Consider the following 230,686-nt stretch of genomic DNA (forward strand, 5'->3'; position numbering starts at 1 on the left):
TTGTCCGTAGACATTAAGAATCCATGTCACTTTGAGTGCCCACACAGATTGTCTGATAAATTGTTAAAGAGCAGTGCAACGCGGCTTTCGCTCACCGTTGCGAGGTGGCGTATATTACGCTTTCCTCTTTCAGAGTCAACCCGTTATTTCAGGATTTTTTCTCTTCAACCGACCGGGTTGTTTGTGAAGTGATTCACATCCGCCGTGTCGATGGAGGCGCATTATAGGGGGCCGCCGAGGAATGACAAGCGGAAAAATGCATTTTTATTTCAACCGCTCATCTTTTCACCAAAAAGGCTATTTTTGGTGCTTTTTAATCTCTTTTGGCAGATCGGCCAGACTATTAATCACCCAATCCGCTGCACTTTCTGCTTCTGGCGTCACGGGCTTACCGGTGCGCACTAATATTTTGGTCCCTACGCCAGCCGCCGCCGCTGCCTGCATGTCTTCCAGTTTGTCGCCCACCATATAAGAAGCGGCCATATCAATGTGCAGGAACTCCTGCGCAGAGATAAACATCCCCGGATGCGGCTTACGGCAATCACAGGTCTGGCGATACTCTTCTACTGTTCCCTGTGGGTGATGCGGACAATAGTAGATGCCATCGAGATCCACACCGCGGTCGGCCAACGACCAGTCCATCCATTCTGTCAGCGTCTCGAACTGCGCTTCGGTGAATTTACCGCGTGCAATACCAGACTGGTTCGTCACGACCACCAGCGCATAACCCATCTCTTTCAGCTGGCGCATGGCATCAATTGCGCCCTCGATAAACTCGAACTCATCAATCTCATGGACGTAACCATGATCCACATTAATAGTGCCATCACGATCGAGAAAAATTGCGGGTACTGATTTTGCCACCGGTTTGCTCCTGAAAAAGGCGTGTTCAGCTAGTATCTCATGAATCGCAGCGCAATAAAGTGCTCATCGTACAGAGTTGGATTGATTTAGACGTCTGGATGCCTTAACATCCGTTTTGTTTACGGTCATCACCCGTATCTGGCAGAAGAAAATGCCACGGCTAACTTACATACGATAAAAATAATCTAATGATTAAACTTTCCAATATCACCAAAGTGTTCCAGCAGGGGAACCGAACCATTCAGGCGCTGAACAACGTCAGCCTGCATGTTCCTGCTGGTCAAATTTATGGCGTCATTGGCGCATCGGGTGCAGGTAAAAGCACGCTGATTCGTTGTGTTAACCTGCTTGAGCGCCCAACCCAGGGCAGCGTAGAAGTTGGCGGCCAGGAACTTACCGCCCTCTCAGAGAAAGAACTCACCAAAGCGCGTCGCCAGATTGGCATGATCTTCCAGCACTTTAACCTGCTGGCCTCGCGCACCGTGTTCGGCAACGTTGCCTTGCCGCTTGAACTGGATAACACGCCGAAAGAAGAAGTGAAGCGTCGCGTCACCGAGCTGCTCGACCTCGTAGGTCTGGGCGACAAACATGATAGCTACCCGGCAAATCTGTCTGGTGGGCAAAAACAGCGTGTGGCCATTGCCCGCGCGCTGGCAAGCAATCCTAAGGTACTGCTGTGTGATGAAGCCACCAGCGCACTGGATCCGGCAACCACGCGTTCGATTCTGGAACTGCTGAAAGACATTAACCGTCGCCTGGGTCTGACGATCCTCCTTATTACGCACGAGATGGATGTGGTGAAACGCATCTGCGACTGCGTGGCGGTCATCAGCAACGGTGAACTGATCGAGCAGGACACGGTAAGTGAAGTGTTCTCGCATCCGAAGACGCCGCTGGCACAGCAGTTCATCCAGTCCACACTGCATCTGGATATTCCGGAAGACTATCTGGAGCGTTTGAAAACCGAACCAACGGCAGACAGCGTCCCGATGCTGCGCATGGAGTTCACCGGTCAGTCCGTTGACGCTCCCCTGCTTTCCGAAACCGCGCGTCGCTTTAACGTGAACAACAACATCATCAGCGCGCAGATGGATTACGCCGGTGGCGTGAAGTTCGGCATCATGCTGACAGAAATGCACGGCACACAAGAAGAAACCCAGGCCGCGATTGCCTGGCTGCAAGAACACCACGTAAAAGTAGAGGTACTGGGTTATGTCTGAGCCGATGATGTGGCTGCTGGTTCGCGGCGTTTGGGAAACGCTGGCAATGACCTTTGTCTCTGGCTTCTTTGGTTTTGTGATTGGCCTGCCGGTCGGCGTATTGCTGTACGTGACACGTCCGGGTCAAATCATTGAGAACGCGAAACTGTACCGAACGCTCTCTGCGCTGGTGAACATCTTCCGTTCTATCCCGTTCATTATTCTGCTGGTGTGGATGATTCCGTTTACCCGCGTGATCGTCGGAACGTCTATCGGACTGCAGGCGGCCATTGTTCCGCTGACCGTTGGGGCTGCGCCGTTTATCGCCCGTATGGTGGAAAACGCCCTGCTGGAAATTCCAACCGGTTTGATCGAAGCCTCGCGCGCGATGGGTGCAACACCGATGCAGATCGTCCGCAAAGTCCTGCTCCCGGAAGCACTGCCTGGCCTGGTGAACGCGGCAACCATCACGCTCATCACGCTGGTCGGTTATTCCGCAATGGGTGGTGCTGTTGGCGCTGGCGGTTTAGGTCAGATTGGTTACCAGTACGGCTATATTGGATATAACGCTACCGTGATGAATACCGTTCTGGTATTGCTGGTTGTTCTGGTTTATTTAATCCAGTTCTCTGGCGATCGCATCGTCCGGACCGTTACTCACAAATAACGTTACACACAACACAAACTCTACGAGTTAAGGATAAAACATGGCGTTTAAATTAAAGACCTTTGCAGCAGTAGGCGCGCTGATCGGCTCTCTGGCACTGGTGGGATGCGGTCAGGACGAGAAAGATCCAAACCACATTAAAGTGGGCGTTATCGTGGGTGCAGAACAACAGGTTGCTGAAGTTGCTCAGAAAGTGGCAAAAGAGAAGTATGGCCTGGACGTTGAGCTGGTGACCTTCAACGATTACGTTCTGCCGAACGAAGCGCTGAGCAAAGGCGATATCGACGCTAACGCCTTCCAGCATAAGCCATATCTGGATCAGCAAATCAAAGATCGCGGCTATAAACTGGTGGGTGTCGGGAACACCTTCGTTTATCCAATTGCCGGTTACTCTAAGAAAATTAAATCGTTGGACGAACTGCAGCCGGGCTCTCAGGTTGCCGTGCCTAACGACCCAACCAACCTTGGTCGTTCCCTGCTGCTGCTGCAGAAAGTGGGCCTGATCAAACTGAAAGACGGTGTTGGCCTGCTGCCAACCGTTCTGGATGTCACCGAAAACCCGAAAAATCTGAAAATTGTTGAACTGGAAGCACCGCAGCTGCCACGTTCTCTGGACGATGCGCAGATTGCCCTGGCCGTGATCAACACCACTTACGCCAGCCAGATCGGCCTGACACCAGCCAAAGACGGTATCTTCGTTGAAGATAAAGACTCCCCGTACGTTAACCTGATCGTGACTCGCGAAGACAACAAAGACGCGGAAAACGTGAAGAAATTCGTTCAGGCTTATCAGTCTGATGAAGTTTACCAGGAAGCCAACAAAGTGTTTAACGGCGGCGCTGTTAAAGGCTGGTAATCTCACCTCAGTGTAATATCATCAGGACGGGCTTATGCCCGTCTTGTCATTTGTGCAGTCTACTGATTCAATATCTGACGTTTTGATTATCCATTGAGGAAATATTATGCGTGCTTTACCGATCTGTCTTTTAGCACTCATGCTGAGCGGCTGTTCTATGCTAAGCAGATCTCCCGTTGAACCTGTTCAAAGCACGGCAACCCCGCCAAAAACCGAGCCTGCGAAACCGAAAGTGGTTCGCCCTGCGCCGGTTCGCATTATCACGAAAGCAGACGAACTCGTCGGTAAACCGTTCCGTGAACTGGGCGAAGTGAGTGGCGAATCCTGCCAGGCGACCAATCAGGACTCACCACCGAATATTCCGACAGCGCGTAAACGTATGCAGATTAATGCCGCAAAAATGAAAGCCAACGCGGTCCTGCTGCACAGCTGTGAAGTTACCAGCGGCACGCCGGGCTGCTACCGTCAGGCGGTTTGCATCGGTTCTGCGCTGAACATCACGGCAAAATGAGTGCATTTCAGTTCGAGCAGATAGGCGTTATCCACTCTCCTTATAAAGAGAAGTTCGCCGTCCCCCGTCAGCCCGGTCTTGTGACCAGCGGAAGCGGTGAGCTTCACCTGATTGCGCCTTACAATCAGGCGGATGCGGTACGCGGGCTCGAGGCTTTCAGCCATTTATGGGTGGTCTTCGTGTTTCACCAGACGATGGAAGGCGGCTGGCGTCCGACCGTGCGTCCTCCTCGTCTTGGCGGAAATGCGAGAATGGGCGTGTTTGCGACTCGCTCGACCTTCCGCCCTAACCCGGTTGGAATGTCGCTGGTTGAACTGAAAGGTATACGTTGCCAGAAAGATCAGGTGATACTGGAGTTAGGTAGCCTGGACCTGGTAGACGGCACGCCGGTAATCGACATCAAACCCTATTTGCCCTTCGCCGAAGCCCTCCCGGACGCTCGCGCAAGTTATGCTCAGGACGCACCGCAGGCGGACATGCCTGTTTATTTTACGCCGGAGATAACCGCGCAGCTCGGTCAACTGGAGAAGCGCTATCCTCGCTTACGGGATTTCATCATTGAAGTTCTGGCACAGGACCCTCGTCCGGCCTACCGTAAAGAAGAGGAAGCAGGAAAAACGTACGCCGTCTGGCTGCTGGATTTTGACGTTCGCTGGCGCGTTACCGGGGCAGGTTTTGAAGTGTTTGCCCTTGAACCCAGGTAATTTTGTTCTCCTCTCTTTTGGCATCTTTGCCACACTGGTAAACTAAACCACTTTTTTTGTGTCAGGCTGGTGTTTCAGCCTGTTCCAATCGTCGAAATGGAACCGTAACAACATGCGTACTAGCCAATATCTGCTCTCCACTCTGAAGGAGACGCCTGCCGACGCCGAAGTGATCAGCCATCAGCTGATGCTGCGCGCCGGGATGATCCGCAAGCTGGCCTCCGGGTTATATACCTGGCTGCCGACCGGCGTGCGCGTCCTGAAAAAAGTCGAAAACATCGTGCGTGAAGAGATGAACAACGCCGGTGCTATCGAGGTGTCCATGCCTGTGGTTCAGCCCGCTGACCTGTGGCAGGAGAGTGGCCGTTGGGAACAGTATGGTCCTGAACTGCTGCGCTTCGTCGATCGCGGCGAGCGTCCGTTCGTTCTCGGCCCAACGCATGAAGAAGTCATTACCGACCTGATTCGTAATGAGCTGAGCTCTTACAAACAGCTGCCGCTGAACTTCTTCCAGATCCAGACCAAGTTCCGTGACGAAGTTCGCCCACGTTTCGGCGTCATGCGCTCTCGCGAATTCCTGATGAAAGATGCCTACTCTTTCCATACCTCTCAGGAATCACTGCAAGAGACTTACGACGCAATGTACGCGGCATACAGCAAAATCTTCTCCCGCATGGGTCTGGATTTCCGTGCTGTGCAGGCTGATACCGGCTCCATCGGCGGTAGCGCATCCCATGAGTTCCAGGTACTGGCACAGAGCGGTGAAGACGATGTGATCTTCTCTGACTCTTCAGACTACGCGGCGAACATCGAATTTGCAGAAGCGCTGGCACCAAAAGAACCACGAGGCGCGGCAACGCAAGAGATGACGCTGGTTGACACGCCAAACGCGAAAACCATCGCCGAGCTGGTTGAGCAGTTCAATCTGCCAGTCGAAAAAACCGTTAAAACGCTGCTGGTGAAATCCACCGAAGGTAGCGCTTACCCGCTGGTTGCCCTGCTGGTGCGTGGCGATCACGAGCTGAACGAAGTGAAAGCTGAGAAGCTGCCGCAGGTAGCCAGCCCGCTGACGTTCGCAACGGAAGCGGAAATTCGCGCCGTGGTGAATGCGGGTCCAGGTTCTCTCGGTCCGGTCAATATGCCGGTGCCGGTTGTTATTGACCGCACGGTTGCTGCAATGAGCGACTTCTCTGCAGGTGCGAACATCGACGATAAACATTACTTCGGCATCAACTGGGATCGCGACGTGGCGACGCCGGAAGTAGCTGACATCCGTAACGTGGTTGCAGGCGATCCAAGCCCGGACGGCCAGGGTACCCTGATGATTAAGCGCGGCATCGAAGTCGGTCACATCTTCCAGTTGGGTGATAAATACTCTCGTGCGCTGAACGCCGCTGTTCAGGGTGAAGATGGCCGTAACCAGATCCTGACCATGGGTTGCTACGGTATCGGGGTGACGCGCGTGGTGGCTGCGGCAATTGAGCAGAACTACGACGAGCGTGGCATCGTCTGGCCGGACAACATCGCGCCGTTCCAGGTGGCTATTCTGCCAATGAATATGCACAAGTCTTACCGCGTGCAGGAGCTGGCCGAGAAGCTGTATGCCGAGCTGCGCGCTCAGGGTATCGAAGTACTGATGGATGACCGTAAAGAGCGTCCAGGCGTGATGTTCGCCGATATGGAACTGATCGGTATCCCGCACACCGTCGTCATCGGCGACCGTAACCTCGACAGCGATGAGATTGAATACAAATACCGTCGCAGCGGCGAAAAACAGATGATCAAGACCGGCGACATTCTTGATTACCTGGTGAAAGCCATCAAAGGCTAAACAAAAAACCCCGCTCAGGCGGGGTTTTTTAATGGCTCAACGTCAGCTTATTTACTGTTACAGTCTTTACCCGCGACAAACTTCGCGTCTTTATCTGCCACCAGCGTTTTCACCATCTCTCCGCTATCCGGGTTTGGCTCCAGCGTAAAGTGACCGTCAACCGTCAGTAATACCGGCTTGCTGTCATTGCCGCGTGCCACAGCGTAATCACGTTCAAGCTGCGCATTGTTTGCCACGCTGACCTTCCTGCCGGTTGCGCAGTCGGTAAAGATCGCCGCATCCGCCATATAGAAGTACATCCCCCGCATTGCCATCGGCGTTGCAGGCAGGGCCGCTTTCACCGGTGCCAGCGTGTAGTTGAACTGGGACTGAATAGGGTTACCTTCGCGGTCGAGCATCTCCATGCTGTCACCTTTAGGGCGGAACCAGGTTTTCTCCCCGGAGGTATCCGTCAGGACCAGCTTCTCCGCCGTACGCGCCCATGTTCCATAAGTCGCAAAAGAAGAAGGCTCTTTAGCACCCTGATAGCGCTGATTCATCACCCAGGTGCCATCTTTTTGCAGGAACAGAGACGTTTCAATACCTTCGCAGTCCGCGCAAGGCAGTACGCCGCGCCAGCTTTGCTGCATTGGTTTTAATTCTTCCGTTTGCGTGGGTTGTAAAACCTGCGTTTCGGAGCGGTTGTTACACCCGAAAAGCGCAAACAGCGTACTCACTGCCAGCGCTGACCATAATGCTTTTTTCACAATGAATTCCTTATGAAAAGTGTGTTCCCTTTCGTCACTCTGTCGGGCGACGAACTTTACCGCGTAGTGCTTTCACTGTGGATTTTTGGGACTTCGAGGACAACCGACGCTCTTTCGATGCGCGGGTTGGCCGTGTTGCCCGGCGGCTTTTTTGTACTGCCGTTAACTCGCTGATGACTGCTACCAGCCTGGCTATCGCCGCTTCCCGGTTGAGTTCCTGGCTGCGGTATTCCTGGGCTTTGATCACCATCACGCCATCGCTGGTGATCAGGTGATGGCTGGCGGCAAGCAGGCTTTCTTTATAATACTCTGGCAGGCTTGAGGCCCGAATGTCAAAACGCAAATGGATAGCCGTCGACGCCTTGTTGACGTGCTGCCCACCTGCCCCCTGCGCACGGATGGCGGTGATTTCCAGCTCGTTGTCAGGAATGCTGACGTTTCGGGACAAGACGATCATGACGCGGGTTGCCACGCCGTTAAATGAATTTCCAGATTATTCTGAGAATCAGAGAGCCAGATGGCGCCATCCTGAATCGTCGCCTGCAAAACCATGGTCCGGCTGGCAAACTCGCTCAACTGGGCCAGTTGCTCATCATCCAGATACCAGACCGTGAGATGTTTAAACTGTCCGCACTTGCTCTTATTTTGCTGCCACCAAATCTCCGCAGCGCGCTGATTATACGCGAATAAGGCCACTTCAGCGGACTGGGTACAGGCCTTCTTAATTCTGCGCTCGTCCGGCAGTCCGAGTTCGATCCACAAATCGATACCCAGATGATCGTTGCGCAGCCAGGCTTCAGGCTCGTCTTCCGCGCTTAACCCACGGGTAAAATGCAGACGCTCGTCAGCATACTTAATCCACGCCAGCAGGCGCAGCATCATGCGCTCCTGGGTTTCGGAGGGGTGGCGTGCCAGAGTCAGCGACGCGTCCAGGAACTGGTTGCGATCCAGATCGGCCACATTGACCACTGCTTTATAAATTGTCGCTTTCAGCGCCATGAGAGAACTCCATTCGAATCAGGTGCACATTGTAGCGAAAACCGCGGCAAAAGGCTGTTACAGGGTGTTAAATACACCGCTATCAAGGCTCTGATATTGCTTAAATGAGTATGGTATAGTCACCTTGCTAAACCGAGTTTATCTTCGTAGGCTTAATGATATCTCACAGTAAGTCAGTGCGCTGGCGGGAGGGGATGTGAATAATTATTGTGAGTTAATTCGCAAACGGTATGCGGAAATCGCCAGCGGAGATCTGGGGTATGTCCCGGACGCGTTGGGCTGTGTATTGAAGGTGCTTAATGAAGTGGCCTCTGATGAGAGCCTTTCAGAGTCGGTCAGGGAAAAAGCAGCGTATGCTGCGGCGAATTTACTGGTGAGCGATTATGTCGATGAATGATACTTATCAACCCATCAATTGTGATGACTATGACAACCTCGAACTCGCCTGCCAGCATCATTTATTACTGACGCTGGAGCTAAAAGATGGCGAAGTGTTGAAGGCGAAAGCCAGCGATCTGGTTTCACGTAAAAATGTGGAATACCTGATAGTGGAAGATGCCGGTGCGACGCGTGAGCTGCGTCTGGACAAAATAGCCAGCTTCAGCCACCCGCAAATCGGCACCGTGGTTGTGAGCGAATCCTGATGACACTAACGGGCAGCCAGGCTGCCCGTTACGCTTTCTGCCACTCAAAACAGACACCCTCTTCTGACCACCCCTCTTCCGTGATGAACACCCCTGCCGCAGCGATAAGCGTTTCACCGTAGAACAGTAGCGGCGTGGTGTCACGCAGCCACGGCGGCACGTTACACTCCTGCCATATTTTCTTCAGCTTCCTTCCCCCGTTGCGCCCGACGATATGCAGCATGCCGCCGGCCTTAAAGCGCACGGTGACCGGTTCACCGGGCTTCGGCAGCCGCACATGACCAGACGGCAGGAGGGAGACGCGTCCTGCTTCACAGGGCAATACCAGCGGTGCGTCAGGAGAAAGCCAGTCGAGCACCACATCGGTCATTGAGGGCGTGGATTTTATCCACCAGAGTTCCCCTTTATAGCGCCTAACCTCAAAACCGTTCAGGTGGACGCACGGTGAAGCATCATCCCGCGCCAGTGCGACTTCGTCCCAGATACGGCTCAGCATTGTCCGCGACGGCATCGCGGCGTGATGAAAGGCCAGCCAGCGTCGTAACAGCGCGGCGCGACGTACCGGGCTCATCGCTATCATCGGCGCGATCGCCAACGCCCCGTCGGCAGAAATGAGTCCAGCCAGCTCGTCGCTCAACAGCTCATCCAGCAACGATTCCTGTTCGGCGCACAACATGGCGCTTCTTGCCGTCGCGTCGGCGAAATGCGGCCAGCGCTCGCCTAAAAGCGGGAGGATGCGCAGACGCAGGAAGTTACGATCATAGCCGTCATCCTGGTTACTCTCATCCTCAATCCAGTTCAGCTGATGTTCTCGCGCCCAGGCTTCCAGTGAGGCACGCGTCTCGCCAAGCAGCGGACGCAGTAACGTAGTGCCGGCAAATTCAGAACGCGCCGGCATGGCAGAAAGCCCCGCCGGCCCGCTGCCTCGCTTAAGCGCCAGCAGAAAGGTTTCACACTGGTCATCCAGATGCTGGGCCGTGACCAGCGCTTCGCCAGTACGTAATGCCCCGGCAAATGCGGCATAGCGGGCTTTACGCGCCTGCGCCTCGATGCCCTGACCTTCCTCCGCAAGCGTGACGCGCTCAACGATGAGCGGGATCGCCCAGGCCGCACACAAGGCTTCACAGTGCGCCACCCACTCCTCTGCGTGAGGACTTAATCCGTGGTGGATGTGTATAGCCCGAAGCTGGACGTCAGGTTCCCGATCGCGCCAAAGCTTAAGGTGATGTAGCAGAACGGTGGAATCCAGGCCACCGCTAAACCCCACCAGCAGCTGGCGGTACGGTGAAACGGCTTGTGCGATAGCGGGTAAGGTCATAGGAGATTACACATAAAAAATGCCCGAACTGAGCGGGCATTATCACACAGGACAACCATTACTGCTGATAAAGCTCCAGCGGCAAACCGTCCGGGTCGTTGAAAAAGGTAAAGCGCTTGTCGGTGAACGGATCGACGCGTATCGCTTCGCACGTCACGCCGTGCGCTTCCAGATGTTTGACGGCGCTATCCAGGTCATCGACGCTGAAGGCAAGATGACGCAGGCCACAGGCTTCCGGGCGGGACGGACGCGCAGGCGGAAAAGGAAAAGAGAACAGCTCAATCACATATTGCCCGTTTAACGCCAGGTCGCCCTTCCAGGAATCGCGCTCCTCGCGGTAGGCCTCGCTCAACAGCGTAAAGCCCAGGATGTCGCAGTAGAAGGCCTTACTTTTCGCGTAATCGGTCGCAATGATCGCAATATGATGAACCTGTTTTAAACCCAGCATAGCTTCTCCTTTTTATGATGCCTGAACGTTACAACCGAAAACCCGCGCCTGGCAAGCGGTCACCTTTATTTTAGGACTCGCACCCAGTAAACGCCGTTCTCGTCGCGCTTCGCACCGTGGATATCCGTCTCAAAACCGGGATAGTGGCGGCCGACAGAACAGAGCATCAGCAGGAAATCGAGCACGGCCCGACTCTCTTCGGTAATCATCTCTCCCGGCATCAGGAGCGGAACGCCTGGCGGGTAAGGCAGGATCATGTTAGCCGATATGCGTCCGACCAGATTTTCCAGCTCGACGGTTTCGACCTCCCCTTTCACCTGGCGCTGCCATGCCTTGTGCGGAGTAAACTTCATCTCCGGTAATACATCGAATGCCTGGAGCATCAGACGCGGCAGATCGTGCTGACGAATCAGCCTGTGGATCCCCTGAGCCAGATCCTGAATGCGCATATTACGATAGAAGTCAGGATCCTCCGCGTAGAGATCCGGCAGCATGTTCTTCACCCGCAGGTTGAGATCGTAGGCGCGCTTAAACTCCATCAGGCCGCGCAACAACCCCATCGCCCGGGTTTTATCGATCCCAATGCTGAACAGGAACAGCAGATTATAGGGGCCGGTTTTCTCCACCACCACGCCTCGTTCATCCAGGAATTTCGCCACCAGCGCGGCCGGAATACCTTCATCGCTCATCTTGCCCTGCTCATCCATACCCGGCGTCAGGATCGTCACTTTTACCGGGTCGAGGAACATATGGTCGCTATCGGCATCCCGGAATCCATGCCAGTCTTCGCCGGGCGAGACGGGCCAGCATTCTGCTTCATCAATCTCTTCCGGCTGCCAGATATCAAAGAACCAGCCGTCGGCTTCATCTTTTAGCCGCTGAACCTCTTTGCGAAAATGCAGCGCGCGCTCCACCGAACGGTTGATGAGACGTTTGCCCGGGTTGCCGCGCAGCATCGCCGCGGCCGTTTCAATGGAGGCCACCAGCGGATAGCTCGGTGAGGTGGTGGTGTGCATCATAAAGGCTTCGTTGAACGTGTCTTCGTCGTACTCGCCTTTGATGTGAATAAGCGAAGCCTGGGAAAACGCCGCCAGCATTTTATGCGTCGACTGCGTTTCGAAGAAGACTTTACCCGGCACGCGTTCACCGCTCATGCCGCTTTTACCTGCGTAAATCGGGTGGAAATTGGTGTACGGCACCCATGCGGAATCGAAGTGGATCGACGGCACGTCCAGCGTCTTTTTGATCCAGTTCGTGTTATACAGCAGACCGTCATAGGTTGAGTTGGTGATCACCGCATGGACAGGCCAGCTTGCGCCAGGAATTGCCGCGACCTTACTTTCAATGGCGTCATGGGTGAACTCCCGGCGCGGAATGCCGCCAAGAATACCGAGCGCGTTACGCGTGGGTGACAGCCAGAGCGGTACGACGTCGCTCATCATCAACAGGTGTGCCAGCGATTTATGGCAGTTACGGTCAATCAGCAAGGTGCTGCCAGCAGGCGCAGCGTACATCCCGACGATTTTGTTCGAGGTCGAGGTGCCGTTGGTCACCATATAGCTCTGCTCAGCGCCAAAGGTGCGGGCGATATACTCTTCGGCTTCCAGATGCGGGCCGGTGTGGTCGAGCAGAGAGCCTAATTCGGTGACTGAAATCGACACGTCCGCTTTCAGCGTATTGCCACCGAAGAAATCATAGAACAGGCAGCCCACCGGGCTTTTTTGATAAGCCGTTCCCGCCATATGACCCGGCGTACAGAAGGTATATTTGCCTTCCTTCACGTAGGTGAAGAGCGCGCGGGTAAATGGTGGCGTAATGTTATCGAGGTATTCACCCGTGTACTGCTGAATTCGGGTCGCAATATCTTCCGCCACGCCGAGGGAATATTCAAAAAACCACAGCGCCATACGCATATCATTGGCGCTGACGTCCATGGTTGAGTGGGTATTAATAAATGCATACAGCGGGAGGTATTCGTTCAGCTTGTTGATATCGCTGCACAGTTCGAGATCATATTCGTCCCAGTCGAAGATCACGCCGCAGATACGTGGGTTATGCTCGATGAACTTCAGCAGGTCGGCGCTGTTGTGCGGCCAGATTAGCTGATACCCGCGCGACTGTAGGGCTTGCTCCAGCTCCTTAATCGGCTCATCTTTATAAAAGACGCCGTGCGGCCCCATAATGGCAATGATATTCATGGGCTTCCTCCTTAAAAAACATTAGCTAAGCATAGTTAAGGTAAACGGCAGGTATAAAAAAAGCCGCAACATTGTGCGGCTTTTCAGATAATTGTGACGCTTACGCGTAACCGTAGGTCATCAGACGCTGGTAACGACGATTAAGCAGATCGTCTTTGCTCAGCACGTCCAGATCCGCGAGGTCAGCCAGCAACTGCGCTTTCAGGGAAGCCGCCATCACTTCCGGCTTACGATGCGCACCACCCAGCGGTTCCGGGATGATGGAATCGATCAGCTTAAGCTCTTTCAGGCGTGGCGCAATGATGCCCATTGCTTCTGCAGCCAGCGGCGCTTTGTCGGCGCTTTTCCACAGAATGGACGCGCAGCCTTCCGGGGAGATAACGGAATAGGTGCTGTACTGCAGCATATTCACTTTATCGCCCACGCCAATGGCCAGCGCACCACCGGAACCACCCTCACCGATCACGGTACAGATGACCGGGACCTTCAGACGAGACATCTCGCGAAGGTTGCGTGCGATAGCTTCAGACTGACCGCGCTCTTCCGCACCCACGCCAGGATATGCACCCGGGGTGTCGATGAAGGTGATGATTGGCATATTGAAACGCTCAGCCATCTCCATCAGACGCAGGGCTTTACGGTAGCCTTCTGGTGCTGGCATACCAAAGTTACGACGGATTTTCTCTTTGGTTTCACGACCTTTCTGATGACCAATGATCATCACCGGGCGTCCGTCCAGACGCGCGATACCGCCAACGATAGCTTTATCGTCAGCGTATGCGCGATCGCCTGCCAGTTCGTCAAATTCGTCAAACGCCAGGCGGACATAATCCAGGGTGTACGGACGCTGTGGATGGCGAGCCAACTGGGCCACCTGCCATGCGCCGAGATCGGCAAAGATTTTGCGCGTCAGCTCTACGCTTTTCTCGCGCAGACGATGCACTTCTTCGTCGATGTTAATATCCAGTTTTTCATCCTGACGGCTTACCGCTGTCAGAGAATCGATTTTCGCTTCCAGCTCAGCAATCGGCTGTTCGAAATCAAGGAAATTCAGACTCATAGTATTCCTGTATTAGTCAAACTCCAGTTCCACCTGCTCCGAACCAATGAGGCCACGGAGATCGTTCAGTAAACGATCGCTCGGAGAGACACGCCACGTTGCACCAAAGCGCAACCGCGCACGTGCATCCGCCCTCTGATAGTAGAGATGTACTGGAATTGTCCCCGAGCGGTGGGGTTCCAGAGACTGACGGAGTCGGTTTAAAAGCTGGTCATCAATTTGCCTGTCCGTCAGCGAGATAGCAAGCCCGCGAGCATATTTTTCCCGGGCTTCGTCAATGTCCATCACTTCGCGGGCGGTCATTTTAAGCCCCCCACTGAAGTCATCAAAGCTGACCTGTCCGCTGACGATAAGTATGCGGTCTTTTTCCAGCAATTGCTGGTATTTATCCAGCGCGTCGGTGAACAACATCACCTCCAGACGCCCGGAACGGTCATCCAACGTACAGATGCCGATACGATTGCCGCGCTTGGTGACCATAACCCTTGCAGCAATCACGAGCCCCGCAGCCGTGGTGATTTTACCACGTTCTGTCGGATGCATGTCTTTAAGCCTGTGGCCGCCGACATAGCGCTCAATTTCTTTGATGTACTGGTTGATCGGGTGCCCCGTCAGGTACAAACCTAACGTCTCACGCTCTCCATCCAGTACCACCTGTTCTGGCCACGGCTGGCAGTTGGAATAAGATTGCTCGATCTGCTCCGGCTCTTCCGCCAGCACCCCGAACATATCCGCCTGACCAATGGCTTCCGCTTTTGCATGCTGATCCGCCGCTTTCAGCGCGTCGCCGAGGGAATTCATCAGCGCGGCGCGGTGCGGCCCCAGCCTGTCAAACGCGCCGGACATGATCAGTTTTTCCAGCACGCGGCGGTTCAGTTTTTTGGTATCGGTACGGGCGCACAGATCGAACAGCTCGCGGAAATACCCGCCGTTGTTACGCGCTTCGATGATCGCCTCGATCGGCCCCTCGCCTACGCCTTTGATCGCGCCAATCCCGTAAACGATCTCTCCGTCGTCATTGACGTGGAAGTGGTAGAGTCCTGAGTTAATATCCGGCGGCAGGATCTTCAGCCCCATGCGCCAGCACTCGTCCACCAGGCCCACCACCTTCTCGGTGTTGTCCATATCGGCAGTCATTACCGCCGCCATAAATTCAGCAGGATAGTGTGCTTTCAGCCACAGCGTTTGATACGACACCAAAGCATAGGCGGCGGAGTGGGATTTGTTAAATCCGTACCCGGCGAATTTCTCCACCAGGTCAAAGATCTTAATCGCCAGTTCACCATCAACGCCGTTTTTTCTCGCGCCTTCTTCGAAAGTGCCTCGTTGCTTGGCCATCTCTTCCGGCTTTTTCTTACCCATCGCACGACGCAACATGTCCGCGCCGCCGAGGGTATAGCCGGAAAGCACCTGGGCAATCTGCATGACCTGTTCCTGATACAGGATAATGCCGTAGGTTGGCTCCAGTACCGGCTTCAGGCTTTCATGCTGCCACTGAACGTCCGGGTAAGAAATCTCTTCGCGCCCGTGCTTACGGTCGATAAAGTTATCTACCATCCCTGACTGCAGCGGGCCCGGACGGAACAGGGCGACCAGTGCGATCATATCTTCGAAGCAGTCGGGCTGCAGACGTTTGATCAGATCTTTCATGCCGCGGGATTCAAGCTGGAAGACCGCGGTGGTCTCCGAGCGCTGCAGCATGTCGAAACTTTTCTTGTCATCCAGCGGGATGGCGGCAATGTCTATCGGCTCAAGGCCCTGCTTTTCCCGGCGCGGGTTGATCATCTTCAGCGCCCAGTCGATGATCGTCAGCGTACGCAGGCCGAGGAAGTCAAACTTCACCAGCCCGGCGTATTCCACGTCGTTCTTATCAAACTGAGTAACCGGATGCTCACCCGCTTCATCGCAGTAGAGCGGCGCGAAGTCGGTAATTTTGGTCGGCGCGATAACCACGCCCCCCGCATGCTTACCGGCATTACGCGTGACGCCTTCCAGCTTGCGCGCCATGTCGATCAGCGCTTTAACTTCTTCGTCAGCTTCGTAGATTTCCGGCAGCTGAGGTTCAGCTTCAAACGCTTTTGCCAGCGTCATGCCCGGATCGGGCGGCACCAGCTTAGAAATACGATCGACAAACCCGTACGGGTGGCCCAGCACGCGGCCGACGTCACGGATAACCGCTTTCGCCGCCATCGTACCGAACGTAATAATCTGCGATACCGCGTCACGGCCGTACATATCGGCGACGTGCTCGATCACCTGGTCGCGTTTCTCCATGCAGAAGTCGACGTCAAAGTCGGGCATGGAAACACGTTCCGGGTTGAGGAAACGTTCGAACAGCAGGTCGAATTCCAGCGGATCGAGGTCGGTAATTTTAAGCGCATAGGCCACAAGCGATCCTGCACCGGAGCCACGCCCCGGTCCGACCGGTACGCCGTTATCCTTCGACCACTGGATAAACTCCATAACGATCAGGAAGTAGCCCGGGAAGCCCATCTGGTTGATCACCTGGAGTTCAATATCCAGGCGTTCATCGTACGGCGGCCGCTTCTCTTTGCGAACGGCTTCATCCGGGAACAGGAATTCCAGACGCTCTTCCAGACCCTCTTTAGATTTCACGACCAGGAAATCTTCCGTGGTCATGTCACCCGTCGGGAACTGGGGCAGGAAATATTCGCCGAGGCGGACGGTAACGTTACAGCGCCTGGCGATCTCTACGCTGTTTTCCAGCGCTTCAGGGATATCGGAGAAGAGTTCACACATCTCCTCCTCGCTGCGCATATACTGTTGAGCGGAGTAATTACGCGGTCGTTTCGGATCGTCCAGCGTGAAACCATCGTGGATCGCCACGCGAATTTCGTGAGCGTCAAAATCACCCGGTTCGAGGAACCGGACATCGTTTGTCGCGACGACGGGCAGGCCGCGCTCTTCCGCAAGTGCGACCGCGGCATGCAGATAGCTCTCTTCGTCCTGGCGACCGGTGCGGATCAACTCCAGATAATAACGATCCGGGAAATACTCTTCATAGAACGAGACGCACTGATCCACCAGCGCGCTATTGCCGCGCAGCAGGCATTTGCCGACATCCCCCATACGGCCGCCAGAGATCAGCAGCAGCCCTTCGTTCAGCTCAGCCAGCCAGTCTCTGTCGATCCACGGACCCAGCGCACCATATCCGCGCTGATAGGCTTTAGAGATAAGCAGAGTGAGATTTTGATAGCCCGTGTTGTTCATCGCCAGCACGGAGAGTTGCGTCATTTCATCGCCGATGAGATCGCTCTGCACATGAAAATCCGCCCCGACGATGGGCTTCATCCCCGCGCCGTGCGCCGTTCCGTAGAACTTCACCAGGCCACACAGGTTGGTAAAATCGGTGATCGCCAGCGCGGGCATGCCAAGGGAGGCCGCCTTTTTTACCAGCGGCCCGGTCTTCGCCAGCCCATCGATCATGGAGTAGTCGCTATGCACCCGCAGGTGTACGAAACGTGGTTCAGCCATCTTCAGATTCCGCGTTACTTAATTGCTTGCGTATTGATTCAGGACACCCGTCCCAGGGCGCGTTTCACCGGGCCAAAGCTGCGACGGTGGTGTTCGGTTGCGCCATGTTCAGCCAGTCTTTCCAGATGGAAAGGTGTAGGATAACCCTTGTGCTGGGCGAAACCGTACTGAGGGTAAGTGAGATCCAGCGCGGCCATTTCGGCGTCACGCGTCACTTTGGCAATAATAGAAGCTGCGCTAATTTCTGCGACCCGGCTATCGCCTTTGACGACCGCCATTGAAGGCATGGGTAATGCCGGACAGCGGTTGCCGTCAATCAGGACATATTCCGGGGAAATGTTCAAACCCGCTACCGCGCGCTGCATCGCCAGCATCGTGGCATGCAAAATATTCAGCTCGTCTATTTCATGCGGTTCAGCGCGCCCCAGGCTCCAGGCCAGCGCCTTCTCCTGAATCTCACTAAACAGCGCCAGCCGGCGCTTTTCAGACAATTTTTTTGAGTCGTTCAGCCCAATAATCGGGCGAGCCGGATCGAGGATCACCGCGGCGGTCACCACAGCCCCGACTAACGGGCCACGACCCACTTCGTCCACACCCGCCACAAGGCGAGTGTGAGGATAAACAAATTCCATCATTTTGCTAACTCCAGCACCGCATCAGCCGCTTGCTCATCAGCATTACAGCGGATCAGTTGATGCAGTTCGCGGAAGGTATCGTGCATCTGGTGGCTGGTTTTGCCGTTGGCGAGCAGCGGCAGCAGCGCATCGGCGAGCGCCTGCGGCTGGCACTCATCCTGCAGCAGCTCTTTCACCAGCTCGCGCCCGGCAAGCAGGTTTGGCAGGGAGACATAATCCGTTTTCACCAGACGTTTTGCCAGCCAGAAAGTGAACGGCTTCATGCGATAACCGACCACCATCGGGCATTTCGCCAACATACATTCCAGCGCCGCCGTGCCGGAGGCCAGCAGCGCGGCATCGCTCGCATACATCGCTTCCCGCCCTTTCCCGTCCAGAAGACGGACGTGAAGATCCGGGGCAACTTCCGCTTTGATGCGCTCAAACTGCTCGCGGCGTTTGGCATTCACCAGCGGAACAACCACTTCAAGATCGGGATAAGTCTGGCGAAGAATTTGCGCTGTTTTGAGGAAATCGGCGCTCAGCATCTCAACTTCTGCGCCACGGCTGCCTGGCAGCAATGCCAGACAGTGCACATCATGCGGGATGCCCAGCACGTCGCGCGCCGCGTTTTTATCCGGATCCAATGGCATCGCATCCGCCATGGTATGACCGATAAAACGGCACGGAACATTAAATCTGTCGTAAAACGCTTTTTCGAAAGGCAGAAAAGCCAGCACCAGGTTGGTGGACCGTCCAATTTTGAAAACGCGTTTCTGTCGCCACGCCCAGACGGACGGACTGACGTAGTGAATGGTTTTAATGCCCTGCTTTTTCAGATTCCCTTCGAGGGTAATGTTGAAATCAGGTGCATCGATACCGACAAACACATCGGGTTTGAGTTCGGTAAAACGGCGGGTGAGATCGGCACGGATGTGCAGTAAACGGCGTAGCCGTCCCAGCACCTCAACGATGCCCATCACGGCCAGCTCTTCCATTTCATACCAGGCTTCACAGCCTTCGGCCTGCATCAGCGGGCCAGCAACGCCGACAAAGCGAGCATTGGGTACACGCGCCTTAAGCGCGCGGATGAGACCTGCACCAAGAATATCGCCGGAGGTTTCTCCGGCGACCAGGGCTATCGTAAGCGGACGACTGTCGACCATTAACGAATCAGACCCCTTGTTGAACGGTCAAAGAATTCCATGAACGCGTTCACTTCCGGGTGCTGATTCGCCAGCTCGGCAATTTCCGGCTTCGCCTCTTCCAGCGTTTTACCGCTACGGTACAGCTGTTTGTACGCGTTGCGGATGGCAGTAATCGCTTCGCGACTAAAACCACGACGCTTGAGACCTTCGATGTTCACGCCAAACGGCGTGGCATGGTTGCCCTGCGCAATCACATAAGGTGGGACGTCCTGCGCCACACCGGAGCATCCGCCAACCATCACGTGCGCACCAATGATGCAGAACTGATGGACTGCGGTCATGCCGCCAATAATTGCGAAGTCATCAACCGATACGTGTCCTGCCAGCGTTGCGTTGTTGGCAAGAATACAGCGGTCACCTACGGTACAGTCGTGCGCGATATGCGCATTAACCATAAACAGGTTATCGCTGCCCACCTTCGTCAACCCACCACCTTGTACTGTTCCACGATGAATGGTGACGCTTTCGCGAATACGGTTACGATCGCCAATTTCCAGACGGGTCGACTCACCAGCATATTTCAAATCCTGGTTAACTTCGCCGATGGAGGCGAACTGATAGATCTCGTTATTGCAGCCAATGGTCGTGTGACCATTCACGACAACGTGAGATTTCAGTACTGTACCCTCACCAATTTCGACATGGGGTCCAACAATACAAAACGGGCCAATGTGGACGTTAGCGCCAATGATGGCACCGGTTTCCACAATAGCGGTAGGATGAATAAAGGAGGATTTATCAATCACGTATCAGGACTCCCGGCTACGAGCACACATCATCGTCGCTTCGCAAACAACTTTGCCGTCAACCAGCGCTACGCCTTTGAAGCGAGTCAGGCCACGACGCGTTTTTTCAAAAGTGACTTCCATGATCATCTGATCACCAGGCACGACAGGGCGCTTAAAGCGCGCTTCATCAATACCCGCGAAGTAATACAGCTCACCTGGCTCCAGTTTGCCAACGCTTTTAAACGCCAGAATACCGGTAGCCTGAGCCATCGCTTCCAGAATCAACACACCCGGGAAGATAGGCTTACCAGGGAAGTGCCCCTGGAAGAACGGCTCGTTCACGGAAACATTTTTCACTGCGCGCAGAAAACGACCTTCTTCAAAATCCAGCACACGGTCTACCAGCAGAAACGGGTAGCGGTGCGGCAGAAGTTCTAAAATCTCTTCAATATGCAGAGTATGAGTGTCAGTAGTCAAAATACTCTTCCTGTCAAAATGTACTGATAACAATAATAACACGGCCTGCCGGTTTATTAGAAAGCCGACAGGCCGGGAAAAATAGCGTTAAACGGATGACGCTTAATCTTGTTGATCGATCTTACGCTCAAGAGACTTGAGGCGCTTGCTCATATCATCAATGTTCATCACCAGAGCTGCTGTTTTACGCCATACCTTGTTGGGTTGTAGCGGAATGCCTGAGGAATAGACGCCAGGTTCAGTGATAGGACGCATTACCATGCCCATTCCCGTCACGGTGACCTTGTCGCATATTTCCATATGGCCATTAATCACGCTCGCACCGCCAATCATACAATAACGGCCAATTTTCAGGCTGCCTGCCATGATGACGCCACCCGCAACCGCGGTATTGTCGCCAATCACAACGTTATGCGCAATCTGGCACTGGTTATCAATGATAACACCATTGCCAATGATCGTGTCGTCAAGCGCGCCACGATCAATGGTGGTACAGGCGCCGATCTCTACGCGATCGCCAATAATGACGCGACCAAGCTGCGGGATCTTAACCCAGTTACCGCGATCGTTAGCGTAACCAAAGCCATCAGAACCAATCACAGTGCTGGACTGGACGAGGCAATTTTCGCCAATTTCAACATCATGATAAACGGACACATTGGCCCATAAACGGGTCCCGGCGCCGATTTTCGTATTTTTCCCAACGAAGCAACCCGGGCCAATGACGACGTTATCGCCCAGCACAACACCGGATTCGATAACCGCATTCGCGCCAACGGCGACGTTGTTACCCAGCCTGGCCGTCGCATCAATCGCTGCACTGGCGGCAATGTTCTGCGCCGGTTGCGGCGTGGTATCAAGAATTTGAGCCATGCGTGCATACGTCAGGTAGGGGTTTTTCACTACCAACGCGCTTACAGTGGCAAATGGAAGATCGTCCTGCGTCAGAACAACAGCTGACGCCTGGCATTGAGCCAGTTGCTCACGGTACTTAGGGCTTACCATGAAGGTAATCGTGCCAGCTTTAGCAGATTGCATGGACGCAACAGCGGTGATGACGATATTGCCATCACCGTGTAATTCTGCATCCAACTGCTGAGCTAAATCAGCCAGTCGAATTGAAGGCATTACTTATTTAACCTGTTTCAGAACATCAGCAGTGATGTCTTTAACATCTTTGCTGTTATAAGCAACGGCGTTCGCATCTACAACCAGATCGATACTCTGATCGGCAGCCACTGCTTTAACAGCAGTCTGAATGCGAGTTACCAGCTTGCCGCGTTCTTCGTTAGAACGACGCTGACGATCCTGCTCAAAAGCCTGCGCTTTCTGGGAGAACGCCTGGCGCTGAGCCATTACGTCTTTTTCCAGCTTGCTGCGGTCGCTTGCTTTCATGGTAGAACCATCACGCTGCAGACGCTGCATTTTGGACTGAAGATCGTTTTCCATACCCTGCAGTTCGCTTGCACGGCCTTTGAATTCGTTTTCCAGAGTCGCAGAAACACCTGTTTTCTGTGCAACCTGCTGGAACAAATTACCCATGTTGACGATTGCAATTTTGTCTGCTGCCTGAGCAGAAGTTGCCATCGCTAAACCGAGACCTGCAGCTAATAACCACTTTTTCACAATTAACTCCTTACCATCCCATTGGCACCAGAAGGTACCGTTCTTTGCGTGGCAAGGCGACCGTGTTACCGATCGCCAGTTGTCAGCGCTACACTGCCAACGCATTCCTTTGCAGCGGATTATTACCAGGTTTTACCAATGTTAAACTGGAATTGCTCCGCTTTGTCTCCATCATATTTCTTAAACGGCTGGGCGTAAGAGAAGACCAACGGCCCCAGCGGTGACATCCATTGTAATGCGATACCGGCAGACATGCGAATATTGCTCGGATCGCTGTAGTCAGGAATGCCTTCTGCGCGCATCTGGGCAGTATTCTGCCAGTTGGTATCCCACACGGTACCGGCATCCCAGAAGAAGGACGTACGTACCGAGTTCGCGTATTTATCACTGATAAACGGCGTTGGCGTGATGAATTCCAGGCTAGCAACGGCCATGGCGTTACCGCCCACCGCGTCATTGGAGCTACAGACTTCGGAAGAGGAAGACTTATCACAGTTATCTTTGTCGTTACCGCCGTAGTAAACCGCTTTCGGACCAATGTTGTTGGACTGGAAACCACGAACGGTGCTGGAGCCACCCGCATAGAAGTTTTCATAGAACGGCAGTTCTTTGCCACCCAGACCATCGCCATAGCCCCAACGGGTACGACCCAGAACCACCCACTTATGATCGTCATCGATCGGGAAGTAGGACGCGGTATCCAGCGTGACCTTATAGAACTCGTTATCGGAACCCGGCACGGTCACTTTACCGTTCAGGTTGACGCGAGAACCTTCCGTTGGGAAGTAACCACGGTCAAGACGGTTATAAGTCCAGCCGTAGTTAAAGGTGAAGTCATCCGCCGCGAAGCCATTGTCATTACCATTCTTACTGGTTGACTGGCCGATTGAGTCCAGATAACGCCACATCGCCACCTGCGGTTGCATGTTGGACAGGTCGTTATGCACGTAACCTAAGCCCGCACGCAGGGTGTTGTATTCGTTAACCGGGAAGCCAAGCGTACCGTCTACACCGTAACTCTTGTTGGTGTAGGAAGACAGATCCGCGTCGTCTGCTTTAAAGTCGTTATAGAAGATACGACCGCCCAGGCTCACACCGTCTACGGTGAAGTATGGGTTAGTCACAGAGAACTCAGAGTAGGTCTGGTAGTCGTTTTTGGTGCCGTTAATACCGACAGAGTAACCCGTACCCAGCCAGTTATCCTGCTGCACGCCGACCTGGAAGCTGACGCCGCTTTCAGTACCGTAGCCCACACCGAAGTTGAAGCTACCGGTGTTGCGCTCTTTCACTTTATAAACGACATCAACCTGATCCGGGCTGCCCGGTACGCGCTGGGTATCGGTATCCACCGTTTCAAAATAGCCCAGACGGTTCAGACGCTCTTTACCCTGATCAACGAGGTCGCTTCCCAACCATGCGCCTTCCATCTGACGCATTTCGCGACGCAGAACGGAATCTTTGGAGGTGTCGTTACCAACGAAGCGGATCTTACGCACGTAGAAACGGTTACCCGCATCAACATTCACATGCAGCTTAACGGTTTTATCCGCATCGTTGATTTCCGGTTGAGTCTGTACGCGCGGATAGGCATAACCATAGCGGCCGAGCAGCTTCTTAATGCTGTCTTCCATTTTGGTTACCTTGGAACCGCTATACAGGTCGCCTGGCTGAATTTTGGTCAGCGATTCGATTTCAGCAGAATGCCCTGCCAGGTTACCACTCACTTCAACACCAGAAAGCTTGTACTGCTCGCCTTCAGTGATGTTTACCGTAATGTAGATCCCTTTCTTGTCCGGCGTCAGGCTTACCTGAGTCGAGTCGATGTTGAAACGCGCATAGCCACGATCGAGATAGTAGCTGCGCAGGGTTTCAAGGTCGCCCGCCAGTTTCTGTTTCTGGTATTTGCGATCGCCTACCACGTTCCACCATGGCACTTCATCGCGCAGCTGGAAGGTGGAGATCAGTTCGTCGGTGCTGAAGGCGTGGTTGCCGACAATGTTGATCTGCTGGATCTTCGCAGAAACACCTTCCTGGAAGACCAGTTTCAGGTCAACACGGTTACGTGGCAGCGGAGTGACAACCGCCTTCACGCTGGCACTGTATTTACCGACGCTGTAGTAGAAGTCTTCCAGACCTTTTTCAATGTCTGAAAGGGTTGTGCGGTCCAGGGATTCACCCACACGAACACCTGATGCTTCAAGGTTCTGCTTGAGCATGTCATCTTTCACCGACTTGTTACCGGAGAAAGTGATACTGGCAATCGTTGGACGTTCTTTTACCTGTACCAGCAGCGTATCACCATCGCGCAGGACGCGGACATCCTCAAAGTTGCCAGTGGCAAACAGAGCACGGATGGTGTTACTGATATCATCATCATTAACCGTATCGCCGGGGCGTACAGGCATACTGAGGAGGGCCGCACCAACGGCGACACGCTGGAGGCCTTCGAAATGAATGTCTTTCACTACGAACCCGTCAGCACCGTATACGGTGGCGCTGCTAAACAGCAGCGACGCTATGAGCAACTTTTTCATCGCCATCGTTATTATGCGTTCTTCCTAACACTCTCTTACAACCGAGAGAAATCATTGAAAAGTGCAAGCCCCATTAACAGCACCAGCAAAATCGAGCCAATGCGATAACTAAAGTCTTGAACTCGCTCGGATACCGGTCCGCCTTTTAGCTTTTCAATCGCTAAAAACAGCAGATGACCCCCGTCTAAAACGGGAAGCGGGAACAGGTTGATTATCCCAAGGTTCACGCTAATGAGCGCGAGGAACATGAGATAGTAAATCACCCCGAATTCCGCTGACATCCCAGCCCCCTGAGCAATCGAAATTGGCCCACTGAGGTTGTTCAGTTTCACATCACCGGTTATCAATTTCCCCAACATGTTGACCGTCAGCTTCATCAGTTGCCATGTTTTATCCGTGGCTTCAAGGATGGCGCTGAACGGCCCATACTGGCGTATTGTCTTGTACTCATCTGGCAGTGGGATCACTTTTGGCACAACGCCTGCAAACCCTTCTGCCTTTTTGCCGACCGACTTCGTATCCGGGATCAGCGTCAGCGAAAGCGGACTGCCTTGCCTTTCAACTTCCAGCGCGAGAGACGTTCCCGGATTATCGCGCACCAGAGTAACAAAGGTCATCCACTCTGTTAATGGTTGACCATCGACTTTAACGATCCTGTCGCCTGCTTGCAAACCCGCTTTGCTCGCCGCCGAATTTGCCTGTACTTCGGCTAATACCGGCTCGATCTGCGCGCCGCGTGGACGAATACCCAGCGCAGCGACGGGATCCTCTTTGTCTGGCTCGAAACGCCAGTGACGTAAATCGAGTACTTTGTCCTGACGCGTATCTGAACCAAACGGCGATACGCTGATGGTGGTCTGCGGATCGCCGATTTTGGCTACCAGCTGCAGTCGCACCGCATCCCAATCAGGGGTTTCGATGCCATCAATCGCTTTAAGTTCCATCCCGGATGTAATTTGCGCACCCGCCGCGATGGAGTTAGGGGCAATTTCACCCACCACCGGACGCACGCCAGGGACGCCGATGATAAACACCAGCCAGTAAGCGAAAATCGCAAAGATGAAGTTGGCTACCGGTCCGGCAGCAATGATGGCGGCGCGTTGTCCAACGGTTTTATTGTTGAATGCGCTGTGTCGCAGCTCAGGAGCGACAGGCTCGACGCGTTCGTCGAGCATCTTGACGTAGCCGCCCAGCGGGATAAGGGCGATGACAAATTCCGTGCCGTGACGGTCGGTGCGCGTCCAGAGTGCTTTACCAAAACCGATGGAAAACCGCTCTACGCGCACGCCACAGCGGCGAGCAACCCAGAAATGGCCAAATTCATGCACGGTAATCAGTACACCCAGTGCAACAATGAACGCCGCCAGATTCCAGAGAATGCTCAGCATAAAACCTTCCGTTAAATCGTCCCGAATACCAGTAAAAGCAAACACGCAAACACTGGAACAGCCGCTGTCAGGCTATCAATGCGATCCAGTATACCGCCATGCCCTGGAATCAGATGTCCGCTGTCCTTAATCCCTGCTTCACGCTTAAACATACTTTCGGTTAAATCACCGAGCACAGAGGCAAGCGCAGCAAAAATCGAGCACACCAGCAGTATTGACGGTGCCACTTCAAGATTCGCCCAGACGCCGTAGCCCCAGGAGATGATCGCTGCCGTAAACAGGCCGCCGATGAATCCTTGCCAAGTTTTGCCCGGAGAAACCTTCGGCGCCAGTTTATGCTTGCCAAACAGTTTACCAAACATATAGGCCCCGGAGTCAGCCCCCCAGACCAGAATCATCACATAAAGCAGCCAGATCGCACCGCTGTAGTGGTTTTCGTCGTAGTGCCAGGCTCGCAGCGCAACCATACCCCAGAAAAAAGGAATAATTGTGAGCAAACCAAAAATCAGTCGCAGCACTTTTGAATTACGCCATAATGCCGCGGAACCTGGATAAAAAAGAACCAGCAACAGCGCGGCAACCCACCAGGCCAACGATATCCACAAGGAACCGGCAACCAGGGGTTGATGAATATCATGATGATATTCAGGCAACGTAAACAGCATTATGGCCAGGATAAAGCCACAAAGTACCGCAAGCCATACTCGCTGAGTGCGCGAGGTAAAGCCGCTAAACTGTCCCCATTCCCACGCGGCGAGCATGCACACCACCAGCGTGACAATAGCGAATCCCACCGGGGGCAGTAAAAACAGCGCCGCAATGACAATGGGTATTAATACAAAAGCGGAAATCAGGCGATACTTCAGCAAAAGCTACCCCCATCAGGCTTTGTCGCCACCAGGCTCGGTGCCGCCGAAACGACGCTCTCGATTGGCAAAGGCATGCAGCGCACCTTCAAAGTCTTGTTCATCAAAATCGGGCCAAAGAACATCCGTAAAGTAAAGTTCGGCATAGGCAATTTGCCATATCAAAAAGTTACTTATGCGATGTTCCCCCCCTGTCCTAATTACCAAATCCACAGGTGCCTGTTCATTCATGCAGATTTGCTTGCTCAGCGCCTCTTCATCAATTTGGTCGGGTCTCAACAGCCCTTCCTGAACCTGTTCGGCCAGATGCCGAACGCCCTGGATAATATCCCAGCGTCCGCCGTAATTCGCCGCAATATTCAGCGTCAGACCGGTATTATTTTCCGTCAGCGCTTCTGCTTTGCGAATCCGTTCCTGCAAACGTGAGTTAAAACGACTGGTATCACCAATGATACGCAGGCGGACGTTGTGGCGGTGCAGGCTTTTTACTTCGCTGTCTAGCGCCCACACAAACAATTCCATCAACGCAGTCACTTCCTGCAGAGGTCGATTCCAGTTTTCACTGCTAAAAGCATAGAGCGTTAACGCATCAATGCCGTTGTTGGCGGCAAAAGAAACGGCGCGGCGAACGGATTTCGCCCCCGCTTTATGCCCAAAGGCTCGTATCTTCCCTTGTCTTTTCGCCCAGCGGCCATTGCCATCCATAATGATTGCTACATGACGGCAGCCATGAGCTGGCAAATTTTCGCTTATTGGTTGATTCGCAGACAACATAACGCGTTTTTTGTCCCTGAAAAGGATTTAACGGTACTCAGGAATACTGAAGCCTATACATAAAAAAGCCGTGTCAAACCACGGCTCACCTGACCACATAAAGTCAAATACCTGCGATCAGGTGGCGCAGACTATATCACTGAAGCCCAACGCTAACAAATAGCACGACGACTAGTGCTTGCTTTATCACCAGCTTGCGAGACGTGTCACCTGTTGGCGCGCAATATTACGCGCAGCTGCATCCACCGCCAGCACCTCTTCCACGCTTTGTGGTTCGCGCAAATCCATCATGTCCAGTACCGATAAATTTAACGACGCGATATCGGTAAAACGAATTTGCTGATTCAGAAATGCCTCAACGGTAATTTCATTGGCTGCATTAAGTGCCGTCGTCGCCGCCTGCCCCTGGTCAAAGGCATTCATCGCAAGCTTCAGACAAGGATAGCGGTCGTAGTCTGGTTCACTGAACGTCAGGGAACTTAGCTTGCAGAAATCAAGCGGCTTTACGCCGGATTTCACTCGATTTGGCCACGCCATTGAATGGGCAATGGGCGTACGCATGTCCGGCTCGCCCAACTGTGCCAGCACGCTGCCATCCTGATAACGCACCATCGAGTGAATCACCGATTGCGGGTGAATCAGTACTTCCATCTGTTTCGCTGACGCATTAAACAGCCAGCGCGCTTCAATGTATTCCAGACCTTTGTTCATCATGGTGGCAGAGTCAACGGAGATTTTACGCCCCATCGACCAGTTCGGATGACGGCACGCCTGATCCGGCGTCATGGCGCGCAGTTCAGACAGTGGCGTTTCACGGAACGGGCCACCAGACCCGGTAAGCAGAATAGACACTACGCCATTCTGCTCCAGGTCAGCGTACCCCAGGTTCTGTTGAAAAGGTTGCGGTAAACTCTGAAAAATCGCGTTGTGTTCGCTGTCGACCGGCAAAAGACGCGCGCCGCGCTGCTTCACCGCATCCATAAACAGGCGTCCACAGGTGACCAGCGACTCTTTATTGGCCAGCAGAACATCCTTACCGGCATCAATCGCGGCAAGCGTGGGCAATAATCCTGCCGCCCCGACGATAGCCGCCATCACCTGATCCACCTCATCCAGCGCCGCCATCTCACAGGCCGCCTGTTGGCCACTCAGCACCTGGGTTCGGCTGCCCTGTTCAAGTAGCTGTGCTTTCAGCAGACGCGCGCTCTCTTCGTCATCCATCACCGCATAGCGGGGCGCAAACTCCAGGCACTGCTCGACCATTCGCTGCACATTCTTACCGGCCACCAGCGCTGTCACGGTGTAAAGTTCAGGATTATGGCGAACAACGTCGAGAGTGCTGCAACCGATAGAGCCGGTTGAGCCGAGGAGTATTAAATGCTTCATGAGATGCCCGAAAAAAGTTAGACCAGATAAAAGCAAAACGCCGCCAGCAAGACCCGAAGTCCCTCTGAACGGCGTTTATCAGTGTAAGACAGAAATCAGAACTGCATCAGTTCCGCTTCTTTATCTGCCAGCGCCGCATCAATTTTCTTGATGGCAGCGTCGGTCATTTTCTGAATGTCGTCCTGAGAACGACGATCGTCATCTTCACTGATCTCTTTTTCTTTCAGCAGCGCTTTTACTTTATCGTTCGCGTCGCGACGGACGTTACGCACGGATACACGACCCTGCTCAGCTTCGCCACGAACCACTTTGATCAGATCTTTACGACGCTCTTCCGTCAGTGGAGGCAGTGGAACGCGGATGTCAGCACCCGCAGAGCTTGGGTTCAGACCGAGGTCAGAGGCCATGATCGCTTTCTCAACGGCCGGGCTCATAGAACGATCGAACACGTTGATTTTCAGCGTACGGGTATCTTCTACCGTTACGCTCGCCAGCTGACGCAGAGGGGTTGGCGTACCGTAGTATTCTACGATGATGCCATCCAGCAGGCTTGGGGAAGCACGGCCAGTACGGATTTTGCTGATTTGGGTTTTGAACGCTTCTACGCATTTTTCCATGCGTACTTCAGCATCTTTTCTGATGTCGTTAATCACGTTACGAATCCTTGAAAACTTGTCTCAGGCAGACTATCCGCCAGCACAGCGCTACAGGTGTGCTAAGTATAGTCGCGTTTAATTCATGACAACGCCAAAGGCGCGCCCGGGTAAGATACCACTACAAAATAAAGCGGAATCTTACCTGTATTTATCGTCAACGGAAATTATTCCGTGATCAAAGTGCCTTCTTTTTCGCCCATGACCACGCGACGCAGTGCGCCAGGCTTGTTCATGTTGAAGACACGGATCGGCAGTTTGTGGTCGCGAGCCAGCGTGAAGGCGGCAAGATCCATCACTTTCAGCTCTTTATCCAGCACTTCGCTGTAGCTCAGCTGATCGTACATGGTGGCAGAAGGATCTTTTGCCGGGTCGGCAGTAAACACGCCATCGACTTTGGTCGCTTTCAGTACCACATCGGCTTCGATCTCGATACCGCGCAGGCAGGCAGCGGAATCGGTTGTAAAGAACGGGTTACCCGTACCGGCGGAGAGGATCACCACGCGGTTATTGCGCAGCAGGCTGATGGCTTCTGCCCAGCTGTAATTATCGCATACGCCATTCAGTGGAATCGCGGACATCAGGCGGGCATTCACATAGGCGCGATGCAGTGCATCACGCATTGCCAGGCCATTCATCACGGTTGCCAGCATACCCATGTGGTCGCCCACAACGCGGTTCATCCCCGCTTTCGCCAGACCAGCACCACGGAAAAGGTTGCCACCGCCAATGACCACGCCAACCTGGATACCCAGTTCGACCAGTTCTTTGATTTCCTGTGCCATGCGATCAAGGATGCTTGCGTCAATACCGAAGCCTTCCGTTCCCTGCAGTGCTTCGCCACTCAGCTTAAGCAGAATGCGTTTGTACACGGGTTTTGCATTGGTAGCCATGTTTCTTTCCTGAGACTGTCAACGATTAAGATGGGGGTTAATTCTGGCGACATGATATGCCGCAAATCAGCACAGCGATACTGGAGCCTGTCTGATTTCCTGTGACGGGTGACAAAAAGAAGCCGCCCTCAGGCGGCTCCTTTTCAATCATTAAGACTGCTTGGACATTGCAGCAACTTCTGCTGCGAAGTCAGTCTCAACTTTCTCGATGCCTTCGCCCACTTCGAAGCGGATGAAGCCAGTTACGTCAGCGTTGTGCTCTTTCAGCAGCTGAGCAACAGACTTGCTTGGGTCCATTACGAATGGCTGGCCAGTCAGAGAAACTTCGCCGGTGAATTTCTTCATGCGGCCTTCAACCATTTTCTCTGCGATTTCTTTTGGCTTACCAGACTGCATCGCGATGTCCAGCTGAACCTGGTACTCTTTCTCTACCACTTCAGCAGACACGTCTTCTGGCTTAACGAATTCTGGTTTGCTTGCAGCGATGTGCATAGCCAGCTGTTTTACCAGCTCTTCGTCAGCGCCTTTAGCCGCAACCAGAACACCGATACGTGCACCGTGCTGGTAAGAGCCCAGAACGTCGCCTTCCAGAGAAGATACGCGACGGATGTTGATGTTCTCACCGATTTTAGCAACCAGCGCAACACGTTCTTCTTCGAACTGTGCTTTCAGAACTTCAACGTCAGTGATTTTACCAGCAACAGCTGCGTCCAGAACTTTGTTAGCAAATGCCTGGAAACCACCATCTTTAGCAACGAAGTCAGTCTGGCAGTTAACTTCCAGAATGATGCCGTAGTTGCCGTCGATCTTAGTGATGATCACGCCGTCAGCAGCAACGTTGCCTGCTTTTTTAGCTGCTTTGATCGCACCGGATTTACGCATGTTTTCGATTGCCAGCTCGATGTCGCCGTTCGCTTCAGTCAGCGCTTTTTTGCAATCCATCATGCCTGCGCCAGTACGCTCGCGCAGCTCTTTTACCAGGGATGCGGTAATTTCAGCCATTCTTAAATCCTCGGGAGATGTGAACTGCCCGGCCGGGGGCCAAACAGTGTAAATTGAAAAAAGGGGCCGGTAATGGGCCCCTATTCATACACGGTACTAATAAGGGGTAAAACCTTATTATTCAGCTTCTACGAAGCTTTCTTCCGCCTGAGAAGCCAGATCCTGGGAACGGCCTTCACGAACGGTAGCAGCTACAGCACTCAGGTACAGGCTAACAGCACGGATTGCGTCGTCGTTACCCGGGATAACGAAGTCAACACCGTCCGGATCGGAGTTGGTATCAACGATAGCGAATACCGGGATACCCAGGTTGTTAGCTTCTTTGATTGCGATGTGCTCGTGGTCTGCATCGATTACGAACAGCGCGTCTGGCAGGCCGCCCATATCTTTGATACCGCCCAGGCTGTTTTCCAGCTTGTCCAGTTCACGAGTGCGCATCAGCGCTTCTTTCTTAGTCAGCTTGTCGAAAGTACCGTCCTGAGACTGGGTTTCCAGATCTTTCAGGCGTTTGATGGACTGACGAACAGTTTTCCAGTTGGTCAGCATGCCGCCCAACCAGCGATGGTTCACGAAGAACTGGTCGCAGCTGTTAGCAGCATCTTTCACAGCTTCGCTTGCAGCGCGCTTAGTACCAACGAACAGAATCTTACCTTTACGGGAAGAGATCTTGTTCAGCTCAGCCAGGGCTTCGTTGAACATTGGTACAGTTTTCTCAAGGTTGATGATGTGAACTTTGTTACGCGCGCCGAAGATGAAAGGCTTCATTTTCGGGTTCCAGTAACGGGTCTGGTGACCAAAGTGAACACCAGCCTTGAGCATGTCGCGCATGGAAACAGTTGCCATGTTTAAAACCTCTATATTGAAAGTTGGGGTTATGCCTCCACGTATCCCATATTACCGACCCCGAAGGGCACCCCGGAATATGTGCCGATACGTGTGTGTTGTTACACAAAGTGAGATTTGTCGCTTCCGTCCAGCCTGTGTATCTGAGATGGATCGGAAGTCCGGCGCGCTTTATACCACAAAACACGACCAGAAACCAACAGTTGTTGGCGGAGTGTGCTGTTAATGATTCTCAATTTGGCACGGGGTGTGCCTGACTGATACCATTGACGACACTTAGACTAGTATTGTCGAAAAAATCGACACCGATGGACAGATTACATGGCTATCTCTATTAAGACACCTGAAGAAATTGAAAAGATGCGCGTCGCCGGTCGTCTGGCCGCGGAAGTGCTGGAAATGATCGAACCGTTCGTGAAGCCGGGCGTCAGCACCGGTGAACTGGACCGTATCTGTAACGACTATATCGTGAACGAGCAGCACGCGGTCTCCGCCTGCCTCGGCTACCACGGTTTCCCGAAATCCGTCTGCATCTCTATTAATGAAGTGGTGTGTCACGGCATTCCTGACGATGAAAAACTGCTGAAAGATGGCGACATCGTCAATATCGACGTGACCGTCATTAAAGACGAGTACCACGGTGACACCTCAAAAATGTTCATCGTTGGCAAGCCGACTATTCTTGGCGAGCGTCTGTGCAAAGTGACGCAAGAGAGCCTCTACCTGGCGCTGAAAATGGTTAAACCGGGTATTCGCCTGCGTACCATCGGTGCGGCAATCCAGAAGTTTGTGGAAGCGGAAGGTTTCTCCGTGGTACGCGAGTATTGCGGTCACGGCATTGGTCGCGTCTTCCATGAAGAACCGCAGGTCCTGCATTATGATGCCGATGACGGCGGCGTGGTGCTGCAAAAAGGTATGACCTTTACTATCGAGCCGATGGTCAACGCGGGTGATTACCGCATCCGAACCATGAAAGACGGCTGGACGGTGAAAACCAAAGACAGAAGCTTGTCTGCGCAGTACGAGCATACTATTGTGGTAACAGACAACGGCTGCGAAATTATGACGTTGCGCAAGGATGACACCATCCCGGCGATACTGACGCACGATGAATGATAAAAAAGCCGGCAAATGCCGGCTTTTTTAATGGCTATAGTTTTTTCTTATGGGTGGCGCACGATGAGTAATCTTTTACCCGAACAGTATGCTAACACAGCACTTCCCACCCTTCCCGACCAGCCCGATAACCCGGGCGTCTGGCCGTCGCACGAGCTGAGCTGCGCGCATATTAAAGCCCATATGGATGTTTTCCATCGCTGGCTGGGTAGCGCGTTCGACGCAGGCGTGTCGGCCGAGCAGCTCATTGAAGCGCGCACCGAATTTATCGACCAGCTGCTGCAGCGCCTGTGGATCGATTACGGGTTTGGGCAAATCAGTGATGTTGCGCTGGTTGCCGTCGGGGGCTATGGCCGCGGTGAGCTGCATCCGCTTTCCGATATCGATCTTCTGATCTTAAGCCGCAAAAAGCTCCCGGATGAACAGGCGCAAAAAATTGGTGAACTGCTGACGCTGCTCTGGGACGTGAAGCTGGAAGTCGGCCACAGCGTGCGCACCCTGGAAGAGTGTCTGCTGGAAGGGTTATCGGACCTGACCGTCGCCACCAACCTGATTGAAACCCGCCTGCTGATCGGTGACGTCGCCCTGTTCCTGGAGTTGCAAAAACACATCTTCAGCGACGGCTTCTGGCCGTCAGAAAAGTTCTTCGCTGCGAAGGTTGAGGAGCAAAATCAGCGCCACCAGCGCTACCACGGCACCAGCTATAATCTTGAACCCGATATTAAAAGCAGCCCCGGCGGCCTGCGCGACATCCACACCCTGCAGTGGGTCGCCCGCCGCCACTTTGGCGCCACCTCGATGGACGAGATGGTCGGCTTCGGCTTCTTAACCGAGGCCGAGCGTAACGAGCTGAACGAATGCCTGCACCTGCTGTGGCGCATCCGATTTGCCCTGCATCTGGAAGTCACCCGCTACGATAACCGCCTGCTGTTTGACCGCCAACTCAGCGTGGCTCAGCGCCTGAATTATCAGGGCGAGGGCAACGAGCCGGTTGAGCACATGATGAAGGATTTCTTCCGCGTCACCCGCCGGGTGACCGAGCTGAACCAGATGCTGTTGCAGCTGTTCGACGAGGCCATTCTGGCCCTGACGGCGGACGAGAAACCGCGCCCGATTGATGACGAATTCCAGCTGCGCGGCACGCTTATCGATCTGCGCGACGAAACGCTGTTCATCCGCGAGCCGGAAGCGATTCTGCGGATGTTCTATACCATGGTGCGCAACAGCTCCATCACCGGGATCTACTCCACCACCCTGCGTCATCTGCGCCATGCGCGCCGTCATCTGACGCAGCCGCTGTGCTATATCCCGGAAGCGCGCTCGCTGTTCCTGAGCATGCTCCGCCACCCGGGCGCCGTCAGCCGTGGGCTGCTGCCGATGCACCGCCACAGCGTGCTGTGGGCCTACATGCCGCAGTGGTCGCACATTGTCGGGCAAATGCAGTTTGATCTGTTCCACGCCTACACGGTGGATGAACATACGATCCGCGTGATGCTCAAGCTGGAAAGCTTTGCGAAAGAAGAGACGCGCTCCCGCCACCCGCTGTGCGTGGAACTGTGGCCGCGGCTGACCCATCCGGAACTGATCCTGATTGCTGCCCTGTTCCACGATATCGCCAAAGGTCGCGGCGGTGACCATTCGGTGCTGGGCGCACAGGACGTACTGAAATTTGCCGAACTGCACGGTCTGAACTCACGTGAAACGCAGCTGGTGGCCTGGCTGGTGCGCCACCATCTGCTGATGTCGGTCACCGCTCAACGTCGTGACATTCAGGATCCTGAGGTGATCAAGCAGTTCGCGGAAGCGGTTCAGACGGAAAACCGTCTGCGCTATCTGGTCTGCCTGACGGTGGCCGATATCTGCGCCACCAACGAAACGCTGTGGAACAGCTGGAAGCAGAGCCTGCTGCGCGAGCTGTACTTCGCTACCGAAAAACAGCTGCGTCGCGGGATGCAAAACACCCCGGACATGCGCGAGCGCGTGCGTCATCATCAGCTCCAGGCACTGGCACTGCTGCGGATGGATAACATTGATGAAGAGGCACTGCATCAGATTTGGGCCCGCTGCCGTGCCAACTACTTTGTCCGCCACAGCCCAAACCAGCTTGCGTGGCACGCGCGGCACCTGCTGAAGCACGATCTGTCCCAGCCGATGATCCTGCTGAGCCCGCAGGCCACCCGCGGCGGGACGGAGATTTTCATCTGGAGCCCGGACCGACCTTATCTGTTTGCTGCGGTCTGCGCCGAGCTGGACAGGCGTAATCTGAGCGTTCACGACGCGCAGATTTTCACCACCCGCGACGGCATGGCGATGGATACCTTTATCGTGCTTGAGCCGGACGGCAGTCCGCTCTCGTCGGACAGGCATGAAGGAATACGTTTTGGTCTGGAACAGGCGATTACCCAGCGCAGCTGGCAGCCCCCGCAGCCGCGTCGCCAGCCGGCGAAATTGCGCCACTTTACCGTCGATACCGAGGTCAATTTCCTGCCGACCCACACCGACCGTAAATCGTTCCTGGAGCTGATCGCGCTCGACCAGCCAGGGCTGCTCGCCCGCGTCGGCCAGGTTTTTGCCGATCTGGGAATTTCGCTTCATGGGGCCCGAATTACAACCATTGGCGAGCGAGTAGAAGATTTATTTATAATCGCGACAGCGGACCGGCGTGCCCTTAATAATGACCTGCAACTTGAAGTGCAACAACGGTTGACAGCAGCCCTCAATCCAAACGATAAAGGGTGATATGTTTTTTAGTGAAATGGAAAGAGTAAACAATGCAGCAGTTACAGAACGTTATTGAGTCCGCTTTTGAGCGTCGCGCCGAGATTACCCCGGCAAATGTGGATACCGTGACCCGTGAGGCGGTAAACCAGGTGATTTCCCTTCTGGATTCCGGCGCGTTGCGCGTGGCAGAAAAAATCGACGGTCAGTGGGTCACTCATCAATGGCTGAAGAAAGCCGTGCTGCTCTCTTTCCGTATCAACGATAACCAGGTTATCGACGGCGCAGAAAGCCGCTACTTCGATAAAGTACCGATGAAATTCGCCGACTACGACGAAGCGCGTTTCCAGAAAGAAGGCTTCCGCGTGGTACCGCCTGCGGCAGTGCGTCAGGGCGCATTCATCGCACGCAACACCGTGCTGATGCCATCCTACGTGAACATCGGCGCCTACGTTGACGAAGGCACCATGGTCGACACCTGGGCGACCGTCGGTTCATGCGCGCAGATCGGTAAAAATGTTCACCTGTCCGGCGGCGTGGGCATCGGTGGTGTTCTGGAGCCACTGCAGGCTAACCCGACCATCATCGAAGATAACTGCTTCATCGGCGCGCGCTCCGAAGTGGTTGAAGGCGTGATCGTTGAAGAAGGCTCCGTGATCTCCATGGGCGTTTACATCGGTCAGAGCACCCGTATTTACGACCGTGAAACCGGAGAAGTTCACTACGGCCGCGTTCCGGCGGGTTCCGTGGTGGTTTCCGGCAACCTGCCGTCAAAAGATGGCAAATACAGCCTGTACTGTGCGGTTATCGTGAAGAAAGTGGATGCGAAAACGCGCGGTAAAGTGGGCATCAACGAATTGCTGCGCACCATCGATTAATCGGGTATAACAAAAAGCGGGGGCAACCCCGCTTTTTTTATATCTGAGGGTGGCGAAAATAGATTTTTTCGTTAATTATTCAAAGGTTATGTTGAGCTCAAGGGTACCGCTATGTACGATAATCTGAAAAGTCTGGGCATTACCAATCCTGATGAAATTGATCGTTACAGCCTCCGTCAGGAAGCCAATAACGATATTCTGAAAATCTATTTTCACAAGGACAAAGGAGAGTTTTTCGCCAAAAGCGTGAAGTTTAAATATCCACGCCAGCGTAAGACCGTTGTTGCTGACGGTGTAGGACAGGGATACAAAGAAGTACAGGAAATCAGCCCTAACCTGCGCTATGTGATCGATGAACTCGATCAGATCTGCCAGCGCGACCGCACCGAAGTCGATCTCAAGCGTAAGATCCTTGACGATCTGCGTCACCTTGAAAGCGTTGTGACTAATAAGATCAGCGAGATTGAAGCGGATCTTGAGAAATTAACGCGGAAATAAAAGCAAAACGGCAATCCTTGATTGCCGTTTTTAATGTTTGCGCCCTCTCCCCGTGGGAGAGGGATGGGGTGAGGGCACCAGACCGCACTCAGTCATCTCTGTTCATCCAGCTGCAGCGCCACATACAGCAGCAGCCTGTCGTCAAAATTCCCCAGATCCAGCCCCGTCAGTTCCGAAATCCGGTTTAACCGATACTCCAGGGTATTGCGGTGAATAAACAGCGCCTTCGAGGTCGCCAGCGGCTGCACATTATGCCGGAACCACGCCTGCAGCGTACGGCGCAGCAAGCCGTTGTTGTCCATGGCTTTCAGACGCGCTAACGGCCGCGCCAGCTCATTGGCCTGCCAGCCCCCGCGCAGGCTGTCGAGCAGCACCGGCAGCATCAGATCCTGATAGAAATAACTGCGGCTCTCCGGCATCCGCTGCTTGCCCACCATCATAGTGGTGCGCGCGGTACGCCAGGAGCGGGCGATACTGCCCGGCCCGGTAAAGTAGTTGCCGAGCGCAACGCGAAAACGCAGCTGACCATTCTCCTTCATCCGGGAGATCAGCAGCTCCACGCGACGACGATGATCTTCCGCATCCCAGCGGCCGAACGCATTAAGTGCCGGTTTAAGCACCACCATTTCCGTCAGAGAAACGATCGCCACCAGGTTATCGCGCTCCGGCGTCGCCAGCGCATTTTGCAGCTGCTGCAGTTCGGCCATCGCGCTGTCCACGCCAAGCTGGCCGCTATCGACCTCAATCACAGCCACCACGCGCGGCTGGTTCAGATCGATCCCCAGACGCTGCGCCCATTCGCTGAGCGCAGGCGTATGCTCTTCCGCCTGAATAAGGTTCATCACCAGCTCTTCACGCAGGCGGCTGTCCTGAGCGAGCAGGTGCATCAGGCGTGACTGTTCCAGCATCATTTCTGCCGTCATACAGACCAGCTCACCGTATTTTCGCAGTGACTCGGGCTCGCCGGTCAGGCCGATTACCCCCACAATCTCGCCTTCAAGGCGCAGCGGTAAATTGATGCCCTGACGTACGCCGTGCAGGTGTTTCGCTACCGCATCGTCGATATCCACGACCCGCCCCTGGGAAAGCACCAGCAGCGCACCTTCGTGCAATTCCCCAATACGCTCGCGATCACCGCTGCCAATAATGCGCCCGCGGGCATCCATTACGTTGATATTGGTATCAATGATGCGCATGGTGCGCGCCACGATATCCTGCGCCATTTTGGTATCAAGATGCCAGCCAGCCATGGAACCCTCCTGTGAGCAGAGCTCAAGCATAGGGAAGTTCAGCGACGACTGCATTGTGCGAATGCACAAAGAGAGAAGGAGAAGTATGGAGTTGTGGCAAGAATCACAGAAACGGGAAAGCCCCTGCGAACAGGGGCTTAAGAGGATTACTGCATCAGCAGATAAAGAGAGGTATCACCGCGCTGGATATTCAGCGCCAGCACGGAAGGCTTGCTGTCGAGAATTTTGCGCAGTTCAGCGATGTTTTTCACCGGCTGCTGGTTAGCGCCCATGATCACATCGCCTTTTTTCAGGCCAATACGGGCTGCCGGTGAATTCGCTTTCACGTTGTTCACCACCACGCCTTTGTCTGCGCCTTTGTTGCTCATCTCGGCACCTTCAATACCGCTGAAGATGGTGCTGGAATCCACCTGATTCTGGCTGCTCTGCTGCAGCTCCAGGCTCACGTTAACCGGCTTACCGTCGCGCAGCAGGCCGAGGGTCACTTTACTGCCAATTGGCATTGAGCCCACTTCCGCACGCAGGGCAGCAAAGCTGCTGATCGGTTTACCGTTCAGGGAGGTGATCACATCCCCCGCTTTAATGCCCGCTTTCGCCGCAGAGGAATTCGGCATCACCTGGCTGACAAATGCCCCGCGCTGAGCGTCAACTTTCATCGCCTTAGCCAGTTCGGAGTTCAGCTCCGTACCGAGGATACCCAGCTCACCGCGTTTCACCTGGCCATACTGCACCATCTGTGCGGTCAGGTTTTTCACCATATTACTTGGGATAGCAAAGCCGATCCCGATGTTGCCGCCGTCCGGTGCCAGGATCGCAGTGTTAATACCGATCAGCTCACCGTTCAGGTTAACCAGCGCACCGCCGGAGTTGCCGCGGTTGATCGCCGCATCCGTCTGGATGAAGTTTTCATAGTTCTCGGCATTGAGGCCGCTACGGCCCAGCGCTGAGACGATACCCGAGGTCACGGTTTCACCCAGACCGAACGGGTTACCGATCGCCACGGTATAGTCGCCCACGCGCAGCGCGTCGGAATCGGCAATTTTAATCGCCGTCAGGTTTTTCGGATCCTGGATCTGGATCAGCGCGATGTCGGAGCGCGGGTCTTTACCCACCACTTTGGCGTCGAACTTACGGCCATCGCTCAGCTGAACCTTAATGCTGTTAGCGTTATCAACAACGTGGTTGTTGGTCACGACGTAGCCTTTCGCTGCATCAATAATGACCCCCGAGCCAAGCGCCATGAATTTCTGCTGCTGGCCGCCGCCCTGGCTGTCATCCCCGGCACCACCGCCCTGACAGAACGGTGAACTCTGGAATGGCGAACCGTCCTGGCAGAACGGCGAGTTATCACCGAAGAACTGCTGGAAGTTACGCGGCATACGCGGCGTATTGACGGTCGTGCTACCCTCAACGTTAATACTCACCACCGATGGCATCACTTTTTCGAGCATCGGTGCCAGGCTTGGCATCTGCTGCGCGGTTGCTGCCGACGATGCGGTCTCGGCTGCAGTAGCAGTCAGAGGAGACAGCGCTAAACCTAAACTCAGAGCCAGTGCACTCATTGCTAATGTGGTTTTTTTCATGTTTCTCAATCTCGATTTACAGGTAACGCAAAATTGCTGTGTAACTCAGATTCGTTTTATACCGCTTAGTTCCGGCGATAAGTTTATGGAAAAGGTAAAAATTTATTGGCCGTCTTTACAAAACTCCGGGGTTATTCCACCGCCATCAGCTTGCGGTATTCATCCCAGGCATACAAATCCGTCATGCCGCTGATATAGTCCTGGATAAGACGGCAGCGATAATAATATTCCATCACCGGCCATTGGGAAGAATGGCGATCCAGTTTGCCAATCGCTTCGACATACGCCAGACGATGCCGGGTAGAGAGTTTCTGATAAAGCCGCGATTCGATGGGTATTCTGCGCACGCGCTCGTGTTCCACCAGTTCGCTGAACTCGTCGACAGAAAGCTGGAGCAACGGGGAATAAATTTCCAGTAACCCACTGATTACCCGATAACCCTGCAGTTCTAACTGCTCGACATCCGGATGGCTAAATACATGCCGCATCGCCACCTGTTTATAAAGCTCAAGGAGTTGACTGAAACTGCTGTCATCTTCCAGCAGCGCGTGGTTGAATTCCCCGCTGAAAATGAGCGGTAAATTATCAATAAAGCGCGACGCCGCATACGGCACCAGTTTATTTAATGTATTGACCCGCAAATACATAAAGAACTGGTCTTCCGTACTGCGGCTTAATGTATTTGAGCGTGATTTTTCCCAGGCATTTTCGACTACCTGCGCAAACAGCGAGCCTTTTTCATGGGTACCCCAGGCCGCATAAAGATGCTGATAAAGCTCCTCGACGCTGAAAATTCTTTTCTCAACGGCATCTTCCAGATCGGCCACGCAATAGGAAATATCATCCGCGGCTTCCATAATCCAGGTCAATGGAAAGCGGCCGTTTGGCGTCAATGAAAGTTCTTTACGTAACCGTTCAATATAGGCCTCTTCGGAAAGGTAATAGCCCGGTTTTTTCATTAAATAACTGTGGGATGCGGGCGTATCCCCCATCCACCACGCGGGGCGGGTATATTTCAGAATGCAGCCGACCTGTGCCCAGGTCAGGTTCATGCGCATCAGGGAATGGACCAGCCGGATCCCCTGCGCGTTGCCCTCGAAATGACACAAATCCTGGCGCACTTTGCGACGCAGATCGTTCAGCCCCTCTTCACCTTCACGCAGGCGTAAATTGCGTACGATGCAGCGGTCATCGCTGAGGGGCTGGCTTACCGCATCCGAAGGATAAAGCCGTTGTTTAAACCAGTCATTGATAGCCGCCTCACCAAAGTGGCCGAAAGGCGGGTTGCCGATGTCATGCATCAGGCAGGCCATCTCAACGATGCTCTCGAAGGGACCCGTCAGTTCGTCCAGACCATAGGTTTCCAGCAAACGCTGCTCTTTGAGTCGGCTCAAAATCTCTTTGGCAATGTAGCGCCCGACCTGCTGCACTTCCATGGAGTGGGTTAAGCGGGTGCGCACCGCGGCGTTACGCTCCAGCGGGAATACCTGGGTCTTTTGCTGCAGACGGCGAATGGCGGGCGAGTTAATGATCCTCCCGCGATCGCTTTCGAAGATACGCAGGATCTCATGCTCGCTCTTGTCGCCCTGCGGCGAACGGAAGCGTCGGTGCCAGTTAATTTTGGTGCGAAAATCGATTGGTGACATGTGCTCCCCCGCGTGAGAATGCGTTTCCCCTTAACCGCATGATAGACTATGCATCTTAACAAGGCACATCGCGAGTAAATCTATGAAAATCGGCATTATTGGTGCAATGGAAGAAGAAGTTACGCTGCTGCGTGACAAAATTGAGAACCGTCAGACGCTCTCTCTGGGTGGTTGTGAGATCTACACCGGCCAGCTGAACGGCGTTGACGTGGCTCTGCTGAAATCAGGCATCGGTAAAGTGGCTGCTGCGCTGGGTGCAACCCTGCTGCTTGAGCGCTGCAAGCCGGACGTGATCGTGAATACCGGCTCTGCGGGCGGCCTGGCGCCGACGCTGAAAGTGGGGGATATCGTTGTCTCCGACGAAGCGCGTTACCACGATGCCGACGTCACCGCTTTCGGTTACGAGTACGGTCAGCTCCCGGGCTGCCCTGCTGGTTTTAAAGCTAACGACAAACTGATTGCGGCGGCAGAGACCTGCATTGCTGAACTCAACCTCAACGCGGTACGCGGTCTGATTGTCAGCGGTGATGCCTTCATCAACGGCTCCGTTGGGCTGGCGAAAATCCGTCATAACTTCCCTCAGGCGGTTGCCGTTGAGATGGAAGCGACCGCGATCGCTCATGTTTGCCATAACTTCAGCGTACCGTTTGTGGTGGTTCGCGCCATCTCTGACGTGGCAGACCAGCAGTCCCACATCAGCTTCGACGAGTTCCTGACCGTTGCGGCAAAACAGTCCACCGTGATGGTGGAACGCCTGGTGCAGAATCTGGCACGTGGCTAAACATACCGTCAGGGCGCTGGCCGCCCTGCTTCTTCTCGCACCGCTGTGGCTCTATGCTGTACCGCGTGTGATTACGCTCTCTCCCGCGAATACGGAACTGGCATTTGCAGCCGGGATCACGCCCGTTGGCGCGAGTAGCTTTTCGGATTACCCACCGCAAGCCGCAGGTATTGAACAAGTGGCAACCTGGCAAGGGATGAACCTTGAGCGCATCGTGGCGCTTAAACCGGATCTCGTGCTGGCCTGGCGTGGCGGTAACGCTGAGCGGCAGGTTAACCAGCTCACCTCGCTTGGCATAAAGGTTATGTGGATTGACGCCGTCAGCATTGAGCAGGTCGCTCAGTCGCTGCGCGCCCTGGCACCCTATAGCCCTACCCCCAAAAAAGCCGAGGCGGCAGCGAAACAGATGCTGAGCGACTATGCCGCGCTGAAATCCCGATACGATACCCCTGTTAAAAAGCGCATCTTCCTGCAGTTTGGCAGCCAGCCGCTGTTCACCACCGGAAAAGGGTCGATTCAGAACCAGGTGCTGGAAGTCTGTGGCGGTGAAAATATCTTTGCTGCCAGCCGGGTGCCATGGCCTCAGGTTAGCCGTGAACAGGTCCTGGCGCGCCAGCCACAGGCCATCGTCGTGGTTGGAAATGCGAGCGAAATTCCTAAAATTGAACAATTCTGGCAAAGGCAGCTAAAAATTCCGGTGATCCCACTCAACAGCGACTGGTTTGAACGCGCCAGCCCGCGTATTATCCTCGCCGCAAAACAGCTCTGTGCCGCGCTGGCAGAGAGTCACTAACATAAGACCCTTTTCGAGGATTTAACGATGCTCGTTTATTGGCTGGATATTCTTGGCACAGCCGTTTTTGCTATCTCCGGCGTCCTGCTCGCCGGAAAACTACGCATGGATCCGTTTGGCGTGCTGGTGCTGGGCGTTGTGACCGCCGTCGGCGGCGGGACTATCCGTGATATGGCGCTGGCGAATGGCCCGGTGTTTTGGGTGAAAGATCCTACCGATCTGGTGGTCGCGATGGTCACCTGCCTGTTAACCATTGTACTGGTTCGCCAGCCCCGCAGATTACCCAAGTGGATATTGCCGGTACTGGATGCCGTCGGTCTGGCCGTGTTTGTCGGTATTGGCGTCAATAAGGCGTTTAATGCGGGTACCGGTCCGATGGTGGCAATCTGCATGGGCGTATTAACCGGCGTGGGCGGTGGGATCATTCGCGACATTCTGGCGCGTGAAGTGCCGATGATCCTGCGTACTGAAATTTACGCGACGGCCTGCATTGTCGGCGGGATTGTTCACGCTACCGCGTACTACACCTTTGCACTCCCGCTGGAGAATGCCGCGATGCTGGGGATGGTCGTGACGCTGGTGATACGTTTAGCGGCGATACGCTGGCACCTGAAGCTGCCGACGTTTGCGCTGGATGACAGGTAAACGCAAAACGGTAACCGCAAGGTTACCGTTTTTAGTCTTTTCTCCCTCTCCCTGTGGGAGAGGGCCGGGGTGAGGGCATCAGCCCGCACCCTCTTAAATACTGAACGAAGAACCACACCCGCAGGTGCTTGTCGCATTCGGGTTAGTTACCACAAAGCGCGAACCTTCCAGACCTTCGGTGTAATCCACCGAACCGCCCACCAGATATTGCAGGCTCATCGGGTCAACCACCAGCGCGACGCCCTGTTTCTCGATAGTCATATCGCCATCGTTAACCTGATCGTCAAAGGTAAAACCATACTGGAAGCCGCTGCAGCCGCCACCGGTAATATAGACACGCAGTTTCAGATCCGGATTGTCTTCGTCGGCAATCAGGGTTTTCACTTTGTTGGCTGCTGCTTCGGTAAACTCCAGCGGCAACGCTACGTCATCACTCATCTTATGCTCCCATGAATACTGCTATTGGGTAAAATTCACCCAATTCTTTGTGTCATTATCTAATACCCTGGTAATTCATTCAAGTATTCTGCGTGGCGGCCCGCTCAGCCTCTTGTTTTGCCAGGGTACGCGCAAGGATGGTGGAGTATAGCGGTTTTCCACCCAGGAACTGGGCTAATAGTGTCGCGCCGAGACAGGTAATGATCATTGGCAAAATGAGCTGGTAATTGTCCGTCATCTCCAGCACCAGCACGATCCCGGTCAACGGCGCACGCAGGGATGCGGCCAGCAGCGCCCCCATTCCGGCGATGGCAAAAGTCCCGGCGTCAAGATGATAGGCGGGAAAACCCGCTTCAGCCGCCATACCAAACGCGGTGCCCAGCAATGTCCCCAGCGCCAGCATCGGGGCGAAAATCCCGCCGGGCGCACCGGAGGAGAAGCACAGCACCGTCGTGATGACTCTTGAAATAAACATAAACAGCAGCAGACCCACGCTGAAATTCCCCGCCGCCGCAATGGGAATCAGCCCGAACCCGCCGCCTGCGGCATTCGGCTCAATAAACCCGAGTACGCCACACATTCCGCCCAGCAGACCACCCATCAGCACCCATTTCGTGGTGTTTCCACCGTGAATACGCTGGAACATATCCTGAGTGCGCAGGATAAACGTGTTAAACAGCGGCCCCACCACGCCAAAAATCATGCCGAGGATCAGGTAAAGCCACAGGGTGTTGACCGGCGCGTTGGTCAGTTTCCCCACCTCAATGACCGCTCCTTCGCCATTAAAGATGCGAAACACGATGCTCGACATAATGACGCCGGTAAACACCGCTTTAATGGAGATCAGGTTGTAGCGGAACTGCGCGCGCATCTCTTCGATAATGAACAAAATGCCCGCCAGCGGGGCGTTAAACGCGGCGGAAAGGCCCGCCGCCGCACCGGTGGCCAATAGCGTATGGCGCGCTTCGGCGCTTCGCATCCGGAACAGATCGCCCACCATGCGGCCGACGTTCCCCCCCAGCTGTACCGTGGGCCCTTCCCGGCCAAGCACCATGCCCGCGCCCAAAGTCCCCATGCCGCCGATGAATTTAACCGGAATCACCCGCCACCAGCGCACCGGACGCAGCTCCTCCAGCGCACCTTCAATTTCCGGGATGCCCGATCCCCCCGCTTCCGGCGCGAATTTACGCACCAGAAAATACCCTACCATGGCAAACAGCGCCGACAGCCCGAATGCCCAAACCCAGACCAGCCATTCGCTATCGGCGAAACCGGCCACGGTGCCCACTCGCCAGTTGAGCACGGCATTGACCGCTTTTTCAAACGCCACGCCAACCAGACCCGCGAGAGTCCCCACCACGGCAGCGGCCAGCAGGATCGCCAGCGGCGTTTTATCGCGATTGAGCAGCCGCCGAATACTGATCCGGTGCCGGGCGCGCGTAAACTGTTGTTCTTCAAAAGACGGAGAATCTGATTTCATGTCCTGTTCTTATTCGTCATACAAAAAGCCGCGAGGATTTTACCAGAGACTGCCCTACCGTCTCCTGAAAATTACTTAACAAATCTTAAAGCATTACCCGGCTAAAAATTTCATAACCTTCCCCGAATCACTTAGAATAGTGGGCTTAATCATTTTATACGAACCAGGAACGACGCCATGAGCAAGTCTGAAAACCTCTACAGTGCAGCCCGCGAGCTTATTCCGGGTGGCGTGAACTCACCTGTGCGCGCCTTCACCGGCGTGGGCGGTACGCCGCTGTTTATCGAACGTGCTGACGGCGCGTATCTGTATGATGTCGATGGCAAAGCCTATATCGATTATGTGGGTTCCTGGGGGCCGATGGTGCTGGGGCACAACCATCCTGCCATTCGTAACGCGGTAATCGAAGCCGCCCAGCGCGGCCTGAGCTTCGGCGCACCAACCGAAATGGAAGTGAAGATGGCGGAGCTGGTCACCGAACTGGTGCCCACCATGGACATGGTGCGTATGGTGAACTCCGGTACCGAAGCCACCATGAGCGCCATTCGCCTGGCGCGTGGTTTTACGGGCCGCGATAAAATCATCAAATTCGAAGGCTGTTACCACGGTCATGCGGACTGTCTGCTGGTGAAAGCCGGTTCCGGTGCGCTGACGCTCGGCCAGCCAAACTCACCTGGCGTACCGGCAGATTTCGCGAAGCACACCCTGACCTGCACCTACAACGATCTTGCTACCGTTCGCGCGGCGTTCGAGCAGTATCCGCAGGAGATCGCCTGCATCATCGTTGAGCCGGTTGCAGGCAACATGAACTGCATCCCACCGCAGCCTGAGTTCCTGCCGGGCCTGCGCGCCCTGTGCGATGAGTTCGGCGCGCTGCTGATCATTGATGAAGTCATGACCGGCTTCCGCGTGGCGCTGGCGGGTGCCCAGTCTTACTATGGCGTTGAGCCGGACCTGACCTGCCTCGGCAAAATCATCGGCGGCGGCATGCCTGTTGGCGCATTCGGTGGTCGTAAGGACGTGATGGAAGCCCTGGCGCCAACCGGCCCGGTTTACCAGGCGGGCACGCTCTCCGGTAACCCCATCGCCATGGCTGCGGGCTTTGCCTGCCTGACCGAAGTGGCTCAGCCAGGCATTCACGAGACCCTGACCGACCTGACCACGCAGCTGGCAAACGGTCTGCTGGAAGCCGCAGAAGAGACCGGTATCCCTCTGGTGGTTAACCACGTGGGCGGCATGTTCGGGATTTTCTTCACCGATGCAAAAACCGTGACCTGCTATCAGGACGTGGTGAAGTGCGACGTTGAACGCTTCAAACGCTTCTTCCACCTGATGCTGGAAGAAGGGGTATACCTGGCGCCGTCCGCGTTCGAAGCAGGCTTTATGTCAGTGGCGCACAGCGAAGACGATATCAACAACACCATCGACGCTGCGCGTAAGGTGTTTGCGAAGTTGTAAGATGTGCGGCTTGATGCCCTCACCCCAACCCTCTCCCACGGGGAGAGGGAGCAAACACTAAAACGGCAATCTCAGGATTGCCGTTTACTTTTATTACCGGCTCTGCTTTCTCAACAGATAAATAAAATACGGCGCACCGATAAAGGTCGACAGCAGACCCGCCGGGATCTGATACGGGAACAGCACCATTCTTCCGCACCAGTCCGCAAACACCAGCATCACCCCGCCCGTCAGGGCCGACATCACGATATGCGGCATCGTCCGGCGGAATCCCATCATTCTGGCAATGTGCGGCGCCATTAATCCGACAAAACTCAGCGGTCCAATCGTCAGGGTGGCCGTCGCCGTCAGGCACGCCGCCAGCAGCAGCAAGGCCACACGCGCTGGCGTCAGCGCCATTCCCACCGCACGTGAGGTTTCACCGCCGAGCGGCAGAATGGTCATCCAGCGGCGGCACAGCGGCACAATCGCCAGCAGCACGAGCATCACGATCCCGGACCAGACCACCTGGCTGCCGGTGGCGTTGTACGTTGAGCCGGAAATCCAGGTCAGGATCTTCGCCATACGCGGATCGCCGCTTGCCTGCAGCATCATCAGCAGCATCGTAAATGCGGTACTGAGCGCCATGCCGGCTAGCAGCATGCGGTGCGGTGAAAACCCGCCGCGACCAGCGGCTATCAGGATAATCATCAGCGTGGCTGCCGCACCGATACTGCCGGCAGGCATCAGCCAGCCAAACGCATTGCCCGGCACGAAGAACAGCATCAGCACCACGCCAAAGGCGGCGCCAGAGCTAATTCCAAGCACTTCAGGGCTTGCCATCGGGTTGCCGGTCAGACGCTGAATAATGCACCCCGCCACCGCCAGCATCATCCCAGCGATCAGCGCAGCAACTATTCGCGGCCAGCGCCACTGCAGCAGTTCATTGAGTAAATCACCCGTTGCCCAGTGCCAGCCCGAGGCATCGCGTCCGAATGAGAGCGCCGCGAACGCGGCGATAATCAGCACCGCCAGACCGGCCAGGCTAAACCACAGCACCGACTGACGTTCAGCGTAGACTTTATCGCCCGCGTCCATCGCCGGTGCGCTCATGCTGCGCAGGCGCGGGAGCAGCCACAGCAGCAGCGGCGCCCCGATAAGCGCGGTCACAGAGCCGGTGGATACTTCCCTCCAGACCTGCACCAGCCAGAGAATAAGCTGATCGGAAAGCCAGAGGATCAGCGCCCCAATCAGCGGCGCCAGCATCAGACGCGTCAGTAAACGACGCGCCCCGAGCATTTTCGCCAGCAGGGGCGCAAACAGGCCGATAAACCCGATGATGCCGACCGCGTTCACCAGCAGGGCACTCAATACAATCGCCAGCGTCAGCGCCGCCAGGCGAGCCAGCGACAGTGCCAGCCCCAGGTTACGCGCCACGCCATCATCCAGCCCCATGAGCGTCAGAGGACGCAGGAGCAGCAGCGTCAGCACAACACCGCCAGCCAGTTGCGGCCACAGGCGCTGCACAATGCTCCAGTCGGTCTGGGTCAGCGTCCCTGTGCTCCACATAAACATGCTTTGCAGTTGGTCGTGGTGAAACAGCACCAGCAGCTGGTTGATCGCGCCACAGTAGAGGCTCACCACCAGCCCGGCCAGAATAAGCGTTACCGGAGAAAGGCGCTTGCCCCAGGCCACGCCAAAGACCAGCGCGCCCACCACGCACGCCCCCGCGAGTGCTGCAAACTGCGAAGTTAACGCTCCCGGCAGCGCCCACAGCGTGGTGATGGTGATCCCAAGCTGTGCACCGGTCGCGACGCCGAGCGTGGTTGGCTCTGCCAGCGGGTTACGTAAAACCTGCTGGAAAAGCACGCCCACCAGCCCTAAACCGGCGCCGACTAAAAGGGAGATCGCCAGACGCGGCAGCAGGCTGTAGTGGAACAGCATCTGCTGAATATTGTCGATATCCGGCGAGGCCAGAGCGGCCCCCCACTGCGCGCGGGGTAACGCCGTCGAGAGGTTGAACCCGGTTAATACCAGCGCAACCAAAAAAAGCAGGGATAACAGCAGCGCCGGGAAGCGGGCGATACGCGTACTCATGCTTTACCTCCCAGGGCGTTATCCAGCACGCGGGCAAAATGCATGGCCGACAGCGTCGCACCGTAGAACCAAACCGCCGGGGTGCGCTGGAAGCGCTGCTCGCGCACAAACGGCATCGCCTGCCAGAGTGGAGTCGCCATCAGGGTTTGCATGGCGCGTTCGTTGCCGTGGTCGAAACACAGCACATCGACATCGCGAAACGCCGCCAGACGATCGATACCCACGGCGGTACTGCCCCAGAACGTCATCTCCCCTTCCCAGGCATTGCGAATGCCAAAACTGTCGAGCACCTCCTGGAACAGACAGTTTTTACCGAAAACCAGCATATGGCGGGCATCCAGCAGCGTCACCATCAGCAGCGGACGATCGCCCCGATGAGCAAAGCGCGGCTTCAGAAAGTCAATCAGGGCATCAAATTCATCGAGATGTTTTTTGGCCTCCACCTCGCGGTTGAGGAAACGCGCCATCTCGTTAATTGAGTTTTTCGCCATAGCCAGCGGTTTTTTACCGTCGCTGAAAGCGAATCCACGTCCTGGCGCAATGCGCGCCACGGTCTCCTCTGACGGACCGTAGCCCGCTGACCAGAACATGAACGAGGGCTTCATCTGGGTGAGCAGTTCAAGGTTTGGCTCCGTTCGCAGGCCGATGTCGATCACCGAGTCCGGCAGTTTCGGCTCGTTTACCCAGAGGTTATAGTTAGGAATGTCCGCCACACCATAGGGTGTGACGCCGAGCGCCATCATCAGTTCGACCGGCAGCCACTCCAGGGCCACAATACGGTGCGGATCGACGGCGGCAGCGCGCACTGTATTCATTTTTAACAGCAGCGGCGAGAGCGCCATCGCCGTCAGCAGGCGACGGCGGCTAATGCGTGTGTTCTCCAGCATCAGTAGACAAAACTCACCGGTGCAGCCCCGGCCGGGTGAGGCAGAATACCCATCGGAATACCGTAAATATGTTCCAGCGTCTCGCTGCGCATCAGCTCTGCCGGTGTACCCTGGGCAATCATCTCGCCCCCGCGCAGCGCGACGAGGTAGTCACAATAACGCGCCGCCATGTTGATATCGTGCAGGACCGCAATGACCGTCAGACCACGCTGCTGGCTCAAGCGATGCACCAGCGCCAGCACGTCGACCTGATGTGCGATATCCAGCGCAGAGGTCGGTTCATCCAGCAGCAGACAGCGGCTGTCCTGCGCCACCAGCATCGCAATCCACGCGCGCTGACGTTCGCCGCCGGACAAGCTATCCACCAGACGGTGCGCCAGCGGTTTTAGCCCGACCAGCGCAATCGCCTCTTCCACTTTATCTCTGTCGGCGACGCCGAAGCGCCCAAGTGCCCCGTGCCACGGATAACGCCCAATCGCCACCAGTTCACGCACCGTCATCCCTTCTGCCTGCGGCAGCTGCTGCGGCAGATAGGCCACTTTGCGGGCAAAGGCTTTACTGCTCCAGCTCTCCAGCGGTTGGTCATCCAGCAGAATATCGCCCTCCGACGGCGGCTGATGGCGCCCCAGCATCTTGAGCAGCGTGGATTTACCGGAACCGTTGTGACCAATCAGGCCCGTCACTTTACCGGCAGGGAACGTCAAAGAGAGCGGATGCAGCAGAGTGCGTCCGGGTACGCGAAAGGAGAGATGATTGAGCGTAAAGGTGGTGTCGGGTTGCGTTTGAATATCCTGCATATCAGCCAACTTAAATAAAAAGGGCACGGCGAACCGTGCCCGAAGAGAGATTAGAAGCGGAAGGTCGCGGTGGCAACAACCTGACGTCCTGCTCCCCAGTAGCATGCATACTCGCTATAGCAGCTGGAAACGTACTCGCGGTCAAAGATGTTGTTCACGTTGACGCCGACAGAAGAGCCCGGCAGTCCGAAGCGCGCCAGATCGTATTTCACAGCCGCATCTGCCAGCGCGTAACCCGCAACGTTAAACGACTCGTAGGCTTTCGGCGACGCGGCAGAGTAGTAGGACACGGTATTACCGATATAACGGGTACCCGCACCGACAGTCAGACCGCTCAGCGCCGTTTCGTGGAAGGTGTAATCCGCCCACAGAGAGGCCATATTGCGTGGCACTTCCGCAGGACGACGGCCTTCATACCAGGTGTCGTGGGTATATTCCGCATCTGTATAGCTGTAGGATGCCGTCACGTTGACGTTAGCAGACACGGCCGCTTTCGCTTCCAGTTCGAAACCACGGGAGCGAATTTCACCTCCCTGCACGCTAAAGCCGCTGGTCGGGTTCGCAGGATCGGCGGTCAGGTTGTTATTTTTGGTCAGCTGGTACACCGCTGCAGTGACAACAACAGGCAGATCTTTCGGGACATACTTCACGCCTGCTTCATACTGCTTGCCACGAGCCGGATCGAACGGCTTGCCGCCCTGGGTCGTTCCAGAAATCGGTTCGAAGGATTCGCTGTAGCTAAAGTACGGCGTGATACCGTTGTCGAACAGGTAGTTAATGCCCCCACGCCAGGTGAATGCCTGGTCGTTAATTTCCGCGGTGGTTCCGCTAGCGCGGTTCAGGGCAGACGTTTTTGCGAAGTCATAGCGGCCACCCATTGTGAGTACCCACTTATCCCATTCAGCCTGATCCTGAGCGTACAGGCCCGTTTGCTCCTGACGGTTAAGCATTTGATACAAGTAGTAAACATCGACGTTCGGATTACCATACTCAGGCTTCGTCATGCTGAGAGGATCAGCAGTGCCATAATCAGCATTAATGTCATTACGCATGCGGAGGTAATCGACACCTGTTAACAGGGTATGGTCAACTGCGCCGGTCGCAAATTTGGACTGAAGTTGAGTATCAACCGTGAACGAATTCAGATCTTCATCAGAACGGACATAGGCACGGCTGATCTGAGCCGGAGCGATATAGCCGTTACCGTAGACTGAGCGGTAAAGGGTATTGATTTTGCTGTAGCGCAGGTTTTGACGCACGGTAAAGGTGTCATCGAATTGATGCGAGAAGCTATAACCCACCATTTTCTGACGACGGGAGATCTTATTATCTTCCTCGCCTTCATTGAAGTCAGTCGGCAGTTTATGCGCTTTGCCGTTCACGTCGTAGTAAGGCACAACGGTGCCTTCCCGCGGCAGCCAGCCGTAATAGCCTGCATCCGGATCGCTCTGGAAGTTGCTCAGGAAAGTAAAATCGGTTTTATCATCAGGACGCCAGCTGAAGGAAGGCGCAATCGCGTAGCGGGTAGACTTCACCCTTTCCTGCTGCGCATTTTCGCTGCGCCCCAGACCGGTGAGGCGATACGCCCATACGCCGTCATCGTCAATCGCATCGCTGAAGTCAAACCCGGTTTGCCACAGGTTATCCGTTCCCATTTTGAACTGGATTTCTTTCAACGGCTCAGTAGTTGGACGCTTGCTAACCATACTCACAACCCCGCCCGGATGGCTTTTACCATACAGAACGGACGTTGGGCCACGCAGCAATTCAACGCGTTCAAGGAAATACGGATCCATGGACGCTTCCGAATAGTTATCACCCTGCAGTTTCATGCCATCCAGATACTGGTTGGTATTCACAGTGCTGGAAGTCGTGAAGCCACGAATAGAAACCACATCATAGGTCGTTGATGCACCACGCGTTGAGAAGACGCTCGGCGTATAGGCCAGAGCCTGTTTAACCGTACCCGGTTGTTTCATGTCCATCTCTTCACGTGTGACCACGGAAATGGACTGCGGGGTTTTCTCAATCGGGGTATCAGTTTTGGTCGCTGTTGCAGTCCGTTTTGCTGCAATCGTCGGTGCCGGCCCCCAGGCACTTTCCTGTGCAGCAGGTGCGGCAGTGACGGTGATGGTTTCTTCTTTTTTCGGGGTTTCGGCCGCATGTGCGTAAGTAGACATGCCGGCAACCGCTGTGGCGACGACAACCGCGATTTTACGCAGCGACGTGTTAATGGGCTGAGCAGTATTGGAAAGCGCCATGTTGTTCTCTGATGGAAAAGTGAATGATAACGTAAACGAGAATTATTATTATGAGCACCAGAATAATATGCGAAACGCTGACTGCATAGCAAGCAGTAAGCGGCCCTACAAGATTTAAGGGTTTAAGAATTAACCAGATGAAAAGAGAGGGTTAATGAGGTTAGCGAAATGATCGCTAAAGCCCGCCGAAACGGGCAGAGAGGGTTAACGGTAAAACACCTCGAACGTGGCAACGGAATCGACTTTGCCCGCTTTAACCTCCCCCGTTTTGATGTAGCGCGCCTTAAGAGGGATTTCAACGGGAACGTTGTCCTGCGTACTGGTTATCGCCGTGTAGTTCTGGTCAAACTGCAGCACCGTATTGTTCTTGTCGAGAATTTGGATGCCGACACCCGCAGCGGCGGAATCTCCTGCGGCAATGCCGAGGATATTGCCGTTCGTCACCCCCGTCGAACCCGCGCTGGTGAACTGATAATCGACCTTTGTCCCCGCCGCACAGTCGGTGATTTCAATCTTAAAACTGCCGTCGGTAAGAATGTCTGAGTATTGCCCGTCAAAATCCTGCACATTAACCGTTTTCAGAGGCACATAAATGTTACGGTCGACCAGATTACAGGTGTTGGTGGTGATGTGAACGCTGGTGGGCGAAAAACGCATTTCGCCAATGACCACACCGCCTAATATATCCTGAGAGGTTAACGCTGAAGTATTCAGATCTCCCTCTTCAATCTTCCCAATCACAATCAACTGTGCAATTGCGCGAAACGTCGAGGTGTTCTCTGAAAAGCCATGGATCATGCCGACATTGTGCATCGGACGCGTAATATTTTCCTCGGTGTAATCAGGAAACTGTTCGGTCGATGAGGCGGCACGGACACCAATACCCGGCACATTGGTTTTGTAGACGCCAGGCATAACATCCTCCCGCGCATCGGTATCCTTTAGCGACAAATAGCCCCGACGGATCTGTGCATCAGCCCCACCACAATTCACCCTGATTTCGTTGCTTTCCACGCTGTTTTCATAAATCACTGTGCCGACGGGCGTGTCAGGTTCGAGGAAAATAACGGGCGGAAGTTGAAAGGTGACCACGCCACCGTTCCCATCCCCCCCGCTAAACGTACAGTTAGCCAGCGCCGGATGAACAAAACCCCCGACTGCCAGCAACAGCACGACCGCAAAAAAGGATTTTACAGAAAAAGTCTGGCTCATAGCGTTACCCGATTCATTGACAGTTTACCGTTGTTTTAACGATCCCGGCACGGCTGTCAGAGGGCAGATCAATCGTCCCCTGACACTGCTGTTCGCGCCCTTCCCCCCATTGCACACTGAACGTCGTTGCCCCATGAAGTCCAGAAAGATAGACCTCGCCGTCATCACCCACGATAGCGGTGGTGTTATCCAGCGCAACCACCGCACCAAACGGCACCGCCTTGCCCTGCTGTAGCAACGTGACAAGTGCGCGTTGCCCGACGCGTGCATCAAACGTGACGGGTATCATCGCCCCTTTGGTTGGCACAAGATCCTGCGTCGCGGCATCAATATCGATATCGTCACGGTCCTGAGTATTCACCGTGACGGTGTTATGTCGGTAGGCTGTCAGGGAGGGGATAATCGCATTGCCAAAACGATCGGTATAAATGCCTCGCCCGTTCTGTACTTTGACGTTATCGCCATCCTTGATATGGACAATGGCAAAGGCGTCCCGGACGGGCTGCCCCAGCGTCACGCCATGCTCATGGGCAACAACCGAGCCCTGCGCGCTATAGTTCCACTGCCGGTTATCGCCACCGTAGCTGTACCCCATCCCTACCTCACCGGAAGACCCACGGTAACGTCCCGATACGCTACCGCCGTAGCCGGTATCGTGATTGGCATAGGTCTGCTGGAGGTTATAGCTCAGCTTATTGTCCTCCAGCGCGGTACCGCCGAGCCCGACCTGATGCGAGACAAACCCACCGCTGGCGGTGTTAGCGCTGTAGGTTGCCCAGGCATCAGGCAGCCACTTTGATAACGGAATGTTGACCGTCAACGCCATTTGCCGGTCTGTATCGGCATCCGGCGTGCGGGTCAGGTTGTAGCTTATTGACCAGGTGATATCGCGCCAGCTGGAGCTCAACCCGGCGCTGACGCTACGCTCATGGCCGTCCATATCCCAGTAATCCTGTTGATAGCCATTGAGATAAGCCGAGCCCCAGTCTGAAATACGCTGGGAAAGGTTTAACTGCATGCGGCTACGGCGGTTGTTGGTTCTGCGGTAGGTATAAATGCCGTCATCGATCTCGCTGTCACGCTGATCGATAGCTTCCTGAAAGGTATAAAACCCCGAGGTGGAATAGCGGTAGCTGGCAAGCGTGACGGTTGTACCCGTGTCGGGAATATCTTTGGAGTACTGAGCCCGCCATGATAAACCGCTGGCATCGTCACGCCCGTCATCAAACGCGGTACGAGCGGCCGTGAGGTCGACAGATGCGGAGCCAAAGCGCCCCAGGTCAGCACCAAGCCCCAGCAGCAGCGCATGATACAGTGACGCCCCCAGTGCGCCGGTATAGGCCGTGACGCCGTAAGGCAGACCATAGATAGCCGTACCTTGTGCAAAGGTGGGTTCATCTTCACCTTCGTTGCCGCGATAGCGCCCTGCTGCCAGCGAATACTTAAAACCGCCTTCTCGCTGTAACACCGGCACCGACGCACTGGCCTGTATGAAGCTGTGCTCGCTGCCATCCGCCTCTTCGACGGTCACTTCCAGATCGGCTCCGGATGTCACCTGGCTTAAATCGCGGATCTCAAAAGGCCCCGGCGAGACGTTTGTTTGATAGATGGTGTAGCCATTTTGCTTGATGGTAACTTTCGCGTCGCTATTAGCAATACCCCGCACAACAGGCGCAAAACCTTGCTGGCTAACTGGCAGCATAGCGGTGTCCGTTTCCAGCTTCACGCCGGTCATCTGGACGCTGTCAAAAAGCTCGCCATTGGTATACGTCTGGCCCATCTCAAGCTGGCTTTTCAACGTTTTGATGTCACGTTGTAAAGTACTGGCGATGGTCTCCCAGCCGGAAGCGTCGCTCCAGGTGCTGTTATTCCGCAGTCGCCACGCCCCAAGATTCATCCCCGACTCCAGACCCAGCCAGGTTGAAGAGGTTTTGCCCGAGCTATAGTGCTGCTGAGAGCCGCTGAGCTGATAGCTTGTCCAGGCGGCAGGCGCGCCGTCATCCCAGAATTTCGGGTTAATCGCCCCGGCGGCGGCGTGATCGCGATAGATCTGCGGAATGACCAGCTTCAGGGTCTGGTTATCCTGATCGTAATCGTAGCGCGCATTTTCAATGAAATGAGAGATGTCCCGAACGTAAGCCTCGTCATCCAGCGCCTTTAAATCCGGGATCGCGTCCACTTTCACGCCGTATTCACGCAGGTCCGCTTTGGTCAGCTCCGGCAGCAGATGCTGTTTATCATCAGAAAGCACATAGGTGAGCGTACGTGTATCCAGAACGTCCCGATCCCACATTATCGTCGTGGGGTAGCTTCCAGCAAGTAACCCGTTGTCATTGATAAAGTTTTTTAGCGTAGAGGTATTTTCGAGAGGGGTATCCAGTTCAAGGATCTGCAGGTTGAATTCGTCATCCGCGCTTACAGGCTGGATCGCGGCGAGCAGCGCCAGCGCGATCCCGGACAGTACCTGTTTGTGAAGTAAAGATGACGACATAACATACCAACATGATCGATTTAAAGAGCCTGCTTGCGTTGAGGAGTCTGGGCGCCGAAATCATTGATAGCCGTCCAGGTAACCGCGCCATTTGCCGCTTTTGGTATCGTGAAACTCTGCCTGCTAAACGGTGCAACCATCATTGAAATGGCGCCCGGCATGGTTTTGGTCTCTTTCACCGGTACACTTTTCCCGCCAACGGCCAGTTCGCCAAAGGAGACGTAAAAAGGCGTGGGGTTGTTTGCGACGAGCGTGTCACCCTGACGATGGAACGTGATTTTTTCATAGGCCCCCAGGGCATCAGCTTCCTTCAGCTGCGCGGGACGCCAGAAAAGCTTCAGGCGCGTTTTCATTGCGAACTGCAGGGTATTCTTCTCTTTCAGATCGGGAGACAATGCAGAAACGGATTTCACATTCGCCAGAAACAGAGATTCGCGATCGGCCGGCAGACTATTTTTATCGCCGGTAAAAATAACGTGTAACAGCGTCTGACGATTTTCCTGCAACTTATAGACAGGCGGCGTAATAATAAAGGGTGCTTTTGCATCATTGGGATAACTCACCCAGTTTTGCACCAGATAACGCGTATGAGGATCTTTATTTTTAAGTGCTATTTGTACTTCAGATTTATTCGATGGATAAATAATTCGCGTACCACCGAGAACAATGCTTGCCTGCACTGAACAGCAAGAAATAATTAAACAACCACATAACAATTTAAATAACGTCTTCATACAGCGTTCCAGAAGGCAGCCGTTCAGGCTGCCAGTCATTGTTTAGCGATAGACAACCTCAAATGTGGCTGAGGAGGAGTAATGCCCCGCGGTTGGCGCGGTATCCCCCACCTGAATCACTTTCGCGGTGTAGTTAAAGACAGAAGCCTCTGCGCCGGTCGCATCGTTAGCCACGTCGGTACCCGCATCCGGTACTGAACCGTCGAAGACCACATCACCTTTGGCACCGTTATCATTGCTGACAATAATGCCAACGTTAGTGGCGTTGCCTGCGCCGGAGAGATCGTTCTTCAAACGCTTGTACGCAGCGTCTGTTGTTGTGCCACTGAACTTGAGGTTCAGGTTGGCGACCAGCGGGTCACATTTTTTCACTTCAATCTTAAAGGCTTTAGACGTCCCGACCTGACCATCGATGCCAAAATCTGAAGGATAGGTATCTGCGAATGTGACGGTGGATGTATTGGTCCCCGTGCCATCAACATTGATCTCGCATGTATCCGCCACAATTTTTCCGGCGAAATTTACCGTACCTGAATCATTCGCCGCAAAGACCGGCAGCGACAAAGACGCCATAATGCTTCCGGCCAATAAAGAAGAAACAATCAACTTATTCATACTAATATCCTTATATTTGATGATTGAGGCATCCATTCGCGCTAAAAATATTTTGCGTTAGAATGTTATCCAACATGTTACGCCACTCACTCGATAGTAATATTCTTTGAGTCAGTGAATTTCTTGAGGCGATTACATCAGATTATTCTTCATTGTGTCCAGAGTGGATAATATTGCGTGACATGCAACTCACTCCAACCACATGTTTTAAATGAAAAATAGATAAACTTAGAAATTCTAAATTTGACATTTAATTTTTTTAAATAATTTCAAAGTGTAAAGCATAAAAAAAGCCGCTTTATATTAAAGCGGCTTTTTATTCAGGAAACTAATCAGTTTCCGCCAAACATGTCCTTAATCCAGCCGGCTACGCCATCGCTGTCTTTCTTCTCATTCTGCTGCTGCGGCTGTTGCTGCTGTTGCTGCTGCGGCTGAGAAGACTGGTCGAACGGGTTGCCCGTCGGCTGTTCAGGCTGGCTTTGCTGACACAGCGCGTCCGGGTTGGCCGTCCAGACCGGTAGGGTACGCATTCCACCGCCACAGACAAAGTTACCGGAACTGTCCACGCCCATATCCACGATATCTTCCGGCGCGACAAGGTTCAGGGGGACCGGTGACTGATTTGCCAGATAGCGCTGGTAAATCGACATCGCCCCGCTCGCCCCGTACAGTTTGGTCGGCTGGTTGTTGTCGCGGCCTACCCAGGTGATCACCACTTCACGGCCATCAATACCGGCAAACCAGGTATCAACGTTGTTGTTGGTGGTACCGGTTTTACCCGCCAGATGCAGACCCGGATACTTCGCACCCAGTTGACGCCCGGTACCGCGCTGCACAACCTGCTGCATCGTCCACAGTGTCATATAGGCAGCCTGAGCAGGAACGGCACGCTCCGCCTGCGGGAAGCTCTGATACAGCACGGAGCCATCTTCGGCAATCACCGAACGCAGGGCAGACAGCGGTGCGCGGTTGCCCCCGCTGGCAATGGTCTGGAATGCCTGGGCCACTTCGATCGGCGTCAGGTTAAGCGCACCCAGGATCATCGCCGGTACCGGATGCAGCTGATCTTTCGGTACACCCAGCTTCTGCCAGGTATCGGTAATGGCTGGCAGACCCAGCGACATGCCCAGGTTCACCGTTGGCACGTTCATTGAACGGGTTAACGCATCCACCAGCATGACCTGACCGCTGAACTGTTTATCATCGTTCTGCGGCGACCAGACCTGGCCGTTAGGCTGGCGCAGGGAGATCGGCGCATCCGCAATCCAGGTATTCAGGCGATACTGATTTGGCTGACTCAGGGCAGTAAGGTAAGTTGCAGGTTTTGCCAGGGAGCCGATTGAGCGACGCGCCTGCATGGCACGGTTGTAGCCCGCGAACTGCGGCTCGGCACCGCCCACCATTGCACGAACTTCGCCGGAGTTACGGTCAACCACCACCATCGCGGTTTCCAGGTCGCTCAGCTTGCGCTGTTTTTTCAGCACCGGAATGCCTTCCACCGCCGCTTTTTCTGCCGCATCCTGCGCCACGGAGTCAAAGGTGGTGAAAATCTTCACGCCGGAGAGATCTTTGACCTTATCACCGAGCTTGCTTTGTAGCTCCTGACGCACCAGCTGCATAAACGCAGGCTGAGGCGAAATCACGCCACCGCGCGGCTGAACGCCGAGAGGACGTGCGCTCAGCATGTCGTAAAGCTCCTGGTCAATCACCTGCTGTTGTTGCAGCAGACGCAGTACCAGGTTACGACGCTCCAGGGCCAGCTTCGGGTTACGCCACGGGTTATAAATGGACGCCCCTTTCACCATGCCCACCAGCAGCGCCTGCTGGTCCAGGCTCAGCTCTTCCACCGGACGACCAAAGTAGTACAGACTCGCCAGCGGGAAGCCGCGGATTTCGTTATCGCCGCTCTGACCGAGGTACACCTCGTTCATGTACAGCTCAAGGATACGATCCTTGCTGTAGCGCGCATCCATCAGCACGGCCATGTAGGCTTCGTTCGCTTTACGCCAGTAAGAGCGTTCGCTGGAGAGGAACAGGTTCTTCACCAGCTGCTGAGTCAGCGTACTCGCCCCCTGCACGGTACGACCGGCAGTCAGGTTAGCCAGTACCGCACGACCAATCGAGTAGAGGCTGATGCCATCGTGCTCATAGAAGTGACGGTCTTCGGTTGCCAGCAGGGTATCGACCAGCAGATCCGGGAAGCCGTTACGCGCCACGAACAGACGCTGCTCGCCGTTTGCCGACGAAAGCATGGTGATCAGACGCGGATCGAGACGGAAGAAACCGAACTGACGGTTGTTATCCATGTTCTCGATGGTATCCAGACGATCGCCGTCAAAGGTCAGACGCGCGCGCACCTGCCCCTCTTTGCTGTCCGGGAAATCAAACGGACGACGGATCATCTCAATGCTGTTCGCCTGCACGGTAAATTCGCCAGGCCGCGTCATTTTTGACACCTGACGATACTGGGTGGCTTCCAGCAGTTTAACCATCTCATTCTTTGTGACGGACATATCTGGCTCAAGGTTCACCATACGACCATACACTGCCGCAGGTAGCTGCCAGACTTTACCGTCGATACGGCTGCGGATCTTCTGATCCAGATACACACCGTAAATCGCCATCAGCACAACAAAAACAATAAACAGCTTCAGCAGCAGCCAGAACCAGCCGCGCTTGCCCCGAGGCTTACGCCCTTTGCCTTTTCCATTACGCGGCATCGGTTCTTCATCCTCATAATCGTCTTCATAGTCATCGTCATAGTCCTCATCTCTGAGGCGACGACGGCTTATCTTTTCTTTCGCCGGACGCGTTGGTTTTCCCTTACGTCCTATTGGCTCGCGGTCATTCCCCGCCATGCTTTTTCTCCGCAACTTTCAGGCGCAAAGGCCAGATTTTCTTTTCTTTCACAGGCCTGTGAAAGAAGAAATCTCTCAAAATTTGTTTTCTCCCTCTCCCTGTGGGAGAGGGCTGGGGTGAGGGCATCAGGCCGCACTTTTCTGGCCGCACTCCCCTCTTTCACCTAACTCACGAATATTTCTTCGTTCGCCGCGTCGGCGCCGTATTCGCCGGATCGTCCGGCCAGACATGTTTGGGATATCGCCCCTTCATCTCTTTCTGCACTTCACGGTAGCTTCCCGCCCAGAACGCCCCCAAATCTCGGGTGATTTGTAATGGACGATGCGCAGGCGATAGCAGCGCAAGCACTAACGGCACACGCCCTTCAGCAATGGACGGCGTGATTGCCTCACCAAACATCTCCTGCATCCGAACCGCCAGCGCCGGCGGATTATCCTCATGATAACGGATGGCAATCCGGCTTCCGGTCGGCACAGTGTAATGCCCTGGCAGTTCACTATCCAGACGTTGACGTAATGACCAGTCCAGTAAATTCTGTAACGCTGTCTTAACATCAAGCGCCTTAAGGGCTCGCAGGGAGTGCACGCCGCTCATTTGCGGCAGCAGCCACTGCTCAAGCGTATCAAGCAGCGTCTCATCATCCACCGCGGGCCAGCCATATTCCGGTAGCCACTTCGCGGCGCAGTGCAGACGAATGCGGTATTGCTCAGCTTCCGGCGTCCAGTTCAGGGCGCTCAGCCCTTTTTCCCGAATACCGTTCAGCATGGCCTGGTGTAACTCTTCTTCAGAGGGTTTCGCCAGCGGTTTCGTCCCGAGCGTCAGTTTGCCAATCTGGCTGCGCCGAAACGCCTTCAGCGTGCCCTGGGCGTCATCCCACTCCACGATGTCCGATTGGTGAAGCAGCTGCGGACAGGTACGCGTCAGGGCGTCAATCTCTACGGCAATCGCCTGCAGGATACGCGCATCCGGGGAGTGACTGCCCTGCAGCAGCAGCGGCGCGATCAACCATTCATGTCGCGTCAGCGCATCATCGCTGTCCAGCATCGCCCCCATGCCGTTTGCCAGCTGGTAGCGACCGTCCAGCCCGCGCCGACGGGCAATCCGGTCCGGGAAGGCCTGTGCCAGCAGGAAGGCAATTTTATCGCTGCCAGGCGATCCCCCCCGGCTATTCAGGCGTTTGCACAACTGCTGAGCCCGCTGCTGCCAGTTCCCCTGATTGCGCGAAAACGCCTGCCCCAGATCGCTACTGCCACCGCGAGGCGGCTCCTCAAGAATAGCCGCCAGTTTTGCCGCCGTGGCAATTTCATCTTCCCCTTGCGCGGCCACCAGCATCGCGGCCAGACGCGGGTCGTTGCCCAGCGCCGCCATTTTCTGGCCACGCGCCGTCAGACGCTCGCCTTCCAGTGCGCCAAGCTGGGTCAGCAGAGTGCGCGCAGCGGTGAGGTTGACGACAGGCGGAGGATTAAGCCAGGTGAGCTGCTCAGGGTCCGGACAGCCCCACTGCAGTAGATCCATCACCAGACCAGACAAATCACTTTGTAAAATTTCCGGCGCGCTTTGCTGTGCAGCGCGTTCAGCCTGCTCCGCGCTGGTCAAATGCAGGCAAATACCCGGCTCAAGACGCCCCGCACGGCCCGCGCGCTGCACCATCGAGGCCTGGCTAATGCGTTGCGTCAGGAGTTTAGTCAGCCCGGTACGCGGGTCAAAGCTTGCCACCCTCTCCTGCGCGCTATCCACCACCAGGCGAATACCTTCGATGGTCAAACTGGTTTCCGCAATGTTGGTTGCCAGCACCACCTTGCGCTGCCCCACCGGGGCCGGAAGAATGGCTTTACGCTGATCCTGTAGCGACAACGCGCCGTAGAGCGGGCAAAGCAGCACATCAGCGCCTGTGCGCGTAGAAAGCTGCTCCTGCACGCGCTGGATTTCACCGACACCTGGCAAAAACAACAGCAGGGAACCGGCTTCCTGGCGCAGCAACTCAGCGGTGGCAATGGCGACGGCCTCGTCAAAACGCTGATGGGAGGGAAGCGGTTGATAGCGGCGTTCAACCGGGAACGCCCGCCCTTCTGAGCTGATGACCGGTGCATCGGGTAATGTCTGTCGTAGCCGCTCGTTGTCCAGCGTGGCCGACATAATAAGCAGCCGGAGATCGTCGCGCAGTCCCTGTTGCACATCCAGCAACAGCGCAAGGGCCAGATCCGCCTGCAGGCTGCGTTCGTGAAATTCATCCAGGATCACCAGCCCGACGCCGGTCAGCTCCGGATCGTTTTGCAGCATGCGGGTGAGAATACCCTCAGTGACCACTTCAAGACGCGTGGTCGGGCCAACGCAGGTCTCAGCACGCATCCTGTAACCTACCGTTTCGCCCGGTTTTTCATTCAGCAGTTCCGCCAGTCGCTGCGCCACGTTGCGCGCGGCCAGCCTGCGCGGCTCCAGCAGGATAATTTTCCCGCTGATATTTCCGTCTTTCAGAATCTGCAGTGGCAGCCAGGTCGACTTGCCTGCACCCGTAGGGGCATTCAGCAAAACCTGCGGGGCATGGTGTAAGGCAGCGAGAAGCTCAGGAAGAATGACGGCGACCGGCAATGAGGACACTAACAGCTCCAGAGGGTTAACATTAGTCGGCGTACATTGTAGCATCGGCGCATATCATTACCGAGTCCTCCGTATGCCTGAGTCGAAACGGCTGTTTTTTGCCATTGAATTACCCACCACGATACAGCGTCAAATTGTTCGCTGGCGCGCCGATCGCTTCCCGCCGGAAGCTGGCCGCCCCGTTGCGGCAGCCAACCTGCACCTGACGCTGGCCTTTTTGGGCGACGTCAGTGCCGAAAAACAGCGGGCGTTAGCCGCAATGGCCGGACGTATCGCCCAGCCAGAATTTACGCTGCACCTCGACGACGCGGGTCAGTGGCTGCGTTCGCGCGTGGTCTGGCTGGGAACGCGCCAGCCGCCGCGCGGATTATTACAGCTGGCGAATATGCTGCGCGCGCAGGCGGCGCGCAGCGGCTGTTATCAGAGCCCGCAGCCGTTTCATCCCCATATCACGCTGCTGCGCGATGCCGGTCAGGCCGTTGCCATCCCGCCGCCGGGTTTTCACTGGGCCTTTCCGGTCAACGGATTCGCGCTTTACGAATCCGTCTTTGCACAGGGACGCACCCGCTATACGCCGCTACAGCGCTGGACGCTGGGCAACACCGAAAGGAATTCTGATGAAGTTTAGTCCTCCCCTGCAGCACGCTACGCTTATCCAACGCTACAAACGCTTCCTCGCCGACGTGATCACCCCCGAAGGAGAACAGCTCACCCTGCACTGCCCCAATACCGGCGCCATGACGGGCTGCGCGACGCCAGGTGACACCGTCTGGTATTCCACATCAGAAAATACGAAACGCAAATATCCCCACACATGGGAAATGACCGAGACGCAAAATGGGGCATTTATTTGCGTTAACACCCTGCGTGCAAATCAGCTGGTTAAGGAAGCGCTGACCAACGGCACCCTTCCCGAGCTTGTCGGTTACGGTACGCATAAAAGCGAAGTGAAGTATGGCGATGAAGGCAGCAGAATTGACTTCATGTTACAGGCGGAAGACCGGCCTGAGTGCTATATTGAAGTGAAATCAGTGACGTTAGCGGAACAGGAAAATGGCTTCTTTCCGGATGCGGTAACGCTACGTGGCCAGAAGCATCTGCGAGAGCTAATGAGTGTTGCGGCGGCGGGCAAACGCGCCGTATTGCTGTTTGCAGTGTTGCATTCAGCCATTGAACGTTTCTCCCCTGCCCGCCATATTGATCCTAAATACGCGCAATTGTTGAATGAGGCACAAAAGCAGGGGGTGGAGGTTTTCGCTTATAAAGCGGAACTTTCTGCCGATAATATGACTCTGAGATCCTCTCTTCCCATTGTCTTATAAGGGATTAGACGATTGACGAATAAGTGTTCTGGCCGCGTGCGCAAATACGCTTTTCCTCACAGGCTTGTCAAGTGTTACGTTTAGATAATTGCCATCCGGAAAAGCATCTGCTATTTATAGCGACCTGATTTTTCCCCCAACACGGGGATCGATAGTGCGTGTTAAGGAGAAGCAACATGCAAGAAGGGCAAAACCGTAAAACATCGTCCCTGAGTATTCTCGCCATCGCTGGGGTGGAGCCGTATCAAGAGAAGCCGGGCGAAGAGTATATGAACGAAGCCCAGCTGTCGCACTTCAAGCGTATTCTTGAAGCATGGCGTAATCAACTCAGGGATGAAGTCGATCGCACCGTTACTCATATGCAGGATGAAGCTGCTAACTTCCCGGATCCGGTAGACCGTGCCGCTCAGGAAGAAGAGTTCAGCCTCGAACTGCGTAACCGTGACCGCGAACGCAAACTGATCAAAAAGATCGAGAAAACGCTGAAAAAAGTCGAAGACGAAGATTTTGGCTACTGCGAATCCTGCGGTGTTGAAATCGGTATTCGTCGCCTGGAAGCGCGTCCAACTGCCGATCTGTGCATCGACTGTAAAACGCTGGCTGAAATCCGCGAAAAACAGATGGCCGGTTAATACCAGCGCTGTTTACACACTCCAAAGGCGGGAGTCTCTCCCGCCTTGTTACTGTTGATATGTCTGAATCACACTATATTGGGCGCTTCGCGCCATCTCCTTCCGGTGAATTACACTTCGGCTCATTAATTGCCGCGCTCGGCAGCTACCTGCAGGCTCGCGCCCGTCTGGGAAAATGGCTCGTACGCATTGAAGATATTGACCCTCCGCGTGAAGTTCCCGGTGCTGCAGACACCATTCTGCGTCAGCTGGAACATTATGGTCTTCACTGGGATGACGAGGTTCTCTGGCAGTCAAAACGTCACGAGGCTTATCGGGAACGTCTGGCCTGGCTTCGCGAACGGGGGCTTTCCTATAACTGCACCTGCACCCGCGCGCGTATCCAGAGCGTAGGGGGCGTCTATGACGGGCACTGCCGCACGCTCAACCATCCCCCGGAAAATGCCGCCGTGCGTATACGGCAGCGTTCCCCGGTGACGTGCTTTAACGATCTCCTCTCCGGTGAAATTCATGCCGATGAACGTCTGGCATGTGAAGATTTTATTATTCACCGCCGTGATGGTCTGTTTGCTTATAACCTGGCCGTGGTCGTCGACGATCATTTTCAGGGCGTGACGGAAATTGTGCGCGGGGCAGACCTGGTCGAACCGACCGTACGGCAAATATCGCTTTATCATCAGTTTGGCTGGACGGCGCCGGATTACATCCATCTGCCGCTGGCGGTCAATGCGCAGGGCTTTAAGCTCTCCAAGCAGAACCACGCCCCGGCCCTGCCAGACGGCGATCCACGTCCTGTTTTGATCGACGCGCTGCGATTTCTCAACCAGAATGTAATCAACGAATGGCGGGATCTGCGAATTGACGAACTGCTGAAAATAGCCATTGCCAACTGGACGCTCACGGCAGTGCCAAAAATCCAGCATTCTCAAATGCGTTGCGCTGAGCTATGATTAGCCGCTTTTTTCATAACAAAACACACTACGAGGTGTACCATTTTTACCCGAGTCGCTAATTTTTGCCGTAAAGTGCTAAGCCGCGAAGAGAGCATGGCGAACGATGCTATTGCACAGCCACACATGTCGGTTATTCCGCGTGAGCAGCACACTATTTCCCGCAAAGATATCAGTGAAAATGCCCTCAAGGTGCTCTATCGTCTGAATAAAGCGGGCTACGAGGCCTATCTCGTGGGCGGTGGAGTGCGTGATTTACTGCTGGGCAAAAAACCAAAAGATTTCGACGTGACGACCAGCGCCACGCCTGAGCAGGTGCGCAAATTATTCCGTAACTGCCGTCTCGTTGGCCGCCGTTTCCGTCTGGCTCACGTGATGTTTGGACCGGAGATTATCGAAGTGGCGACCTTCCGCGGTCACCACGAAGCGGGCGCATCCGATCGCACCACGTCACAGCGCGGCCAGAACGGTATGCTGCTGCGCGACAATATCTTCGGCTCTATCGAAGAAGATGCCCAGCGCCGCGACTTCACCATCAACAGCCTTTATTACAGCGTGGCGGATTTCACCGTGCGCGATTACGTCGGCGGCATGCAGGACCTGAAAGAAGGTCTGATCCGTCTGATTGGCACGCCGGAAACGCGCTATCGTGAAGATCCCGTGCGTATGCTGCGCGCCGTGCGTTTCGCCGCAAAATTGAATATGCGCATCAGCCCGGAAACGGCAGAGCCTATTCCGCGTCTGGCGACGCTGATTAACGACGTGCCGCCTGCCCGTCTGTTTGAAGAGGCGCTGAAGCTGCTGCAGGCCGGCCACGGCTTTGAAACCTACAATCTGCTGCGCGAATACAACCTGTTCCAGCCGCTGTTCCCGACAATTACCCGCTACTTCACCGAAAGCGGCGACAGCCCAATGGAGCGGATGATTGCGCAGGTACTGAAAAATACCGATACCCGTATTCGCAACGACATGCGCGTAAATCCGGCCTTCCTGTTTGCGGCGATGTTCTGGTATCCGCTGCTGGAAACGGCCCAGCGCATTACCCAGGAGAGCGGGCTCGCCTATTATGATGCCTTCGCGCTGGCCGCAAACGACGTGCTGGACGAAGGGTGCCGTACGCTCGCTATTCCAAAACGTATTACCACCCTGGTGCGCGATATCTGGCAGCTTCAGCTGCGCATGTCCCGTCGTCAGGGCAAACGCGCCTGGAAGCTGATGGAGCATCCAAAATTCCGCGCCGCCTTCGATCTGCTCTCGCTGCGTGCTGAAATTGAAAGAAATCAGGAACTGCAGCGCCTGACGCAGTGGTGGGCTGAATTCCAGGTCTCCGCCCCGCCGGAGCAGAAAGATATGCTTACCGGGCTGGATGAAGAGCCGGAACCGCGTCGCCGTCATCGTCGTCCGCGCAAACGCGCGCCGCGTCGTGAAGGGACAGCATGACCCTCGCGTATATCGCCATTGGCAGTAATTTAGCCTCTCCGCTGGAGCAGGTTAATGCTGCCGTACAGGCACTTGGGGAGATTCCGCAAAGCAAGATCGTGGCGGTCTCCTCTTTCTACCGCACCCCGCCGCTGGGGCCTCAGGATCAGCCTGATTATCTCAATGCTGCCGTGGTGCTTGATACCTCTCTTAATGCCGAAACGCTGCTGGACAATACCCAGCGCATCGAGCTGCAGCAGGGCCGCGTACGCAAAGCCGAGCGCTGGGGACCGCGCACGCTGGACCTCGACATTATGCTGTTTGGTCACGAGACCATTAATACTGAACGTCTCGCCGTTCCGCATTACGACATGAAAAATCGCGGGTTTATGCTCTGGCCGCTCTTTGAAGTCGCCCCCGATCTCATCTTCCCGGATGGCATCCCACTCAAGTCCATTCTGGACAGACTCAACGCGGAAAGACCCGCCCGCTGGTGATCCGGTTCCCCTGCCGATTAGCCTCAAAATAATTGTGCCTAATCGGTTACCTAAAATCATTGTTCCCTCGAATGTTACTGTTAGAATGCGCAAAGATTCGCTTTTGGGCTATCAGGAAACAGTATGAAACCAACCACCATCTCCTTACTGCAGAAATGCAAACAGGAAAAAAAACGCTTCGCCACCATCACCGCGTATGACTACAGCTTCGCCAAACTCTTTGCCGAAGAGGGTATCAACGTCATGCTGGTCGGAGATTCGTTAGGGATGACGGTACAAGGACATGATTCCACCCTGCCGGTCACGGTTGAGGATATCGCTTACCATACCCGCGCCGTACGCCGTGGTGCCCCAGCCTGCCTGCTGCTCTCCGATCTGCCGTTTATGGCCTATGCCACGCCAGAGCAGGCATTCGAAAACGCGGCAGCCGTCATGCGCGCCGGGGCCAATATGGTCAAAATCGAAGGCGGTGCCTGGCTTGCGGAGACGGTGAAAATGCTCACCGAACGCGCCGTGCCGGTGTGCGGCCATTTGGGCCTGACGCCGCAATCCGTCAACATCTTTGGCGGATATAAGGTGCAGGGCCGCGGTGACGCCGCCCAGACGCTGTTTGATGATGCCCTGGCGCTGGAAGCCGCAGGCGCGCAGCTGCTGGTGCTGGAGTGCGTGCCGGTTGAGCTGGCGAAACGTATCACTGAAGCCCTTTCCATTCCTGTGATTGGTATTGGCGCAGGCAACGTGACGGATGGTCAGATTCTGGTGATGCACGACGCCTTTGGCATCACCGGCGGGCATATTCCGAAGTTTGCCAAAAATTTCCTCACCGAAGCGGGCGACATGCGCGCTGCGGTCAGGCAGTATATTGCCGACGTTGAATCCGGTGTTTACCCGGGTGAAGAACACAGTTTCCATTAAGGAGTCTCGTTGTGCTAATCATTGAAACCCTGCCGCTGCTTCGCCAGCATATCCGTCGTGCGCGTCAGGAAGGTAAACGTATCGCACTGGTCCCGACCATGGGCAACCTGCATGATGGCCATATGAAGCTGGTCGATGAAGCAAGAGCGCGTGCAGATATCGTGGTGGTCAGTATCTTCGTTAACCCAATGCAGTTTGACCGCGCCGACGACCTGGCACGCTACCCGCGCACCCTGCAGGAAGATTGCGAGAAGCTTAAAAAACGCCATGCAAACATTGTCTTCTCACCCGCTCCGGCGGATGTGTATCCCCATGGCACAGAAGATGCAACCTATGTTGATGTCCCGGGCATTTCGACCATGCTGGAAGGCGCAAGCCGTCCGGGTCATTTCCGCGGTGTGTCGACCATCGTCAGCAAGCTGTTCAACCTGGTGCAGCCAGACGTTGCCTGCTTCGGTGAGAAAGATTTCCAGCAGCTGGCGCTGATCCGCAAAATGGTTGCCGATATGGGCTACGATATCGAGATTGTCGGCGTACCGATTGTACGTGCCAAAGACGGTCTGGCCCTCAGCTCCCGTAATGGCTACCTGACTGCTGAGCAGCGCAAAATCGCGCCGGGCTTAAGCAAGGTCATGAACACCATGGCTGAGCAGCTACTGGCGAAGGAATTGACCGCCGAAGAGATCATCGCCCTCGCCGAACAGGCGCTGAACGATAAAGGTCTTCGCGCTGACGACGTTCAAATTCGAGATGCCGATACGCTTCTGGAGCTTGCAGAGACCAGCAAACGTGCGGTAATTCTGGTGGCGGCATGGCTCGGTCAGGCCCGCCTTATCGATAACAAAGTGGTTGAGCTGGTGTAGTTTTTTCTACCCGGAAGATGAAAGGTAAACGTAATGATTCGCAAAATGCTGCAAGGTAAGCTTCACCGTGTGAAAGTCACCCAGGCCGACCTGCACTATGAAGGCTCCTGCGCGATCGATCAGGATTTTCTCGACGCGGCGGGTATTCTCGAAAATGAAGCCATTGATATCTGGAACGTGAACAACGGTAAACGCTTCTCAACCTACGCGATTGCTGCCGAACGCGGTTCTAAAATCATCTCCGTCAACGGTGCTGCCGCACACTGTGCAGACGTGGGTGATATTGTGATCATCGCCAGCTTTGTGATGATGTCTGACGAAGAAGCGCGTCGCTGGCAGCCGAAGGTGGCTTACTTCGACGGTGATAATGACATGAAACGCACCGCGAAGGCGATTCCGGTTCAGGTTGCCTGATAACAAATTCGGGGGCTGGTCATAAACAGACAGCCCTTTTTTCCTGCCTGATAGTATGTTCTACAGTTTGCGCTCTCATTCTTTTTTGCCCCATTACTTTTCTTTTTATATTCACAAAGAGAATGCATTCCCGCAAAAAAACAGAATAGAAACCGATAATATTTCGAACATCCCCTCGCCTTTCATTGAAATAAAAAATAAATCGCCCATTTACTCATAACAATTAAACGTGTAACAATATTGCCGAAGATAGCTGTTAAAACAAACACCCCCTGATACCCAATCCGCACAACAGTGTGCAATATATTGTTTTTCAAACAAAAACAGTCAATTTAGTTTTTCTCAATTCATCTTGAAGCATTAGTGATTATCGATTTAATAAATACAATATTATATTGTGCAAGCTTTATTAATGAGCACCGGTTTTTCTGAATAATTTTTTTTAATAAATGGATGTTTTATATGTTTAAGAAAACTGTTTTGGCTGCATCTGTAGCTGTTATGGCAATGGGTTCTGTTTCTGCAATGGCTGATGATGTTGGTCTGATCACCTTTGACGGCGCGGTAACGGACACAACGTGTGTCATCACTACCAACAACGGTGTTGATGCAAACAACGTGACCGTAACGCTGCCAGTTGTAAAAAAATCCGATGTTGAAGGTACAACTGTTGATACTGGCGTAGGCTCTAAAGAGTTTGAACTGCACCTGAGCAAGTGCCCGGATACACTGACCACAGCATCAGCAACCTTTACTTCTCAGCAATTTGCTGAGCTGTCTAACGGCACTCTGAAAGCTGACCCAACTGTTGCTGGTCACGCTGACAACGTAAGCCTGGCGCTGTACAACAACACCGCTGCTAACAGCGATCGCGTGCAGGTTGGTCTGCCAGGAAACAATACTCAGGTTGCAACCCTGACTGCAGGTGAAGGTACTCTGGCTTATCGCGTTGCGTATGTTCCAAGCGCCGACTGGGCTGCTGGTACCAACGATCTGACCTCCGGTAAAGTAAGCAGCAACGTTACTTTCACCATGAGCTACGAATAATAGCTTAATAGCTGTCATGCGCTCACGGATGAGGTGGGCGCTTTTTTATTTAATGGATGAATATTATGCGCCCTTTTAAAATGTGTATGACCGCACTTATTTTCAGTGCGGCCTTTGCTGTCTCCCATTCCGCTCTCGCTGATATCGTTATTTCGGGTACGCGCGTCATTTATCCGCAATCCGCTAAAGACGTCACTGTCAATATGGAAAACCGCGGTAATAAGCCCCTTCTGGTACAAACCTGGCTTGATGACGGCCGCGATACGACCAATCCGCAAGAGCTGAAATTACCGTTCATTGTCACCCCGCCTGTATCCCGAGTCGATCCGGCTAAAGGACAGACCGTGCGTATCACCTGGCTTGGACAGACGATGCCGCAGGACAGAGAAACGATGTACTGGTTCAACGTACTGGAAGTTCCGCCTAAATCAAAAGAGGCTGATAGCCAGAACATGCTGCAGTTAGCATTCCGTACACGCATCAAAATGTTCTTCCGCCCTGACGGATTGAAAGGCGATTCTTCCATTGCTGCAGGCCAGCTGAAGTGGACTCAACAGGGTAATGCCCTGGTTGCAAAAAATGATTCGCCTTATTACGTTTCCGTGGCGAAATTTGACATAAAAGTCGGTGGTAAAGCCCTTGAAGTAGAACCGCATGTGGTCGCCCCATTTGCCAGCCAGTCCTATGAAATGAAGAACGCAGGTGCAGTGAAAATCAATAAATTCACTTATACCACAATTAATGATTTCGGCGGTTCTGAGAAGCACGACGTTTCGGTTAATTAAAAAAAATCAAATAGTTATAAATTTCCCTAATAATTAGCAGCTAACGGATTAGTGATAGCAATGTTATTTCGCCGCTCATTTCTTTGTATTGCCATATGCACAGTGCTTCAATCGGCCTCTTATGCGGCCGAAAAAAACGCTATGCCATCCTCTGGTGGTGAAGAGGTCGAATTCAATGATCAGTTTCTGTTTAATACAGGAACGAATATTGACGTTAGCCGCTTTTCTCAGGGAAATCCGGTTGTACCTGGCACGTTTAAAACACAAATAATCGTTAACGGTAAGAAAAAACTGCTCACGGAGTTTACCTTTAAAGATAACGGCACACCTCGTGCTAGCCCCTGCTTCACCCCTAAAGTTTTAATGCAAGTTGGCATTAAAGCTGACGCAATAAACGAAGCCGTCGGCAAAGATACCGCTGACGCGCCTGAAGCTACCTGTGTCGATCTTTATAAGGCATTTTCCGGCGCCACATGGGATTACGACGCCGGAACACAAGAGCTAAGCCTGACGGTTCCGCAAATCTATGTTGAACGTCGACCTAACGGTTATGTCGATCCTTCTCTTTGGGAGGATGGCATTACCGCCGGAATGCTCTCTTACGATCTTAACGCCTGGCATTCCGACAGTACGGATGGTGCGCGCGATACCGCCTACGCCGGGCTGAAATATGGCTTTAATATGGGTCCGTGGCGTTTGCGTTCACGCGGCACATTAAACTGGGATCAGGAAAGCGGCACCGACTACTCGAGCCAGGATATCTACCTGCAACGCGACATCACGCCGCTACGCGCACAACTGTTGATTGGTGATTCCTATACGCGCGGCGACGCCTTCAACTCGTTAAACCTACGCGGCCTGCGCATGTACAACGATGACCGTATGCTGCCGGGCGGTATTTCAACCTACGCACCGACCATTCGCGGTGTGGCGAAAAGCAACGCCAAAGTCACGATCAGCCAGAGTGGTAGCAAGATCTATGAAAGCACCGTTCCGCCAGGCGCTTTTGAGATAAACGATCTCAGTACCACAGGCTACGGTAGCGATCTGATGGTTACCATTGAAGAGTCCGATGGCAGCACACGTACGTTTTCCGTCCCTTACTCTTCAGTAAGCCAGATGCTTCGCCCAGGTTATAGCCGCTGGGATATCGGCGTGGGTGAGTTAAACGACGACGGGCTGCGTGATAAGCCTCGCCTCGGCTATGCCACGGGTTACTACGGGATTAATAACACCTTTACCGGCTACACCGGTCTGCAATATATGGACATCGGTTACCTTTCCGGGCTTCTGGGTATAGCCATGAACACCGGGGTGGGTGCATTTGCATTGGACATTACGCATTCCGATGCAGATATCGACGGTGTCGGTACGCTGACCGGTCAGAGTTACCGCCTCTCCTGGAGTAAGCTCTTAGAAGATACGCGTACCTCGTTCAACGTTGCAGCCTATCGCTTCTCCACGGAAGACTATCTCACGCTGAACGATGCGGCATCACTGGCAGAAGACGTCAAACATCGTGATACATCACGTAACCCGAATCATAACGGGGAGGATGTGTATAACAGCTTCCAGCGTATGAAAAATCAGATTCAGCTTAACGTCAGCCAACCTCTCTCCGCAGGCAAGACAGATTACGGTTCGCTTTATGTAACGGGCAGTTGGCAGGATTACTGGACCGAATCCAGTTCAACCTCTCAGTATTCAGTAGGTTACAACAACTCATTCTGGCTGGGCAGCTACAGCATTTCGTTGCAACGCAGCTATGACGAATACGGTGAAAAGGACGACAGCGTCTACCTGAACCTGAGTATTCCTCTGGAAAACTTACTGGGGCATAAAAAACGTCCTGGCGGTTTCTCAAGCGTCAACATGAGCATGAACTCCGACTTCAAAAACAGTACGGCATTCAACACCAGTGCCAACGGCAATACAGAGGATTACCGTTTTAACTACAGCGTAAACGCCAGTACCAGCCATGCCGACAGCGGCGATCTCAACCAGGTCGGCGGTTACGGCAGCTATAACAGTCCATACGGACCGGTCAGCGTTTCAGCTTCAGCCTCCGATGACAACAGCCAGCAATATTCAATGAGCTATAGCGGCGGCGTACTGATGCATTCTGGTGGTGTGACATTTGCACCTGGCAGTATCGGTGATACCGATACGCTGGCACTGGTCAGCGCACCGGGGGCGAAAGGCGCGCATCTGACCGTGGGTGATGGGGTCATTGGCAGTTCAGGCTATGCCGTAATGCCCTATTTATCCGCCTACCGCGAAAACACCGTCGGGATTGATATTTCAAAAATAGAATCAGACGTTGAGGTGAAAAGCACCAGTTCAGTGGCCGTCCCGCGCAGCGGAGCGGTTATTCGAGTCGATTTCGAAACCGATCAGGGCAAATCGTTACTGCTCGATCTACACCGTTCAGATAATAGCTTTATTCCGCTCGGTGCAGATGTCGTCGATGAACAGGGCCATTCTGTCGGCTCGGTAGGTCAGGCGGGACAAGCCTATGTGCGCGGCGTTGAAGATAGCGGAAAATTACACGTCGTTTGGGGCAGTGGTGCCGACAGTACATGCACCGTGACATACCAAATAACGCCGTCGGCACAGAAAGTGGGCCTGACGACCATGCTTACCAACCAGACTTGCCAGATGTAATTTTTTAACAGGGAGTTATTTTAATGAAGAAAACAATAGCACTTACGCGTCTCGCCGCATTCCTGGCTTTGACCGTAAGTTCACAGACATTTGCTGCAGGCGCCAACCTGGATGTGACTTTCACCGCAACGCTGCGTGAAACAACCTGCGATATGAAAATCGAAGGCGGTACGGGCGATGGAAAGGCCAACATTATTCCTATCGGTGCTGGTGGTAAAACATCGCTGGCGGATATTACCAGTGGTTCTGATAGCGCAACGACAGCTTTTAAACTGAAAATTATTGAATGCCCTTCAAGTCTGGCAGGTTTAAAAACTACCGTTTCTGGCACTGCATCTACAGATCTCGCCACCGCTATCATGAATGCTGCGGCAACAAATATGGCTGAATATATGGGGGTTTCCATCGCCCGTGCCTCTGCTCCAATGACACCATTCACGATTAACGCGACAGAGGATGCAAAACGCCTGGTATGGAGCCCACAGGAAATTAGTAGCCAGGAAGTCGCATTGGTTGCCCGCCTTGTAGAAACCAAAACCGATCAGGCTACAACGGGTGATTTTAGCGCGATTGCCACTTTTAACTTTGAATACCAGTAAGCGGAAGGATACGCAACGATGAACATGAAATCGTCCACACTCATTGCTCTGGCAGTTTCTGCCGGTATTTTTACCGCCTCTGCCAGCGCAATTACCGGTACTACGAGCGTACAGGCAACGTTTACCTCTACGATTGAAGCTGGCACCTGTACTGCTCAGATCCAGAATGCTGGCGGTCAGCCGATCAGCACCCTGGCCTTCGGCGATGTCTTCAAATCTGACCTGGTTGCCAAAAGCCGCAGCGAGCCGTTCAAAATTGCTTTTAGCGGCTGCGCTGGGGTAAAAAACGCCAGCGTACAGGCCATTCCTGGCTCAGGTGGCGGTTGTTCCGGTACAAGTGCTAACGGTGATTCTTTTGCTGCTGGACATGCGACAGGATTCGAAGTATGGAAGGATACGGCAGAGTCCGGCACTTTATTAAGCTGCAGTACCAAACCCACGCAGAATATAGTGATTAGCAGTTCAACGACAATCGTTGATATGGCAGCCCGTATTGTCCTGGCAAAAGGGAAGAATATTGCTGATGTAACGCCCGGCGATGCAAGCGCACCAGTGACATTTGTCATCACCTACCAATAATAATCAGCAGGGGCAGAGTCGCCATGTCAAAAATTTCAAATAATAATGTCCTGAAGAGAACTCTGTTCTTGGCGGGACTTATCAGCTGGCACTGGTCTGCCCCATGTCTGTCCGCAGAGACAGGCATGGATATTACGTTCAATGCCAATATTGTAGAAAACACCTGCCAGATATCTGTTCCGGGCGACGGAAAAGTCCATCTTCCGACGGTAGGTAAAAACTGGTTTTATAATGGTGATGGTAGTTCACGCCTCCAGCCTACAGATGCCGCAGCCGGGACAGAATTTTCCGTCAGCGTAGAAAGTTGTTCTGCCAATAGCGATGTTAAGAAGCTGAATTTCAGCTTCCAGCCACAAAGCCAGCAATGGCCCACCAGCACGCGTCAGGTATTTATCAACGAAACGTCCCTGGCAGAAGGTGGTGCAGAAAACACGGGCGTAGTGATTTTTTCAAAGGACTTAAATACTAACGTCTTAAATACCGACGGTAGCTCCAGTGTATTGCTCGACACTGATCCAGTGAACTGGGCAAAGGACTATCAATTTTATGCTCGCCTACAAAATACGGGTCAGGTACAGGCAGGGAAAGTCACCAGCCGGGTCGTGGTAAATGCGACATATAACTAGAGTAAATAAGGAGAATATACTCATGATGAAACAAGGATGCTCGAAAATCATCGCACTGGCTAAGCTGCTCGCTGCAAGTTTATTGCTGATTCAAGGCCATGCATGGGCAGAGTGCGCAATGGGCGACCATGGCGAAGGCGGCACATCCACTATCGTCAACACGGCGGCCGGTGCACCTATATATTTTAAGACCGTCGACAGTTTAGGGCCCGGTGAATATATCGATATTGCCGGGCCGTTCACAGCTCAACTTTCGCCCGCGCTATGGTCGAACTGTAGTGCAGGCACCGATGGTGACCAGATGTCAAACATCACCTATGATGCTTTAGGTGATGGCAGGGAGGCACTTTGGCCAACGAACATTACGGGTATTTATTACGCCGTCCGTATCTACAGCGATACCTCAGAAGGATCTTATTTCCAGTATTCGAATGACGGATGGTCAGACCTTCCTGTACATAGTAGCGTGGCAAGCCATAACTGGGCAGCGCAAATTAAAATCGTTCAGTCCAACCAATTTATTGGTAACACCAATAATGTCACGAGACTGACGCCAGGTATGGATAAAAAAATCGGCGGCATGTCAATTGGTGGTCACACCAGTACCGATAACAAACCCTGGTGGTTTAATGTAACGATGTCGACCTTCAGTTTGCCTGTTGCCTCTTCGACCTGTCAGGCTGCAGTCGTTAATGGGGGCACAAACAATGTCGATTTTGGTGAAATCATGTTTTCCTCTATACGAGACAGTTTTTACCCACGTCAAACCTTCAATCTCCAGTTGAAAGGCTGCAATAACGTTGCGGCGATTAAATACAAAGTTAGCTCTAACAAAACAGACGGCACCTCAGGCGCGGATGTCCTGATGCTGAATATTTTAACGTCGAATGCTGCTGCAGGCGTTGGCGTGGCCATTGAGCAGCTATTTACGGCAAACCCGTCCGGCCATGGTGAACCTTTTATTAACGATCCCTCTTATATTTATGTACCTTTAGCTTATCAGGTTGGAACCAGCTCAAGTGTCGACCTCCCCTTTGAGGCCACAATGGGAAGAGACAATAATACCCCGCTCAAAGCAGGTAATTTCAAAGCCATCGCCACGTTTACGATTGATTATTTCTGATACTACCCCTGCGGCTGATTACTGATCAGCCGCGACATCGTCTCCAGCGAATCCGTTCTTAAAATATACAAACGTTTCAGCAAGAACGGATTATCCCCCGGCTTCACCTTCCCTTTCACTGTTGTCACCGCCAGATGGAAACCGGCATCATTTGCCGCTTTTATCGCTTTGCTGTCATAGCCGCCAAACGGATACGAAAGGTAAAGCACGCGCGGGTTGAACTGCGCCAGCGCCCGGCGTGATCGTTCAAAATCAAACAGGATCACGTGATAGCTGCGGCTCAGTAAAATCGGATGCTTATTGCCATCCACGCGGTGCAGGAAGTGGGTATGAGACTGGATATCGAATACATCCTGGATGCCCTTAATCTCCTGCACGCTCATGAACTGCAGCGATTTAGGGTCCCATTTCTGCGGATGGCCTTTTATGCGGGAAGAGATAATAAACGCGGTAGCCTTAAAGCCGTACTCTTTCAGTACAGGATACGCATAGCGGCTGACCGATTTGAGGCCATCGTCAAAGGTGATCACCACCGATTTCGCAGGCAGGTTCATTTTGTTACGCACGTACCCTTCCAGCTGATACATCGTCAGCGTGGTATAGCCCTGATCGCGTAGCCAGGCCATCTGGTTATTGAACGCACGTACGCTGGTCGTCGTGGACGTATGTCGAAAACGTGTGTTCTCTTCATCACGTAAAATATGATGGTAGGTCAGAATCGGAAGGCCGTTATCTTCCTGCGCATCCAGACTGCTGATCCACGCCAGACGGTTGCCGATGCGGATCTGATACCAGGTCTGGTTCAGACGATCTTTCAGTTTGTTCAGTATCGGATAGCGAAGATTAGCGCTTAATGTGCCGAACGGTGCGCTACCGCTGGAAGGTGCGTTATATACCGGCGTATCTTTCCAGGTAATGAGGTTCTGATTGCTCAGGGGTTTATTGAGATCCCCGAGGCTATCCTCGACGCGCTGTTTCCCCTGAACCGGCTCCAGGTGCCCCTTGTCGATAAACCCCGTACCAAAACCGAAGCGAAATTCGTAGTAGTCCGCCGCCGCGGGCACAACGGCCAGGATCTGCCCGGCACGCACGTTACCCACGTTGATCACGCTATTCCCCACCTGCGCCCAGATCGCCGCATCTTCGGTGGTTTGCATATACTGGGCAGGCAGAGTTTGCTGGCTAAGTAAACTGGCTGAGCTGACGCCGGAAGCGAGCATCAATAACAAGAAAAGAATACGCGGTAACATGGTGTCTTAATCGATGCGGGAAACTGCCGCTATTGTAACAAATGAGACATCAATACCAACGTTTAATTCTTATACAGGTCATGGAGCAGGACGAAAGGAGGATTTTTTTGCTGCTGATGCCACAGGCTGCTGACGCCCGGTAGGCCCTGCGCCACGATAGCATGGCGAAACTCAGTGCTGCTTAATAATTCACGCTGTGGATACATTAACGCCAGCAGGGCGAAGTTGATCCCCGAGATGACTTCACAGCACGCATGCTTATGGCTCAGCAAAGCGGCTGCCCGGTAAGGCGCCGCGCCCGATTTATCGGTCAAAAAAATCACGCCATCACCGGTATCCGTTTCATGCAGAGCATCGCACATCATGCGGCCAAGCATATTGGTGCTCAACCCGCGCCAGTAATTTACCGCCCGGCATTGCGCCAGCGGGCCAAATCTGGCTTCAAGTTTATCCAGCATGTCCTGCGCCTGTTCATCGTGGCAGGTGATAACCCATCCCAGCATAACTCTCTCCTTAGCAGGCAAGTAGTTTAGCGGAGTGAAGGTTGGCTTTCGGTGATAACTGTCAAAGAAAGTGCCCGGCAAACAGAACGTCGCCGGGCAGAAGGTTAGCTGCGCAGACCGCGTCCGCGTTGGATCAGATACCAGCACAGCAGGTAGAAGGCGATGATGAACACCACCAGCACCGCCACCGTGGTAAACAGCGGCACATCAGTGATACCGAGGAAGCCAAAGCGGAAGCCGCTGATCATGTAAACGATCGGGTTCAGGTGCGACAGCGCCTGCCAGAACGGCGGCAGCAGCGTCAGAGAGTAAAACACCCCACCCAGGTAGGTTAACGGCGTCAGCACGAAGGTCGGGATCAGGCTGATGTCGTCAAACGTTTTGGCGAACACGGCGTTCAGCAGACCGGCCAGCGAGAACAGGATCGCCGTCAGGAGCAGCGTCAGCGCGACAAACAGCCACGAGTGGACCTGGAACGGTACGAAGAAAAGCGAAATCGCCGTGACCAGAATCCCCACGCACAGCCCACGAGCCACACCACCGCCCACGTAGCCAGCGATAATGACGTGCGTCGGCACAGGCGCGACCAGTAACTCTTCAATATTGCGCTGGAACTTGGCGCTGAAGAACGACGAGGCCACGTTGGCATAGGCGTTGGTGATCACCGCCATCATAATCAGGCCCGGTACGATAAATTGCATATAGGTAAAACCGTGCATCTCACCAATCCGGGAACCGATCAGGTTACCGAAGATGATGAAATAGAGCGTCATGGTGATCACCGGCGGCACCAGGGTTTGCACCCAGATGCGCATAAAGCGGTTGATCTCTTTCGCCCAGATACTTTTCAGCGCGACCCAGTAAAGATGCGTCATGCCTTGTCTCCTTGCTTGTCATGTACCAGAGAGACAAACAGCTCTTCCAGTCGGTTCGCTTTGTTACGCATACTCAATACCTGAATGCCCTGCGCGCTCAGCTGTGAAAATACGCTGTTGATGCCCTGCTCGCGCAGCACTTCCACTTCCAGCGTTGAGGTATCCACCAGCCGGTAGTTGTACCCTTCCAGCTTCGGCAGCGCACTTTTCGCCGCCAGATCGAGGATGAAGGTTTCTGATTTCAGCTTGGAGAGCAGATTTTTCATCGAGGTGTTTTCCACCAGCTCGCCGTGCTGAATGATGCCGATGTTGCGGCACAGCATCTCCGCCTCTTCCAGATAGTGTGTGGTCAGAATGATAGTGGTGCCTTTATCATTCAGATCCTTCAGGAAGCCCCACATGGAACGACGCAGTTCGATATCCACACCTGCGGTGGGTTCATCAAGAATCAACAGTTTTGGCTCGTGCATCAGCGCGCGGGCAATCATCAGGCGGCGCTTCATCCCGCCGGATAACATCCGCGCACGTTCGTTACGTTTTTCCCACAGATCGAGCTGTTTCAGGTACTTTTCACTGCGTTCAAGGGCCTCTTTACGTTCAACGCCGTAATAACCCGCCTGGTTAACGACAATTTGCTGCACCGTCTCGAACGGGTTGAAGTTGAACTCCTGCGGTACCAGCCCCAGCTGGCGCTTGGCGTTCACCACATCTTTTTGCAGGTCGTACCCAAAGACGCTCACCCGGCCGGACGTTTTATTGACCAGCGAGCTGATAATCCCAATGGTGGTCGATTTCCCTGCTCCGTTCGGCCCCAGAAGCGCGTAAAAATCGCCGGCCTCTACTTTAAGATCTATTCCGCGTAGCGCCTGAACGCCACCCGAATAGGTTTTTTTAAGCTGCTCAAGCTCCAGTGCAATTGCCATGAAATTAACTTACCTTCAGTTCTTACACACGTTGTGTGGTTTCATTAAAAGTCGGGTTACCCTATAGTAGCGCAACGCAATAACTCGGTTACAGGTCGCTAACCTCCATGAACAACATAGATACACTCATCAGCAACAATGCACTATGGTCAAAAATGCTGGTGGAGGAAGACCCCGGATTTTTTGGAAAACTCGCGCAGGCTCAGAACCCACGCTTTCTCTGGATTGGATGTTCCGACAGCCGCGTACCGGCGGAGCGCCTGACCGGCCTTGAACCCGGCGAACTGTTTGTTCACCGTAATGTCGCCAATCTCGTGATTCACACCGATCTCAACTGTCTTTCTGTTGTTCAGTATGCCGTTGACGTTCTGCAAGTCGAGCACATCATCATTTGCGGCCATTATGGCTGCGGCGGCGTGCAGGCGGCGGTTGAAAACACGGAACTGGGGCTCATTGATAACTGGCTACTGCACATCCGCGATATCTGGTTCAAACATAGCTCACTGCTGGGCGAAATGCCGCAGGAACGTCGCATGGATACCCTTTGCGAACTCAACGTGATGGAGCAGGTATATAACCTGGGCCACTCAACGATCATGCAATCGGCGTGGAAACGCGGGCAGAAGGTCTCTATCCACGGCTGGGCGTACGGTATTCACGATGGTCTGCTGCGCAATCTGGAAGTCACCGCCACCAACCGCGAAACGCTGGAGCAGCGTTACCGTTCGGGGATTGCCAACCTTCAGCTTAAGCACGTCAATCATAAATAAGTGCCCGTTAAAAAGCCGGGTGGCGGCTGCGCCTTACCCGGCCTACGGTTTTCTCCCTCTCCCCGTGGGAGAGGGCCAGGGTGAGGGCATCAGCCCGCAATTACTCGTCCAGCAATACCACTTTCCCAACATACGGCAGATGACGATAACGCTGCGCGTAGTCAATGCCGTAACCGACGACGAATTCGTCCGGAATCGAGAAACCCACGAACTCTACCGGCACCTGCACTTCACGACGGTCAGGTTTATCCAGCAGCGTACAAATCGCCAGAGATTTTGGCTCGCGCAGGCTCAGGATCTCGCGCACTTTTGACAGCGTGTTGCCGGAGTCGATAATGTCTTCAACGATCAACACATCTTTGCCGCGAATATCTTCATCCAGATCTTTCAGGATTTTCACATCACGGGTTGTGGACATGCCGCTGCCGTAGCTGGAGGCGGTCATAAAATCGACCTCGTGGGGCACATGCACTTCACGGCACAGGTCTGCCATGAACATGAAAGAGCCACGCAACAGACCGACCAGCACCATTTCGCTGCCGCTGTCCTTGTAATGTTCGGTGATTTGACGACCCAGTTCGGCGATACGCGCTTTGATCTCGGCTTCCGGGATCATCACTTCAACAGTATGTTTCATATTACTAACCAAATGATTTTAATGAAAATCTCTCAATACGGATGAGTTAATATCCAGCATTGATACGCAAGCCAGCCATTATATCAGCAAATGGATAACCCTGGCGTATGAGTTATAAAAAGCAAATATTGTGATTCCGATCACACTTGTTAATACCTATAATTAGTTGCTAGCAAATTATTAACAAAAACTGACGAGTACACTTTCTATGGCTGAAACAAACTCTAAACAGCCGCGTCTACTGGTGACATTAACAGCCGCTTTCGCAGCCTTCTGCGCGCTGTATCTGTTAATCGGTGGCGTCTGGCTGGTCGCTTTAGGCGGCTCCTGGTACTACCCGATTGCGGGTCTGGTTATGGTTGCCGTAACCGTCCTGCTGTTGCGTAGAAAACAATCTGCACTGTGGCTGTATGCCGCACTCCTTCTTGCCACGATGATCTGGGGCGTCTGGGAAGTCGGTTTCGACTTCTGGGCACTGACGCCGCGCAGCGACATCCTGGTCTTCTTCGGTATCTGGCTGATCCTGCCGTTCGTCTGGCGCCGCCTGATTGTGCCATCCAGCGGTGCCGTTGCGGCGCTGGTGGTGGCCCTGTTAATCAGCGGCGGCATCCTGACCTGGGCTGGCTTTAACGACCCGCAGGAGATTAACGGTACGCTGAACGCAGAATCCACACCTGCGGCAGCTATCTCTCAGGTCGCTGACGGAGACTGGCCTGCGTATGGTCGTAATCAGGAAGGTCAACGTTACTCCCCGCTGAAGCAGATCAACGCGGACAACGTTAAGAACCTGAAAGAAGCCTGGGTATTCCGTACCGGCGATGTGAAAATGCCGAACGATCCGGGCGAGCTGACCAACGAAGTGACGCCAATTAAAGTCGGCAACATGCTCTACCTGTGCACGGCGCACCAGCGTCTGTTCGCGCTCGACGCGGCCACCGGTAAAGAGAAATGGCACTTCGATCCGCAGCTGAACTCCAACCCGTCCTTCCAGCATGTCACCTGCCGTGGCGTCTCTTACCACGAAGCGCGCGCCGAGAATGCGAGCCCGGAAGTGGTTGCCGACTGTCCTCGCCGCATCATGCTGCCGGTGAACGATGGCCGTCTGTTCGCCATCAATGCCGAGACGGGCAAGCTGTGTGAAACCTTTGCCAACAAAGGTATCCTGAACCTGCAGACCAACATGCCGGACACCACACCGGGTCTGTATGAGCCAACCTCACCGCCAATCATCACCGATAAAACCATCGTGATTGCCGGTTCGGTAACGGATAACTTCTCCACGCGTGAAACCTCCGGCGTAATCCGCGGCTTCGACGTGAATACCGGTAAACTGCTGTGGGCCTTCGACCCGGGCGCGAAAGATCCCAACGCGATCCCGTCGGATGAACACACCTTTACCTTTAACTCGCCAAACTCCTGGGCACCAGCGGCGTATGACGCGAAGCTGGACCTGGTCTACCTGCCGATGGGTGTGACCACACCAGATATCTGGGGCGGTAACCGCACGCCGGAGCAGGAGCGCTATGCGAGCGCTATCGTGGCGCTGAACGCGACCACCGGTAAGCTGGCGTGGAGCTACCAGACGGTTCACCACGATCTGTGGGATATGGATATGCCGTCCCAGCCGACGCTGGCGGACATTACCGTTGACGGCAAAACCGTGCCGGTGATTTACGCTCCGGCCAAGACGGGTAACATCTTCGTCCTGGATCGCAGTAACGGTAAGCTGGTTGTGCCTGCCCCGGAAAAACCGGTTCCACAGGGTGCAGCGAAAGGCGATTACGTCAGCAAAACCCAGCCGTTCTCTGACCTGAGCTTCCGTCCGAAGAAAGACCTCAGCGGTGCAGACATGTGGGGTGCCACCATGTTTGACCAGCTGGTGTGCCGCGTGATGTTCCACCAGCTGCGCTATGAAGGCATCTTCACACCGCCTTCTGAGCAGGGCACGCTGGTCTTCCCGGGTAACCTGGGGATGTTTGAGTGGGGCGGGATCTCCGTTGACCCGAACCGTCAGGTGGCGATCGCCAACCCAATGGCGCTGCCGTTCGTTTCCCGCCTGATCCCACGCGGTCCGGGCAACCCAATGGAGCAGCCGAAAGACGCGAAAGGCAGCGGTACCGAAGCCGGCATTCAGCCGCAGTACGGCGTACCGTTTGGCGTAACGCTGAACCCGTTCCTGTCTCCGTTTGGTCTGCCGTGTAAACAGCCTGCCTGGGGCTATATCTCCGGTCTGGATCTGAAAACCAACCAGATCGTATGGAAAAAACGTATTGGTACGCCACAGGACAGCATGCCGTTCCCGATGCCGGTTCCGGTGCCGTTCAATATGGGTATGCCGATGCTGGGTGGCCCAATTTCCACCGCCGGTAACGTGCTGTTCATCGCGGCAACCGCAGATAACTACCTGCGCGCGTACAACATGACCAACGGTGAAAAACTGTGGCAGGGCCGTCTGCCGGCAGGTGGACAGGCCACGCCGATGACCTATGAAGTGAATGGCAAGCAGTACGTTGTCATCTCAGCGGGCGGTCACGGTTCGTTTGGCACGAAGATGGGCGACTACATCGTCGCGTATGCGTTGCCTGACGAAAACAAGTAACTGAAAAGCCCGGTGGCGCTACCGCTTACCGGGCCTACAGGGTGCCCTATGTATGCCGGGTAAGGCGAAGCCGCCACCCGGCTTTTTTTATACGGTAAAGCCGAGCATCATCCCCGTATCCTCATGCTCCAGCAGGTGGCAGTGCGCCATATAGGCAAATTCCTTCGGCGCATCGTGGTCAAACTTCACCAGCACCTCGCTGACGCCGCCTTCCACTCTCACCGTATCTTTCCAGCCCGCGCGATGCGCGTCCGGCGCTTTGCCGTTCTCAGAAAGAATGCGGAACTGGGTGCCGTGGATGTGGAACGGGTGCAGCATCATGTCCCCTTCGCCTGAAATCACCCAACGCTCAAACTGACCCTTTGTCGCAGCAAACATCGGCATGTTCATGTCGAACGCTTTGCCGTTGATCATATTGGCGTTGTGGAAATCAAAGCCATGGTCGCCGTGATTCATGTTCCCCATACCGCCCATTTTGCCGTGGTCCATATTCATGTGGCCCATCATCTGCCCGTGTTGCATCCCCGCCATCGCCTTATCGCCATATTTCGCCATCAGCGCCTGCATGCCCATCATATCGAGCATCGGGTTCATGGAGAGCTGCAGCTTGCGCTGCGTAAGCCCATCAAGCGACGGGAGTGCTGGCAGAGTGGTTAACGTATCAGGCAGCGTGCCGGAAGCGGCCACCAGTAATGGCTGAATACGCAGCACCGGATGCGGCTTATCAAATGGCGCAACCGCCATTCCCATCTGGCTAACCGGCAGGGTTACGAGGTCAAACGCCTTGCCGTCGCTGATATCCACCAGCACCTCAAAGCGCTCGCCCATCAGCATCGGCAGCTCGCTCACTTTCACCGGCTCCGGCAGCAGGCCGCCGTCGCTGGCAACCACGTACAGCGGGCGTTTATCGCTGGCGGCGAAATTGAGCGAGCGTGCGTTACAGCCGTTGAGCAGTCGCAGGCGCAGCCAGCCTTTCGGTGCGGCATGCTGAGGGTAAATGGCGCCGTTGGTCAGCAACGTGTCGCCAAACCAGCCTACTGCCGCGCTCATCACGTCCAGCTGGTAGTCAATTTGCCCGTCAGCGTTGAATTTCTTGTCCTGCACAATCACCGGAACGTCGTCGATGCCCCACTGTTTCGGCAGGCGCAGCAGGCGGCTTTCGTCGTCTTCAATCAGCACCAGCCCCGCCAGCCCCATCGCCACCTGATGGCCCGTTTTGCCATGCTGATGCGGGTGGAACCAGCAGGTCGCCGCACGCTGGTCAGGCGTGAAGGTGACGCTGCGCGTACCGCCCGCTTTGATGACGCCCTGCGGCCCGCCGTCCACCTCGCCCGGCACTTCCAGCCCGTGCCAGTGCAGCGTCGTCTCTTCGGCGAGCGTGTTGTGGATATCCACCGTCACCGCTTTCCCTTTACGTAACTGGAGTGCCGGGCCGAGCAAATTACCGTTATAGCCCCATGTTGTGGCGTTGTGCCCGCCGAACGTCGTTTTACCGGCCTGAACAACAAGCTGGATACGGCTGCGGGCGTCAGCGGTCAGTAAGTCAGGGATGGGTAAGGCAGGCCTGTCAGCCGCGAAAACCGCGCGGCTCCAGAGTGGTAATGCGCTGGCAGCCCCCAGCGCAACGGAATATTTTAAAAAATCACGACGTTGCATGTTCATTTCCTTATTTCCAGCAGGCGATCTTTTGAGCATAAACCCTCCCCTTACCGGAAGGTCAAGTCAAGCGGCAATAATAAAGATCGTCGCACCGGCATCAAGTATGCTAACGTTAATTTTCCGTGAAGAAGTGGTAGAAGCAATGAAGATGTTTTTCAGGACAATTTTGTTCGGTAGCCTGATGGCAATGTGTGCGAACAGCTATGCGCTAAGTGAAAATGAAGCGGAAGATATGGCCGATTTAACGGCGGTTTTTGTATTCCTGAAAAATGATTGTGGCTACCAGAATTTACCCAACGGGCAAATTCGCCGCGCGCTGGTCTTTTTTGCCCAGCAGAACCAGTGGGATCTCAGCAACTACGACAGCTTCGACATGAAGGCGCTCGGCGAAGACAGCTACCGTGACTTGAGCGGTATTGGTATTCCCACTGCCAAAAAATGCAAAGCGCTGGCTCGTGATTCACTCAGCCTGCTCGCCTACGTGAAATAACCTTCCCGACGCCCCCTGTTGAACCTCTGGCCGTGCAACCACGGTTAGAGTTAGCTATCATGTTTCGCTCATTTTTTGTGAGTGTAACGGATGTTTACACAGGAGGAGTTCGCTATGGCCGACCACACGTTGTGGCATGAAACACTGCATGACCAGTTTGGTCAGTACTTTGCCGTTGATAACGTGCTCTATCATGAGAAAACCGATCACCAGGATCTGATCATCTTCGAGAATGCCGCCTTTGGCCGCGTCATGGCGCTGGACGGCGTCGTGCAAACGACCGAGCGAGCGAGATGAGTTTATCTATCATGAGATGATGACCCACGTCCCGCTGCTGGCGCACGGTCACGCGAAGCATGTCCTGATTATCGGCGGTGGCGACGGTGCAATGCTGCGTGAAGTCTCCCGCCATCGTTCCATTGAAACCATCACCATGGTGGAAATCGATGCGGGCGTCGTCTCTTTCTGCCGCCAGTACCTCCCCAACCACAATGCCGGTAGCTATGACGATCCGCGCTTTAGCCTGGTGATTGACGACGGCGTTAACTTTGTTAACCAAACCTCGCAGACCTTTGACGTTATTATCTCCGACTGCACCGACCCTATCGGCCCTGGCGCGTCGCTGTTTACCTCTTCCTTCTACGAAGGCTGCAAGCGCTGCCTGAACCCGGGCGGGATCTTCGTCGCACAGAATGGCGTCTGCTTCCTGCAGCAGGATGAAGCGCTCGACAGCCATCGTAAGCTCAGCACCTATTTCGATGATGTCAGCTTCTATCAGGCGGCCATTCCGACGTACTACGGCGGGATCATGACCTTTGCCTGGGCGACGGATAACGACGTGTTACGCCATCTCTCCACCGAAATTATTCAGGCCCGCTTCCATCAGGCCGGTCTTCAGTGCCGATACTACAATCCGGCAATTCATACCGCAGCGTTTGCTCTGCCGCAGTACCTGCAAGACGCATTATCCACTAAGGGGGTGAGCTAATTGAAAAAGCTTAAACTGCATGGCTTTAACAACCTGACGAAAAGCCTGAGTTTTTGTATTTACGATATCTGCTATGCCAAAACAGCGGAAGAACGCGATGGTTACATCGCCTATATCGACGAACTCTACAACGCCAACCGTCTGACCGAGATCCTGTCAGAAACCTGTTCCATTATCGGCGCAAACATCCTGAACATCGCCCGACAGGATTATGAACCCCAGGGCGCCAGCGTGACCATACTGGTCAGCGAAGAACCGGTCGACCCGAAGCTTATCGACAAAACTGAACATCCGGGCCCGCTGCCGGAAGTGGTGGTTGCTCACCTTGATAAAAGCCATATCTGCGTACATACCTACCCGGAGAGTCACCCGGAAGGTGGGCTGTGTACGTTCCGCGCCGATATCGAAGTGTCGACCTGCGGCGTGATTTCCCCGCTGAACGCGTTGAACTATTTAATCCACCAGCTGGAATCGGACATCGTCACCATTGATTATCGCGTGCGTGGTTTTACCCGTGATATCAACGGAATGAAGCACTTCATCGACCACGAGATCAATTCCATTCAGAACTTTATGTCCGACGACATGAAATCGTTGTACGACATGATGGACGTGAACGTATATCAGGAAAACATCTTCCATACCAAGATGTTACTGAAGGAATTCGACCTTAAGCACTACATGTTCCATACCAAACCGGAAGATCTTAGCGAAGAAGAGCGGAAGGCCATCACTGACCTGCTCTGGAAAGAGATGCGCGAGATCTACTACGGCCGTAATATTCCGGCCGTGTAAACGTAAACCGGAGCAGGGATGCTCCGGCCTGTTATTTCTGTTTCATGAAGTCACGGTATGCGTTCACTACCTGAAGGAAGTCTTCCACGCCGCACATCGACAGACTCTCTTCGTCGTAGTAGCTCATCCCCTCTTCCATCTCATCACCCGAAAACTCGAGCTGGTTGGCACGCACCATGACCTCTTCACCGTCCATCCACAGCGTGTATTCATGCCCGGCGCGCTGCCAGGAGCGCTCACTGCCTTTCACCGTATTTGCCGCCTGTTCAACCTCATCAAGAAGTGCAAGATTTTCTTTCACCTCTTCGTTAAACCAGTGTCCAACGGCTTCGTGGCCCATCGACATACGCACTTTCACCACTCCGGTGATGTCGCGCAGAAATTCGTAATCCATAGTGTTTTCCTCTGCAAAGCCATTAAGGTAATTATCGCAGCAGAGAGGAAGAAAAAAAGCGTGAGAGGTGGGAGGAATGAAAATAAAAAACCCACCGACGTTGCGATGGGTTTGTAGGCCCGGTAAGCGAAGCGCCACCGGGCAATGGGTCAGGTGCGGTCTGGTGCCCTCACCCCCAGCCCCTCTCCCACGGGAGAGGGTAGCATTTATACTGCCGTCTGGAAGATAACCCCGTCAGCCTTCTCGGTATACTGAGAGAGCTGGTCGAAGTTCAGATAGCGATAGGTGTCTACCGCCGTCTTATCAACCTGCGCCACAAAGGTCTGGTACTCTTCCGGCGTTGGCAGTTTGCCAATCAGCGCCGCAACCGCCGCCAGCTCGGCAGAGGCCAGGAAGACGTTTGCACCGGTACCTAAACGGTTCGGGAAGTTACGGGTAGAAGTGGAGACCACCGTCGCACCGTCGGCTACGCGCGCCTGGTTGCCCATACACAGGGAACAACCAGGGATTTCGATACGCGCACCGCTCTTACCAAACACGCTGTAGTAGCCCTCTTCGGTCAGCTGAGCCGCGTCCATACGGGTTGGCGGTGCCACCCACAGACGGGTTGGCAGCTGGCCTTTGTGGGTATCCAGCAGTTTACCGGCAGCACGGAAGTGACCGATGTTGGTCATACAGGATCCGATGAACACTTCGTCGATCTTCTCACCCTGAACCTCAGACAGCGGACGCGCGTCATCCGGATCGTTCGGTGCACAGAGGATTGGCTCTTTGATATCCGCCAGATCGATGTCGATCACCGCCGCGTAGTCTGCGTCAGCATCAGCTTCCAGCAGCTGCGGGTCGGCCAGCCATTTTTCCATGCCCTGGATACGACGCTCCAGCGTACGACGGTCGCCGTAGCCTTCTGCAATCATCCACTTCAGCAGCACGATGTTAGAGTTCAGATACTCAATAATCGGCTCTTTGTTCAGCTTGATGGTACAGCCCGCCGCTGAACGCTCAGCAGAGGCATCGGTCAGTTCGAACGCCTGTTCCACTTTCAGATCCGGCAGACCTTCAATTTCCAGGATACGGCCAGAGAAGATGTTTTTCTTCCCTTTCTTCTCAACGGTCAGCAGGCCTTGCTTAATCGCATACAGCGGGATCGCGTGAACCAGGTCACGCAGGGTGATACCCGGCTGCATTTTACCTTTGAAGCGCACCAGCACCGATTCCGGCATATCCAGCGGCATCACGCCAGTCGCAGCAGCAAACGCCACCAGACCGGAGCCCGCCGGGAAAGAGATACCGATTGGGAAACGGGTATGGGAGTCACCGCCGGTACCCACGGTATCCGGCAGCAGCATGCGGTTCAGCCACGAGTGGATTACGCCGTCACCCGGACGCAGGGAAACACCGCCACGGTTCATGATGAAGTCTGGCAGCGTGTGGTGCGTGGTCACGTCAACCGGCTTCGGATAGGCCGCCGTGTGGCAGAAGGACTGCATCACCAGGTCAGAAGAGAAGCCCAGGCACGCCAGGTCTTTCAGTTCGTCACGGGTCATTGGGCCAGTGGTGTCCTGAGAGCCCACGGAGGTCATTTTCGGCTCGCAGTACGCACCCGGACGAACGCCGGCTACGCCGCATGCGCGACCCACCATTTTCTGCGCCAGAGAGTAACCACGGTTGCTCTCCGCCACATCTTTCGCCTGACGGAATACGTCTGAGTGCGGCAGACCGAGCGCTTCACGTGCTTTGGTGGTCAGGCCACGGCCGATGATCAGCGGGATACGGCCACCGGCACGCACTTCGTCGATCAGCACGTCGGTTTTCAGCTCAAAGCTTGCCAGCAGTTCGTTGGTTTCGTGGTTACGCACTTCGCCTTTGAACGGATAGACGTCAATCACGTCGCCCATGTTCAGGTTGTTCACGTCAACTTCGATTGGCAGTGCGCCCGCATCTTCCATGGTGTTGAAGAAGATCGGCGCAATTTTGCCGCCCAGGACCAGGCCGCCGCCGCGTTTGTTCGGCACATGAGGGATGTCGTCACCCATGAACCACAGCACGGAGTTGGTGGCGGACTTACGGGAAGAACCGGTACCCACAACGTCACCCACGTAGGCCAGCGGGAAACCTTTCTCCTGCAGGGCTTCGATCTGTTTGATCGGGCCGACGCTGCCCGGCTGATCCGGCTCGATACCTTCACGGGCGTTTTTCAGCATCGCCAGGGCGTGCAGAGGGATATCCGGGCGAGACCACGCGTCCGGTGCCGGAGAGAGGTCATCGGTGTTGGTTTCACCGGTCACTTTAAAGACGGTAACGGTGATTTTTTCAGCCAGAGCAGGACGGTTCAGGAACCATTCGGCATCAGCCCAGGACTGCATCACCTGCTTCGCATAGACGTTGCCTGCTTTGGCTTTTTCTTCTACATCGTAGAAATTATCGAACATCAGCAGCGTGGAAGAGAGCGCTTTAGCGGCAATCGGTGCCAGCTTGTCGTTATCCAGCGCGTCAATCAGCGGATGAATGTTGTAACCACCCTGCATGGTGCCGAGCAGTTCAATGGCTTTTTCAGGAGTAACCAGTGGGGAGGTGGCTTCGCCTTTGGCGATAGCAGCAAGGAATCCGGCTTTTACGTAGGCAGCTTCATCTACGCCAGGCGGTACGCGGTTGATCAGCAGATCTAACAGGAATTCTTCTTCGCCCTTAGGCGGGTTCTTCAGCAGCTCGACGAGCGCGGCCATTTGGGTTGCATCTAAAGGTTTGGGTACAATTCCCTCGGCGGCACGTTCTGCTACGTGCTTACGGTATTCTTCTAGCACGACGGTTCTCCTCGCTCTCATTGTCATATGCGGCGGGCGTTCTCTTCACGCTCCTGTGAGACAGCAGTTTGTAGGGTAAATGCCCGATACCGCGTCGGGCAGCATAGCAGGATTTCTACACAGTGTTAATCCGTTTACAAAAAAGCAACATTAAAAAATTTGCTGAATCGTTAAGCATGGTGTAGCGGGGAGACGAGACGAATTTTAGGGACAAAAAAACCGCCTGGTAGCGGTTTATTTGTTGCCTTGCGGTGGTAGCACACCGGGCCGGCAGATTTGCGGCAATACACTCGACATGAATAATGCTCCTGAGTAAGAAAATCTGCAAGTACCTGTTTGGTGTTTACGAGTCGCCATCCAGTTTCGAATGAAAAAGGATGTAACTGCATTTCCACTCTTCTCAGTCTGTAGCAACTGTAATACTGTTGCTCCCGGCCTGCTTCGCTGGCGTAGCAACCAGTCACCGGGCCCGGGAGCAGTTCCGTAACCTACGCGGCAATACACTTATTTGCCTGGTTCTGCCTTTCCCGGTGGAGAATGAACCCGCGTAGCCTGTACAGGAACGCACGCAATGGAGATGCGAATCACTGCGCTGATCGTTGTGACCGGTTTACTGCTTACCGCGCTGCACGGTGGCTGGAACATATCCGACATCACGGTGCTGTTTGTCGTCAACCTCGGCAACTAGCTGCTGGCCGCTCGCAAGAGCGGCCTTCTGAATTCCCTGCGGTTTTTCCCGCATCGCATATAATTGTGTAATAAATACTCACACTCTTTATCCGGACGTCCCGGACGCTTCCCAATAAAAGTCAAAACAGTAAAAGACGGGTGAATAATACTCACGCCAACCGTAACGCCTCACGGCACAGCGCTTGTCTCGTTGGAGTCATTTTATGAAGTTGCCCTTTAAGCCACATCTGCTCGTCCTTCTGTGCAGTGCCGGGCTGTTTGCCGCCTCAGGCGTCATGTTTGTCAAAAGCCGCGCCACGGAGCCCGCTGCGCTGGCACCCGTCGCACAACAACCAGCTGCACCAGCGCCTGCCGCAGCCCAGCCCGCCCCTGTTGTCGCGCCAACCTACACTGCCGCGCAAATCGATCAATGGGTTGCTCCCATCGCGCTCTACCCGGATGCCCTGCTGTCGCAAATTTTAATGGCGTCGACCTATCCGGCCAACGTGATCCAGGCGGCGCAGTGGTCCAAAGACAACCCTAAAATGGAAGGAGACGCCGCGATTCAGGCCGTTGCCAGCCAGCCCTGGGATCCCAGCGTAAAATCGCTGGTCGCGTTTCCTCAGCTTATGTCCCTGATGGGTGAAAACCCGCCGTGGGTACAAAATCTGGGTGATGCGTTTCTCGCGCAACCGAAAGACGTGATGGATTCCGTTCAGCGCCTGCGCGCGCTGGCACAGAAGACAGGCGCTTTACAATCCACACCTCAGCAGACGGTCACCACCGTGACAAAACCGGCGCCAGCGAAAACCAGCACCACCGAGGCAACAACAGCGGCGACGTCCGCGCCCGCCCCAACGGTAATCAAAATTGAATCTGCCGACCCGCAGGTTGTTTACGTCCCCACCTATAACCCCAATACGGTTTACGGCACCTGGCCAAACACCGCCTATCCGCCCACCTATCTCCCACCGACACCCGGGGAGCAGTTTGGCAACAGTTTCGTAAACGGTTTAGGCTTCAGCCTGGGCGTCGCCACAACCTATGCCATCTTCAGTAACATCGACTGGGATGATGACGATGACTGGGATCATCACCATGACGACTGGGATAATCACGGTGGCTACAATCGCAACGGTGATAACAACATCAATATCAACGTTGAGAACTTCAATAAAATCAGCGGACAGCGTCTGACGGACGCCAACCGCACCTGGCAGCACAACCCGGCCTATCGGGAAGGTGTGCCCTATCCGACTAACCAGCTCAACACTCGCTTCCACTCCACCAACTCGGCTACAGGGCTCAGTTCAACGCAGCAAAAACCGGTTAACCGCGATAGCCAGCGTCAGGCCGCTCTGAGCCAGATGGAGAAATCCACGGGCAAAACCTTCCCGCAAACGGCGCGCACCGGAACGAAAGATGTGCAGCGTCAGGCCTCAAATGAACAGCTGAAGCAGATTTCGCAGCGCAATAACTACCGTGGCTACGACACCAAACCGCAGACGGTGAAGCGGAGCACCACGCAGCAGCGAGAAAATCGCCAGACCACTGCGCAGAGACAAGAGAAACGCGTTTCGCAGCCCGCACAACAACGCCCTCTCCAGCAGCGAAACAGTCAGCCCCGGGCCAATGCGCTGAGTGGCAACGACAGCCGCTCCGCAAACTGGCAGGCGCAGCAGCAGCGCGGTGCGCAAAGCAGACAACTCGCTGCTCGCCAGCAGCAGCCACGTCAGGCGTCTGGTGGACGTGCTGAACGCCGTGAAATTCGACATCGCTAAGGGAACCGACATGAAAAGTAAACTACTCAGTGGAATGGTGTTGTTCATGCTTTCGGCCTCAGTGATGGCGCAGCAGTCCTTTAGCACACCCGATCAGGCAACCGATGCGCTGACCAAAGCCATTAGTGAGCAAAATGAGAGCGCGATGACCAACCTGCTAGGAGAGAACTGGCGCGATTTTCTGCCCCCTGAAGGCGTTGATCCGGATGCTGTCGATCGCTTCCTGCGCGACTGGAACGTCCGTCATAACACGGTTGTCGAAGGGGATACGGCGCATCTGGTTGTCGGAGACAGCGGCTGGCAGCTTCCCATCCCGGTGATCAAAACCACTGCAGGCTGGCAGTTCGATATTAAAGAAGGGGCTGAAGAGATCCTGACTCGCGAAATTGGGCGTAACGAGCTCGCCGCCATTGAAGCCTTACATGCCTATGTTGATGCGCAGCAAAGCTATTTTGCGATGAACCAGAAATACGCGCAGAAGATTGTCAGCTCGAAAGGGAAAAAAGACGGTTTGTACTGGCCAGCCTCACCCGGTGAAGCGCCCAGCCCGCTCGGACCGGCATTTAGCCCGAAAGAGCCGGGTACCGGCTATCATGGCTATCGCTTTCGAGTTCTGCCGGATAATAACGGTTTCGCGATGGTTGCCTGGCCGGTCAGCTATGGTCAGACGGGCGTAATGAGCTTTGTGATAAACCAGGACGACAAGGTGTACCAGTCCGATCTCGGCGGCGATTCAGAGCAGAAAGCCCGGGCACTGACCGCCTATAGCCCTGATAAAACCTGGCAGCCAGTGACACCCTAAACGCAGCGCATAAAAAAAGCGGCCAGAGGCCGCTTTTTTCATCGGAAGAAACTTATTTCTTCTTCGCTTTCGCGTTTGGCAGGTCAGTGATGCTACCTTCGAACACTTCTGCCGCCAGGCCCACGGACTCGTGCAGAGTCGGGTGAGCGTGGATGGTCAGCGCGATATCTTCAGCGTCACAGCCCATTTCGATAGCCAGACCGATTTCACCCAGCAGCTCGCCGCCGTTGGTACCGACAATCGCACCACCGATCACGCGGTGAGTCTCTTTGTCGAAGATCAGTTTGGTCATACCGTCTGCGCAGTCGGACGCGATAGCACGGCCAGAAGCAGCCCACGGGAAGGTGGCAGTTTCGTAGCTGATGCCTTTCTCTTTCGCTTCTTTCTCAGTCAGACCCACCCATGCAACTTCTGGCTCGGTGTACGCGATAGATGGGATGACTTTCGGATCGAAGTAGTGCTTCATGCCGGCGATAACTTCAGCGGCAACGTGACCTTCGTGAACACCTTTGTGTGCCAGCATTGGCTGACCGACGATATCGCCGATAGCAAAGATGTGCGGTACGTTAGTGCGCAGCTGTTTGTCAACGCGGATAAAGCCACGGTCGTCCACTTCCACGCCAGCTTTGCCCGCGTCGAGGTTTTTACCGTTCGGCACACGACCGATAGCCACCAGCACGGCGTCATAACGCTGTGGTTCGGATGGGGCTTTTTTGCCTTCCATGGAAACGTAAATACCGTCTTCTTTCGCTTCAACGGCAGTCACTTTGGTTTCCAGCATCAGGTTGAATTTCTTGCTGATGCGTTTGGTGAAGACTTTAACGATGTCTTTGTCGGCAGCCGGGATAACCTGGTCAAACATTTCAACCACGTCGATCTCTGAACCCAGCGCATGGTACACGGTACCCATTTCCAGACCGATGATACCGCCGCCCATGACCAGCAGACGCTTAGGAACGGTTTTCAGCTCCAGAGCATCGGTGGAATCCCACACGCGTGGATCTTCATGCGGAATGAATGGCAGTTCGATTGGGCGAGAGCCTGCCGCGATGATCGCGTTGTCGAAGTTGATCACGGTTTTGCCGTTTTCGCCTTCCACTTCCAGGGTGTTCGCACCGGTGAATTTACCCAGACCGTTTACCACTTTCACTTTACGGCCTTTGGCCATACCCGCCAGACCGCCGGTCAGCTGAGTGATAACTTTCTCTTTCCAGGTACGAATTTTGTCGATATCGGTTTTCGGCTCGCCGAAGACGATACCGTGTTCAGCCAGCGCTTTGGCTTCTTCGATAACTTTCGCTACGTGCAGCAGCGCTTTAGAAGGGATACAGCCGACGTTCAGACAAACACCGCCGAGGGTGCTGTAACGTTCTACGATGACGGTTTCCAGACCTAAATCCGCGGCGCGGAATGCTGCGGAGTAACCTGCCGGGCCTGCCCCAAGTACTACGACCTGAGTTTTGATTTCTGTGCTCATCATGACCTCTTAATTTATACCCGTCGTCCACCGGGTCGTTCTATCCGCCCGCAGTTTACAAAATTGTTAACAATTTTGAAACAACAAACAGCTCACGAATTGTCGCTTTCGCCAATAACCTCACAAACCCCATGAGATTATCAGAAAAAAGCCGGCCGATTGGCCGGCTTTTCGATTACATCACCAGGCGGCGAATGTCGCTCAGGGTGTTGTTGATGATGGTGATGAAGCGCGCACCATCAGCACCGTCGATCACGCGGTGGTCGAAGGACAGAGAGATTGGCATCATCAGACGCGGCACGAACTCTTTGCCGTTCCACACCGGCTCCATCGCGGACTTGGACACACCGAGGATAGCCACTTCCGGCGCATTAACAATCGGCGCGAAGTGGGTAGTACCCAGGCCGCCGATGCTGGAGATAGTGAAGCAGCCGCCCTGCATTTCGCCGGCAGTCAGCTTACCATCACGCGCTTTTTTGGAGATCACGGTCAGTTCACGGGACAGCTCAGTGATGCTCTTCTTGTTCACGTCTTTGAAGACCGGAACAACCAGACCATTTGGCGTATCAACCGCAACACCGATGTTGATGTATTTCTTCAGCGTCAGCTTCTGGCCGTCTTCGGACAGGGAGCTGTTGAAGCGTGGCATCTGCTCAAGGGCAGCGGCAACGGCTTTCATGATGAAGACCACTGGGGTGAATTTCACGTCCAGTTTGCGCTTCTCAGCTTCGGCATTCTGCTGTTTACGGAACGCTTCCAGATCGGTGATATCGGTTTTGTCGAAGTGCGTAACGTGCGGGATCATCACCCAGTTACGGCTCAGGTTAGCGCCAGAGATTTTCTGGATGCGACCCAGCTCAACTTCTTCGATTTCGCCGAACTTGCTGAAGTCCACTTTCGGCCATGGCAGCATGCCCGGGATACCGCCGCCAGCGGCTGCAGCTGGTGCAGCTTCGGCGCGTTTCACCGCGTCTTTCACGTAGGTCTGAACGTCTTCGCGCAGGATACGACCCTTACGGCCCGTTCCTTTCACTTTCGCCAGGTTCACACCGAATTCGCGCGCCAGGCGACGAATCAGCGGGGTCGCGTGGACGTAAGCATCGTTTTCAGCGAACTCAGATTTTTCTGCTTTAGCAGCAGGAGCCGCAGCAGGTTTAGCAGCCTGAGCCGGTGCAGCAGCCGGTGCTGGAGCAGCCGCGGCAGCCGGAGCTGCGGCAGGCGCAGCGCCTTCCACTTCGAAGACCATGATCAGAGAACCGGTAGACACTTTGTCGCCGGTGCTGATTTTGATCTCTTTAACGGTACCCGCGAACGGCGCAGGGACTTCCATAGAAGCCTTGTCGCCTTCAACGGTGATCAGTGACTGTTCAGCGGCAACTTTGTCGCCCACTTTCACCATCACTTCGGTCACTTCAACTTCGTCACCGCCGATATCCGGTACGTTAACGTCTTTCGCGCCGCCAGCAGCTGCTGGTGCAGCAGCCGGAGCCGGAGCAGCGGCCTGTGCTGGCGCGGCGGCGCCTTCTGCACCCGCCACTTCGAAGACCATAATCAGCGACCCGGTCGACACTTTGTCGCCGGTGTTGATCTTGATCTCTTTAACGGTACCGGCGAACGGAGCTGGCACTTCCATAGAGGCTTTGTCGCCTTCTACGGTGATCAGTGACTGCTCGGCCGCAACGGTGTCGCCCACTTTCACCAGGATTTCAGTGACTTCAACTTCGTCACCGCCGATGTCAGGCACGTTGACTTCTTTCGCGCTCGCGGCAGCTGCTGGAGCAGCGGCGGCCGGAGCGGCTTTCTTCTCTTCCTGCGCAGGTGCAGCTGCTGCTGCACCGTCGGCGGAATCGAAAATCATGATCAGTTTGCCAGTCTCGGTTTTATCGCCAACAGAGACTTTGATCTCTTTAACGATGCCAGCCTGAGGAGACGGGACTTCCATAGAGGCTTTGTCGCCTTCTACGGTGATCAGCGACTGTTCAGCTTCAACTTTGTCGCCAACTTTGACCAGGATCTCGGTGATTTCAACTTCATCAGCCCCGATGTCCGGTACATTGATTTCGATAGCCATTATTCTTTTACCTCTTACGCCAGACGCGGGTTAACTTTTTCTGCATCGATGTTGAATTTGGTGATTGCGTCCGCAACCACTTTCTTATCGATTTCGCCACGTTTAGCCAGTTCGCCCAGTGCTGCTACAACCACGTAAGAAGCATCAACTTCGAAGTGGTGACGCAGGTTTTCGCGGCTGTCAGAACGACCGAAGCCGTCAGTACCCAGAACGCGATAATCATCAGCTGGAACGTAAGTACGAACCTGCTCAGCGAACAGTTTCATATAGTCAGTAGACGCCACCGCTGGCGCGTCGTTCATCACCTGAGCGATGTACGGAACGCGTGGGGTTTCCATTGGGTGCAGCATGTTCCAGCGCTCACAATCCTGGCCGTCACGCGCCAGCTCAGTGAAGGAAGTCACAGAGTACACATCGGAACCCACACCGTAGTCTTTCGCCAGGATCTGTGCTGCTTCACGAACGTGACGCAGGATAGAACCGGAGCCCAGCAGCTGAACTTTACCTTTGCTACCTTCGAGGGTTTCAAGTTTGTAGATACCTTTACGGATACCTTCCTCGGCACCTGCTGGCATTGCCGGCATGTGGTAGTTTTCGTTCAGGGTGGTGATGTAGTAGTAAATGTTCTCTTGCGCTTCACCGTACATGCGGGTCAGACCGTCGTGCATGATGACAGCCACTTCGTACGCGTAAGACGGGTCATAAGAGATACAGTTAGGGATCGTCAGAGACTGAATATGGCTGTGGCCATCTTCGTGCTGCAGACCTTCACCGTTCAGGGTCGTACGACCGGACGTACCGCCTACCAGGAAGCCGCGAGCCTGCTGGTCGCCAGCCTGCCAGCACAGGTCACCGATACGCTGGAAACCGAACATGGAGTAGTAGATGTAGAACGGGATCATCGGCAGGTTGTTGGTGCTGTAAGAGGTCGCAGCAGCCAGCCAGGATGCGCCTGCGCCCAGCTCGTTGATACCTTCCTGCAGGATCTGACCTTTCTCGTCTTCTTTGTAGTATGCAACCTGCTCACGGTCCTGCGGGGTATACTGCTGGCCGTTCGGGCTGTAGATACCGATCTGACGGAACAGACCTTCCATACCGAAAGTACGCGCTTCGTCGGCGATGATTGGAACCAGACGATCTTTGATCGACTTGTTCTTCAGCATCACGTTCAGGGCACGAACGAAAGCGATAGTGGTAGAGATCTCTTTATTCTGCTCTTCCAGCAGTTGAGAGAAGTCTTCCAGCGCTGGCAGTTCCAGCTTCTCGGTGAAGTTAGGCTGACGAGCTGGCAGGTAGCCTTTCAGCGCCTGACGACGTTCGTGCAGGTACTTGTGCTCTTCAGAACCTTCAGGGAAGGTGATGTAAGACAGGTTTTCTACCTGCTCATCGGTCACTGGAACGTTGAAACGGTCGCGGATATAACGCACGCCGTCCATGTTCATTTTCTTAACCTGGTGAGCGATGTTTTTACCTTCTGCGGTATCACCCATGCCGTAACCTTTGATGGTATGGGCCAGGATTACAGTCGCTTTACCTTTGGTTTCCTGCGCTTTTTTCAGTGCAGCGTAAACTTTCTTCGGATCGTGACCACCGCGGTTCAGCGCCCAGATCTGCTCGTCAGTCCAGTCTGCAACCAGTGCGGCGGTTTCAGGGTATTTGCCGAAGAAGTGTTCACGAACGTAGGCACCGTCTTTGGATTTGAAGGTCTGGTAGTCACCGTCAACGGTTTCGTTCATCAGCTGGATCAGCTTACCGCTGGTGTCTTTACGCAGCAGCTCATCCCAACGACCGCCCCACATGACTTTGATCACGTTCCAGCCAGCACCTGCGAAGATGCCTTCCAGTTCGTTGATGATCTTGCCGTTACCGGTTACCGGACCATCCAGACGCTGCAGGTTACAGTTGATGATGAAGCACAGGTTGTCCAGCTTCTCACGGGTCGCGATGGTGATCGCACCTTTGGATTCTGGCTCATCCATTTCGCCGTCGCCCAGGAAGGCGTAAACGGTCTGCTCAGAGGTGTCTTTCAGACCACGGTGTTCCAGGTATTTCAGGAATTTAGCCTGGTAGATCGCACCGATTGGGCCCAGACCCATAGATACAGTCGGGAACTGCCAGAATTCAGGCATCAGTTTAGGGTGCGGGTAAGAAGACAGACCTTTACCGTGAACTTCCTGACGGAAGTTGTTCATCTGCTCTTCAGTCAGACGACCTTCCAGGAATGCACGTGCATAGATGCCCGGAGAGATGTGGCCCTGGAAGTACACCAGATCGCCGCCGTCTTTCTCGTTCGCTGCACGGAAGAAGTGGTTGAAGCACACTTCGTAAACGGTTGCAGAAGACTGGAAGGACGCCATGTGGCCACCCAGTTCCAGGTCTTTTTTGGATGCGCGCAGAACGGTCATGATGGCGTTCCAGCGGATTGCAGAACGGATACGACGTTCCAGATCCAGATTGCCCGGGTATTCCGGTTCGTCTTCGACGGCAATCGTGTTTACGTAGTTGCTAGCCCCTGCACCTGAAGCAACCTTCACACCGCCTTTGCGGGCTTCAGAAAGCAGCTGATCAATCAGATACTGAGCGCGCTCAACACCTTCTTCACGGATGACCGATTCGATCGCCTGTAGCCAGTCGCGAGTTTCGATCGGATCCACGTCATTTTGGAGACGTTCTGACATGGGGGTATTCCTTATCTATCTAATACGTTGATTTGTCTGGAACCTGTCCCATTGTGCTCTTGGGCAAGAACACAATAAGACAGGTTCTGCGTTTAGTTGCCGCGCTCTAAAAGTACCTGGCGCTTAATCCTTTCGTTGCTGTATGCGGCGTAATGAACGTTCGCGACGCGATTGTTCACGGCTGCGGTCCAGCAAGATTTCCTCAATGAAAGCCAGATGTCGGTGCGACGCTTCGCGCGCCTGCTCCGGTTCCCCGGCCATTATCGCCTCGAATACTCGGGTGCGATGGTTGCTTACCAGTGGGAGCATGTCCCGACGGGCATACAACAATTCAAAATTCTGACGAACGTTCTGGGCCAGCATCGGCTCCATGCAGCGTAGCAGATGGAGGAGCACCACATTGTGTGCTGCTTCGGTGACGGCGATTTGATACTGGACGACGGCGCTGGACTCGGCGTCTAAATCGCCGGACTGCTGTGCCCGTTCAATGGCCTGATGCAGTTCGCGGATACGCACGCGATCTTCATCAGTGCTGCGAAGGGCGGCGTAATAGGCCGCAATACCTTCAAGCGCGTGACGGGTCTCAAGCAGGTCAAACTGGGATTCTGGGTGGTCAGAGAGAAGTTCTACCAGCGGATCGCTGAAGCTCTGCCACAGGCTGTTTTGCACAAAGGTTCCGCCGCCCTGGCGACGAAGCAGCAAGCCCTTTGCTTCGAGACGTTGAATCGCCTCACGCAGAGAGGGACGTGAAACGTCGAACTGTTTTGCCAGCTCGCGTTCTGGCGGAAGTTTTTCACCCGGGCGCAGAGTCCCTTCGAGGATTAAAAACTCCAGCTGCTGCTCAATCACATCAGATAGTTTTGGTTGGCGAATTTTGCTGTAGGCCATATTCCCTGTCTTACGCCTTTTTGCCCGGAGTCAATTGGTCTTACCAATTTCTATTTCGTATCGCTAAAGTAACAAAGTATTCACCTTCTGTCCATATTGGTTTTGATTGAAATCAGTAAACCCTGCACATTTTAACAACCTTACAGAAATAACGTTTCAGAAATGTAACTTTGCACAAATGAGTTGATTACTCCTTAAGAGGGAGTTTTAACCATAATGAAACGAGGGTTTTTGCAATCTGAAGCGATTCAACAAGGCAAATAATGAAAATTCGCCCACTTATGGCGCATTTCTATTCTATAGGTTGGGTTAGGAAGAATAAGCGGGTCGATTTACAAATGCTTTCTTTTTATTCAAGTCGTCATCACCCCTTCATAAAGCAGGTGCATTCGCAGGCGCTTACCACTATTCTTGCGCTTACGGAAGTCATCTCCGCTTTTTTCGGTCTCGTTAACCGTAAAGAAATAAATACAGAATATGGACTTTCATAATTACACACGCACAGCGTGAACATAACAACCACACACGAGGTTTCAAATGGAAGCTCAACAGCACGGCGATCAGCTAAAGCGCGGGCTTAAAAACCGCCATATACAGCTCATCGCACTGGGCGGTGCGATTGGTACCGGCCTGTTTCTGGGCAGCGCATCCGTTATCCAGTCAGCCGGTCCTGGCATTATTTTGGGTTACGCGATAGCCGGTTTTATTGCCTTTCTGATTATGCGTCAGCTTGGCGAAATGGTCGTTGAAGAGCCGGTCGCAGGCTCCTTCAGCCACTTTGCCTATAAATACTGGGGCAGCTTTGCCGGTTTCGCCTCGGGCTGGAACTACTGGGTATTGTACGTTCTGGTCGCCATGGCTGAGCTTACCGCCGTCGGGAAATACATTCAGTTCTGGTATCCCGAGATCCCAACCTGGGCCTCCGCAGCGGCTTTCTTCGTCGTGATTAACGCCATTAACCTGACCAACGTAAAAGTGTTCGGTGAAATGGAGTTCTGGTTTGCCATCATCAAGGTCATTGCCGTGGTGGCAATGATTATCTTTGGCGGCTGGTTGCTGTTCAGCGGCAACGGCGGCCCGCAGGCAACCGTACGCAACCTCTGGGAACAGGGCGGATTCCTGCCTCACGGCATGACCGGTCTGGTGATGATGATGGCCATTATCATGTTCTCCTTCGGCGGTCTGGAGCTGGTGGGTATCACCGCCGCTGAAGCCGACAACCCGGAGCAGAGCATTCCAAAAGCCACTAACCAGGTTATCTACCGCATTTTGATCTTCTATGTGGGTTCGCTGACCGTGCTGCTCTCCCTGCTGCCGTGGACGCGCGTGACCGCTGACACCAGCCCGTTTGTTCTCATCTTCCATGAGCTGGGCGACACCTTTGTAGCAAACGCCCTGAACATCGTGGTACTGACCGCAGCGCTCTCCGTTTATAACAGCTGCGTATACTGCAACAGCCGTATGCTGTTCGGCCTGGCCCAGCAGGGTAACGCGCCAAAAGCGCTGCTCAACGTCGATAAACGCGGCGTGCCGGTAAACACGATTCTTGTATCTGCGGTCGTGACCGCGCTGTGCGTGCTCATTAACTATATGGCACCGGAATCGGCATTTGGCCTGCTGATGGCACTGGTGGTCTCTGCCCTGGTCATCAACTGGGCGATGATCAGCCTGGCGCACATGAAGTTCCGCCGCGCAAAACAGCAGCAGGGCGTCACCACGCGCTTCCCTGCCCTGCTCTACCCGCTGGGTAACTGGATATGCCTGCTGTTTATGGCGGCCGTGCTGGTGATCATGCTGATCACGCCGGGTATGGCGATTTCCGTCTACCTGATCCCGGTCTGGATTGCGATCCTTGGCGTGGGCTATCTCTTCAGTCAGAAAAGCCGTAATGCCATGAAGGCCCACTAAGCCTCTCTCCGCGGCGCCTGCTTTTGCGGGTGCCGCGCGTTGTTACCTCTCTCACACTTTCACACCCACAGCGCATTTATCCATATCACCGCCCTGATACTGCAACGCATATATTCCTTTGCCAGCAAATAATTCTCTCCATACCGTAAACCGGAGAGCTGTCGATGGATAACAACACACTGTCAGTAAAAGAAAAGATCGGCTATGGGATGGGCGACGCGGGATGCAACATCATCTTCGGCGCCATCATGCTGTTTGTTAACTATTTTTATACGGATATTTTTGGCCTTGCCCCTGCGCTGGTCGGCGTGCTGCTGCTGTCTGTCCGGGTGATTGACGCCGTAACGGACCCGATTATGGGCGCGATTGCCGACCGTACCCGCAGCAAATATGGCCGGTTTCGTCCATGGCTGCTGTGGATCGCCTTCCCCTACGCGCTGTTCAGCATTCTGATGTTCACCACGCCGGAGTGGAGCTATAACAGCAAAGTTATCTATGCGTTTGTCACCTACTTCCTGCTCTCTTTGACCTATACGGCAATCAACATTCCCTACTGCTCGCTGGGCGGGGTGATCACCAACGACCCAAAAGAGCGTGTGGCCTGCCAGTCGTATCGCTTCGTGCTGGTTGGCATTGCCACATTGCTGCTGTCGCTGACGCTGCTGCCGATGGCCGACTGGTTTGGTGGAGATAACAAAGCCAAAGGCTACCAGATGGCGATGACCGTGCTGGCGCTGATTGGAACCTGCATGTTCCTGTTCTGCTTCGCCACCGTGCGCGAGCGCGTGCGCCCGGCGGTACAGACCCACGACGAGCTGAAAAACGATCTGAAAGACGTGTGGAAGAACGACCAGTGGGTACGCATTCTGCTGTTAACGCTGTGCAACGTCTGCCCGGGCTTTATCCGCATGGCGGCCACCATGTATTACGTCACCTGGGTGATGGGGCAGAGCACCCACTTCGCCACCCTGTTTATCAGCCTGGGCGTCGTGGGCATGATGCTCGGCAGCGTGCTGGCTAAAGTGCTGACCGACCGCTGGTGTAAGCTGAAGGTCTTCTTCTGGACCAATATCGTGCTGGCGATTTTCTCAACCGCCTTCTATTTCTTCGACCCGAAAGCCACCGTCACCATCGTGGTGCTCTACTTCCTGCTGAACATCCTGCACCAGATCCCGTCTCCGCTGCACTGGTCACTGATGGCCGACGTGGACGACTACGGCGAGTGGAAAACCGGGAAGCGTATTACCGGGATCAGCTTCTCCGGCAACATCTTCTTCCTGAAACTGGGGCTGGCGATTGCCGGGGCGATGGTCGGCTTCCTGCTCTCCTGGTACGGTTACGATGCCGGGGCGAAAGCGCAAAGCGCGGACGCCATTAACGGGATCGTGCTGCTGTTTACCGTCATTCCCGGCATTGGATACTTAATTACCGCGGGCGTGGTACGCCTGCTTAAAGTGGACCGTGAAACGATGAAACGCATTCAGGAAGACCTGGAAAAACGTCGCACCAATTACCGTGAACTGAGCGACTATCAGGAACTGAAAGCCGCAGAGACAAAATAAGGAGAGCCAAATGCATCAGTGGCGAAACCCGTTTATTGAACAACGCGCCGATCCGTACATTTTACGCCACGAGGGGCAGTACTATTTTATCGCCTCCGTGCCGCAGTACGACAGGCTGGCGATCCGCCGCGCAGACTCCCTGGAAGGGCTTCGCGATGCCGACGAGGTCGTTGTCTGGCGCAAACCCGACACCGGCCCAATGAGCCAGCTGATTTGGGCACCAGAACTGCATCATATTGACGGGAAGTGGTACATCTATTTTGCTGCGACGCACACCCAGGCGCTCGACGCGCTCGGAATGTTCCAGCACCGTATGTTCGCCATTGAATGTGCTGACGGCGATCCGCTCACCGGCGCGTGGGTGGAAAAAGGGCAGATCAAAACGCCTTTCGACACCTTCGCCCTGGACGCCACCACCTTTGTTCATCAGGGGAAACGCTGGTATCTGTGGGCGCAAAAAGCGCCGGATATCACCGGAAACTCCAATCTTTATCTGTGCGAAATGGAGAACCCCTGGACGCTGAAAGGCGAGCCGGTGATGCTCAGCAAGCCGGAGTATGACTGGGAGCGTCGCGGGTTTTGGGTCAACGAAGGCCCGGCGGTGCTGGTTCACGGCGATAAGCTGTTTATCAGCTATTCCGCCAGCGCCACCGACGAGAACTACTGTATGGGGCTGCTGTGGATAGACCTGAATGCCGATCCGCAAAACCCGGCAAGCTGGCACAAATCCCCACGTCCGGTGTTCGTTACCAGCTATGAAAACCGCCAGTTCGGCCCAGGACACAACAGCTTTACGCAAACGCCGGAAGGGGAAGATGTGCTGGTGTATCACGCGCGTAATTACACCGAAATTGAGGGCGATCCGCTCTACGATCCGAATCGCCATACCCGCCTGAAGCTCGTCCGCTGGAATGAAAACGGGATGCCTGATTTCGGCATCCCGCCCGCGGATACGCTTTAGTCTTTACGGCGCGCTGGCTTACACCAGCGTGCCGTAGATAGTCAGCAGCGCCACCACGACCACCACCACAAACGAGGTTTTCTTCGCCATCGAGACAGCGGCTTTCGGTGTTTCAATCTTGTCGGTATGCGGCTCACGCGCCAGCGAGAACTGCGCCAGACGCGTTAGCACCTGGTACTGCGACGTATGGCGATCGGCAAGAGACGCGAACCATGCGGGTAGCGCTTTTTCACCGTGACCAATTAACGCGTACACCACGCCCACCAGACGCACCGGGAGCCAGTCGAGCACGTGCAGGATGGCATCTATACCGGACTGCAGGCGTTCGTGCGGCGTCAGATAACGGGCAAGCCAGGTCTGCCAGGCGCGCAGGAACGCATACCCCATCAGCAGTACCGGCCCCCACGGACCGCCCACCACGAACCAGAAAAGCGGCGCAAGATAGTAACGGAAGTTAATCCACAGCAGCGCGTTTTGCAGTTCGCGCAGAAATTCGCGCTCGTCGCAGTCCGGCGGCACGCCGTGGATCATGGTCAGTTCACTCGCCATGGCACCGCGCGCATGGGCATCGTCACGGGAGGCGGCTTTCAGATATGCGTGATAGTGTAAACGCACCTTGCCCGCGCCAATGCACAGCACCCCAAGCAGGATCCACACCACCAGCAGCGGCACGTTGAAAAAGAGTCCGTACAGCGAGCGCAGGAGCAGGAACGTAATGACCATCACCCCTGCCATCATCAGCAGCGTGCGCAACATGGAAAAATGTTTGATACGGCGGAATAACACCTCCAGCCGGTGATCCAGATGCCAGTGCTCGCCGAGTTTGAACAGGCGTTCAGCGATGATAACCAGCAGCATGGTAAACAACGTCATGGTATCTCCTTATTCTGACGACGCGGTGAGCATGGCGCGAAACCGGGGCCAGTCAAAAGCCGGGCCGGGATCGGTTTTTCTCTCCGGGGCAATATCACTGTGTCCCGTGATATTGTCGGCAATTGCCGGGTAGAGTCCGATAAGCGTGCGGACCACAGCCGCTAACTGTTGATACTGTGAATCGGTGTAGGGCGTCGTATCCGTGCCTTCCAGTTCGATCCCGATAGAAAAATCGTTGCACCGTTCGCGCCCGTGATACATCGACACGCCGGCATGCCAGGCGCGCTTATCAAAGGGAACATACTGAACCACTTCACCATCCCGACGAATCAGGCAGTGAGCCGATACGCGCAGATGTGCAATTTCGGCAAAAAAGGGATGAGCATCGGGATCAATCGTTCCCGTGAATAACGCATCGATCCACGGGCCGCCAAATTCACCCGGCGGGAGACTAATATTATGAACCACCAGCAGTGTGGGCTTTTCATCCTCCGGGCGGCAATCGTGGTGCGGCGAGGGCACATGCCGCGCATCCACCAGCCATCCGTTTTCTAACAACATGCTGGAACTCCTTCTGTATGGTGCAATGACTCGGTTCAGAGTAGCATGTTTCAATATTATGATTCGTTACCAATTTGGAGTTTTATCATGCCGCCTCGCCGCTACAACCCCGACCACCGACGTGAAGCGCTTCTGGAACGTATTAATATGGATATTCCGGCAAGCGTCTCCCATGCTTTGAAAGAAGATCTGGGCGGTGACGTTAATGCTGAAAAGGATATTACTGCACAATTGTTGCCAAAAGAGACACGCTCACACGCGGTCATTATCACCCGTGAAGAGGGCGTCTTTTGCGGCAAACGTTGGGTTGAAGAGGTCTTTACTCAATTGGCGGGCGATGATGTGCAGGTGACCTGGCATGTTGAAGACGGCGATGCAGTCACTGCCAATCAGCCGCTGTTCGAACTGGACGGTCCTTCCCGCGTCTTGCTGACCGGCGAACGTACCGCGCTCAATTTTGTACAAACGCTCTCTGGCGTGGCCAGTGAAGTGCGTCGCTACGTTAACCTGCTGGCCGGCACCCGAACCCAACTGCTGGATACCCGCAAAACGCTGCCGGGCCTGCGCACTGCGCTGAAGTATGCGGTGCTCTGCGGCGGTGGCGCAAACCATCGTCTGGGCTTATCCGACGCCTTCCTGATTAAAGAGAACCACATTATTGCCTCTGGCTCCGTGCGTCAGGCGGTGGAGAAAGCCTTCTGGCTGCACCCGGATGTGCCTGTTGAGGTGGAAGTCGAAAGCCTGGAAGAGCTGGAGCAGGCGATTAAGGCCGGGGCCGATATCATCATGCTCGATAACTTCGAAACAGAGCAGATGCGCGAGGCGGTAAAACTGACAAACGGCCGCGCCCAGCTTGAAGTGTCCGGGAACGTCACTTTCGAAACGATCCGTGAATTCGCCGAAACCGGAGTGGATTACATCTCCGTTGGCGCGCTGACCAAACACGTTCGCGCCCTCGACCTCTCGATGCGCTTCAAGTGACGCATTCTCCCCTCTCCACCCGGAGAGGGGAATTTCAGCCCCGCTCGCAGATCCGCTGTTCTTCGCTGCAACACTGAATAAATTCTCTGAAGACCCCTTCCCGTTCCCTTTCTTGCCTCTCGTTTCTGCTCTTTCCCGCTGACAAAGTAGCGCCACTTTGCATAAGGAGCAGATATGGACAGACAACAAGGCTTCACACTCATTGAACTGATGGTGGTCATTGGCATTATTGCGATTCTGAGCGCCATCGGCGTTCCCGCCTATCAGAACTACCTGCGCAAGGCGGCGTTGACCGATATGCTGCAAACCTTCGTTCCCTACCGCACAGCCATTGAGCTTTGCGCGCTGGATCACGGTGGCGTGGAGAGCTGCGATGCCGGCAGTAACGGTATTCCTTCCCCCACCACGACACGCTACGTTTCAGGAATGAGCGTGGCGAAAGGGACCGTGACCTTAACAGGACAGGAGAGTCTTAACGGGCTGACGGTAACCATGACGCCACGGTGGAACGACGGCAACGGTATGACAGGCTGGACGCGTGACTGCAACATCAGTGCTGACAGCGCCCTGAAACAGGCCTGCGAAGACGTTTTCCGCTTCGACAATAACTGAGGAGCGGATAATGAATACCGATCAACTCGTGGCGCTTTGCCTGCGACATCACGCTCTGCTGCTCACCAGCGACAGTGACATGGTCAGCATCGCCGTCGTGGGCAACCCCGCGGCTGAACTCATGGAGGCACTGCGCTTCGCGACCCAGAAACGGATTGATATTGAGTGCTGGAGCGCTGAGCGCATGGAAAAACACCGGCAGCTAACGTCACAATCGCATCTGCCCGTCGTTTCGCAAAAACACTCAACGGTGGATATTCTCAACCACACGCTGCAGCAGGCAATCAACCAACGCGCCTCCGACATTGATATCGAACCGATGGAGCACACGTGCCAGATCCGTTTACGCATCGACGGGGTTCTTTGCCCCCAGCCTCCGCTTTCCGCCTCACTGGCAAGCCTGTTCAGCGCACGTTTAAAAGTGCTGGGTAACCTGGATATTGCAGAACGTCGTTTGCCCCAGGACGGCCAGTTTACGATTGAGCTGGCAAACGAACCGGTCTCGTTTCGGATCGCGACGCTTCCCTGCAGCGGTGGCGAGAAAATTGTGCTGCGTCTTCTGCATCAGGTTCAGCAGGCCCTTGAGCCAAAAGCGCTTGGCATGAGTGTTGAACAACTGGCCTGTTTTAATGAGGTCCTCCACCAGCCGCAGGGGCTGATTCTGGTCACCGGCCCTACCGGCAGCGGCAAAACCGTGACGCTGTACAGCGCGTTGCAGGCGCGTAACACCCCTGACGTCAACATCTGCAGCGTGGAGGATCCCATTGAGATCCCCCTGGCGGGGTTAAACCAGACGCAGATTAATCCCCGGGCGGGTTTAACATTCCAGAGCGTGCTGCGGGCGCTGCTGCGTCAGGATCCAGACATCATTATGGTCGGCGAAATCCGTGACGGTGAAACGGCAGACATTGCCATTAATGCCGCCCAGACCGGTCATCTGGTGCTGTCAACGCTGCACACCAACTCGACGACGGAAACCCTGATTCGCCTGGAGCAGATGGGCGTCGCGCGCTGGATGATATCTTCCGCGCTGTCGATGGTGATTGCCCAGCGGCTGGTCCGGCGTCTGTGCCCACATTGTCGCCGGGAAGCCAGCGAGCATGCTGAATTACCGCGTTCCGTACGGTCCAGATCGCTTCCACGCTGGCAGCCCATCGGCTGCGATCGTTGTTATCACGGTTTTTATGGCCGCGTGGCCATTTTTGAAGTACTCGCGATCGACAATGCCCTGCGGCAGGCCATTGCCAGCGGGGCGGGAACAGAAGTGATAGAGGCGAGCGCCCGGCAGGGGGGAATGATTTCTCTTTTTGAGCACGGCTGCATGGCCGTCGAACAAGGGCTGACCACGATCGAAGAGCTGGTGCGCGTCCTGGGTATGCCGGATGGCTGCTAATCAGCTCTGGCGCTGGCGAGCGCTCACCAAAGAAGGAGAACCCCGAAGCGGGACACTCTGGGCCACAGACCGCAATACCGCCTTCATCAGGCTGCTGCGTAGCGAGCTCCATCCTTTGACGCTGACCCGATGCGCTCAGCGACACCGCTGGCGGCCATATCACTGCTACGAGATGTTTCGCCAGCTCGCAACGCTTCTGCAGGCCGGGCTGACACTGTCCCACAGCCTGCAGATGCTGGCAGAGCAACATCCGTTAAAACCGTGGCAGGCGCTGCTGCAAAGCATTGCCGATGAGCTCAGTGAGGGAGCCCCCTTTTCTGAGTCGCTAAAAAAGTGGCCAGCCGTTTTTAGCCCACTGCATGTTTCGATGGTGAAAACCGGTGAGCTCACAGGGAAACTGGAGGAGTGCTGTCGCCAGCTCGCGCAGCAGCAAAAAGCGCAGCAGCAGCTCAGTGCGAAAGTGAGAAAGGCGCTGCGCTACCCGGCGATCGTCCTGACGCTGGCCGTACTCGTAGTGCTGGCGATGGTCACCCTGGTCTTACCCGAGTTTGCCGCGATCTACAAAACGTTTAACACTCCGCTTCCGATGCTGACACAAATGGTCATGGGGATAGCCGCATTTATACAGTCCTATGCCCTCGCGTTGTTCGCCGCGTTATTAGCGCCCTTAGCCACCGCCTGGGCTCTGCGGCAGAACCCTCGCTGGCAGCGCATGCTGATGCATACGCCCGTGATGGGGGCACTGGCAAAAGGCCAAAAACTGGGACACATCTTTACCGTGCTGTCACTCACGCAGCAGGCCGGTATCCCCTTTTTACAGGGGCTTGAGAGTGCGGAGGAGACGGTTGAAAGTCGTTACTGGCAGGAAATACTCCGCAACGTTCGGGAGGACATTGAAAAAGGCCTCCCCGTCTGGTCATCCTTTCAGAAAGCAGCCATCTTTACCCCGCTGTGTATTCAGCTTTTACGAACCGGTGAAATGTCAGGTGCGCTGGACATCATGCTGGCAAACCTCGCCCGGCATCACACGGAACAAACCTTTCAACGGGCAGATAATCTGGCGGCACTTCTGGAGCCAGTGCTTCTGATTGTGACGGGGGTCATCATCGGCACGCTGGTGGTGGCAATGTACCTGCCGATTTTCCATCTGGGGGATGCGATGAGCGCGGGCTAGTGCTGAACAATGCTGGCGCACGGGCATGCGCCAGCTAAAGCCATTACAGGCTATTGAATACGCGGTTTTCCTGTTCCTGAACGCGAATAAACGTTGTACGTTTCGTCAGCTCTTTCAGGCGGGATGCCCCAACGTAAGTGCAGGCCGAGCGCAGGCCGCCGAGGATATCGCGCGCGGTGTATTCAACCGGGCCGCGCAGAGGCAGCTTCACGGTTTTGCCTTCTGCCGCACGGTATTTTGCCACACCACCGACGTGACGGGTCATCGCGGATTCAGAGCTCATACCGTAGAACAGCATAAATTTCTCGCCATTCTCTTCAACTACAGTACCACCGCTCTCTTCGTGGCCTGCCAGCATACCGCCGAGCATCACGAAGTCCGCGCCGCCGCCGAAGGCTTTCGCAACATCACCCGGCGTGGTACAACCGCCATCGCTGATGATCTGACCGCCCAGACCGTGCGCCGCATCGGCACATTCAATGACGGCGGAAAGCTGCGGATAACCGACGCCGGTTTTGACGCGTGTCGTGCACACGGAGCCAGGGCCAATCCCCACTTTCACGATATCTGCGCCGGAGAGGATCAGCTCTTCACACATTTCACCGGTCACCACATTGCCCGCGATGATGGTTTTCGTCGGCCAGGCCTCACGCGCCTTGCTGACGAACTGCACAAAGTGCTCGGAATAACCGTTCGCCACATCAATACAAACGAAGTTGAGCGCCGGGTTAGCGTTCAGGATCTGTTTGGTCTTCTCGAAATCCGCATCGGAGGTACCGGTGGAGACCATCACATGCTTCACCACGTCAGCAGACGCGGACGCAACAAATGCATTCCACTCTTCAGGGCTGTAATGTTTGTGCACGGCGGTGAGAATGTCGAACTGTGCCAGGGCGGTTGCCATCTCAAAGGTTCCCACAGTATCCATGTTGGCAGCGATGATCGGCACACCAGACCAGGTCTGACCGGAATGCTTAAAGGTGAATTGACGTTCGAGTTCAACGTCTGAGCGACTTTTCAGTGTAGAGCGTTTAGGGCGGATAAGAACGTCTTTGAAACCTAACTTCAGATCTTCTTCGATACGCATGTGCAGATTCCTGGGGTTAGAGGCAAATTTGTTAAAAGCACAACTCCAGTGACGTTATCATACGCACTAATACCTGCTCCGCAAGACTGCGAAATTCTCTTTTTTTACGCTACAATCCTATAAATTTACCTGGTAAAAAGCCGGTAAGCAGGGCTAAACAGTTGCTGGCGCACCTAAGAGTTTTAATCAACTGATTTTAATAATGAATAATTCCCAGGATTTGATTTAATGGGGTATATCGTCGCATTAACCGGCGGCATCGGTAGTGGTAAAAGTACCGTTGCGGACGCTTTCTCTCGTTTGGGTATCACGATTATTGATGCCGATATCATTGCCCGCCAGGTGGTAGAGCCCAATACACCCGCGCTAAAGGCCATTGCAGAACATTTTGGTCAGGCAATCATCAATGCCGATGGCACACTAAATCGCCGTCAGCTTCGCGAATGCATTTTTTCCGATTCTGCGGAAAAAGCCTGGCTTAATGCCCTGCTCCATCCCATTATCCATCAGGAAACTCAGCGCCAGATTGCCGCAGCACGTTCGCCTTATGTACTCTGGGTCGTTCCATTGCTGGTCGAAAATCAGCTGCAAAAGAAAGCCGATCGGGTGTTAGTCATCGATGTCTCCCCTGAAACGCAAATCCAGCGAACCGTGGCGCGTGACCAGGTCTCGCGTGAACATGCTGAACACATTCTTGCCGCTCAGGCCACGCGCGATCAGCGCCTTGCCGTGGCGGATGATGTCATTGATAATAACGGCGCACCAGATGCCATTGCATCGGATGTTGCCCGTCTGCACGCGCAGTATCTGACGTTTGCCGCGCAGGCCGTTGCACAGGAAAAACCCTAATGTCGACTCATATTCTTTTTGAGCACCCGCTAAATGAAAAAATGCGTACCTGGCTGCGCATTGAGTTTTTAACTCAACAGCTTTCACACAATTTGCCCATCAACGACCATGCGACTGCACTGCATTTCTTCCGCAATGTCGGCGACCTGCTGGATGTGATTGAACGTGGTGATGTTCGTACCGAGTTGCTGAAAGAGCTGGAACGCCAGCAGCGTAAATTGCAGGCATGGACAGAAGTCCCCGGCGTAGATCAGAGCCGTATCGACGCGCTCCGCCAGCAGTTGAAAAGCAGTAGCGCCATCCTGATGGCCGCGCCGCGCGTCGGGCAGTTTTTGCGTGAAGACCGCCTGATTGGCCTGGTGCGCCAGCGTCTGAGCATCCCTGGCGGCTGCTGCAGCTTCGACCTGCCGACACTGCATATGTGGCTACATATGCCCCAGGCACAGCGTGACGCGCAGGTGAACAGCTGGCTGGCAAGCCTGGAGCCAATGCACCAGACGCTGTCGCTGATCCTCGATCTGATCCGTAACTCTGCGCCGTTCCGCAAGCAAACCAGCCTGAATGGTTTCTTCCAGGATAACGGTGATGATGCCGATCTTCTGCGTCTCAATCTGTCTCTTGGCGAACAGCTTTACCCACAGATTTCCGGGCATAAGAGCCGCTTTGCGATTCGCTTTATGCCGCTGGACAGTGAAAATGGCACCGTGCCGGAACGTCTCGATTTTGAACTGGCCTGTTGTTAAGGAGTGCCAATGTCTGATGTCACCACCGTAAGCTGCCCAACCTGTGGCAAAACCGTTGTCTGGGGCGAAGTGAGTCCGTTCCGCCCATTCTGCTGCAAGCGCTGTCAGCTCATTGACCTGGGCGAATGGGCGGCGGAAGAGAAACGCATTCCAAGTGAAGGCGATCTCTCGGACAGCGACGACTGGAGTGAAACCCAGCAGTAATCTGTAAAGCCTGCTGGCGCTTCGCTTAGCAGGCCTACGGTTGTGCGACTAACCGCAGGATCACGGGCTCATTCGCTGGCGGGAATTTTTCAGCATCACTTGCCTGAAGTTCCACCCAGTTACCCGGCTGTCCCTCTTTTCCCCAGGGTTCACCTTCCCAGTTTTCCACCAGCCAGAACCACAGCGTGATGTGCCTGTCCGGAAACTGGTACTCAAGCTTATCAAACAGCGTTGCGCCAAGTGGGGTGATCCCCACCTCTTCCTGAAGCTCCCGAACCAGCGCCTGTTCCGGCGTTTCACCTGACTCGATTTTACCGCCTGGAAACTCCCATTTGTTCGCCATATGGGCGTCGGCAGCGCGCTGGGTGATGAAGATTTGGTTTTGCGGGTTGCGAATAATCCCGACGGCAATTTGCAGTATTTTCATATTGTCACTTCCATAAAAAAGGCGCAGAAATCTGCGCCTTTTTGTTTTTTTATGAACTTAGCTCAGACGACCGTGGCACGCCTTGTACTTTTTACCGGAACCACACGGGCACGGATCGTTACGACCCACTTTACGATCGCCGGTCTGCGCGGCGATCGCCGCTGCGGCTTCGCTGTCGTCGGTCTGATGACTCAGCTGTTGCATTTGTGCCAGACGCTCAGCTTCTTCACGACGCTGCTGCTCCATCGCTTCCACTTCTTCCGGCATACGCACCTGAACCTTGCTCAGAGTGCTGATCACTTCGTACTTCAGTGACTCCAGCATAGACGCAAACATGGAGAAGGATTCACGCTTGTATTCCTGCTTCGGATCTTTCTGCGCATAGCCACGCAGGTGGATACCCTGACGCAGGTAGTCCATTGCCGCCAGGTGCTCTTTCCACAGGGAGTCCAGGGTCTGCAGCATCACGCCTTTTTCGAAGTGACGCATCATTTCAGCGCCAACAACCTCTTCCTTACGCTTGTAGACGTCCAGCGCGGTTTCAAAGATACGTTCACGCAGGGTCTCTTCGTGCAGCTCAGGCTCTTTATCCAGCCACTCTTTGATTGGCAGATCGAGGTCAAAGTCATTTTTCAGACGTTCCTGCAGACCTTCGATATCCCACATCTCTTCCAGAGACTGCGGTGGAATATGCGCGTCGATGGTGGCTTTAAACACATCTTCACGGATGCTGTTGATGGTTTCGCTCACGTCGGACACGTCCAGCAGTTCGTTACGCTGGGTGTAGATTGCACGACGCTGATCGTTAGCCACATCATCATATTCCAGCAGCTGCTTACGAATATCAAAGTTGCGGCTTTCCACTTTACGCTGTGCGTTAGCAATCGCTTTAGTCACCCACGGGTGCTCAATGGCTTCGCCAGGTTTCATCCCCAGTTTACGCATCATGCCGGATACACGGTCAGAGGCGAAAATACGCATCAGCGCATCTTCCATAGACAGGTAGAAGCGGGATGAACCGGCATCACCCTGACGACCCGCACGGCCACGCAGCTGGTTATCGATACGACGGGATTCATGACGCTCTGTACCGATAATGTGCAGACCGCCGGAAGCCAGAACGGCGTCATGACGAACCTGCCAGTCGGCTTTGATCTGGGCAATCTGTTCTGGCGTTGGGTTTTCCAGCTCCGCCACTTCAGCCTGCCAGCTACCGCCCAGCATAATATCAGTACCACGACCCGCCATGTTGGTGGCGATGGTCACGGCAGCCGGATAACCCGCCTGAGCAACAATGTCCGCTTCTTTGGCGTGGAATTTGGCGTTAAGAACGTTGTGTTTGATACCCGCTTTAGTCAGCTCGTGCGAAACCACTTCGGATTTCTCGATGGAGATGGTCCCCACCAGAACCGGCTGACCATTGGCAGTACGGTCGCGAATATCTTCGATGATCGCCTGAATTTTTTCTGCTTCGGTCATGTACACCAGGTCCGGCATATCCTTACGGATCATCGGACGGTTGGTTGGAACGACCACGGTATCCAGCTTGTAGATGGAGCTGAATTCAAACGCTTCGGTATCGGCAGTACCGGTCATCCCTGCCAGCTTCTCGTACAGACGGAAGTAGTTCTGGAAGGTGATAGACGCCAGGGTCTGGTTTTCATTCTGAATATCCACACCTTCTTTGGCTTCCACAGCCTGGTGCAGACCGTCAGACCAGCGACGTCCCTGCATGGTACGCCCGGTGTGCTCATCAACGATGATCACTTCACCGTCTTTGACGATGTAGTCGACGTCGCGGGTGAACAGCACGTGAGCACGCAGTGCAGCAGTCACATGGTGCATCAGCATGATGTTAGTTGGAGAGTAAAGAGACTCGCCCTCTTCCATGATGCCTTCAGCAACCAGCAGCTCTTCAATTTTCACCAGACCGCGTTCGGTCAGGTTCACCTGGCGTGCTTTTTCATCTACGGAGAAGTGGCCTTCACCCTGGAAGGTATCCGAGTCCTCTTTCTCCTGACGCAGCAGGTGTGGAATGATTTTATCGACTTTACGGTACATCTCGGAGCTGTCTTCAGCCGGGCCGGAGATGATCAGCGGGGTACGCGCTTCATCGATCAGGATGGAGTCCACCTCATCCACCAGCGCATAATGCAGTTTACGCTGCACGCGCTCTTCCGGGCTAAACGCCATATTGTCACGCAGGTAGTCAAAGCCGTATTCGTTGTTGGTGCCGTAGGTGATGTCCGCGTTATACGCTTCGCGCTTGGCTGGCGCAGGCAGGCCGGACATGTTGATGCCGACAGTCATGCCGAGGAATTCGAACAGTGGGCGGTTGTTTTCGGCGTCACGCTGCGCCAGATAGTCGTTGACGGTAACGACGTGAACGCCTTTACCGGTCAGCGCGTTCAGGTATGCCGGCAGCGTTGCGGTCAGGGTTTTACCTTCACCGGTACGCATTTCCGCGATGCAGCGCTCGTTAAGCACCATACCACCCAGCAGCTGAACGTCGAAGTGACGCATGCCGAAGACGCGCTTACTCGCTTCACGCACGACAGCAAACGCTTCCGGGATCAGGCTTTCTAAGGTTTCGCCTTTTTCCAGACGCGCACGGAATTTCGCCGTTTTCGCTTTCAGCTCGTCATCGGAGAGCTTCTCCATCGCCGGTTCCATACCGTTGATGACGGTAACAGCTTTGCGCATACGGCGCAGGGTACGATCGTTACGACTACCAAAAACTTTAGTTAACAATTTGATTAGCATAATAAATTCTCAAACGCCCCAGTGTGGGCAGATAAATTAAGGTATTGAAAAAGTTAATTTAGCTGAGGCGTTGTGGCCCGGCGCGAATGCCGTGAGCCTGGCTAATCCAGGTTGAAACAGAGAATGAAACAGGCGAAACCAACGCACGTTGCGTCGCCTGGCGAACCATGACCGGCGGCTGGCTGTCCTGCGTGAGCAGCGCGTTGAGTGTGTCCAGCAGGGCAAGATGCTGAGCCTGCACCGGCAGCGTCTCTTCCGCAACAGGCATGGCCTGCGGTGCCATCGCGAAGGACAGATGGCGGATAACCGTGCGGATAGCGTGCTGGTGCCAGTAATCGACGGAGAAGTTTGGGCGGCGGTTGGCTTCAAGCCACGCGAGGTTAGTAAAGTTAACCCGCGTGTTGAGATCGTGTTTGGTAGTGGAGGTTTTTGCGGGCGTCGCCGCTTCGGCACTGTTGCTGAGCGCAGGCAAGCCGAAACTCGCCGCGACCATCCCTAATAAGAGATGCGGCCAGAAGTAACGTCTGCCAAATTGTCGCCAGCGCGTCAGTATTCCGCTCACCTGCTCCACCCAATAAGTCAGCCTTGCAGAGGCTGAGTTCAGTTATTCTTTTTAGCGCCCAGATATTACCACTAAAGCCAATATACATCAGCAGGAATGAGGTGCCGCCACGGGGAAAAACGGTCAAGAATGCAGCTAACGCACACATTATCTGCACAAGACAAATAAGAGATAACGCCGGGGCAAACGAAGAAGGGTAAAAATAAAAACGACTGGCCTTCCTGGTCGGAGAGAGTACCAAGTTAACCAGTCGATTTTTTTACGAAACGGCGTGAACCGTTACGCCAGAACTATGCTTGGAGCTTTGAAAGCCAGCGGCAGTTCAGCTTCGTCTTCGAAGGTCACATATTCCCAGGCTTCCTGTTTTGCCAGGACGGCCTGCAACAGTTTGTTGTTCAGCGCATGACCGGATTTGAACGCGGTAAATGCACCAATGATGTTGTGACCACACATGAACAGGTCGCCGATGGCATCCAGCATTTTGTGACGAACGAATTCATCTTCGAAACGCAGGCCGTCTTCGTTCAGTACGCGATAATCGTCAACAACGATGGCACAATCGAAGCTGCCGCCCAGGCACAGGCCGCGGGACTGCAGATATTCGATATCACGCATGAAGCCAAATGTACGGGCTCGGCTGATCTGGCGCATAAACGCATCGGCAGAGAAGTTCATCGCATAGCGTTGGGTGCTGGAGTCAATCGCCGGATGGTTAAAGTCGATGGTAAAGTCCAACGAGAAACCATTGTACGGTTTGAATTCAGCCCACTTGTCGCCATCTTCGACGCGAACGGTCTCTTTGATGCGAACAAATTTCTTCGCGCAGTTCAGTTCTTCGATGCCGGCATCCAGCAACAGATAGACGAACGGTGCAGCACTGCCATCCATAATCGGGATTTCTGGCGCATCGACTTCAACAATAATGTTGTCGATACCCAGACCCGCCAGGGCGGCGTTCAGGTGCTCTACGGTAGAAATCCGCACGTCATGCTCGTTCACCAGACAAGTACAGAGCATAGTATCACGCACAGATTTGGCATCGGCCGGAAAATCTACCGGTGGATTCAAGTCGGTGCGACGATAGATGACCCCGGTATTGGCCGGCGCAGGGCGTAACGTCAGCATGACTTTCTTGCCGGTATGTAAACCGACACCAGTCGCCTGAACGATACGTTTAAGTGTCCTTTGTTTGATCATCGTATAATCTCGCCAAATTAACTATCCAACCGAGAGTGTATATCACTAACGGTGGGCCAGTTTAGCACAAAGAGCGCAAATCCCCTAATTCCAGCCAATTCTTAGTCAGCTTGCTTACGCAGGAACGCCGGGATATCCAGATAATCTGGCTCTTTCGCCGTTTGCGGCGTTGGGTCATTCACCACTTTCGCGGCCGGCTTCTGCTCCTGAGTCAGAGGAGACATACCGTGCTGCTGGTAACGATCCATTACCGGTTGCTGAGTCTGCTTGTTGGTCACTAAGGTGATCTCAGGACGTTTGTCCATACCGATACCGGTCGCAACAACAGTAACACGCAGCTCGTCGTTCATTTCAGGGTCAAGGGAAGTACCGATTACCACGGTAGCGTTGTCAGAGGCGAACGCACGGATAGTGTTACCCACGGTTTCGAACTCATCCAGACGCAGGTCAAAGCCAGCGGTAATGTTGACCAGCACGCCGCGCGCACCAGACAGATCGATATCTTCCAGCAGTGGAGAAGAGATAGCCATTTCAGCCGCTTCTTCTGCACGGTCTTCACCGCTCGCCACGCCAGAGCCCATCATCGCGTAGCCCATTTCGGACATCACGGTGCGAACGTCTGCAAAGTCAACGTTCATCAGGCCAGGACGGGTAATCAGTTCAGCGATACCCTGAACCGCGCCTTTCAGCACGTCGTTTGCTGCACCGAAAGCGTCCAGCAGGGAAATACCGCGACCCAGAACTTTCAACAGCTTGTCGTTCGGGATGGTGATCAGCGAGTCCACATGCTTGGACAGCTCGGTGATACCCTGCTCCGCGAAGGCCATACGCTTCTTGCCTTCAAAGTTGAAAGGCTTGGTCACGACAGCAACGGTCAGGATACCTAAGTCTTTAGCGACTTCAGCCACAACAGGTGCTGCGCCGGTACCCGTACCGCCGCCCATACCTGCTGCGATGAAGACCATGTCCGCACCTTCCAGTGCAGCACGCAGGGCTTCACGATCTTCTTCAGCCGCATTGCGACCGACTTCCGGGTTAGCCCCAGCTCCCAGCCCTTTGGTGATACCACCGCCGATCTGGATAGTCTGGCCTACAGCCGTCTTACGCAGTGCCTGCGCATCGGTGTTAACTGCGAAGAATTCAACACCTTCAATGCGTTCACGCACCATATGCTCTACGGCGTTACCGCCGCCACCACCGACGCCGATGACTTTAATCACCGCGTCGTTGGTCAGTTCCATAGGTTCAAACATAATTTCTCTCTCCGTTGTGCCTGTCGCCCGAGACCGCTAATTCTCTCCGGTCTCTTAAAAAAATTAAAACTCTTTTCGCAACCAGTTGTTCAGTCGTTTGACCCACGACCCCACTGAGACGCGTTTTTCCACTTCTGCTTCACCACTGAGATGAGATTCCTTCCCGTAGTGGAGCAGGCCCACAGCCGTTGAATAATACGGCTCCTGAGCATAATCCGTTAAACCGGTGATATTCAGCGGCGCACCAATACGCACCTGCGTATGGAACACGCGCTGAGCACAGGCCGCAAGACCTTCAATTTGCGCTGCACCGCCGGTTAATACAATCCCCGCCGCAAGATGATGTTTAACGCCCTGCTGACGAAGCTGTTCCTGTAACTGTAAAATCTCTTCGTTGACCAGGTTGAGCAGCTCGGTATAGCGCGGCTCAATCACCTCTGCCAACGTCTGGCGCTGCAGGCTACGCGGTGGACGACCACCGACGCTCGGCACTTCAACGCTCTCATCTTTGCCAACGATAGACCCCAGCGCACAGCCGTGGCGCACTTTAATCGCTTCTGCATCGCTCGGCGGCGTACCAAAAGCGTAAGCAATATCGCTGGTCACAACGTTCCCGGCATAAGGGATCACTTTGGTGTGGCGCAGCGCACCGCCGGTATACACGGCGATGTCCATTGTACCACCACCAATATCGACCACACAGACACCCAGTTCACGTTCATCTTCGGTCAGCACGGAATAACTTGCCGCCAGACCGGCGAAAATAAGTTGGTCAACTTTCAGGCCACAACGTTCAACGGCTTTTACAATGTTCTTCGCCATATCGTTGTGACATGTGATCAGGTGCACTTTTGCCTGCATACGTACACCAGAAAGACCGACCGGGTTCTTGATCCCTTCCTGGTAGTCAATCGCATATTCCTGCGGGATGACATGCAGCACGCGATGTTCGTCGCGGACACGCACGGATTTCGCCGTGTGCACTACGTTTTCAACGTCTTCCTGCGTCACTTCTTCTTCGGAAATCGGCACCATACCGATTTCGTTCTGGCAGCTAATGTGCTTACCAGAAAGGGCCAGATAGACAGAAGAAATCTGGCAATCTGCCATTAATTCAGCCTGATCGATGGCGCGCTGAACGCATTTCACCACCGATTCAAGATCGTTTACCCCACCTTTATCCATACCACGGGACGGGCAACTGCCTACGCCAATGATATTGACCATACCGTCGGGCAGAACTTCCCCTACTAAAGCGGCAACCTTCGCGGTGCCAATCTCCAGTCCAACTACCAGTTTTCTGTCCGTCGCCTTGATCATTGTTGTTCTGCCTGTACCTGTGCCTGATTCTGTTGCTGATTAGGTTCCTCGACCGGAGCCGGTACCCAACCGACTGCTGCGCCTGAGTCATAGCGCAAATCAACGTAGCTTATCCGTTTGCCGTCAGTCTGTGCCTGCTGCTGTAAAACCGGGTAAAGTTCGACAAACCGCGCCAGACGCTTCATTGTGTCCCCGCGTCCCAGGTTGAGCTTAATGCCGTTCGTTAACGTCAACTGCCAGGAACGGCGCGCCGTCATTGCAGCATCTTTTAACGTAAACCTGTCCTTCGCCAGCACCTGACCCATTTCGCGAAAACCCTGTAACACTTCGTTTTCACTGCCTTCAGGGCCATACAACATCGGTAAATTTTGCTTGTTGACACGATCGGCTGGGACGCTGAAGGAATTTCCGTCTACGTCAACCATGTGCTGATCATTCCAACGCGCAATGGGCACATATTCAACCAGATGAATCTTCAATTCATCAGGCCATTGCTTTCTTACGCTCGCCTGTTTTATCCATGGCAGACGTTCTATCTGACTCTGGATAATATTGACGTCCTGCGTCATAAAGGTGCCAGGCGAGCCCAGCGCCAGAATTGACTGGCGAATATCGTCGTTACGCGTGTAGTGACGCTCACCGGTGACCACCAGCTTAGAAAGTGGCAACCGCTGCGCATCTTCCATCCAGCCCAGGACCATCCAGCCGCTGATAAACACGGTGCACAGCACCCCGAGCAGGAAAATGATGCCTGCAAGACGCGTTCCATTACTGCGGCGTGAAGAGGCGTATTCTTCCTCGTCATCGCGGTTGCGCGTGTTCAATGCAGCCTGAGACATATCAGCCCGCCTGGTCCAGAATGCGTACGACTAACTGCGAGAAACTCATCCCCGCCTGACGCGCGGCCATCGGCACAAGGCTGTGGCTGGTCATTCCCGGAGAGGTATTCACTTCCAGCAGATAAAATTGTCCATCACTGTCCTGCATCACGTCGATGCGTCCCCAGCCGCGGCAACCCAGAACATGCCAGGCTTTAAGCACCAGGGACTGTAAATCTGCTTCACGCTCAGCTTCAAGACCACAAGGGCAGAAATATTGCGTCTCATCAGAGAGATACTTCGCCTCATAATCATAGAAGGTTCCGGCCGGTTGGATACGGATTGACGGTAAAATTTCTTCGCCAAGCATCGCGACGGTAAATTCCGGCCCGCTGAGCCATTTTTCAATCAGAACGTCTTCATCATGTTGAAATGCCAGTGCTAACGCGGACGAAAGATCTTCAGCTTTGTCTACTTTGGACATTCCCACGCTGGAGCCTTCCCGGCTGGGCTTTACAATAACCGGTAAGCCCAGTTCAGCAATGCGCGTATTAACGCTATCCGGCAGGCCCAATTCAAATTCGCGACGCGTCAGTGCCACCCACGGCGCAACCGGTAACCCCGCGCCCTGCCACAGAAGTTTGCTGCGCAGTTTATCCATAGAGATAGCGGAGGCCATCACGCCGCTGCCGGTGTACGGCATGTCGATCAGATCCAGGAGGCCCTGCAGGGTGCCGTCTTCACCGCCACGACCATGCAAAGCGATAAAGACTTTATCGAAGCCCATGGCTTTTAATTGCGTCACGTCGACCTCTTTTGGGTCGACCAGGTGCGCATTGACACCACCCTCACGCAGGCCCGCCAGTACAGCCGCGCCAGAATTCAGGGAAACCTCGCGCTCGGCGGAGGTGCCGCCAGACAGGACAGCAATCTTATCAGCCATGATGCTCATCCTCCTGCGTTTGCGGCTTCAGTTTGATTTCAGCTAAGGTACGGGCGATTTTGCCGATATTTCCCGCACCCTGAATCAGAATTAAATCGTTACCTGTCAGGACCGGTGCCAGAATTTCCGCCACCTGTGCAGGGTCAGAAACCAGAATAGGGTCCACTTTACCGCGTCCGCGGATGGTGCGACATAAAGAACGACTGTCTGCGCCCGGAATAGGAGTTTCGCCCGCTGAATAAACATCCAGCATTAACAGGGTATCGACCTGTGACAGGACGCTGGCGAAATCGTCATACAGATCGCGCGTACGCGTGAAGCGGTGCGGCTGGAAGACCATCACCAGATTTTTGTCAGGCCAGCCTGCACGTGCGGCTTTAATGGTGGCATCCACTTCGGTCGGATGATGGCCGTAGTCGTCCACCAGCATCGCTGTACCGGCTTTACCGTTCACGGCGTCCAGCGGGAATTCACCGAGGAAGTCGAAACGACGGCCGGTGCCCTGGAAGCTTTCCAGCGCGCGCAGAATCGCATCATCATCAATGCCTTCTTCCGTCGCGACGGCCACTGCCGCTGCGGCATTGAGGGCGTTATGGCGACCTGGCGCATTCAGCGTGACGTGCAGCAGTTCTTTGTCCTGACGCGCCAGAGTGAAATGCCCCTGCGCACCAATCTGTTTGTACTCTTCCACGCGGACGTCAGCGTCTTCACTGAAGCCGTAAGTGGTGATTTGACGACCCACGCGCGGCAGCAGCTCGCGGATCACCGGATCGTCTACGCACATCACCGCGCGTCCATAGAACGGCAGGTTGTGCAGGAAGTTGATGAAGGTCTGCTTTAAATTCTCGAAGTCACCCTGGTAGGTATCCATATGGTCAGCTTCGATGTTAGTGACAATCGCCACCATCGGCTGCAGATGCAGGAACGACGCGTCGCTCTCATCCGCTTCGGCAATCAGATAACGGCTGTGGCCCAGACGCGCATGTACGCCTGCGGCTTTGACCAGACCACCGTTGACGAACGTCGGGTCGAGACCCGCTTCCGCATAAATACTGGAGACCATCGCCGTGGTCGTGGTTTTACCGTGGGTCCCGGCAATAGCGATGCCGTGGCGGAAACGCATCAGTTCCGCCAGCATTTCTGCACGGCGGATCACCGGAATGCGCGCTTCATGCGCGGCAACGATTTCCGGGTTGTCCGAGGAGATGGCGCTTGAGACCACCACTACGCTCGCATCGCGCACGTTTTCCGGACGATGGTTAAAATAGATAGTCGCCCCAAGCGACGCCAGCTGCTGCGTAACAGGGTTTGGCGCCAGGTCAGACCCGCTGATCTGATAGCCTTCGTTAGCTAACACTTCGGCAATACCGCCCATGCCAGCACCACCGATGCCAACAAAGTGAATGTGCCGGACGCGACGCATCTCGGGCACGATTGAACGCAGTTTTGCCAGTTGTTGTGTATTCATTCTCTAAACGCCATCGACTACTTAAAATTCGTGCAGCGCAACACGCGCTGCGAGGGTTAAGCCTGGGCTGCCAGGCTCACTTCTTTTGCCACCCGTTCCGTCGCATCCGGGATAGCGGTCGCGCGCGCGCGTTGCGCCATCTCCAGCAGTGCGTCTCTGTTCCAGCCCGCCAGGGTGGTGGCGACCGCGTCGGCGGTAAATTGTGGCTGCTCAAAAATTTTCGCCGCGCCAGCTTTCTCAAGCGGCAGCGCATTCCAGTACTGCTGTCTGTCTTTGTGCTGGAACGGCACAAACAGGGCCGGCAGCCCGGCGGCGGCGATTTCGCTCACCGTCAGCGCGCCTGAGCGACAGACCACGACATCGGCCCAGGCATACGCTGCCGCCATATCGTCGATAAACTCGGTGACTTTATGCTGTGGCTGCCCCGCCTCGGCGTAAGCCTGCTCAACGGTCTGCTGAGCGCCTTTTCCGCTTTGGTGCCAGATCGTCACGGCATCCCCCAGCTTTGCGGCAACCTGCGGCATCGTCTGGTTTAAAATACGCGCGCCCTGAGAGCCGCCGACGACCAGTACACGAACCGGCCCTTCACGGCCCGTCAGACGAGCGTCCGGCAGCGGCAGCGCCAGTACGTCCACACGTACCGGGTTACCCACCACGTCCGCTTTCGGGAACGCGCCGGGAAACGCCTGCATGACTTTGGTGGCAATTTTCGCCAGCCACTTGTTGGTCAGACCGGCAATACCATTCTGCTCATGCAGCACAACGGGAATACCTAACGACCACGCCGCAAGCCCACCAGGACCAGAGACATAGCCGCCCATGCCCAGCACCACATCTGGCTTAAAGCGCTTCATGATGGTGCGGGCCTGACGCCAGGCGTTAAAAATACGCACTGGTGCCAGCAGCATTGCCTTGAGGCCTTTGCCCCGAAGGCCGGAAATACGAATAAAGTCGATCTCGATACCGTGCTTCGGTACCAGATCGGCTTCCATGCGGTCTGCGGTTCCCAGCCAGCGTACCTGCCAGCCCTGATCCATTAAATGGTGCGCAACCGCCAGCCCCGGGAACACGTGCCCGCCGGTACCGCCTGCCATCACCATTAACCGCTTCGGTTGATTCATCGTGAACCTCGTGTAAACGCCTGGGCTTTTTCCAGACGCGTTTCATAATCTATGCGTAACAAAAACATGATGGCCGTCGACATAATCAACAGGCTGGAACCACCATAACTGATCAACGGCAACGTCAGACCTTTGGTCGGCAGCATACCCGCTGCGGCCCCGACGTTAACCAATGCCTGGAAGCTAAACCAGATACCAATTGAGCAGGCTAAGAAGCCTGAGAAGCGGTGATCGATCTCCAGCGCTTTCCGGCCGATGGACATGGCGCGGAAAGCGACGAAGAATACCATTAATAGCGCTAATACCACACCGATATAACCCAGTTCTTCCGCAATAATGGAGAAGATGAAGTCAGTATGCGCTTCCGGTAAATACTCCAGTTTCTGTACCGAGTTACCCAGACCCTGTCCCCAGACTTCACCGCGCCCAAAGGCCATCAGCGACTGCGTCAGCTGATAACCGCTGCCGAAAGGATCTTCCCACGGGTTCCAGAACGAGGTCACACGGCGAATACGGTAAGGCTCAGCGAGGATCAGCAGCACAACCGCCGAAATCCCCATCCCGATGATAGCGATGAACTGCCACAGCTTCGCGCCCGCCAGGAACAGCATGGCCAGGGTGGTAACGAACAGCACGACAACGGTACCGAGGTCAGGCTGCGCCAGCAGTAATACTGCCAGCACCAAAATCACGCCCATCGGTTTTAAGAAGCCGCGCAGGTTGTTACGCACTTCATCTACCTTACGCACCAGGTAGTTAGCCAGGTAGCAGAACAGGGAGAGCTTGGTAAATTCCGCAGGCTGAATACGCAGCGGGCCAAAGGCGATCCAGCGTGATGCCCCGTTAACAGAGCTCCCCACTACCAGTACGATCAGCAGCATAATAATTGAGGCGATCAGCATCGCCGTACTGTGCCGCTGCCAGAACTCCATTGGCAGACGCAAGGTCACCAGCGCCAGACAAAACGCCAGGATGATGTAAAGACCATCACGCTTGGCAAACAGGAAAGGATCGTTCGCCAGACGCTGCCCGACAGGCATTGAGGCTGACGTCACCATAATAAAGCCGACCGCCGCCAGCCCCATCGTGAGCCAGAACAGCGTGCGGTCATACATGATCAGGCTGTCGTTATCTTTTTGACGAGAGCCCATCACCCAGCCTTTGAGTGCCGCAAACAACCATGACAGGATCCCAAATCCTGGCAGGCGCGGCATTTTCAGGCGAGGGAAAGATAAACGCATCAGCCTAACTCCTTCGCCAGGCGGGTAAAGACATCACCACGCTGTTCGAAATTCTTGAATTGATCGAGGCTGGCACAGGCCGGAGAGAGCAGCACCATATCACCTGGCTTCACGCGAGGAGCAATCAGCCGCATCGCCTGTTCCATGGTTTCGGTTTGCTCGGCAACCTCAGGGCGCAGTTCAGCCAGCTCGCTGCCGTCACGGCCAAAGCAGTACAGACGGACGTTATCTCCACAGAGATACGGTTTCAGGGAGGAGAAATCAGCTGATTTACCGTCGCCACCCAGCAGCAAATGCAGGGTGCCGTCAACGTGCAGGCCGTTCAGCGCGGCCTCCGTGCTTCCCACGTTGGTGGCTTTGGAGTCGTTGATCCAGCGCACGCCGTTGTGCTCCAGCGCCAGCTGGAAACGGTGTGCCAGACCAGAAAACGTGGTTAACGCTTTCAGGCTGGAGGAGCGCGGCAGTCCTACTGCATCTGCCAGCGCCAGCGCCGCCAGGGCATTGGTATAGTTGTGCTGACCTGTGAGCTTCATCTCTTTCACGTTCAGCACTTTCTCGCCTTTCACGCGCAGCCAGGTTTCGCCCAGCTGGCGGTTCAGGTGGTAATCACCCATGGTAATACCGAAGCTAATACAGCGATCGTCTGCGCCACGCACCGGCATGGTCAGCGCATCATCGGCGTTAACCACGCAGACTTTGGCATTTTCATAAACGCGCAGCTTAGCGGCACGGTACTGCTGCAGACCAAATGGATACCTGTCCATATGATCTTCAGTCACGTTGAGGATCGTCGCAGCCGCAGCATGCAGGCTGGAGGTCGTTTCCAGCTGGAAGCTGGAAAGCTCGAGAACATACAGCTCGCAGCCTTTGTCCAGCAGCATCAGCGCCGGCAAACCAATATTACCGCCAACGCCAACGTTCACGCCCGCTGCTTTCGCCATTTCACCCACCAGGGTGGTGACGGTGCTTTTGCCGTTAGAACCGGTAATCGCGATAACGGGCGCCTGCGCTTCGCGGCAGAACAGCTCGATATCGCCGACAATCTTAACGCCCGCATCCGCGGCAGCGCTCAGCGAAGGGTGCGCCAGCGCCATCCCCGGGCTGGCGACAATCAGATCGGCTGCCAGCAGCCAGTCATCATTCAGACCACCAAGGTGGCGTTCAACCTGTTCCGGCAGTTTGTCCAGACCCGGCGGAGAGACACGCGTATCCATCACGCGTGGCGTCACGCCGCGCGCGAGGAAAAAGTCCACGCAGGAGAGCCCCGTGAGGCCCAACCCGATGATAACGACTTTTTTGCCCTGGTAATCTGCCATGATTAACGTACCTTCAGCGTTGCCAGGCCAATCAGCACCAGCATCAGCGAAATAATCCAGAAGCGCACAATCACGCGCGGCTCCGGCCAGCCTTTCAGTTCATAGTGGTGGTGAATCGGCGCCATACGGAAGATGCGCTGACCGCGCAGCTTGAAGGAACCGACCTGCAAAATCACCGACAGGGTTTCAACCACAAACACGCCGCCCATGATTACCAGCAGGAACTCCTGACGCAGCAGTACGGCGATAATGCCGAGCGCACCGCCCAAAGCCAGAGAACCGACGTCACCCATAAAGACCTGCGCCGGATAGGTGTTGAACCACAGGAAGCCCAGCCCCGCACCGACAATCGCCGTACAGACGATCACCAGCTCACCCGCATGACGCAGATAAGGGATGTGCAGGTAGTTCGCAAAGTTCATGTTACCGGTCGCCCACGCCACCAGCGCAAAACCAGCGGCCACAAAGACGGTTGGCATAATGGCCAGGCCATCCAGACCGTCGGTCAGGTTAACGGCGTTGCCAGTACCGACAATCACAAAGTAGGCCAGCAGGATGTAGAACAGCCCCAGCTGTGGCATCACGTCCTTAAAGAACGGCACGACCAGCTCGGTAGCTGGCGTGTCTTTCCCAGCCAGATACAGCGCGAAAGCCACGCCCAGCGCGATCACCGACATCCAGAAATATTTCCAGCGCGCGATCAGGCCCTTAGTATCTTTACGAACGACTTTGCGGTAATCATCAACAAAACCAATGATTCCGTAACCCACCAGTACCGTCAGAACGCACCACACGTACGGGTTGGAGGGATACGCCCACAGCAGCACGGAAACGACGATGGCGGTCAGGATCATGATTCCGCCCATGGTCGGCGTGCCGCGTTTGCTGAAGTGCGATTCCGGACCGTCGTTACGCACAACCTGGCCGAAAGAGAGTTTTTGCAGACGGGCAATCATGCGCGGGCCCATCCACAACGAGATGAACAGCGCAGTCAGCAGGCTGACGATGGCGCGAAACGTCAGATACGAAAAGACGTTAAAGCCTGAATAATATTTGACCAAATGTTCGGCCAGCCAAACTAACATGTCCCGTTCTCCTGTAATGCGTGCACAACCTCTTCCATGGCGGCACTACGTGAACCTTTCACTAACACAGTCACAATTTGTTTTTCTGTAATCAACGCTTTAAGGCGCTCTATCAACGCGGCTTTGTCAGCAAAATGCTCGCCAACGCCGCTGGCATGGCTAATCGCCTGGCTCAGTTTTCCTGCGCTCAGTACACAGTTCAGCCCCGCTGCTTTCGCCGCTTCACCGACCTGGGTATGACAGGCTTCGCTTTCGTCGCCCAACTCTGCCATATCGCCAACCACCATGATTCGGTAGCCCGGCATGTCAGATAACACCTGTACCGCCGCCGTCATCGAGCCAACGTTCGCGTTGTAGGAGTCATCCAGCAGCAGCTTGTTTTCCGAAAGCTGAATCGGGAACAGGCGCCCCGGCACGGCTTTCAGGTTCGCTAGCCCGGTTTTAATCGCTTCATGCGACGCGCCCACCGCCGTCGACAACGCCGCCGCGGCAAGCGCATTAGCGATGTTATGGCGACCCGGCAGTGGCAACAGTACCTCGACGCCACCCGTTGGGGTGGTGAGGGTGAACTCCGTGCCGTGCGACGTCACATGGATATTGGTCGCGGTAAAATCACTGTTGGCCGCATTCGGCGAGAAGCGCCAGGTTTTACGCGAACCAATGATGCTCTGCCAGTTCAGCCAGTCGTTGTTGTCGGCGTTCAGAATGGCGATACCGTCATCCGGCAGGCCGGTGTAAATCTCACCTTTGGCTTTCGCTACACCTTCCAGCGAGCCAAAGCCTTCCAGATGCGCAGCCGCGAGGTTATTCACCAGCGCGGCTTCCGGGCGAGTCAGACTCACGGTCCAGGCGATTTCGCCCTGGTGGTTTGCCCCTAACTCGATCACCGCAAATTCATGCTCTTTGGTCAGGCGGAGTAATGTCATCGGCACGCCGATGTCATTATTGAGGTTGCCCGCGGTATAAAGCGTATTACCGCACTGGCTGAGGATCGCCGCCGTCATCTCTTTTACCGACGTCTTGCCTGATGACCCGGTCAAGGCGACAACGCGAGTAGGGACCTGCTGACGAACCCAGGCGGCCAACTCACCGAACGCGAGACGCGTATCTTTCACCACAATTTGCGGCAGATCGATATCGAGCTGGCGGCTGACCAGCAGCGCACCAGCGCCGTTCTCTTTGGCCTGTTCAGCAAAATCATGCGCGTCAAAACGCTCGCCTTTAAGCGCCACAAACAGACAGCCTGCAGTGATTTTGCGAGTGTCCGTCGTCACGGCATCAATCGTCAGGTCTTGCCCGTGCAGTTCGCCCTGCAGGATTGCAGCGGCCTGGCTTAACGTGATGCTAATCATGCCACGACTCCCAGCAGACGTGCTGCCGTTACGCGGTCCGAGTAGTCCAGACGGCGATTGCCAACGATCTGATAATCTTCATGGCCTTTACCCGCCAGCAGGACAACATCATTCTCCTGAGCCTGCATGATGGTGTTAGTCACGGCTTCCGCACGGCCTTCCACCACGCGAGCGCGGCCCGCGTCGAGCATGCCCGCCAGAATGTCATTAATGATGGCGCGCGGCTCTTCCGTACGCGGGTTGTCATCGGTGACAACCGGGATATCCGCGAACTGTTCTGCAATGGCGCCCATCAATGGACGCTTGCCTTTATCGCGATCGCCGCCGCAGCCAAACACGCACCAGAGCTTACCGGCGCAGTGCAGGCGTGCCGCTTCCAGCGCTTTTTCCAGCGCATCCGGCGTGTGGGCATAATCAACCACAACGGTCGGTTTGCCCGGCGCGCTGAACACTTCCATACGGCCACAAACCGGCTGCAGACGCGCTGAGGTTTTCAGCAGTTCAGCCATCGGATAACCCAGCGCCAGCAGCGTCGCCAGCGCCAGCAGCAGGTTGCTGACGTTAAAGGCGCCCATCAGGCGGCTTTCAATTTCACCTTCCCCCCAGGAAGAGGCAAAGCGGATTGTCGCCCCGCTGTCGTGATAATTCACCTCAACCGCCTTCAGCCAGCGGCCGTGGCAGTTCGGATTGATATGGTCTTCCATCGACACCGCAACCGCATCCGGCAGCTTCGCCAGCCAGCGGCGGCCCACTTCGTCGTCGGCGTTGATGACGGCTTGTCCGTAATGGTGAGTAGAGAACAGCAGCCATTTCGCGGCTTCGTAGTGCTCCATATCACCATGGTAATCAAGATGATCGCGGCTCAGATTGGTAAACACTGAAGCAGCAAATTTCAGCGCCGCGACGCGGTGCTGTACCAGACCGTGCGAAGAGACTTCCATCGCCGCAAAGGTTGCCCCCTGCCCTGCCAGACCGGCCAGCACATGCTGTACGTCTACCGCCGAGCCGGTGGTGTTTTCCGTCGGGCTCACTTTGCCGAGCAGGCCGTTACCCACGGTCCCCATCACCGCACCGGTTTCACCCAGCAGCTGGGCCCACTGCGCCATCAGCTGCGTGGTAGTGGTTTTACCGTTCGTGCCCGTCACGCCAACCAGACGCAGCTGGTCGGAAGGTTCGTGATAAAAACGTCCCGCCAGCGCGGAAAGACGTTCGTTTAACTGGCTGAGATAGATAACCGGCACCCCGTGCATTTCACGGATCTCACCGTCGGTTGCCTCATCTTTGGCCTCAGCAATAATGGCAGCCACACCTTGCGCAATCGCCTGCGGGATATAACGACGCCCGTCCGCCTGATGACCGACCACCGCCACAAAAAGATCGCCAGAAGCAGCCACGCGGCTGTCCAGTACCATCTCTCGCAGTGCTCGCTCCGGTGCATTTGGCACCCACGGAGCGAGAAGGTCGCGCAAATTACGATCTGCCACCTGTACCCTCGCCTTGATTAATTACAAATTCACTTTTTTCGCCCGTCGCCAGCGCATCTGGTTCAATGTTCATGGTGCGTAACACGCCGCCCATGATAGCCCCGAACACAGGCGCGGAGACGGCGCCGCCGTAGTATTTACCCGCCTGTGGATCGTTTATCACGACCACCAGCGCAAAACGCGGATTGCTTGCAGGCGCAACGCCTGCGGTATAGGCAATGTATTTGTTGATATAGCGGCCGTCCGGCCCTACTTTTTTCGCCGTACCGGTCTTGATGGCGATGCGATAACCTTTGATTGCCGCCTTCACGCCGCCGCCGCCGGGCAGCGCCACGCTTTCCATCATATGAACCACAGTACGGACGGTCGATTCCGGGAAGATACGCTCACCGGGAACCGGTGGATCAACTTTGGTAATCGACAGCGGACGATAAACGCCATAGCTGCCGATCGTTGCATAGACTCGCGCTAACTGTAACGGTGTCACCATTAGCCCGTAGCCGAAAGAGAAGGTGGCCCTCTCTATGTCAGACCACCGTTGTTTTTGAGGATATAAGCCACTGCGTTCTCCGACCAACCCCAAATTGGTCGCCTTTCCAAGCCCAAAACGTGAGTAAGTCTCTACTAACGCTGAGGACGGCATCGCTAACGCCAGCTTTGAAACACCGACGTTACTCGACTTCTGTAACACCCCGGTCAGGGTCAATTCGCTATAGCGCGCCACGTCTTTGATTTCGTGACCGTTAATTCGGTAAGGAATGGTATTCAGTACGGTGTTTTCATTGACGATACCGCGCTGAAGAGCAGTCATGACCACCATCGGCTTAACGGTCGAACCCGGTTCGAACACGTCGGTGATGGTACGGTTACGCATAACATCCTTCTGCGTACCGGTGAGATTGTTAGGGTTGTAGGACGGGCTGTTGGCCATCGCCAGCACTTCACCCGTGCTGACATCGACTAACACGGCACTGCCCGATTCCGCTTTGTTAAAGGCCACGGCGTTGTTCAGTTCACGATAAACCAGCGCCTGTAACCGCTCATCAATACTCAGCGCAAGGTTATGTGCGGCCTGGCTGTCCGTTGAGGAAATATCCTCGATCACGCGACCATAGCGGTCTTTACGCACAATGCGCTCGCCAGGCTGGCCGGTGAGCCATTTATCAAAGCTTTTTTCAACGCCTTCAATCCCCTGGCTATCAACGTTGGTAAAGCCAATGAGGTGAGCAGTCACTTCGCCGGATGGATAATAACGACGTGATTCCTCACGCAGATGGATCCCCGGCAGCTTCAATTTTTTGATGTAGTCCGCCATGTCAGGGTTCACCTGACGCGCCAGATAGATAAATCGCCCTCTCGGGTTCGTATTCACGCGTGAAGCTAGCTGGTCCAGCGGCATCTTCAGCGCATCCGCAAGCGCCTTCCAGCGGTTATCAAGCGTGATCCCGCCTGCATCATGCAGTTCTTTCGGATCGGCCCAGATAGCCTTCACCGGCACGCTCACCGCCAGCGGACGACCCGAGCGGTCGGTGATCATCCCACGGGATGTCGACACTTCCTGGACGCGCAGAGAGCGCATATCGCCCTGGCGTACCAGCATGTCAGGGGCGACGATTTGTAACCAGGCCACGCGTCCCAGCAGGAAACCCAGCGCCAGTAAAATACAGCCGCAAAGCAACGCAAAACGCCAACTGATAAAGTTGGCCTGTTCTTCCTGACGTTTTGGTTTTAGCGTTTTTGCCGCTGCTTTCATGCGTCGCGTTTTCCCTTATTTTTGTACTACGATATTTTCCTGCGAAGGATCAACATGCTGCAATTGCAGCTTTTCCGTTGCGATCCGTTCAACCCGGCTGTGATCGCCGAGCGCATTTTCTTCAAGGATCAGATTTCGCCATTCAATATCCAGCGCATCGCGTTCCAGTACCATCTGCTCGCGTTGCGCAGTCAATAAACGTGTATGGTGGGCAGTGGTCACCACCGTAACTGCCGTGACAATGATGCAAATGAACAGACAGAGTGGCAGTTTCCCAAACCGCAAAAGATCGTCGCCGATCACGCCAGGCAAGGCATGGCGCTCGTTGCTTCCTAACGAATCCTTAACTTTGCTTAGGGTCTCTGTCACTCTGCCGATCATGCGTTCGTCCTCTCTGCAACACGCAGCACTGAACTACGGGCGCGTGGATTCTCTGCCACTTCTTCTTCGCCCGGCATCAACTTGCCTAATGCTCGCAACTGACGGCCACCCAGCTTCCTGAGTTGTTCTTCCGTCATCGGCAGCCCCGCTGGTACTTGTGGACCGCGGCTTTGCTCACGCATAAAGCGTTTCACAATACGGTCTTCCAGCGAATGGAAGCTGATGATGGATAACCGCCCACCCGGGGCCAGCACGTCGAGCGAGCTTTTTAGCGCCAGCTCTATTTCCTCCAGTTCACTGTTTACCCAGATGCGAACCGCCTGGAAGGTACGGGTCGCGGGATGTTTGTGCTTATCCTTCACCGGTGTCGCCGCCGCGATCACCTCGGCCAACTCTTTGGTGCGAGTCATTGGCTCAATGCGATTGCGCTCAACGATGGCGCGCGCAATACGTTTGCCAAAGCGCTCTTCGCCGAACGTTTTGATGACCCATGCAATATCTGCTTCGTCAGCGGTCTGTAACCACTCAGCGGCAGACTGACCGCGCGTCGGGTCCATCCGCATGTCCAGCGGACCATCACGCATAAAGGAGAAACCACGTTCTGCATCATCAAGTTGGGGTGAAGAGACGCCAAGATCGAGAAGAATCCCGTCGATCTTGCCCGTCAGGCCGCGCTCAGCAACATAATCCGCAAGCGCAGAGAAAGGTCCATGCACGATGGAAAAGCGTGAGTCATTGATGGTTTGTGCAACGGCAATTGCCTGCGGATCGCGATCGATTGCCAGCAGACGTCCTTCCTCTCCAAGCTGGGAGAGAATCAAACGCGAGTGACCACCGCGACCAAACGTGCCATCAATGTAGATGCCATCCGGACGAATATTCAGGCCGTTAACGGCCTCGTCCAGTAACACCGTTTTATGTTTATAATTTTCCATCATATTTATAGAGACAAGTCCTGCAGCCGTTCCGATAATGTCGCGGAATCAGACTGCTCAGCGTCGATATCTTCCTTGACCTGTTGATACCAGGTCGTTTCATCCCACAGTTCAAACTTGTTGAACTGCCCGACCAGCATCACTTCTTTCGTCAGACCGGCATGTTGCCGCAACACAGGGGCAATCAGTAATCGCCCTGCGTTATCCATCTGACATTCACTGGCATGTCCCAATAACAACCGCTGCACGCGGCGTTCCTGCGGGTTCATGCTCGACAGTCGCGACAGCTTTTGCTCAATAATTTCCCATTCAGGCAAGGGGTAAAGCAGCAGGCAGGGGGAGTTAATGTCAATGGTGCAAACCATTTGACCCGCAGCGTTCTCAATCAGCTGGTCGCGGTATCGGGTTGGTACCGATAAACGCCCTTTGCTGTCGAGATTGACTAACGTAGCTCCACGGAACATGCCAGTCTCACCCCTCCTCACCACTTTAACCCACAAATTCCCACCTAAAGGAGTTTACGGAGCGAGTGAAAAGCTTGTCAAGCCGGGACTCTCCCTATAAGGACTCGAAAGCCCTCTATTTACAGAGATAAACAGTCCTGGTTAATAACTGCACAACTGGCGAGGCAAAATTAACGTTATGAATATTTGTAAGAAAAAAACCGAATATGCACACTAGCGTTAAAGCTCACTCAATATCATCGCAGATAAATATAAAGTGTCAGTTTGCGACGCGGGCAGCATTTTATGACAGATTCTCAGGGGATAACAGCGCCAGATTCACCCAGGCACGCGGTAAACGCAGCGGTTGCCACGTAAGCTGGCAAAGGAGGAGGAAAAACGTCTGAATATTCATCGACCGAAGAGGGTTTGTAACAAAATAATACAAAGAGTGCTGTTTAAAATCGCCCAGACGTTCTTTAAAAGGACAATTTAAAAGCCAGAATGAATTAAGAAAAATAGGTGATTATGGTCCCTCAAGAATTATCCTAATTTCTCTCCGGGAATTATCTGCGCGAATTATCGCAACAAAATGGGGCAGATTTCGCCGCCCCAGTCATTTCATTTTTGGCGGCTTAAAATTCCGCGATGGTAGAGATTACGTTTGATACGCGTCAGGCCCGGCTTCGGTTTACGCGGCTCATCCAGGCTTGCCAGCACAATCTCAAGCACACGTTCAGCCACATCGCGGTGACGTTGTGCTACCGCCAGCACCGGGCACTGGAGGAAGTCGAGCAGCTCGTTATCCCCGAACGTGGCAATCGCCAGATCGGAGGGCAGTTTACCTTCGCGGCGTAAGGTCACATCCATGACACCCTGCAAGAGCGCAAACGACGTGGTGAACAGCGCCTGAGGCATCGGGTGCGTTTCCAGCCATTTCTCGAACAGCTGTGCTGCGGCTTCACGTTCGTAGCTGTTGGCATAGAGGTAGTGAACTTCGCGCGGATCGTCTTTCCAGGCGGTTCTGAATCCCTGCTCACGCAGGAAGCTCACAGAAAGCTCGGGCAACGCGCCAAGATACAACACCGTTTCAGCGGGGAACGTGCGCAGCTCTGCGGCCAGCATTTCTGCATCATCCTGATCCGCACCCACGACGCTGGTGAAATGCTCGCGATCGAGCGCGCGATCCAGCGCAACGATTGGGAACGGGTCGTTCGCCCAGCGCTGGTAGAACGGATGTTCTGGCGGCAAGGAGGTCGACACGATAATGGCATCCACCTGGCGCTGGAGCAGATGCTCAATGCAGCGCATCTCGTTGTCGGGCTGGTCTTCCGAGCAGGCAATCAGCAATTGATAGCCGCGCTGGCGCGCCTGACGTTCAAGATAGTTGGCGATACGGGTATAGCTGGTGTTTTCCAGGTCAGGGATCACCAGACCAATAGAGCGGGTACGCCCGGCACGCAGACCGGCTGCGACAGCATTCGGATGGTAGTTATGCTCACGAACCACCGCCATAACTTTTTCAACGGTCTTGTCGCTGACACGGTACTGCTTTGCTTTACCGTTAATCACATAGCTGGCCGTTGTTCGTGACACGCCGGCTAGCCGGGCGATTTCATCCAGTTTCACAATTGCCCCTTAAAAAAAGAAAAGAGTCCATGGCCCTGTCAAGGTTATGGTTAAATCTTTTAACATCTAAACGCAGAAAAGCCTTCGCGGCAACCGCTTTTATCTGCGTTGTCGGCTGATTACGCAAAAAAAAGCCCGGCTTTGGTGACCGGGCAGAAAGAGGCGAACCTTTTTGACAACTAACGCATGATTTTCTCGCCGCGTGACAGACCCACGACACCCGATCTCGCGACCTCGACAATTTTTGCGACATCCCGTACGGACGCCAGGAAAGCATCCAGCTTGTCGCTTGTCCCGACCAGCTGAACCGTATAAAGAGAAGACGTGACGTCGATAATCTGTCCGCGGAAAATATCCGCATTGCGTTTGACTTCATCGCGCCCGTATCCACTGGCCTGGATTTTCACCAGCATGACCTCACGTTCAACGTAGGCCCCCTGCCCCAGCTCGCTCACGCGCAGTACGTCGACCAGCTTATGCAGCTGTTTTTCAATTTGCTCAAGCACTTTGGCATCGCCGACGGTTTGGATCGTCATGCGCGACAGCGTGGGGTCTTCCGTCGGAGCAACGGTCAGGCTTTCAATGTTATAGCCGCGCTGCGCAAAAAGGCCAATGACGCGCGACAATGCGCCAGACTCGTTTTCCAGTAAAACAGATAATATCCGGCGCATATCAGGTTCTCTCCGTTTTGCTTAACCACATTTCATCCATACCACCACCACGAATATGCATCGGATAAACGTGCTCGGTCCCATCAACAATCACATCCATAAAGACGAGGCGGTTGTTTTTAACGTGCTCAAGCGCCTGTGCGAGCTTCGTTTCCAGCTCAGCCGGATCGGTCACCCGCATGCCTACATGGCCGTAAGCTTCAGCAAGACGAACAAAATCCGGTAGCGACGTCATGTATGACTGAGAATGGCGGCCAGAGTAGATCATATCCTGCCACTGCTTCACCATACCGAGATACCCGTTATTCAGGTTCAGCACCAGTACCGGCAGTTCATATTGCAGTGCGGTAGACAGCTCCTGAATGTTCATCTGAATGCTGCCATCTCCGGTCACGCAGACGACGGTTTCATTCGGCAATGCCAGCTTCACGCCCAGCGCGGCAGGCAGACCAAAGCCCATGGTTCCTAAACCACCGGAGTTGATCCAGTGTCGCGGTTTATCAAACGGGTAATACAGGGCGGCAAACATCTGGTGCTGCCCCACGTCTGAGGTCACGTACGCCTCACCTTTCGTCAGTCGCCACACCGCTTCGATGACCGCCTGCGGCTTAATGCTTTCACTTTGAGTGTCATATTTCAGGCACTGACGCGCCCGCCACTGTTCAATCTGCTGCCACCAGTCGCGGATCTCATCCAGCGGCTGGGTTGCACTCTCCTGGGTCAGCAGGTCCAGCATTTGCTCCAGAACCTGACGGGCATCACCGACGATCGGCACATCAGCCGACACCGTTTTTGAAATTGACGTAGGATCGATATCAATGTGCAGCACGGTGGCGTTCGGGCAATACTTTGCCAGGTTGTTGGTGGTGCGATCGTCAAAGCGCACGCCGACGGCAAAGATGACATCGGAATGATGCATCGTCATGTTGGCTTCATAGGTACCGTGCATACCCAGCATACCCAGCGCCTGACGATGGGTGGCAGGGAACGCCCCCAGCCCCATCAATGACGACGCAACAGGAAGGTTGAGTTTTTCAATCAGTTCACGAAGCTGGACTTCACAGGCAGAATTGATCGCCCCGCCACCGACATAGACCACCGGTTTTTTGGCTGCCAGCAGCGTTTGCAACGCTCGCTTGATCTGGCCTTTATGCCCCTGCGTTGTTGGATTATAAGAGCGCATACTGACCGATTCCGGCCAGACATAAGGCAGCTTGTTTGCCGGGTTCAGGATATCTTTAGGTAGATCGACCACCACCGGTCCGGGACGTCCACTTGCCGCCAGCCAGAAGGCTTTTTTCAGTACGCCTGGAATGTCTTCTGTTTGCTTGACCAGGAAGCTGTGCTTCACAACGGGACGCGAAATCCCGACCATGTCGCACTCCTGAAACGCATCGTAGCCAATCAGTGAGGTTGCCACCTGCCCGGAGAGGATCACCAGCGGGATAGAGTCCATATAGGCCGTGGCAATGCCGGTAATGGCGTTTGTCGCACCGGGACCGGACGTGACTAACACCACGCCCACTTCACCCGTCGCACGTGCCAGGCCGTCAGCCATGTGTACCGCCGCCTGCTCGTGACGTACCAGAACATGGTCAATGCCCCCTACCGTGTGCAGCGCATCATAAATATCGAGGACCGCACCGCCAGGGTAGCCGAACACTTGCTTTACGCCCTGATCGATCAGCGACCGAACGACCATTTCCGCGCCAGACAACATCTCCATGCTTTGCCTCCAGGCATTTTGTTATAGACGGACTGCCGAATTCATTTCCGCACCGTCTTACGATTGGGATAAACCAATCTTATATTTTGCAGAGTGTTCTTTACCTTAACCGCTCGTTATGAGGCAGGCAATTAGCAAACCCGGGGAGACAAACGGCGCGTAAAGCAGAAAAAGCAGCCGTTAACAGAAGATATGGTTAATTCCTCTGGGAATAGAGGATGGGGTGATAAATCATCGCTGAAAAGCGCGACAATACAGGAAATCATCTATTTTTGCGTGCCAGAGAGCAGCCCGAAAAAAGCACCACAGAACAAAATAGCAATTATCTAAAAGAACTCAGGATAAATCACATTAACCGATGCGATTTACCCTGATGCATTTACCGCCGACAGATGCCAACCAGCAACTCTTCCATCCACTGATGTCCTTTATCCCGACCCGCCGCTTCATGCCAGGAAAGATAACAGGTACGGCTATTTAGCTTGAGCGGCAGAGGCAAAACTTGCAGATTTAAAGTGTCAGAAAACTCTTCTGCCAGCCAGCGCGGCGCAATCGCCACCAGCTGTGTCTGGGAGACCACGTTTAATACGCTAACCATGGCCATGCCCTGATAAGCCACGCTAGCCTGTTTATCCGCAGTGTCATACCACGGCAGGCTAAAGGACGCATATCTGTCGAGCGCAACAACGGCGTGCTGCTCGTTATAAACATCGCTTTCTCGCAGCGGAGAATTCAGGCGCGGATGTTTTTTACTGGCGACCAGAACCATTTCATCTTTAAACAGCGGCACGCAGGAAAATTCTGGACGACGGAACTCTTCATATCCCAGAACGAATTCGATCTCCTGATAGCGTAACTGATGTTCCGTGTTTTGATTCAGGGATGATTTAAAAACCAGATTGATATTGGGTGCGATCTCTTCAACTTTATTATAAATAATCGACGTTAAATAATTATCTAATGGGCTACAGACACAAAGATGGAATACACGCTCGCTGCTTAAGGGTTCAAAGCCCGACCCCGGCAGCTCATTTTGTACCAACTGCAACGCCTGCCGAATGGAGCCAAACAGCTGGAATGCGCGCGCCGTAGGCTGGATCCCTCTTCCGTAGCGAACAAATAATTCGTCGTTAAACATGACCTTAAGTCTGGCGACGGCATTACTCACGGCAGGTTGTGACATCCCCAACGTTTGGGCCGCCCGGGTAATATTCTGTTCCTGCATGACCGCATCAAACACCGTCAGAAGATTAAGATCCACCGTGCGTAACTGCGGTTTAATCCCATCAGTAGCTTGAGGTTGTTTAATATTATTTTCTGGCACTTCTGACTCCACTGTCACGCTACACTCCCTTTGCCATCGTACGGTAATAATCTCGAAAAATATGATTTATCATGCAAATACGATCAGCGAAAGAAAATTATTTAAAATTCGGAATATATAAAGACTCTATATTAACGAAAATTAATGAGCGCAAATGATATGTTTGACTTTAGGATTTGAATGAAACCATAAACCAAACAAATATACAATTTCCATCAGGTTAATGATGACTTAAGTATTATTAAACTGTTATCGCCACCGCCCTACAGTTAGTTAACAACCTGTTATTTCCGTTCGCTCTTCAGCGTTCTGGAATAGATTCACTGTATTTATAACTTAATGATATCAAACCCCTTTAAGCACAAAGCATCCTCTGCAAGACATTTCACTCATTTTTAAAAAATTATATTTATTTGTTTCTGCAACTCTTTTCTTAAGTCCAAAATTAGACAATTAGTCGGGTCGCAAAAGCTAAAACCAGCACAATTAGCTAAAGTGAATACCCTGTCGATTCTGTCTGTCGGGCCCGTTTTCATCGTCAGGGGTTGACATGAACGGCCGTATCCAGTACCACTAAAAGCATATTGAATTTAACGGAGCACGATTCATGATTCGCACCATTTGTTTCACCGGTCTACTACTACTAAACGCATTCACTGTGCGCGGTAGACTGGCGGGCGAAATTCAGCGTTGAATCGTCACCAGTAAGACTAAAACCCGCGCCACTGCGCGGGTTTTTTTATGCTCGTAGCAAGGCGCCCTAAGACTGACAAGGACCTAACCCATGAGCCAGCAAGTCATTATTTTCGATACTACTTTACGTGACGGTGAACAGGCATTACAGGCAAGCCTGAGTGTAAAAGAGAAACTGCAGATCGCGCTGGCTCTCGAACGTATGGGTGTCGACGTGATGGAGGTCGGTTTCCCGGTCTCGTCTCCGGGTGATTTCGAATCCGTCCAGACTATCGCTCGCACCATTAAAAACAGCCGCGTGTGTGCCCTGGCGCGCTGCGTAGAGAAAGATATCGACGTCGCCGCCGAGTCGCTGAAAGTCGCCGAAGCGTTCCGTATCCACACTTTTATTGCGACCTCGCCTATGCACATCGCAACCAAGTTGCGCAGCACGCTGGATGAGGTGATTGAGCGCGCGGTGTACATGGTTAAGCGTGCACGCAACTATACCGATGACGTTGAATTCTCCTGTGAAGATGCGGGCCGTACGCCAATCGACGATTTGGCGCGCGTTGTGGAAGCCGCCATCAGCGCGGGCGCGAAAACCATCAACATCCCGGACACCGTCGGCTACACCATGCCGTTTGAGTTCTCCAACATCATCACCGGCCTGTATGACCGCGTACCGAATATTGATAAAGCGATTATCTCCGTCCACACCCACGATGATTTGGGTCTGGCCGTGGGCAATGCCATCGCTGCAGTCCATGCCGGGGCGCGCCAGGTAGAAGGTGCGATGAACGGCATCGGTGAACGCGCGGGCAACTGTTCGCTGGAAGAAGTGATCATGGCGATCAAAGTGCGCAAAGACATCATGGACGTACACACCCGCATCAATCACAACGAAATCTGGCGCACCAGCCAGACCGTCAGCCAGATTTGCAACATGCCCATTCCGGCTAACAAAGCGATTGTCGGCACTGGCGCCTTCGCGCACTCCTCCGGTATTCACCAGGATGGCGTCCTGAAGAATCGTGAAAACTACGAAATCATGACCCCGGAATCCATCGGCCTGAACCAGGTGCAGTTGAACCTGACCTCCCGTTCCGGTCGCGCAGCGGTTAAACACCGCATGGAAGAGATGGGTTATAAGGACAGCGATTACAACATGGATCAGCTGTACGACGCGTTCCTGAAACTGGCCGACAAAAAAGGTCAGGTGTTCGACTATGACCTGGAAGCGCTGGCCTTTATTAACAAGCAGCAGGAAGAGCCCGAGCACTTCCGTCTGGATTACTTCAACGTGCAGTCCGGCTCCAGCGACATCGCCACCGCCTCGGTCAAACTGGCCTGCGGTGATGAAATTAAAGCAGAGGCCGCGAACGGTAACGGCCCTGTCGATGCCATCTACCAGGCGATTAACCGCGTCACCGAGTACGACGTTGAGCTGGTGAAGTATGACCTGACGGCCAAGGGTCACGGCAAAGATGCGCTGGGTCAGGTCGACATTGTTGTGACCCACAACGGCCGCCGCTTCCACGGTGTGGGCCTGGCGACCGATATCGTTGAATCCTCCGCGAAAGCGATGGTGCATGTTCTGAACAACATCTGGCGCGCCGCCGAAGTCGAAAAAGAGTTGCAACGCAAAGCTCAGAATAACGAGAACAACAAGGAAACCGTGTAATGTCGAAGAATTACCATATTGCTGTGTTACCGGGCGACGGTATTGGCCCGGAAGTGATGGCACAGGCGCTGAAAGTACTGGAAGCCGTTCGCGCGCGTTTTGCGATGAAAATCACCACCAGCCACTACGACGTGGGCGGTATTGCGATTGATAACCACGGTACACCGCTGCCGAAAGCAACTGTGGAAGGCTGCGAAAATGCCGATGCCGTGCTGTTTGGTTCCGTCGGTGGCCCGAAATGGGAACACCTGCCGCCAGCAGAGCAGCCAGAACGCGGCGCGCTGCTGCCGCTGCGTAAACATTTCAAGCTGTTCAGCAATCTGCGTCCGGCGAAGCTGTATCAGGGTCTGGAAGAGTTCTGCCCGCTGCGCGCGGATATCGCCGCCAACGGTTTCGACATTCTGTGCGTGCGTGAACTGACCGGCGGGATCTATTTTGGTCAACCAAAAGGACGCGAAGGCAGCGGACAACACGAGAAAGCATTCGACACCGAGGTGTATCACCGTTTCGAAATCGAACGTATCGCCCACATCGCGTTCGAGTCGGCGCGTAAACGCCGCCATAAAGTGACCTCCATTGATAAAGCGAACGTGCTGCAGTCCTCCATTTTGTGGCGCGAGATCGTCAGTGAAGTCGCTAAGCAGTACCCGGACGTCGCGCTGTCACACATGTACATCGACAACGCGACGATGCAGCTGATTAAAGATCCGTCCCAGTTTGACGTGCTGCTGTGCTCCAACCTGTTCGGCGATATTCTCTCGGATGAGTGCGCGATGATCACCGGCTCCATGGGCATGCTGCCCTCCGCAAGCCTGAATGAAGAAGGCTTTGGCCTGTACGAGCCTGCGGGCGGCTCCGCGCCGGATATCGCAGGCAAGAACATTGCCAACCCGATTGCGCAGATCCTCTCCCTGGCCCTGCTGCTGCGCTACAGTCTGGATGCAGGCGATGCGGCAACCGCAATTGAGAACGCCATTAACCGGGCGTTAGAAGAAGGCGTCCGTACCGGCGATTTAGCACGCGGCACGGCGGCAGTCAGTACCGATGAAATGGGCGACATTATTGCCCGCTATGTCGCTGAAGGGGTGTAATCATGGCTAAGACGTTATATGAAAAGTTGTTTGATGCGCACGTTGTTTACGAGGCACCAAACGAAACCCCGCTGCTGTACATCGATCGTCATCTGGTACACGAAGTGACCTCTCCTCAGGCATTTGACGGCCTGCGCGCGCACAAGCGTCCGGTACGTCAGCCGGGTAAAACCTTCGCGACGATGGATCACAACGTTTCCACCCAGACCAAAGACATTAATGCCTCGGGTGAGATGGCGCGTATCCAGATGCAGGAGCTGATTAAGAACTGCAATGAATTTGGCGTTGAGCTGTACGACCTGAACCATCCGTATCAGGGCATCGTCCACGTGATGGGGCCTGAGCAAGGGATCACCCTGCCGGGCATGACCATCGTCTGCGGTGACTCCCATACCGCGACCCACGGCGCGTTTGGCGCTCTGGCATTCGGGATTGGCACGTCCGAAGTGGAACACGTGCTGGCAACGCAGACCCTGAAACAGGGCCGCGCCAAAACCATGAAGATTGAAGTGAAGGGTAAAGCCGCACCGGGTATTACCGCAAAAGACATCGTGCTGGCCATCATCGGTAAAACCGGCAGCGCAGGCGGCACCGGTCATGTTGTTGAATTCTGCGGTGAAGCCATCCAGGCGCTGAGCATGGAGGGACGCATGACCCTGTGCAATATGGCCATTGAGATGGGCGCAAAAGCCGGTCTGGTCGCCCCGGACGAAACCACCTTCAACTATGTGAAGGGTCGTCTGCACGCGCCGAAAGGTCAGAATTTTGACGACGCGGTCGCGTACTGGAAAACCCTGAAAACCGACGATGGGGCAACGTTTGATACCGTTGTCACACTGCAGGCTGAAGAGATTGCGCCTCAGGTGACCTGGGGCACCAACCCGGGCCAGGTGATTTCCGTCAATGACGCCATTCCCGATCCAGCCTCCTTCGCCGATCCGGTCGAGCGCGCCAGTGCGGAAAAAGCGCTGGCCTATATGGGGCTGAAACCCGGCGTGCCGTTGACCGATGTCGCCATTGATAAAGTCTTTATCGGTTCCTGCACCAACTCCCGTATCGAAGATTTGCGTGCCGCTGCCGAAATTGCCAAAGGCCGCAAAGTGGCGCCAGGCGTGCAGGCGCTGGTGGTTCCAGGCTCCGGTCCGGTGAAGGCCCAGGCGGAAGCCGAAGGTCTGGATAAGATCTTTATCGAAGCGGGCTTCGAGTGGCGCCTGCCTGGCTGCTCCATGTGCCTGGCCATGAACAATGACCGCCTGAATCCGGGTGAGCGCTGCGCCTCTACCAGCAACCGTAACTTTGAAGGCCGTCAGGGCCGCGGTGGGCGCACCCATCTGGTCAGCCCGGCAATGGCCGCCGCTGCGGCAGTCACCGGCCATTTCGCCGATATTCGCAGCCTGAAATAAGGAGACAATCATGGCAGAGAAATTTACCCAACATACGGGCCGGGTTGTCCCACTGGACGCCGCTAACGTTGATACTGACGCTATTATTCCGAAACAGTTTCTGCAGAAGGTGACGCGTACCGGTTTTGGCGCACATCTGTTTAACGACTGGCGTTTCCTGGACGATAAGGGCGAAGTGCCTAATCCGGAATTCGTTCTGAACTTCCCGGAATACAAAGGCGCCTCCATTTTACTGGCGCGGGAAAACTTTGGCTGCGGCTCATCCCGTGAACACGCGCCGTGGGCGCTCACCGACTACGGGTTTAAAGTGGTCATTGCCCCAAGCTTCGCGGATATTTTTTACGGCAACAGCTTCAACAACCAGCTTCTGCCGGTGACGCTGAGCGATGAACAGGTCGATGAATTGTTCGCGCTGGTTAAGGCGAATCCGGGCATTTCGTTTGAAGTGGATCTGGAAGCCGAAGTGGTGAAAGCCGGGGATAAGCTCTACAGCTTCAGCATTGATACGTTCCGCCGTCACTGCATGCTGAATGGTCTGGACAGCATTGGTTTAACTCTCCAGCACGAAGCGGCGATTGCCACTTACGAACAAAAACAACCTGCATTTATGAAATAACCCTCCGGCCTGCAGCGCACTCTGCAGGCCGCGTTTTATCACGATACTGCCCTCCTTCTGTAAATACTTCCCCAATCCAGCCAATAATGACGTTATATTTAATGTCAATTTAATGTTCTCTGCGCAGAATAATCGCTCAATCAGTTGGCAGCGGAAATTATCATGGAAAAGAAAAATGGCAATGAGTCTCATCTCCGTTCTCGGGAAATACAAAAATGCACATTAGTGAGCGTGATAACAAATAGTTTACTCACCGGCTTTCAGATAGTTGCAGGAATATTCTCCGGTTCACAAGGATTAATTGCTGATGGGATTCATTCTCTTTCCGATTTATCCTCTGATTTTGTCGTTCTGATTGCGAATAAAAAGAGTCACAAAGCCTCTGATATTGATCACCATTACGGTCATCTGCGTTTCGAAAACGGTGCAAAGCTCATTATTGGCGCTATTCTGCTGCTTGTGGGGGTTGGGATGCTCTGGTCCGCAGGAAATAAACTGCTTCACCCCGAGACGCATCAACTGGTGAAAGGGGCCGCTTTGTGGGTGGCAATACTGGCGTTGGTGGTGAAGGAAAGTCTGTTCAGATACATGTTTGCCACGGGAAAACGTATTCAGTCCTCGCTGCTGGTAGCCAATGCCTGGCATGCCCGCTCTGACGCAGCCTCGTCAGTGGTTGTCGCCATCGGCATTGCCGGGAATTTAGTGGGTTTTCACGCGATGGACCTGATTGCGGCCCTGATTGTCGGGATTTTCATCGCCCATATGGGTTACAAATTCTCTGCCGATGCCCTGCACGACCTGATGGACCGTTCGCTTGAACCCGAGCTGGAGCACGACATCAAAACGTGTCTTCTCGCAACCGAGGGCGTCACCGGGCTCCATGATTTAAAAACCCGCAAGATGGGCGATTTAGCCCTTGTCGATGTTCATCTGGAAGTTAACGGCGAATTAAGCGTAAAAGAAGGACATCAGATTGCCGTCAATGCCAGAAACAACGTGATGCAAAAATTCAATGTGCTGAATGTGATGACGCATATTGATCCTGCCCACTAATCTGAACGCATAAATACAGTGTGACGCACCCCATCGTTAAGGTTTCGTTAATTAATCTGCGTCACACTGCATCGCATCAGCTCTCTCATTATTGAGGTAAAAAGCGATGAACCCAACACTACGCAATACGCTTCCCCATAAAGAAACGCCTTTTCTTCGCGTACTGCACATTCTTGTGGCCGTTCTGGTGCTGGTCCAGATCATCAATTCTAATTTCACCGAAAGTGAAGCCCTCCACGAATCCGGGCTGAACGGAATTGTCACCTGGATGCATGTTATCTCCGGATTTGGTTTAATTTTTTGTGGCATTGCCATGATGGCATGGATGTTAACCCAGCGCGGATTCAAATATTACTTCGCCTGGCTGGCGCTGGATTTTCGCGGAATCGTTGACGATATTCGCACCCTCGCGCAGCGTCAGCTTCCTGACGCGCATGCCGGCGGAATGGCGGCAACGGTGCAAGGTCTGGGCGTGCTGGCGCTACTGGGCGTGGCACTCTGCGGCGCGGCCTGGTTCGTGCTAAACGCCACGCTCGGGCCCGTGTCGCCCGTCACGGAATCCGCCTTATATTTGCATAAATTCCTGACGGTCTTTATTGAGACATATTTCTGGGCACACGGCTTCATGGGCCTCGTTCATATGTACCTGACGCTGCGCGCGCAGCGTAAATATCAGTATTCAGAATAAAGGGTTCGCAGAGCCCGGCGTTTCCGGGCTCCGTTTTATTCATCCGATCACACGTCTTTTACGCGGCAGGTCAGCAGAAGCGTCACGACAGAGATCGCCGCAATCATCCAGTAGACAGACGCATGCCCATAGCTTTGCGCCAGCGCCCCCTGAATCACGCCAGCCAGAATCACTCCGGTTGAAATGCTGTTGGTAAAAAGCGTGGTCGCCGATCCTGCACGGCCGGGCATGAGGTCCTGAAACCAGAGCATGCCGATCCCGGCAACAATCCCGATAAACACGGCGTTAAACAGCTGCAGCGCCAGCAACGCTTCACGCGAATGGAAAAGGATCAGCCCCACGTAGAACAGCACCCCGGCCGCCACGGCGACGATCATCATCCGACGCTTTCCAAAGCGCTTAACGTAGTAACCCGCCAGAATCATCGCCGGAATTTCCAGCCCGGCAGCGGTCCCCATTAAGATCCCCGCAAGCTTGTCCGGCAGGCCCAGATCGCTGCTGATCCACAGCGGCATATCGATGATGTACATGGTGTTGCAGGTCCACATCAGCGTGGAGGCAATAAACAGCATGCGGACGTTTTTGTCCTGCCAGCCGCTCACCTCGGTGACAGGTTTATCCGTCGTCTGTTCGACACGCGCCACGGACGGCAGCGCGAAGGCAATCAATACCAGACTGATGACAAAAATCCCGGCGGCTATGGAAAACATGGTGGTAAAGCCGTAGTTCAACGCCAGCATGAAGGCCAGCGGCGGGCCAATGACCCACGCCAGCGAGAGCTGGGCACGCATCACCGAGCTGAACATCACCACTTCCCGCGCCGAGTTATCCGCATATTCACGGGCCAGCGCGAACAGCTGCGGCATGGCGGTGTTCGCCAGCGACGCCAGCAGCACGCCGCAGGTGATCAGCGTCAGGTAATGACGGTTGAAAGCAAAGAGCAGCGCGTTGCCCACGGCCATGGCACAGCAAAAGAGGATCAGCTTGCGGCGATCGCCCTGGCTGTCCGATCGTTTCGCCAGCGCGAGACTGACCAGGATCCCGGCAATGGCGTTGACGGTATAAAACAGGCCGACCCAAAACGGCTGTGCCCCCACCTCGCGGCTGAGAAACAGGCTCAGCGTCGGTGCCTGTAGCGCCCCCGCCACGCCCATCATAAAGGCCACCAGCATAAAAGCGGCATACACGCCGTTCAGGCGTCGCCCCATCGTCATCAACCAGAGCATGCGCAAGTCCTTGTGAAAGCGAATCGAAACCGGGTGAAAGAATAAACGAAAAAAGCCAGCAAAAACATTTTGCTGGCGGGTGATAAGCACCAATACTCAGTCACACATGATCGAGGCGAGTTAGCGGGAAGAGGTCGGTGTTGTAACGTCCCACTGCATCAATTCTTCTAACGTTTTCAGCCGTTGCTCTGCACACTGGCGGGCCAGCCAGGACGTTCCTTTTGTCGCTGAAAAGTACTGCTGATAAAACTGACGTGCGGTAGACCTCTTCATAATTTACCTCCTCGCTTCATCGAGGAGAATTATTGGCCTAATATAGGGATAAATAAATTGCTGGTTTTTTGTCAGGAGTTCCCCTTTTATGCCTTCCGGTCGTCTGCAACAACAGTTTATCCGCCTCTGGCAGTGCTGCGAGGGGCAATCGCAGGAGACCACGCTCAACGAGCTGGCTGACCTGCTTAGCTGCTCCCGCCGCCATATGCGCACGCTGCTCAACACCATGCAGCAACAGGGCTGGTTAAGCTGGGAAGCGGAGGCGGGACGCGGCAAACGCTCGCGATTGACCTTTCTCTATACCGGGCTGGCGTTGCAGCAGCAGCGTGCAGAAGATCTGCTCGAGCAGGACCGCATCGATCAGCTGGTACAGCTGGTGGGCGACAAGGCCGCCGTGCGCCAGATGCTGGTATCTCATCTGGGACGCAGCTTTCGTCAGGGTCGCCATATTCTGCGAGTGCTTTACTACCGCCCAATGAAAAATCTATTGCCTGGCACGGCCTTACGCCGCTCAGAAACCCATATGGCCCGACAAATCTTCAGCGGCCTGACACGCATAAATGAGGAAAACGGGGAACTGGAGGCGGATATCGCGCACCACTGGCAGCAGGTTTCCCCGCTTCACTGGCGCTTTTTCTTACGCCCCGGCATCCACTTTCACCACGGTCGCGAGCTGGAAATGCACGACGTCATCGCCTCTCTGGAACGCGTCCGCAAGCTCCCGCTCTACTCGCATATCTCCCGCGTCCACTCCCCCACGGCCTGGACGCTGGATATTGAGCTGTCGCAGCAGGATAAGTGGCTTCCCTGGCTGCTGGGCTATGTGCCGTCGATGATTTTGCCCGGCGAGTGGGAAACATTGAACAATTTTGCCAGCCTGCCAATTGGCACCGGGCCCTACTCCGTCTCCCGCAATAACAGCAACCAGCTGAAAATCCGCGCGTTCGATGACTACTTTGGCTATCGGGCGCTGATCGACGAAGTGAACGTGTGGGTATTACCGGATCTCAATGAAGACCTGAGCTGCGGGCTGACGCTTGAAGGCCCCACCACCGGAGAAAAGGCCGTGGAGAGCCGCCTGGAGGAGGGATGTTATTATCTCCTCTTTGACCGTCGCACCCACCGTGGGGCAAACCAGGCCGTCCGCAAGTGGGTCAGCCACGCCTTGTCCCCTTCTAATCTGATTTACCATGCGGAAGAGCAGTACCAGACATACTGGTTTCCGGCGTACGGCCTGCTTCCCCGCTGGCACCACGCCCGCCCGGTGCACTGCGACAAACCCGCAGGGCTGGAGTCCATCACCCTGACCTACTACCGCGAGCACGTGGAGCATCGTTTTATTGCCAGAATCATGACCCGACTGCTGGCAGCCGAGGGGGTCAGGCTGGAGGTCAGGGAAGTGGACTATGACGAATGGCATCAGGGGGAGATCGCCAGTGATATCTGGCTCAACAGCGCCAACTTTACCCTGCCGCTCGATTTTTCCCTTTTCTCGCATTTGTATGAAGTTCCTCTCATCCAGCACTGCATCGACCGTGACTGGCAGCAGGATGCCGCCCAGTGGCGTGCGGGCGAAATGAATCTTGCCGCATGGTGCCAGCAGCTGCTGGCCGAGCAGGCGATCGTCCCGTTGATCCACCACTGGCTGATGATCCAGGGCCAGCGCAGCATGCGCGGCCTGCGGATGAATACCCTGGGCTGGTTTGATTTTAAATCCGCCTGGTTTGCGCCGCCGGGGCCATAACGCTTTCGTAATATTCACCAAATCATTACAATAGCGCCGTTCTCAACGGGGTGCTGCATCACAGATGTGCGCTGAGATAATACCCGTCGAACCTGATCCGGATAACGCCGGCGAAGGGATTTGAGGCTGTCGCTCAAAATCCTTTGCCACTCAACTTTGAGGTGCAAAGTGTTAAAAAAAGTTCTCCCCCTGCTGGCGCTGTTTGCGCTGCCTGCTTTTGCCAAGCCCGTCCTGACGGTCTACACCTATGACTCCTTCTCTGCCGACTGGGGCCCTGGCCCGGTAGTCAAAAAAGCCTTTGAAGCTGACTGTAACTGCGAGCTGAAGTTCGTGGCGCTGGAAGATGGCGTTTCGCTGCTCAACCGTCTGCGCATGGAAGGTAAAAACAGCAAAGCCGACGTGGTGCTCGGGCTGGATAACAACCTGCTGGAAGCTGCCTCGCAAACCAAACTGTTTGCCAAAAGCGGCGTCGCGGCAGATGCCGTTAACGTGCCGGGCGGCTGGAAAAACGACACCTTTGTGCCATTTGACTATGGCTACTTTGCTTTTGTTTACGACAAAAATAAGCTGAAAAACCCGCCGAAGAGCCTGAAAGAGCTGGTGGAAAGCGATCAGAAATGGCGCGTGATTTATGAAGATCCGCGTACCAGCACGCCAGGCCTGGGCCTGCTGCTGTGGATGCAAAAGGTCTACGGGGATAAAGCACCGGAAGCGTGGCAGAAACTTGCGGCCAAAACCGTCACCGTGACCAAGGGCTGGAGCGAAGCCTATGGCCTGTTCCTCAAAGGCGAAAGCGACCTGGTGCTGAGCTACACCACTTCTCCGGCCTACCACATTATCGCCGAGAAGAAAGATAACTATGCTGCCGCTGATTTTGCTGAAGGGCACTATCTGCAGGTGGAAGTCGCCGCGCGTACCGCCGCCAGCAAACAGCCGGAGCTGGCTGAGAAGTTCCTGAAGTTCATGGTTTCACCGGCGTTCCAGAATGCCATTCCTGCGGGCAACTGGATGTATCCGGTCACCAGCGTTGCGCTGCCCGCAGGTTTCGAGCAGTTGACTAAACCAACAACCTCGCTGGAGTTTACGCCTCAGCAGGTCGCCGCGCAGCGTGCAGCATGGGTCAGTGAATGGCAACGCGCCGTCAGCCGTTGATTCCCGGCTGGTTACTGCCCGGGCTGCTCGCCGCCGTAGTGATGGTGGTGGTCAGCCTGGGGGCTTTTCTTGCACTGTGGTTCAACGCGCCAGAGAGTGACCTGCTCGCCCTCTGGCACGACAGCTACCTCTGGCACGTTATCCGGTTCTCCTTCTGGCAGGCATCGCTTTCTGCCTTGCTGTCGGTGATCCCGGCCATTTTTCTGGCGCGCGCACTGTATCGGCGGCGTTTCCCCGGCAGGCTGGCACTGCTGCGCCTCTGCGCTATGACGCTGATCCTGCCCGTGCTGGTGGCCGTTTTTGGTATTCTGAGCGTTTACGGCCGTCAGGGCTGGCTGGCTTCGCTGTTCGGCCAGCTTGGTCTGGAATGGTCATTCTCGCCTTACGGACTGCAGGGCATTCTGCTGGCGCACGTCTTTTTCAATATGCCGATGGCAACGCGTCTTTTTTTACAAGCGCTGGAAAACATTCCCGGCGAACAGCGTCAGGTTGCCGCCCAGCTCGGCATGCGCGGCGTGTCGTTCTTCCGCTTTGTCGAATGGCCGTGGCTGCGCCGCCAGATCCCGCCCGTCGCGGCGTTAATCTTCATGCTCTGCTTTGCCAGCTTTGCCACCGTGCTGTCGCTCGGCGGCGGGCCGCAGGCCACCACCATTGAGCTGGCGATTTACCAGGCCTTAAGCTACGACTACGATCCCGGTCGCGCCGCGCTGCTGGCGATGGTGCAGATGGCGTGCTGTCTTGCGCTGGTGCTGTTGAGCCAGCGGCTGAGTAAAGCCATTCCCGCTGGCAGCAATCAAATAACCGGCTGGCGCGATCCGCAGGATAGCCTGCACAGCCGCGTCACCGATTTTATCCTGATCGCGCTGGCGCTCCTGCTACTGCTGCCGCCGCTGATGGCCGTTATCGTTGACGGACTGAACCTCAATCTTATATCCGTCCTGCAACAGCCCATCCTCTGGCAGGCGACCTGGACCTCACTGCGTATCGCACTGGCGGCTGGGTTACTGTGCGTCATACTGACCATGATGCTGCTGTGGAGCAGCCGTGAACTCTATGCCCGGCAGGCCCAAAAGGCCGGACAGGCGCTGGAGCTGACGGGCATGCTGATTCTGGCGATGCCGGGCATCGTGCTGGCGACGGGCTTCTTTTTATTGTTCAACAGCACCATCGGCCTGCCGGAAAGAGCCGATGGCATTGTGATTTTCACCAACGCCCTGATGGCCATTCCTTACGCGCTCAAAGTGCTGGAAAACCCGATGCGCGACGTCAATAGCCGCTACGGTTTGCTGTGCCAGTCGCTGGGCATGCAAGGCTGGCAGCGGCTGAAGGTGGTCGAACTCCGCGCGCTAAAGCGCCCCCTGGCGCAGGCGCTGGCATTTGCCTGCGTGCTCTCGATAGGTGATTTTGGGGTTGTTGCGCTATTTGGCAATGACGATTTCCGCACGCTGCCATACTGGCTCTATCAGCAAATCGGCTCTTATCGCAGTCAGGACGGCGCGGTAACCGCGCTGTTACTGCTGCTGCTGTGCTTTGCCTTATTTACCGTTATCGAAAAACTTCCGGGGCGTGATGTTAAAACTGACTGATGTAACCTGGCTTTACCAGCATCTGCCGATGCGCTTCACGCTCTCCGTGCGCCAGGGGGAGATGATCGCGGTGCTTGGCCCAAGCGGCGCGGGAAAAAGCACGCTGCTTAATTTGATTGCGGGTTTTCTGCAACCGGCAAGCGGCGCGATCGTCATTGAAAATCACGATCATACCCACACGCCGCCCGCAAAACGTCCGGTCTCAATGCTGTTTCAGGAAAACAACCTGTTTACCCATCTGACGGTGCGGCAAAACATCGCGCTGGGAATGCATCCGGGACTCAGGCTGAACGATGCCCAGCGCCAGAAGCTGGAGAACATTGCCGGGCAGATGGGGATCGCTGAGTTCATCGACAGGCTGCCGGGCGAGCTTTCCGGCGGCCAGCGTCAGCGCGTGGCGCTGGCGCGTTGTCTGGTGCGCGAGCAGCCGATCCTGCTGCTGGATGAGCCGTTCTCGGCGCTCGATCCCGCGCTGCGCCTGGAGATGCTGGCGCTGGTGCAGGACGTCTGTCAGCGCCAGCAGTTGACGATGCTGATGGTGTCGCACAGCATTGAAGACGCTGCGCGCATCGCGCCGCGATCGGTGGTGATCGCGGAGGGACGTATTTTGTGGGATGGAAAAACAGAAGAACTGCTGAGTGGTAAGGCGGGAGCGTCTTCACTGTTGGGCATTCGTGCGATCTGATGCCCTCACCCTGGCCCTCTCCCAGGGGGAGAGGGAAATAGTCCTTAACGGCTGACCAGTTTTAATAAAATCTCACCGTACACCGGCATCAGCGGGTGGCGAATCAGCGCCACCAGCGCTACAACCGCAACCCCCAGCGTCAGCGGGGCCAGCCAGAGCAGGCGAGTACGCGGGAGATAGCGCGTTAGACGATCGATATTCGCTTTCCCGCTGCGCCACAGTCGCCAGCACAGCCATGCCGCCAGCCACAGCAGCACAGCCGTCCCCAGCAGCAGCCACTTAAACTCGCCGCTTTGCATACCGTCAGGAATATCAATGGCTGCGCCCGCAAGGATACCAGGCAGGAAGTAGAACGGCGGCCAGAAGACGCAGCCGATAATGTTCGGCACCACGAATTTCGCGACAGGCAGATCCAGCATTCCCGCCACCATCGGCACCAGCGGACGCGTTGGTCCGACAAAGCGGCCGACGAGAATGGTAAACATGCTGTGCTGATGCAGCGCATGCTCGGTTTTATCCAGCAGGGCTTTGTTCTTTTTCATGAACGACCAGCGGTGCAGCGGCTTCTTAAAGCGCCAGCCCAGCCAGAAGGAGATCCAGTCGCCCAGCAGGCAGCCGATAATCCCGGCCAGCCACGCCTGCCAGAAATTAACCTCGCCGCTGCCAATCAGCGCGCCAAGCCCTGCCATCATCACGGTGCCGGGCAGGATCAGCCCAACCAGCGCCAGCGATTCCAGAAACGCCACCAGCGCCACGGCGATGAGCGAGTACATAACGGACTGGGTAATAAAGTGTTCCAGCAATGCCTGCATAACTATTCCGGTCAGAAAACGAATCAGCGATTCTGCTTAGCGCCCCGCACCGCGTCAAGGCATCAATTGTCTGAATAGTTTACAAGATGCTCCAGAAGTTCACCTGAATGTTTACCGTTTATTCACATCCCGCGCGGAATTCACTCGGGCTGGCGCCGGTACATTTTTTAAATACCCGGGAGAAATAGAGCTGATCCTCAAAGCCCACGTTACGCCCCACGGTGGCGATCGGCATCCGGGTGGTGCTGAGCAGCAGCTTCGCCTGGCTGATGCGCTGATCCTCGCGCCAGCTCAAAACGCTGACGCCCAGCTGCTGGCGGAAAAGATGCGACAGCCGCGACGGCGACAGGCAAACGTGCTGCGCAACGCTGGCGATATCAAACTGACTATCGGCCAGGTGGTCGCTGATGTACTGGCAGGCGTCGCGCACGCGGTTATCCAGAGGCGGGTTAAGCGACTCGTTGATCGCCTCCATCCGTCGCAGCAGCAGCTGTTCGAGCAGGTTAATCGCCAGCAGTTCGGCGTAGCGCCCGCCAGCCTGTCCCGCCTCGATAATCTGCGCAAAAAGCTCGCGAAACTGCGCCAGATGAACCTCATCCGGACGATAAAAACCGGTGTGCGCAAAAATAGCCGGCCAGGAAAGCCACTCCTGCCAGTAGGCGCGCGGACGGAAGTAGACCCACTGGTGATACCACTCTTTGGCATCCGGATGACGGCCATAGTGGTGGATCTCTCCCGGCGGGAACAGCAGGATATCGCCCGGGCGGCAGACAAACTGCTGGTCACCGTTCTTGATGATCCCTTCCCCTCGCACGGTCAGGTTGAGGATATACCCTTTCATCCCGAGCGGTCGGTCGACGTAAAAGTCGAGATATCCCTCAGCCTCGATAGGGGTCAGTCCCGCCACAAGGTGCGCGTTAAACGAGTATCCCGGCAGCAGGGGATCGTTTTGCGTTTCGGCCATAGATTCAGTTCTCCCAAGGGTCCTGAAGGAAACCAATTGTCCATATCATTAAAAGCAGGTTAAAAATGGCCCGCGAAAAGATCCAAAAAGCATCACGCCGCTTTTACGTCCGCCATGTTTCAGCCTTTCCCCCTGATTTCTCCGCCAGAGCAGGCAGATAACCAGTAACAAAAGTGTCTATAAGTACGGCAGAAATGTCCACATTGAATATTTGCACGGCGTCACACTTTCCGTTGTAACAGCAATTTAGTCCATAAGATTAGCGGATCCTGCCTGACGACTTTTGTCCCCAGTCTCTAATGTTCTTCCATACCTGTTTTTTCGATGGAGCAACACCATGGCAATTGCGATTGGCCTCGATTTTGGCAGCGATTCAGTTCGCGCGCTGGCAGTGGACTGTACGTCCGGCCAGGAGATAGCAACCAGCGTTGAGTGGTACCCGCGCTGGCAAGAGGGGCGCTACTGTGATGCGCCAAACAACCAGTTCCGCCACCACCCGCGTGACTATATCGAGTCGATGGAAGCGGCGATCAAAACCGTCCTCGCTGAACTGACGGACGCCCAGCGGGCTGAGATTGTCGGAATTGGCGTCGACAGCACCGGCTCCACGCCTGCCCCTGTGGATGCCGAAGGCCGCGTGCTGGCGCTGCGCCCGGAGTTTGCCGACAACCCGAATGCCATGTTCGTGCTGTGGAAAGACCATACCGCCGTGGAAGAAGCCGAAGCCATCACCCGCTTGTGCCATCAGCCGGGCAAAACCGACTATTCACGCTACATCGGCGGGATTTATTCCAGTGAATGGTTCTGGGCCAAGATCCTCCACGTCACCCGTGCCGATGCTTCCGTCGCGCAGGCTGCGGCGTCATGGGTTGAGCTGTGCGACTGGGTGCCTGCCCTGCTCTCCGGCACCACGCGTCCACAGGATATCCGCCGCGGTCGCTGCAGCGCCGGGCATAAATCCCTGTGGCATGAAAGCTGGGGCGGCCTGCCTCCGGCCGCGTTCTTCGATGAGCTCGACCCGATCCTCAACAAGAGCCTGACATACCCGCTGTTTACCGACACCTTCACCGCCGATATTCCCGTCGGCACCCTCTGCGAAGAGTGGGCGACGCGTCTCGGCCTGCCGCAGAACGTGGCCATCTCCGGCGGCGCCTTTGACTGCCATATGGGTGCTGTGGGCGCGGGTGCACAGCCCAATACGCTGGTGAAAGTCATCGGCACATCAACCTGCGACATTCTGACGGCGGATAAAACCACCGTCGGTGACCGTGCGGTAAAAGGCATTTGTGGCCAGGTGGACGGCAGCGTGGTACCGGACTTTATCGGCCTCGAAGCGGGTCAGTCCGCGTTTGGCGATATCTATGCCTGGTTTGGCCGCGTGCTGGGCTGGCCGCTGGATCAGCTGGCGGCAGCGCATCCTGAACTGAAAAGCCAGATTGCCGAAAGCAAAAAACAGCTTCTGCCTCAGTTGACTGAAGCCTGGGCAAAAAATCCGTCGCTCGACCACCTCCCGGTGGTACTTGACTGGTTTAACGGCCGCCGTACGCCGTTTGCGAACCAGCGTCTGAAAGGGGTGATCGCGGATCTCAACCTAGCAACCGACGCCCCGGCGCTGTTTGGCGGCCTGATTGCCGCTACCGCCTTCGGTGCGCGCGCCATTATGGAGTGCTTCACCGAGCAAGGCATTGACGTGAATAACGTGATGGCGCTGGGCGGTATCGCCCGTAAAAACCCGGTGATCATGCAGGCCTGCTGCGACGTGCTGAACCGTCCGCTACAGATTGTGGCCTCCGATCAGTGCTGTGCGCTGGGCGCGGCGATTTTCGCTGCCGTGGCCGCAGGCGTGCATGCCGATATTCCGGTCGCGCAGCAGCATATGGCAAGTGCCGTCGAAAATACGCTCCAGCCGCGTGCCCAGCAGGCACAACGCTTTGAACAACTTTATCAGCGCTACCAGCAATGGGCAAAAAGCGCCGAACTTCACTATCTCCCTGTCGCCGCCCCGGCCAAAAGCACCGCGGACACCACGGCAACCCTGACCCATTAAGGACACGATGATGACCATTTTTAATAACTATGAAGTGTGGTTTGTGATTGGCAGCCAGCATCTGTACGGACCGGAAGCGCTGCAGCAGGTGACGAAACATGCGGAGCACGTCGTTAACGCGCTGAACGCGGAAGCTAAACTGCCGTGCAAACTGGTGCTGAAACCGCTGGGCACCACGCCGGATGAGATCACCCATATCTGCCGCGACGCCAACTACGACGATAAATGCGCAGGTCTGGTGGTGTGGCTGCACACCTTCTCGCCAGCAAAAATGTGGATCAACGGTCTGTCTATCCTCAACAAACCGCTGCTGCAGTTCCATACCCAGTTCAACGCCTCCCTGCCGTGGGACAGCATCGACATGGACTTTATGAACCTGAACCAGACCGCACACGGCGGCCGCGAGTTCGGCTTCATCGGCGCGCGTATGCGTCAGCAGCACGCGGTGGTCACCGGCCACTGGCAGGATGGCAAGGCGCAACAACGTATCGGCTCCTGGATGCGTCAGGCGGTCTCTAAGCAGGACACCCGCCACCTGAAAGTGGTGCGTTTCGGTGACAACATGCGTGAAGTGGCGGTCACCGACGGCGACAAAGTGGCCGCGCAGATCAAGTTCGGCTTCTCGGTGAATACCTGGGCCGTGGGCGACCTGGTGCAGGTGGTGAATGAAATCAGCGACGGCGACGTGAGCGCGCTGGTGGACGAGTACGAAAGCAGCTACCGCCTGACGCCAGCGGCACAAATCAACGGCGACAAGCGCCAGAACGTGCTGGACGCGGCGCGCATCGAGCTGGGCATGAAGCGCTTCCTGGAACAGGGTGGTTTCCACGCCTTTACCACCACCTTTGAAGACCTCCACGGCCTGAAACAGCTGCCGGGTCTGGCAGTACAACGTCTGATGCAGCAGGGCTACGGCTTTGCGGGCGAAGGCGACTGGAAAACTGCCGCTCTGCTTCGCATCATGAAGGTGATGTCGACCGGTCTGCAGGGCGGCACCTCCTTTATGGAGGATTACACCTACCACTTCGAAAACGGCAACGACCTGGTGCTCGGCTCGCACATGCTGGAAGTGTGCCCTTCTATCGCCGTCGAAGAGAAACCGCTCCTCGACGTGCAGTATCTCGGCATCGGCGGTAAAGCGGATCCGGCACGTCTGATCTTCAACACCCGTACGGGCCCGGCCATCAACGCCAGCCTGATCGATCTGGGCGATCGTTTCCGCCTGCTGGTGAACTGCGTCGATGCGGTAGAAACGCCGCACTCCCTGCCGAAACTGCCGGTAGCCAACGCCCTGTGGAAAGCGCAGCCAGACCTGCCAACCGCATCAGAGGCCTGGATCCTGGCCGGCGGCGCGCACCACACCGTGTTCAGCCATGCGCTGGATCTGAACGACATGCGTCAGTTCGCCGAGCTGCACGATATCGAGCTGACCGTCATTGATAACGATACCCGCCTGCCCGCCTTTAAAGACGCGCTGCGCTGGAACGAAGTCTATTACGGTTCAAAACGCTAAGCCCTGAATGCCCGGTGGTACTGCGTTTACCGGGCCTACGGTTTTGTAGGCCGGATAAGCGCAGCGCCATCCGGCAGGAGATAACAATGTTAGACGATCTCAAACGTCAGGTGCTCGAAGCCAACCTGGCGCTGCCGAAACATAATCTGGTGACCCTGACCTGGGGCAACGTCAGCGCCGTTGACCGGGAAAAAGGCGTGTTCGTGATTAAGCCTTCCGGCGTGGATTACACAATGATGACCGCAGAAGACATGGTGGTGGTCAGCATCGAAACGGGTGAAGTGGTTGAAGGCAACAAAAAGCCCTCCTCCGATACGCCCACCCACCGCCTGCTGTATCAGGCATTCCCGACCATCGGCGGCATTGTGCATACCCATTCGCGCCATGCGACCATCTGGGCGCAGGCGGGCCAGTCCATCCCGGCGACTGGCACCACCCACGCGGACTACTTTTACGGCACCATTCCCTGCACGCGTCTGATGACCGATGCGGAGATTAACGGTGAGTACGAGTGGGAAACCGGCAACGTGATTGTTGAAACCTTCGAAAAACAGGGGATCGACGCGGCGCAAATGCCCGGCGTGCTGGTGCACTCCCACGGCCCGTTTGCCTGGGGTAAAAACGCAGAAGACGCGGTGCATAACGCTATCGTCCTCGAAGAGGTGGCCTATATGGGGATCTTCTGTCGCCAGCTGGCGCCGCAGCTGCCGGATATGCAGCAAACCCTGCTGGATAAGCATTACCTGCGCAAGCACGGTGCGAAGGCGTATTACGGGCAGTAGCTCATCGCCCGGTGGCGCTGCGCTTACCGGGCCTACGGAACCTGTAGGCCGGATAAGCGCAGCGCCATCCGGCAAAACCAGCACTGTATAAAACCCCAGCAAACACCCCTCAACCAGGCTATAATCAGGCCTGGTTTTGTTTTATGGGATAACGGCGTGGCGCAGGCGCAAGAAGGTTTTTTACTGACCCGACACTGGCGGGATACCCCTCAGGGTACCGAGGTCGCGTTCTGGCTGGCAACCGATAACGGTCCGCTACACGTTACGCTGCCCCCGCAGGAATCCGTGGCCTTTATTCCTGAAGCCCACGTCGAGAAGGTGAAGCAGCTGCTGCGCGGCGAAAACGGCTGGCGCATCACCCCGCTTGAACTGAAAGATTTCCACCGCCAGCCGGTTTACGGCCTCTACTGTCGCGCCCATCGTCAGCTGATGCGCTATGAAAAACTGCTCCGCGAGGCGGGCGTGACGCTCTACGAAGCCGATATCCGCCCACCGGAACGCTTTCTGATGGAGCGGTTTATTACCGCCCCCGTCTGGGTCGATGGCGCTGAGCAAAACGGCAGCCTCATTAAGGCTCGCCTGAAGCCCAATCCGCACTATCGCCCACCGCTGAAGTGGGTATCACTGGATATCGAAACCACCCGTCACGGCGAGCTGTACTGCATTGGCCTGGAAGGCTGCGGCGATCGGGTTGTCTATATGCTCGGGCCGCCGAATGGCGATGCCTCCGCGCTGGATTTCCGGCTTGAGTACGTCAGCAGCCGCCCGCAGCTGCTGGAGAAGCTTAATCAGTGGTTTGCCGACTACGATCCCGACGTCCTGATCGGCTGGAACGTGGTGCAGTTCGACCTGCGCGTGCTGCAAAAGCACGCCGAGCGCTACCGCATCCCGCTGATGCTGGGGCGCGGAAACAGCGAGCTGGAATGGCGCGAACACGGTTTTAAGAACGGCGTTTTCTTCGCGCAGGCTAACGGTCGCCTGATTATCGACGGCATTGAGGCGCTAAAATCCGCCTTCTGGAACTTCTCTTCATTCTCCCTTGAAGCGGTCGCGCAGGAGCTGCTTGGCGAGGGTAAATCCATCGACAACCCCTGGGACAGAATGGATGAGATCGACCGGCGCTTTAACGAAGACAAACCGGCGCTCGCCACCTATAACCTGAAAGACTGCGAGCTGGTCACGCAGATATTCCACAAAACCGAGATCATGCCGTTCCTGCTGGAGCGCGCGACGGTGAACGGTCTTGCGGTCGACAGGCACGGTGGATCGGTTGCTGCCTTTAGCCACCTCTATTTTCCACGGATGCACCGGGCAGGATACGTCGCCCCCAATCTCGGAGACGTGCCGCCGCAGGCGAGCCCCGGCGGATATGTCATGGATTCGCGTCCGGGGTTATACGACTCGGTTCTGGTCCTCGACTACAAAAGCCTGTACCCGTCGATTATCCGCACCTTCCTGATCGATCCCGTCGGGCTGGTTGAGGGCATGGCCCAGCCGGATGGTGAGCACAGCACCGAAGGCTTCCTCGGTGCACGCTTCTCGCGGGCAAAACACTGCCTGCCTGAAATTGTGGGAAACATCTGGCACGGCCGCGATGAGGCCAAGCGCCACGGCAATAAGCCGCTATCACAGGCGCTGAAAATCATCATGAACGCCTTTTACGGCGTGCTGGGTACCAGCGCCTGCCGCTTCTTCGACCCGCGTCTGGCCTCCTCGATCACCATGCGCGGACACGAGATCATGCGCCAGACCAAAGCGCTGATTGAGTCCCGGGGCTATGACGTCATCTACGGCGACACGGACTCCACCTTTGTGTGGCTTAAGGGTCCACATTCAGAAGCCGACGCCGCGCAAATCGGCAAAGCGCTGGTCGCCTTCGTGAACGACTGGTGGCAGGAAAATTTGCAGAAAGAGCGGTTAACCAGCGCGCTGGAGCTGGAATTTGAAACCCATTTCGCCCGCTTTTTAATGCCCACCATTCGCGGTACCGATCAGGGCAGCAAGAAGCGCTACGCCGGGCTGATTCAGGAAGGCGACGCGCAGCGGATGGTTTTTAAAGGGCTGGAAACGGTGCGTACCGACTGGACGCCGCTGGCGCAGCAGTTCCAGCAGACGCTCTATCTGCGGGTGTTCCGCAATGAGCCGTATCAGGAATACGTGCGCGAGACGATAGCCAGCCTGATGGCGGGCGAACTTGACGCGCAGCTGGTGTACCGCAAGCGCCTGCGCCGCCCGCTGGCGGAGTACCAGCGTAACGTTCCTCCGCACGTACGCGCCGCGCGTCTTGCGGATGAAGAAAATGTCCGCCGTGGCCGCGCGCCGCAGTATCAAAACCGGGGAACCATCAAATACGTCTGGACCATTAGCGGCCCGGAACCCGTGGATTATCAGCATTCTCCTCTGGATTACGAACACTATCTGACGCGTCAGCTTCAGCCGGTTGCCGACGGAATTTTGCCCTTCATCGACGATGATTTTGCTACACTAGTGACAGGGCAACTTGGCCTATTTTGACGCGTGACGAAATGGCTGCCATCCAGTACCATAGCGCCCTTTCCATTCCCGGACCCATTTTTCGATGACCGTCTTTTTTGACGGGGGTCGAACTATTGCCTGCAATTAAAGATTAGAGCCGAACAACTATGCCTTTTACACTTGGTCAACGCTGGATCAGCGATACAGAAAGCGAACTTGGATTAGGAACCGTCGTTGCAATCGATACGCGTATGGTAACCCTCCTCTTCCCTGCCACCGGTGAAAACCGTCTGTACGCTCGCAATGACTCCCCTGTGACCCGCGTGATGTTTAATCCGGGTGACACCGTGACCAGCCATGACGGCTGGCAGCTCAAGATTGAAGACGTAAAAGAAGAGAATGGACTGCTCGCCTACATCGGGACTCGTCTGGACACCGATGAGGCCAATGTCATCCTGCGTGAAGTGCTGCTCGACAGCAAACTGGTGTTCAGTAAGCCGCAGGACCGCCTGTTTGCCGGGCAAATCGACCGTATGGATCGCTTCTCGCTGCGCTATCGCGCGCGTAAGTTCCAGAGTGAACAGTACCGCATGCCGTGGAGCGGCCTGCGCGGCCAGCGCACCAGCCTGATTCCCCACCAGTTGAACATCGCCCATGACGTGGGCCGTCGTCACGCGCCGCGCGTGCTGCTGGCAGATGAAGTGGGCCTGGGTAAAACCATCGAAGCGGGCATGATCCTGCATCAACAGCTGCTTTCCGGCGCTGCCGAACGCGTGCTGATTGTGGTACCAGAAACCCTGCAGCACCAATGGCTGGTGGAGATGCTGCGCCGCTTCAACCTGCGTTTCTCTCTGTTCGATGACGAACGTTATGCCGAAGCGCAGCACGATACCGACAACCCGTTTGAAACCGAACAGCTGGTCATTTGCTCCCTGGACTTCGTGCGCCGCAGCAAGCAGCGTCTTGAGCACCTGTGCGATGCCGAGTGGGACATTATGGTCGTTGACGAAGCGCACCATCTGGTCTGGAGCGAAGACGCGCCGAGCCGCGAATATATGGCTATCGAGCAGCTTGCCGAGCGCGTGCCTGGCGTTCTGCTGCTGACCGCAACGCCGGAGCAGCTGGGTCTGGAAAGCCACTTCGCCCGCTTGCGCCTGCTCGATCCAAACCGTTTCCACGACTTTGCGCAGTTCGTGGAAGAACAGAATAACTACCGTCCAGTCGCGGATGCCGTCGCCATGCTGCTGGCAGGCAAGCGTCTTTCCAATGACGAACTCAACACCCTGAGCGATCTGATTGGCGAGCAGGACATCGAGCCGCTTTTGCAGGCCGCGAACAGCGAGAGCGACAACGCGGAATCCGCGCGTCAAGAGCTGATCGACATGCTGATGGACCGCCACGGTACCAGCCGCGTGCTGTTCCGAAACACCCGTAATGGCGTGAAAGGCTTCCCGAAACGCGAGCTGCACACCATCAAGCTGCCGCTGCCGACGCAGTATCAGACGGCGATTAAAGTCTCCGGCATTATGGGTGCGCGCAAAACTCAGGAAGAGCGCGCCCGCGACATGCTTTATCCGGAACAAATCTACCAGGAATTTGAAGGCGATACCGGCACCTGGTGGAACTTCGATCCGCGCGTGGAGTGGCTGATGGGCTACCTGACCGCGCACCGCTCCCAGAAAGTGCTGGTGATCTGCGCCAAAGCGGCCACCGCACTGCAGCTGGAGCAGGTCCTGCGCGAGCGCGAAGGTATTCGTGCCGCCGTGTTCCACGAAGGCATGTCCATCGTTGAACGCGACCGCGCCGCGGCGTGGTTCGGGGAAGAGGACAGCGGCGCACAGGTTCTGCTGTGCTCGGAAATCGGCTCTGAAGGCCGTAACTTCCAGTTCGCCAGCAACCTGGTGATGTTCGATCTGCCGTTTAACCCGGATCTGCTGGAGCAGCGTATCGGTCGTCTGGATCGTATCGGTCAGGCGCATGATATTCAGATCCACGTGCCGTATCTGGAAAAAACCGCGCAGTCCGTGCTGGTACGCTGGTTCCACGAAGGTCTGGATGCGTTTGAACATACCTGCCCGACGGGCCGCACCATTTACGATCAGGTGCATGGCGATCTGATCGGTTACCTGGCGGCACCGGAAACCGCGGAAGGGTTTGATGAGCTGATCAAGTCCTGCCGTGAGAAGCACGACGCGCTGAAAGCGCAGCTGGAGCAGGGCCGCGACCGCCTGCTGGAGATCCACTCCAACGGCGGTGAAAAAGCGCAGGCGCTTGCCGAGAGCATTGAAGAACAAGATGATGACACCAGTCTGATCAGCTTCTCCATGAACCTGTTCGACATCGTCGGCATCAACCAGGACGACCGTGGCGAGAACCTGATTGTCCTGACCCCGTCCGATCACATGCTGGTTCCGGATTTCCCGGGCCTGCCGGAAGATGGCTGTACCATCACCTTTGAGCGTGATGTGGCGCTGTCCCGCGAAGATGCCCAGTTTATCACCTGGGAGCACCCGCTGATCCGCAACGGTCTGGATCTGATCCTGTCCGGCGATACCGGCAGCAGCACCATCTCCCTGTTGAAAAATAAGGCGCTGCCAGTGGGCACCCTGCTGGTGGAGCTGATCTACGTTGTGGAAGCGCAGGCACCGAAACAGTTGCAGCTCACCCGCTTCCTGCCGCCAACGCCCGTCCGCCTGCTGCTGGACAAAAACGGCGCGAACCTGGCGGGACAGGTTGAATTCGAGAGTTTCAACCGACAGCTGAGCGCGGTAAACCGTCATACGGGCAGCAAGCTGGTTAACGCGGTACAGCAGGATGTGCACGCTATTCTGCAACTGGGCGAAACCCAGATTGAAAAAGCGGCCAGAGCGCTGATTGACGCCGCGCGCAGTGAAGCCGACGAGAAACTGTCTGCGGAGCTGTCCCGTCTGGAAGCGTTAAAAGCAGTCAACCCGAACATCCGTGACGACGAGCTGGCGGCGATTGAAAGCAACCGTCAGCAGGTGCTGGAAAGCCTGAACCAGGCAAGCTGGCGTCTGGATGCCCTGCGTCTTATCGTTGTGACGCATCAGTAAACGGAGCGCAAGATGGTGATGGAGCCTTACAATCCGCCGCAGGATCCCTGGCTGGTCATTCTGTATCAGGATGAACACATTATGGTGGTCAACAAGCCCAGCGGCCTGTTGTCCGTGCCGGGGCGTCTGGATGAGCACAAAGACAGCGTGATGACGCGCATCCAGCGCGATTATCCGCAGGCGGAGTCTGTCCATCGCCTGGATATGGCCACCAGCGGCGTGATTGTGGTGGCGCTGAATAAAGCGGCGGAACGCGAGTTAAAGCGCCAGTTCCGCGAGCGCGAGCCGAAAAAGCAGTATGTCGCCCGCGTCTGGGGCCACCCCGCGCAGGCGGAAGGGCTGGTGGATTTACCGCTGATATGCGACTGGCCGAACCGGCCAAAGCAGAAGGTGTGTTATGAAACCGGCAAGGCCGCGCAAACCGAGTATGAAGTGCTGGAGTACGCGCCGGATAATACCGCGCGCGTCCTGCTTAAGCCGATTACCGGACGTTCACACCAGCTGCGCGTGCATATGCTTGCGCTGGGTCATCCGATTCTGGGCGACCGATTTTACGCTCCGCCTGAAGCGCTGGCCTTAGCGCCACGTCTGCAGCTGCACGCGCAGACGCTCACCATCACCCATCCGGCCTTCGGTAACGCGATGACGTTTAAAGCCCCGGTAGACTTCTAAAGAAAAAGCCCGACACCGTCGGGCTTTCTCTTATTTGAAACCTTTCTTCTCTTTAATAAGCTCGTACGCCTTCTGGATTTCCTGCGCTTTTTGCTTCGCCATCTCCATCATTTCCGGCGGTAAGCCTTTCGCGACCAGTTTGTCCGGATGATGCTCGCTCATGAGCTTACGATAGGCACGTTTAATCGTGGTCTGATCGTCAGAGGGCTTTACGCCAAGCACGTTGCAGGCATCTTCCAGCGTAGGACCACGCTGCGTCTGCTGCCACGCACCGCCGGACGACTGCTGGTGATAGCCGCCGCCAAACTGCGCCCCACCCTGCATCATGCGCAGAAACTGGTCGAACTGCATACGCGAGATGCCCAGCTCTTCCGCGATGACGTACAGCACATCACGTTCATTAGGGTGTAGTGAACCGTCGGCGAAGGCCGCCTGGATTTGAATTTCCAGAAACATCCGAATTAAATCAAAACGTCCAAAGCAGATGCTGCGGAACTGACGCATTTTTTCGCGAAGCGGATAATTATCCGATTTACCGATGCGAAACGCATTTTGCGCTTCCAGACGGGAGTCGCCATGCAGGTTCATGCGATCCATAAAGACGCTGGCAATCTGAATATCAGCTTCAGTGACACGCCCTTTGGATTTGGTTAAGTGCCCCATGACCTCAAAGGTGGTGGAGAAAAAGAGTGACTGACGCTCGCGCTGATTGGCAAACCAGGCCATTTTGCGGCTGCGCGCCTTATCAAACATATGGCCGATAATAAGCCCAAGCACAATCCCCCAGAACCCGGCACCCATGATGATGGCGAACGCAACGCCGATTATTTTACCCCAATACTGCATATACTCCCCGGATAGTCATATTCCTGGCCGACGCAACGTCATCATCACTGTGTTCAAGTCACGGTCAATTGAAGGACATCGCCTATAATTTGCTTTATCATACTCGTCATTCGATAGCGAGCCTAACACTCTGGCACGCAAACGGGCAGGATTAACGCTGGTACTGCGCAGATGAGTAAGATAGTCTCTGAGCGTTTGTAAGCCGTAGCCACTGATGACGGAACAATAAAATACAACGTATGAAAAAACGTATCCCCACCCTCCTGGCCACAATGATTGGCACCGCCCTGTACAGTCAACAGGGGCTGGCGGCCGATCTCGCCTCGCAGTGTATGCTTGGCGTCCCAAGTTATAATCGCCCACTGGTGAGTGGCGATACAAATAGCTTGCCGGTAACCATTACTGCCGACAGTTCAAAAGGTACCTATCCTGACAATGCCACGTTTACGGGTAATGTGGATATTAACCAGGGCAATAGCCGCCTGCAGGCAGATGAAGTGCAATTGCACCAGAAGCAGCCGGAAGGTGCGGCCGAGCCGGTACGAACGGTGGATGCGCTGGGTAATGTGCACTATGACGACAATCAGGTCATCCTGAAAGGTCCGAAAGCTTGGTCAAACCTGAATACCAAAGATACTAACGTCTGGAAAGGTGATTACCAGATGGTGGGTCGCCAGGGGCGCGGTGACGCAGACCTGATGAAACAGCGTGGTGAAAACCGCTATACGATCCTGGAAAATGGTACGTTCACGTCATGTCTGCCAGGTTCAAATACCTGGAGCGTGGTCGGGAGCGAAGTTATCCATGACCGCGAAGAACAGGTCGCAGAGATCTGGAACGCCCGCTTCAAGCTGGGTCCGGTACCCATATTTTACAGCCCTTATCTGCAACTTCCCGTGGGTGACAAACGTCGCTCCGGTTTCCTGATCCCGAATGCCAAATACAGCACCACGAACTACTTTGAGTTCTACCTGCCGTATTACTGGAACATCGCGCCAAACATGGATGCGACGATCACGCCGCACTATATCCACAAGCGCGGCAACATCATGTGGGAGAACGAATTCCGCTATCTGACCCATGCCGGTGCGGGTCTGATGGAGCTGGATTATCTGCCGTCGGATAAAGTCTTCCAGGACGAGCATCCGACCGAAGGTGATAAGCACCGCTGGTTATTCTACTGGCAGCATGCCGGGGTGATGGATCAGGTGTGGCGCTTTAATGTTGACTACACCAAAGTTAGCGATTCGTCGTATTTTAATGACTTCTCGTCCAAATACGGCTCAAGTACCGATGGCTATGCCACGCAGAAATTCAGCGTAGGCTATGCGGTACAGAACTTTGACGCAACCGTCTCGACCAAGCAATTCCAGGTATTTTCTGACCAGTCCACGTCTACATATGGGGCAGAGCCACAGCTGGACGTTAACTGGTATCAGAATGATGTGGGTCCATTCGACACCCATGTCTACGCTCAGGCGGTGCATTTCGTTAACACGGATTCGGACATGCCTGAAGCCACGCGTGTTCACCTTGAGCCGACGATCAATCTGCCGTGGTCTAACGACTGGGCGAGCCTGAATACCGAAGCCAAGCTGATGGCGACTCACTATCAGCAAAAAAATATTGATAATTACAACGCAACTAACAATGCTCATCTGGAAGAGTCGGTCAACCGAACGCTCCCGCAGTTCAAAATGGACGGCAAGCTGATCTTCGAGCGTGATATGGCCTTGTTGGCAGATGGTTATACCCAGACGCTTGAACCGCGTATGCAGTATCTGTACGTGCCGTATCGCGATCAGAGCAAAATTCAGAACTACGATTCTGCTTTACTGCAATCTGACTATAGTGGTCTGTTCCGTGACCGTACTTACGGCGGTCTTGACCGCATCGCGTCCGCTAACCAGTTAACGACCGGCGTCACAACACGTGTTTATGATGATTCTGCTGTTGAACGTTTTAACGTTTCTGTTGGTCAAATCTACTATTTCACCGAGTCACGCACCGGTGATGACAACATTAACTGGGAGAAAGATAACAAAACGGGATCGCTGGTTTGGGCGGGAGATACTTACTGGCGTATGACTGACCGCTGGGGTCTGCGCGGTGGTGTGCAATATGACACTCGTCTCGATAATATTGCCACAAGCAGTGCTGCAATTGAGTACCGTCGCGATGAAGACCGTATGGTGCAGTTGACGTATCGTTACGCCAGCCCGGAATATATTCAGGCAACATTGCCATCTTATGCTGGCTCAGAACCCTATAAAGACGGTATTTCGCAGGTGGGTGGTGCAGCGAGTTGGCCAATCGCCGACCGCTGGTCAATCGTAGGGGCTTACTACTTTGACACCAACACCAGTAAACCTGCTGACCAGATGGTGGGTCTGCAATATAACTCCTGCTGTTACGCGCTGCGTGTCGGCTACGAACGTAAGCTTAACGGCTGGAACAGTGAAAACAATCAGAGCAAATACGATAACGTGATTGGCTTTAACTTCGAGTTACGCGGCCTGAGTTCCAACTACGGTCTGGGTACGCAGAAAATGCTGCGCTCGAATATTCTGCCGTACAGTAGCGCCTTGTAATGTGCTTGATTTGCAACGTAATCCGCTTTGCGGTTAATTGAAATGGAAAAAGTATGAAGAACTGGAAAACGCTGCTGCTCGGTGTCGCTATGGTTGCGAATACCAGCTTCGCGGCCCCCCAGGTTGTTGATAAAGTTGCTGCTGTGGTTAACAACGGCGTCGTGCTTGAAAGTGACGTTGACGGTCTGATGAAATCGGTGAAGCTCAATTCGGGTGAAGCTGGTCAACAGCTTCCGGATGACGCCACGCTGCGCCACCAGATCCTGGAGCGTCTGATCATGGATCAGATCGTTCTGCAGATGGGGCAGAAAATGGGTGTGAAGGTCACTGACGAGCAGCTCGATCAGGCGATCGCTAACATCGCGAAGCAGAACAATATGTCTTTAGACCAGATGCGCAGCCGTCTGGCCTACGATGGCATCAGCTACGCGACCTACCGTAACCAGATCCGTAAAGAGATGCTGATTTCGGAAGTGCGTAACAACGAAGTGCGTCGCCGCGTCACAATTCTGCCTCAGGAAGTGGACGCGCTGGCAAAACAGGTGGGTAACCAGAACGATGCGAGCACAGAGCTGAACCTGAGCCACATTCTGATCCCACTGCCAGAGAACCCAACGTCCGATCAGGCTGCAGAAGCAGAAAGCCAGGCGCGTTCTATCGTTGAACAGGCGCGTAACGGCGGCGACTTTGGCAAGCTGGCTATCACCTACTCCGCGGACCAACAGGCGCTGAAAGGCGGCCAGATGGGCTGGGGACGTATTCAGGAGCTACCATCCCTCTTTGCCCAGGCGCTGAGCACGGCGAAGAAAGGGGATATCGTTGGTCCTATCCGTTCAGGCGTGGGCTTCCACATTCTGAAGGTGAACGATCTGCGCGGCCAGAGCCAAAATATCTCTGTCACCGAAGTTCACGCTCGCCACATTCTTCTGAAACCGTCACCGATCATGACTGACGATCAGGCGCGTGCGAAGCTGGAACAGATCGCAGCAGACATTAAGAGCGGTAAAACCTCGTTTGCGAAGGCAGCAAAAGAGTTCTCTCAGGATCCAGGCTCTGCTAACCAGGGCGGCGATCTGGGCTGGGCAGCTGCGGATATTTACGATCCTGCCTTCCGTGACGCGTTGATGAAGCTGAACAAAGGCCAGATCAGCACGCCGGTTCACTCTTCATTTGGCTGGCATCTGATCGAGCTGATGGACACCCGTAACGTTGATAAAACGGATGCGGCGCAGAAAGACAGAGCCTACCGTATGCTGTTTAACCGTAAGTTCTCTGAAGAAGCAGCAACCTGGATGCAGGAACAACGCGCCAGTGCCTACGTGAAAGTTCTGAGCAACTAATGAAACAGCATCGTGTTGTTATCACGCCCGGCGAACCCGCCGGGATTGGGCCTGACCTTGTTGTCCAGCTCGCCCAGCGCAGTTGGCCAGTAGAACTGGTTGTCTGCGCCGATGCAACACTGTTACAAGACCGGGCAACGCTGCTCGGTCTGCCTTTAACGCTCATCCCTTACGTTGAAGGTCAACAGCCTGCACCGCAGCAAGCCGGTACGCTCACCCTTCTTTCAGTACCCCTTCGTACGCCGGTCATCCCGGGCCAGCTCAGTACGGAAAACGGCCACTATGTCGTTGAAACCCTTGCACGCGCATGCGACGGTTGCCTGAAGGGCGAATTTGCCGCCCTGATTACCGGCCCCGTCCACAAAGGCGTCATCAACGAAGCGGGCATACCGTTTACCGGGCATACGGAGTTCTTCGAAGAGCGCTCGCACAGCCCGAAAGTGGTGATGATGCTGGCGACGGAGGAGATGCGCGTAGCTCTGGTGACAACCCATCTGCCGCTCAAAGCCATCCCTGATGCGATCACCCCTGAACTCCTGCGCGAGATCATCGGGATTTTGCATCACGATCTGCAGACAAAGTTTGGGATCCCGCAGCCGCATGTGCTGGTCTGCGGCCTGAATCCTCACGCCGGCGAAGGCGGGCACATGGGAACCGAAGAGATCGACACCATTATTCCGGTGCTCAACGAAATGCGGGCGAAGGGGATGAACCTCAGCGGTCCGCTGCCTGCAGATACCCTTTTCCAGCCGAAATACCTGGATAATGCCGACGCCGTGCTCGCGATGTACCACGATCAGGGCCTGCCCGTGCTAAAATACCAGGGCTTTGGCCGCGGGGTGAATATCACCCTCGGTTTACCCTTTATTCGAACGTCCGTTGACCACGGTACTGCGCTGGATCTGGCAGGCCAGGGGAAAGCGGATGTCGGCAGTTTTATTACGGCGCTTAATCTCGCCATCAAAATGATTGTTAATACTCAATGACTAATCGAGTCCATCAGGGCCACTTAGCCCGTAAACGTTTCGGGCAAAACTTCCTTAACGATCAGTTCGTGATCGAAAGCATTGTCTCGGCTATTAATCCGCAAAAAGGTCAGGCTATGGTCGAAATCGGCCCGGGCCTTGCCGCGCTGACCGAGCCAGTAGGCGAACGCCTCGACGAGCTGACCGTCATCGAACTGGACCGCGACCTGGCCGCACGCCTGCAAACGCACCCGTTCCTCGGGCCGAAGCTGACCATCTATCAGCAGGACGCCATGACCATGAACTTTGGCGAACTGTCGGAAAAAATGGGCCAGCCGCTGCGCGTCTTCGGCAACCTGCCGTACAACATCTCCACGCCGCTCATGTTCCACCTCTTTAGCTATACTGATGCCATTGCCGACATGCACTTCATGTTGCAAAAAGAGGTTGTTAACCGTCTGGTTGCAGGCCCGAACAGTAAAGCGTATGGTCGTTTAAGCGTGATGGCACAATATTATTGCAACGTGATCCCGGTACTCGAAGTACCGCCGTCAGCGTTCACACCACCACCGAAAGTGGATTCAGCGGTTGTGCGCCTTGTGCCGCACAAAACGAAACCGTATCCGGTTAAAGATCTGCGCGTACTGAGCCGCATTACCACAGAAGCCTTTAACCAGCGCCGTAAAACGATCCGTAACAGCCTGAGCAATTCGTTTACCGTTGAGGTGTTAGCCGAGCTGGGGATCGACCCGGCAATGCGTGCGGAGAACATTTCCGTAGAGCAGTACTGCAAGCTGGCTAATTACATCAGCGATAATGCGCCGCCGAAGGAGAGTTAAGCCATGATTGATTCGCCCCGCGTATGTGTCCATGTACAAAGCGTCTATGTTGAATCACAGTCCTCACCGGACGAAGAACGTTTTGTCTTCGCTTACACCGTGACCATTCGCAATCTGGGGCGGATGCCCGTGCAGCTGCGCGGGCGCTACTGGCTTATCACTAACGGCAATGGCCGCGAAATCGAAGTTCAGGGCGAAGGTGTGGTCGGTGAACAGCCCCACATCGCCCCTGGCGAAGAGTACCAGTACACCAGCGGCGCAGTGATTGAAACGCCGATGGGTACCATGCAAGGCCATTATGAAATGGTCGACGTCGATGGCAATGGATTCCGCGTTGCCATTCCTGTGTTCCGTCTCGCCGTTACAACACTCATTCATTAATCTAATGTCTACATATCTGATTGGCGACGTTCACGGTTGCTACGATGAACTGATCGCATTATTAAAACAGGTCGACTTTACGCCAGGACAGGACACGCTCTGGCTGACGGGCGATTTAGTCGCGCGTGGCCCCGGCTCCCTTGAAGTATTACGTTTCGTCAAATCTCTCGGCGACAGCGTGCGCATGGTTCTGGGCAATCACGATCTGCATCTGCTGGCGGTTTTCGCCGGGATCAGCCGCAACAAACCTAAAGATCGCCTTACCCCACTGCTGGATGCGCCGGATGCCGATGATCTGCTTAACTGGCTGCGCCGTCAGCCGCTGCTGCAGATCGACGAAGAGAAAAAGCTGGTCATGGCGCATGCCGGGATCACCCCACAATGGGATCTCGAGACGGCAAAATCCTGCGCGCGTGACGTTGAGGCGGTGCTGGCGAGCGACTCGTATCCTTTCTTCCTTGATGCCATGTACGGTGATATGCCGAACCACTGGAGCGAGGATCTCAGCGGTCTGGCCCGTCTGCGCTTTATCACCAACGCGTTCACCCGCATGCGTTTCTGCTTCCCGAACGGACAGCTGGATATGTATTCCAAAGAGACGCCGGAAAGCGCGCCCGCCCCGCTCAAACCGTGGTTTGCCATTCCGGGGCCGGTGACAAGCGAGTACAGCGTGGTATTTGGTCACTGGGCTGCACTGGAAGGAAAAGGGACACCGGAAGGGATCTACGGCCTGGATACCGGATGCTGCTGGGGCGGAGAGTTAACCTGCTTACGCTGGGAAGATAAAGCTTACTTTGTGCAGCCGTCCAACCGTCAGCTGGACTTAGGAGAAAACGAGGCCGTTGCCTCCTGATACGTTATTCCCTCTCCCGGCCGGGAGAGGGAAAATCACTTAACGACGTTCCAGAATCTCGAAGCAGTAGCTGTGGGAGTTCTGTGCATCCGCGTCGTGGAATTCGCTGAATACCGATTCCCACTCGTCCGGATCGTAGTCCGGGAAATGGGTATCCCCTTCCACTTCCGCATCAATGTGGGTCAGATACAGCTTCTGCGCTTTTGGCAGGAACTGCTCGTACACGCGCCCACCGCCAATCACCATGATCTCTTCGGCATTGCCGCATGCAGCAATCGCCTCGTCTACTGATTTTACCCATTCGACGCGATCGTCAGTGCCTGGCTGGCTACTGATAACGATATTCTTACGGCCCGGCAATGGACGACCAATCGACTCCCAGGTCAGGCGGCCCATCACTACCGGCTTGTTTAACGTAGTACGTTTAAACCATGCGAGATCGGCAGGCAGGTTCCACGGCATGGCATTTTCCATACCGATAACGCGGTCCACCGCCAGCGCTGCAATCAGACTGATCATTGAAAATTTCCCGGATGCAAAAAATTGCCGCCACTATACGGAAAGCTTAATCTTTCGTCGACTGGCGGCAGGGTAAAGATAAAGAAATTTTTTATTATTGCTGGCAACTCCACTTCACGCGGAAGGTTTACTCTCGGGCTCGTCAGCCGGATCGCCGGTATGCTTGCCCTCTTCCGTGCCCTGCCAGCCATGGCGCTGGATCAGCGACAGGTGGTTACGGTCCTCGTTAATGATTTCCGTCAGCATCGCGCTGGTGCGTTTAAACACCGCCGCGCGCTCGGTGGCCGTACTCCCGGCCATCGCCGCCATCTCTTCAACCATCTCGGTATTAAAGCGGCGGAACAGGTCCGCCCGTTCACGCGCTTCATACGCGCCGAGCCCCAGGTTTTCCAGCGCCACACGGCCAGACTTCAGCGCACCTTCGAACGTTTCACGCTCCGGCGCGTCTACACCCGCCTGTCGCAGCCGGATATAGTGATCCACATCGCGCGCACGGGAAATAATGGTCAGCGCCGGGAAATGTTCTTTTACCAGCTCCACCATCTGCATGCTGGTTTCCGGATCGTCAATGGCGTTAATCAATACCTCGGCTTTTGCCGCCCCGGCGGATTCCAGCAGATCGACGCGGGTCGCATCCCCGTAAAACACCTTCATATCGAATTTACGCAGAGTATCGACATGGTCTGGATCGTGATCGAGGATGACCATTTTCACCCCGCTCGACAGCAGTAAACGCCCCACGATCTGCCCGTAGCGACCAAATCCGGCGATGATGACGCGCGGCTGCTCCTCGTCAATCTCATCGGCTTCGCGCTCCTGCTCGCTGTCCGATTTTTCCAGACGCGTCAGCACCACCAGCAGCACAGGCGTCGCCGCCATCGACAGTGCGACCGCCAGCGTCAGCGCTTTCGCCCATTCAGGATCGAGTACGTTTGCCATCTGTGCGGCGCCAAAGACCACGAACGCAAATTCACTCCCCTGCCCCAGCAGCACGGCAAACCAGCGGCGCTGCCTGGTCGGTACGTTCAATGGACGAGCAATCAGCCACAGCATCACCATTTTAATGACCAGGAATCCGACGAGCAGGATGACGATCCGCAGCGGGTGCGTCACCAGCGTGCCGAAGTCGACGGACATCCCTACGCCGATGAAAAACAGCCCCAGCAGCAACCCTTTGAACGGCTCAATATCGCTTTCCAGCGCGTGACGGTATTCAGAACTCGCCAGCAGAACGCCTGCGAGGAACGCCCCCATCGCCATCGACAGCCCGGCTTCCTCCAGCAGCAGACCGAAGCCAAACACCAGAAACAGCGCCACGGCGCTGAACACTTCGCGCAGGCCAGAACGGGCAACAAACCGCAGCAGCGGGCGGGTTACGTAGCGGCCAAGCAGCACCACCAGCGCCAGCGCGCCCGCCACCTTCAGTGCCGACAGCGCGAAAGCGCCCAGCGTGGTAGAGGAACCGCTGGCCGCCAGCAGCGGGATCATCGCCACCAGCGGGATAGCGGCTATGTCCTGGAACAGTAGCACCGAGAACGCGCTGCGACCCATCTGGGATACCGTCAGATTTCGCTCATTCATGGCCTGCATAGCAATGGCCGTAGAGGAGAGCGCCAGGGTCATGCCGATGAGCTCTGCCACTTTCCAGTCCATGCCCAACAGGATGCAGAACCCACCCAGCAGCAGGCCGCAGGCCACCATCTGCAGCGCCCCACCGCCAAATACCGAGGCGCGAAGCTTCCATAACCGCTGCGGATCGAGCTCCAGGCCAATCACAAACAGCATCAGCACCACGCCGATTTCAGCGAAATGGAGAATCGCCTCTGCATCCGTGACCAGTCGAAAGCCCCACGGCCCAATGACGCAGCCCGCAATCAGGTAGCCGAGAACAGAGCCCAGCCCCAGACGTACCGCCACGGGCACAATCAGCGCCGCCGCGCCAAGATAAATCAGCGCCTGTATCAGCGTATGGCTATCCATGGTGCGCCTCCTGCCACTCAAGTAAGCGTTGTTTATAATGGCGAGCCTGCGCCTGTAGCGTTTCATCGTCGCAAACAAACGTGCAGTGCATCGCAAACGGCGGAAGCCAGTTCAGACCGCAATAGAGCGCAGTCGCCTGCAGCGGTTGCGCCAGGACGTCAAAACCCGGGAAGGAACCGATTTCAAAGTGGCTTTCCCCTCCGCCGGTGGTGACCGCCCACATCAGGCTTTTCCCTTTTAGCGCATTGCCGTTGTGGCCATACGCCCAGCCGTGGGAGAAGACTTTATCAATCCACAGTTTCAGGAGCGGGGGCGTACTGTACCACTGCATGGGATGCTGCCAGATAATCAGATCGGCACGAGAAAGCGCCTCCTGTTCGGCGGCGATATCAATATTAAAATCGGGATAGAGTTGATAGAGGGAACGTATCTCTACGTTATCAAGCGTCCTTACCTGCTCAAGCATCCGCTTATTCGCATGCGAGTGCTGCGGATAAGGATGGGCATAGATTATCAGAATCATTGATTAGCCTGTTGTTACTGCTTTCTTTTAACAAAAGAGTGTAGTCAGTAATTCAACAGGCTAATAGTGAATATTATTGACGGGCTTATGTCAGAATTCTGAATTAGTTATCCAGCTCGCCCATGGATTTCACCTGGTCACGGTTGATCTGCTCGGTTTGACCGGTTTCGGCATTTTTGTATGACACCAGGCCGGTGTCATCATCCACCTGCGGCTTGCCGTCGGTGACAATGGTTTTGCCATCGGTGGTTTTTACAGCCTGATTAGACGAACAGCCCGCAACGGTGAACATTGCAGTGGCAGCCAGAACGGAAGCGATCAGTAATTTATTTTGCATGGTGTTTTCCCCTGCTCTCAGTTGAATTTCGTTATCGACCTAACCATTTTAGGCTAACTGACTGAAAGCGGATGAAAAACCAGAAGGTTCTGAAGATGGGGAGAATGCCCGGCAACCGAACGGCACCGGGCATTTTAACTTACTTGCTAATTTGCGCGTGCATTTCCTGCACTGAAATCACCTTCTCGGTGGCATCCGCGTTCAGCGCCATGGCCGTTGCGAAACCGCCGTTCAGGGTGGTGTCGTAGTGCACTTTGTACTGCAGCGCGCTGCGGCGAATCAGCTTGGAGTCTTCAATCGCCTGGCGGCCTGCGGTGGTGTTGATGATGTAGGTGTATTCGCCATTCTTGATACGATCCTGAATGTGCGGACGACCTTCATGCACCTTGTTCACCAGACGCGGGTTGATACCGGCTTCGCCCAGCACAATCGCCGTACCGTGGGTTGCGTCCAGCTCGAAGCCCTGTTTCAGCAGCTTAGCGGCCAGGTCAACCACGCGCTCTTTGTCGCCTTCGCGAACGGAGAGCAGCGCACGGCCTGATTTTCTCATGGTGGAGCTACTGCCCAGCTGCGCCTTCGCGAACGCTTCTGCGAAGGTGCGGCCCACGCCCATCACTTCCCCGGTAGAGCGCATTTCTGGCCCTAACAGCGGGTCAACGCCCGGGAATTTGTTGAACGGCAGCACCACTTCTTTTACCGAGTAGTACGGTGGAATGATCTCTTTGGTCACGCCCTGCTGCGCCAGCGTCTGGCCAGCCATCACGCGCGCCGCCACTTTCGCCAGCGGAACACCGGTGGCTTTGGAGACGAACGGTACAGTACGTGCCGCACGCGGGTTGACTTCAATCAGGTAGACTTCGTTGTCTTTCACCGCGAACTGGACGTTCATCAGGCCGCGAACCTGCAGCTCGAAGGCCAGCTTCTGCACCTGCTGGCGCATCACGTCCTGGATCTCCTGACTCAGGGTGTACGCTGGCAGAGAACAGGCTGAGTCACCGGAGTGCACGCCCGCCTGCTCGATATGCTCCATGATGCCGCCAATCAGCACCATTTCGCCGTCGCAGATAGCGTCAACGTCAACTTCAACCGCGTCGTCGAGGAAGCGGTCGAGCAGCACTGGCGCATCGTTGGAGACGCTCACCGCGGTCTGGAAGTAGCGGCGCAGGTCGGCTTCGTCGTAGACGATTTCCATCGCACGGCCGCCCAGCACGTAGGAAGGACGCACCACCAGCGGGTAGCCAATATCTTTCGCCTTCTCAACGGCCATCTCGATAGCAGTGACGGTGGCGTTCGCCGGCTGTTTCAGCTTCAGACGGTCAACCGCCTGCTGGAAACGCTCGCGGTCTTCTGCGCGGTCAATCGCGTCCGGGCTGGTGCCGATAACCGGCACACCTGCCGCTTCCAGCGCGCGCGCCAGCTTCAGCGGAGTCTGACCGCCGTACTGCACGATAACGCCTTTTGGCTTCTCGATGCGCACGATTTCCAGCACGTCTTCCAGGGTAACCGGCTCGAAGTAGAGGCGGTCAGAGGTGTCGTAGTCGGTAGAGACGGTTTCCGGGTTACAGTTGACCATGATGGTCTCGTAACCGTCTTCACGCAGCGCCAGCGAGGCGTGTACGCAGCAGTAGTCGAACTCGATGCCCTGACCGATACGGTTTGGACCGCCGCCCAGCACCATAATTTTGTCGCGGTCTACGGACGGGTTCGCTTCGCACTCGTCTTCATAGGTGGAGTACATGTACGCGGTGTCGGTTGAGAATTCAGCCGCACAGGTATCCACACGTTTATAGACCGGGTGCAGGTCATACTGGTCGCGCAGCTTGCGGATCTCCGCTTCACGCACGCCTGCCAGCTTAGCCAGACGCGCATCGGCAAAGCCTTTACGCTTCAGCACGCGCAGGAAGTCAGCATCCAGGCCAGTGATGCCCAGCTCAGCGACTTGTTCTTCCAGACGCACCAGCTCTTCAATTTGCACCAGGAACCAGCGGTCGATGTTGGTCAGGTTGAACACGCCGTCGACGGACATGCCCGCACGGAAGGCGTCGGCGATGTACCAGATACGTTCTGCGCCCGCGTCTTTCAGCTCACGGCGGATTTTAGTCAGCGCTTCCGGGTCATCCAGGCTTACTTTCGGGTCGAAGCCGGTTGCGCCCACTTCCAGACCGCGCAGCGCTTTCTGCAGGGATTCCTGCTGCGTGCGGCCAATCGCCATCACTTCACCGACAGATTTCATCTGGGTGGTCAGACGGTCGTTCGCACCCGCGAATTTCTCGAAGTTGAAGCGAGGAATTTTGGTGACAACGTAGTCGATGGACGGCTCGAAGGACGCAGGCGTGCGGCCACCGGTGATGTCGTTCATCAGCTCGTCGAGGGTGTAACCCACTGCCAGTTTCGCCGCCACTTTCGCAATCGGGAAACCGGTCGCTTTAGAGGCCAGCGCGGAGGAACGGGACACGCGCGGGTTCATTTCGATAACAATCAGACGACCGGTTTTCGGGTTCACCGAGAACTGCACGTTAGAACCGCCGGTTTCCACGCCGATTTCACGCAGTACCGCCATCGAGGCGTTACGCATGATTTGATACTCTTTGTCGGTCAGGGTCTGGGCTGGCGCAACGGTGATGGAGTCACCGGTGTGGATACCCATCGCATCGAAGTTTTCGATAGAGCAGACGATGATGCAGTTGTCGTTTTTATCACGCACCACTTCCATCTCGTACTCTTTCCAGCCAATCAGCGATTCATCAATCAGCAGCTCTTTGGTTGGGGAGAGATCCAAACCGCGTTCGCAAATCTCTTCGAACTCTTCGCGGTTGTAAGCGATGCCGCCACCGGTGCCACCCATGGTGAACGATGGACGGATGATGCACGGATAGCCCACGTCAGCCGCAACGGCCAGCGCTTCTTCCATGTTGTGTGCGATACCGGAACGCGCGGTGTCGAGGCCGATTTTCTTCATCGCCACGTCGAAGCGGCGACGATCTTCTGCTTTATCAATCGCGTCGGCGGTCGCACCAATCATGGTCACGCCGAACTCGGCCAGCACGCCCTGACGCTCCAGCTCCAGCGCACAGTTCAGCGCCGTCTGGCCGCCCATGGTTGGCAGCACCGCGTCCGGACGCTCTTTCTCGATGATTTTACGCACCACTTCCCAGTGAATCGGCTCGATGTAGGTTGCATCAGCCATTTCCGGGTCGGTCATGATGGTCGCCGGGTTAGAGTTCACCAGAATTACGCGGTAACCCTCTTCACGCAGGGCTTTACACGCCTGCGCACCGGAGTAGTCGAATTCGCAGGCCTGGCCGATCACGATCGGGCCAGCGCCAAGGATCAGGATGCTTTTTATGTCTGTACGTTTTGGCATTGTCTTCTCGGCTCCTGATTATTTAGCGGTCTTACGGTATTGCTCGATAAGTTCGATGAAGTGATCGAACAGCGGCGCGGCGTCGTGTGGGCCCGGGCTGGCTTCCGGGTGGCCCTGGAAGCTGAATGCTGGCTTATCGGTACGATGGATACCCTGCAGGGTGCCATCGAACAGTGACTTATGGGTCACGCGCAGGTTAGCCGGCATCGAGGCCTCATCGACGGCAAAACCGTGGTTCTGCGCGGTGATCATCACCGTGTTGTTGTCGATATCTTTCACCGGGTGGTTACCACCGTGGTGGCCGAACTTCATCTTAACGGTGTTTGCACCGCTCGCCAGCGCCAGCAGCTGATGGCCGAGGCAGATGCCGAATACCGGGATGTCGGTTTCCAGGAAGGACTTGATGGCGGCGATGGCGTAATCGCACGGCGCCGGGTCGCCAGGACCGTTGGACAGGAAAATACCGTCCGGATTCATCTTCAGCACGTCTTCGGCGGACGTTTGTGCCGGAACCACCGTCAGGCGGCAGCCGCGGTCAACCAGCATGCGCAGGATGTTGCGCTTGGCGCCGAAATCGTAGGCCACCACGTGGAACGGCAGCTCGCTCTCTTTTTTCGCTTCCGGCAGGTCGCCTTCCAGCGTCCAGCTACCCTGCGTCCAGCCGTAGGCTTCAGCAGTAGTCACTTCTTTCGCCAGGTCCATGCCGTTCAGGCCCGGGAAGGCTTTCGCTTTTTCCAGCGCCAGTGCCGCATCGAGGTTATCACCTGCGATGATGCAGCCGTTTTGTGCACCTTTCTCACGCAGCAGACGCGTTAACTTACGGGTATCGATATCGGCAATCGCCACGATGTTATGGCGCTTCAGGTAAGAAGAGAGATCTTCGGTGTTGCGGAAGTTGCTGGCAATCAGCGGCAGGTCGCGAATGACCAGGCCTTGCGCATGTACCTGAGAGGATTCTTCGTCAGCCGCATTGGTGCCGACATTGCCGATATGAGGATAAGTAAGAGTAACGATTTGGCGAGAATAGGAAGGATCAGTGAGGATTTCTTGATAACCGGTCATTGAAGTATTGAAAACGACTTCCCCAACCGCCGAACCTGTTGCCCCTATGGCCCGACCGATAAACTGGGTTCCGTCTTCCAGAACCAATAGCGCTGACTTAATCAAAACACCCTCCAGAGAATATTCACTCACTTTATTTGCATATTAATTCATAACCATGTCATGAATCAATGCAAATGTGTTGCCAGCGGATTTTTGGCAAACGGCGGCATTCTGGGGATTTGGTGGGTAAAAGTCAACTTAAAACGGATATTTTGTTTAGTCTTTTGCAGGCCTGGTGAGAGGAATGCAGCTTAAGCGACAAAAAGATCAGGAAAATCACTGTGGAAAACGCTTGCGCGCCTGGTTTAATAAAAAATAACGCGATGGAGCACAATAAAGTGGACCAAATGGTCAAAATTTACATTTCAGCAACGTCAAATCTCAACAACAGATAGACTTTTAGAGACTTAAAGAAAAATACTACATGAGACAGGAAAAATAAAAGGGCAATAATATATTGCCCTATGCAATCAAGCAATTACGACTGCAATAACCACATCACGATGGGTAATAATGCTTACAAATTGTTGAGATCGAGCACATCTCGCATATCAAAAAGACCATCTTTCTTGCTTTTCAGCCACAAAGCAGAACGAACGGCACCGTTGGCGAACGTCATTCGGCTGGAGGCTTTATGCGTAATTTCGACACGTTCACCAATATCGGCGAACATCGCCGTGTGTTCGCCGACGATGTCACCTGCACGAACGGTGGCGAAACCAATGGTGCCCGGCACGCGTTCGCCGGTGTAACCTTCGCGGGTATAGACCGCGCAGTCTTTTAAATCTTTATCGAGTGCATGAGCAATCGCTTCGCCCATCGCCAGCGCCGTACCTGATGGCGCATCAACTTTGTAACGGTGGTGAGCTTCTACGATCTCAATATCGGTATAGTTGCCCATCACCTTCGCGGCTTTCTCCAGCAGCTTCAGCATGACGTTTACGCCCACGCTGAAGTTTGCGGCGAAGACAATCGCAATCTCTTTTGATGCATCCTGGATAGCCTGCTTGCCCGCATCGTCAAAACCAGTGGTGCCGATCACCATCCCCTTGCCGTGCTGACGACAAAACGCCAGATGCGTGAGCGTCCCTTCCGGGCGGGTAAAATCGATGAATACATCGAAGTCCTCTTTTACCGCCTCCAGGCTACTTTGCACGGTAACGCCCGTGTGGCCTGCGCCCGCCAGCTCACCGGCATCGGTCCCCAGAAGCGAAGAACCTTCACGCTCCAGGGCCGCGCCAAGCGCTACGCCATCCATCTGAAGTGCCGCCTGAATCAGCTGACGGCCCATACGTCCACCCGCGCCCGCAATGGCGACACGGATCTGTGCATCATGCATAGTTATTCTCTTACGTTAAAATGATGTAAACCGTTTTCAGAGTAACCAGCCATCTCGCAGGCTGCCACTAAAAACACCCATAATTAGAATTTAATGTGAAACCGTAGTCGTTATCAGTAAAAGACATACTAAACGAAACCGCAGGATCCTCTGACCACCAGCGCTGGCGGCAGAATGATACGTTTCGGCGGTTCGGTATTCCCCTGAATTCGGCTGTAAAGCAGCTCGCCGGCTTTACGGCCTATCTCTTTTGCCGCCACCGACACGGTGGTCAACGCTGGCTGGACCAGTGCCGCCTCGGTGATATCGTCAAAACCGACGAGGGCAAAGTCACGGCCAGGTTCTCGCCCCAGTTTACGCAGCGCCTGCATCACGCCCAGCGCCACAATATCCTGATAGCAAATCGCAGCGCTGATGGCGGGATATTCCAGTAATAATGCCTCCGCCACGCGTGCACCATCGCTCTGGCTGGCCTGCGACGTCCTGATCCAGGCCGGATTGGGCGTCACCCCATATTCCAGTAGCTTGCTGGTAAACCCGCCTATGCGCTGCGCCCGCGAGCCTGAGTTCTGGCTTCCCCCGATAAACGCAATCTGGCGATGGCCCATTCTGAGCAGATGCTCTGTCGCCATCTGCGTACCAAGGAAGTTATCGGTGCCGACAAAATCGAAATCCGGATCGTTAAGCGGGCGCACGACCATGATAGCCGGAATGTTACGCCGCTTCAGCCCATCAAAAAAAGCCTGAGGCGTTTCCCGGGCCGCGCACAGCACCATCCCGGCAACGTTGTTACGCATCAACGAATCGACAAATTTTTGCTGCCGCTCTGCGGATTCCTCACTGTTCGCCAGAAAGAGCATCAGTTCGTGGCGTTCCATCTCGTGGCTTAGCCCGGCCGTCATCTCACCGTAAAACGGGTTGGTGATGTCGTGCAGCAGTAGCCCTACCTGGTTACTGCTGCGGTTACGTAAATTGGCCGCCGTCTGGTTGTAGACATAGCCCGTCTCATCCAGCGCCTTGAGCACGCGCTCACGCGTACTTTGCGAAATACGGCCTTTGTTACAGAGCACCATTGAGACCGTCGCCGTTGACACGCCAGCGCGTTTCGCGACGTCTGCCAGTGTAATACCCGTCATGCTGTCTCCTTGCGTTTCATTCCAGATTAATCGAATAACCTGTTTTTTGCATTTTTCCCTGTGAGTCTCTTCACATTACCGCTGCCGATCGGCATTGCATTGCCATTTATGGCGGGTTAATCGCGTTAACCACTCTTCTCAAACGCGGTTAATCGAATAACCTTAACTAACGATGATGGAGGATACCATGACAACCTACGATAAATTTCCCACGGTAACGGTACACGGCTATGACGATTGCGCATGGCAGAGCTGGGAGACTATTGCCAGCGCCCTTCACGCCAGAATCGATCCGCACAGCCGTACCGTGCTGGTGATTGATTGCTATCCAGGCGTGCGCATGGCTGAGATTGAAGACAACCTGCTGCCATGGTTGCAGCCGACGCTGACGATTAACGCTGAACAGGCGCGGCGAGAAGCGCGAGCCTTGCATGAAATGCTGGCGCGGAACCTTACCGACGATCGCGTCTTTGGCGTGCTCTCCTGCCACCAGCTCGCCGAATTTTTCGATCCTGCGCGTCTGGATGCCCTGCAGACACAGGTCAGCCAGTCTTCTGCGGGGCTGATTGTGATTTACGGGCCTGGTGCTTCCCTGATCCATCCCGGCGATGTGCTGGTGTATGCCGATCTTCCGCGCTGGGAGATCCAACAGCGTATGCGCAGCGGCGAGACGGGGAACTGGGGCGCAGGGAACCAGCACGAGGATATGCTTCGTCGCTACAAGCGGGCTTTTTTTGTTGAGTGGCGCGTCTTCGATCGCCATAAAACGCCCCTGCTCAGGCGCGCCGATTTTTTACTGGATACCACCCGGGCACAGCAGCCCGCAATGGTCAGCGGCGAGGCGCTGCGCGCCGGGCTGGCCCAGACGACCACGCAGCCATTTCGCGTCGTACCGTTTTTCGATCCCGGCGTGTGGGGCGGCCAGTGGATGAAACAGCAATTCGATCTCGATCCCTCTGCACCCAATTACGCATGGTGTTTTGACTGCGTGCCCGAGGAGAACAGCCTGTTACTGCGTTTTGGCGCGGTGCGGATCGAGATCCCCTCTCAGGATCTGGTCTTGCTTGAGCCCCGCGCGCTGCTGGGCGAGAAAGTTCACGCGCGTTTCGGCGCGGAGTTCCCGATCCGCTTTGACTTCCTGGACACCATCGGTGGCCAGAATCTGAGCTTCCAGGTTCACCCCGTTACGGAGTACATCCAGCAGCAGTTTGGGATGCACTATACCCAGGATGAGAGTTATTACATCCTGGAAGCCGAGCCGGGTGCTGTCGTCTATCTGGGTACCAAAACCGGCACCGACCCTGAGGCCATGATGGACGATCTCAGGCGCGCTGGTCGCGGTGAAAAACCGTTTGATGACGCCCGGTTCGTTAATCAGATCCCGGCGAAAAAACACGACCATTTCCTGATCCCGGCAGGGACGGTGCACTGCTCCGGCGCAGGAACAATGGTACTGGAGATCAGCGCCACGCCATTTATCTTCACCTTCAAACTGTGGGACTGGGGCCGCCTGGGCCTGGACGGGCTGCCGCGTCCGGTACACCTGGAGCATGGCGAAAAGGTGATCGACTGGCAGCGCGACACGCAGTGGGTCCATCACCATCTGGTGAATCAGTTTGAACCCATTGCAGAAGGAAAGCGCTGGCGCGAAGAACGCACCGGCCTGCACGAACGTGAATTTATTGAAACGCGCCGCCACTGGTTTAGCGAACCCGTTGTGCATCACACCGATGGCGGGGTGAATGTGCTGAACCTTGTGGAGGGCGAGACCGCTATTGTCGACAGCCCAACCGGCGCTTTCGAGCCGTTTACCGTTCATTACGCCGAAACCTTCATCATCCCGGCCAGGGTGGGCAAATACCGTATCTCACCTCCCGCCAGCGCCTCTGAACAGCCGCTGGCCACCATCAAAGCCTGGGTAAGGAGCTAACGATGATTCATTTTATTGTGGCAACCCATGGTCCGCTTGCCGCCGCGCTTCTGGAAAGTGGCCGGATGGTATACGGCGACCAGCCCGGCGTGCAGGCCGTTTGTCTGAACGAACAGGCGGGAATTGAGGGTTTCCGACGTGATTTTGGTGCTGCGCTGGACGCGGCGAGCGTCAACGCCGACGGCGTGCTGGTGTTGTGTGATATGCAAAGCGGCACGCCGTGGAACGTGGCGTGCGAGGCTGCGTTTAACCCGCACACACAGCCCCCGGTCGCCGTGGTCGCCGGCGTCAATTTCCCGATGCTACTGCAAACCGAAGACGTCATGATGGCATGTGATGTTCACCATGCCGCCGCGCAGATTATCGAACTGACTCTCCCGACGCTGATTAAGGCGAAACCGGTGGATTCAGCACAGACAGACGATTTTTAAGGAGCCGCATATGAGTATTTCTTTTGTACGTATTGACGATCGCGTCATCCATGGGCAGCTCATTACACGCTGGGCCCGGGAGCTCCCCTGTGACGGCATCGTTGCCATTGACGATGCCGTTGCGGCCGATCCGCTGCTGTCGTCGGTCATGAAAGGAGCCGTCTCTGACACCAAAGTGTGGCTGTTTGATACGGCAACGGCCATTGAAAAACTGCCAAAAGTGATCGCCAGTGAGAAACGCTATTTTGTGATTGGCAAATCGCCGCTCACGCTTCAGCGCATTGAACAGGCCGGAATCAGCCTGAAAAACAGCAATGGCAAAATTAACGTCGGGCCGATGAGTGCCAGGGCAAACACGACCACCATCGGTCCGAATCAGTCAGTAACGACCGATGAAGCCGCGGCCTTCGAGTGGCTAACCGAGCGGGGACATACGATTGAATTTCGCCTGGTTCCCGATGCCAGTTTTTATAGCTGGCAGGACGCCAGACAGAAGCTGAAATAAGGAGCAGATCATGATTATCGAAGCGGCGTTAATTGGCCTGCTCTGTTATCTGGGCGCCCTCAGCAGCCCGTGGCTCTTAGGGTTAACCGGCGGCTGGTATCTTATCTCCCGCCCGCTTATCTCCGGAATGCTGGTTGGGGTGATTCTGGGCGATGTCAAAACCGGGATCATGATTGGCGTGGCGGTACAGGCGGTTTATATCGCGATGGTGACCCCCGGCGGCTCGATGCCCGCAGACCTTAACTTTGTCGCGTATCCGGCCATCGCGCTGGGGATCCTCTCCGGCAAAGGGCCAGAAGTGGCGGTTGCGCTGGCTGCAACCATTGGCATCGCCGGCACCATTCTCTTTAATGCGATGATGGTACTGAACTCGTTCTGGAATCATCGGGCGGACGTCGCGCTTGAGCACGGCGACGAGCGCGGGATCTACCTCAACAGCGCCATCTGGCCGCAGGCGATGAATTTTGTGCTGCGCTTTGTGCCCACCTTTATCGCCGTCTTTTTCGGTGCACAATACATTAGCGGGTTTATGGACAGCCTGCCGCAGATCGTTCTCTCCACCATGAACGTACTGGGCGGTATTTTACCCGCCGTCGGTATCGCCATCCTGCTTAAGCAAATCATCAAAAGCTACACCATGCTCATCTATTTCCTGGTGTGCTTCGTCTGTATCGTTTTCCTGAAACTCAATATGGTCGCGCTGGTGATCGTCGGTGCCCTGCTGGCATTGATTCATTACAACTACAAACCCGAAACACCGCAGGCCGTGGCTTCAGCACCTGTCCCTGACGACGAGGATGAATTCTGATGGAAGAACGTAAACTTACCCGCAAAGATCTGCGCCGCTGCTGGCGAGCGTGGATGATGCACAACCTCTCTTCAATGAGCTTTGAACGTCTGGAGTCCTTCGGCTTCTGCCTGAGCATGTTGCCGGTGGCAAAAAAGCTCTATCCCGATGCAACTCAACGCACCGAGATGCTGCGCCGTCACGCCTCTTTCTATAATACAGAGCCACAGATTGGCGCGATCGTTAACGGTATGGCGCTGGGCCTGGAGGAGAAAAAAGCCAACGGCGAGCCGATTGACGGTGAAACCATTAACACCCTGAAGGTTGGCCTGATGGGGCCAATTGCCGGGATCGGCGATTCGATGATCCCGGGGATGTTGATCCCGATCCTCCTCAGTATCGGGATGGCACTGGCGGCAGGCGGGAATATCCTCGGCCCGCTGTTTTACACTGTCGCCTGGCTGGCCATTATCATCCCCGGCTCCTGGTTCCTGTTTCTCAAAGGCTACCAGATGGGTTCCGGCTCCGTGGAGATGCTGGTCAGCAGCAAATCCACGCGGCTACGGGAAGCGCTCTCGCTGCTGGGGGTATTCGTCATGGGCGGCGTGGCGGCCAGCTACGTGAAGCTCGGCACCGGGCTGGAGTTCATCACCCAGGATGGGGTCAACATTCACGTGCAGCAGATGCTGGACGGTATTTTCCCGCAGCTGCTTCCGCTGGCCGTGGTGCTGGGCACCTGGTATCTGATGGCCAAACGCGGCGTATCGCCGGTAAAAGCCATGGTATTGCTGCTTATACTCGCGGCGCTGGGCGTGGCGTCCGGTTTGTTTGCAGGATAAGAGAACCGGGGCAATGCCCCGGTCCCATCAGGGATGGAAGTTATTCCACAGCTCTGCGGTTTTATCCGGTCGCGAGATAAACTGAAACCGCGCCGGATCGTCGATAAACTGCTGATAAATCGGTGCATCAGTAATACCGAACTCGGGATAACTGCGCGGCGTAATCATCTGTAATCGCCCCGGCGTGTAATGACTATTTTGCTGCCAGACAATATGATTTCCCTGAACTAAGGGATACCACGCCAGACCTTTTCGCGCGCGAACGGTGTCATACTCAAAGCCATATTCCCGGTCACACCACGCCCCAAACGTCAGCGGCTCCTCGGGGGAGGCCGAAATCGTCGCATGTCCCCACCCGGGAGGAACCAGCACTTTTTCACCTGGCCCCGCGAGCACCGCAAAACAGCGCCCCGGATCGTCATCAACATACTCCTGCATGTAGATAATCGCTTTACCCTGCCAGATCTCATACAGCTCAGGCGGCGACCATCCGCTATGCTGGCTAATGCGGTGAACATGCCCCTGGCTGCGAACCGGCTCATCGCCGAGCGTGCCTGCGGCGTAGGTGACCACGCCAAAAAGCAGCATCCGTTTTTCGAGCTCCGGCCTGTCCGCCAGACGCGCCACGTCCATCGCGATGGCATACACCTGCTCTGGCCCTTCGCAGTCCGGATTGCGCAGCGACGGACGGATCTGATCCAGCGTGCGAATTTCCGGCATCGGGCCGGTCACGTCATCTCCGTAGCTAAAACCCAATGGCCGATGCGTGATAGCCATATTCAGTCCGATGTTAATCATTGCGCGCCTCCCATCCCTGTGGGTGATTGTCAGAGGCAAATACGCGAAGCGCAAAACCACCGACCAGCGCCGCATAGTCATGTCCGGCAACGCTGGACCAGACCGCCAGCGCAGAAAGCGTGTCCTGGCCTGTGTTAATCAGACGGTGTGCGGTATAAGAGGGAATGATGTGCACGGAACCGGCCTTCACGCGCTCAAGGCGCGCCTCACCGGACGCCGTCTGAAGTAGCAGCAAGCCGCAGCCGCGCAGGCCAAAATAGACCTCACCCTGTTCGCGGCGCTGGTGAAAGTGACCGCGCGTCATAAAAAACTCATCACCGATTTTGCCCGCGTAAAGATGGGTAACGCCGACGTACAGCGCTCCTTCACCCGACGGGGAGTCGAACATTTCAACGTCATAGACGCGCTGCTGCGGATCGCCGTCGCGCCAGGCGTTGTCGTTACTGAAAACGCCTGACAGATCGGCGAGATGTGTTGTCTTGCTGATAAACGGACCATTAGCGAATACACCGCTGGCCCATGCCACCTGAGGTGGCAGGATAACGTCAACGTTCATGTTTATCTCCGGCCCGAGGAGAACAACATGTCAAGCTTACCAGATTAAACGATTAACCTCTTTACAAGGGTGCCTGTGTTGTCGGGTTAATCACATTCCTGCTCGTCGAGGGCATACGTGACTACAAGCTGTCCTTTTTTGATTTTCAGCTCGAAGCGCTGCATTTCCCCTATTTCTGCCAGCTGCGTAACATGCGTTCCGCCACACGGATAGGCCGGAAGATCGCCAAAGCGAATCTTGCGCCTGCCCGCTTCAATTTCGCTATGACAAAGCAGATTGTCCGCTTTCCAGCCGTCAATCATCGCTAGCAGCGCGCTGGCCTCCGGCATTGACGCCTGCTGCTCTCGTGGCATAAAGGTAATCCGTCCTTCACCAGGCCAGTGATGGGCTTTTACTGGCTCCCAGCCAAATTGCTCACCGGCATAACCAATCAAATGGCCTGCGCTGTGCCAGCGGGAATGACGCACTCGCGCGCTTTTATCGATCTGCATTTCCACTTCTTCGCCTGGCTCAAGCGATCGAGCCAGCATGTGAATAACCTGCTCCCCGCGCAGGCTCACGCCCTCCACCGCGATCCCCGCAATCACGCCACGATCCGCTGGCTGTCCGCCACCCTGCGGATGATAAAGGGTCTGATCCAGCTCAACGGCATAGCGGCCATCAGGCTCTTCAGTGCAACGGATCACCTTCGCGCGGCCTTCTGTCGCGTCACTTATGTAATAAAGTCGTTCTGTCAAAGTCGTTCTGTCATAGTTGTTCTCCTCTGTACCCGGACAGTATATTCATCACATAAGCATCGATAATCCGCCTTTCAAACAATGCACTCTTGCCTGGTATGCACAAATGAAAACTGCACTGCTTCCCGATCTTGCCACCTTCGTTACCATCGTCGAACATGGCAATTTTTCAACGGCTGCCCGTATTACGGGAGCTACCCCCTCGGCGATCAGTCGTTGTGTTTCACGCCTCGAAAAGGAGATGGGGTGTAAATTACTGCACCGCACCACGCGCAAGCTGGCACTGACTGAAACCGGGAAATCGGTTTATGAACATGCGCTGGATATGCTGGAAGCGGCGCAACAGGCAGTCGATTCCGGTAGCAGCCTGCAAACCGTTGCGCAGGGAACACTCACGGTGAGTGTGCCGAAAGCCGTGGGGCGGTTTGTGATCCATCCGCTGATGCCGGCATTCCTGGAACGCTATCCGCAAATTGACGTCTGCCTGCGTCTGGAAGATCGTTACATGGATCTGATCGACGATGGTGTCGATCTGGCATTACGGATCACCAATACCCCTTCTCCTGGCCTGTATGGAAAACCGCTGATGCCGGTGACCCATGTGATTTGCGCCACGCCAGAATACCTTCGTCGCGCAGGTACGCCACGGCACCCGCACGACCTCCGGGCACACAGCTGTATTTCGCTCGGTGAAACCCCGGCCGATTCACGCTGGAAATTTACGTTGCAGGGGAAAACGGAAATCGTACAGACGCACGGACGCTACGCCGCAAACCACACGGGCGTGCGGCTGGATGCGGTCAAGCACCATGTTGGCATAGGGAGTTTGCCGCTGTTTACGGCGCGTGAAGCACTGGAAAAAGGGGAAATTGTGCAGGTCCTGCCGGAGTGGGAGTTTATCAGCAGCTATACGGGCGAGCTCTGGCTGCTTTGGACGCGTAACAAACATATGCCCGCCAGAATGCGGGCCATGATCAACTATCTGAATGAAAAAATGCCAGTCATTTAATGACTGGCATTTTGTAAATCTTATTCAACTTCACGGGTATCTATACGCAGTTCTTTCGGCACCTCGAAGACGATGTTCTCTTCGCGTCCCTCCAGTGGAATCGCTTCGCCACCACCCAGCTCCTGCAGACGGGAAATCACGTTCTGCACCAGAATATCCGGCGCAGACGCCCCGGCCGTCACGCCGACACAGGCCGCGTGTTTAACCCACGCTTCCTGAATATCCAACGCGTCATCAATCAGGAAAGCCGTTTTCCCCATGCGTTGCGCCAGTTCGGCCAGACGGTTGGAGTTAGAGGAGTTTTTGGAGCCGACCACCAGCACCACATCCGCCTGTTCAGCCAGCGCACGCACCGCTTCCTGACGGTTAGTGGTCGCGTAACAGATATCATCCTTACGCGGACCGACGATTTTCGGGAAGCGCTGACGCAGCGCGTCAATCACGTCTGAGGTATCGTCTACGGAGAGCGTCGTCTGGGTCATAAACGACAGACGCGCTTCATTTTTAACGTTCAGCGTAAAGACATCTTCAGGCGACTCAACCAGATACATGCCCCCTTCCGGGTTACTGTACTGGCCCATAGTGCCTTCGACTTCCGGATGACCGGCATGGCCAATCAGAATCGACTCTTCACCACGACGGCTGGCGCGCGCCACTTCCATATGCACTTTTGTCACCAGCGGACAGGTGGCATCGAATACGGTCAGATCGCGGCTTTTCGCTTCGTTACGTACCGCCTGCGAGACGCCGTGCGCGGAGAAGATCAGGATTGCACCGTCCGGCACTTCGCTGATCTGCTCAATAAAGATTGCGCCGCGCTCGCGCAGGCTGTCGACCACGTAGCGGTTATGCACCACTTCGTGACGTACATAAATCGGCGCGCCGTAAATCTCCAGCGCGTTTTCAACAATGCTGATAGCGCGGTCTACACCGGCGCAAAAGCCGCGCGGGTTAGCCAACAGGATCTGCATTTCAGGCCTCCAGTGCAGGATCGATTTCCAGCACTTCAACATCAAAATGAACGGTACGCCCGGCAAGCGGATGGTTGAAATCAACGGTGATAGAGTCGCCGTTGATTTCGCGGATCACGCCAGGCATTTCGCTGCCGTCCATAGCGGTAAAGAGCATAATCGCTCCGATTTCCGGTTCACCCGCGTCCATAAACTCACGGCGCGAGAAATACTGGATCAGATCCGGGCTTGGCACGCCAAATGCCGCATCCGGCTCCAGCGAAAACGCTTTTTTCTCACCCTCTTTCAGCCCCAGGAGCTGCTGCTCAAGACCTTCAGACAGGGAGGTGTCGCCAAGACGAAACAGGGCCGGTTTGCCGTTGTTACGGGTGGATTCGGCCGTGGAGCCGTCATCCAGCTTCAGAGTGAAGTGAACGAGAACCGCGCTGTTGCTCTGTACGGATTTAGACATACACATTGCTCTTTAATGTTGTCTCGCCTGTGTGCCGGGTGGCGCTACGCTTACCCGGCCTACAAGTGTCGGCATATTCGGTAGGCCGGGTAAGCGTAGCGCCACCCGGCATTGATGCTTACGCCTGCTCTTTCGCGGCTGGTTTCGGCAAGAAGCCTTCCAGCACGATTAACGCCGCACCGATGCAAATTGCGCTATCGGCGAGGTTAAAGGTCGCGAAGTGCCAGTCGCCGACGTAGAAGTCGATCATATCGACCACAAAGCCGTGCCACAGGCGGTCAAACAGGTTGCCCAGTGCGCCGCCAATGATCAGCGCGTAGGCGATGTTATTCAGCTTTTGCGTGGCCTTCGAGCGGTACATCAACACCGCCAGGATCACGCAGATACCGAGAGCGATACCTGCAAAGAACCAGCGCTGCCAGCCACCGCTGTCAGCAAGGAAACTAAACGCCGCACCGTAGTTGCGCGCGTAGTGCAGGTTAAGCGACGGGAACAGCGGGACCGTATCCCCCAGAGCAAAATTCTGGAGGATCAGGAACTTGCTGCCCAAATCAATAATCAGCACCACCACAACCAGCCACAGCCAGCGCAGTCCTGTTGAACAGAGAGTTTTACTCATCAGGCAAACTTACGTTTTTCGCCGTCACCGGCGACGTTGCTTACACAGCGTCCGCAGATGTCTGCGTGTTCCGCCACCTGGCCAACATCAGTGGTGTAATGCCAGCAACGCGGGCATTTCTCACCGTCGGCTTTGCTCAGCGCGACTTTCAGTCCTTTGAGCAGTTCGCTCTGCTGAGCATCAGCAGAAGCATCGGCATAATCCTCAACTTTCGCACCGGAGGTCAACAGGACAAATCGTAATTCATCGCCCAGCGCGGTCAGTTTCGCCGCCAGTTCTGGTTCGGCGTACAGCGTGACTGCCGCTTCCAGAGAGCCGCCGACTTTCTTGTCAGCACGCGCCTGCTCGATAACCTTGTTCACTTCGCCACGCACTTTCAGCAGCTCGTCCCAGAAGGCATCGTTCATCGCTTCGGTGCTGGAGAGATCGAACAGACCTTCGTACCACTCGCCGGTGAACACATACTTCTCACGGTCGCCCGGCAGGTAGCCCCAGATCTCATCTGCGGTGAAGGACATGATCGGCGCCATCCAGCGTACCAGCGCTTCTGCGATGTGGAACAGGGCAGTCTGGCAGCTACGACGCGCCACGCTGTCCGCTTTCGCGGTGTACTGGCGGTCTTTGATGATGTCGAGGTAGAACGAGCCCATCTCGATGGAGCAGAAGCGCATCAGGCGCTGCACCACTTCGTGGAAGTCGTAAGACTCATAGGCTTTCAGGATATCGTCCTGCGCCGCTTTCGCGCAGCCTACCGCCCAGCGGTCCAGCACCACCATCTCTTCCGGTTTCACCATGTCTTTTACCGGATCGAACCCGTTCAGGTTCGCCAGCAGGAAGCGCGCGGTGTTACGGATACGACGATAGCTGTCGGCAGCACGCTTCAGGATCTCGTCGGACACCGCCATTTCGCCGGTGTAATCGGTAGAGGCGACCCACAGACGCAGAATGTCCGCGCCCAGCTTGTTCATCACATCCTGCGGAGAAACGGTGTTACCGATAGATTTGGACATCTTACGGCCCTGACCATCCACGGTGAAGCCGTGAGTCAGTACCTGACGGTAAGGCGCTTTACCCTTCATGGCGGTGGAGATCATCAGAGATGACATGAACCAGCCGCGGTGTTGGTCAGACCCTTCCAGATACATATCGGCAGCGTGACCGGCAAACTCCGGACGCACGTCAACCACGGAGGAGTGGGTAGACCCGGAGTCAAACCACACGTCCAGGGTATCCGGCACTTTCTCGTAGTTGTCTGCGTCAGCGCCCAGGATGTCGCGGGAGTCGAGATCCCACCACGCCTGAATGCCGTCCACTTCGACGCGCTTCGCCACTTCTTCCATCAGTTCCAGAGTGTTCGGGTGCAGCTCCTGCGTCTCTTTATGCACAAACAGAGACATTGGCACGCCCCAGGTACGCTGACGGGAGATACACCAGTCAGGACGGTTAGCCACCATGGATTCGATACGCGCCTGGCCCCAGTCAGGGATCCACTGCACGCCTTTGATCTCTTTCAGAGACTGCTCGCGCAGGCCTTTCTGATCCATGCTGACGAACCACTGCGGGGTCGCACGGAAGATGATCGGCGTCTTATGACGCCAGCAGCACGGATAGCTGTGCTGCATTTTTTCAACGTGCAGCAGCGCGCCGCTGGTGCGCAGCATGTCGACGATGATGTCGTTCGCCTTGAAGACGTTGATTCCGTCCAGCGCCGGATAGGTGCCAGGCAGGTAAGATCCGTCCGGGCCAACCGGGTTAGCGATTTCCAGACCGTATTTCAGGCTGATGTTGTAGTCGTCAGGACCGTGGCCACCGGCGGTATGTACCGCACCGGTACCCGCTTCCAGCGTCACGTGGTCGCCCAGGATCGCCGGAACATCGAAGTCCAGGAACGGGTGTTTGAAGCGCATCAGCTCCAGCGCGTCACCTTTCACGGTGCCCAGCACGGTGTAGTCTTCGATGTGCGCGCGCTTCAGCACGCTCTCAACCAGATCTTTCGCCAGGATAACCGCCTGACCTTCAACCTGCACCAGTGCGTATTCGAACTCACCGGACAGGGAGATCGCACGGTTCGCTGGCAGGGTCCACGGGGTGGTGGTCCAGATCACCAGAGAGATCGGGCCGTTCACCGAGGAGACGCCAAATTTAGCTTTCACCGCATCCTGATCGACGGCATGGAACGCCACGTCGATAGATGGAGAGGTTTTGTCGTAATACTCCACTTCCGCCTCTGCCAGCGCAGAACGGCAGTCCACGCACCAGTGCACCGGCTTCGCGCCTTTGTGCAGGTGTCCGTTACCAATGATTTTACCCAGCGCACGGATGATGTTGGCTTCAGTTTTGAAGTCCATGGTCAGGTACGGGTGCGACCAGTCGCCCAGCACGCCCAGACGGATGAAGTCGGCGCGCTGACCGTCAACCTGCGTAGCGGCGTATTCGCGGCACTTCGCACGGAACTCGGCGGCGGTGAACTTCTCGCCCGGCTTGCCGAATTCTTGCTCTACTTTCAGCTCGATTGGCAGGCCGTGGCAGTCCCAGCCCGGAACGTAAGGCGAGTCATAGCCCGTGAGGCCTTTGGACTTCACGATAATGTCTTTCAGAATCTTGTTAACCGAGTGACCAATATGAATGCTGCCATTCGCATATGGAGGGCCATCATGCAGAATGAAGGTTTTTTTGCCTTTTTTGGCTGCACGAATGATGCCGTACAGGTCATCATCGGTCCAACGCGCCAGCATTCCCGGTTCGCGCTTGGCGAGATCGCCGCGCATCGGGAACCCTGTTTCCGGCAAATTCAGGGTTGATTTATAGTCACTCATCAGATTCTCGGTTCCGTATTTATCACGTAGGCATTTAAGCCGGGTTTGATAGCCCAAAAAAGTCGCGGGCCGTTAATTCATCTCGCGCGATTTGCGCTTTGAGTTCATCCAGCGAACCAAATCGCTGCTCGTTGCGTATTTTTTTACGCAGTATCACATCTATATGGCGACCATACAGGTCCATTACAACGTCCAGCAGGTGTACTTCTAGCTGTTGGCGCACGCCGGCGACGGTCGGACGCGTGCCAATGTTGGCGACGCCGTAAAACGGTTTATCGCCCAGTCCTGCCACTTCCACCGCATAGACCCCTTTAACCGGGGAAACCTGACGACGCAGCGGTATATTCGCCGTCGGGAAGCCTATCGTGCGGCCCAGCGCATCGCCATGGACCACGCGACCAGAGATAGTGAACGGATGCCCCAGCAGGTTTTCTGCCGTATCCAGTTCGTCATCGGCCAGTGCCCGGCGAACCGCCGTGCTGCTGACGCGCACGCCGCCTTCGCAGAAGGTCATCGCGCTGGTGACGTCAAAGCCGTACTCCAGACCAGCCTTCTGTAATAGCAAGAAATCGCCCTGACGACCAGCGCCAAAGCGGAAATCATCGCCCACGGCAAGAAACTGCACGCCAAGACGCTTAACCAGCAGGTCGCTGACGAAATTTTGTGCTGTCAGCGCGGCAAAGCGACGATCGAAACGTACACACAATACATAGTCCACGCCGGACTCCGCCAGATAGCGCAACTTCTCGCGCAGGCGAGTGAGCCGGGCGGGAGATTTATCGCCCGCGAACAGCTCCAGCGGCTGCGGCTCGAAAATCATCACTACAACGGGCAGACCACGGGCCTCCCCTTCTTTACGCAATCCCTGCAACAGCGCCTGATGACCACGATGCACGCCGTCGAAATTACCAATGGTCAGCACGCACCCGTGTGGCGCGCTACTGAGATTATGTATGCCGCGTATCAGCTTCATGTCTGGCTCAAAACAGTGAAAATCGCCAAAGTATACCTTGTACAGCGGTTAAGGTTAACCGGCGATTGTTCGCGCAAAACAGAAAGCCGTAATGATTTCATCAGGCTGACCTTTCGCAGCGAAAAAATCTGCTCGTGAACTGCGATTTTTATGCCGAAAGGCTGTATTCAGGGAAGACAAGCTGGTAGAATCCTGCGCCATCACTACGTAACGTAGCGTCGCTAATTAACGGCGCTTATTTGCACAAATCCATTGACAAAAGAAGGCAAAGAGGGCATATTCCTCGGCCTTTGAATTGTCCACATAGAACATATTTGGGAGTTGGACTTGGCTAATATCAAATCAGCTAAGAAACGTGCCGTTCAGTCTGAAAAGGCTCGTAAGCACAACGCAAGCCGTCGCTCTATGATGCGTACTTTCATCAAGAAAGTATACGCAGCAATCGAAGCTGGCGACAAAGCTGCAGCGCAGAACGCATTTAACGAAATGCAACCAATCGTGGATCGTCAGGCTGCTAAAGGTCTGATCCACAAAAACAAAGCAGCGCGTCATAAAGCAAACCTGACCGCGCAGATCAACAAACTGGCTTAATCGCTACTTGTTGTTGCTTGTTTAAAGAACCCGCTTAACGCGGGTTTTTTTATGCCTTCAGATTGCCGGTGGCGTAAACAGCGCCGAGTAGTCACGGTTACAGATTCGCTGTACCGCCGGGTGCTGAATCATCCTTTCGGCAAATATGGCGTGATACTCCTCCATCACGTTATCCACTCTGCCTATCTCCGTAATCTTATCGTCCGAATAGAGATCGTGCGCATACAGCGTCGGCGCAACGAAGATCGCATTATGCGCTTCGCCAAAGGCTTTCATCAGCGCCGCATCGTCGAACTCACCGAGGATTTCTACCTTTAGCCCCTGCGAGTTAAACCAGTTCAGCAGCTTGCGTCCGAGCATGGAACGCCTTCCCGGCACCAGCAGGCGGCGCTCTTCAAGGCACGCGGGGAACGGTTTTTCCGGCGGCGGGTTAATGCACCAGAAGCTCACGCCGCATTCGCCAATCTTCACCGAGAACAGCCCTTCCTGTTGGGTGGAGTCAATTGGGCAGTCCGAAATAATCATGTCCAGCTTGTGCTGGCTCAGCTGTTCCAGCAGCATCTCGTGGGTGGATTCAAAGCAGCGCAGATGGATTTGCTCATCTTCTACCACCGCCGCATCCAGCACACCGCTCACCAGCCGCTTGGACAGCGCATCCGCCACGCCCACATCAAAGAGCAGGTTCGACTCTTTGCGGTAGTTAACGATATCCAGCATCTCCTGGCTCAGGGTGAACATTTTATCCGCATAGCGAAAAACCAGTTCACCCAGTTCGCTGGGTTCAATCCCACGCCCCTTACGCTTGAACAGCTTGCCCTGCAGACGCTCTTCCAGGGCTTTGATTTGTCCGGTGATGGTTTGCGGCGTCAGGTAGAGCGCCTCTGCCGCCCCCACCACCGAGCCCTGTTTATAGACGTGCCAGAAGTAGTACAGATGGTTGTAATTCAAATGAGACATCGCGTCTTCTCTCCCTGAGTGTGTATCGGGAGAAGGAGTCCCTCCTCCCGGTTTCCCGTTATGCCTGGACAGCCTGTCCGGGCAACTTCACCTTCAACAAGGTATAACCGATTACCGCCGCCAGTACCGACCCGATGAGAATGCCGAGTTTTGCCCAGACGATAAGCTCAGGGGCATGCGCACCAAACGCCAGCGTCGAGATAAAGATCGACATCGTAAACCCGATTCCACACAGCACGCCGACGGCCATAATCTGCGTAAACGTGGTGCCGTGCGGCAATGACGCCAGCTTCAGCTTCGTCGCCAGCCAGCAGAAGAGGCTAATGCCCAGCGGCTTACCGATAAACAGCCCGGCAATGATGCCCAACGGCAACACGGACGTCAGCCCATCCAGCGTCACGCCGCCGAGGGAAACGCCCGCGTTGGCAAACGCAAACAGCGGCAGGATCATAAAGGCGACCCACGGGTGCAGCACGTGTTCCAGCTGTTTGGCAGGCGACTTGCCGTCCTGCGGCTTAAGCGGCACGAAGAAGCCGACAATCACACCTGCCAGCGTAGCGTGCACGCCTGATTTCAGCACCGCCGTCCACAGCACCATCCCCACCAGAATGTAAATACCGATGCGGCGAACATTGAAGATGTTCAGTAGCGCCAGCACTGCAATTGCCCCAGCGGCCACGCTCAGGGACAGGATTGACAGATCGCTGGTGTAGAACAGCGCGATAATCACGATCGCGCCCAGGTCATCAATAATCGCCAGCGCCATCAGGAAGATTTTCAGGGCCACCGGCACGCGGCTTCCCAGCAATGCCAGCACCCCGAGCGCAAAGGCGATATCCGTCGCAGCCGGGATCGCCCAGCCGTGACGTGCAATCGGATCCTGCCAGGTGAACGCCAGGAAGAGCAGCGCCGGCACCACCATCCCACCGAGCGCGGCAATCACCGGGAACGCCGCGCGCTGACGGCTGGCAAGCGAGCCCAGTACCAGCTCACGCTTAACCTCAAGCCCGACGAGCAGGAAGAACACCGCCATCAGCGCATCGTTGATCCACAGCAGCATGTTCTTGTTAATTTCCAGCGCCCCGACCTTCAGCTCAACGGGCGTTTCCAGAAACGCATGGTAGAGATCCCGCGTGATGCCAAGGTTAGCCAGCACCATCGCGGCCGCAGCGGCAATAATCAGGATCACGCCGCCAGACGCCTCACTGCTAAAAAAACGGTGTAGTAATTTCACTTTAATTCTCTCTTTTACAACAATACTTCGATAAAACCATAATACCAAGCCAGATAACTCGGCAAAAACAGATTAATATTGAGTATAGACTCAGTTTTACCGAGCAATACCCGCAAATAGAAAAAGCCCGGAATCGCTTCCGGGCTTTTGCGGATGAAAACCTGCGAACAGATTAACGGGTCAAATCATCGAAGAATTTTTTGACGCCATCGAAGAAGCTTTTGGAACGCGGGCTATTTTTCTCACCCGTCGGGCCACCGAAGCTTTCCTGCAGCTCTTTCAGCAGCTGTTTCTGCTTGTCGTTCAGGCCAACCGGCGTTTCCACGACGACGCGGCACAGCAGGTCACCCTGCGCGCCACCGCGAACGGACTTGACGCCTTTCCCGCGCATGCGGAACAGTTTGCCAGTCTGGGTTTCGCCAGGCACTTTCAGGTTCACGCGACCATCCAGCGTCGGTACTTCGATTTCGCCACCGAGAGCAGCCATCGCGAAGTTAATCGGTACTTCGCAATACAGGTTATTACCTTCACGCTCGAAGATGGCGTGCTGTTTCACCTGCACCTGAACGTACAGATCGCCTGCCGGTGCGCCGTGCTCCCCTGCTTCACCTTCACCCGCCAGACGAATGCGGTCGCCCGTATCGACGCCAGCAGGGATTTTAACGGACAGGGTTTTGGTTTTCTCAACGCGACCGTGACCGTGGCATTTGGTGCAAGGATCTTTAATCAGCGTACCGCGACCGTGACAGTGAGGACAGGCCTGCTGTACCGCGAAGAAGCCCTGACGCATCTGTACCTGACCAGAGCCGTGACAGGTTGGACAGGTCTGAGGCTGCGTACCCGCTTTCGCACCGCTGCCGTGGCAAACGTCACACTCTTCCAGCGTCGGAATACGGATCTCTTTGGTGACACCGCGAACGGCCTCTTCCAGCGTCAGCTCCATGTTGTAGCGCAGGTCCGCGCCGCGCGCCGCGCGCTGACGACCACGGCCGCCGCCGAAGATGTCGCCAAATACATCGCCAAAGATATCGCTGAAGTCAGCGCCGCCGCCAAAGCCGCCGCCACCGAATCCACCGCCGCCCATGCCGCCCTGTTCAAAGGCTGCGTGACCATACTGGTCATAGGCCGCACGTTTTTGTGCATCGGTCAGGACTTCGTAGGCTTCTTTGATCTCTTTAAATTTGGCTTCAGCCTCTTTGTCACCCTGGTTACGGTCCGGGTGGAATTTCATGGCCAGGCGCTTATACGCCTTTTTGATTTCACGCTCTTCCGCAGTTTTCGGAACGCCTAAAATCTCGTAATAGTCTTGCTTTGCCATTGGTTTTTTTAAGCCCCTTAACATGCGAGCACGGGCGTGGAGAGTTCTCCTACGCCCGTGCCGATTAATTACCCTGCATCAGGGCGATTACTTTTTATCTTTAACTTCTTCGAACTCAGCGTCGACAACGTCGTCGTCTTTCGCGTTGTTCGCCGAAGCATCAGCGCCCGCCTGCTGTTGAGCGTGCTGCTGCTGAGCGATTTCCATCAGCTTCTGAGAAGCCTGCGCCAGTTCCTGCATCTTCGCTTCGATGTCCGCTTTATCTTCACCTTTCAGTGAGGATTCCAGCGCACTCAGTGCAGCTTCGATAGCAGTCTTGTCTTCCGCTGGCAGTTTATCGCCCGCTTCTTCAACCTGCTTACGGGTGCTGTGCAGCAGATGGTCACCCTGGTTACGGGTCTGAACCAGCTCTTCGAACTTACGGTCTGATTCCGCGTTAGCTTCGGCATCGCGAACCATTTTTTCGATTTCCGCTTCGTTCAGGCCAGAAGATGCCTTGATGGTGATCTTCTGCTCTTTACCGCTGTTTTTGTCTTTCGCAGACACGTGCAGGATACCGTCAGCATCGATGTCGAAGGTCACTTCGATCTGCGGCATGCCGCGCGGTGCCGGGTTAATACCGTCCAGGTTGAACTGACCCAGAGATTTGTTATCCGCCGCACGCTTACGCTCACCCTGAATCACATGGATGGTTACCGCAGACTGGTTGTCTTCAGCGGTAGAGAACACCTGGCTGTGTTTCGTTGGGATGGTGGTGTTTTTGTTGATGAGCGCAGTCATCACACCGCCCATGGTTTCGATACCCAGAGACAGCGGGGTAACGTCCAGCAGCAGTACGTCTTTCACTTCACCGGTCAGTACGCCACCCTGAACCGCAGCACCGATTGCCACCGCTTCGTCCGGGTTAACGTCTTTACGTGGCTCTTTACCAAAGAACTCAGCCACTTTCTTCTGAACCATTGGCATACGCGTCTGACCACCCACCAGGATAACGTCCTGGATGTCAGATACGGACAGGCCAGCGTCCTGCAGGGCAACTTTCAGCGGCTCGATAGAACGATTCACCAGGTCTTCCACCAGGCTTTCCAGTTTTGCACGGGTCACTTTGATGTTCATGTGTTTAGGACCGGTCGCGTCTGCAGTGATGTACGGCAGGTTCACGTCGGTCTGCTGAGCGGAAGACAGCTCGATCTTCGCTTTCTCAGCGGCTTCTTTCAGGCGCTGCATGGCCAGCGGGTCGTTACGCAGGTCAATGCCCTGATCTTTCTTGAACTCGTCAACGAGGTAGTTGATCAGACGGGTATCGAAGTCTTCACCACCCAGGTGGGTATCACCGTTGGTTGCCAGAACTTCGAAGGTTTTTTCGCCGTCAACTTCGTCGATTTCGATAATAGAGATATCGAAGGTACCACCACCCAGGTCGTAAACCGCGATAGTACGGTTGCCAACTTCTTTATCCAGACCGTAAGCCAGTGCAGCAGCGGTTGGTTCGTTGATGATACGTTTTACTTCCAGACCTGCGATACGGCCAGCATCTTTGGTTGCCTGACGCTGAGCATCGTTGAAGTAGGCAGGTACGGTGATAACAGCTTCAGTTACCGGCTCACCCAGGTAATCTTCCGCGGTTTTCTTCATTTTCTTCAGCACTTCAGCAGAAATCTGCGGTGGTGCAGTTTTAGCGCCTTTCACATCAAGCCATGCATCGCCGTTATCTGCCGCGATGATTTTGTAAGGCATGATGGAAACGTCACGCTGAACTTCTTCGTCCTGGAAGCGGCGACCGATCAGGCGTTTAATCGCAAACAGGGTGTTTTGCGGGTTTGTCACTGCCTGACGTTTAGCCGGCTGACCAACCAGAGTTTCACCATCCTGGGTATAAGCAATGATAGAAGGCGTGGTGCGATCGCCCTCGGCGTTCTCCAGCACGCGTGCAGTAGTGCCATCCATAATCGCTACACAAGAGTTGGTAGTACCCAGGTCGATACCAATAATTTTACCCATCTAAACGTCTCCACTAAAAATTCAGTCAACATGTGGTTGTGTACCTGTAATAAGGGCAGAACGTGCTTTTTCAACTGCCCAGATTTGATTTTTTTCAGGTCCACACACTGCGGTTGACTACAAGATGGGGTCGCGACGGCATCCATCAAGGGGCAAGCATAAAAAAAATTTTAATTTCACCCTGATGAGATCATAGACGTCATCGATTGCGCCCATTATGATGCCGCGCCCAGTCAGGGAGAACTGACGCGGGTTTAACCATTTCACCATATTAATGATGATTTTTTTGAGGACTTATGGGCAACACTAAGTTGGCTAATCCGGCTCCGCTGGGCCTGATGGGTTTTGGCATGACCACTATCCTGCTGAACCTGCACAATATCGGGATGTTCCCGATGGATGGCATCATCCTGGCGATGGGCATTTTTTACGGCGGTATCGCGCAAATTTTCGCGGGCCTGCTGGAATATAAGAAAGGCAATACCTTCGGCTTAACCGCCTTCACCTCTTACGGTTCTTTCTGGCTGACCCTGGTTGCCATTCTGCTGCTGCCTAAAATGGGCATGGCAGACGCGGCAAACGCCCACTTCCTGGGCGTTTACCTGGGCCTGTGGGGCGTCTTCACCCTGTTCATGTTCTTCGGTACCCTGAAAAGTAACCGCATGCTGCAGTTCGTTTTCCTGAGCCTGACCGTGCTGTTCGCCCTGCTGGCGATCGGTCACCTGGTGGATAACGAAGGCATCGTTCATATTGCAGGCTGGATTGGTCTGGTTTGCGGCGCAAGCGCTATCTACCTCGCAATGGGTGAAGTGCTGAACGAGCAGTTTGACCGAACCATTCTACCGATTGGTGAAAAACACTGATCCCTCTGTCGTGCCCGCCTCGCGGGCACGACATTCCCCCGCCTGACGAAGCCAGAAACCTAATACCAGCCCCATCAGCGAGAGCGCGAGTACATACCAGGCAGGCGCCATCGGCGACACGCCCATCAGCACGGTAACCGCAATCGGCGTTAGCCCGCCGAAAATGGCATATGAGACGTTATAAGAGAACGAGATGCCGGTGAAACGAACTTCCGGCGGGAAAGCTCGCACCATGACGTAAGGCACAGCACCCACTACGCCCACGCACAGCCCTACCACGCCATACAGCAGGAACAGCTGTTCAGGATGGCTTCCTGCCAGATGGTAAAACGCCCAGCTTGATGCGGCCAGTAACAGGCTACCGACGATAAAGGTAATGCTGGCACCGAAACGATCTGCCGCCAGCCCGGCGGCCAGACAGCCAAAGCAGAGCATGATTGTCGCGATACTGTTCGCCTGTAGCGTCACGGCAGGGGCGAAGCCGTACTGCTTTTGCAGCCACACCGGGGACATCAATATCACCACCACAATGCCCGCCGAGAGCAGCCAGGTGAGCAGCATCGACACCACCACCGCTTTTTTATGACGTACCACGACCGCCTTCACCGGCAGCTCCTGCGCCAGCGCTTTGCGCTGCTGCATCTCGAGGAAAATCGGCGTCTCCTGCAGCCAGCGGCGCAGGTACATCGCGACCAGACCAAACGCCCCGCCCAGCAGGAACGGAATACGCCAGCCCCAGTCGTGCACGGCCTGCTGCGTCATGCTGGTGTTAACAATCGTTGCGACCACCGAACCCAGCAAAATCCCTACCGTTAAACCCGCCGTTAAGGTTCCGCAGGCGATACCAATGCGGCGCGCCGGAACATGCTCCGCGACAAACACCCACGCGCCCGGCACTTCACCGCCAATCGCCGCGCCCTGAAGAACGCGCATCAGCAACAGCAGCAACGGAGCAAGGATGCCCATCGAGGCATAGGTGGGCAGCAGACCAATGGCCAGCGTGGGTACGGCCATCAGCAGAATGCTAAGGGTAAACATCTTCTTACGCCCGACCAGATCGCCAAAGTGGGCCATGATAATGCCGCCCAGCGGACGCGCCAGATACCCGGCGGCAAAAATGCCGAAGGTTTGCACCTGACGCAGCCATTCCGGGATATCTGCCGGGAAGAAGAGCGCTCCCACCACGGCGGCGAAGAAGACGAAGATGATGAAGTCGTAAAACTCCAGCGCGCCGCCTAAGGCCGCGAGCGTGAGGGTTTTGTAGTCCTGTCGATTCAGAGGTCGGGTGTTATGTGACATAGCGAACCATTATGCGTGTATTGTGGATTTATTTTTACAGCAATCGTAAAGAAAAAATTACTATACCGTAAAAGCTTTACCACGCTATCGCCGCTTCAGCTAATGTCACATATTGGCTAATTTCAGGAGATTGTTTCGCGACGTGCGTTTTTCGGACGAAAAGCTGCTACCACCTTCTCATCGGTTTCCACATAGGGACCGTCAAGCAGCTGTATACAATACGGTACACTTGCAAAGATGCCGTGAACGAGGACGCTGCCATCTTCTGCTTTCAGGCCCTCCAGCGTCTCTTTGATCGACTTCGGCTGGCCCGGCAGGTTCAGGATCAACGCCTGCTTGCGGATCACACCCACCTGGCGGGAAAGAATGGCTGTCGGAACAAAGTGTAGACTGATCTGGCGCATCTGTTCACCGAAGCCCGGCATTTCGCGATCGGCAATTGCCAGCGTCGCGTCCGGCGTCACGTCGCGGCGCGCGGGGCCGGTTCCACCCGTCGTCAGAACAAGGTGGCAGCTCATCTCATCCACCAGCTCGCAAAGCGTCTGCTCGATGATTGGCTGTTCGTCAGGGATCAGGCGGGTCTGAATGTCAAACGGGGTGGTCAGCGCACTGCCCAGCCATTCTTCCAGAGCGGGGATGCCTTTATCCTGGTAAACACCGCTGGAGGCGCGGTCAGAAATCGACACTAAGCCGATGCGTAAGGTATTCATATCCATTCCATTCAAAGAGTACTGATTAAAGGGAATGATACACGCAGAGAGGAGATTCAGACAGGGTACGAAAGCAGTCGCGTGACCGGGAGCCCGGTCACGCAGAATGATTACAGCAGGTCGCCGATCATTTTTTCCAGTTTGCCCTGGTCAACAGCAAACTTACGGATACCGTCCGCCAGTTTGTCTACAGCCATTGGATCCTGGTTGTGCTGCCACAGGAACTCGGATTCAGTGATGCGCTCTGGGCGTGCTTTCACTTCACCGGTGTAAGACAGTTTACGCTCGAGGGTACCTTCGCTTTCAGCCAGCTCTTTCAGCAGCGCAGGGGCGATGGTCAGGCGGTCACAGCCAGCCAGCTCGATGATTTCACCGACGTTACGGAAGCTTGCGCCCATAACCACAGTCTCATAGCCGTGCTGTTTGTAGTATTCGTAGATTTCAGTAACAGAAACCACGCCTGGATCTTCAGCCGGTGCGTATTCTTTCTTATCGGTATTGGCTTTGTACCAGTCCAGAATACGGCCCACGAACGGAGAAATCAGGTATACGCCTGCTTCTGCACATGCACGCGCCTGCGCGAAGGAGAACAGCAGGGTCAGGTTACAGTTGATACCGTCTTTTTCCAGCTGCTCTGCCGCGCGGATACCCTGCCAGGTAGAAGCCAGTTTGATCAGGATACGGTCGTTGCTGATGCCAGCGTCGTTGTACATTTTGATCAGACGTTTCGCTTTGGCGATAGACGCTTCGGTGTCGTAGGAGAGACGCGCATCCACTTCGGTAGAGATACGGCCAGGAACCAGTTTCAGGATTTCCAGACCGATGTTCACTGCCAGTTTGTCGGTGGCATCCACAACCTGCTGCGCGCGGTCGTTGCTCTGTGCTTTCGCCCAGGTCACTGCGTCGTCAATCAGTTTGCGATACTCAGGGATCTGTGCGGCGTTAAGGATCAGAGAAGGGTTAGTTGTGGCATCCTGCGGCTGGTACAGCTTCATTGCCGCGATATCTCCGGTGTCAGCTACGACAGTGGTGAACTGACGAAGGGAGGTCAATTTATCCGTCATGATAGTGTTTCTCTTTTAACGTGCCCTGGATAATTCACGCTACCGACAGCATGCCTGCAGCGGAAAAATGACAGGTTTACTTGTTAGGGGGATGTAACCGGTCTGCCCTGATGATAACACGACGGAGGGGTAGCGCAACCGCAGACAGTGCGCTTAGGTAGAGTATGGTAAACTCGTAAGATTAACAGGCTGCTAAGCAACAGCATGCCCAATCAGTGGTAGCGCTTACATATTCACATTGGCATCAACAAGAGGGACGTTAATGCCTGATTTCTTTTTCTTTATTAACGAAGTCCTGTGGGGTTCGATAATGATTTACCTGCTTCTGGGAGCAGGTATTTGGTTTACGCTACGCAGTGGGTTTATCCAGTTTCGTTATATTCGCAAGTTTGGCAGAAGTCTGAAAAACAGCGTGACGCCCCAGCCGGGCGGATTAACGTCGTTCCAGGCACTCTGTACCAGCCTGGCGGCACGCCTCGGCAGCGGCAATCTGGCGGGCGTTGCGCTCGCCATCAGCGCTGGCGGGCCAGGCGCGGTCTTCTGGATGTGGGTGACGGCGCTACTCGGGATGGCCACCTCTTTTGCCGAAAGTTCGCTCGCCCAGCTTTATAAAGAGAAAGATAAAAACGGCCAGTTTCGCGGAGGTCCTGCCTGGTACATGGCGCGTGGCTTAGGGATGCGCTGGATGGGCGTCCTGTTCTCGCTTTTTTTACTGCTCGCGTACGGTCTTATTTTTAATACCGTCCAGGCAAATTCTGTCGTCAATGCCTTGAGCTATGCCTTCTCCTGCCCGGAGTGGATCGCCGGTATTGCTTTAGCCCTCGTCGTTCTGCTCACCATTTCTGCCGGTCTCAGGGGCATCGCCCGCCTGATGCAGTGGCTGGTCCCCATTATGGCGCTACTGTGGGTTGTCGCGAGTCTGTTCGTCGCCGCACTGCATATCGAGCTGGTGCCGGGCGTGATGGCGACCATCGTCAAAAGCGCCTTTGGCTGGCGTGAGGTGGCCTCCGGGGCGCTGGGCTACACCTTCAGCCAGGCGCTGATGGCGGGTTTTCAGCGGGGCATGTTTTCCAATGAAGCCGGAATGGGGTCAACCCCCAACGCGGCAGCCGCCGCCTCTTCCTGGCCGCCGCACCCGGCCGCACAAGGCATTGTGCAGATGATTGGCGTCTTTACCGATACCATCATTATCTGTTCCGCCAGCGCCATGATTTTGCTGCTGGCAGGCCCCGTACCGCATTCCCCGGGAACCGCAGGGATACAGCTTCTCCAGCAGGCGCTGGTGAACCTGACCGGCGGCTGGGGCGCGGGGTTTGTCTCACTCATCCTGGTGTTATTTGCCTTCAGCTCAATTGTGGTGAATTACCTCTACGCCGAAAATAACCTTATTTTCCTGAAACTCGACTCTCGCGCCGCAATCGGAACCCTGCGTCTGGCGGTCATACTGATGATCATCGCTGGCTCCTTCCTCAGTATGCCGCTGGTCTGGCAGCTGGCCGATATCATTATGGCGCTGATGGCGATCACTAACCTCACGGCGATCCTGCTGCTCTCGCCGGTTGTGACCCTGATTGCCAGAGACTATCTGCGTCAGCGCAAACTCGGCGTTCCGCCGGTATTTGATCCCGCCCGCTATCCCGATATTAAGGCGCAGCTTGCTCCCGGCACGTGGGATGATTTGCCGCGGCAATAACAGCTATCGATCAATTCAGGGCGATTTTTTGCTAAAGTCGCTCTAAATTTCCTGCAAGGACTGGATATGCTGATTCTGATTTCACCTGCAAAAACGCTCGACTACCAGAGCCCGCTCGCCACCGAGCGCTATACCCAGCCTGAACTGCTGGACTACTCGCAACAGCTGATCCGCGAAGCACGTAAACTCTCTGCGCCGCAAATCGCCTCTCTGATGAGCATCAGCGACAAGCTGGCCGATCTTAACGCGACCCGCTTTCACGAGTGGCACCCGGATTTCACCCCAGCTAACGCTCGCCAGGCCATCCTGGCGTTTAAAGGCGATGTCTATACCGGCCTGCAGGCGGAAGATTTTAGCGAAGCCGATTTCGATTTTGCCCAGCAGCATCTGCGCATGCTGTCGGGTCTGTACGGTGTACTGCGCCCGCTGGATCTGATGCAGCCGTATCGTCTGGAGATGGGTATTCGCCTGGAAAATGCCCAAGGCAAAGACCTGTACCATTTCTGGGGCGATATCATTACTGACAAGCTGAACACGGCGCTACGCGCTCAGGGCGATAACGTGGTGATTAACCTGGCATCCGATGAGTACTACAAATCGGTGAAACCGAAAAAGCTGGATGCGGAGATTATCAAACCGGTGTTCCTCGACGAGAAGAACGGTAAGTTCAAAGTGATCAGCTTCTACGCCAAGAAAGCGCGCGGCCTGATGAGCCGCTACATTATCCAGAACCGTCTGACAAAGCCGGAGCAGCTGACCAAATTTAACAGCGAAGGCTATTTCTTTGACGAGGCGTCGTCGGGGAAAGGCGAGCTGGTGTTTAAGCGCCACGAGCAGTAAAAACAAACCCCGCCAGCTGGCGGGGTTTTGCATTAACGGTGTTTCCAGTCCGGGCCGCGATCGTCGCGGTGGTCATCGTGATGATGGTCATCGTGACGATCGTCATGTTTACGATGCTCGTCATGTGGACGCCAGTGGTTATCACGCCAGTCATAATGCGCCTTCCACCAGTCGTGGTCGCGCCAGCGGCCGCCGTCCCAGTAGTGCCCGTTGTTATCCTGGTCACCAATCTGCAGTTTTACCGCAGGTACGAGGGTAATTTCAGATGCCTGAACCGCCATGGGGGCGACCAGCAGCAGTGAAAGCGCGATGAGTGCAGGTTTCAGTGTAGACACAGGTGACTCCTTATTCTTCTTGCCCAACGTGGGCCGATGTAAGGAGAGTACGTGAAGGGAACGGGGGATGTTATTCTCTGCAATCCTAAACGCTAAGTGACCGCATTTATTGGGAATTTCTACTTTTTTCCTGCTTTATTTCTCCTTAATTTCTTCACAAAAAAGCCGGGTGGCGGCTACGCCTTCCCCGGCCTACGATTAGTTCGTCGTTGTAGGCCCGGTAAGGCGAAGCCGCCACCGGGCAACACAATCACGCACGCGTCATCATCAGCTTACGCAGCGCGGCAAAATCTGCCGGCAGCTCATGAGACAACAGCGGCAGGTCGGCACGCTCGGCCAGCTCTTTCGGCAGCGGCAGCGTTTCGCCCAGGATCGCTTCCACGCTCTCTTTGAACTTCGCCGGATGCGCGGTACCCAGGAACAGGCCATATTCACCCGGATTAAGCTGGTCGCGCAGCGCGCGGTAGGCAATCGCCGCGTGCGGTTCAGAGGTATACCCCACCGCTTTCAGCTCGCGCATGGTCGCTTTGGTGGTTTCATCCGTCACCGCGGCGTAGCCCAGGTCACCCAGACGCCAGATCTTACGGCGGAACAGCTCTTCCACGCGCGGCCAGTTGTTTGGCTGCGACACGTCCATTGCATTAGAGAGCGTCGCCTGCGTGGCGTTCGGCGCCCACTTCCCGTCTTTCAGGAAGCGCGGCACGGTGTCGTTGGCGTTGGTGGCGGCGATAAAGCGTTTCACCGGCAGACCCAGGGATTTCGCCAGCAGGCCCGCCGTCAGATCGCCGAAGTTACCGCTTGGTACGGAAACCACCAGTTGATTACGCGCTTCCTGCGGCAGCTGCGCCACCGCTTCGAAGTAGTAGCAAATCTGTGCCAGCAGACGGCTGATGTTAATGGAGTTTGCCGAGTTCAGGCCCAGGGCCACCTTCAGCTCTTCGTCGTCGAAGGCCTGCTTGACCAGCGCCTGGCAGGCATCAAAATCGCCGTCAATGGCCACGGTTTCAATGTTGCCGCCGAGCGTACAGAACAGTTTTTCCTGCAGCGGGCTGATTTTGCCTTTCGGATAGAGGATCACCACACGAACGTTTTTCAGTCCGTAGAACGCGTGCGCTACCGCCGCACCGGTGTCCCCGGAGGTTGCCGTCAGGATGGTCACCGGTTTGTCGCCGCTGATGTGGGTCAGCATCTGCGCCATAAAGCGGCCACCGAAGTCTTTAAACGCCAGGGTCGGGCCGTGGAACAGCTCCAGACAGCCAACATCAGGCTCAACCTGCTTAACCGGCGCAGGGAAGGCGAACGCCGCACGCACGCGCTCTTCCAGCAGCTCCTGCGGAATTTCATCGCCGATAAACGCCGACAGAATTTTGGTGCTGCGGGTGACAAAGTCCTGCTTCAGCAGCTCGTCGATGTCGGTGAGCTGGAATTCCGGCAGGTCATGGGGGAAGAACAGCCCCTGATTTTTGCCCAATCCCTGCGTTACCGCCTGTGCGAAGCTGACCTGCTCGTTATGATCTTTAAGGTTGTAGAGTTTCATTGATTATCCCAGTACTCGTGCGCCAGCCGTGTCCAGACGGCAAATATGAACAAAGCCTTCCTGATTTTGCAGGTAGTGTTTAGAGAGCCAGTCCGCCACGCGCTGCGCGGTGTCAGGCTTGTCGCACAGGGCGAACAGCGTCGGGCCGGAGCCGGAGATGCCGCACGCCTGCGCGCCGATATCCATCGATGCCTGTCGCGCCTCGTTAAAGCCAGGCAGCAGCTTCGTGCGATACGGCTCGGCAATGACGTCCTTCATCAGTTTTGCCGCCAGCTGTGGCTGACGGGTGTAACAGGCGTGGATGAAGCCCGCCAGATGACGCCCATGAGCGATACAGTCCTGACGACGATACTGTGCAGGCAGGATGGCACGCGCTTCCGCGGTAGAGACTTTAATGCCCGGATAGGCCAGCACCCACAGCCACTCATCAAACCCTGGCACCTGCTGGCTGATGATGCCATTTTCTTCAATCATCAGCTGCATACCGCCGAGGAAGCACGGCGCCACGTTGTCATAGTGAATGCTGCCGGAGATGCGCCCTTCCAGCTCGCCCATTAACCCCAGCAGGCGGTTGTTGTTCAGCGGCTTGCCGCAGTGCTCGTTCATCGCCACCAGCGCGGCGACCACCGAGCAGGCGCTGGAACCCAGACCCGAGCCAATCGGCATACTTTTTTCCAGCGTCATGGCGACCGGCACGTTTTTGCCGATCTCCTGACAGAAGCGTTCCCAGCACTGATAGACGATATTTTCGCGCGGCTCAGACGGCAGTTTGCTGGCGAAGCGGCCCACGTTATTCAGGCTGAAGCTGTCTGCCGCTTCCACCGTGACCGTATCGCCCAGCAACGAACCATCCACCGGCATCACCGCCGCACCCAGCACGTCAAATCCGACGCTCATATTCGCGCTGGAAGCCGGGGCATAAACTTTGACCATGTTAAACTCCTAACTTCCATGACAGGGTACGCAGCAGATCGGCAAACACACCCGCCGCCGTAACATCGTTCCCTGCGCCATAGCCGCGAAGCACCAGCGGCAATGGCTGATAATAGTGGCTGTAAAACGCGAGGGCGTTTTCGCCGTTTTTGACTTTGTACAGCGGGTCGTTGCCATCCACTTCGGCAATCTTCACCCGGCACACGCCATCCTCTTCAATGTTGCCAACATAGCGCAATACCTTACCTTCATCACGGGCTTTCGCAACGCGCGCGGCAAAAGCGTCGTCAAGCTGCGGCAAACTGGCCATAAAGGCAGCGACATCACCGCTGCTGTCAAATTCTGCCGGCAGTACCGGCTCAATCACGATATCGGAAAGCTCAAGCTCGCGGCCCGTTTCACGCGCGAGGATCAGCAGCTTGCGCGCCACGTCCATACCGGAAAGATCGTCACGCGGATCGGGCTCGGTATAGCCCAGCTCACGCGCGGCACGGGTCGCTTCTGACAGGCTCATCCCTTCATCCAGCTTGCCGAAGATAAACGACAGCGAGCCGGAGAGAATGCCGGAGAAACGCTGCAGTTCGTCACCCGCGTTCAGCAGGTTCTGCAGGTTCTCGATAACCGGCAGGCCGGCACCCACGTTAGTGTCATACAGGAACTTGCGGCGCGACTTGCTCGCCGCCAGACGCAGCTGGTGATAGTAATCCATCGACGAGGTGTTGGCCTTTTTGTTCGGCGTCACCACGTGGAAACCTTCGCGCAGGAAGTCCGCGTACTGATCGGCCACCGCCTGGTTCGACGTACAGTCGACAATCACCGGGTTAAGCAGGTGGTACTCTTTCACCAGACGGATCAGGCGGCCCAGGTTGAACGGTTCTTTCGCCTCGTTCATCTCGGCCTGCCAGTTCTCCAGGTTCAGACCGTGAACGTTGGTGAGTAGCGCTCTGGAGTTGGCAATCCCACAGACGCGCAGATCGATATGTTTCTTCTTCAGCCACTCCTGCTGACGCTTCACCTGCTCCAGCAGCGCGCCGCCCACGCCGCCCACGCCAATCAGGAACAGCTCGATGACCTGATCGGTGTTGAACAGCATCTGGTGAACCACGCGTACGCCGGTGGTGGCGTCATCGTTGTCCACGACAACAGAAATTGAACGCTCAGACGAGCCCTGGGCAATCGCCACGATATTGATATTGGCGCGCGCCAGCGCGGCAAAGAACTTGGCGGAGATACCGCGCAGCGTGCGCATACCATCGCCTACCACAGAGATAATCGCCAGACGCTCCTGAATAGCGAGCGGCTCCAGCAGCTCTTCTTTCAGCTCCAGGTAGAACTCTTCCTCCAGCGCGCGGCGGGCGCGCAGGCAGTCAGCCTGCGGCACGCAGAAGCTGATGCTGTATTCGGAAGAGGACTGGGTAATCAGCACCACCGAGATACCGTTGCGGGACATGGCTGCAAAGACGCGAGCCGCCATGCCGACCATCCCTTTCATCCCCGGGCCGGAGACGCTGAACATCGCCATGTTGTTCAGATTGGAGATGCCTTTCACCGGCAGACCATCCTCATCGGTACTCGCGCCAATCAGCGTACCTGGCGCCTGCGGGTTACCGGTGTTTTTAATCAGGCAAGGGATCTGGAACTGGGCAATCGGGGAGATGGTACGCGGGTGAAGCACTTTGGCGCCGAAGTAGGAAAGCTCCATCGCTTCCTGGTACGACATCGACTTCAGCAGTCTGGCATCGGGTACCTGGCGCGGGTCGCAGGTATAGACGCCGTCGACGTCAGTCCAGATCTCACAACAGTCCGCGCGTAAACAGGCGGCCAGCACGGCGGCGGAGTAGTCGGAGCCGTTACGGCCCAGCACTACCAGCTCGCCCTTCTCGTTACCGGCGGTGAAGCCTGCCATCAGGATCATATGGTCAGCAGGAATTTTGCTTGCGGCAATACGGCGGGTTGATTCGGCAATATCAACGGTGGATTCGAGGTAGTGGCCCACCGCCAGCAGTTTTTCAACCGGATCGATCACGGTCACGCTATGACCGCGCGCTTCCAGCACGCCGGCCATGATGGCGATAGAGAGTTTTTCGCCCCGGCAGATCAGCGCCGCGTTGATGCTGTCCGGGCACTGGCCGAGGAGGCTGATGCCGTGCAGGACGTGTTTGATTTGCGCGAATTCCTGCTCAACGAAGGACTTCAGCTGAGCGTGCGGGAAGCCAGGCAACGCCTCTGCCAGCCCTTGCAGTAAGTCAGCAAAGATACGCTCTGCGTCGCTGATGTTCGGGAGTGCATCCTGACCACCGATGGTTTTTTCAATCATCGCCACCAGATGGTTCGTGATTTTTGCCGGGGCAGAGAGCACGGTTGCAACCTGCCCCTGCCTGGCGTTGCTTTCCAGGATATCGGCAACACGCAGAAAACGTTCTGCATTTGCCACTGATGTACCGCCGAACTTCAACACTCGCATGGTTCTACCTCGTTTCCTTTAGCCGAAAAAAAAGCCCGCACTGTCTAGGTGCGGGCTTTTTTTTGTTTTTCCTGTACGCGTCAGCCCGCATCGTTACCTGTGGTAATGATGATGGTTGTAGTAATGGTGGTGATGCTGATGCGTTTCATGGATGTTGTGTACTCTGTCATTATTATCTGTCTGTGCTGTATTCTTTTAGGGTTAAAGGATCGGGCACCTTAAGTCAACGAATTTTTAATTTGATCACAATTCGGGAGACTCTCACGTCCCGCTGCTTGCAGATTTATTTTCATCCGATTCGCCCAGGTGCAACCCTTCCGGACAGACTTATTCGCCATAGTAAAAACTTATGGCAGTATTTTACTCGGCCAATTTTTTTTCAATATCGTGCAGCAAACGGTGCAGCATTGCGGTGTCCCGCTGTTCAAGTCGCCCAAGACGCTGCTGCAGCCAGTCAGCCATTTTTTGATCGTCCGCCACTCCCAGCTGAGATAACAGTTGCTCAACGCGCGCCCGCAGCGCAGCCAGCTGATTTTCATTCGCCCGTTCTGCCTGAGGTTGGGGGATTTGTATTAGGGAGGCTAATTGATAGCAGTAGACCATGACCGCCTGGCCTAAATTCAGAGAGGGGTAATCGGCTACCATCGGCGCACCGGTGAGAACGTCAGCCAGTTCCAGCTCTTCGTTGGTTAACCCGGAATCCTCGCGACCAAACACCAGCGCGGCCTTCTCCAGCCACTGGCTTTTCTCTTCCAGCATGGGCACCAGTTCAGCAGGGGTGGCGTAGTAATGGAACTTCGCCCGGCTGCGCGCAGTGGTCGCAACGGTAAACGAAATGTCGTGCAGCGCATCTGCAAGCGTCGCGTAAGTGGTTATATTATCGAGAATATCGCCCGAACCATGTGCCACCCAACGTGCCGCAGGCTCCAGGTGAGCCGTGCTGTCCACGATACGTAAATCGGTAAAACCCATGGTCTTCATGGCACGCGCGGCAGCGCCTATATTTTCTGCTCTGGCTGGGGCAACCAGTACAATCGACAGATGCATTTATGCTCTCTTTTTAATCAGTTAGCGGGTAAAAATGTGATGCGCTTCAACATATTACGCAGCGCGAATTTACAAAATTGCAACACAAATCACCGAAATAGCGTTTCATAACAAATTAAAAACGCTAAACTATTCCTTGTCTGAACAATCAGTTAGAATGTTAACAGAACACTATTATCCCTATGTTTTATAATGATAATGGCGATGTGAATACCCTATTCTGATTGGATTCACTTCGTTTATAAATCAATGTCCGCAACTAGTTGGTTTATTGAAAAATTGTGACAAAGGCTAGCATTCGGCTACGATGATTTCATCAAACTGTTAACGTGCTACAATTGAACTTGATATATGTCAACGAAGCGTAGTTTTATTGGGTGTCTGGTGTCACTTAGCCTGTTATGTTGCTGTTAAAATGGTTAGGATGACAGCCGTTTTTGACACTGTCGGGTCCAAAGGGAAAGTACCCAAGACCAAGCTAATGATGTTGTTGACGTTGATGGAAAGTGCATCAAGAACGCAATTACGTACTTTAGTCACGTTAAGCCGATCATGTTAATTTGCGACATGCATCAGGCAGGTCAGGGACTTTTGTACTTCCTGTTTCGATTTAGTTGGCAATTTAGGTAGCAAACATGCAGACCCCGCACATTCTTATCGTTGAAGACGAGTTGGTAACACGCAACACGTTAAAGAGCATTTTCGAAGCAGAAGGCTACGATGTCTTTGAAGCGACCGATGGCGCAGAGATGCATCAGATCCTTTCTGAAAATGATATCAACCTGGTGATCATGGATATTAACCTGCCGGGCAAAAACGGTCTTCTTCTGGCGCGCGAACTGCGCGAGCAGGCGAACGTCGCGTTAATGTTCCTGACGGGCCGTGATAACGAAGTTGATAAAATTCTTGGCCTGGAAATCGGTGCGGATGACTACATCACCAAGCCGTTCAATCCTCGCGAGTTAACCATTCGTGCACGCAACCTGCTGTCCCGCACCATGAACCTGGGTACGGTCAGCGAAGAGCGTCGTAGCGTAGATAGCTACAAATTCAACGGCTGGGAACTTGATATCAATAGCCGTTCGCTGATTAGCCCGAACGGTGAGCAGTATAAACTGCCGCGCAGTGAATTCCGCGCGATGCTGCACTTCTGCGAAAATCCGGGCAAAATTCAGTCCCGTGCAGAGCTGCTGAAGAAAATGACCGGCCGTGAGCTGAAACCACACGACCGTACCGTAGACGTCACCATCCGTCGTATTCGTAAGCATTTCGAATCTACGCCAGATACGCCGGAAATCATCGCCACGATCCACGGCGAAGGGTACCGTTTCTGCGGTGACCTGCAGGAGTAATCCCGCAGTTAACGCATTAAAAAACGGCGCATTTGCGCCGTTTTTTTTATTTCCAGATCCGCATCGTATCGTTATCGGGCTCTGCGGGCGGTTCAGGTCGCTTCGGCTGAGAGAGCGAGTACCAGTCGAAATGCCGGGTCAGGTACATCACGGCGAACAACGCCAGCGCGAGAACCGCTGACCCCAACAGCAGCGCACTGTCCTCCGAGCGCAGCAGGAACCACATCACGACATCCAGCCCGAGTAGTGCCAGCACGAACAGCCCGCTGCGTTTCCAGCTTTTCAGCACGGCCTGCAGGTACATTCCGTTCATCGCTGCGCCAACCAGACTTGCAACAATCCAGGCTGGCGTAAACCCGACGTGTTCAGACAGTGCCAGCAGCACCAGATAGAACAGGACCAGCGACAGCCCTACCAGCAGATACTGCATCGGGTGAAGGCGTAATCCGGTTAAGGTTTCAAAGACAAAGAAGGCCATAAACGTCAGCGCAATCAGCAAAATGGCGTACTTGATCGCACGGTCAGTCAGCTGATACTGATCGGCGGGCGTCGCTACCGTGACGCTAAAGGCCGGGAGCGCCTCCCACTCCGGCGACTCCTTGTCGTAGAACCAGCTCTCAAGGTTATTTGCAAACCAGCTGCTCTGCCAGTTCGCCTGGAAACCAGACTCGCCTATCTGATGCTTAACGGGGAGATAATCGCCCATAAAACCCGGATGCGGCCAATTGCTGTTGAGCGTCATTTCGCTATTACGCCCTACCGGTACCACCGCAAAACTGCCGGTTCCCGCAAGACTGAGGGACATCTCAAGCGCAAACGTTTTGGCTTCCAGCGCTTTGTCGGTCAGCGGGATGTGGATCCCTGCAAGCGCCCCGTAGACACCTGAACCGGGTTCCACGCTTAGCGTCTCACCATTGATTTTAGAGATACTGACCGTGCCAATACCCCGCGCGTCGCCAACGCCCGTCACGATAAACGGCTGCCCTGTCGCGATCGTTTCCCCTTTCAACTGCTTCAGCGCTTCGGTATTAAACTGCGCTTTTATCTTCAGGTCAGTGTTCCAGATTTGCCCGTCATAGATGCCAATATTTCGGGACTCCACGCGCTGGTTCCCTTCCACAACCAGAGAGTCCGGCAGAATGAAATGCATATAGCTTTTCTTGTATTCGACCTTCTTATCGTCCTCTATCTTGTAAAAGATCTCCGTCACCGGAATGGCAATCAGCGGGCCGACCAGTTTTTGCGGTCCGCTGGTGCTCTGGCGAAGCGTATTTTCGACATCGTTACGATAGCTTTCACGCTCTGAAATGAGGTTACTGACCATAAACAGCGGGACTAACAGCAGCAGGATGCACCCCAGCAGGGTGCTAATTTTCCAGAACAGGGGGGATTTCATCATTACGTCTCCTTTGTGATGAGGAGAGCGTAACCAGGCTGTGTGGGGTCAGTTTGAAGTTATGTGAAGGGACGGTGAAGTGTCAGCGTGGCCATCACGCCCCCTTCCTCACGATTGTGTAAATCGATCTCTCCCTGATGCAGACGCGCCACCTCCTGAACAAAAGCCAGCCCGAGTCCGCTGCTCTTCAACCCGTTCTCGCGCGGCAGGGAATAAAAGCGCTCAAAAATACGCGCCAGCGCGTAATCCGGGATCCCGCTTCCGCTGTCGGTGACGATAAGCTGTATCTGCCCGTGCTCTTCCCGGGCCGCCAGTTCAATGGCGCCGCCCTGCGGCGTAAAATCGATAGCGTTATCCAGCAAATTGCCAAGCGCCTGTTCGAGCAGGTCGGGATCGCCTTCAACATGAAGCGAAACGGGCTGGAGGGTCAGCACAATCTCTTTTGCCGCCAACAGCGCCGAGCGCGCATCGGCAAGCCGCGTAAACAGCAAGTCGACACGGACAATCTCAGGCGTAATCTCGACCCGATTTTCAAGCCGCGCCTGGGTGAGCAGTTTTTCAACCAGCGACTGCATGCGCGCATTTTGTACCAGAATATTATCGATAAACCGCGCGGCCACCTGCGGCGGCGGCTGCTCGGAGAGAATTTCCGCCGCACCGCGAATCGCCGCGATCGGGCTTTTCAGCTCGTGGGTCAGCGCATGGACATAGTGTTCAATGTAGTTTTTCCCTTCCAGGCGGATGCGCATATTTTCCAGCGCCTGTGCCAGCTTGTGCAGTTCGCTACTGCCAGGATTAGGCAGCGGGAGAGGCGTATCAGTGGTCACCGAGTCGGCATAGCGCGATAACGTACCGATAGATCGATTGATCCACCACGCCACAACAAGGCCAATCAGCAGGGCAATGCCGAGCAGCGCCCCACCCGCCCAGAGGATCCGCCGCTCGCTGCGATGGATAACCGGTGCCATCGCGCTGTTAGGTTTCCCCACCGACAGCACGCCTATAATCTTACCCTGATCCACAACCGGCGCGGCCACATACATCACCGTGCTCTCCGGATCGTCGGGGTTACTCTGGGTGCTACGCGCACCGTATTCGCCGCGAAGCGTCAGCCAGACATCGTTCCAGCGCGAGTAATCTTGACCCACGGCCAGACCCGCGGAATCAAACACGACGCGGCCCTGCGCATCGGTCATGTAGACGTGATACTCGTTACGCACTTTGTGAATCCCGCCGATATTGGCGCGGAAAGGGCGCTGATGAAGCTGAGAAAAGGCCTGCGCCAGTTTACCCTGCTGCGCGTTGCCCGAGAGGAGATCCTCACGCCCAACTTCGGCCAGTAAGGTCGCGGTATCGATCAACGTGCCCTCGGTTGCCCTGCGCACGCCGGGCTTTACTTCCTGAACAAAGATCGACAGCACAAACCACGCGGCGATGGCCACGATCAGGAAGTATCCCAGCAATAACCGCATCCCAATGCGCATCAGTAAAGGCCCAGACTGTAGCCCATACCGCGATGGGTGCTGATGGGTGATAGTTCCTCGTTCACCGCCCGCAGCTTGGCGCGCAGGGTTTTGATGTGGGTGTCCACGGTACGGTCGAAACTGTCGCCGTCTTCCCCCCACACCTTGTCCATGAGCTGCTGACGAGAAAAGACCCGACCGGGAGCCTGTAACAAGGTTTTGAGCAGCAAGAATTCGTAGCGGGTTAGGGGCAATGCTTCACCGCACCAGCTGATTCGCGCGGCAGGCTCGTTCAGTTCAAACTGTCCGATACGAACAATCTCTGTTGGCGCGGCGGATTTTTGCATCCGTCGTAAAATTGTTCTTACCCGGGCGCACACTTCTCGCGGAGAGAAGGGCTTGGCGACATAGTCGTCAGCGCCCATTTCCAGGCCAAGCAGCTTGTCTACCTCATCACTGCGCGCCGTCAGAAACAGCACAGGCAGTGAGGGATGCTGCGCCAGCAGCTGGCGGCAAAGCTCAAATCCACTGATGTCCGGCAGCCCGACGTCCAGAATGGCGAGCGCCGGAACCTGCCGCCGCGCCTCCTCCAGCACGGGTAAACCGCGTTCAAACGCCTTTACCGCGAATCCTTCCTGCTGAAGCATGTAGATCAGCGTATCGGCGATACTGGTTTCGTCTTCAACCAGCCAGACCACAGGTTGTTGCATGATTCATCCCTGAATTAATGCCACGGCATAATCGGCACCGCGCTGATCGCGTTTTTCGGTGAGCCTTCCACCACTTTGTCGGAATAGGCCAGGTAAGCCAGCGTATTGCGTTTCGCATCGTAGAAACGCACAACCTGCAGCTTTTTGAACACCAGCGAAGTCCGTTTCTGGAATACCACGTCGCCCTGCGCTTTGCCGTTTTTAATTTTATCGCTCAACTCCACCGGCCCCACCTGCTGGCAGGAAATCGCCGCATCGGAGGTATCTTCCGCCAGTCCCAGCCCGCCTTTGATACCGCCCGTTTTCGCACGGCTGACGTAGCAGGTGACGTTTTTCACGTCCGGATCGTCAAACGCCTCCACCACAATTTTGTGGTCCGGGCCAAACATTTTGAACACGGTATCGACGGAGCCAATCTGTTCTGCCTGCGCCGCGCGCCCGACCATCAGCATCAACGCGGTGAAGATCAAAGTCTTGTATTTCATATTGTTACCATTCTTTAAAATTACACTGAGCGATTATTCAACACTTTAGACAAAAATGTAGCAAGATCACAGGATTAGAATATATCTGCCTGTAATGTGCTCTAAAAAGCATGAATGCGCAAAAAAAACACTGAATGCTAAAACATCAAAAAATGCTATTATCCGCTAACCTGTTATCAGGCACCTGCTGTTTTAAGGATGAGGATAGTATATGGATCAGGCTGGAATTATTCGCGACCTGCTCACCTGGCTGGAAGGTCATCTCGACCAGCCTTTGTCACTGGATAATGTGGCGGCTAAAGCAGGCTATTCCAAGTGGCATCTGCAAAGGATGTTCAAGGATGTCACCGGTCATGCTATCGGGGCCTATATTCGCGCGCGCCGTTTATCGAAATCTGCTGTGGCCTTGCGCCTGACCGCGCGGCCGATTCTGGATATTGCCCTGCAATATCGTTTCGATTCGCAGCAGACCTTCACCCGCGCCTTTAAAAAACAGTTCTCGTTGACGCCAGCGCTTTATCGTCGCTCGCCTGACTGGAGCTCGTTTGGTATGCGTCCACCGCTGCGTCTGGGCGAATTCGCGATGCCGAAGTACGACATGATTACACTGCCGGAAACCCATCTGATCGGCACGACGCAGAGCTACTCCTGTTCACTGGAGCAGATTTCTGAGTTCCGTCATCAGATGCGCGTCCAGTTCTGGCGCGACTTCCTGAGCCACGCACCGGCGATCCCACCAATCCTGTATGGTCTCAACGAAACGCACCCAAGCCAGGAAAAAGACGACGAGCAGGAGGTGTTCTACACCACCGCGCTGACGCCAGAGATGGCCAATGGGTACATTCAGGGTTCGAAGCCTGTCGTGCTGGAAGGCGGCGAATACGTGATGTTCTCGTATGAAGGACTGGGGACGGGCGTTCAGGAGTTCATCCTGACCGTTTACGGGACCTGCATGCCGATGCTGAATCTGAATCGCCGTAAAGGTCAGGACATTGAGCGCTACTACCCGGCGAAGGATGCCAAACCGGAAGAAGGCCCAATCAATCTGCGTATGGAATTCTTGATTCCGATACGTCGTTAACGCTGCAGTTCGTCAAGCGCAGGGGCATCGAGATGCGAAATGTCCCCTGCCATCTCCACTACCCAGCCCGACGCCAGCCACGCGCTTTCCTGATAATCAATCCGGGAAATGGAGCAGTTGCGCAGACGCAAACGGCGCTCGGCGTAAGCCGGTAACCCCAGAATGGTGCTCACCAGGCAACCCAACGCAATCCCGTGACTCACCAGCAGCGGACGGCTTCCCGCCGGAAGCTTCAGGCATTCCGCCAGTGCGGCATGCATGCGAACGCTGAGCTCCTGCATGGATTCACCTTCAGGAATACGGCCATCTTCGGTACCGTTCACCAGCGTGCGACGCCAGCCCTCCTCCGTTTCCGTCAGCGTATCGATATGGCGTTTTTCCAGCACGCCCATATCCAGCTCGCGCAGGCGCGGCTCCAGCATGACGTCACAGCCGCAGGCATCTGCGATGATGCGCGCCGTCTGCTGTGTGCGACCTAAATCGCTGGTAATCACGTGGGTAATCCCCAACGTCCTGGCGCGTTCCGCCACCTGCCACGCTTGCTGCACACCCTTCTCAGTGAGAGGACTGTCTGACTGGCCTTGAATACGTCGCTCGGCGTTCCACTGCGTTTCACCGTGGCGAACAAGGTATACCTGTAACATGCTTTTTTTCCGTTATACTGCGATGAGTTTTTTTTGAATCGAGCTTAATTATGCACCATGTTGTCTCTGCTACCACTAATCCTGCCAAAATTCAGGCAATTCTAAGGGCATTTGACGAGATCTTCGGCACAGGATCCTGCCATATTGAGGCCATCGGCGTCGAGAGTGGCGTTCCTGAACAGCCGTTTGGCAGCGAGGAAACGCGCGCTGGCGCACGAAATCGCGTGGCAAACGCTAAGGCCGCAGCACCGGATGCTGACTTTTGGGTAGCGATTGAAGCAGGTATTGACGAAGGCGCAACCTTTAGCTGGGTAGTGATCGAAAGCCGCGAGCAGCGCGGTGAAGCGCGTTCGGCCACCCTGCCGCTGCCGGAGATCATTCTGGAAAAAGTCCGTGCGGGTGAAGCGCTCGGGCCGGTGATGTCGCAGTACACCGGCATCGATGAGATTGGTCGTAAAGAAGGGGCGATTGGCGTCTTTACCGCAGGCGCGCTGACGCGTTCAGGCGTTTACCACCAGGCGGTGATTTTGGCGTTAAGCCCGTTCCATAACGCGATTTATCGTTGATCGCTTAATAAGACTGACTCGAGCCACTGGCGCAGCTCAACCGGTGCCGACTTCAGGCTGTTTGAGCCGCGGGTGATCGTTGCAATGCCCGCGCCGAGCTCATTTTTCAGCTCTCGCTGGCTCATCTCACCGCGCAGCAACTCTTCAATGATCCGCACGCGCGTGCCCAGCGCCTCACGCTCGTCCGGCGTGAGCATCAGCTGCATAAGGGGTAAATGCAGATCCTGTTCGTAAGACTGGCGAAGCAACTCCACAAAACGAAGCCACTCCAGATAACGTTGTTCGGCCATTGCCGAGGAATACGGGGAATGCTGGGTCATGTTATGCTGCCTCTTGTACTCTTTAACGAGTACAGCATAACACAACCCACGCCGATCAGTAACGTCTCTGCCACTCGGCATCGCTCATCAGGGTATCTTTCTGCCCCATGAAGTAGCGATAGTAGGCGTCATAGGCCAGCACGTTCTTCACGTAGCCGCGCGTTTCCGAGAACGGGATGCTCTCGACAAACGCCACGGCGTCGATGCGTCCGGCGCTGTTGCCGAGCCAGGTCCGCACCCGTCCAGGCCCCGCGTTATACGCCGCCGAAGAGAAGATGCGGTTATTGCCAAACTGCTGATACACGTACTGGAGATAGCTGGTACCGATGTTGATATTGGTATCCGGATCCAGGAGCTGTGACGGGCTGCTGTACCCGGGAATATTAAACATCTTCACCGTGTGCGTCGCCGTGCCCGGCATAATCTGCATAAGACCGCTGGCACCCACCGGGGAACGGACTTTCGGGTTCCAGGCGCTCTCCTGACGGGCAATCGCCATCGCGTAGCTTTGCGGGATATCTTTACCGCTGGTATAGCGATCGAAAAGATCTTTGTACGCCAGCGGGAAACGCTCTTCCAGATGATCCCAAAGCTTACCGGCGATCGTCGCCTGCACGCTGAGATCCCACCAGTGATTATCAAACGCATAGCGGGCGAGCTGGGCTTTCTCATCGGTGGTGCGGCTGGTCACCAGATTCGCCCACTCGCTGCGCGCGGTGTTATCCATATTCCAGTACATCAGCTCGCGAACGCGCGCCATTTCTGGCCCCTGCGTCAGCGCCGGGCTCACGTTAGCGGGCGCTTTATCAATGCGGAAGGTGTACTCCTCACCCAGACGCTGCGCGGCTGCCATCGGGTAAAACCCGCGCTGCTGCATCAGCGTATGGAGAATCTCTTTAGCTTCATCATCACGACCGCGCTCCATCAGCAGATCGGCCTGCCAGTAGCGCCATTCGTCCTTCTCTTTGGCCTCCATTGGCAACCGCGCGAGCCAGGTATTGAGCCCACGGCGATCGCCCGTGCCCAGCGCCATGCGCACGCGGCGCTCGACAAGCGAGGTCGAGTTTGAGCGCATGATCGCATCGTCACGCCAGCGCGCCTGTTCATCGGTCACGTCGGTGCCCATCAGTCGCCACGCCACGATGTCGCGCAGCTCCTGGGTTTGCTCCTCATTGAGCTGCTGCGCCTGCACCAGCTGCGGGATCATCAGCCGTGCGTTTTCCACATCGTCACGCGCGACGCTGGCAAAGGCCACCGCTGCCATCTGGCGGGTAAAATCGGTCGCGCCCGTACTGCGGGCAAAGGTCAGCACGCTGTTCGGATCGTTTGCCAGCGAGATAACCGCGGTGGAGATCGTCTGGTAATCGGATGGCATCTGCCCCGCCAGCGTGGTCACCAGACGCGTGTTACCGGCTTTCATCGCCAGACGGATGCGCTCAAGGTAGGACAGCGGGTCCTGCTTGCCGGAAGCACGCCAGGCGCCAAACAGGGAATCACAGGCGTTCGGCTGGTTTTTCCCGGTCAGCCAGAGCTCTTTCGCCCCGGTCCAGGCCTCTTCCTGCTGGCCGGTCGCCCATTTCGCGTAGTAATAGTTACACTGGGCTTCGGTGGCGTTCGGTTTTTCAGGGCTAAACGCCAGCAGTCCGCGCCAGTCTTCGCGACGCGCCAGCTCATTCACAAAACGAGACTGGAGATTTCGGGCTGGCGGCAGGGTCGGGTTCGCCTGAATGAAGTTATTCACGGTGACGGTAGGCTGGTTCATCAGATCGTCCGTGATCTGGCGATACTCCAGATACGGATACAGCGGATAATCCTTTAGCGTCGGCATCAGCGCCTGCACGGTATCCATCTGCTTGTTGTCCCACGCCTGTTTAATCTGAGCGTAGCGATTACGTTGTTCATCCAGTGAATCGGCATGCACCGCCTGGCTTACCGCCATTACGCATACGCTGGCAGCCAGCAGACGCCAGACCACCCGTTTGGCTTTTTCCACAAGCTCTTCCTCATTGTTTTTTCGTCAATTGCAGCGTCTTGCCACGTCAAAGTCTAATTAACTTATGCTAACCAGGCATCCTTCA

204 protein-coding genes, 2 pseudogenes, 1 riboswitch and 1 other annotated feature are annotated in these 230,686 nt (G+C 55.2%); of the genes and pseudogenes, 86 read left to right on the plus strand and 120 right to left on the minus strand.

The window, feature by feature from the left end; genetic code table 11:
• Window positions 1–297 precede the first annotated feature (297 nt).
• Window positions 298–864: a D-glycero-beta-D-manno-heptose 1,7-bisphosphate 7-phosphatase gene (gene gmhB, locus FU672_RS13090; protein ID WP_032642465.1), complete on the minus strand. Its 567-nt coding sequence runs from the start codon at window positions 862–864 to the stop codon at window positions 298–300.
• Between the two features lie 188 nt (window positions 865–1,052).
• Between gmhB and metN the strand changes: the two genes are divergently transcribed.
• The 6 genes from metN to proS all read left to right on the plus strand — a co-directional run bounded on the left by metN (window position 1,053) and on the right by proS (window position 6,632).
• Window positions 1,053–2,084, plus strand: coding sequence for a methionine ABC transporter ATP-binding protein MetN (gene metN / locus FU672_RS13095; RefSeq protein WP_023334590.1), 1,032 nt, complete (start codon window positions 1,053–1,055; stop codon window positions 2,082–2,084).
• A complete protein-coding gene (locus tag FU672_RS13100; protein ID WP_014168730.1) occupies window positions 2,077–2,730 on the plus strand; it encodes a methionine ABC transporter permease MetI in 654 nt (217 codons plus the stop codon). The genes metN and FU672_RS13100 overlap by 8 nt, the downstream gene beginning before the upstream one ends.
• A 40-nt stretch (window positions 2,731–2,770) precedes the next feature.
• A complete protein-coding gene (metQ, locus tag FU672_RS13105) occupies window positions 2,771–3,586 on the plus strand; it encodes a methionine ABC transporter substrate-binding lipoprotein MetQ (RefSeq protein ID WP_014168729.1) in 816 nt (271 codons plus the stop codon).
• Between the two features lie 106 nt (window positions 3,587–3,692).
• Window positions 3,693–4,097 carry an envelope stress sensor lipoprotein RcsF gene (rcsF, locus tag FU672_RS13110; RefSeq protein WP_008501883.1) on the plus strand — a complete coding sequence of 135 codons (405 nt, stop codon included), beginning with the start codon at window positions 3,693–3,695 and terminating at the stop codon, window positions 4,095–4,097.
• On the plus strand, window positions 4,094–4,801 hold the full coding sequence (tsaA, locus tag FU672_RS13115; RefSeq protein WP_148243561.1) for a tRNA (N6-threonylcarbamoyladenosine(37)-N6)-methyltransferase TrmO: 708 nt from the start codon (window positions 4,094–4,096) through the stop codon (window positions 4,799–4,801). Before rcsF ends, tsaA begins: the two co-directional genes overlap by 4 nt.
• A gap of 112 nt (window positions 4,802–4,913) precedes the next feature.
• Entirely contained in the window at window positions 4,914–6,632 is a 1,719-nt protein-coding gene (gene proS, locus FU672_RS13120) for a proline--tRNA ligase (protein WP_148243562.1), read from the plus strand.
• Window positions 6,633–6,679: 47 nt separating this feature from the next.
• Here the strand turns inward: proS and nlpE are convergent, their stop codons facing one another.
• The 3 genes from nlpE to FU672_RS13135 are packed head-to-tail and all read right to left on the minus strand — an operon-like array spanning window position 6,680 to window position 8,377.
• Entirely contained in the window at window positions 6,680–7,378 is a 699-nt protein-coding gene (gene nlpE, locus FU672_RS13125) for an envelope stress response activation lipoprotein NlpE (protein ID WP_148243563.1), read from the minus strand.
• Window positions 7,379–7,412: 34 nt separating this feature from the next.
• Window positions 7,413–7,835, minus strand: a complete 423-nt coding sequence (gene arfB / locus FU672_RS13130) for an alternative ribosome rescue aminoacyl-tRNA hydrolase ArfB (protein ID WP_148243738.1) — start codon at window positions 7,833–7,835, stop codon at window positions 7,413–7,415.
• On the minus strand, window positions 7,832–8,377 hold the full coding sequence (locus tag FU672_RS13135) for a YaeQ family protein (protein ID WP_148243564.1): 546 nt from the start codon (window positions 8,375–8,377) through the stop codon (window positions 7,832–7,834). The genes arfB and FU672_RS13135 overlap by 4 nt, the downstream gene beginning before the upstream one ends.
• Before the next feature lie 196 nt (window positions 8,378–8,573).
• Here FU672_RS13135 and FU672_RS13140 point away from each other — a divergent pair, with 196 nt between their 5' ends.
• The gene (locus FU672_RS13140) at window positions 8,574–8,774 is read left to right on the plus strand and encodes a YaeP family protein (protein ID WP_008501889.1); all 201 of its coding nucleotides are present in this window, start codon (window positions 8,574–8,576) and stop codon (window positions 8,772–8,774) included.
• Window positions 8,761–9,021, plus strand: a complete 261-nt coding sequence (rof, locus tag FU672_RS13145; protein ID WP_008501890.1) for a Rho-binding antiterminator — start codon at window positions 8,761–8,763, stop codon at window positions 9,019–9,021. The genes FU672_RS13140 and rof overlap by 14 nt, the downstream gene beginning before the upstream one ends.
• 28 nt (window positions 9,022–9,049) lie before the next feature.
• Here rof and tilS read toward each other — a convergent pair whose 3' ends face one another.
• From tilS to rpsB, 20 genes are all read right to left on the minus strand, one after another.
• Complete coding sequence (gene tilS, locus FU672_RS13150; protein ID WP_148243565.1) at window positions 9,050–10,339, minus strand: tRNA lysidine(34) synthetase TilS; 1,290 nt, start codon at window positions 10,337–10,339, stop codon at window positions 9,050–9,052.
• A 58-nt stretch (window positions 10,340–10,397) separates the two neighbouring features.
• Window positions 10,398–10,787: a VOC family protein gene (locus FU672_RS13155; RefSeq protein WP_023293230.1), complete on the minus strand. Its 390-nt coding sequence runs from the start codon at window positions 10,785–10,787 to the stop codon at window positions 10,398–10,400.
• 65 nt (window positions 10,788–10,852) lie between these two features.
• Window positions 10,853–12,985 carry a lysine decarboxylase LdcC gene (locus FU672_RS13160; RefSeq protein WP_148243566.1) on the minus strand — a complete coding sequence of 711 codons (2,133 nt, stop codon included), beginning with the start codon at window positions 12,983–12,985 and terminating at the stop codon, window positions 10,853–10,855.
• 100 nt (window positions 12,986–13,085) lie between these two features.
• Window positions 13,086–14,045 (minus strand): acetyl-CoA carboxylase carboxyl transferase subunit alpha, encoded by a 960-nt coding sequence (accA, locus tag FU672_RS13165; RefSeq protein WP_023310466.1) that lies wholly within the window; start codon window positions 14,043–14,045, stop codon window positions 13,086–13,088.
• A 12-nt stretch (window positions 14,046–14,057) separates the two neighbouring features.
• Complete coding sequence (gene dnaE, locus FU672_RS13170; RefSeq protein WP_148243567.1) at window positions 14,058–17,540, minus strand: DNA polymerase III subunit alpha; 3,483 nt, start codon at window positions 17,538–17,540, stop codon at window positions 14,058–14,060.
• Window positions 17,541–17,578: 38 nt separating this feature from the next.
• Window positions 17,579–18,175: a ribonuclease HII gene (gene rnhB / locus FU672_RS13175; RefSeq protein ID WP_049123388.1), complete on the minus strand. Its 597-nt coding sequence runs from the start codon at window positions 18,173–18,175 to the stop codon at window positions 17,579–17,581.
• Window positions 18,172–19,320, minus strand: a complete 1,149-nt coding sequence (gene lpxB, locus FU672_RS13180) for a lipid-A-disaccharide synthase (RefSeq protein WP_090418985.1) — start codon at window positions 19,318–19,320, stop codon at window positions 18,172–18,174. The genes rnhB and lpxB overlap by 4 nt, the downstream gene beginning before the upstream one ends.
• On the minus strand, window positions 19,320–20,108 hold the full coding sequence (gene lpxA, locus FU672_RS13185; RefSeq protein ID WP_148243568.1) for an acyl-ACP--UDP-N-acetylglucosamine O-acyltransferase: 789 nt from the start codon (window positions 20,106–20,108) through the stop codon (window positions 19,320–19,322). Before lpxA ends, lpxB begins: the two co-directional genes overlap by 1 nt.
• 3 nt (window positions 20,109–20,111) lie before the next feature.
• Entirely contained in the window at window positions 20,112–20,567 is a 456-nt protein-coding gene (gene fabZ / locus FU672_RS13190; RefSeq protein WP_010426706.1) for a 3-hydroxyacyl-ACP dehydratase FabZ, read from the minus strand.
• A 102-nt stretch (window positions 20,568–20,669) separates the two neighbouring features.
• Window positions 20,670–21,695 carry a UDP-3-O-(3-hydroxymyristoyl)glucosamine N-acyltransferase gene (lpxD, locus tag FU672_RS13195; protein WP_148243569.1) on the minus strand — a complete coding sequence of 342 codons (1,026 nt, stop codon included), beginning with the start codon at window positions 21,693–21,695 and terminating at the stop codon, window positions 20,670–20,672.
• 3 nt (window positions 21,696–21,698) lie between these two features.
• Window positions 21,699–22,193 (minus strand): molecular chaperone Skp, encoded by a 495-nt coding sequence (gene skp / locus FU672_RS13200; protein WP_148243570.1) that lies wholly within the window; start codon window positions 22,191–22,193, stop codon window positions 21,699–21,701.
• Window positions 22,194–22,315: 122 nt separating this feature from the next.
• Window positions 22,316–24,733 carry an outer membrane protein assembly factor BamA gene (bamA, locus tag FU672_RS13205; RefSeq protein ID WP_148243571.1) on the minus strand — a complete coding sequence of 806 codons (2,418 nt, stop codon included), beginning with the start codon at window positions 24,731–24,733 and terminating at the stop codon, window positions 22,316–22,318.
• A 29-nt stretch (window positions 24,734–24,762) separates the two neighbouring features.
• A complete protein-coding gene (gene rseP, locus FU672_RS13210) occupies window positions 24,763–26,115 on the minus strand; it encodes a sigma E protease regulator RseP (protein WP_148243572.1) in 1,353 nt (450 codons plus the stop codon).
• Window positions 26,116–26,126: 11 nt separating this feature from the next.
• Window positions 26,127–26,984, minus strand: a complete 858-nt coding sequence (gene cdsA, locus FU672_RS13215) for a phosphatidate cytidylyltransferase (protein WP_023310457.1) — start codon at window positions 26,982–26,984, stop codon at window positions 26,127–26,129.
• A gap of 12 nt (window positions 26,985–26,996) precedes the next feature.
• Window positions 26,997–27,755, minus strand: coding sequence for a (2E,6E)-farnesyl-diphosphate-specific ditrans,polycis-undecaprenyl-diphosphate synthase (ispU, locus tag FU672_RS13220; RefSeq protein ID WP_024907522.1), 759 nt, complete (start codon window positions 27,753–27,755; stop codon window positions 26,997–26,999).
• Between the two features lie 186 nt (window positions 27,756–27,941).
• On the minus strand, window positions 27,942–29,141 hold the full coding sequence (gene ispC / locus FU672_RS13225; protein ID WP_148243573.1) for a 1-deoxy-D-xylulose-5-phosphate reductoisomerase: 1,200 nt from the start codon (window positions 29,139–29,141) through the stop codon (window positions 27,942–27,944).
• Between the two features lie 95 nt (window positions 29,142–29,236).
• Window positions 29,237–29,794 carry a ribosome recycling factor gene (gene frr, locus FU672_RS13230; protein ID WP_023334573.1) on the minus strand — a complete coding sequence of 186 codons (558 nt, stop codon included), beginning with the start codon at window positions 29,792–29,794 and terminating at the stop codon, window positions 29,237–29,239.
• Between the two features lie 167 nt (window positions 29,795–29,961).
• Window positions 29,962–30,687 (minus strand): UMP kinase, encoded by a 726-nt coding sequence (gene pyrH / locus FU672_RS13235; protein WP_006173609.1) that lies wholly within the window; start codon window positions 30,685–30,687, stop codon window positions 29,962–29,964.
• A gap of 150 nt (window positions 30,688–30,837) precedes the next feature.
• A complete protein-coding gene (tsf, locus tag FU672_RS13240; RefSeq protein ID WP_014882627.1) occupies window positions 30,838–31,689 on the minus strand; it encodes a translation elongation factor Ts in 852 nt (283 codons plus the stop codon).
• Between the two features lie 117 nt (window positions 31,690–31,806).
• Entirely contained in the window at window positions 31,807–32,532 is a 726-nt protein-coding gene (gene rpsB / locus FU672_RS13245; RefSeq protein ID WP_003856207.1) for a 30S ribosomal protein S2, read from the minus strand.
• Between the two features lie 321 nt (window positions 32,533–32,853).
• On the opposite strand from rpsB, the gene map reads away from it, so the two are divergent.
• The 4 genes from map to FU672_RS13265 all read left to right on the plus strand — a co-directional run bounded on the left by map (window position 32,854) and on the right by FU672_RS13265 (window position 37,742).
• Window positions 32,854–33,648: a type I methionyl aminopeptidase gene (map, locus tag FU672_RS13250; protein ID WP_023310454.1), complete on the plus strand. Its 795-nt coding sequence runs from the start codon at window positions 32,854–32,856 to the stop codon at window positions 33,646–33,648.
• Window positions 33,649–33,711: 63 nt separating this feature from the next.
• Entirely contained in the window at window positions 33,712–36,387 is a 2,676-nt protein-coding gene (gene glnD, locus FU672_RS13255) for a bifunctional uridylyltransferase/uridylyl-removing protein GlnD (protein ID WP_148243574.1), read from the plus strand.
• Between the two features lie 32 nt (window positions 36,388–36,419).
• Complete coding sequence (gene dapD, locus FU672_RS13260) at window positions 36,420–37,244, plus strand: 2,3,4,5-tetrahydropyridine-2,6-dicarboxylate N-succinyltransferase (protein WP_008501915.1); 825 nt, start codon at window positions 36,420–36,422, stop codon at window positions 37,242–37,244.
• Window positions 37,245–37,355: 111 nt separating this feature from the next.
• A complete protein-coding gene (locus FU672_RS13265) occupies window positions 37,356–37,742 on the plus strand; it encodes a DUF3461 family protein (protein ID WP_014168696.1) in 387 nt (128 codons plus the stop codon).
• Window positions 37,743–37,834: 92 nt separating this feature from the next.
• Here the strand turns inward: FU672_RS13265 and cdaR are convergent, their stop codons facing one another.
• From cdaR to dgt, 3 genes are all read right to left on the minus strand, one after another.
• Window positions 37,835–38,992, minus strand: a complete 1,158-nt coding sequence (cdaR, locus tag FU672_RS13270) for a DNA-binding transcriptional regulator CdaR (RefSeq protein ID WP_023334570.1) — start codon at window positions 38,990–38,992, stop codon at window positions 37,835–37,837.
• Window positions 38,993–39,138: 146 nt separating this feature from the next.
• The gene (gene degP / locus FU672_RS13275; RefSeq protein ID WP_024907518.1) at window positions 39,139–40,575 is read right to left on the minus strand and encodes a serine endoprotease DegP; all 1,437 of its coding nucleotides are present in this window, start codon (window positions 40,573–40,575) and stop codon (window positions 39,139–39,141) included.
• A gap of 131 nt (window positions 40,576–40,706) precedes the next feature.
• Window positions 40,707–42,221 carry a dGTPase gene (dgt, locus tag FU672_RS13280; protein ID WP_148243575.1) on the minus strand — a complete coding sequence of 505 codons (1,515 nt, stop codon included), beginning with the start codon at window positions 42,219–42,221 and terminating at the stop codon, window positions 40,707–40,709.
• Window positions 42,222–42,303: 82 nt separating this feature from the next.
• On the opposite strand from dgt, the gene mtnN reads away from it, so the two are divergent.
• The 3 genes from mtnN to FU672_RS13295 are packed head-to-tail and all read left to right on the plus strand — an operon-like array spanning window position 42,304 to window position 44,440.
• Window positions 42,304–43,002 carry a 5'-methylthioadenosine/S-adenosylhomocysteine nucleosidase gene (gene mtnN / locus FU672_RS13285; protein WP_148243576.1) on the plus strand — a complete coding sequence of 233 codons (699 nt, stop codon included), beginning with the start codon at window positions 42,304–42,306 and terminating at the stop codon, window positions 43,000–43,002.
• Window positions 42,995–43,795, plus strand: a complete 801-nt coding sequence (btuF, locus tag FU672_RS13290) for a vitamin B12 ABC transporter substrate-binding protein BtuF (protein ID WP_148243577.1) — start codon at window positions 42,995–42,997, stop codon at window positions 43,793–43,795. Before mtnN ends, btuF begins: the two co-directional genes overlap by 8 nt.
• 27 nt (window positions 43,796–43,822) lie before the next feature.
• Window positions 43,823–44,440: a TRIC cation channel family protein gene (locus FU672_RS13295; RefSeq protein ID WP_148243578.1), complete on the plus strand. Its 618-nt coding sequence runs from the start codon at window positions 43,823–43,825 to the stop codon at window positions 44,438–44,440.
• A 93-nt stretch (window positions 44,441–44,533) separates the two neighbouring features.
• Here the strand turns inward: FU672_RS13295 and erpA are convergent, their stop codons facing one another.
• Both erpA and clcA read right to left on the minus strand, forming a co-directional pair.
• Window positions 44,534–44,878, minus strand: coding sequence for an iron-sulfur cluster insertion protein ErpA (gene erpA / locus FU672_RS13300; protein WP_013095643.1), 345 nt, complete (start codon window positions 44,876–44,878; stop codon window positions 44,534–44,536).
• A gap of 79 nt (window positions 44,879–44,957) precedes the next feature.
• Window positions 44,958–46,358 (minus strand): H(+)/Cl(-) exchange transporter ClcA, encoded by a 1,401-nt coding sequence (gene clcA, locus FU672_RS13305; RefSeq protein ID WP_148243579.1) that lies wholly within the window; start codon window positions 46,356–46,358, stop codon window positions 44,958–44,960.
• Window positions 46,359–46,535: 177 nt separating this feature from the next.
• Between clcA and hemL the strand changes: the two genes are divergently transcribed.
• The gene (gene hemL / locus FU672_RS13310) at window positions 46,536–47,816 is read left to right on the plus strand and encodes a glutamate-1-semialdehyde 2,1-aminomutase (protein ID WP_148243580.1); all 1,281 of its coding nucleotides are present in this window, start codon (window positions 46,536–46,538) and stop codon (window positions 47,814–47,816) included.
• Window positions 47,817–47,909: 93 nt separating this feature from the next.
• Here hemL and fhuB read toward each other — a convergent pair whose 3' ends face one another.
• The 10 genes from fhuB to hrpB all read right to left on the minus strand — a co-directional run bounded on the left by fhuB (window position 47,910) and on the right by hrpB (window position 64,346).
• The gene (fhuB, locus tag FU672_RS13315; protein WP_148243581.1) at window positions 47,910–49,892 is read right to left on the minus strand and encodes a Fe(3+)-hydroxamate ABC transporter permease FhuB; all 1,983 of its coding nucleotides are present in this window, start codon (window positions 49,890–49,892) and stop codon (window positions 47,910–47,912) included.
• On the minus strand, window positions 49,889–50,779 hold the full coding sequence (gene fhuD / locus FU672_RS13320) for a Fe(3+)-hydroxamate ABC transporter substrate-binding protein FhuD (protein ID WP_148243582.1): 891 nt from the start codon (window positions 50,777–50,779) through the stop codon (window positions 49,889–49,891). The genes fhuB and fhuD overlap by 4 nt, the downstream gene beginning before the upstream one ends.
• Window positions 50,779–51,576, minus strand: a complete 798-nt coding sequence (gene fhuC / locus FU672_RS13325; RefSeq protein ID WP_148243583.1) for a Fe3+-hydroxamate ABC transporter ATP-binding protein FhuC — start codon at window positions 51,574–51,576, stop codon at window positions 50,779–50,781. The genes fhuD and fhuC overlap by 1 nt, the downstream gene beginning before the upstream one ends.
• Window positions 51,577–51,626: 50 nt before the next feature.
• A complete protein-coding gene (gene fhuA / locus FU672_RS13330; RefSeq protein ID WP_148243584.1) occupies window positions 51,627–53,837 on the minus strand; it encodes a ferrichrome porin FhuA in 2,211 nt (736 codons plus the stop codon).
• 204 nt (window positions 53,838–54,041) lie between these two features.
• Window positions 54,042–55,049: a fimbrial protein gene (locus FU672_RS13335; protein WP_148243585.1), complete on the minus strand. Its 1,008-nt coding sequence runs from the start codon at window positions 55,047–55,049 to the stop codon at window positions 54,042–54,044.
• A gap of 13 nt (window positions 55,050–55,062) precedes the next feature.
• Entirely contained in the window at window positions 55,063–57,540 is a 2,478-nt protein-coding gene (locus tag FU672_RS13340; RefSeq protein ID WP_148243586.1) for a fimbria/pilus outer membrane usher protein, read from the minus strand.
• Between the two features lie 20 nt (window positions 57,541–57,560).
• A complete protein-coding gene (locus FU672_RS13345; RefSeq protein WP_148243587.1) occupies window positions 57,561–58,274 on the minus strand; it encodes a fimbrial biogenesis chaperone in 714 nt (237 codons plus the stop codon).
• 42 nt (window positions 58,275–58,316) lie between these two features.
• Window positions 58,317–58,925: a fimbrial protein gene (locus tag FU672_RS13350; protein WP_148243588.1), complete on the minus strand. Its 609-nt coding sequence runs from the start codon at window positions 58,923–58,925 to the stop codon at window positions 58,317–58,319.
• 296 nt (window positions 58,926–59,221) lie between these two features.
• Entirely contained in the window at window positions 59,222–61,747 is a 2,526-nt protein-coding gene (gene mrcB, locus FU672_RS13355; protein ID WP_148243589.1) for a bifunctional glycosyl transferase/transpeptidase, read from the minus strand.
• 169 nt (window positions 61,748–61,916) lie between these two features.
• The gene (hrpB, locus tag FU672_RS13360; RefSeq protein ID WP_148243590.1) at window positions 61,917–64,346 is read right to left on the minus strand and encodes an ATP-dependent helicase HrpB; all 2,430 of its coding nucleotides are present in this window, start codon (window positions 64,344–64,346) and stop codon (window positions 61,917–61,919) included.
• 73 nt (window positions 64,347–64,419) lie between these two features.
• Between hrpB and thpR the strand changes: the two genes are divergently transcribed.
• The 16 genes from thpR (at window position 64,420) to FU672_RS13440 (ending at window position 78,781) form a co-directional block, all read left to right on the plus strand.
• Window positions 64,420–64,974 carry an RNA 2',3'-cyclic phosphodiesterase gene (thpR, locus tag FU672_RS13365; RefSeq protein WP_148243591.1) on the plus strand — a complete coding sequence of 185 codons (555 nt, stop codon included), beginning with the start codon at window positions 64,420–64,422 and terminating at the stop codon, window positions 64,972–64,974.
• On the plus strand, window positions 64,964–65,668 hold the full coding sequence (sfsA, locus tag FU672_RS13370) for a DNA/RNA nuclease SfsA (RefSeq protein WP_148243592.1): 705 nt from the start codon (window positions 64,964–64,966) through the stop codon (window positions 65,666–65,668). Before thpR ends, sfsA begins: the two co-directional genes overlap by 11 nt.
• A gap of 176 nt (window positions 65,669–65,844) precedes the next feature.
• Window positions 65,845–66,300 (plus strand): RNA polymerase-binding protein DksA, encoded by a 456-nt coding sequence (gene dksA / locus FU672_RS13375; RefSeq protein WP_001155232.1) that lies wholly within the window; start codon window positions 65,845–65,847, stop codon window positions 66,298–66,300.
• 59 nt (window positions 66,301–66,359) lie between these two features.
• Window positions 66,360–67,250: a tRNA glutamyl-Q(34) synthetase GluQRS gene (gluQRS, locus tag FU672_RS13380; protein ID WP_148243593.1), complete on the plus strand. Its 891-nt coding sequence runs from the start codon at window positions 66,360–66,362 to the stop codon at window positions 67,248–67,250.
• A gap of 42 nt (window positions 67,251–67,292) precedes the next feature.
• Window positions 67,293–68,690, plus strand: coding sequence for a polynucleotide adenylyltransferase PcnB (pcnB, locus tag FU672_RS13385; protein ID WP_072210735.1), 1,398 nt, complete (start codon window positions 67,293–67,295; stop codon window positions 68,688–68,690).
• Entirely contained in the window at window positions 68,687–69,166 is a 480-nt protein-coding gene (gene folK, locus FU672_RS13390; protein WP_148243594.1) for a 2-amino-4-hydroxy-6-hydroxymethyldihydropteridine diphosphokinase, read from the plus strand. The genes pcnB and folK overlap by 4 nt, the downstream gene beginning before the upstream one ends.
• Window positions 69,167–69,289: 123 nt before the next feature.
• The gene (panB, locus tag FU672_RS13395) at window positions 69,290–70,081 is read left to right on the plus strand and encodes a 3-methyl-2-oxobutanoate hydroxymethyltransferase (RefSeq protein WP_148243595.1); all 792 of its coding nucleotides are present in this window, start codon (window positions 69,290–69,292) and stop codon (window positions 70,079–70,081) included.
• Between the two features lie 11 nt (window positions 70,082–70,092).
• A complete protein-coding gene (gene panC, locus FU672_RS13400) occupies window positions 70,093–70,944 on the plus strand; it encodes a pantoate--beta-alanine ligase (protein ID WP_148243596.1) in 852 nt (283 codons plus the stop codon).
• A gap of 33 nt (window positions 70,945–70,977) precedes the next feature.
• Entirely contained in the window at window positions 70,978–71,358 is a 381-nt protein-coding gene (gene panD, locus FU672_RS13405) for an aspartate 1-decarboxylase (RefSeq protein WP_023334546.1), read from the plus strand.
• A 462-nt stretch (window positions 71,359–71,820) separates the two neighbouring features.
• Window positions 71,821–72,405: a fimbrial protein gene (locus FU672_RS13410; protein ID WP_148243597.1), complete on the plus strand. Its 585-nt coding sequence runs from the start codon at window positions 71,821–71,823 to the stop codon at window positions 72,403–72,405.
• Between the two features lie 80 nt (window positions 72,406–72,485).
• Window positions 72,486–73,190: a fimbrial chaperone gene (locus tag FU672_RS13415; protein ID WP_410053330.1), complete on the plus strand. Its 705-nt coding sequence runs from the start codon at window positions 72,486–72,488 to the stop codon at window positions 73,188–73,190.
• Window positions 73,191–73,250: 60 nt separating this feature from the next.
• Window positions 73,251–75,854, plus strand: coding sequence for an outer membrane usher protein (locus tag FU672_RS13420; protein WP_148243598.1), 2,604 nt, complete (start codon window positions 73,251–73,253; stop codon window positions 75,852–75,854).
• Window positions 75,855–75,877: 23 nt separating this feature from the next.
• Complete coding sequence (locus FU672_RS13425) at window positions 75,878–76,453, plus strand: fimbrial protein (RefSeq protein WP_148243599.1); 576 nt, start codon at window positions 75,878–75,880, stop codon at window positions 76,451–76,453.
• A 24-nt stretch (window positions 76,454–76,477) separates the two neighbouring features.
• Window positions 76,478–77,032 (plus strand): fimbrial protein, encoded by a 555-nt coding sequence (locus FU672_RS13430; protein ID WP_148243740.1) that lies wholly within the window; start codon window positions 76,478–76,480, stop codon window positions 77,030–77,032.
• Between the two features lie 23 nt (window positions 77,033–77,055).
• Window positions 77,056–77,658 (plus strand): fimbrial-like protein, encoded by a 603-nt coding sequence (locus tag FU672_RS13435; RefSeq protein ID WP_148243600.1) that lies wholly within the window; start codon window positions 77,056–77,058, stop codon window positions 77,656–77,658.
• A gap of 22 nt (window positions 77,659–77,680) precedes the next feature.
• Window positions 77,681–78,781 (plus strand): fimbrial protein, encoded by a 1,101-nt coding sequence (locus FU672_RS13440; protein WP_187360811.1) that lies wholly within the window; start codon window positions 77,681–77,683, stop codon window positions 78,779–78,781.
• Between the two features lie 2 nt (window positions 78,782–78,783).
• On the opposite strand, the gene FU672_RS13445 is transcribed toward FU672_RS13440, so the two are convergent.
• The 4 genes from FU672_RS13445 to FU672_RS13460 all read right to left on the minus strand — a co-directional run bounded on the left by FU672_RS13445 (window position 78,784) and on the right by FU672_RS13460 (window position 82,332).
• Window positions 78,784–80,031: a polysaccharide deacetylase family protein gene (locus FU672_RS13445; protein ID WP_148243602.1), complete on the minus strand. Its 1,248-nt coding sequence runs from the start codon at window positions 80,029–80,031 to the stop codon at window positions 78,784–78,786.
• 62 nt (window positions 80,032–80,093) lie between these two features.
• Window positions 80,094–80,534, minus strand: coding sequence for a PTS sugar transporter subunit IIA (locus FU672_RS13450; protein ID WP_148243603.1), 441 nt, complete (start codon window positions 80,532–80,534; stop codon window positions 80,094–80,096).
• A gap of 104 nt (window positions 80,535–80,638) precedes the next feature.
• Window positions 80,639–81,409, minus strand: a complete 771-nt coding sequence (locus FU672_RS13455; protein WP_023334536.1) for an ABC transporter permease — start codon at window positions 81,407–81,409, stop codon at window positions 80,639–80,641.
• Complete coding sequence (locus FU672_RS13460; RefSeq protein WP_048974999.1) at window positions 81,406–82,332, minus strand: ABC transporter ATP-binding protein; 927 nt, start codon at window positions 82,330–82,332, stop codon at window positions 81,406–81,408. Before FU672_RS13460 ends, FU672_RS13455 begins: the two co-directional genes overlap by 4 nt.
• 107 nt (window positions 82,333–82,439) lie before the next feature.
• Between FU672_RS13460 and can the strand changes: the two genes are divergently transcribed.
• Window positions 82,440–83,102, plus strand: coding sequence for a carbonate dehydratase (gene can / locus FU672_RS13465; RefSeq protein ID WP_008501947.1), 663 nt, complete (start codon window positions 82,440–82,442; stop codon window positions 83,100–83,102).
• A 100-nt stretch (window positions 83,103–83,202) separates the two neighbouring features.
• On the opposite strand, the gene hpt is transcribed toward can, so the two are convergent.
• The gene (gene hpt, locus FU672_RS13470) at window positions 83,203–83,739 is read right to left on the minus strand and encodes a hypoxanthine phosphoribosyltransferase (protein WP_008501948.1); all 537 of its coding nucleotides are present in this window, start codon (window positions 83,737–83,739) and stop codon (window positions 83,203–83,205) included.
• A 208-nt stretch (window positions 83,740–83,947) separates the two neighbouring features.
• Between hpt and FU672_RS13475 the strand changes: the two genes are divergently transcribed.
• Window positions 83,948–86,338, plus strand: coding sequence for a glucose/quinate/shikimate family membrane-bound PQQ-dependent dehydrogenase (locus tag FU672_RS13475; protein WP_148243604.1), 2,391 nt, complete (start codon window positions 83,948–83,950; stop codon window positions 86,336–86,338).
• 87 nt (window positions 86,339–86,425) lie between these two features.
• On the opposite strand, the gene cueO is transcribed toward FU672_RS13475, so the two are convergent.
• Window positions 86,426–87,994 carry a multicopper oxidase CueO gene (cueO, locus tag FU672_RS13480; RefSeq protein ID WP_148243605.1) on the minus strand — a complete coding sequence of 523 codons (1,569 nt, stop codon included), beginning with the start codon at window positions 87,992–87,994 and terminating at the stop codon, window positions 86,426–86,428.
• A 145-nt stretch (window positions 87,995–88,139) separates the two neighbouring features.
• Between cueO and FU672_RS13485 the strand changes: the two genes are divergently transcribed.
• From FU672_RS13485 to speD, 3 genes and pseudogenes are all read left to right on the plus strand, one after another.
• Complete coding sequence (locus tag FU672_RS13485; protein WP_121425082.1) at window positions 88,140–88,487, plus strand: YacC family pilotin-like protein; 348 nt, start codon at window positions 88,140–88,142, stop codon at window positions 88,485–88,487.
• A 114-nt stretch (window positions 88,488–88,601) separates the two neighbouring features.
• Window positions 88,602–89,475 (plus strand): annotated as a pseudogene (speE, locus tag FU672_RS13490) (polyamine aminopropyltransferase).
• A complete protein-coding gene (speD, locus tag FU672_RS13495) occupies window positions 89,476–90,270 on the plus strand; it encodes an adenosylmethionine decarboxylase (RefSeq protein ID WP_023334531.1) in 795 nt (264 codons plus the stop codon). It begins immediately after the preceding pseudogene.
• 31 nt (window positions 90,271–90,301) lie between these two features.
• On the opposite strand, the gene yacL is transcribed toward speD, so the two are convergent.
• Both yacL and acnB read right to left on the minus strand, forming a co-directional pair.
• A complete protein-coding gene (yacL, locus tag FU672_RS13500; RefSeq protein ID WP_023310423.1) occupies window positions 90,302–90,664 on the minus strand; it encodes a protein YacL in 363 nt (120 codons plus the stop codon).
• 206 nt (window positions 90,665–90,870) lie between these two features.
• A complete protein-coding gene (gene acnB, locus FU672_RS13505; protein ID WP_148243606.1) occupies window positions 90,871–93,468 on the minus strand; it encodes a bifunctional aconitate hydratase 2/2-methylisocitrate dehydratase in 2,598 nt (865 codons plus the stop codon).
• Between the two features lie 893 nt (window positions 93,469–94,361).
• On the opposite strand from acnB, the gene FU672_RS13510 reads away from it, so the two are divergent.
• Both FU672_RS13510 and FU672_RS13515 read left to right on the plus strand, forming a co-directional pair.
• Window positions 94,362–95,918 carry a DUF3300 domain-containing protein gene (locus tag FU672_RS13510; RefSeq protein ID WP_148243607.1) on the plus strand — a complete coding sequence of 519 codons (1,557 nt, stop codon included), beginning with the start codon at window positions 94,362–94,364 and terminating at the stop codon, window positions 95,916–95,918.
• A 10-nt stretch (window positions 95,919–95,928) separates the two neighbouring features.
• A complete protein-coding gene (locus FU672_RS13515; RefSeq protein WP_148243741.1) occupies window positions 95,929–96,720 on the plus strand; it encodes a DUF2950 family protein in 792 nt (263 codons plus the stop codon).
• A 52-nt stretch (window positions 96,721–96,772) separates the two neighbouring features.
• Here the strand turns inward: FU672_RS13515 and lpdA are convergent, their stop codons facing one another.
• The 4 genes from lpdA to pdhR form a co-directional block, all read right to left on the minus strand.
• Window positions 96,773–98,197 carry a dihydrolipoyl dehydrogenase gene (gene lpdA / locus FU672_RS13520; RefSeq protein ID WP_003856313.1) on the minus strand — a complete coding sequence of 475 codons (1,425 nt, stop codon included), beginning with the start codon at window positions 98,195–98,197 and terminating at the stop codon, window positions 96,773–96,775.
• 175 nt (window positions 98,198–98,372) lie between these two features.
• Complete coding sequence (gene aceF / locus FU672_RS13525; protein WP_063143365.1) at window positions 98,373–100,268, minus strand: pyruvate dehydrogenase complex dihydrolipoyllysine-residue acetyltransferase; 1,896 nt, start codon at window positions 100,266–100,268, stop codon at window positions 98,373–98,375.
• 14 nt (window positions 100,269–100,282) lie between these two features.
• Complete coding sequence (gene aceE, locus FU672_RS13530; protein WP_089599170.1) at window positions 100,283–102,946, minus strand: pyruvate dehydrogenase (acetyl-transferring), homodimeric type; 2,664 nt, start codon at window positions 102,944–102,946, stop codon at window positions 100,283–100,285.
• Between the two features lie 123 nt (window positions 102,947–103,069).
• Window positions 103,070–103,834, minus strand: a complete 765-nt coding sequence (gene pdhR / locus FU672_RS13535; RefSeq protein WP_008501960.1) for a pyruvate dehydrogenase complex transcriptional repressor PdhR — start codon at window positions 103,832–103,834, stop codon at window positions 103,070–103,072.
• A 263-nt stretch (window positions 103,835–104,097) separates the two neighbouring features.
• Between pdhR and FU672_RS13540 the strand changes: the two genes are divergently transcribed.
• The 4 genes from FU672_RS13540 (at window position 104,098) to FU672_RS13555 (ending at window position 108,265) form a co-directional block, all read left to right on the plus strand.
• Window positions 104,098–104,325, plus strand: coding sequence for a hypothetical protein (locus FU672_RS13540; protein WP_148243608.1), 228 nt, complete (start codon window positions 104,098–104,100; stop codon window positions 104,323–104,325).
• A gap of 46 nt (window positions 104,326–104,371) precedes the next feature.
• Complete coding sequence (gene aroP / locus FU672_RS13545; RefSeq protein WP_148243609.1) at window positions 104,372–105,742, plus strand: aromatic amino acid transporter AroP; 1,371 nt, start codon at window positions 104,372–104,374, stop codon at window positions 105,740–105,742.
• A 164-nt stretch (window positions 105,743–105,906) separates the two neighbouring features.
• Window positions 105,907–107,304: a glycoside-pentoside-hexuronide (GPH):cation symporter gene (locus tag FU672_RS13550; RefSeq protein WP_148243610.1), complete on the plus strand. Its 1,398-nt coding sequence runs from the start codon at window positions 105,907–105,909 to the stop codon at window positions 107,302–107,304.
• Between the two features lie 10 nt (window positions 107,305–107,314).
• Entirely contained in the window at window positions 107,315–108,265 is a 951-nt protein-coding gene (locus FU672_RS13555; RefSeq protein WP_148243611.1) for a glycoside hydrolase family 43 protein, read from the plus strand.
• Between the two features lie 18 nt (window positions 108,266–108,283).
• On the opposite strand, the gene ampE is transcribed toward FU672_RS13555, so the two are convergent.
• Together ampE and ampD are read right to left on the minus strand one after the other, a co-directional pair.
• Window positions 108,284–109,138, minus strand: a complete 855-nt coding sequence (gene ampE / locus FU672_RS13560; protein WP_148243612.1) for a beta-lactamase regulator AmpE — start codon at window positions 109,136–109,138, stop codon at window positions 108,284–108,286.
• 9 nt (window positions 109,139–109,147) lie between these two features.
• Entirely contained in the window at window positions 109,148–109,699 is a 552-nt protein-coding gene (gene ampD / locus FU672_RS13565; protein WP_148243613.1) for a 1,6-anhydro-N-acetylmuramyl-L-alanine amidase AmpD, read from the minus strand.
• An 87-nt stretch (window positions 109,700–109,786) separates the two neighbouring features.
• Between ampD and nadC the strand changes: the two genes are divergently transcribed.
• The 4 genes from nadC to hofC all read left to right on the plus strand — a co-directional run bounded on the left by nadC (window position 109,787) and on the right by hofC (window position 113,859).
• Complete coding sequence (nadC, locus tag FU672_RS13570) at window positions 109,787–110,680, plus strand: carboxylating nicotinate-nucleotide diphosphorylase (RefSeq protein WP_148243614.1); 894 nt, start codon at window positions 109,787–109,789, stop codon at window positions 110,678–110,680.
• Between the two features lie 174 nt (window positions 110,681–110,854).
• The gene (gene ppdD, locus FU672_RS13575) at window positions 110,855–111,292 is read left to right on the plus strand and encodes a prepilin peptidase-dependent pilin (protein ID WP_148243615.1); all 438 of its coding nucleotides are present in this window, start codon (window positions 110,855–110,857) and stop codon (window positions 111,290–111,292) included.
• Between the two features lie 10 nt (window positions 111,293–111,302).
• The gene (gspE, locus tag FU672_RS13580) at window positions 111,303–112,685 is read left to right on the plus strand and encodes a type II secretion system protein GspE (RefSeq protein ID WP_148243616.1); all 1,383 of its coding nucleotides are present in this window, start codon (window positions 111,303–111,305) and stop codon (window positions 112,683–112,685) included.
• Window positions 112,675–113,859, plus strand: coding sequence for a protein transport protein HofC (gene hofC / locus FU672_RS13585; protein ID WP_148243617.1), 1,185 nt, complete (start codon window positions 112,675–112,677; stop codon window positions 113,857–113,859). The genes gspE and hofC overlap by 11 nt, the downstream gene beginning before the upstream one ends.
• A gap of 43 nt (window positions 113,860–113,902) precedes the next feature.
• On the opposite strand, the gene FU672_RS13590 is transcribed toward hofC, so the two are convergent.
• Window positions 113,903–114,946 carry a GMP reductase gene (locus tag FU672_RS13590; RefSeq protein WP_148243618.1) on the minus strand — a complete coding sequence of 348 codons (1,044 nt, stop codon included), beginning with the start codon at window positions 114,944–114,946 and terminating at the stop codon, window positions 113,903–113,905.
• A 228-nt stretch (window positions 114,947–115,174) separates the two neighbouring features.
• On the opposite strand from FU672_RS13590, the gene coaE reads away from it, so the two are divergent.
• The 3 genes from coaE to yacG are packed head-to-tail and all read left to right on the plus strand — an operon-like array spanning window position 115,175 to window position 116,742.
• Window positions 115,175–115,795 (plus strand): dephospho-CoA kinase, encoded by a 621-nt coding sequence (gene coaE / locus FU672_RS13595; RefSeq protein ID WP_148243619.1) that lies wholly within the window; start codon window positions 115,175–115,177, stop codon window positions 115,793–115,795.
• Window positions 115,795–116,538 carry a cell division protein ZapD gene (gene zapD / locus FU672_RS13600; RefSeq protein WP_148243620.1) on the plus strand — a complete coding sequence of 248 codons (744 nt, stop codon included), beginning with the start codon at window positions 115,795–115,797 and terminating at the stop codon, window positions 116,536–116,538. The genes coaE and zapD overlap by 1 nt, the downstream gene beginning before the upstream one ends.
• A 9-nt stretch (window positions 116,539–116,547) precedes the next feature.
• A complete protein-coding gene (gene yacG, locus FU672_RS13605; RefSeq protein WP_023310404.1) occupies window positions 116,548–116,742 on the plus strand; it encodes a DNA gyrase inhibitor YacG in 195 nt (64 codons plus the stop codon).
• 34 nt (window positions 116,743–116,776) lie between these two features.
• On the opposite strand, the gene mutT is transcribed toward yacG, so the two are convergent.
• The 23 genes from mutT to leuO form a co-directional block, all read right to left on the minus strand.
• On the minus strand, window positions 116,777–117,169 hold the full coding sequence (gene mutT, locus FU672_RS13610) for an 8-oxo-dGTP diphosphatase MutT (protein ID WP_025756761.1): 393 nt from the start codon (window positions 117,167–117,169) through the stop codon (window positions 116,777–116,779).
• Between the two features lie 57 nt (window positions 117,170–117,226).
• Window positions 117,227–119,932, minus strand: a complete 2,706-nt coding sequence (gene secA / locus FU672_RS13615; protein ID WP_148243621.1) for a preprotein translocase subunit SecA — start codon at window positions 119,930–119,932, stop codon at window positions 117,227–117,229.
• Between the two features lie 58 nt (window positions 119,933–119,990).
• Entirely contained in the window at window positions 119,991–120,494 is a 504-nt protein-coding gene (gene secM / locus FU672_RS13620) for a secA translation cis-regulator SecM (protein ID WP_187360813.1), read from the minus strand.
• Window positions 120,495–120,773: 279 nt separating this feature from the next.
• Window positions 120,774–121,691, minus strand: coding sequence for a UDP-3-O-acyl-N-acetylglucosamine deacetylase (lpxC, locus tag FU672_RS13625; protein WP_148243622.1), 918 nt, complete (start codon window positions 121,689–121,691; stop codon window positions 120,774–120,776).
• Window positions 121,692–121,792: 101 nt separating this feature from the next.
• On the minus strand, window positions 121,793–122,944 hold the full coding sequence (gene ftsZ / locus FU672_RS13630; protein ID WP_008501978.1) for a cell division protein FtsZ: 1,152 nt from the start codon (window positions 122,942–122,944) through the stop codon (window positions 121,793–121,795).
• Between the two features lie 63 nt (window positions 122,945–123,007).
• Complete coding sequence (gene ftsA / locus FU672_RS13635; protein ID WP_023334508.1) at window positions 123,008–124,264, minus strand: cell division protein FtsA; 1,257 nt, start codon at window positions 124,262–124,264, stop codon at window positions 123,008–123,010.
• Window positions 124,261–125,103 (minus strand): cell division protein FtsQ, encoded by an 843-nt coding sequence (gene ftsQ / locus FU672_RS13640; RefSeq protein WP_025756756.1) that lies wholly within the window; start codon window positions 125,101–125,103, stop codon window positions 124,261–124,263. The genes ftsA and ftsQ overlap by 4 nt, the downstream gene beginning before the upstream one ends.
• 1 nt (window position 125,104) lies before the next feature.
• Entirely contained in the window at window positions 125,105–126,025 is a 921-nt protein-coding gene (locus FU672_RS13645) for a D-alanine--D-alanine ligase (protein WP_148243623.1), read from the minus strand.
• Window positions 126,018–127,493, minus strand: a complete 1,476-nt coding sequence (murC, locus tag FU672_RS13650; RefSeq protein ID WP_148243624.1) for a UDP-N-acetylmuramate--L-alanine ligase — start codon at window positions 127,491–127,493, stop codon at window positions 126,018–126,020. Before murC ends, FU672_RS13645 begins: the two co-directional genes overlap by 8 nt.
• Before the next feature lie 56 nt (window positions 127,494–127,549).
• Complete coding sequence (gene murG, locus FU672_RS13655) at window positions 127,550–128,614, minus strand: undecaprenyldiphospho-muramoylpentapeptide beta-N-acetylglucosaminyltransferase (protein ID WP_148243625.1); 1,065 nt, start codon at window positions 128,612–128,614, stop codon at window positions 127,550–127,552.
• On the minus strand, window positions 128,611–129,855 hold the full coding sequence (gene ftsW / locus FU672_RS13660) for a cell division protein FtsW (RefSeq protein WP_148243626.1): 1,245 nt from the start codon (window positions 129,853–129,855) through the stop codon (window positions 128,611–128,613). The genes murG and ftsW overlap by 4 nt, the downstream gene beginning before the upstream one ends.
• Complete coding sequence (gene murD / locus FU672_RS13665; RefSeq protein WP_148243627.1) at window positions 129,855–131,171, minus strand: UDP-N-acetylmuramoyl-L-alanine--D-glutamate ligase; 1,317 nt, start codon at window positions 131,169–131,171, stop codon at window positions 129,855–129,857. The genes ftsW and murD overlap by 1 nt, the downstream gene beginning before the upstream one ends.
• Window positions 131,172–131,173: 2 nt before the next feature.
• Window positions 131,174–132,256, minus strand: coding sequence for a phospho-N-acetylmuramoyl-pentapeptide-transferase (mraY, locus tag FU672_RS13670; RefSeq protein WP_008501985.1), 1,083 nt, complete (start codon window positions 132,254–132,256; stop codon window positions 131,174–131,176).
• Window positions 132,250–133,608 carry a UDP-N-acetylmuramoyl-tripeptide--D-alanyl-D-alanine ligase gene (murF, locus tag FU672_RS13675; protein WP_148243628.1) on the minus strand — a complete coding sequence of 453 codons (1,359 nt, stop codon included), beginning with the start codon at window positions 133,606–133,608 and terminating at the stop codon, window positions 132,250–132,252. The genes mraY and murF overlap by 7 nt, the downstream gene beginning before the upstream one ends.
• Complete coding sequence (gene murE / locus FU672_RS13680) at window positions 133,605–135,092, minus strand: UDP-N-acetylmuramoyl-L-alanyl-D-glutamate--2,6-diaminopimelate ligase (RefSeq protein WP_148243629.1); 1,488 nt, start codon at window positions 135,090–135,092, stop codon at window positions 133,605–133,607. Before murE ends, murF begins: the two co-directional genes overlap by 4 nt.
• Window positions 135,079–136,845 (minus strand): peptidoglycan DD-transpeptidase PBP3, encoded by a 1,767-nt coding sequence (ftsI, locus tag FU672_RS13685; RefSeq protein ID WP_063143344.1) that lies wholly within the window; start codon window positions 136,843–136,845, stop codon window positions 135,079–135,081. The genes murE and ftsI overlap by 14 nt, the downstream gene beginning before the upstream one ends.
• A 15-nt stretch (window positions 136,846–136,860) precedes the next feature.
• Window positions 136,861–137,226, minus strand: coding sequence for a cell division protein FtsL (ftsL, locus tag FU672_RS13690; RefSeq protein WP_008501989.1), 366 nt, complete (start codon window positions 137,224–137,226; stop codon window positions 136,861–136,863).
• Complete coding sequence (gene rsmH, locus FU672_RS13695; protein WP_148243630.1) at window positions 137,223–138,164, minus strand: 16S rRNA (cytosine(1402)-N(4))-methyltransferase RsmH; 942 nt, start codon at window positions 138,162–138,164, stop codon at window positions 137,223–137,225. The genes ftsL and rsmH overlap by 4 nt, the downstream gene beginning before the upstream one ends.
• 2 nt (window positions 138,165–138,166) lie before the next feature.
• Entirely contained in the window at window positions 138,167–138,625 is a 459-nt protein-coding gene (mraZ, locus tag FU672_RS13700) for a division/cell wall cluster transcriptional repressor MraZ (protein WP_021240528.1), read from the minus strand.
• Window positions 138,626–139,225: 600 nt separating this feature from the next.
• Window positions 139,226–140,233, minus strand: coding sequence for a catabolite repressor/activator (cra, locus tag FU672_RS13705; RefSeq protein ID WP_008501993.1), 1,008 nt, complete (start codon window positions 140,231–140,233; stop codon window positions 139,226–139,228).
• Between the two features lie 179 nt (window positions 140,234–140,412).
• Window positions 140,413–140,904, minus strand: a complete 492-nt coding sequence (gene ilvN, locus FU672_RS13710; protein ID WP_148243631.1) for an acetolactate synthase small subunit — start codon at window positions 140,902–140,904, stop codon at window positions 140,413–140,415.
• A 1-nt stretch (window position 140,905) separates the two neighbouring features.
• Window positions 140,906–142,630, minus strand: coding sequence for an acetolactate synthase 3 large subunit (gene ilvI, locus FU672_RS13715; protein ID WP_148243632.1), 1,725 nt, complete (start codon window positions 142,628–142,630; stop codon window positions 140,906–140,908).
• Window positions 142,631–143,009: 379 nt separating this feature from the next.
• Window positions 143,010–143,972, minus strand: a complete 963-nt coding sequence (gene leuO, locus FU672_RS13720) for a transcriptional regulator LeuO (RefSeq protein ID WP_316043729.1) — start codon at window positions 143,970–143,972, stop codon at window positions 143,010–143,012.
• A 589-nt stretch (window positions 143,973–144,561) separates the two neighbouring features.
• On the opposite strand from leuO, the gene leuL reads away from it, so the two are divergent.
• The 7 genes from leuL (at window position 144,562) to FU672_RS13755 (ending at window position 151,161) form a co-directional block, all read left to right on the plus strand.
• Complete coding sequence (leuL, locus tag FU672_RS25460; protein ID WP_148243744.1) at window positions 144,562–144,648, plus strand: leu operon leader peptide; 87 nt, start codon at window positions 144,562–144,564, stop codon at window positions 144,646–144,648.
• Between the two features lie 90 nt (window positions 144,649–144,738).
• Window positions 144,739–146,310, plus strand: coding sequence for a 2-isopropylmalate synthase (gene leuA, locus FU672_RS13730; protein ID WP_148243633.1), 1,572 nt, complete (start codon window positions 144,739–144,741; stop codon window positions 146,308–146,310).
• On the plus strand, window positions 146,310–147,401 hold the full coding sequence (gene leuB, locus FU672_RS13735) for a 3-isopropylmalate dehydrogenase (protein WP_023310385.1): 1,092 nt from the start codon (window positions 146,310–146,312) through the stop codon (window positions 147,399–147,401). Before leuA ends, leuB begins: the two co-directional genes overlap by 1 nt.
• Window positions 147,402–147,403: 2 nt before the next feature.
• Window positions 147,404–148,804 carry a 3-isopropylmalate dehydratase large subunit gene (leuC, locus tag FU672_RS13740; protein ID WP_148243634.1) on the plus strand — a complete coding sequence of 467 codons (1,401 nt, stop codon included), beginning with the start codon at window positions 147,404–147,406 and terminating at the stop codon, window positions 148,802–148,804.
• Window positions 148,805–148,814: 10 nt separating this feature from the next.
• Window positions 148,815–149,420, plus strand: coding sequence for a 3-isopropylmalate dehydratase small subunit (gene leuD / locus FU672_RS13745; protein WP_148243635.1), 606 nt, complete (start codon window positions 148,815–148,817; stop codon window positions 149,418–149,420).
• A 162-nt stretch (window positions 149,421–149,582) separates the two neighbouring features.
• The gene (locus FU672_RS13750) at window positions 149,583–150,473 is read left to right on the plus strand and encodes a cation diffusion facilitator family transporter (RefSeq protein ID WP_148243636.1); all 891 of its coding nucleotides are present in this window, start codon (window positions 149,583–149,585) and stop codon (window positions 150,471–150,473) included.
• A gap of 106 nt (window positions 150,474–150,579) precedes the next feature.
• Window positions 150,580–151,161 (plus strand): cytochrome b/b6 domain-containing protein, encoded by a 582-nt coding sequence (locus tag FU672_RS13755; protein WP_148243637.1) that lies wholly within the window; start codon window positions 150,580–150,582, stop codon window positions 151,159–151,161.
• 47 nt (window positions 151,162–151,208) lie between these two features.
• Here FU672_RS13755 and FU672_RS13760 read toward each other — a convergent pair whose 3' ends face one another.
• Window positions 151,209–152,387, minus strand: coding sequence for a sugar efflux transporter (locus FU672_RS13760; RefSeq protein WP_148243638.1), 1,179 nt, complete (start codon window positions 152,385–152,387; stop codon window positions 151,209–151,211).
• A gap of 120 nt (window positions 152,388–152,507) precedes the next feature.
• Window positions 152,508–152,660, minus strand: a complete 153-nt coding sequence (gene sgrT / locus FU672_RS13765; protein WP_148243639.1) for a glucose uptake inhibitor SgrT — start codon at window positions 152,658–152,660, stop codon at window positions 152,508–152,510.
• 88 nt (window positions 152,661–152,748) lie between these two features.
• On the opposite strand from sgrT, the gene sgrR reads away from it, so the two are divergent.
• The 4 genes from sgrR to thiQ all read left to right on the plus strand — a co-directional run bounded on the left by sgrR (window position 152,749) and on the right by thiQ (window position 157,827).
• Entirely contained in the window at window positions 152,749–154,404 is a 1,656-nt protein-coding gene (gene sgrR, locus FU672_RS13770; protein WP_148243640.1) for an HTH-type transcriptional regulator SgrR, read from the plus strand.
• A 36-nt stretch (window positions 154,405–154,440) separates the two neighbouring features.
• A riboswitch (TPP riboswitch) is annotated at window positions 154,441–154,541 on the plus strand.
• Window positions 154,542–154,572: 31 nt separating this feature from the next.
• A complete protein-coding gene (thiB, locus tag FU672_RS13775; RefSeq protein ID WP_148243641.1) occupies window positions 154,573–155,556 on the plus strand; it encodes a thiamine ABC transporter substrate binding subunit in 984 nt (327 codons plus the stop codon).
• Window positions 155,532–157,142, plus strand: a complete 1,611-nt coding sequence (gene thiP, locus FU672_RS13780) for a thiamine/thiamine pyrophosphate ABC transporter permease ThiP (protein WP_148243642.1) — start codon at window positions 155,532–155,534, stop codon at window positions 157,140–157,142. Before thiB ends, thiP begins: the two co-directional genes overlap by 25 nt.
• Window positions 157,126–157,827: a thiamine ABC transporter ATP-binding protein ThiQ gene (thiQ, locus tag FU672_RS13785; protein WP_148243643.1), complete on the plus strand. Its 702-nt coding sequence runs from the start codon at window positions 157,126–157,128 to the stop codon at window positions 157,825–157,827. The genes thiP and thiQ overlap by 17 nt, the downstream gene beginning before the upstream one ends.
• A gap of 44 nt (window positions 157,828–157,871) precedes the next feature.
• Here the strand turns inward: thiQ and FU672_RS13790 are convergent, their stop codons facing one another.
• Both FU672_RS13790 and araC read right to left on the minus strand, forming a co-directional pair.
• Window positions 157,872–158,639: a DedA family protein gene (locus FU672_RS13790; protein ID WP_148243644.1), complete on the minus strand. Its 768-nt coding sequence runs from the start codon at window positions 158,637–158,639 to the stop codon at window positions 157,872–157,874.
• A gap of 118 nt (window positions 158,640–158,757) precedes the next feature.
• Entirely contained in the window at window positions 158,758–159,603 is an 846-nt protein-coding gene (gene araC / locus FU672_RS13795) for an arabinose operon transcriptional regulator AraC (protein ID WP_023310373.1), read from the minus strand.
• A gap of 337 nt (window positions 159,604–159,940) precedes the next feature.
• On the opposite strand from araC, the gene araB reads away from it, so the two are divergent.
• From araB to rluA, 6 genes are all read left to right on the plus strand, one after another.
• Window positions 159,941–161,650 carry a ribulokinase gene (gene araB / locus FU672_RS13800; protein WP_148243645.1) on the plus strand — a complete coding sequence of 570 codons (1,710 nt, stop codon included), beginning with the start codon at window positions 159,941–159,943 and terminating at the stop codon, window positions 161,648–161,650.
• Window positions 161,651–161,660: 10 nt separating this feature from the next.
• Window positions 161,661–163,163 carry an L-arabinose isomerase gene (araA, locus tag FU672_RS13805; RefSeq protein WP_148243745.1) on the plus strand — a complete coding sequence of 501 codons (1,503 nt, stop codon included), beginning with the start codon at window positions 161,661–161,663 and terminating at the stop codon, window positions 163,161–163,163.
• Window positions 163,164–163,249: 86 nt separating this feature from the next.
• A complete protein-coding gene (gene araD / locus FU672_RS13810; RefSeq protein WP_148243646.1) occupies window positions 163,250–163,945 on the plus strand; it encodes an L-ribulose-5-phosphate 4-epimerase in 696 nt (231 codons plus the stop codon).
• 156 nt (window positions 163,946–164,101) lie between these two features.
• Complete coding sequence (polB, locus tag FU672_RS13815; RefSeq protein WP_148243647.1) at window positions 164,102–166,459, plus strand: DNA polymerase II; 2,358 nt, start codon at window positions 164,102–164,104, stop codon at window positions 166,457–166,459.
• A 128-nt stretch (window positions 166,460–166,587) separates the two neighbouring features.
• Window positions 166,588–169,494 (plus strand): RNA polymerase-associated protein RapA, encoded by a 2,907-nt coding sequence (rapA, locus tag FU672_RS13820; RefSeq protein WP_148243648.1) that lies wholly within the window; start codon window positions 166,588–166,590, stop codon window positions 169,492–169,494.
• Between the two features lie 12 nt (window positions 169,495–169,506).
• Complete coding sequence (gene rluA / locus FU672_RS13825) at window positions 169,507–170,166, plus strand: bifunctional tRNA pseudouridine(32) synthase/23S rRNA pseudouridine(746) synthase RluA (protein ID WP_008502014.1); 660 nt, start codon at window positions 169,507–169,509, stop codon at window positions 170,164–170,166.
• A 30-nt stretch (window positions 170,167–170,196) separates the two neighbouring features.
• On the opposite strand, the gene djlA is transcribed toward rluA, so the two are convergent.
• The gene (djlA, locus tag FU672_RS13830) at window positions 170,197–171,012 is read right to left on the minus strand and encodes a co-chaperone DjlA (RefSeq protein WP_148243649.1); all 816 of its coding nucleotides are present in this window, start codon (window positions 171,010–171,012) and stop codon (window positions 170,197–170,199) included.
• Window positions 171,013–171,251: 239 nt separating this feature from the next.
• Between djlA and lptD the strand changes: the two genes are divergently transcribed.
• From lptD to apaH, 6 genes are read left to right on the plus strand one after another with little or no spacing between them, the layout of a single operon-like run.
• On the plus strand, window positions 171,252–173,603 hold the full coding sequence (gene lptD, locus FU672_RS13835) for an LPS assembly protein LptD (protein ID WP_148243650.1): 2,352 nt from the start codon (window positions 171,252–171,254) through the stop codon (window positions 173,601–173,603).
• A gap of 53 nt (window positions 173,604–173,656) precedes the next feature.
• Window positions 173,657–174,943 (plus strand): peptidylprolyl isomerase SurA, encoded by a 1,287-nt coding sequence (gene surA, locus FU672_RS13840; RefSeq protein WP_148243651.1) that lies wholly within the window; start codon window positions 173,657–173,659, stop codon window positions 174,941–174,943.
• Complete coding sequence (gene pdxA / locus FU672_RS13845) at window positions 174,943–175,929, plus strand: 4-hydroxythreonine-4-phosphate dehydrogenase PdxA (protein WP_148243652.1); 987 nt, start codon at window positions 174,943–174,945, stop codon at window positions 175,927–175,929. Before surA ends, pdxA begins: the two co-directional genes overlap by 1 nt.
• Window positions 175,926–176,747 (plus strand): 16S rRNA (adenine(1518)-N(6)/adenine(1519)-N(6))-dimethyltransferase RsmA, encoded by an 822-nt coding sequence (rsmA, locus tag FU672_RS13850; RefSeq protein WP_023310362.1) that lies wholly within the window; start codon window positions 175,926–175,928, stop codon window positions 176,745–176,747. Before pdxA ends, rsmA begins: the two co-directional genes overlap by 4 nt.
• A 3-nt stretch (window positions 176,748–176,750) precedes the next feature.
• Window positions 176,751–177,128 (plus strand): Co2+/Mg2+ efflux facilitator ApaG/CorD, encoded by a 378-nt coding sequence (apaG, locus tag FU672_RS13855; RefSeq protein WP_148243653.1) that lies wholly within the window; start codon window positions 176,751–176,753, stop codon window positions 177,126–177,128.
• 4 nt (window positions 177,129–177,132) lie between these two features.
• Complete coding sequence (gene apaH / locus FU672_RS13860; protein WP_148243654.1) at window positions 177,133–177,981, plus strand: bis(5'-nucleosyl)-tetraphosphatase (symmetrical) ApaH; 849 nt, start codon at window positions 177,133–177,135, stop codon at window positions 177,979–177,981.
• A 39-nt stretch (window positions 177,982–178,020) separates the two neighbouring features.
• On the opposite strand, the gene folA is transcribed toward apaH, so the two are convergent.
• The 8 genes from folA to FU672_RS13900 form a co-directional block, all read right to left on the minus strand.
• Window positions 178,021–178,500, minus strand: coding sequence for a type 3 dihydrofolate reductase (folA, locus tag FU672_RS13865; protein ID WP_008502023.1), 480 nt, complete (start codon window positions 178,498–178,500; stop codon window positions 178,021–178,023).
• Window positions 178,501–178,614: 114 nt separating this feature from the next.
• Window positions 178,615–180,480, minus strand: a complete 1,866-nt coding sequence (kefC, locus tag FU672_RS13870; RefSeq protein WP_148243655.1) for a glutathione-regulated potassium-efflux system protein KefC — start codon at window positions 180,478–180,480, stop codon at window positions 178,615–178,617.
• On the minus strand, window positions 180,473–181,003 hold the full coding sequence (kefF, locus tag FU672_RS13875; protein ID WP_148243656.1) for a glutathione-regulated potassium-efflux system oxidoreductase KefF: 531 nt from the start codon (window positions 181,001–181,003) through the stop codon (window positions 180,473–180,475). Before kefF ends, kefC begins: the two co-directional genes overlap by 8 nt.
• Before the next feature lie 103 nt (window positions 181,004–181,106).
• A complete protein-coding gene (locus FU672_RS13880) occupies window positions 181,107–181,340 on the minus strand; it encodes a YgdI/YgdR family lipoprotein (protein ID WP_003856439.1) in 234 nt (77 codons plus the stop codon).
• Between the two features lie 139 nt (window positions 181,341–181,479).
• Window positions 181,480–184,704 (minus strand): carbamoyl-phosphate synthase large subunit, encoded by a 3,225-nt coding sequence (gene carB / locus FU672_RS13885; RefSeq protein WP_148243657.1) that lies wholly within the window; start codon window positions 184,702–184,704, stop codon window positions 181,480–181,482.
• A gap of 18 nt (window positions 184,705–184,722) precedes the next feature.
• On the minus strand, window positions 184,723–185,871 hold the full coding sequence (gene carA / locus FU672_RS13890; RefSeq protein ID WP_148243658.1) for a glutamine-hydrolyzing carbamoyl-phosphate synthase small subunit: 1,149 nt from the start codon (window positions 185,869–185,871) through the stop codon (window positions 184,723–184,725).
• A 454-nt stretch (window positions 185,872–186,325) separates the two neighbouring features.
• Window positions 186,326–187,147 carry a 4-hydroxy-tetrahydrodipicolinate reductase gene (gene dapB, locus FU672_RS13895; protein ID WP_148243659.1) on the minus strand — a complete coding sequence of 274 codons (822 nt, stop codon included), beginning with the start codon at window positions 187,145–187,147 and terminating at the stop codon, window positions 186,326–186,328.
• Window positions 187,148–187,275: 128 nt separating this feature from the next.
• Window positions 187,276–188,283, minus strand: a complete 1,008-nt coding sequence (locus FU672_RS13900) for a LacI family DNA-binding transcriptional regulator (RefSeq protein ID WP_148243660.1) — start codon at window positions 188,281–188,283, stop codon at window positions 187,276–187,278.
• Between the two features lie 187 nt (window positions 188,284–188,470).
• Between FU672_RS13900 and FU672_RS13905 the strand changes: the two genes are divergently transcribed.
• From FU672_RS13905 to FU672_RS13925, 5 genes are read left to right on the plus strand one after another with little or no spacing between them, the layout of a single operon-like run.
• Complete coding sequence (locus tag FU672_RS13905) at window positions 188,471–190,213, plus strand: class I mannose-6-phosphate isomerase (RefSeq protein ID WP_148243661.1); 1,743 nt, start codon at window positions 188,471–188,473, stop codon at window positions 190,211–190,213.
• Window positions 190,214–190,215: 2 nt separating this feature from the next.
• Window positions 190,216–190,644, plus strand: a complete 429-nt coding sequence (locus FU672_RS13910) for a PTS sugar transporter subunit IIA (protein ID WP_148243662.1) — start codon at window positions 190,216–190,218, stop codon at window positions 190,642–190,644.
• 10 nt (window positions 190,645–190,654) lie between these two features.
• Window positions 190,655–191,149 (plus strand): PTS sugar transporter subunit IIB, encoded by a 495-nt coding sequence (locus tag FU672_RS13915; protein WP_148243663.1) that lies wholly within the window; start codon window positions 190,655–190,657, stop codon window positions 191,147–191,149.
• A 10-nt stretch (window positions 191,150–191,159) separates the two neighbouring features.
• Complete coding sequence (locus FU672_RS13920; protein WP_148243664.1) at window positions 191,160–191,957, plus strand: PTS mannose/fructose/sorbose/N-acetylgalactosamine transporter subunit IIC; 798 nt, start codon at window positions 191,160–191,162, stop codon at window positions 191,955–191,957.
• Complete coding sequence (locus FU672_RS13925) at window positions 191,957–192,775, plus strand: PTS system mannose/fructose/sorbose family transporter subunit IID (protein ID WP_148243665.1); 819 nt, start codon at window positions 191,957–191,959, stop codon at window positions 192,773–192,775. Before FU672_RS13920 ends, FU672_RS13925 begins: the two co-directional genes overlap by 1 nt.
• Before the next feature lie 27 nt (window positions 192,776–192,802).
• Here the strand turns inward: FU672_RS13925 and FU672_RS13930 are convergent, their stop codons facing one another.
• The 3 genes from FU672_RS13930 to FU672_RS13940 all read right to left on the minus strand — a co-directional run bounded on the left by FU672_RS13930 (window position 192,803) and on the right by FU672_RS13940 (window position 194,866).
• The gene (locus FU672_RS13930) at window positions 192,803–193,573 is read right to left on the minus strand and encodes a glucose-6-phosphate isomerase family protein (protein ID WP_148243666.1); all 771 of its coding nucleotides are present in this window, start codon (window positions 193,571–193,573) and stop codon (window positions 192,803–192,805) included.
• On the minus strand, window positions 193,566–194,129 hold the full coding sequence (locus FU672_RS13935; protein WP_148243667.1) for a glucose-6-phosphate isomerase family protein: 564 nt from the start codon (window positions 194,127–194,129) through the stop codon (window positions 193,566–193,568). The genes FU672_RS13930 and FU672_RS13935 overlap by 8 nt, the downstream gene beginning before the upstream one ends.
• Before the next feature lie 86 nt (window positions 194,130–194,215).
• The gene (locus tag FU672_RS13940; protein WP_187360815.1) at window positions 194,216–194,866 is read right to left on the minus strand and encodes an alanyl-tRNA editing protein; all 651 of its coding nucleotides are present in this window, start codon (window positions 194,864–194,866) and stop codon (window positions 194,216–194,218) included.
• A 106-nt stretch (window positions 194,867–194,972) separates the two neighbouring features.
• Between FU672_RS13940 and FU672_RS13945 the strand changes: the two genes are divergently transcribed.
• Entirely contained in the window at window positions 194,973–195,875 is a 903-nt protein-coding gene (locus tag FU672_RS13945; protein ID WP_148243669.1) for a LysR family transcriptional regulator, read from the plus strand.
• 20 nt (window positions 195,876–195,895) lie between these two features.
• Here the strand turns inward: FU672_RS13945 and ispH are convergent, their stop codons facing one another.
• The 6 genes and pseudogenes from ispH to FU672_RS25120 form a co-directional block, all read right to left on the minus strand.
• Entirely contained in the window at window positions 195,896–196,846 is a 951-nt protein-coding gene (ispH, locus tag FU672_RS13950) for a 4-hydroxy-3-methylbut-2-enyl diphosphate reductase (RefSeq protein ID WP_148243670.1), read from the minus strand.
• A 1-nt stretch (window position 196,847) separates the two neighbouring features.
• Window positions 196,848–197,297 carry an FKBP-type peptidyl-prolyl cis-trans isomerase gene (fkpB, locus tag FU672_RS13955; RefSeq protein WP_003856450.1) on the minus strand — a complete coding sequence of 150 codons (450 nt, stop codon included), beginning with the start codon at window positions 197,295–197,297 and terminating at the stop codon, window positions 196,848–196,850.
• A 118-nt stretch (window positions 197,298–197,415) separates the two neighbouring features.
• A complete protein-coding gene (lspA, locus tag FU672_RS13960; RefSeq protein WP_047346316.1) occupies window positions 197,416–197,916 on the minus strand; it encodes a signal peptidase II in 501 nt (166 codons plus the stop codon).
• On the minus strand, window positions 197,916–200,732 hold the full coding sequence (gene ileS / locus FU672_RS13965; protein ID WP_148243671.1) for an isoleucine--tRNA ligase: 2,817 nt from the start codon (window positions 200,730–200,732) through the stop codon (window positions 197,916–197,918). The genes lspA and ileS overlap by 1 nt, the downstream gene beginning before the upstream one ends.
• Before the next feature lie 34 nt (window positions 200,733–200,766).
• Window positions 200,767–201,705 carry a bifunctional riboflavin kinase/FAD synthetase gene (ribF, locus tag FU672_RS13970; RefSeq protein ID WP_148243672.1) on the minus strand — a complete coding sequence of 313 codons (939 nt, stop codon included), beginning with the start codon at window positions 201,703–201,705 and terminating at the stop codon, window positions 200,767–200,769.
• A gap of 7 nt (window positions 201,706–201,712) precedes the next feature.
• A pseudogene (locus FU672_RS25120) lies at window positions 201,713–201,931 on the minus strand (DUF2575 domain-containing protein).
• Between the two features lie 101 nt (window positions 201,932–202,032).
• Here FU672_RS25120 and rpsT point away from each other — a divergent pair.
• Window positions 202,033–202,296, plus strand: a complete 264-nt coding sequence (gene rpsT / locus FU672_RS13980) for a 30S ribosomal protein S20 (protein ID WP_003856458.1) — start codon at window positions 202,033–202,035, stop codon at window positions 202,294–202,296.
• Window positions 202,297–202,353: 57 nt separating this feature from the next.
• Here the strand turns inward: rpsT and nhaR are convergent, their stop codons facing one another.
• From nhaR to dnaK, 4 genes are all read right to left on the minus strand, one after another.
• Window positions 202,354–203,253 (minus strand): transcriptional activator NhaR, encoded by a 900-nt coding sequence (nhaR, locus tag FU672_RS13985; RefSeq protein ID WP_032660752.1) that lies wholly within the window; start codon window positions 203,251–203,253, stop codon window positions 202,354–202,356.
• 58 nt (window positions 203,254–203,311) lie between these two features.
• Window positions 203,312–204,487: a Na+/H+ antiporter NhaA gene (gene nhaA, locus FU672_RS13990; protein WP_148243673.1), complete on the minus strand. Its 1,176-nt coding sequence runs from the start codon at window positions 204,485–204,487 to the stop codon at window positions 203,312–203,314.
• A gap of 172 nt (window positions 204,488–204,659) precedes the next feature.
• Window positions 204,660–205,805, minus strand: a complete 1,146-nt coding sequence (dnaJ, locus tag FU672_RS13995; RefSeq protein WP_023310347.1) for a molecular chaperone DnaJ — start codon at window positions 205,803–205,805, stop codon at window positions 204,660–204,662.
• Window positions 205,806–205,892: 87 nt separating this feature from the next.
• Window positions 205,893–207,806, minus strand: a complete 1,914-nt coding sequence (gene dnaK, locus FU672_RS14000; RefSeq protein ID WP_024907421.1) for a molecular chaperone DnaK — start codon at window positions 207,804–207,806, stop codon at window positions 205,893–205,895.
• A gap of 296 nt (window positions 207,807–208,102) precedes the next feature.
• Here dnaK and satP point away from each other — a divergent pair, with 296 nt between their 5' ends.
• Window positions 208,103–208,669 (plus strand): acetate uptake transporter, encoded by a 567-nt coding sequence (gene satP / locus FU672_RS14005; RefSeq protein ID WP_148243674.1) that lies wholly within the window; start codon window positions 208,103–208,105, stop codon window positions 208,667–208,669.
• Here satP and FU672_RS14010 read toward each other — a convergent pair.
• From FU672_RS14010 to tal, 3 genes are all read right to left on the minus strand, one after another.
• Window positions 208,646–209,968: an MFS transporter gene (locus FU672_RS14010; protein ID WP_148243675.1), complete on the minus strand. Its 1,323-nt coding sequence runs from the start codon at window positions 209,966–209,968 to the stop codon at window positions 208,646–208,648. The two genes, satP and FU672_RS14010, sit on opposite strands and share 24 nt — an antisense overlap.
• Window positions 209,969–210,090: 122 nt before the next feature.
• Window positions 210,091–210,678 (minus strand): molybdopterin adenylyltransferase, encoded by a 588-nt coding sequence (mog, locus tag FU672_RS14015; protein WP_023310343.1) that lies wholly within the window; start codon window positions 210,676–210,678, stop codon window positions 210,091–210,093.
• A 110-nt stretch (window positions 210,679–210,788) separates the two neighbouring features.
• A complete protein-coding gene (gene tal / locus FU672_RS14020) occupies window positions 210,789–211,742 on the minus strand; it encodes a transaldolase (RefSeq protein ID WP_023334458.1) in 954 nt (317 codons plus the stop codon).
• Window positions 211,743–212,004: 262 nt separating this feature from the next.
• Between tal and FU672_RS14025 the strand changes: the two genes are divergently transcribed.
• Together FU672_RS14025 and yaaA are read left to right on the plus strand one after the other, a co-directional pair.
• The gene (locus FU672_RS14025; RefSeq protein WP_148243676.1) at window positions 212,005–213,435 is read left to right on the plus strand and encodes an alanine/glycine:cation symporter family protein; all 1,431 of its coding nucleotides are present in this window, start codon (window positions 212,005–212,007) and stop codon (window positions 213,433–213,435) included.
• Window positions 213,436–213,501: 66 nt separating this feature from the next.
• A complete protein-coding gene (gene yaaA, locus FU672_RS14030) occupies window positions 213,502–214,275 on the plus strand; it encodes a peroxide stress protein YaaA (RefSeq protein ID WP_148243677.1) in 774 nt (257 codons plus the stop codon).
• Window positions 214,276–214,307: 32 nt separating this feature from the next.
• Here the strand turns inward: yaaA and FU672_RS14035 are convergent, their stop codons facing one another.
• The 7 genes from FU672_RS14035 to yjjY all read right to left on the minus strand — a co-directional run bounded on the left by FU672_RS14035 (window position 214,308) and on the right by yjjY (window position 221,131).
• A complete protein-coding gene (locus tag FU672_RS14035; protein ID WP_148243678.1) occupies window positions 214,308–214,610 on the minus strand; it encodes a DUF2502 domain-containing protein in 303 nt (100 codons plus the stop codon).
• Between the two features lie 250 nt (window positions 214,611–214,860).
• The gene (thrC, locus tag FU672_RS14040) at window positions 214,861–216,147 is read right to left on the minus strand and encodes a threonine synthase (protein WP_148243679.1); all 1,287 of its coding nucleotides are present in this window, start codon (window positions 216,145–216,147) and stop codon (window positions 214,861–214,863) included.
• Between the two features lie 3 nt (window positions 216,148–216,150).
• Window positions 216,151–217,080, minus strand: a complete 930-nt coding sequence (gene thrB / locus FU672_RS14045; protein ID WP_148243680.1) for a homoserine kinase — start codon at window positions 217,078–217,080, stop codon at window positions 216,151–216,153.
• Between the two features lies 1 nt (window position 217,081).
• Window positions 217,082–219,544, minus strand: a complete 2,463-nt coding sequence (gene thrA / locus FU672_RS14050) for a bifunctional aspartate kinase/homoserine dehydrogenase I (RefSeq protein WP_148243681.1) — start codon at window positions 219,542–219,544, stop codon at window positions 217,082–217,084.
• Window positions 219,545–219,568: 24 nt separating this feature from the next.
• Window positions 219,569–219,686: a sequence feature (Thr leader region), on the minus strand.
• Window positions 219,625–219,693, minus strand: a complete 69-nt coding sequence (gene thrL, locus FU672_RS14055) for a thr operon leader peptide (protein ID WP_015572623.1) — start codon at window positions 219,691–219,693, stop codon at window positions 219,625–219,627. It overlaps the preceding feature by 62 nt.
• Window positions 219,694–219,904: 211 nt before the next feature.
• On the minus strand, window positions 219,905–220,591 hold the full coding sequence (locus FU672_RS14060) for a tRNA/rRNA methyltransferase (protein ID WP_148243682.1): 687 nt from the start codon (window positions 220,589–220,591) through the stop codon (window positions 219,905–219,907).
• Window positions 220,592–220,990: 399 nt separating this feature from the next.
• The gene (yjjY, locus tag FU672_RS14065) at window positions 220,991–221,131 is read right to left on the minus strand and encodes a YjjY family protein (RefSeq protein WP_085928893.1); all 141 of its coding nucleotides are present in this window, start codon (window positions 221,129–221,131) and stop codon (window positions 220,991–220,993) included.
• Window positions 221,132–221,226: 95 nt separating this feature from the next.
• Here yjjY and arcA point away from each other — a divergent pair, with 95 nt between their 5' ends.
• The gene (gene arcA / locus FU672_RS14070) at window positions 221,227–221,943 is read left to right on the plus strand and encodes a two-component system response regulator ArcA (protein ID WP_003856501.1); all 717 of its coding nucleotides are present in this window, start codon (window positions 221,227–221,229) and stop codon (window positions 221,941–221,943) included.
• Window positions 221,944–221,989: 46 nt separating this feature from the next.
• Here arcA and creD read toward each other — a convergent pair whose 3' ends face one another.
• From creD to creA, 4 genes are read right to left on the minus strand one after another with little or no spacing between them, the layout of a single operon-like run.
• Complete coding sequence (gene creD, locus FU672_RS14075) at window positions 221,990–223,342, minus strand: cell envelope integrity protein CreD (RefSeq protein ID WP_148243683.1); 1,353 nt, start codon at window positions 223,340–223,342, stop codon at window positions 221,990–221,992.
• Between the two features lie 56 nt (window positions 223,343–223,398).
• Complete coding sequence (gene creC, locus FU672_RS14080) at window positions 223,399–224,823, minus strand: two-component system sensor histidine kinase CreC (protein WP_148243684.1); 1,425 nt, start codon at window positions 224,821–224,823, stop codon at window positions 223,399–223,401.
• Window positions 224,823–225,512 carry a two-component system response regulator CreB gene (gene creB / locus FU672_RS14085; protein ID WP_148243685.1) on the minus strand — a complete coding sequence of 230 codons (690 nt, stop codon included), beginning with the start codon at window positions 225,510–225,512 and terminating at the stop codon, window positions 224,823–224,825. The genes creC and creB overlap by 1 nt, the downstream gene beginning before the upstream one ends.
• A 14-nt stretch (window positions 225,513–225,526) precedes the next feature.
• Window positions 225,527–225,997: a protein CreA gene (gene creA, locus FU672_RS14090; protein ID WP_032642647.1), complete on the minus strand. Its 471-nt coding sequence runs from the start codon at window positions 225,995–225,997 to the stop codon at window positions 225,527–225,529.
• Between the two features lie 211 nt (window positions 225,998–226,208).
• Here creA and robA point away from each other — a divergent pair, with 211 nt between their 5' ends.
• A complete protein-coding gene (gene robA, locus FU672_RS14095; RefSeq protein WP_148243686.1) occupies window positions 226,209–227,078 on the plus strand; it encodes an MDR efflux pump AcrAB transcriptional activator RobA in 870 nt (289 codons plus the stop codon).
• On the opposite strand, the gene gpmB is transcribed toward robA, so the two are convergent.
• The gene (gene gpmB / locus FU672_RS14100) at window positions 227,075–227,722 is read right to left on the minus strand and encodes a 2,3-diphosphoglycerate-dependent phosphoglycerate mutase GpmB (protein WP_008502057.1); all 648 of its coding nucleotides are present in this window, start codon (window positions 227,720–227,722) and stop codon (window positions 227,075–227,077) included. The genes robA and gpmB overlap by 4 nt on opposite strands.
• 50 nt (window positions 227,723–227,772) lie before the next feature.
• Between gpmB and yjjX the strand changes: the two genes are divergently transcribed.
• Window positions 227,773–228,288, plus strand: coding sequence for an inosine/xanthosine triphosphatase (gene yjjX, locus FU672_RS14105; protein WP_148243687.1), 516 nt, complete (start codon window positions 227,773–227,775; stop codon window positions 228,286–228,288).
• Here yjjX and trpR read toward each other — a convergent pair.
• Both trpR and sltY read right to left on the minus strand, forming a co-directional pair.
• A complete protein-coding gene (gene trpR / locus FU672_RS14110; protein WP_148243688.1) occupies window positions 228,279–228,608 on the minus strand; it encodes a trp operon repressor in 330 nt (109 codons plus the stop codon). The genes yjjX and trpR overlap by 10 nt on opposite strands.
• 55 nt (window positions 228,609–228,663) lie before the next feature.
• A complete protein-coding gene (gene sltY / locus FU672_RS14115) occupies window positions 228,664–230,601 on the minus strand; it encodes a murein transglycosylase (RefSeq protein ID WP_148243689.1) in 1,938 nt (645 codons plus the stop codon).
• Window positions 230,602–230,686: the final 85 nt, after the last annotated feature.

Origin of the sequence: Enterobacter asburiae (assembly GCF_008080435.1) — a bacterium.
GTDB classification, from domain to species: Bacteria; Pseudomonadota; Gammaproteobacteria; order Enterobacterales; family Enterobacteriaceae; genus Enterobacter; species Enterobacter asburiae_C.

Coding starts and splice junctions, on each gene's coding strand:
- metN (WP_023334590.1), top strand. CDS start 1,053: ATGATTAAACTTTCCAATATCACCAAAGTGTTCCAGCAGGGGAACCGA.
- FU672_RS13100 (WP_014168730.1), top strand. CDS start 2,077: ATGTCTGAGCCGATGATGTGGCTGCTGGTTCGCGGCGTTTGGGAAACG.
- metQ (WP_014168729.1), top strand. CDS start 2,771: ATGGCGTTTAAATTAAAGACCTTTGCAGCAGTAGGCGCGCTGATCGGC.
- rcsF (WP_008501883.1), top strand. CDS start 3,693: ATGCGTGCTTTACCGATCTGTCTTTTAGCACTCATGCTGAGCGGCTGT.
- tsaA (WP_148243561.1), top strand. CDS start 4,094: ATGAGTGCATTTCAGTTCGAGCAGATAGGCGTTATCCACTCTCCTTAT.
- proS (WP_148243562.1), top strand. CDS start 4,914: ATGCGTACTAGCCAATATCTGCTCTCCACTCTGAAGGAGACGCCTGCC.
- arfB (WP_148243738.1), bottom strand. CDS start 7,835: ATGATCGTCTTGTCCCGAAACGTCAGCATTCCTGACAACGAGCTGGAA.
- FU672_RS13135 (WP_148243564.1), bottom strand. CDS start 8,377: ATGGCGCTGAAAGCGACAATTTATAAAGCAGTGGTCAATGTGGCCGAT.
- rof (WP_008501890.1), top strand. CDS start 8,761: ATGTCGATGAATGATACTTATCAACCCATCAATTGTGATGACTATGAC.
- tilS (WP_148243565.1), bottom strand. CDS start 10,339: ATGACCTTACCCGCTATCGCACAAGCCGTTTCACCGTACCGCCAGCTG.
- FU672_RS13155 (WP_023293230.1), bottom strand. CDS start 10,787: ATGCTGGGTTTAAAACAGGTTCATCATATTGCGATCATTGCGACCGAT.
- FU672_RS13160 (WP_148243566.1), bottom strand. CDS start 12,985: ATGAATATCATTGCCATTATGGGGCCGCACGGCGTCTTTTATAAAGAT.
- accA (WP_023310466.1), bottom strand. CDS start 14,045: ATGAGTCTGAATTTCCTTGATTTCGAACAGCCGATTGCTGAGCTGGAA.
- dnaE (WP_148243567.1), bottom strand. CDS start 17,540: ATGGCTGAACCACGTTTCGTACACCTGCGGGTGCATAGCGACTACTCC.
- rnhB (WP_049123388.1), bottom strand. CDS start 18,175: ATGATGGAATTTGTTTATCCTCACACTCGCCTTGTGGCGGGTGTGGAC.
- lpxB (WP_090418985.1), bottom strand. CDS start 19,320: ATGGTCGACAGTCGTCCGCTTACGATAGCCCTGGTCGCCGGAGAAACC.
- lpxD (WP_148243569.1), bottom strand. CDS start 21,695: ATGCCTTCAATTCGACTGGCTGATTTAGCTCAGCAGTTGGATGCAGAA.
- bamA (WP_148243571.1), bottom strand. CDS start 24,733: ATGGCGATGAAAAAGTTGCTCATAGCGTCGCTGCTGTTTAGCAGCGCC.
- rseP (WP_148243572.1), bottom strand. CDS start 26,115: ATGCTGAGCATTCTCTGGAATCTGGCGGCGTTCATTGTTGCACTGGGT.
- ispU (WP_024907522.1), bottom strand. CDS start 27,755: ATGTTGTCTGCGAATCAACCAATAAGCGAAAATTTGCCAGCTCATGGC.
- ispC (WP_148243573.1), bottom strand. CDS start 29,141: ATGAAGCATTTAATACTCCTCGGCTCAACCGGCTCTATCGGTTGCAGC.
- pyrH (WP_006173609.1), bottom strand. CDS start 30,687: ATGGCTACCAATGCAAAACCCGTGTACAAACGCATTCTGCTTAAGCTG.
- tsf (WP_014882627.1), bottom strand. CDS start 31,689: ATGGCTGAAATTACCGCATCCCTGGTAAAAGAGCTGCGCGAGCGTACT.
- rpsB (WP_003856207.1), bottom strand. CDS start 32,532: ATGGCAACTGTTTCCATGCGCGACATGCTCAAGGCTGGTGTTCACTTT.
- map (WP_023310454.1), top strand. CDS start 32,854: ATGGCTATCTCTATTAAGACACCTGAAGAAATTGAAAAGATGCGCGTC.
- glnD (WP_148243574.1), top strand. CDS start 33,712: ATGAGTAATCTTTTACCCGAACAGTATGCTAACACAGCACTTCCCACC.
- dapD (WP_008501915.1), top strand. CDS start 36,420: ATGCAGCAGTTACAGAACGTTATTGAGTCCGCTTTTGAGCGTCGCGCC.
- FU672_RS13265 (WP_014168696.1), top strand. CDS start 37,356: ATGTACGATAATCTGAAAAGTCTGGGCATTACCAATCCTGATGAAATT.
- cdaR (WP_023334570.1), bottom strand. CDS start 38,992: ATGGCTGGCTGGCATCTTGATACCAAAATGGCGCAGGATATCGTGGCG.
- degP (WP_024907518.1), bottom strand. CDS start 40,575: ATGAAAAAAACCACATTAGCAATGAGTGCACTGGCTCTGAGTTTAGGT.
- dgt (WP_148243575.1), bottom strand. CDS start 42,221: ATGTCACCAATCGATTTTCGCACCAAAATTAACTGGCACCGACGCTTC.
- mtnN (WP_148243576.1), top strand. CDS start 42,304: ATGAAAATCGGCATTATTGGTGCAATGGAAGAAGAAGTTACGCTGCTG.
- FU672_RS13295 (WP_148243578.1), top strand. CDS start 43,823: ATGCTCGTTTATTGGCTGGATATTCTTGGCACAGCCGTTTTTGCTATC.
- erpA (WP_013095643.1), bottom strand. CDS start 44,878: ATGAGTGATGACGTAGCGTTGCCGCTGGAGTTTACCGAAGCAGCAGCC.
- clcA (WP_148243579.1), bottom strand. CDS start 46,358: ATGAAATCAGATTCTCCGTCTTTTGAAGAACAACAGTTTACGCGCGCC.
- hemL (WP_148243580.1), top strand. CDS start 46,536: ATGAGCAAGTCTGAAAACCTCTACAGTGCAGCCCGCGAGCTTATTCCG.
- fhuB (WP_148243581.1), bottom strand. CDS start 49,892: ATGAGTACGCGTATCGCCCGCTTCCCGGCGCTGCTGTTATCCCTGCTT.
- fhuD (WP_148243582.1), bottom strand. CDS start 50,779: ATGCTGGAGAACACACGCATTAGCCGCCGTCGCCTGCTGACGGCGATG.
- fhuC (WP_148243583.1), bottom strand. CDS start 51,576: ATGCAGGATATTCAAACGCAACCCGACACCACCTTTACGCTCAATCAT.
- fhuA (WP_148243584.1), bottom strand. CDS start 53,837: ATGGCGCTTTCCAATACTGCTCAGCCCATTAACACGTCGCTGCGTAAA.
- FU672_RS13335 (WP_148243585.1), bottom strand. CDS start 55,049: ATGAGCCAGACTTTTTCTGTAAAATCCTTTTTTGCGGTCGTGCTGTTG.
- FU672_RS13340 (WP_148243586.1), bottom strand. CDS start 57,540: ATGTCGTCATCTTTACTTCACAAACAGGTACTGTCCGGGATCGCGCTG.
- FU672_RS13345 (WP_148243587.1), bottom strand. CDS start 58,274: ATGAAGACGTTATTTAAATTGTTATGTGGTTGTTTAATTATTTCTTGC.
- FU672_RS13350 (WP_148243588.1), bottom strand. CDS start 58,925: ATGGATGCCTCAATCATCAAATATAAGGATATTAGTATGAATAAGTTG.
- mrcB (WP_148243589.1), bottom strand. CDS start 61,747: ATGGCGGGGAATGACCGCGAGCCAATAGGACGTAAGGGAAAACCAACG.
- thpR (WP_148243591.1), top strand. CDS start 64,420: ATGCCTGAGTCGAAACGGCTGTTTTTTGCCATTGAATTACCCACCACG.
- sfsA (WP_148243592.1), top strand. CDS start 64,964: ATGAAGTTTAGTCCTCCCCTGCAGCACGCTACGCTTATCCAACGCTAC.
- dksA (WP_001155232.1), top strand. CDS start 65,845: ATGCAAGAAGGGCAAAACCGTAAAACATCGTCCCTGAGTATTCTCGCC.
- gluQRS (WP_148243593.1), top strand. CDS start 66,360: ATGTCTGAATCACACTATATTGGGCGCTTCGCGCCATCTCCTTCCGGT.
- folK (WP_148243594.1), top strand. CDS start 68,687: ATGACCCTCGCGTATATCGCCATTGGCAGTAATTTAGCCTCTCCGCTG.
- panB (WP_148243595.1), top strand. CDS start 69,290: ATGAAACCAACCACCATCTCCTTACTGCAGAAATGCAAACAGGAAAAA.
- panD (WP_023334546.1), top strand. CDS start 70,978: ATGATTCGCAAAATGCTGCAAGGTAAGCTTCACCGTGTGAAAGTCACC.
- FU672_RS13410 (WP_148243597.1), top strand. CDS start 71,821: ATGTTTAAGAAAACTGTTTTGGCTGCATCTGTAGCTGTTATGGCAATG.
- FU672_RS13415 (WP_410053330.1), top strand. CDS start 72,486: ATGTGTATGACCGCACTTATTTTCAGTGCGGCCTTTGCTGTCTCCCAT.
- FU672_RS13420 (WP_148243598.1), top strand. CDS start 73,251: ATGTTATTTCGCCGCTCATTTCTTTGTATTGCCATATGCACAGTGCTT.
- FU672_RS13425 (WP_148243599.1), top strand. CDS start 75,878: ATGAAGAAAACAATAGCACTTACGCGTCTCGCCGCATTCCTGGCTTTG.
- FU672_RS13430 (WP_148243740.1), top strand. CDS start 76,478: ATGAAATCGTCCACACTCATTGCTCTGGCAGTTTCTGCCGGTATTTTT.
- FU672_RS13435 (WP_148243600.1), top strand. CDS start 77,056: ATGTCAAAAATTTCAAATAATAATGTCCTGAAGAGAACTCTGTTCTTG.
- FU672_RS13440 (WP_187360811.1), top strand. CDS start 77,681: ATGATGAAACAAGGATGCTCGAAAATCATCGCACTGGCTAAGCTGCTC.
- FU672_RS13445 (WP_148243602.1), bottom strand. CDS start 80,031: ATGTTACCGCGTATTCTTTTCTTGTTATTGATGCTCGCTTCCGGCGTC.
- FU672_RS13450 (WP_148243603.1), bottom strand. CDS start 80,534: ATGCTGGGATGGGTTATCACCTGCCACGATGAACAGGCGCAGGACATG.
- FU672_RS13455 (WP_023334536.1), bottom strand. CDS start 81,409: ATGACGCATCTTTACTGGGTCGCGCTGAAAAGTATCTGGGCGAAAGAG.
- FU672_RS13460 (WP_048974999.1), bottom strand. CDS start 82,332: ATGGCAATTGCACTGGAGCTTGAGCAGCTTAAAAAAACCTATTCGGGT.
- can (WP_008501947.1), top strand. CDS start 82,440: ATGAACAACATAGATACACTCATCAGCAACAATGCACTATGGTCAAAA.
- hpt (WP_008501948.1), bottom strand. CDS start 83,739: ATGAAACATACTGTTGAAGTGATGATCCCGGAAGCCGAGATCAAAGCG.
- FU672_RS13475 (WP_148243604.1), top strand. CDS start 83,948: ATGGCTGAAACAAACTCTAAACAGCCGCGTCTACTGGTGACATTAACA.
- cueO (WP_148243605.1), bottom strand. CDS start 87,994: ATGCAACGTCGTGATTTTTTAAAATATTCCGTTGCGCTGGGGGCTGCC.
- FU672_RS13485 (WP_121425082.1), top strand. CDS start 88,140: ATGAAGATGTTTTTCAGGACAATTTTGTTCGGTAGCCTGATGGCAATG.
- yacL (WP_023310423.1), bottom strand. CDS start 90,664: ATGGATTACGAATTTCTGCGCGACATCACCGGAGTGGTGAAAGTGCGT.
- FU672_RS13510 (WP_148243607.1), top strand. CDS start 94,362: ATGAAGTTGCCCTTTAAGCCACATCTGCTCGTCCTTCTGTGCAGTGCC.
- FU672_RS13515 (WP_148243741.1), top strand. CDS start 95,929: ATGAAAAGTAAACTACTCAGTGGAATGGTGTTGTTCATGCTTTCGGCC.
- lpdA (WP_003856313.1), bottom strand. CDS start 98,197: ATGAGCACAGAAATCAAAACTCAGGTCGTAGTACTTGGGGCAGGCCCG.
- aceF (WP_063143365.1), bottom strand. CDS start 100,268: ATGGCTATCGAAATCAATGTACCGGACATCGGGGCTGATGAAGTTGAA.
- aceE (WP_089599170.1), bottom strand. CDS start 102,946: ATGTCAGAACGTCTCCAAAATGACGTGGATCCGATCGAAACTCGCGAC.
- pdhR (WP_008501960.1), bottom strand. CDS start 103,834: ATGGCCTACAGCAAAATTCGCCAACCAAAACTATCTGATGTGATTGAG.
- FU672_RS13540 (WP_148243608.1), top strand. CDS start 104,098: ATGAAAATTCGCCCACTTATGGCGCATTTCTATTCTATAGGTTGGGTT.
- aroP (WP_148243609.1), top strand. CDS start 104,372: ATGGAAGCTCAACAGCACGGCGATCAGCTAAAGCGCGGGCTTAAAAAC.
- FU672_RS13550 (WP_148243610.1), top strand. CDS start 105,907: ATGGATAACAACACACTGTCAGTAAAAGAAAAGATCGGCTATGGGATG.
- FU672_RS13555 (WP_148243611.1), top strand. CDS start 107,315: ATGCATCAGTGGCGAAACCCGTTTATTGAACAACGCGCCGATCCGTAC.
- ampE (WP_148243612.1), bottom strand. CDS start 109,138: ATGACGTTGTTTACCATGCTGCTGGTTATCATCGCTGAACGCCTGTTC.
- ampD (WP_148243613.1), bottom strand. CDS start 109,699: ATGTTGTTAGAAAACGGATGGCTGGTGGATGCGCGGCATGTGCCCTCG.
- nadC (WP_148243614.1), top strand. CDS start 109,787: ATGCCGCCTCGCCGCTACAACCCCGACCACCGACGTGAAGCGCTTCTG.
- ppdD (WP_148243615.1), top strand. CDS start 110,855: ATGGACAGACAACAAGGCTTCACACTCATTGAACTGATGGTGGTCATT.
- gspE (WP_148243616.1), top strand. CDS start 111,303: ATGAATACCGATCAACTCGTGGCGCTTTGCCTGCGACATCACGCTCTG.
- hofC (WP_148243617.1), top strand. CDS start 112,675: ATGGCTGCTAATCAGCTCTGGCGCTGGCGAGCGCTCACCAAAGAAGGA.
- FU672_RS13590 (WP_148243618.1), bottom strand. CDS start 114,946: ATGCGTATCGAAGAAGATCTGAAGTTAGGTTTCAAAGACGTTCTTATC.
- coaE (WP_148243619.1), top strand. CDS start 115,175: ATGGGGTATATCGTCGCATTAACCGGCGGCATCGGTAGTGGTAAAAGT.
- zapD (WP_148243620.1), top strand. CDS start 115,795: ATGTCGACTCATATTCTTTTTGAGCACCCGCTAAATGAAAAAATGCGT.
- yacG (WP_023310404.1), top strand. CDS start 116,548: ATGTCTGATGTCACCACCGTAAGCTGCCCAACCTGTGGCAAAACCGTT.
- mutT (WP_025756761.1), bottom strand. CDS start 117,169: ATGAAAATACTGCAAATTGCCGTCGGGATTATTCGCAACCCGCAAAAC.
- secA (WP_148243621.1), bottom strand. CDS start 119,932: ATGCTAATCAAATTGTTAACTAAAGTTTTTGGTAGTCGTAACGATCGT.
- lpxC (WP_148243622.1), bottom strand. CDS start 121,691: ATGATCAAACAAAGGACACTTAAACGTATCGTTCAGGCGACTGGTGTC.
- ftsZ (WP_008501978.1), bottom strand. CDS start 122,944: ATGTTTGAACCTATGGAACTGACCAACGACGCGGTGATTAAAGTCATC.
- ftsA (WP_023334508.1), bottom strand. CDS start 124,264: ATGATCAAGGCGACGGACAGAAAACTGGTAGTTGGACTGGAGATTGGC.
- ftsQ (WP_025756756.1), bottom strand. CDS start 125,103: ATGTCTCAGGCTGCATTGAACACGCGCAACCGCGATGACGAGGAAGAA.
- FU672_RS13645 (WP_148243623.1), bottom strand. CDS start 126,025: ATGGCTGATAAGATTGCTGTCCTGTCTGGCGGCACCTCCGCCGAGCGC.
- murC (WP_148243624.1), bottom strand. CDS start 127,493: ATGAATACACAACAACTGGCAAAACTGCGTTCAATCGTGCCCGAGATG.
- murG (WP_148243625.1), bottom strand. CDS start 128,614: ATGAATCAACCGAAGCGGTTAATGGTGATGGCAGGCGGTACCGGCGGG.
- ftsW (WP_148243626.1), bottom strand. CDS start 129,855: ATGCGTTTATCTTTCCCTCGCCTGAAAATGCCGCGCCTGCCAGGATTT.
- murD (WP_148243627.1), bottom strand. CDS start 131,171: ATGGCAGATTACCAGGGCAAAAAAGTCGTTATCATCGGGTTGGGCCTC.
- mraY (WP_008501985.1), bottom strand. CDS start 132,256: ATGTTAGTTTGGCTGGCCGAACATTTGGTCAAATATTATTCAGGCTTT.
- murF (WP_148243628.1), bottom strand. CDS start 133,608: ATGATTAGCATCACGTTAAGCCAGGCCGCTGCAATCCTGCAGGGCGAA.
- ftsI (WP_063143344.1), bottom strand. CDS start 136,845: ATGAAAGCAGCGGCAAAAACGCTAAAACCAAAACGTCAGGAAGAACAG.
- ftsL (WP_008501989.1), bottom strand. CDS start 137,226: ATGATCGGCAGAGTGACAGAGACCCTAAGCAAAGTTAAGGATTCGTTA.
- rsmH (WP_148243630.1), bottom strand. CDS start 138,164: ATGATGGAAAATTATAAACATAAAACGGTGTTACTGGACGAGGCCGTT.
- mraZ (WP_021240528.1), bottom strand. CDS start 138,625: ATGTTCCGTGGAGCTACGTTAGTCAATCTCGACAGCAAAGGGCGTTTA.
- ilvN (WP_148243631.1), bottom strand. CDS start 140,904: ATGCGCCGGATATTATCTGTTTTACTGGAAAACGAGTCTGGCGCATTG.
- ilvI (WP_148243632.1), bottom strand. CDS start 142,630: ATGGAGATGTTGTCTGGCGCGGAAATGGTCGTTCGGTCGCTGATCGAT.
- leuL (WP_148243744.1), top strand. CDS start 144,562: ATGATTCGCACCATTTGTTTCACCGGTCTACTACTACTAAACGCATTC.
- leuA (WP_148243633.1), top strand. CDS start 144,739: ATGAGCCAGCAAGTCATTATTTTCGATACTACTTTACGTGACGGTGAA.
- leuB (WP_023310385.1), top strand. CDS start 146,310: ATGTCGAAGAATTACCATATTGCTGTGTTACCGGGCGACGGTATTGGC.
- leuC (WP_148243634.1), top strand. CDS start 147,404: ATGGCTAAGACGTTATATGAAAAGTTGTTTGATGCGCACGTTGTTTAC.
- leuD (WP_148243635.1), top strand. CDS start 148,815: ATGGCAGAGAAATTTACCCAACATACGGGCCGGGTTGTCCCACTGGAC.
- FU672_RS13750 (WP_148243636.1), top strand. CDS start 149,583: ATGGAAAAGAAAAATGGCAATGAGTCTCATCTCCGTTCTCGGGAAATA.
- FU672_RS13755 (WP_148243637.1), top strand. CDS start 150,580: ATGAACCCAACACTACGCAATACGCTTCCCCATAAAGAAACGCCTTTT.
- FU672_RS13760 (WP_148243638.1), bottom strand. CDS start 152,387: ATGCTCTGGTTGATGACGATGGGGCGACGCCTGAACGGCGTGTATGCC.
- sgrT (WP_148243639.1), bottom strand. CDS start 152,660: ATGAAGAGGTCTACCGCACGTCAGTTTTATCAGCAGTACTTTTCAGCG.
- sgrR (WP_148243640.1), top strand. CDS start 152,749: ATGCCTTCCGGTCGTCTGCAACAACAGTTTATCCGCCTCTGGCAGTGC.
- thiP (WP_148243642.1), top strand. CDS start 155,532: ATGGCAACGCGCCGTCAGCCGTTGATTCCCGGCTGGTTACTGCCCGGG.
- thiQ (WP_148243643.1), top strand. CDS start 157,126: ATGTTAAAACTGACTGATGTAACCTGGCTTTACCAGCATCTGCCGATG.
- FU672_RS13790 (WP_148243644.1), bottom strand. CDS start 158,639: ATGCAGGCATTGCTGGAACACTTTATTACCCAGTCCGTTATGTACTCG.
- araC (WP_023310373.1), bottom strand. CDS start 159,603: ATGGCCGAAACGCAAAACGATCCCCTGCTGCCGGGATACTCGTTTAAC.
- araB (WP_148243645.1), top strand. CDS start 159,941: ATGGCAATTGCGATTGGCCTCGATTTTGGCAGCGATTCAGTTCGCGCG.
- araA (WP_148243745.1), top strand. CDS start 161,661: ATGACCATTTTTAATAACTATGAAGTGTGGTTTGTGATTGGCAGCCAG.
- araD (WP_148243646.1), top strand. CDS start 163,250: ATGTTAGACGATCTCAAACGTCAGGTGCTCGAAGCCAACCTGGCGCTG.
- rapA (WP_148243648.1), top strand. CDS start 166,588: ATGCCTTTTACACTTGGTCAACGCTGGATCAGCGATACAGAAAGCGAA.
- rluA (WP_008502014.1), top strand. CDS start 169,507: ATGGTGATGGAGCCTTACAATCCGCCGCAGGATCCCTGGCTGGTCATT.
- djlA (WP_148243649.1), bottom strand. CDS start 171,012: ATGCAGTATTGGGGTAAAATAATCGGCGTTGCGTTCGCCATCATCATG.
- lptD (WP_148243650.1), top strand. CDS start 171,252: ATGAAAAAACGTATCCCCACCCTCCTGGCCACAATGATTGGCACCGCC.
- surA (WP_148243651.1), top strand. CDS start 173,657: ATGAAGAACTGGAAAACGCTGCTGCTCGGTGTCGCTATGGTTGCGAAT.
- pdxA (WP_148243652.1), top strand. CDS start 174,943: ATGAAACAGCATCGTGTTGTTATCACGCCCGGCGAACCCGCCGGGATT.
- rsmA (WP_023310362.1), top strand. CDS start 175,926: ATGACTAATCGAGTCCATCAGGGCCACTTAGCCCGTAAACGTTTCGGG.
- apaG (WP_148243653.1), top strand. CDS start 176,751: ATGATTGATTCGCCCCGCGTATGTGTCCATGTACAAAGCGTCTATGTT.
- apaH (WP_148243654.1), top strand. CDS start 177,133: ATGTCTACATATCTGATTGGCGACGTTCACGGTTGCTACGATGAACTG.
- folA (WP_008502023.1), bottom strand. CDS start 178,500: ATGATCAGTCTGATTGCAGCGCTGGCGGTGGACCGCGTTATCGGTATG.
- kefC (WP_148243655.1), bottom strand. CDS start 180,480: ATGGATAGCCATACGCTGATACAGGCGCTGATTTATCTTGGCGCGGCG.
- kefF (WP_148243656.1), bottom strand. CDS start 181,003: ATGATTCTGATAATCTATGCCCATCCTTATCCGCAGCACTCGCATGCG.
- FU672_RS13880 (WP_003856439.1), bottom strand. CDS start 181,340: ATGCAAAATAAATTACTGATCGCTTCCGTTCTGGCTGCCACTGCAATG.
- carB (WP_148243657.1), bottom strand. CDS start 184,704: ATGCCAAAACGTACAGACATAAAAAGCATCCTGATCCTTGGCGCTGGC.
- dapB (WP_148243659.1), bottom strand. CDS start 187,147: ATGCATGATGCACAGATCCGTGTCGCCATTGCGGGCGCGGGTGGACGT.
- FU672_RS13900 (WP_148243660.1), bottom strand. CDS start 188,283: ATGACGGGTATTACACTGGCAGACGTCGCGAAACGCGCTGGCGTGTCA.
- FU672_RS13905 (WP_148243661.1), top strand. CDS start 188,471: ATGACAACCTACGATAAATTTCCCACGGTAACGGTACACGGCTATGAC.
- FU672_RS13910 (WP_148243662.1), top strand. CDS start 190,216: ATGATTCATTTTATTGTGGCAACCCATGGTCCGCTTGCCGCCGCGCTT.
- FU672_RS13915 (WP_148243663.1), top strand. CDS start 190,655: ATGAGTATTTCTTTTGTACGTATTGACGATCGCGTCATCCATGGGCAG.
- FU672_RS13920 (WP_148243664.1), top strand. CDS start 191,160: ATGATTATCGAAGCGGCGTTAATTGGCCTGCTCTGTTATCTGGGCGCC.
- FU672_RS13925 (WP_148243665.1), top strand. CDS start 191,957: ATGGAAGAACGTAAACTTACCCGCAAAGATCTGCGCCGCTGCTGGCGA.
- FU672_RS13930 (WP_148243666.1), bottom strand. CDS start 193,573: ATGATTAACATCGGACTGAATATGGCTATCACGCATCGGCCATTGGGT.
- FU672_RS13935 (WP_148243667.1), bottom strand. CDS start 194,129: ATGAACGTTGACGTTATCCTGCCACCTCAGGTGGCATGGGCCAGCGGT.
- FU672_RS13945 (WP_148243669.1), top strand. CDS start 194,973: ATGAAAACTGCACTGCTTCCCGATCTTGCCACCTTCGTTACCATCGTC.
- ispH (WP_148243670.1), bottom strand. CDS start 196,846: ATGCAGATCCTGTTGGCTAACCCGCGCGGCTTTTGCGCCGGTGTAGAC.
- fkpB (WP_003856450.1), bottom strand. CDS start 197,297: ATGTCTAAATCCGTACAGAGCAACAGCGCGGTTCTCGTTCACTTCACT.
- lspA (WP_047346316.1), bottom strand. CDS start 197,916: ATGAGTAAAACTCTCTGTTCAACAGGACTGCGCTGGCTGTGGCTGGTT.
- ileS (WP_148243671.1), bottom strand. CDS start 200,732: ATGAGTGACTATAAATCAACCCTGAATTTGCCGGAAACAGGGTTCCCG.
- ribF (WP_148243672.1), bottom strand. CDS start 201,705: ATGAAGCTGATACGCGGCATACATAATCTCAGTAGCGCGCCACACGGG.
- nhaR (WP_032660752.1), bottom strand. CDS start 203,253: ATGTCTCATTTGAATTACAACCATCTGTACTACTTCTGGCACGTCTAT.
- dnaJ (WP_023310347.1), bottom strand. CDS start 205,805: ATGGCAAAGCAAGACTATTACGAGATTTTAGGCGTTCCGAAAACTGCG.
- dnaK (WP_024907421.1), bottom strand. CDS start 207,806: ATGGGTAAAATTATTGGTATCGACCTGGGTACTACCAACTCTTGTGTA.
- satP (WP_148243674.1), top strand. CDS start 208,103: ATGGGCAACACTAAGTTGGCTAATCCGGCTCCGCTGGGCCTGATGGGT.
- FU672_RS14010 (WP_148243675.1), bottom strand. CDS start 209,968: ATGTCACATAACACCCGACCTCTGAATCGACAGGACTACAAAACCCTC.
- mog (WP_023310343.1), bottom strand. CDS start 210,678: ATGAATACCTTACGCATCGGCTTAGTGTCGATTTCTGACCGCGCCTCC.
- tal (WP_023334458.1), bottom strand. CDS start 211,742: ATGACGGATAAATTGACCTCCCTTCGTCAGTTCACCACTGTCGTAGCT.
- FU672_RS14025 (WP_148243676.1), top strand. CDS start 212,005: ATGCCTGATTTCTTTTTCTTTATTAACGAAGTCCTGTGGGGTTCGATA.
- yaaA (WP_148243677.1), top strand. CDS start 213,502: ATGCTGATTCTGATTTCACCTGCAAAAACGCTCGACTACCAGAGCCCG.
- thrC (WP_148243679.1), bottom strand. CDS start 216,147: ATGAAACTCTACAACCTTAAAGATCATAACGAGCAGGTCAGCTTCGCA.
- thrB (WP_148243680.1), bottom strand. CDS start 217,080: ATGGTCAAAGTTTATGCCCCGGCTTCCAGCGCGAATATGAGCGTCGGA.
- thrA (WP_148243681.1), bottom strand. CDS start 219,544: ATGCGAGTGTTGAAGTTCGGCGGTACATCAGTGGCAAATGCAGAACGT.
- FU672_RS14060 (WP_148243682.1), bottom strand. CDS start 220,591: ATGCATCTGTCGATTGTACTGGTTGCCCCAGCCAGAGCAGAAAATATA.
- arcA (WP_003856501.1), top strand. CDS start 221,227: ATGCAGACCCCGCACATTCTTATCGTTGAAGACGAGTTGGTAACACGC.
- creD (WP_148243683.1), bottom strand. CDS start 223,342: ATGATGAAATCCCCCCTGTTCTGGAAAATTAGCACCCTGCTGGGGTGC.
- creC (WP_148243684.1), bottom strand. CDS start 224,823: ATGCGCATTGGGATGCGGTTATTGCTGGGATACTTCCTGATCGTGGCC.
- creB (WP_148243685.1), bottom strand. CDS start 225,512: ATGCAACAACCTGTGGTCTGGCTGGTTGAAGACGAAACCAGTATCGCC.
- creA (WP_032642647.1), bottom strand. CDS start 225,997: ATGAAATACAAGACTTTGATCTTCACCGCGTTGATGCTGATGGTCGGG.
- robA (WP_148243686.1), top strand. CDS start 226,209: ATGGATCAGGCTGGAATTATTCGCGACCTGCTCACCTGGCTGGAAGGT.
- gpmB (WP_008502057.1), bottom strand. CDS start 227,722: ATGTTACAGGTATACCTTGTTCGCCACGGTGAAACGCAGTGGAACGCC.
- yjjX (WP_148243687.1), top strand. CDS start 227,773: ATGCACCATGTTGTCTCTGCTACCACTAATCCTGCCAAAATTCAGGCA.
- trpR (WP_148243688.1), bottom strand. CDS start 228,608: ATGACCCAGCATTCCCCGTATTCCTCGGCAATGGCCGAACAACGTTAT.